Source organism: Flexivirga lutea (assembly GCF_054778955.1).
Window position 1 is genome coordinate 1 of record NZ_BAAGZB010000006.1, and the last position, 201161, is coordinate 201161.

At 69.5% G+C, this 201161-nt stretch carries 191 protein-coding genes, 1 rRNA gene, 2 pseudogenes and 2 riboswitches; of the genes and pseudogenes, 113 read left to right on the forward strand and 81 right to left on the reverse strand.

Annotated elements, in window-relative coordinates:
- Window positions 1–8: 8 nt before the first annotated feature.
- A 5S ribosomal RNA gene (gene rrf, locus ACYVBN_RS17020) occupies window positions 9–126 on the forward strand.
- A gap of 158 nt (window positions 127–284) precedes the next feature.
- A complete protein-coding gene (lysX, locus tag ACYVBN_RS17025) occupies window positions 285–3707 on the forward strand; it encodes a class-II aminoacyl-tRNA synthetase family protein (protein WP_460601548.1) in 3423 nt (1140 codons plus the stop codon).
- A 3-nt stretch (window positions 3708–3710) separates the two neighbouring features.
- Here lysX and ACYVBN_RS17030 read toward each other — a convergent pair whose 3' ends face one another.
- A complete protein-coding gene (locus ACYVBN_RS17030) occupies window positions 3711–4196 on the reverse strand; it encodes a phosphoribosyltransferase (protein ID WP_460601549.1) in 486 nt (161 codons plus the stop codon).
- A gap of 50 nt (window positions 4197–4246) precedes the next feature.
- Between ACYVBN_RS17030 and ACYVBN_RS17035 the strand changes: the two genes are divergently transcribed.
- The gene (locus ACYVBN_RS17035; protein ID WP_460601550.1) at window positions 4247–5227 is read left to right on the forward strand and encodes an amidohydrolase family protein; all 981 of its coding nucleotides are present in this window, start codon (window positions 4247–4249) and stop codon (window positions 5225–5227) included.
- On the opposite strand, the gene ACYVBN_RS17040 is transcribed toward ACYVBN_RS17035, so the two are convergent.
- Together ACYVBN_RS17040 and ACYVBN_RS17045 are read right to left on the reverse strand one after the other, a co-directional pair.
- Complete coding sequence (locus tag ACYVBN_RS17040; protein ID WP_460601551.1) at window positions 5143–7137, reverse strand: thioredoxin domain-containing protein; 1995 nt, start codon at window positions 7135–7137, stop codon at window positions 5143–5145. The genes ACYVBN_RS17035 and ACYVBN_RS17040 overlap by 85 nt on opposite strands.
- A gap of 12 nt (window positions 7138–7149) precedes the next feature.
- On the reverse strand, window positions 7150–7878 hold the full coding sequence (locus tag ACYVBN_RS17045; protein WP_460601552.1) for a type 2 periplasmic-binding domain-containing protein: 729 nt from the start codon (window positions 7876–7878) through the stop codon (window positions 7150–7152).
- Between the two features lie 111 nt (window positions 7879–7989).
- On the opposite strand from ACYVBN_RS17045, the gene ACYVBN_RS17050 reads away from it, so the two are divergent.
- Both ACYVBN_RS17050 and ACYVBN_RS17055 read left to right on the forward strand, forming a co-directional pair.
- Window positions 7990–8613 carry a ClpP family protease gene (locus ACYVBN_RS17050; RefSeq protein ID WP_440282433.1) on the forward strand — a complete coding sequence of 208 codons (624 nt, stop codon included), beginning with the start codon at window positions 7990–7992 and terminating at the stop codon, window positions 8611–8613.
- On the forward strand, window positions 8610–9203 hold the full coding sequence (locus tag ACYVBN_RS17055) for a ClpP family protease (RefSeq protein ID WP_460601553.1): 594 nt from the start codon (window positions 8610–8612) through the stop codon (window positions 9201–9203). The genes ACYVBN_RS17050 and ACYVBN_RS17055 overlap by 4 nt, the downstream gene beginning before the upstream one ends.
- Window positions 9204–9206: 3 nt before the next feature.
- Here the strand turns inward: ACYVBN_RS17055 and ACYVBN_RS17060 are convergent, their stop codons facing one another.
- The gene (locus tag ACYVBN_RS17060) at window positions 9207–9578 is read right to left on the reverse strand and encodes a helix-turn-helix domain-containing protein (RefSeq protein ID WP_460601554.1); all 372 of its coding nucleotides are present in this window, start codon (window positions 9576–9578) and stop codon (window positions 9207–9209) included.
- 93 nt (window positions 9579–9671) lie between these two features.
- Window positions 9672–10994, reverse strand: coding sequence for an MFS transporter (locus ACYVBN_RS17065; RefSeq protein WP_460601555.1), 1323 nt, complete (start codon window positions 10992–10994; stop codon window positions 9672–9674).
- A gap of 93 nt (window positions 10995–11087) precedes the next feature.
- On the opposite strand from ACYVBN_RS17065, the gene ACYVBN_RS17070 reads away from it, so the two are divergent.
- Window positions 11088–12173, forward strand: a complete 1086-nt coding sequence (locus ACYVBN_RS17070; RefSeq protein WP_460601556.1) for a LacI family DNA-binding transcriptional regulator — start codon at window positions 11088–11090, stop codon at window positions 12171–12173.
- 309 nt (window positions 12174–12482) lie between these two features.
- Here ACYVBN_RS17070 and ACYVBN_RS17075 read toward each other — a convergent pair whose 3' ends face one another.
- The 3 genes from ACYVBN_RS17075 to ACYVBN_RS17085 form a co-directional block, all read right to left on the reverse strand.
- On the reverse strand, window positions 12483–15896 hold the full coding sequence (locus tag ACYVBN_RS17075; RefSeq protein ID WP_460601557.1) for an error-prone DNA polymerase: 3414 nt from the start codon (window positions 15894–15896) through the stop codon (window positions 12483–12485).
- 117 nt (window positions 15897–16013) lie between these two features.
- On the reverse strand, window positions 16014–17597 hold the full coding sequence (locus ACYVBN_RS17080; protein ID WP_460601558.1) for a DNA polymerase Y family protein: 1584 nt from the start codon (window positions 17595–17597) through the stop codon (window positions 16014–16016).
- Window positions 17598–17664: 67 nt separating this feature from the next.
- A complete protein-coding gene (locus tag ACYVBN_RS17085; protein ID WP_460601559.1) occupies window positions 17665–18273 on the reverse strand; it encodes a hypothetical protein in 609 nt (202 codons plus the stop codon).
- Between the two features lie 96 nt (window positions 18274–18369).
- On the opposite strand from ACYVBN_RS17085, the gene ACYVBN_RS17090 reads away from it, so the two are divergent.
- Window positions 18370–19194: an alpha/beta fold hydrolase gene (locus ACYVBN_RS17090; protein WP_460601560.1), complete on the forward strand. Its 825-nt coding sequence runs from the start codon at window positions 18370–18372 to the stop codon at window positions 19192–19194.
- A 37-nt stretch (window positions 19195–19231) separates the two neighbouring features.
- Here ACYVBN_RS17090 and ACYVBN_RS17095 read toward each other — a convergent pair whose 3' ends face one another.
- Both ACYVBN_RS17095 and ACYVBN_RS17100 read right to left on the reverse strand, forming a co-directional pair.
- Window positions 19232–19750: a ferritin gene (locus tag ACYVBN_RS17095; RefSeq protein WP_440282444.1), complete on the reverse strand. Its 519-nt coding sequence runs from the start codon at window positions 19748–19750 to the stop codon at window positions 19232–19234.
- Window positions 19751–19845: 95 nt separating this feature from the next.
- Window positions 19846–20139 carry a GNAT family N-acetyltransferase gene (locus tag ACYVBN_RS17100; RefSeq protein WP_440282445.1) on the reverse strand — a complete coding sequence of 98 codons (294 nt, stop codon included), beginning with the start codon at window positions 20137–20139 and terminating at the stop codon, window positions 19846–19848.
- A 115-nt stretch (window positions 20140–20254) separates the two neighbouring features.
- Between ACYVBN_RS17100 and ACYVBN_RS17105 the strand changes: the two genes are divergently transcribed.
- The gene (locus ACYVBN_RS17105) at window positions 20255–21214 is read left to right on the forward strand and encodes a hypothetical protein (protein ID WP_460601561.1); all 960 of its coding nucleotides are present in this window, start codon (window positions 20255–20257) and stop codon (window positions 21212–21214) included.
- 17 nt (window positions 21215–21231) lie between these two features.
- Here ACYVBN_RS17105 and msrA read toward each other — a convergent pair whose 3' ends face one another.
- The 3 genes from msrA to ACYVBN_RS17120 form a co-directional block, all read right to left on the reverse strand.
- On the reverse strand, window positions 21232–21936 hold the full coding sequence (msrA, locus tag ACYVBN_RS17110; RefSeq protein ID WP_460601562.1) for a peptide-methionine (S)-S-oxide reductase: 705 nt from the start codon (window positions 21934–21936) through the stop codon (window positions 21232–21234).
- Window positions 21937–21978: 42 nt separating this feature from the next.
- On the reverse strand, window positions 21979–22452 hold the full coding sequence (locus tag ACYVBN_RS17115; protein WP_460601563.1) for a lamin tail domain-containing protein: 474 nt from the start codon (window positions 22450–22452) through the stop codon (window positions 21979–21981).
- A gap of 67 nt (window positions 22453–22519) precedes the next feature.
- A complete protein-coding gene (locus tag ACYVBN_RS17120; RefSeq protein ID WP_460601709.1) occupies window positions 22520–22825 on the reverse strand; it encodes a hypothetical protein in 306 nt (101 codons plus the stop codon).
- On the opposite strand from ACYVBN_RS17120, the pseudogene ACYVBN_RS17125 reads away from it, so the two are divergent.
- The 6 genes and pseudogenes from ACYVBN_RS17125 to ACYVBN_RS17150 form a co-directional block, all read left to right on the forward strand.
- A pseudogene (locus tag ACYVBN_RS17125) lies at window positions 22755–22904 on the forward strand (hypothetical protein); the annotation flags it as partial. The gene ACYVBN_RS17120 and the pseudogene ACYVBN_RS17125 sit on opposite strands and share 71 nt — an antisense overlap.
- 104 nt (window positions 22905–23008) lie before the next feature.
- Entirely contained in the window at window positions 23009–23365 is a 357-nt protein-coding gene (locus ACYVBN_RS17130; RefSeq protein ID WP_460601564.1) for a GNAT family N-acetyltransferase, read from the forward strand.
- 33 nt (window positions 23366–23398) lie between these two features.
- Complete coding sequence (locus ACYVBN_RS17135) at window positions 23399–26422, forward strand: HD domain-containing protein (protein WP_460601565.1); 3024 nt, start codon at window positions 23399–23401, stop codon at window positions 26420–26422.
- A 31-nt stretch (window positions 26423–26453) separates the two neighbouring features.
- Window positions 26454–27617 carry a PLP-dependent aminotransferase family protein gene (locus ACYVBN_RS17140; RefSeq protein ID WP_460601566.1) on the forward strand — a complete coding sequence of 388 codons (1164 nt, stop codon included), beginning with the start codon at window positions 26454–26456 and terminating at the stop codon, window positions 27615–27617.
- Window positions 27618–28183: 566 nt separating this feature from the next.
- Window positions 28184–29167, forward strand: a complete 984-nt coding sequence (locus ACYVBN_RS17145) for a DrrA family ABC transporter ATP-binding protein (RefSeq protein ID WP_460601567.1) — start codon at window positions 28184–28186, stop codon at window positions 29165–29167.
- 61 nt (window positions 29168–29228) lie between these two features.
- The gene (locus tag ACYVBN_RS17150) at window positions 29229–30134 is read left to right on the forward strand and encodes an ABC transporter permease (protein ID WP_460601568.1); all 906 of its coding nucleotides are present in this window, start codon (window positions 29229–29231) and stop codon (window positions 30132–30134) included.
- A 119-nt stretch (window positions 30135–30253) separates the two neighbouring features.
- Here ACYVBN_RS17150 and greA read toward each other — a convergent pair whose 3' ends face one another.
- Both greA and ACYVBN_RS17160 read right to left on the reverse strand, forming a co-directional pair.
- Window positions 30254–30748 (reverse strand): transcription elongation factor GreA, encoded by a 495-nt coding sequence (gene greA, locus ACYVBN_RS17155; protein ID WP_460601706.1) that lies wholly within the window; start codon window positions 30746–30748, stop codon window positions 30254–30256.
- A 190-nt stretch (window positions 30749–30938) separates the two neighbouring features.
- The gene (locus ACYVBN_RS17160) at window positions 30939–31301 is read right to left on the reverse strand and encodes a DUF4307 domain-containing protein (RefSeq protein WP_440282454.1); all 363 of its coding nucleotides are present in this window, start codon (window positions 31299–31301) and stop codon (window positions 30939–30941) included.
- 112 nt (window positions 31302–31413) lie between these two features.
- On the opposite strand from ACYVBN_RS17160, the gene mca reads away from it, so the two are divergent.
- Together mca and ACYVBN_RS17170 are read left to right on the forward strand one after the other, a co-directional pair.
- Entirely contained in the window at window positions 31414–32373 is a 960-nt protein-coding gene (gene mca / locus ACYVBN_RS17165) for a mycothiol conjugate amidase Mca (RefSeq protein ID WP_460601569.1), read from the forward strand.
- A complete protein-coding gene (locus ACYVBN_RS17170) occupies window positions 32366–32644 on the forward strand; it encodes a hypothetical protein (protein WP_460601570.1) in 279 nt (92 codons plus the stop codon). The genes mca and ACYVBN_RS17170 overlap by 8 nt, the downstream gene beginning before the upstream one ends.
- A gap of 57 nt (window positions 32645–32701) precedes the next feature.
- On the opposite strand, the gene trhA is transcribed toward ACYVBN_RS17170, so the two are convergent.
- The gene (gene trhA, locus ACYVBN_RS17175) at window positions 32702–33403 is read right to left on the reverse strand and encodes a PAQR family membrane homeostasis protein (RefSeq protein WP_460601571.1); all 702 of its coding nucleotides are present in this window, start codon (window positions 33401–33403) and stop codon (window positions 32702–32704) included.
- 118 nt (window positions 33404–33521) lie between these two features.
- Here trhA and ACYVBN_RS17180 point away from each other — a divergent pair, with 118 nt between their 5' ends.
- Entirely contained in the window at window positions 33522–34283 is a 762-nt protein-coding gene (locus ACYVBN_RS17180; protein WP_440282457.1) for an isoprenyl transferase, read from the forward strand.
- Window positions 34284–34328: 45 nt separating this feature from the next.
- Here ACYVBN_RS17180 and ACYVBN_RS17185 read toward each other — a convergent pair whose 3' ends face one another.
- Entirely contained in the window at window positions 34329–35363 is a 1035-nt protein-coding gene (locus ACYVBN_RS17185; protein WP_460601572.1) for a S66 peptidase family protein, read from the reverse strand.
- 527 nt (window positions 35364–35890) lie between these two features.
- Between ACYVBN_RS17185 and ACYVBN_RS17190 the strand changes: the two genes are divergently transcribed.
- The 3 genes from ACYVBN_RS17190 (at window position 35891) to ACYVBN_RS17200 (ending at window position 38852) form a co-directional block, all read left to right on the forward strand.
- Window positions 35891–37126 (forward strand): PhoH family protein, encoded by a 1236-nt coding sequence (locus tag ACYVBN_RS17190; protein ID WP_460601707.1) that lies wholly within the window; start codon window positions 35891–35893, stop codon window positions 37124–37126.
- A 259-nt stretch (window positions 37127–37385) separates the two neighbouring features.
- Complete coding sequence (locus ACYVBN_RS17195) at window positions 37386–38186, forward strand: aggregation-promoting factor C-terminal-like domain-containing protein (RefSeq protein ID WP_460601573.1); 801 nt, start codon at window positions 37386–37388, stop codon at window positions 38184–38186.
- 228 nt (window positions 38187–38414) lie between these two features.
- The gene (locus ACYVBN_RS17200) at window positions 38415–38852 is read left to right on the forward strand and encodes a hypothetical protein (RefSeq protein WP_460601574.1); all 438 of its coding nucleotides are present in this window, start codon (window positions 38415–38417) and stop codon (window positions 38850–38852) included.
- A gap of 16 nt (window positions 38853–38868) precedes the next feature.
- On the opposite strand, the gene coaA is transcribed toward ACYVBN_RS17200, so the two are convergent.
- On the reverse strand, window positions 38869–39831 hold the full coding sequence (coaA, locus tag ACYVBN_RS17205) for a type I pantothenate kinase (protein WP_460601708.1): 963 nt from the start codon (window positions 39829–39831) through the stop codon (window positions 38869–38871).
- A gap of 88 nt (window positions 39832–39919) precedes the next feature.
- Between coaA and glmS the strand changes: the two genes are divergently transcribed.
- From glmS to tsaD, 9 genes are all read left to right on the forward strand, one after another.
- Window positions 39920–41773 (forward strand): glutamine--fructose-6-phosphate transaminase (isomerizing), encoded by a 1854-nt coding sequence (glmS, locus tag ACYVBN_RS17210; protein ID WP_460601575.1) that lies wholly within the window; start codon window positions 39920–39922, stop codon window positions 41771–41773.
- Between the two features lie 34 nt (window positions 41774–41807).
- Window positions 41808–42158, forward strand: a complete 351-nt coding sequence (locus ACYVBN_RS17215) for a holo-ACP synthase (protein ID WP_460601576.1) — start codon at window positions 41808–41810, stop codon at window positions 42156–42158.
- A gap of 8 nt (window positions 42159–42166) precedes the next feature.
- Window positions 42167–43696 (forward strand): bifunctional ADP-dependent NAD(P)H-hydrate dehydratase/NAD(P)H-hydrate epimerase, encoded by a 1530-nt coding sequence (locus tag ACYVBN_RS17220; protein WP_460601577.1) that lies wholly within the window; start codon window positions 42167–42169, stop codon window positions 43694–43696.
- 79 nt (window positions 43697–43775) lie between these two features.
- The gene (gene alr, locus ACYVBN_RS17225) at window positions 43776–44933 is read left to right on the forward strand and encodes an alanine racemase (RefSeq protein WP_460601578.1); all 1158 of its coding nucleotides are present in this window, start codon (window positions 43776–43778) and stop codon (window positions 44931–44933) included.
- 34 nt (window positions 44934–44967) lie between these two features.
- Complete coding sequence (locus tag ACYVBN_RS17230; RefSeq protein ID WP_460601579.1) at window positions 44968–46083, forward strand: alpha/beta fold hydrolase; 1116 nt, start codon at window positions 44968–44970, stop codon at window positions 46081–46083.
- A complete protein-coding gene (gene tsaE / locus ACYVBN_RS17235) occupies window positions 46080–46544 on the forward strand; it encodes a tRNA (adenosine(37)-N6)-threonylcarbamoyltransferase complex ATPase subunit type 1 TsaE (protein WP_460601580.1) in 465 nt (154 codons plus the stop codon). The genes ACYVBN_RS17230 and tsaE overlap by 4 nt, the downstream gene beginning before the upstream one ends.
- Before the next feature lie 27 nt (window positions 46545–46571).
- A complete protein-coding gene (gene tsaB, locus ACYVBN_RS17240) occupies window positions 46572–47249 on the forward strand; it encodes a tRNA threonylcarbamoyladenosine biosynthesis protein TsaB (protein WP_460601581.1) in 678 nt (225 codons plus the stop codon).
- A 30-nt stretch (window positions 47250–47279) separates the two neighbouring features.
- Window positions 47280–47741: a GNAT family protein gene (gene rimI / locus ACYVBN_RS17245; RefSeq protein WP_460601582.1), complete on the forward strand. Its 462-nt coding sequence runs from the start codon at window positions 47280–47282 to the stop codon at window positions 47739–47741.
- The gene (tsaD, locus tag ACYVBN_RS17250; protein ID WP_440282153.1) at window positions 47738–48784 is read left to right on the forward strand and encodes a tRNA (adenosine(37)-N6)-threonylcarbamoyltransferase complex transferase subunit TsaD; all 1047 of its coding nucleotides are present in this window, start codon (window positions 47738–47740) and stop codon (window positions 48782–48784) included. The genes rimI and tsaD overlap by 4 nt, the downstream gene beginning before the upstream one ends.
- 53 nt (window positions 48785–48837) lie before the next feature.
- On the opposite strand, the gene ACYVBN_RS17255 is transcribed toward tsaD, so the two are convergent.
- Window positions 48838–49914 carry a glycoside hydrolase family 3 protein gene (locus ACYVBN_RS17255; RefSeq protein WP_460601583.1) on the reverse strand — a complete coding sequence of 359 codons (1077 nt, stop codon included), beginning with the start codon at window positions 49912–49914 and terminating at the stop codon, window positions 48838–48840.
- Between the two features lie 10 nt (window positions 49915–49924).
- Between ACYVBN_RS17255 and ACYVBN_RS17260 the strand changes: the two genes are divergently transcribed.
- On the forward strand, window positions 49925–50152 hold the full coding sequence (locus ACYVBN_RS17260; RefSeq protein ID WP_460601584.1) for a hypothetical protein: 228 nt from the start codon (window positions 49925–49927) through the stop codon (window positions 50150–50152).
- Window position 50153: 1 nt separating this feature from the next.
- On the opposite strand, the gene ACYVBN_RS17265 is transcribed toward ACYVBN_RS17260, so the two are convergent.
- Both ACYVBN_RS17265 and ACYVBN_RS17270 read right to left on the reverse strand, forming a co-directional pair.
- Complete coding sequence (locus tag ACYVBN_RS17265) at window positions 50154–51380, reverse strand: class I SAM-dependent methyltransferase (protein ID WP_460601585.1); 1227 nt, start codon at window positions 51378–51380, stop codon at window positions 50154–50156.
- 105 nt (window positions 51381–51485) lie between these two features.
- The gene (locus ACYVBN_RS17270; RefSeq protein ID WP_460601586.1) at window positions 51486–51632 is read right to left on the reverse strand and encodes a hypothetical protein; all 147 of its coding nucleotides are present in this window, start codon (window positions 51630–51632) and stop codon (window positions 51486–51488) included.
- Between the two features lie 23 nt (window positions 51633–51655).
- On the opposite strand from ACYVBN_RS17270, the gene ACYVBN_RS17275 reads away from it, so the two are divergent.
- From ACYVBN_RS17275 to shbA, 6 genes are all read left to right on the forward strand, one after another.
- Complete coding sequence (locus tag ACYVBN_RS17275; RefSeq protein WP_460601587.1) at window positions 51656–52771, forward strand: TrkH family potassium uptake protein; 1116 nt, start codon at window positions 51656–51658, stop codon at window positions 52769–52771.
- Window positions 52761–53450 (forward strand): potassium channel family protein, encoded by a 690-nt coding sequence (locus ACYVBN_RS17280; RefSeq protein WP_460601588.1) that lies wholly within the window; start codon window positions 52761–52763, stop codon window positions 53448–53450. Before ACYVBN_RS17275 ends, ACYVBN_RS17280 begins: the two co-directional genes overlap by 11 nt.
- 41 nt (window positions 53451–53491) lie before the next feature.
- A complete protein-coding gene (locus ACYVBN_RS17285; RefSeq protein WP_460601589.1) occupies window positions 53492–54475 on the forward strand; it encodes a ribose-phosphate diphosphokinase in 984 nt (327 codons plus the stop codon).
- Between the two features lie 259 nt (window positions 54476–54734).
- Entirely contained in the window at window positions 54735–55031 is a 297-nt protein-coding gene (gene groES, locus ACYVBN_RS17290) for a co-chaperone GroES (protein WP_440282148.1), read from the forward strand.
- Window positions 55032–55124: 93 nt separating this feature from the next.
- Window positions 55125–56732, forward strand: coding sequence for a chaperonin GroEL (gene groL, locus ACYVBN_RS17295; RefSeq protein ID WP_440282147.1), 1608 nt, complete (start codon window positions 55125–55127; stop codon window positions 56730–56732).
- Window positions 56733–57038: 306 nt separating this feature from the next.
- Entirely contained in the window at window positions 57039–57617 is a 579-nt protein-coding gene (shbA, locus tag ACYVBN_RS17300) for an RNA polymerase sigma factor ShbA (protein ID WP_440282159.1), read from the forward strand.
- A gap of 151 nt (window positions 57618–57768) precedes the next feature.
- On the opposite strand, the gene ACYVBN_RS17305 is transcribed toward shbA, so the two are convergent.
- Together ACYVBN_RS17305 and ACYVBN_RS17310 are read right to left on the reverse strand one after the other, a co-directional pair.
- On the reverse strand, window positions 57769–58284 hold the full coding sequence (locus ACYVBN_RS17305) for a hypothetical protein (protein ID WP_460601590.1): 516 nt from the start codon (window positions 58282–58284) through the stop codon (window positions 57769–57771).
- Window positions 58285–58293: 9 nt separating this feature from the next.
- Complete coding sequence (locus ACYVBN_RS17310; RefSeq protein ID WP_460601591.1) at window positions 58294–58440, reverse strand: hypothetical protein; 147 nt, start codon at window positions 58438–58440, stop codon at window positions 58294–58296.
- Window positions 58441–58543: 103 nt separating this feature from the next.
- Between ACYVBN_RS17310 and guaB the strand changes: the two genes are divergently transcribed.
- Window positions 58544–60103: an IMP dehydrogenase gene (gene guaB / locus ACYVBN_RS17315; protein WP_460601592.1), complete on the forward strand. Its 1560-nt coding sequence runs from the start codon at window positions 58544–58546 to the stop codon at window positions 60101–60103.
- Between the two features lie 59 nt (window positions 60104–60162).
- On the opposite strand, the gene ACYVBN_RS17320 is transcribed toward guaB, so the two are convergent.
- Window positions 60163–61692, reverse strand: a complete 1530-nt coding sequence (locus tag ACYVBN_RS17320) for a fatty acyl-CoA synthetase (protein WP_460601593.1) — start codon at window positions 61690–61692, stop codon at window positions 60163–60165.
- Between the two features lie 105 nt (window positions 61693–61797).
- Here ACYVBN_RS17320 and ACYVBN_RS17325 point away from each other — a divergent pair, with 105 nt between their 5' ends.
- The 8 genes from ACYVBN_RS17325 to ACYVBN_RS17360 all read left to right on the forward strand — a co-directional run bounded on the left by ACYVBN_RS17325 (window position 61798) and on the right by ACYVBN_RS17360 (window position 71784).
- On the forward strand, window positions 61798–63219 hold the full coding sequence (locus tag ACYVBN_RS17325; RefSeq protein WP_460601594.1) for an MFS transporter: 1422 nt from the start codon (window positions 61798–61800) through the stop codon (window positions 63217–63219).
- A gap of 9 nt (window positions 63220–63228) precedes the next feature.
- Window positions 63229–64350 carry a GuaB3 family IMP dehydrogenase-related protein gene (locus ACYVBN_RS17330; protein WP_440282141.1) on the forward strand — a complete coding sequence of 374 codons (1122 nt, stop codon included), beginning with the start codon at window positions 63229–63231 and terminating at the stop codon, window positions 64348–64350.
- A gap of 104 nt (window positions 64351–64454) precedes the next feature.
- Window positions 64455–66074 (forward strand): succinate-semialdehyde dehydrogenase (NADP(+)), encoded by a 1620-nt coding sequence (locus ACYVBN_RS17335; protein ID WP_460601595.1) that lies wholly within the window; start codon window positions 64455–64457, stop codon window positions 66072–66074.
- A 74-nt stretch (window positions 66075–66148) separates the two neighbouring features.
- Window positions 66149–67891, forward strand: coding sequence for a GMC family oxidoreductase (locus ACYVBN_RS17340; RefSeq protein ID WP_460601596.1), 1743 nt, complete (start codon window positions 66149–66151; stop codon window positions 67889–67891).
- A gap of 163 nt (window positions 67892–68054) precedes the next feature.
- A complete protein-coding gene (locus ACYVBN_RS17345) occupies window positions 68055–68852 on the forward strand; it encodes an SURF1 family protein (RefSeq protein ID WP_460601597.1) in 798 nt (265 codons plus the stop codon).
- A complete protein-coding gene (locus tag ACYVBN_RS17350; RefSeq protein WP_460601598.1) occupies window positions 68845–69219 on the forward strand; it encodes a DUF3817 domain-containing protein in 375 nt (124 codons plus the stop codon). Before ACYVBN_RS17345 ends, ACYVBN_RS17350 begins: the two co-directional genes overlap by 8 nt.
- Window positions 69220–69253: 34 nt before the next feature.
- Entirely contained in the window at window positions 69254–70831 is a 1578-nt protein-coding gene (guaA, locus tag ACYVBN_RS17355; protein ID WP_460601599.1) for a glutamine-hydrolyzing GMP synthase, read from the forward strand.
- A 71-nt stretch (window positions 70832–70902) separates the two neighbouring features.
- On the forward strand, window positions 70903–71784 hold the full coding sequence (locus tag ACYVBN_RS17360) for a phosphatase PAP2 family protein (protein ID WP_460601600.1): 882 nt from the start codon (window positions 70903–70905) through the stop codon (window positions 71782–71784).
- Here the strand turns inward: ACYVBN_RS17360 and ACYVBN_RS17365 are convergent.
- Entirely contained in the window at window positions 71781–72932 is a 1152-nt protein-coding gene (locus ACYVBN_RS17365) for a lysylphosphatidylglycerol synthase transmembrane domain-containing protein (protein ID WP_460601601.1), read from the reverse strand. The two genes, ACYVBN_RS17360 and ACYVBN_RS17365, sit on opposite strands and share 4 nt — an antisense overlap.
- Window positions 72929–73732 (reverse strand): PIG-L deacetylase family protein, encoded by an 804-nt coding sequence (locus ACYVBN_RS17370; protein WP_460601602.1) that lies wholly within the window; start codon window positions 73730–73732, stop codon window positions 72929–72931. The genes ACYVBN_RS17365 and ACYVBN_RS17370 overlap by 4 nt, the downstream gene beginning before the upstream one ends.
- A gap of 69 nt (window positions 73733–73801) precedes the next feature.
- Here ACYVBN_RS17370 and ACYVBN_RS17375 point away from each other — a divergent pair, with 69 nt between their 5' ends.
- A complete protein-coding gene (locus tag ACYVBN_RS17375; RefSeq protein ID WP_460601603.1) occupies window positions 73802–74944 on the forward strand; it encodes a glycosyltransferase family 4 protein in 1143 nt (380 codons plus the stop codon).
- Window positions 74945–74963: 19 nt separating this feature from the next.
- On the opposite strand, the gene ACYVBN_RS17380 is transcribed toward ACYVBN_RS17375, so the two are convergent.
- Together ACYVBN_RS17380 and ACYVBN_RS17385 are read right to left on the reverse strand one after the other, a co-directional pair.
- Window positions 74964–75221, reverse strand: a complete 258-nt coding sequence (locus tag ACYVBN_RS17380; RefSeq protein ID WP_460601604.1) for a hypothetical protein — start codon at window positions 75219–75221, stop codon at window positions 74964–74966.
- A gap of 3 nt (window positions 75222–75224) precedes the next feature.
- Entirely contained in the window at window positions 75225–76586 is a 1362-nt protein-coding gene (locus ACYVBN_RS17385; protein ID WP_460601605.1) for a PspC domain-containing protein, read from the reverse strand.
- Window positions 76587–76711: 125 nt separating this feature from the next.
- Here ACYVBN_RS17385 and ACYVBN_RS17390 point away from each other — a divergent pair, with 125 nt between their 5' ends.
- Complete coding sequence (locus ACYVBN_RS17390; RefSeq protein WP_460601606.1) at window positions 76712–77989, forward strand: ATP-binding protein; 1278 nt, start codon at window positions 76712–76714, stop codon at window positions 77987–77989.
- Entirely contained in the window at window positions 77989–78651 is a 663-nt protein-coding gene (locus tag ACYVBN_RS17395) for a transcriptional regulator (protein WP_460601607.1), read from the forward strand. The genes ACYVBN_RS17390 and ACYVBN_RS17395 overlap by 1 nt, the downstream gene beginning before the upstream one ends.
- A gap of 36 nt (window positions 78652–78687) precedes the next feature.
- Here the strand turns inward: ACYVBN_RS17395 and ACYVBN_RS17400 are convergent, their stop codons facing one another.
- Both ACYVBN_RS17400 and ACYVBN_RS17405 read right to left on the reverse strand, forming a co-directional pair.
- A complete protein-coding gene (locus tag ACYVBN_RS17400) occupies window positions 78688–79344 on the reverse strand; it encodes a DedA family protein (RefSeq protein WP_460601608.1) in 657 nt (218 codons plus the stop codon).
- Between the two features lie 18 nt (window positions 79345–79362).
- Window positions 79363–80718, reverse strand: coding sequence for a serine hydrolase domain-containing protein (locus ACYVBN_RS17405; RefSeq protein ID WP_460601609.1), 1356 nt, complete (start codon window positions 80716–80718; stop codon window positions 79363–79365).
- Window positions 80719–80769: 51 nt separating this feature from the next.
- Here ACYVBN_RS17405 and ACYVBN_RS17410 point away from each other — a divergent pair, with 51 nt between their 5' ends.
- Both ACYVBN_RS17410 and ACYVBN_RS17415 read left to right on the forward strand, forming a co-directional pair.
- Window positions 80770–81552, forward strand: coding sequence for an exodeoxyribonuclease III (locus ACYVBN_RS17410; protein ID WP_460601610.1), 783 nt, complete (start codon window positions 80770–80772; stop codon window positions 81550–81552).
- A 52-nt stretch (window positions 81553–81604) separates the two neighbouring features.
- Complete coding sequence (locus tag ACYVBN_RS17415; protein ID WP_460601611.1) at window positions 81605–82246, forward strand: dihydrofolate reductase family protein; 642 nt, start codon at window positions 81605–81607, stop codon at window positions 82244–82246.
- Here the strand turns inward: ACYVBN_RS17415 and ACYVBN_RS17420 are convergent.
- The 3 genes and pseudogenes from ACYVBN_RS17420 to ACYVBN_RS17430 form a co-directional block, all read right to left on the reverse strand.
- Window positions 82192–82614 (reverse strand): annotated as a pseudogene (locus ACYVBN_RS17420) (GNAT family N-acetyltransferase); the annotation flags it as partial. The gene ACYVBN_RS17415 and the pseudogene ACYVBN_RS17420 overlap by 55 nt on opposite strands.
- A 58-nt stretch (window positions 82615–82672) precedes the next feature.
- Window positions 82673–83032, reverse strand: a complete 360-nt coding sequence (locus tag ACYVBN_RS17425; protein WP_460601612.1) for an MmcQ/YjbR family DNA-binding protein — start codon at window positions 83030–83032, stop codon at window positions 82673–82675.
- 12 nt (window positions 83033–83044) lie between these two features.
- Complete coding sequence (locus tag ACYVBN_RS17430; protein ID WP_460601613.1) at window positions 83045–83641, reverse strand: TetR/AcrR family transcriptional regulator; 597 nt, start codon at window positions 83639–83641, stop codon at window positions 83045–83047.
- A gap of 93 nt (window positions 83642–83734) precedes the next feature.
- Here ACYVBN_RS17430 and ACYVBN_RS17435 point away from each other — a divergent pair, with 93 nt between their 5' ends.
- The gene (locus tag ACYVBN_RS17435; protein WP_460601614.1) at window positions 83735–84973 is read left to right on the forward strand and encodes an MFS transporter; all 1239 of its coding nucleotides are present in this window, start codon (window positions 83735–83737) and stop codon (window positions 84971–84973) included.
- 89 nt (window positions 84974–85062) lie between these two features.
- Entirely contained in the window at window positions 85063–87504 is a 2442-nt protein-coding gene (gene pcrA, locus ACYVBN_RS17440) for an ATP-dependent DNA helicase (RefSeq protein WP_460601615.1), read from the forward strand.
- A 94-nt stretch (window positions 87505–87598) separates the two neighbouring features.
- Here pcrA and ACYVBN_RS17445 read toward each other — a convergent pair whose 3' ends face one another.
- Window positions 87599–88306, reverse strand: a complete 708-nt coding sequence (locus tag ACYVBN_RS17445; protein ID WP_460601616.1) for a M23 family metallopeptidase — start codon at window positions 88304–88306, stop codon at window positions 87599–87601.
- Between the two features lie 127 nt (window positions 88307–88433).
- Here ACYVBN_RS17445 and ACYVBN_RS17450 point away from each other — a divergent pair, with 127 nt between their 5' ends.
- From ACYVBN_RS17450 to ACYVBN_RS17475, 6 genes are all read left to right on the forward strand, one after another.
- A complete protein-coding gene (locus ACYVBN_RS17450; protein WP_460601617.1) occupies window positions 88434–88883 on the forward strand; it encodes a hypothetical protein in 450 nt (149 codons plus the stop codon).
- 271 nt (window positions 88884–89154) lie between these two features.
- Window positions 89155–90327 (forward strand): succinate--CoA ligase subunit beta, encoded by a 1173-nt coding sequence (gene sucC / locus ACYVBN_RS17455; RefSeq protein ID WP_460601618.1) that lies wholly within the window; start codon window positions 89155–89157, stop codon window positions 90325–90327.
- A gap of 36 nt (window positions 90328–90363) precedes the next feature.
- A complete protein-coding gene (gene sucD, locus ACYVBN_RS17460; RefSeq protein WP_440283997.1) occupies window positions 90364–91248 on the forward strand; it encodes a succinate--CoA ligase subunit alpha in 885 nt (294 codons plus the stop codon).
- 187 nt (window positions 91249–91435) lie between these two features.
- Window positions 91436–91627, forward strand: coding sequence for a hypothetical protein (locus ACYVBN_RS17465; protein ID WP_440283996.1), 192 nt, complete (start codon window positions 91436–91438; stop codon window positions 91625–91627).
- A gap of 56 nt (window positions 91628–91683) precedes the next feature.
- Window positions 91684–92376 carry a pilus assembly protein TadG-related protein gene (locus tag ACYVBN_RS17470; protein ID WP_460601619.1) on the forward strand — a complete coding sequence of 231 codons (693 nt, stop codon included), beginning with the start codon at window positions 91684–91686 and terminating at the stop codon, window positions 92374–92376.
- Between the two features lie 75 nt (window positions 92377–92451).
- Window positions 92452–93507 (forward strand): OmpA family protein, encoded by a 1056-nt coding sequence (locus ACYVBN_RS17475; protein ID WP_460601620.1) that lies wholly within the window; start codon window positions 92452–92454, stop codon window positions 93505–93507.
- Here the strand turns inward: ACYVBN_RS17475 and ACYVBN_RS17480 are convergent.
- Window positions 93485–93763 carry a hypothetical protein gene (locus ACYVBN_RS17480; RefSeq protein WP_460601621.1) on the reverse strand — a complete coding sequence of 93 codons (279 nt, stop codon included), beginning with the start codon at window positions 93761–93763 and terminating at the stop codon, window positions 93485–93487. The genes ACYVBN_RS17475 and ACYVBN_RS17480 overlap by 23 nt on opposite strands.
- Between ACYVBN_RS17480 and ACYVBN_RS17485 the strand changes: the two genes are divergently transcribed.
- Both ACYVBN_RS17485 and ACYVBN_RS17490 read left to right on the forward strand, forming a co-directional pair.
- A complete protein-coding gene (locus ACYVBN_RS17485; RefSeq protein WP_460601622.1) occupies window positions 93747–94169 on the forward strand; it encodes a hypothetical protein in 423 nt (140 codons plus the stop codon). The genes ACYVBN_RS17480 and ACYVBN_RS17485 overlap by 17 nt on opposite strands.
- Window positions 94166–94795, forward strand: a complete 630-nt coding sequence (locus ACYVBN_RS17490) for a hypothetical protein (RefSeq protein WP_460601623.1) — start codon at window positions 94166–94168, stop codon at window positions 94793–94795. Before ACYVBN_RS17485 ends, ACYVBN_RS17490 begins: the two co-directional genes overlap by 4 nt.
- Before the next feature lie 93 nt (window positions 94796–94888).
- On the opposite strand, the gene ACYVBN_RS17495 is transcribed toward ACYVBN_RS17490, so the two are convergent.
- The 9 genes from ACYVBN_RS17495 to cpaB form a co-directional block, all read right to left on the reverse strand.
- Window positions 94889–95098: a hypothetical protein gene (locus ACYVBN_RS17495; RefSeq protein ID WP_460601624.1), complete on the reverse strand. Its 210-nt coding sequence runs from the start codon at window positions 95096–95098 to the stop codon at window positions 94889–94891.
- Between the two features lie 175 nt (window positions 95099–95273).
- Window positions 95274–95948, reverse strand: coding sequence for a transcriptional regulator (locus tag ACYVBN_RS17500; RefSeq protein ID WP_460601625.1), 675 nt, complete (start codon window positions 95946–95948; stop codon window positions 95274–95276).
- Between the two features lie 16 nt (window positions 95949–95964).
- Window positions 95965–97131, reverse strand: a complete 1167-nt coding sequence (locus ACYVBN_RS17505; RefSeq protein ID WP_460601626.1) for a sensor histidine kinase — start codon at window positions 97129–97131, stop codon at window positions 95965–95967.
- Window positions 97124–98041, reverse strand: a complete 918-nt coding sequence (locus ACYVBN_RS17510; protein ID WP_460601627.1) for a type II secretion system F family protein — start codon at window positions 98039–98041, stop codon at window positions 97124–97126. Before ACYVBN_RS17510 ends, ACYVBN_RS17505 begins: the two co-directional genes overlap by 8 nt.
- Window positions 98038–98961, reverse strand: a complete 924-nt coding sequence (locus ACYVBN_RS17515) for a type II secretion system F family protein (RefSeq protein ID WP_460601628.1) — start codon at window positions 98959–98961, stop codon at window positions 98038–98040. The genes ACYVBN_RS17510 and ACYVBN_RS17515 overlap by 4 nt, the downstream gene beginning before the upstream one ends.
- The gene (locus tag ACYVBN_RS17520; RefSeq protein WP_460601629.1) at window positions 98958–100319 is read right to left on the reverse strand and encodes a CpaF family protein; all 1362 of its coding nucleotides are present in this window, start codon (window positions 100317–100319) and stop codon (window positions 98958–98960) included. Before ACYVBN_RS17520 ends, ACYVBN_RS17515 begins: the two co-directional genes overlap by 4 nt.
- Window positions 100316–100666: a TadE/TadG family type IV pilus assembly protein gene (locus ACYVBN_RS17525; protein WP_460601630.1), complete on the reverse strand. Its 351-nt coding sequence runs from the start codon at window positions 100664–100666 to the stop codon at window positions 100316–100318. Before ACYVBN_RS17525 ends, ACYVBN_RS17520 begins: the two co-directional genes overlap by 4 nt.
- Window positions 100663–102273: an AAA family ATPase gene (locus ACYVBN_RS17530; protein WP_460601631.1), complete on the reverse strand. Its 1611-nt coding sequence runs from the start codon at window positions 102271–102273 to the stop codon at window positions 100663–100665. The genes ACYVBN_RS17525 and ACYVBN_RS17530 overlap by 4 nt, the downstream gene beginning before the upstream one ends.
- Complete coding sequence (gene cpaB / locus ACYVBN_RS17535; RefSeq protein ID WP_460601632.1) at window positions 102270–103004, reverse strand: CpaB family protein; 735 nt, start codon at window positions 103002–103004, stop codon at window positions 102270–102272. Before cpaB ends, ACYVBN_RS17530 begins: the two co-directional genes overlap by 4 nt.
- 324 nt (window positions 103005–103328) lie before the next feature.
- Here cpaB and ACYVBN_RS17540 point away from each other — a divergent pair, with 324 nt between their 5' ends.
- Window positions 103329–103787: a hypothetical protein gene (locus tag ACYVBN_RS17540; RefSeq protein WP_440283981.1), complete on the forward strand. Its 459-nt coding sequence runs from the start codon at window positions 103329–103331 to the stop codon at window positions 103785–103787.
- Window positions 103784–105163: a hypothetical protein gene (locus ACYVBN_RS17545; RefSeq protein WP_460601633.1), complete on the forward strand. Its 1380-nt coding sequence runs from the start codon at window positions 103784–103786 to the stop codon at window positions 105161–105163. The genes ACYVBN_RS17540 and ACYVBN_RS17545 overlap by 4 nt, the downstream gene beginning before the upstream one ends.
- Window positions 105164–105171: 8 nt before the next feature.
- Here ACYVBN_RS17545 and ACYVBN_RS17550 read toward each other — a convergent pair whose 3' ends face one another.
- From ACYVBN_RS17550 to ACYVBN_RS17560, 3 genes are read right to left on the reverse strand one after another with little or no spacing between them, the layout of a single operon-like run.
- Window positions 105172–106107, reverse strand: a complete 936-nt coding sequence (locus ACYVBN_RS17550; RefSeq protein WP_460601634.1) for a hypothetical protein — start codon at window positions 106105–106107, stop codon at window positions 105172–105174.
- A gap of 60 nt (window positions 106108–106167) precedes the next feature.
- The gene (locus ACYVBN_RS17555; protein ID WP_440283978.1) at window positions 106168–106827 is read right to left on the reverse strand and encodes a prepilin peptidase; all 660 of its coding nucleotides are present in this window, start codon (window positions 106825–106827) and stop codon (window positions 106168–106170) included.
- Window positions 106824–107198: a DUF192 domain-containing protein gene (locus ACYVBN_RS17560; RefSeq protein ID WP_460601635.1), complete on the reverse strand. Its 375-nt coding sequence runs from the start codon at window positions 107196–107198 to the stop codon at window positions 106824–106826. The genes ACYVBN_RS17555 and ACYVBN_RS17560 overlap by 4 nt, the downstream gene beginning before the upstream one ends.
- Before the next feature lie 157 nt (window positions 107199–107355).
- Here ACYVBN_RS17560 and ACYVBN_RS17565 point away from each other — a divergent pair, with 157 nt between their 5' ends.
- The 4 genes from ACYVBN_RS17565 (at window position 107356) to purH (ending at window position 111360) form a co-directional block, all read left to right on the forward strand.
- A complete protein-coding gene (locus ACYVBN_RS17565; RefSeq protein WP_460601636.1) occupies window positions 107356–108576 on the forward strand; it encodes a cell division protein PerM in 1221 nt (406 codons plus the stop codon).
- A gap of 25 nt (window positions 108577–108601) precedes the next feature.
- Window positions 108602–108958, forward strand: a complete 357-nt coding sequence (locus ACYVBN_RS17570; RefSeq protein WP_460601637.1) for a TraR/DksA family transcriptional regulator — start codon at window positions 108602–108604, stop codon at window positions 108956–108958.
- A gap of 14 nt (window positions 108959–108972) precedes the next feature.
- Window positions 108973–109614 carry a phosphoribosylglycinamide formyltransferase gene (gene purN / locus ACYVBN_RS17575; protein WP_460601638.1) on the forward strand — a complete coding sequence of 214 codons (642 nt, stop codon included), beginning with the start codon at window positions 108973–108975 and terminating at the stop codon, window positions 109612–109614.
- 31 nt (window positions 109615–109645) lie between these two features.
- A riboswitch (ZMP/ZTP riboswitch) is annotated at window positions 109646–109722 on the forward strand.
- Between the two features lie 30 nt (window positions 109723–109752).
- Window positions 109753–111360 carry a bifunctional phosphoribosylaminoimidazolecarboxamide formyltransferase/IMP cyclohydrolase gene (purH, locus tag ACYVBN_RS17580; protein WP_440283973.1) on the forward strand — a complete coding sequence of 536 codons (1608 nt, stop codon included), beginning with the start codon at window positions 109753–109755 and terminating at the stop codon, window positions 111358–111360.
- A gap of 100 nt (window positions 111361–111460) precedes the next feature.
- On the opposite strand, the gene ACYVBN_RS17585 is transcribed toward purH, so the two are convergent.
- A complete protein-coding gene (locus ACYVBN_RS17585) occupies window positions 111461–111889 on the reverse strand; it encodes a cyclic nucleotide-binding domain-containing protein (protein WP_460601639.1) in 429 nt (142 codons plus the stop codon).
- A gap of 141 nt (window positions 111890–112030) precedes the next feature.
- On the opposite strand from ACYVBN_RS17585, the gene ACYVBN_RS17590 reads away from it, so the two are divergent.
- From ACYVBN_RS17590 to ACYVBN_RS17615, 6 genes are read left to right on the forward strand one after another with little or no spacing between them, the layout of a single operon-like run.
- Window positions 112031–115108 (forward strand): adenylate/guanylate cyclase domain-containing protein, encoded by a 3078-nt coding sequence (locus ACYVBN_RS17590; protein WP_460601640.1) that lies wholly within the window; start codon window positions 112031–112033, stop codon window positions 115106–115108.
- Between the two features lie 34 nt (window positions 115109–115142).
- Complete coding sequence (locus ACYVBN_RS17595) at window positions 115143–118247, forward strand: adenylate/guanylate cyclase domain-containing protein (RefSeq protein WP_460601641.1); 3105 nt, start codon at window positions 115143–115145, stop codon at window positions 118245–118247.
- 6 nt (window positions 118248–118253) lie between these two features.
- Window positions 118254–121370, forward strand: coding sequence for an adenylate/guanylate cyclase domain-containing protein (locus ACYVBN_RS17600; protein WP_460601642.1), 3117 nt, complete (start codon window positions 118254–118256; stop codon window positions 121368–121370).
- Window positions 121371–121396: 26 nt separating this feature from the next.
- Complete coding sequence (locus tag ACYVBN_RS17605; protein WP_460601643.1) at window positions 121397–121801, forward strand: YjbQ family protein; 405 nt, start codon at window positions 121397–121399, stop codon at window positions 121799–121801.
- Window positions 121802–121849: 48 nt separating this feature from the next.
- Window positions 121850–122710 (forward strand): bifunctional methylenetetrahydrofolate dehydrogenase/methenyltetrahydrofolate cyclohydrolase, encoded by an 861-nt coding sequence (locus ACYVBN_RS17610; RefSeq protein WP_460601644.1) that lies wholly within the window; start codon window positions 121850–121852, stop codon window positions 122708–122710.
- On the forward strand, window positions 122707–122985 hold the full coding sequence (locus tag ACYVBN_RS17615) for a DUF3017 domain-containing protein (RefSeq protein ID WP_440283966.1): 279 nt from the start codon (window positions 122707–122709) through the stop codon (window positions 122983–122985). Before ACYVBN_RS17610 ends, ACYVBN_RS17615 begins: the two co-directional genes overlap by 4 nt.
- A 162-nt stretch (window positions 122986–123147) precedes the next feature.
- On the opposite strand, the gene ACYVBN_RS17620 is transcribed toward ACYVBN_RS17615, so the two are convergent.
- Window positions 123148–124134, reverse strand: coding sequence for a malate dehydrogenase (locus ACYVBN_RS17620; RefSeq protein WP_460601645.1), 987 nt, complete (start codon window positions 124132–124134; stop codon window positions 123148–123150).
- A gap of 174 nt (window positions 124135–124308) precedes the next feature.
- Here ACYVBN_RS17620 and ACYVBN_RS17625 point away from each other — a divergent pair, with 174 nt between their 5' ends.
- The 6 genes from ACYVBN_RS17625 (at window position 124309) to ACYVBN_RS17650 (ending at window position 128971) form a co-directional block, all read left to right on the forward strand.
- Window positions 124309–125535 carry an NADP-dependent isocitrate dehydrogenase gene (locus tag ACYVBN_RS17625; RefSeq protein ID WP_460601646.1) on the forward strand — a complete coding sequence of 409 codons (1227 nt, stop codon included), beginning with the start codon at window positions 124309–124311 and terminating at the stop codon, window positions 125533–125535.
- 230 nt (window positions 125536–125765) lie between these two features.
- Window positions 125766–126398 carry a hypothetical protein gene (locus ACYVBN_RS17630; protein WP_460601647.1) on the forward strand — a complete coding sequence of 211 codons (633 nt, stop codon included), beginning with the start codon at window positions 125766–125768 and terminating at the stop codon, window positions 126396–126398.
- The gene (locus ACYVBN_RS17635; RefSeq protein WP_460601648.1) at window positions 126380–127216 is read left to right on the forward strand and encodes a S24/S26 family peptidase; all 837 of its coding nucleotides are present in this window, start codon (window positions 126380–126382) and stop codon (window positions 127214–127216) included. Before ACYVBN_RS17630 ends, ACYVBN_RS17635 begins: the two co-directional genes overlap by 19 nt.
- Complete coding sequence (locus tag ACYVBN_RS17640; RefSeq protein ID WP_460601649.1) at window positions 127213–127398, forward strand: hypothetical protein; 186 nt, start codon at window positions 127213–127215, stop codon at window positions 127396–127398. Before ACYVBN_RS17635 ends, ACYVBN_RS17640 begins: the two co-directional genes overlap by 4 nt.
- A gap of 39 nt (window positions 127399–127437) precedes the next feature.
- Complete coding sequence (locus tag ACYVBN_RS17645; RefSeq protein WP_460601650.1) at window positions 127438–128124, forward strand: LamG-like jellyroll fold domain-containing protein; 687 nt, start codon at window positions 127438–127440, stop codon at window positions 128122–128124.
- A gap of 46 nt (window positions 128125–128170) precedes the next feature.
- Complete coding sequence (locus ACYVBN_RS17650) at window positions 128171–128971, forward strand: HAD-IIA family hydrolase (RefSeq protein WP_460601651.1); 801 nt, start codon at window positions 128171–128173, stop codon at window positions 128969–128971.
- Between the two features lie 27 nt (window positions 128972–128998).
- Here ACYVBN_RS17650 and ACYVBN_RS17655 read toward each other — a convergent pair whose 3' ends face one another.
- Complete coding sequence (locus ACYVBN_RS17655) at window positions 128999–129943, reverse strand: UDP-glucuronic acid decarboxylase family protein (protein ID WP_460601652.1); 945 nt, start codon at window positions 129941–129943, stop codon at window positions 128999–129001.
- An 89-nt stretch (window positions 129944–130032) separates the two neighbouring features.
- Window positions 130033–131520, reverse strand: coding sequence for a S10 family peptidase (locus tag ACYVBN_RS17660; protein WP_460601653.1), 1488 nt, complete (start codon window positions 131518–131520; stop codon window positions 130033–130035).
- 145 nt (window positions 131521–131665) lie between these two features.
- Here ACYVBN_RS17660 and ACYVBN_RS17665 point away from each other — a divergent pair, with 145 nt between their 5' ends.
- Window positions 131666–133105 carry a peptidoglycan DD-metalloendopeptidase family protein gene (locus ACYVBN_RS17665; protein ID WP_460601654.1) on the forward strand — a complete coding sequence of 480 codons (1440 nt, stop codon included), beginning with the start codon at window positions 131666–131668 and terminating at the stop codon, window positions 133103–133105.
- Between the two features lie 14 nt (window positions 133106–133119).
- On the opposite strand, the gene ACYVBN_RS17670 is transcribed toward ACYVBN_RS17665, so the two are convergent.
- Window positions 133120–133914: a DeoR/GlpR family DNA-binding transcription regulator gene (locus ACYVBN_RS17670; RefSeq protein ID WP_460601655.1), complete on the reverse strand. Its 795-nt coding sequence runs from the start codon at window positions 133912–133914 to the stop codon at window positions 133120–133122.
- 161 nt (window positions 133915–134075) lie between these two features.
- Here ACYVBN_RS17670 and trpS point away from each other — a divergent pair, with 161 nt between their 5' ends.
- The 5 genes from trpS to ACYVBN_RS17695 are packed head-to-tail and all read left to right on the forward strand — an operon-like array spanning window position 134076 to window position 139156.
- A complete protein-coding gene (trpS, locus tag ACYVBN_RS17675; protein WP_460601656.1) occupies window positions 134076–135125 on the forward strand; it encodes a tryptophan--tRNA ligase in 1050 nt (349 codons plus the stop codon).
- Window positions 135125–135640: a 2'-5' RNA ligase family protein gene (locus ACYVBN_RS17680; RefSeq protein ID WP_440282719.1), complete on the forward strand. Its 516-nt coding sequence runs from the start codon at window positions 135125–135127 to the stop codon at window positions 135638–135640. Before trpS ends, ACYVBN_RS17680 begins: the two co-directional genes overlap by 1 nt.
- 49 nt (window positions 135641–135689) lie before the next feature.
- Window positions 135690–136418 carry a succinate dehydrogenase cytochrome b subunit gene (locus tag ACYVBN_RS17685; RefSeq protein WP_460601657.1) on the forward strand — a complete coding sequence of 243 codons (729 nt, stop codon included), beginning with the start codon at window positions 135690–135692 and terminating at the stop codon, window positions 136416–136418.
- A 10-nt stretch (window positions 136419–136428) separates the two neighbouring features.
- The gene (locus ACYVBN_RS17690) at window positions 136429–138420 is read left to right on the forward strand and encodes a fumarate reductase/succinate dehydrogenase flavoprotein subunit (RefSeq protein ID WP_440282717.1); all 1992 of its coding nucleotides are present in this window, start codon (window positions 136429–136431) and stop codon (window positions 138418–138420) included.
- A gap of 1 nt (window position 138421) precedes the next feature.
- Entirely contained in the window at window positions 138422–139156 is a 735-nt protein-coding gene (locus ACYVBN_RS17695) for a succinate dehydrogenase/fumarate reductase iron-sulfur subunit (RefSeq protein ID WP_460601658.1), read from the forward strand.
- Between the two features lie 412 nt (window positions 139157–139568).
- On the opposite strand, the gene ACYVBN_RS17700 is transcribed toward ACYVBN_RS17695, so the two are convergent.
- On the reverse strand, window positions 139569–140513 hold the full coding sequence (locus ACYVBN_RS17700) for a hypothetical protein (protein ID WP_460601659.1): 945 nt from the start codon (window positions 140511–140513) through the stop codon (window positions 139569–139571).
- A 305-nt stretch (window positions 140514–140818) separates the two neighbouring features.
- Window positions 140819–143593, reverse strand: a complete 2775-nt coding sequence (locus ACYVBN_RS17705; protein ID WP_460601660.1) for a beta-N-acetylglucosaminidase domain-containing protein — start codon at window positions 143591–143593, stop codon at window positions 140819–140821.
- A gap of 94 nt (window positions 143594–143687) precedes the next feature.
- On the opposite strand from ACYVBN_RS17705, the gene ACYVBN_RS17710 reads away from it, so the two are divergent.
- Genes ACYVBN_RS17710 through ACYVBN_RS17720 form a run of 3 tightly spaced genes read left to right on the forward strand, consistent with a single transcriptional unit; the run spans window position 143688 to window position 146044 of the window.
- Entirely contained in the window at window positions 143688–143837 is a 150-nt protein-coding gene (locus ACYVBN_RS17710) for a hypothetical protein (protein ID WP_460601661.1), read from the forward strand.
- Between the two features lie 57 nt (window positions 143838–143894).
- A complete protein-coding gene (locus ACYVBN_RS17715) occupies window positions 143895–144995 on the forward strand; it encodes a mannose-1-phosphate guanylyltransferase (RefSeq protein WP_460601662.1) in 1101 nt (366 codons plus the stop codon).
- On the forward strand, window positions 144995–146044 hold the full coding sequence (locus ACYVBN_RS17720) for a dihydroorotate dehydrogenase (protein ID WP_460601663.1): 1050 nt from the start codon (window positions 144995–144997) through the stop codon (window positions 146042–146044). The genes ACYVBN_RS17715 and ACYVBN_RS17720 overlap by 1 nt, the downstream gene beginning before the upstream one ends.
- Window positions 146045–146107: 63 nt before the next feature.
- Here ACYVBN_RS17720 and ACYVBN_RS17725 read toward each other — a convergent pair whose 3' ends face one another.
- Window positions 146108–147223, reverse strand: a complete 1116-nt coding sequence (locus ACYVBN_RS17725; RefSeq protein ID WP_460601664.1) for a hypothetical protein — start codon at window positions 147221–147223, stop codon at window positions 146108–146110.
- Window positions 147224–147399: 176 nt separating this feature from the next.
- Here ACYVBN_RS17725 and ACYVBN_RS17730 point away from each other — a divergent pair, with 176 nt between their 5' ends.
- The 8 genes from ACYVBN_RS17730 (at window position 147400) to ACYVBN_RS17765 (ending at window position 155493) form a co-directional block, all read left to right on the forward strand.
- A complete protein-coding gene (locus tag ACYVBN_RS17730) occupies window positions 147400–147867 on the forward strand; it encodes a guanyl-specific ribonuclease (RefSeq protein WP_460601665.1) in 468 nt (155 codons plus the stop codon).
- Window positions 147864–148274 carry a barstar family protein gene (locus tag ACYVBN_RS17735; protein WP_460601666.1) on the forward strand — a complete coding sequence of 137 codons (411 nt, stop codon included), beginning with the start codon at window positions 147864–147866 and terminating at the stop codon, window positions 148272–148274. The genes ACYVBN_RS17730 and ACYVBN_RS17735 overlap by 4 nt, the downstream gene beginning before the upstream one ends.
- Window positions 148271–149479 (forward strand): zinc-binding metallopeptidase family protein, encoded by a 1209-nt coding sequence (locus tag ACYVBN_RS17740; RefSeq protein WP_460601667.1) that lies wholly within the window; start codon window positions 148271–148273, stop codon window positions 149477–149479. Before ACYVBN_RS17735 ends, ACYVBN_RS17740 begins: the two co-directional genes overlap by 4 nt.
- A 201-nt stretch (window positions 149480–149680) precedes the next feature.
- The gene (locus tag ACYVBN_RS17745) at window positions 149681–150790 is read left to right on the forward strand and encodes a BMP family lipoprotein (protein WP_460601668.1); all 1110 of its coding nucleotides are present in this window, start codon (window positions 149681–149683) and stop codon (window positions 150788–150790) included.
- 99 nt (window positions 150791–150889) lie between these two features.
- Window positions 150890–152410 (forward strand): ABC transporter ATP-binding protein, encoded by a 1521-nt coding sequence (locus ACYVBN_RS17750; protein WP_460601669.1) that lies wholly within the window; start codon window positions 150890–150892, stop codon window positions 152408–152410.
- A complete protein-coding gene (locus tag ACYVBN_RS17755; protein ID WP_440281569.1) occupies window positions 152407–153714 on the forward strand; it encodes an ABC transporter permease in 1308 nt (435 codons plus the stop codon). Before ACYVBN_RS17750 ends, ACYVBN_RS17755 begins: the two co-directional genes overlap by 4 nt.
- A complete protein-coding gene (locus tag ACYVBN_RS17760; protein ID WP_460601670.1) occupies window positions 153711–155063 on the forward strand; it encodes an ABC transporter permease in 1353 nt (450 codons plus the stop codon). The genes ACYVBN_RS17755 and ACYVBN_RS17760 overlap by 4 nt, the downstream gene beginning before the upstream one ends.
- Window position 155064: 1 nt before the next feature.
- Entirely contained in the window at window positions 155065–155493 is a 429-nt protein-coding gene (locus ACYVBN_RS17765; protein WP_460601671.1) for a cytidine deaminase, read from the forward strand.
- On the opposite strand, the gene ACYVBN_RS17770 is transcribed toward ACYVBN_RS17765, so the two are convergent.
- Window positions 155470–155916 carry a hypothetical protein gene (locus tag ACYVBN_RS17770; RefSeq protein ID WP_460601672.1) on the reverse strand — a complete coding sequence of 149 codons (447 nt, stop codon included), beginning with the start codon at window positions 155914–155916 and terminating at the stop codon, window positions 155470–155472. The genes ACYVBN_RS17765 and ACYVBN_RS17770 overlap by 24 nt on opposite strands.
- 95 nt (window positions 155917–156011) lie before the next feature.
- A complete protein-coding gene (locus ACYVBN_RS17775; RefSeq protein ID WP_440281565.1) occupies window positions 156012–156377 on the reverse strand; it encodes a hypothetical protein in 366 nt (121 codons plus the stop codon).
- 185 nt (window positions 156378–156562) lie between these two features.
- Between ACYVBN_RS17775 and ACYVBN_RS17780 the strand changes: the two genes are divergently transcribed.
- From ACYVBN_RS17780 to ACYVBN_RS17790, 3 genes are all read left to right on the forward strand, one after another.
- The gene (locus ACYVBN_RS17780; protein ID WP_460601673.1) at window positions 156563–157855 is read left to right on the forward strand and encodes a thymidine phosphorylase; all 1293 of its coding nucleotides are present in this window, start codon (window positions 156563–156565) and stop codon (window positions 157853–157855) included.
- 70 nt (window positions 157856–157925) lie between these two features.
- Window positions 157926–158282, forward strand: a complete 357-nt coding sequence (locus tag ACYVBN_RS17785; RefSeq protein WP_460601674.1) for a cupin domain-containing protein — start codon at window positions 157926–157928, stop codon at window positions 158280–158282.
- Window positions 158275–159357, forward strand: coding sequence for an adenosine deaminase family protein (locus ACYVBN_RS17790; protein ID WP_460601675.1), 1083 nt, complete (start codon window positions 158275–158277; stop codon window positions 159355–159357). Before ACYVBN_RS17785 ends, ACYVBN_RS17790 begins: the two co-directional genes overlap by 8 nt.
- A 30-nt stretch (window positions 159358–159387) precedes the next feature.
- Here ACYVBN_RS17790 and ACYVBN_RS17795 read toward each other — a convergent pair whose 3' ends face one another.
- A complete protein-coding gene (locus tag ACYVBN_RS17795) occupies window positions 159388–160236 on the reverse strand; it encodes an RDD family protein (protein WP_440283529.1) in 849 nt (282 codons plus the stop codon).
- A gap of 23 nt (window positions 160237–160259) precedes the next feature.
- On the opposite strand from ACYVBN_RS17795, the gene ACYVBN_RS17800 reads away from it, so the two are divergent.
- Complete coding sequence (locus ACYVBN_RS17800) at window positions 160260–161255, forward strand: stage II sporulation protein M (protein WP_460601676.1); 996 nt, start codon at window positions 160260–160262, stop codon at window positions 161253–161255.
- Between the two features lie 3 nt (window positions 161256–161258).
- On the opposite strand, the gene ACYVBN_RS17805 is transcribed toward ACYVBN_RS17800, so the two are convergent.
- The 5 genes from ACYVBN_RS17805 to ACYVBN_RS17825 are packed head-to-tail and all read right to left on the reverse strand — an operon-like array spanning window position 161259 to window position 166445.
- Window positions 161259–162554: a DUF58 domain-containing protein gene (locus ACYVBN_RS17805; protein ID WP_460601677.1), complete on the reverse strand. Its 1296-nt coding sequence runs from the start codon at window positions 162552–162554 to the stop codon at window positions 161259–161261.
- Window positions 162555–162564: 10 nt separating this feature from the next.
- Window positions 162565–163557 (reverse strand): AAA family ATPase, encoded by a 993-nt coding sequence (locus tag ACYVBN_RS17810; RefSeq protein WP_440283532.1) that lies wholly within the window; start codon window positions 163555–163557, stop codon window positions 162565–162567.
- Entirely contained in the window at window positions 163554–164654 is a 1101-nt protein-coding gene (locus ACYVBN_RS17815; RefSeq protein WP_460601678.1) for a DUF4350 domain-containing protein, read from the reverse strand. The genes ACYVBN_RS17810 and ACYVBN_RS17815 overlap by 4 nt, the downstream gene beginning before the upstream one ends.
- An 11-nt stretch (window positions 164655–164665) precedes the next feature.
- Window positions 164666–165310 carry a DUF4129 domain-containing protein gene (locus ACYVBN_RS17820; RefSeq protein ID WP_460601679.1) on the reverse strand — a complete coding sequence of 215 codons (645 nt, stop codon included), beginning with the start codon at window positions 165308–165310 and terminating at the stop codon, window positions 164666–164668.
- Window positions 165300–166445, reverse strand: coding sequence for a hypothetical protein (locus tag ACYVBN_RS17825; RefSeq protein ID WP_460601680.1), 1146 nt, complete (start codon window positions 166443–166445; stop codon window positions 165300–165302). The genes ACYVBN_RS17820 and ACYVBN_RS17825 overlap by 11 nt, the downstream gene beginning before the upstream one ends.
- A gap of 134 nt (window positions 166446–166579) precedes the next feature.
- Between ACYVBN_RS17825 and ACYVBN_RS17830 the strand changes: the two genes are divergently transcribed.
- Entirely contained in the window at window positions 166580–167350 is a 771-nt protein-coding gene (locus ACYVBN_RS17830; RefSeq protein WP_460601681.1) for a histidine phosphatase family protein, read from the forward strand.
- Window positions 167340–168239 carry an NAD(P)H-hydrate dehydratase gene (locus ACYVBN_RS17835; protein WP_460601682.1) on the forward strand — a complete coding sequence of 300 codons (900 nt, stop codon included), beginning with the start codon at window positions 167340–167342 and terminating at the stop codon, window positions 168237–168239. Before ACYVBN_RS17830 ends, ACYVBN_RS17835 begins: the two co-directional genes overlap by 11 nt.
- A gap of 18 nt (window positions 168240–168257) precedes the next feature.
- Here the strand turns inward: ACYVBN_RS17835 and ACYVBN_RS17840 are convergent, their stop codons facing one another.
- The 4 genes from ACYVBN_RS17840 to deoC form a co-directional block, all read right to left on the reverse strand.
- Window positions 168258–168869 carry an AAA family ATPase gene (locus ACYVBN_RS17840; RefSeq protein WP_460601683.1) on the reverse strand — a complete coding sequence of 204 codons (612 nt, stop codon included), beginning with the start codon at window positions 168867–168869 and terminating at the stop codon, window positions 168258–168260.
- A gap of 75 nt (window positions 168870–168944) precedes the next feature.
- The gene (locus ACYVBN_RS17845) at window positions 168945–169829 is read right to left on the reverse strand and encodes an aldehyde dehydrogenase family protein (RefSeq protein ID WP_460601684.1); all 885 of its coding nucleotides are present in this window, start codon (window positions 169827–169829) and stop codon (window positions 168945–168947) included.
- Window positions 169829–171280: an aldehyde dehydrogenase family protein gene (locus tag ACYVBN_RS17850; RefSeq protein ID WP_460601685.1), complete on the reverse strand. Its 1452-nt coding sequence runs from the start codon at window positions 171278–171280 to the stop codon at window positions 169829–169831. Before ACYVBN_RS17850 ends, ACYVBN_RS17845 begins: the two co-directional genes overlap by 1 nt.
- A gap of 10 nt (window positions 171281–171290) precedes the next feature.
- A complete protein-coding gene (gene deoC / locus ACYVBN_RS17855) occupies window positions 171291–172238 on the reverse strand; it encodes a deoxyribose-phosphate aldolase (RefSeq protein WP_440283559.1) in 948 nt (315 codons plus the stop codon).
- 54 nt (window positions 172239–172292) lie between these two features.
- On the opposite strand from deoC, the gene ACYVBN_RS17860 reads away from it, so the two are divergent.
- Window positions 172293–172940, forward strand: a complete 648-nt coding sequence (locus ACYVBN_RS17860) for a hypothetical protein (RefSeq protein WP_440283541.1) — start codon at window positions 172293–172295, stop codon at window positions 172938–172940.
- A 25-nt stretch (window positions 172941–172965) separates the two neighbouring features.
- Here ACYVBN_RS17860 and ACYVBN_RS17865 read toward each other — a convergent pair whose 3' ends face one another.
- Together ACYVBN_RS17865 and ACYVBN_RS17870 are read right to left on the reverse strand one after the other, a co-directional pair.
- Window positions 172966–174603, reverse strand: a complete 1638-nt coding sequence (locus tag ACYVBN_RS17865) for a phospho-sugar mutase (protein ID WP_460601686.1) — start codon at window positions 174601–174603, stop codon at window positions 172966–172968.
- Window positions 174600–175451 carry a purine-nucleoside phosphorylase gene (locus ACYVBN_RS17870; RefSeq protein ID WP_460601687.1) on the reverse strand — a complete coding sequence of 284 codons (852 nt, stop codon included), beginning with the start codon at window positions 175449–175451 and terminating at the stop codon, window positions 174600–174602. Before ACYVBN_RS17870 ends, ACYVBN_RS17865 begins: the two co-directional genes overlap by 4 nt.
- A gap of 68 nt (window positions 175452–175519) precedes the next feature.
- On the opposite strand from ACYVBN_RS17870, the gene ACYVBN_RS17875 reads away from it, so the two are divergent.
- Complete coding sequence (locus ACYVBN_RS17875) at window positions 175520–176941, forward strand: NAD(P)H-quinone dehydrogenase (RefSeq protein WP_460601688.1); 1422 nt, start codon at window positions 175520–175522, stop codon at window positions 176939–176941.
- Between the two features lie 18 nt (window positions 176942–176959).
- On the opposite strand, the gene ACYVBN_RS17880 is transcribed toward ACYVBN_RS17875, so the two are convergent.
- Window positions 176960–177148, reverse strand: coding sequence for a hypothetical protein (locus tag ACYVBN_RS17880; RefSeq protein ID WP_440283547.1), 189 nt, complete (start codon window positions 177146–177148; stop codon window positions 176960–176962).
- A 164-nt stretch (window positions 177149–177312) separates the two neighbouring features.
- Window positions 177313–177492 (reverse strand): hypothetical protein, encoded by a 180-nt coding sequence (locus tag ACYVBN_RS17885; protein WP_440283548.1) that lies wholly within the window; start codon window positions 177490–177492, stop codon window positions 177313–177315.
- 126 nt (window positions 177493–177618) lie between these two features.
- Between ACYVBN_RS17885 and ACYVBN_RS17890 the strand changes: the two genes are divergently transcribed.
- Entirely contained in the window at window positions 177619–178266 is a 648-nt protein-coding gene (locus ACYVBN_RS17890; protein ID WP_460601689.1) for a TetR/AcrR family transcriptional regulator, read from the forward strand.
- A gap of 6 nt (window positions 178267–178272) precedes the next feature.
- On the opposite strand, the gene ACYVBN_RS17895 is transcribed toward ACYVBN_RS17890, so the two are convergent.
- Window positions 178273–180045 (reverse strand): acetyl/propionyl/methylcrotonyl-CoA carboxylase subunit alpha, encoded by a 1773-nt coding sequence (locus ACYVBN_RS17895; protein WP_460601690.1) that lies wholly within the window; start codon window positions 180043–180045, stop codon window positions 178273–178275.
- 101 nt (window positions 180046–180146) lie between these two features.
- Here ACYVBN_RS17895 and ACYVBN_RS17900 point away from each other — a divergent pair, with 101 nt between their 5' ends.
- From ACYVBN_RS17900 to ACYVBN_RS17915, 4 genes are all read left to right on the forward strand, one after another.
- Complete coding sequence (locus tag ACYVBN_RS17900; RefSeq protein WP_460601691.1) at window positions 180147–180995, forward strand: aldo/keto reductase; 849 nt, start codon at window positions 180147–180149, stop codon at window positions 180993–180995.
- Between the two features lie 73 nt (window positions 180996–181068).
- Window positions 181069–182262 (forward strand): serine/threonine-protein kinase, encoded by a 1194-nt coding sequence (locus ACYVBN_RS17905; protein WP_460601692.1) that lies wholly within the window; start codon window positions 181069–181071, stop codon window positions 182260–182262.
- Window positions 182263–183157: 895 nt separating this feature from the next.
- Complete coding sequence (locus tag ACYVBN_RS17910) at window positions 183158–183355, forward strand: hypothetical protein (RefSeq protein ID WP_440283553.1); 198 nt, start codon at window positions 183158–183160, stop codon at window positions 183353–183355.
- Entirely contained in the window at window positions 183339–183677 is a 339-nt protein-coding gene (locus tag ACYVBN_RS17915) for a type II toxin-antitoxin system PemK/MazF family toxin (RefSeq protein ID WP_460601693.1), read from the forward strand. Before ACYVBN_RS17910 ends, ACYVBN_RS17915 begins: the two co-directional genes overlap by 17 nt.
- A 438-nt stretch (window positions 183678–184115) precedes the next feature.
- Here ACYVBN_RS17915 and ACYVBN_RS17920 read toward each other — a convergent pair whose 3' ends face one another.
- Both ACYVBN_RS17920 and ACYVBN_RS17925 read right to left on the reverse strand, forming a co-directional pair.
- Window positions 184116–185366: a hypothetical protein gene (locus ACYVBN_RS17920; protein WP_460601694.1), complete on the reverse strand. Its 1251-nt coding sequence runs from the start codon at window positions 185364–185366 to the stop codon at window positions 184116–184118.
- 42 nt (window positions 185367–185408) lie between these two features.
- Window positions 185409–185819: a MerR family transcriptional regulator gene (locus ACYVBN_RS17925; protein ID WP_460601695.1), complete on the reverse strand. Its 411-nt coding sequence runs from the start codon at window positions 185817–185819 to the stop codon at window positions 185409–185411.
- Between the two features lie 81 nt (window positions 185820–185900).
- Between ACYVBN_RS17925 and ACYVBN_RS17930 the strand changes: the two genes are divergently transcribed.
- Genes ACYVBN_RS17930 through ACYVBN_RS17940 form a run of 3 tightly spaced genes read left to right on the forward strand, consistent with a single transcriptional unit; the run spans window position 185901 to window position 189891 of the window.
- Window positions 185901–187082: an acyl-CoA dehydrogenase family protein gene (locus ACYVBN_RS17930; RefSeq protein WP_460601696.1), complete on the forward strand. Its 1182-nt coding sequence runs from the start codon at window positions 185901–185903 to the stop codon at window positions 187080–187082.
- Window positions 187079–188629, forward strand: coding sequence for an acyl-CoA carboxylase subunit beta (locus ACYVBN_RS17935; RefSeq protein ID WP_460601697.1), 1551 nt, complete (start codon window positions 187079–187081; stop codon window positions 188627–188629). The genes ACYVBN_RS17930 and ACYVBN_RS17935 overlap by 4 nt, the downstream gene beginning before the upstream one ends.
- Window positions 188630–188652: 23 nt before the next feature.
- A complete protein-coding gene (locus ACYVBN_RS17940; RefSeq protein WP_460601698.1) occupies window positions 188653–189891 on the forward strand; it encodes a YihY/virulence factor BrkB family protein in 1239 nt (412 codons plus the stop codon).
- Between the two features lie 18 nt (window positions 189892–189909).
- Here the strand turns inward: ACYVBN_RS17940 and metE are convergent, their stop codons facing one another.
- The 4 genes from metE to ACYVBN_RS17960 all read right to left on the reverse strand — a co-directional run bounded on the left by metE (window position 189910) and on the right by ACYVBN_RS17960 (window position 195029).
- Window positions 189910–192204, reverse strand: a complete 2295-nt coding sequence (gene metE, locus ACYVBN_RS17945) for a 5-methyltetrahydropteroyltriglutamate--homocysteine S-methyltransferase (RefSeq protein ID WP_460601699.1) — start codon at window positions 192202–192204, stop codon at window positions 189910–189912.
- Window positions 192205–192258: 54 nt separating this feature from the next.
- Window positions 192259–192461: riboswitch (cobalamin riboswitch) on the reverse strand.
- Between the two features lie 19 nt (window positions 192462–192480).
- A complete protein-coding gene (locus ACYVBN_RS17950) occupies window positions 192481–192807 on the reverse strand; it encodes a hypothetical protein (RefSeq protein WP_460601700.1) in 327 nt (108 codons plus the stop codon).
- A 91-nt stretch (window positions 192808–192898) separates the two neighbouring features.
- A complete protein-coding gene (locus tag ACYVBN_RS17955) occupies window positions 192899–193708 on the reverse strand; it encodes an MBL fold metallo-hydrolase (RefSeq protein ID WP_460601701.1) in 810 nt (269 codons plus the stop codon).
- A gap of 46 nt (window positions 193709–193754) precedes the next feature.
- Window positions 193755–195029 (reverse strand): MFS transporter, encoded by a 1275-nt coding sequence (locus tag ACYVBN_RS17960; protein ID WP_460601702.1) that lies wholly within the window; start codon window positions 195027–195029, stop codon window positions 193755–193757.
- Window positions 195030–195210: 181 nt separating this feature from the next.
- Between ACYVBN_RS17960 and ACYVBN_RS17965 the strand changes: the two genes are divergently transcribed.
- On the forward strand, window positions 195211–196515 hold the full coding sequence (locus tag ACYVBN_RS17965; protein WP_460601703.1) for an MFS transporter: 1305 nt from the start codon (window positions 195211–195213) through the stop codon (window positions 196513–196515).
- A gap of 18 nt (window positions 196516–196533) precedes the next feature.
- Here ACYVBN_RS17965 and ACYVBN_RS17970 read toward each other — a convergent pair whose 3' ends face one another.
- Genes ACYVBN_RS17970 through ACYVBN_RS17980 form a run of 3 tightly spaced genes read right to left on the reverse strand, consistent with a single transcriptional unit; the run spans window position 196534 to window position 200755 of the window.
- Window positions 196534–197163, reverse strand: coding sequence for a Maf family protein (locus tag ACYVBN_RS17970; RefSeq protein ID WP_440282761.1), 630 nt, complete (start codon window positions 197161–197163; stop codon window positions 196534–196536).
- A 25-nt stretch (window positions 197164–197188) separates the two neighbouring features.
- Complete coding sequence (locus ACYVBN_RS17975) at window positions 197189–199075, reverse strand: Na+/H+ antiporter (protein WP_440282762.1); 1887 nt, start codon at window positions 199073–199075, stop codon at window positions 197189–197191.
- Between the two features lie 27 nt (window positions 199076–199102).
- Complete coding sequence (locus ACYVBN_RS17980) at window positions 199103–200755, reverse strand: DUF885 domain-containing protein (RefSeq protein ID WP_460601704.1); 1653 nt, start codon at window positions 200753–200755, stop codon at window positions 199103–199105.
- Between the two features lie 167 nt (window positions 200756–200922).
- Between ACYVBN_RS17980 and ACYVBN_RS17985 the strand changes: the two genes are divergently transcribed.
- Window positions 200923–201161: hypothetical protein (locus tag ACYVBN_RS17985; protein WP_460601705.1), on the forward strand; the 239-nt coding region annotated here is incomplete at its 3' end.

Genomic DNA, 201161 nt, shown 5'->3' on the forward strand with positions numbered 1-201161 from the left:
CACAGGGTTACGGCGGTTATAGCGAAGTGGGAAACGCCCGGTCACATCCCGAACCCGGAAGCTAAGCCCTTCAGCGCCGATGGTACTGCACTCGGTAGGGTGTGGGAGAGTAGGACACCGCCGAACAATCATTCAATGTGGCCCCGCCTGAGTCAGGCGGGGCCACATTTCTTTGTGCCGGTCGGCCCTCTGATGCGCCGACGGCTTCGGCGATTTCTTATCTTCGCAACTGTAGGATCGGCCCGACGTTCGAGAGTCGTGCGTGAGGGCGAAGGAGCGCAGGTGTGATCGGCGACGTGGGGTGGGTCCCGAAACTGTTGCGTGGCTCGTTCAACCCGTACGGCGGCCCGACCGTCCGGCAACGCACTCCGGTGCCGTGGCGCGAACTCGTCGCTCGCTGGACCGGACGTGCCTTCATGTTCGGCGCGGTCCTCTCCCTGCTCAGTGTGCCGTTGCACGACAACATCGTCGTCTCGATCATCGACGACGTCCTCGGCCTGGTGAACGTGCCGGCCGAACCGAGCCTGTTCATCGTCTGCTTGCTGTTCGTGCTCGCGGGCGCGGTGCGGCGACGGCTTCGGTTCGGTCACACGGTCGTCGTGGTGCTCATGTTCCTCAGCGTGCTCAGCAGCCTCTTGTTGCTGCTCGGTGCCATCTTCCGCCAGGACTGGTTGCAGGACTCACGGCTGACCGGGTTCGATCGGGACTATCACTCGTTCGTCACGAGTGTGCCGACCACCGCCGTGGCTTTCGTGATCGGCCTCGCGGTCCTTCTCGCCGTCGCGGCGAGCCGGCGCTGCTTTCCCGCACGTCTGGCGGAAGGAAGCCGGACCGCTGCTGCCGCCGTCCTGGTCAGTGGCCTGCTGGCCTCCTTCCTCATCACCTTCGCCATCTCGGCGACGGCCGACAACACGCTGCGCGGCACGCATGAGATCGCTCGCTTCGCGCTCCGGTCCACCTTCGGCTTCACTTCCGAACCCGGCACTCCGGGACTGCACGGTCATTCCGGTCACCCGTGGGTCTACGGGCTGGCCGGCATCATGTCGACCATCGCCCTGTTGCTCGCGAGCCTGGTCTTCCTGCGCTCCGGACGCGGCCGGCAGTTCCAGACGGCGGACGAGGAGCTCGCCATCCGCCGGCTGCTGCTGCTGCACGGGGAGGGGGACTCCCTCGGCTACTTCGCCACCCGCCGCGACAAGAGCGTGGTGTTCTCACCCGACGGTCAGGCGGCGGTCACCTACCGCAACGAAGGCAGCGTCAGCGTCGCGAGCGCGGACCCGATCGGCCGGCCCGCATCCTGGCAGTCCGCCATACAGGCATGGCTCGAGCAGTGCCGTTCCCATGGTCTCTATCCTGCGGTGCTGTCCAGTTCCGAGCACGGTTCGCACGAGTATGTCGAAGCCGGGCTGAAGGCCTTCGCGCTGGGTGACGAGGCGATCATCGACGTGGAGACCTTCTCCCTGCGCGGCCGGTCCATGCGGCCGGTGCGCCAGGCGGTGACCCGTCTACGCCGTGCCGGCTACACCACCCGGGTCCGGCGGCACGCCGAGTTGTCCACTGCCGAGCTCGACACCATCGGCGAGCTGGCCGAGCAGTGGCGCGGCGAGGAGACCGAACGCGGCTTCTCGATGGCGCTCAACCGGTTGGGCGATCCAGCCGACGGCCGCTGTGTGATCATCACGGCGCACGATGCGAGCGGACGGATCCGCGGCTTCCTGTCGTTCGTGCCCTGGGGGGTGCGCGGGGCGTCGCTCGACCTGATGCGGCGTGACAGGGACGCCGAGAACGGCCTCAACGAATATCTCGTCTCCGAGCTGATCGAGGCCGCGCCAGAGCACGGCATACGGCGGATCTCGTTGAACTTCGCCGTTTTCCGTGAGGTGTTCAGCAGCGCCGATCAGGTCGGCGCCGGCCCGATCACCCGGCTCAACGACGCTGCGTTGTCGTTCGCCTCGCGCTTCTTCCAGTTGGAGACCCTCTACCGGTCCAACGACAAGTACAAGCCCACCTGGGTGCCCCGGCTGCTGTGCTACGACCCGGCACTGACGGTGCCGCGTGCCGGGCTGGCGATGGGCATCGCCGAGGGTTTCGTGCCGATGATGGGCCCACGTGTGCTGACCGGTCCGCGACCGTCGGATGTGCAGCCACCTCGGGCGGAGCCGTGGTTCGTGGATCGCGTGCGGGAGCAGGAGAACGCCCTGCTGCTCCCGCCGCCGCCGCCGGTCCGGCTCTCCGAGCAGCAGCGGGTGCGACGGGACAAACTCGAGGTGCTCGACGAGGCCGGCGTCAACGGATATCCGGTGGCCGTCCAGCGGACCGATCGCGCCTACGACATCCGCCAGCGGTATGCCGCACTGCCTCCGGACCGGGTCACTGATCAGGTGGTCTCCGTCGCCGGCCGGGTGCGCGCGTTGCGCGACCTGGGTGGCGTGAGCTTCGCGGTGCTGGAGGACGGGTACGAGACGTTGCAGGTGATCGTCACGGCGGCGGATTCGCCGGACGACGCCCGGTGTCTGTGGCGCCGCACCGTGGACCTGGGCGACCTGGTCAGCGTGACCGGCCCCGTGGCGACCTCCCGCACCGGGGAGTTGTCGGTGCTGCTGCACTCCTGGCAGATGGCCGCGAAGTGCTTGCGCCCGGTACCCGGTCTCGGTGTCCTGCCCAGCGAGGACACCCGTGCGCGCAATCGCTCGCTCGAGCTCATCCTCGACCGGGACGCTCGGCGGCTGCTGGTACAGCGTTCGGCCGCTGTCCGCGCGATGCGTGAGACCTTCCAGGACCGCGGATATCTCGAGGTGGAGACACCGATGCTGCAGCCGGTGCACGGCGGGGCGGCGGCGCGGCCCTTCGCCACCCACATCAACGCCTACAACATGGAGCTCTATCTGCGGATCGCGCCGGAGCTCTACCTGAAGCGGCTCGCGGTCGGTGGCATGCAACGCATCTTCGAGATCGGCCGCAACTTCCGCAACGAGGGCGTCGATGCGACGCACAACCCGGAATTCACCTCGCTGGAAGCCTATGCGGCCTACAGCGATTACACGACCATGCGGGAACTCACCCGTGACGTGCTGCTCAACGTGGCGACCGCCGTCCACGGCCGGCCGGTGGCGCTGCGGCCCGACGGCTCCGGCGGGTATGACGAGGTCGACCTTTCCACCCCGTGGCCCATCATGACCGTGCACGATGCAGTCTCCCACGCGACCGGCGTGCCGATCAGCACTGCCACGGAGCGCGAGGCGGTCGCGCAGATCTGCCGCGACCACGGCATCCCGGTGCACTCCGATCAGTCCGTCGGAAAACTCGTCATGGAGCTGTACGAAGCACTCGTGGAGAAGCAGACGATCTTCCCCACGTTCTACTGCGACTTCCCCGTCGAAGTGTCCCCACTGGCCCGGCGGCACCGGGACAACCCGCTGCTGACCGAACAGTGGGACCTGGTGGCGTTCGGCACGGAGCTGGGCACGGCATACAGCGAACTGACCGACCCCGTGGACCAACGGCAACGCTTCACCCAGCAGTCGCTTGCCGCCGCGGGCGGTGACGTGGAGGCGATGCAGCTGGACGAGGCGTTCCTCGCCGGGCTGGAGCTCGCCATGCCGCCGACCGGTGGCTTGGGCATCGGGGTCGACCGGGTGGTGATGATGCTCACCGGACAGAACATCAAGGCGACGCTGGCGTTCCCGTTCCTGCGCCCGCAGGGCTGAGGGTCACCCGATCTCGGGCTGACTCGACCAGGGGAAGTCGATCCACTGATCCGTGCGTTTCCAGACGTATTCGCACTTGACGATCGAGCGCGACTTCTCGTAGATCACCGCCGAGCGGGTCTCCTTGACGTGGCCCTCGCAGAACCTGCGCACCAGATCCAGGGTGCCGCCGGTGTCTGCCACATCGTCGATGATCAGCACCGTCGCACCGGACAGGTCGACCGGCTGGGGCACCGGCGGGAGCATCACCGGCATCGGCAGGCGCTCGTCCACGCCGGTGTAGAACTCGACGTTGAGCACGTGCACGTTCTTCATCCCGAGCGCGTAGCTGATCGCGCCGGCGGGGATGAGTCCGCCACGGGCGATGGAGATGATCAGGTCCGGCCGGTATCCGTCGTCGTGGATCGCTCGGGCGAGCTCTCGGCTCGCGCTGCCGAACAGGTCCCAGCTGAGGATTTCCCGCTGGGCCGGTGAAGACGCGTCAGTCATGGCTCCATTCAACTCCAGGTCGGTGCGGGCCGTGTCGCTAAGCTGGCGCCATGGCGGCTCCGACGCAGGCCCAGCAGACCACGCCGCGTGGACCGGCCACCGACGCCGACATCCCCGATCACCTTCGGACGCTGGGCATTCCCGGCCTTGCGGACGTCCATGTGCACTTCCTGCCCGAGCCGATGCTGCGCAAGGTGTGGGCCTACTTCGACGCAGCCGCAGGCCACTACGGTGCGCCGTGGCCCATCACCTACCGCTTCGACGAGGCGACCCGGCTCGCCGTGCTGCGCGGCTTCGGCGTGCGGGCCATCCCGGCGCTGACCTATCCGCACAAGCCCGGTATGGCGCGCTGGCTGAACGACTGGAACGCGGACTTCGCGCGACGGGTGCCCGACGGCGTCCACTGCGCCACGCTCTACCCCGAGCCCGACGTCGCCGACTATGTGGGGCAGGCACTCGACGCCGGCGCACGACTGTTCAAGATGCACGTCCAGGTGGGCGCCTACGCGCCGGACGACGAACAGCTGGACGGCGCCTGGGCACAGCTGGCCGATGCCGGGACACCAGTCGTCATACACGCGGGATCGGCACCGTTGGCAGGGGAGTTCACCGGATCCGAGCGGATCAGCCGGGTGCTGGCGAAACACCCGCAGCTCACCCTGGTCGTCGCGCACGCCGGCATGCCGGAATACCACCAGTTCGCCGACCTGGTGGAGCGCTTCCCGAACGTGTGGCTGGACACCACCATGGTCGCCACCGATTTCACCGAGCGCTTTGCCCCGCTGCCGGACGGGTATGTCCCGCGCTTGGCACAGCTCGGCGATCGGGTCGTCCTGGGGTCCGACTACCCGAACATCCCGTACCCCTACGCACATCAGTTGTCGGCGCTCGCACGACTCGACCTGGGTGCCGAATGGCTTCGAAAAGTGTTGTGGGAAAACGGCGCTCAGCTGTTGCGGCTCGACGGGCCGGTCAGCTCACCGAGCAGCGCGTCGCGATCGCTGACCGGCGTCCGGCAGACGAAACCATGACAGACATAGGCCGCCGATCGGCCGGCCACCAGGGGACGGTCGGCGAGCAGTGGGCTCTGCTCGGAGTCGGGACGGCCGTGCACGATGACCGTCCCCGCCGCGGGCATGCTCCACGCGGTGCGCGCCAGCCCGCGGGCTGCTCGATCGTCGCCCACCACGGCGACCTGCACCGGACCGGCCAACGCTGCTTCCCCGACGGCCAGGGCCCATCCGGCGAATCGCGGCGCCTGCGTGGCGATCTCGCCCATCGCCGCAAGCGCCGACTCGGCCCGCGCGCGGCTGGCGGTGTCTCCGGTCAGCGCGCTGAGGGTGAGCAGTGCGCCGGCCAGGCTGGAGGTGCCGCACGGCTCGGCGTTGTCTCCGGCACCGCGCGGGGTGAAGAACAATTGCTCCCCGTCTGCGGCCGCATCCCGGAAGCCGCCGGAATCGTCGGAGAACAATCGCTGCGCGGTGGTCAGCAGTTCTGCGGCGGCCGTCAGGTAGCGCCGCTCGCCGGTTGCCTGGTGCAAGACGAGAAGCGCATCACCGAAGTTGCCGTAGTCGTCCGCGACGGCGTCGGCCGCCCCGATCCGGCCGGCCAACGAGGTGCGGCGCAGGCGTCCGCCCACGATGTGTCGCGCGAGCAGGAAATCGGCTGCAGTCGTTGCCGCATCGAGCCATTCGTGCTCTCCGAGGATCATCGCTGCTTCGGCCAGCGCCGCGATGGCCAGGCCGTTCCATGAGGTGACGACCTTGTCATCGCGCGCGGGCTGCGGGCGACGCGAACGCCGGTCGAGCAGCGTCCTGCGGGTCGCCTCCCACCAATCGAGGTATTCCGGGTCCTGCGCGAGCTGAAGAGTCGAGGTGCCGTGCTCGAAGGTGCCTGGTGCGGTCACGCCGAGCAGTTCGGCTGCACGATCGGCATCGTCATCGGTCAGGACCTCCCGCAGCTCGGCCGGCGACCAGACGTAGGTCGCTCCCTCCACGGCGTCGGTGTCGGCGTCGAGGGCGCTGGCGAAAACGCCCTCGGCCGTGCCGAGGTCGCGAATGATGAACTGCGCCGTCTCAGTGGCGATGCGCGCCGCCAGTGGCGCTCGGCGCGCGCGCCACAGGTGCGCATAGACGCGCAGCAGCTGGGCATTGTCGTAGAGCATCTTCTCGAAGTGCGGCACCGTCCACGTCGCGTCGACGCTGTAGCGGGCGAACCCGCCGGCGAGCTGGTCGTAGATGCCACCGCGGGCCATGGCCTCGCAGGTGTGCTCGGCCATCGCCAGGGCTGTCTCGTTGCCGGTGCGGACGTGGTGGCGGAGAAGGAACTCCAGCACCATGGACGGCGGGAACTTGGGCGCGTCACCGAAACCGCCGTACGTCTGGTCGTACGACGCCCGCAGTGCGGCGACGGCCTCAGCGGCGACCTCGTCGGTGAGGGCTGCGGTGCTGCCACGCGTCGCGGCGGCGGCCAGTTGCCCGGCGACACTCTCGCCCGAGGCCCTGACCTCCTCGCGCTGGTGGTCCCAGGCGTGTTTCGCCGCCGAGAGCAGCTGCAGGAACTGCGGTTTCGGAAGGTAGGTGCCGGCGAAGAACGGCTTGCCGTCCGGCGTCAGCAAACAGGTCATCGGCCAGCCGCCACTGCCGGTCATCGCGGTCGTGGCCGTCATGTAGGCGGCATCGATGTCGGGCCGTTCCTCGCGGTCGACCTTGATCGCGACGAAGGACGCGTTGATCGCCGCCGCGACCTGCGCATCCTCGAACGACTCGTGTGCCATGACGTGGCACCAGTGGCAGGCGGCGTAGCCGACCGACAACAGGATCGGCAGGTCCCGGTCCGCCGCGTCCTGTAGCGCTTCCGCGCCCCACTCCTGCCAGTCGACCGGGTTGTCCGCGTGCTGACGCAGGTAGGGGCTGAGGGATTCCGCGAGACGGTTGGGCATGTCTCCAGCCTGTCATCCGCGGCCGCGTGGCGCGGCGAGCCCCTCGGACTGACCGGAGCTGCGCAGCGCCTCCGCGACGAAACCGTCGGCGGCCAAGCGGTCCAGCAGGTTGTCCAGCCACTGCGTGGTGCTCGGCGCGGCGAACGGCCCGGTGGCCATCGCCTGGCGGATCTGCATGAACGGTTCGTCGAGCAGCCGTATGCCGCCCTGCGCATGGGCGAACTCGGTCACCGGCTCGCGGATGCCCGCGGCGACGTCCAGTTGCTGTTCGAGGAACACTGCGGTCCCGTCGACGCCGCGGACGATCGTCGCGTGCTGCAGCGTCCGGGTCAGGAACAGGTCGTATGCCGAGCCCTCCTTCACGCCGACCCGCACACCGGTGGCGTCGACATCCGACGGTGTGGTGCAGGACGACGCGTCCGGCACGGCATACACGCCGTCGATGAGCACGTAGGGCGCCGTGAAGGTGACCTCCCGCGCGCGAGCCGGCTCCACGGCCAGGAAGCCGAGCGTCGCGCTTCCTTCGACGACTTCGTGGAAGGACTTGCGCGCAGCGTCGAAGCAGTGGAACTCGACCTCGACGCCCAACCGCTCAGCGACCTGGCGGGCCAGGTCCACCGTGATCCCGCCGGGCCGGTCGGCGTCGCCATGTGCCAGCACCGGGTTGCCGAGGTTGATCGCCGCACGCAGCACCCCTTCGGGAGCCAGGTCGGCGCGTGCTCGATCGGAGTCCGCAGTCATGACCTGATCCTACGGACGAGGGTGGGGGGCCCGGGCGCCGCGACCGCGGAGTTCGCTGCTCACAGCAGTGAAACCTGTTTTTCCACAACGGCATTGTCAGATCCTGAGGGCATGTCCGAGGAACAACCCAGACCACCACATCCACTCAGTCGGCAACTCGCCGAGCATCTGCTCGATCAGCGGATCATCGTCCTCGACACCGCGCTCGACGACGAGATCGGCACTCGGCTCATCTCGCAGCTCTACCTGTTGTCTGCCGCCGACCCACGCGCGGACATCAGCTTCTGGATCAATTCACCCGGCGGTTCCGTGCCGGCGATGCTCGCGATCATGGACGTCATGCAGGCGATCCCGAACGACGTCTCGACGTTGGCGCTCGGATTGGCCTGCAGTGCAGGGCAGTTCATCCTCACCGCCGGGCAGCGGGGCAAGCGTTACGCGCTGCCGCACTCCAAGATCCTGATGCACCAGGGCAGTGCCGGTTTCGGCGGCACCGCCGTCGACATCGAGCTGCAGGCGGACGATCTGCGGCACACCCGGGACACCGTCCTCGGCATCACCGCCGAGCTGACCGGACAGCCGGCGGAGCGCATCTTCGAGGACTCACTGCGCGATCGCTGGTACACCGCCCAGGACGCTGTCGACTACGGGTTCATCGACCTGGTCATCGATGACCTCGACCGCATCAAACCACGGAAAACACCTGTCGGACTAGGAGTTTCGCAAGCGACATGAGTGCGTACACCATCCCGAACGTGATCGCTTCGTCGCCGCGCGGTGACCGGGTGATGGACGTCTACAGCCACCTGTTGTCGGAGCGGATCGTCTATCTCGGCACGGAGATCGACGATGGTGTCTCCAATGCGCTGATCGCGCAGATCCTGCACCTGGAGTCGGTGAACCCGGACCAGGAGATCAATCTCTACATCAATTCGCCGGGTGGCTCGCTGACCGCGACATTCGCGGTGTATGACGCCATGCAGTTCGTGCGATCACCGGTCGCGACGACCTGTGTCGGCCAGGCCTGCTCGACGGCCGCGATCCTGCTGGCGGCCGGCGCACGGGGCAGACGCAGCGTGTTGCCGCACTCCCGGGTGTTGCTGCACCAGCCGTCCGGCAGCGGCCGCGGCGCCATACCGGACATCATTCTGGCGGCGGACGAGGTGATCCGGCTGCGTTCGGAGGCCGAAGAGGTGCTGGCGCACCACACGGGCCAGCCGATCGATGCCCTGCGCAAGGACACCGACCGCGACCGGATCTTCACGCCGCAGGCGGCCGTCGACTATGGCCTGGCCGATGAGGTGATGGCCTATCGCAGCAGCTGAAGGTCAGGCTGCCAGTGCGACGGGGCCGCGCAGTGGCGCCGGTGCCGACCGAACGGCGCCGCCGGGCAGCTCCAGGAGCTGCTCGGCCCGAGCGCGCGCGGACTCCCGGCGCAGCTCCCGGACGGTCAGGTCGGTGACCTCCGCCAGAGTGCAGTCCAGGGCACCGGCGATGGCTGCGACGACCTCCGATGAGGGGTCCTTGCGGCCGCGTTCGACCTCTGAGAGGTATTGGGCGGAGATGCCCGCGCGTTGCGCGGTGGTGGTGATGGTGCGTCGCCGGTGCAGGCGGAGCAGTCGCAACTGCGCGCCGAGCACCTCCCGCCAGAGCGGCTCGACGATCGAACGTTGCTGCCGGAGCTGTCGCACTTCACCCATGGATCGACGGTAGCCTCGCCGGCCCGCCGTACCCCACGCTTTCTGCTGTGGGCAGAACTCTCACCATGCCGAATGGCGGCTCCGAGAGAGCCGTCATTCTCGGAAGCAACCGGGTGGGAGGACCGCCGGGTCGGACGTGGTGCACGCGGGGAAGTGCGGCTCGGCCGGCGCCGCGGTAGTGACCGCCAGGTCGTCCGGCTCGCGCACCGCGGGCACCAGGCCCAGGGCGATGGTCGCGGCGGCGCCCACGGCCAGCAGTGCGTGGAGCACTCCGACGTGCTCACCCAGCAGTCCCAGCAGCGGCGGCCCGGCGAGGAACGCGGTGTAGGCGATGGTGCTGATGACCGAGATGCGCGCATTCGCACGCACCGGGTCGTCCGCCGCAGCGCTCATCCCCACCGGGAAACCGAGCGAGACGCCGAAGCCCCAGACCACGATGCCGGCGTAGGCCAGCGCGGTCGGTGCGAAGACGACGACGAGGCAACCGACGACCGCGAGAGCGAAGCAGACCCGCAACACCGGGACGCGACCGAACCGGTCGAGCAGTTTGGTGCCGATGAGGCGCCCTGCCGTCATACAGGACAGGAAGGTGGCGAACGCCAGCACGCCCGCCCACGTCGGGACGTGGTGCCCCTCGACGAACGCCAGCGACAACCAGTCGTTGGCGGTGCCCTCGGTGAACGCCGCGACGAGCGTCACCACGCCGATCAACAGGACGCGCGGGTCGAGCCACACGCTGAGATGCGAAACCCGTTCGCCCGCAGCCGGATCGGGCGTCGTCCCGGGTGCCTTCTCGGGCAACCGCGGCAGGGTGCCGAAACCATGGGTGGCCCACAACCCGACGCCGGCGAGGAGACACATCATGGCGCCCACGTGCAACCAGACCGGGACGTGCGCGGCGGTCGCTCCGGCCCCGATGAGGGCCGCCAGCACGGTGCCGCCGCTGAACAGGGCGTGGAAGCGAGGCATGATCGAGCGGCCGAGATGCCGCTCGGCGATGGCGCCCTCCAGGTTCATCACGACGTCCCAGAGGCCGATGCCCCACCCGGCGACGACGAGGAACGCCACGGCGGTCCAGTGGTGGCGAGTGGCCACCGATGTCGCGGTGCCGATGTATGCCGCGGTGGTGAGCAGCGCGGCCAGCCGCACCGCGACCCGGGAACCGAGACGGCCGGCGATCCAACCGGACATCGGCAAACCGAGAACGCTGCCGATCGAGCCGGAGATCAGGAAGAGCCCGAGGCCGGCGGGCGACAGGCCGAGCAGCGACTTCACGTCGGGCAGGCGGGACGCGAATGTGGCGAACGCCGCACCGTTGAGGGCGAACATGACGGTGACGGCGAGGATCGCCCGGCGGATCCGGGCGTCGTCGGGCCGGGCGGCCAGTGGTGGTGCCGCCCGCTCGGTCATCGTCATGCCGTTCCTCTCCTGGTGCGACTCCAGTCGGTCGGGGAGATCCGGGGAGCCGTCGAATCGATTCGATCGAATCGATTCGATAGTGTGCTCCACATGCCAGTCGCAGGTCAAGCGGGTCACGGGACGACCCCGCGGGTCACCCTGCGTGACGTGGCGGACCTGGCCGGGGTCGCGACCTCGACGGCGTCGCTGGTCTTCAGCGGCAACAAACCGGTCGCCACGGAGACCGCGGAACGCGTCCGGGCGGCCGCCGCACAGCTCGGCTACGGGGGGCCGGACCCGATGGCGTCGTCCTTGCGTCAGGGACGCAGCGGGGTGATCGCGGCGGTCGTGGAGCGGCGCATCCTGCACGCCTTCCGCGACCCGTATGTCGTCTCGGTGCTCGACGGCCTGTCCCAGGTGCTCGGTGAGATGGGGCACGGACTGCTGCTGTTGCCCGACACCGCCGAGGGGTATGGCGACAGCGGGCCCCACGTGTCACGCGTCGCGGCGGATGCTGCGGTCTTCATGCTCTGCGGCGACGAGAACAACCTGCTGGCACAGCAATTCGCCCTTCGGGGAGTGCCGATCGTCGGAACGGGCGCACCGCGCGGGGCCGATGTGCAGGTGACCGCGGACGAGCGTGCGGCCTCTCGCACCATCGCGCAGCTGTTGCACGATCTCGGCCACCGCCGGGTCGGACACGTGATGATGCCGTTGGCGTGGGGAGGGACGACCGGCCCACGCACGATCGCGCAGGTGCGGCGCAGCCGTTTCCCGGACACGCGGGACCGGGCGATCGGGGTGCGCGACGTGTTCGCGACCGCGCCGCTGATCGAGGCGGAGGAGCCGGACTTCGATTCCGGCTACGCCGCTGCACGGCTGCTGCTGGACGCTGAGCGGCCGCCGACCGCGATCATCGCGCAGAGCGACCTACTCGCGGCGGGTGCGGTGCAGGCCGCACTCGACCGCGGGCTGCGCGTGCCCGAGGACCTCTCGGTGACCGGATACGACGGTGTGTCGCTGCCGTGGTTCCCGCGGACGCTCACCACGATCGACCAGCATCCGATCGACAAGGGCCGCGCCGTCGGGGAGGTCGTGCGCGACCTGCTGGCGGGTGAGCAGGTCGCCGACGTGACCGTGCCGGTGACGCTGCGGGAGGGTGACACCACCGGCCCCGCGCCGCGCGGTGCGACCTGATCGTCGACTGACGCAGTTGGCATCGACTGACGCACGTGCAACGGCGTCACTCGGCACCAAGTGCGTCAGTCGGTGGATTCATCGTCGTCACGCTGCGTCGGATCTCATCGTGCGGCGCGAGCCAAGCCGTATGCCGACCGAGTGACCTGGCTCGAGGGTGGCGCGACGGCTCCGTCTCGACACTGCGTTTTCGCGAGTATGACGAGATCACGCGCGACCTTGCCCGACACGGCTTCGAGGTCGTCGAGGTACGCGACGCGCCGGACCGGCCGGGCAAGGAGTGGGTCTTCCTCGCGCGCCGGGTGACCGTCACCGGAAGTCGCGGGACCTGGTCCGCACATGGATCGTGAGGTGCTCCAGGCGATCGGCGAGCAAGTTGGTGACACCGTCCTCGGAACGCTCCAGGATGCCGCGCACCACCATGGCCGGTGACGCACGTGCGATGCGCCGATAGCGGTGCCACACTCCGCGCGACACAATGACATTCAGGATGCCGGTCTCGTCCTCCACATTGACGAAGGTGATGCCACCCGCCGTCGCCGGGCGCTGCCGATGGGTGACCACTCCACCGACGTGCACCCGGCGACCGGTCTGGAAACCTTGCAGTTGCTCGATCGGCAGCACACCACGCGCATCCAGATCGGCGCGGACATGCCGGATCGGGTGATCGCCCGGACTGATCCCGGTCGCCTGCAGGTCGTGCATCAGCAGTTCGCCGATGGACAGCTCCGGCAACAGCGGTGGCTGGTAGGGCACTCGCACCGGCAACTGGTCACCACGGATCGAGGCGGCCTCCGCCGAACGCCATAGAGCGTCCCGGCGGGATCCGGTCAAGGCGTCCAACGCACCGGACAGTGACAGCGCCTCCATCTGCTCGGTGTCCAGGTCCGCACGCCGTGCCAGGTCGGCCAGGTCGGTGAACGGCCCGTCGAGATCTCGGGTGCGCACGATGCGCTCAGCCGCGCTCTCCCCGAGGGAGGAGATGTCGGCCAGGCCGAGTCGCACCGCGAAATGCCAGTCGCGTCGGTGCAACTGCCAGTCGGGTGGTGCCGATGCGTCGAAATCACCGATCTCCTCTTGCGTGTGGTCGCGCAGGCAGTCGTCGCGACCACCGCGCTGCTGCACGGCATCGGCGGAGTCCGGCTCGAGGTCGGCGTGCACACCCGAGCGCAGCAGATCGGGTGAGCGCACCTCCACCCCGTGCCGGCGGGCATCACCGGTGAGGGTCTGCGGCGAATAGAACCCCATCGGCTGCGACCGCAACAGACCGGCCAAAAAGGCTGCGGGGTAATGCAATTTGAGCCACGAACTGGCGTAGACCAGCACGGCGAAACTGAGCGCGTGCGACTCGGCGAAACCGAAATTGGCGAACGCCTCGATCTTGGCGTAAATCTCCTGCGCAGTCTCCGGCGGTATGCCGTTGCGGGCCATGCCGTCATACAACTTGGTGCGCAACGAGTCGATGCGCTCCACCCCGCGCTTGGACCCCATCGCTCGCCGCAGCAGATCCGCGTCCGCCGGGCTGCAGTCGCCGACCGCGATCGCCATCTGCATCAACTGCTCCTGGAAGAGCGGCACCCCGAGCGTGCGCTCGAGCACCGGCTCCAGCAGCGGATGCGAATAGCTGACCGGCTCCTTGCCGGTGCGCCGGCGGATGTAGGGATGGACCGCACCGCCCTGGATCGGTCCGGGACGGATCAGCCCGATCTCCACCGCCAGGTCGTAGAACGAGCGCGGCTTCAGCCGCGGAAGGGTGCCCATCTGTGCGCGGCTCTCGACCTGGAAGACACCGATCGAGTCGGCCCGGCACAGCATGTCGTAGACGCCGGGCTCGTTGCGCGGCAACGTCTCGATGCGCCACCGCTCGTCGGTGTGCCGCTCGACCAGGTCGAAGGTGTGCTGCAGGGCGGCCAGCATGCCGAGCCCGAGCAGGTCGAACTTCACCAGCCCCATCCAGGCGCAATCGTCCTTGTCCCATTGCAGGACAGTCCGATCCGTCATCCGTGCGTGCTCGATCGGGCACACCTCGCTCACCGGCCGGTCGGTGAGGACCATGCCCCCGGAGTGGATGCCGAGGTGCCGCGGGTAACTGAGCACCTGTGTCGCCAGCTCGATCACCGGCGCCGGGATGTCATGGTCGGCGCTGGAGATCTCCGCGCCGAACCGCTCCACCTGCCGGGACCACGCGTCCTGCTGCCCCTGACTCGCACCGAGCGCTTTGGCCATGTCGCGCACGGCGTTCTTGGGCCGGTAGGTGACGACGTTGGCGACCTGCGCCGCATTGCGCCGGCCGTAGCGCTGATAGACGTGCTGGATGACCTCCTCCCGTCGCCCGGAGTCGAAGTCGACGTCGATGTCGGGGGCCTCCTCGCGCAACTCGGACAGGAAGCGTTCGAAGGGCAGTTCGTAGAAGAGAGGGTCGATCACCGTGATGCCCAGGACGTAGCAGACCGCGGAGGCTGCAGCCGAACCGCGCCCCTGGCACAGGATGCCGCGGCCCCTGGCGAACTGCACGATCTCGTGCACGATCAGGAAATATCCCGGAAAGTCTTTCTTCTCAATGACATTCAATTCACGTTCGATGCGTGCGTATGCCGCCCGGTCGCTCTTCGGGTAGCGCTCCGCCGCCCCGCGCATCGTCAACTCGCGCAGCCAGCTCATCGGAGTGTGCCCGGGAGGAACCTCCTGACGGGGCAGCCGCGGCGATGCCGCGCGCAGGCTGAAGCCCAGGTCGTCGGCGATCTCGACGGTGCGTTCGACCGCACCCGGGAAGCGGCGCATGCGCTGTGCCATCTCCGCCCCGCTACGCACGTATGCCGACCCGTGCGCCGGCAGCCAGCTGTCCAGCTCCTCCAGGCTGCGGCGTGACCGGACCGCGGACAGCGCGGTGGCCAGCGGGAACTGCTCCGGGCCGGCGTAGTGCACTGCATTGGTCGCGACGGTGAGTGCGCTCGCCGCTCGGGCAACACCGGCGAGCCGGTCGCAGGTCGTGCTGTCGCGCGGATCGCCATGGTCGGTCAGTTCGACGAAGACATTGTCCTTGCCGAAAAGATCCTGCAGCGAACGCAATGCGGTCACAGCGGCGTCATGACCGCGTTGCGCGAGCGCGCTCGGCACGCTGCCCTTGCGGCATCCGGTCAACACCACCCAGTGGCCGTCGGCCTCCTCGGCCAGGGCCGGCAGATCGTAGAGCGGCTTGCCCTTCTCCGCGGCCTGCGCCAGCTGGCCTTCGGTGATCGCCCGGGCCAGCCGGCGGTAGCCTTCGGCGCCGCGCGCGAGAACCGACAGGTGCGTGCCCTCGGGGTCGGGCATGCCGTTCTGCGGAGCGGTCAGCCCCAAGGACAGCTCGGCGCCGAAAACGGTTGTCAGACCGTAACTCTCGGCCGCCTCCGCGAAACGCACGATGCCGTAGAGGCCGTCATGATCGGTGACGGCCAATCCGTGCAAGCGCTGTCGTGCGGCCTCGGTGACCAGCTCCTCGGGGGCCGCCGCACCGTCGAGGAAGCTGTAGTGGGAGTGCGCATGCAGCTCGGCATACGGCACCACGGGCCCTGTCGGTTCGCCCAGGTCGGACGGCCGGAACGGCTTGCGCTTGCGGGAGAACACCGGTCCGTCCCCGCCGTCGGCCGCACCCCACGAAGTCTTCCGCTCCTCGGGTCGTATGCCGTGGGACAACGCCTGCTCCAGCTGCGACCACGGTATGGCGGGATTGCTCCACCCCATCAGCCATCACCTCGCCGGATCTCTTGGCCTCGATACGGCTCCGCTAGCGCTCGGCCTACCCTTCGATACGGTCGTCGCAAGCTCCGACCTACTCTGGACGACGCTCGACCAGTGAGATCAGTCATACCTCGCCTCGGTGAACCAGGTATCGCCGTCGGCGAGCAACAGCCACGCTGTCGACCGGTTGTCAATCAGCTGGAAACGGTTGAGGCGCTTGCCTTTGCGCCACCAACGCTGCTGGATCGGCCACGGCCCCGCCCACTGCGCGATGCGCAGGTGCCCTTCAGCGGTGCGCAACCATGCCGGCTGCCCGCTGACCGCCCCACGGCCGTCGACGGTGACAGGTGTGCCGGTGTCGGTGAACACCTGCACCTGGCTCGCACTGCTGAAGACGGTGGCGGGGGCGGGGCCGGGCACGGTGCCCGGCCAAGGCTGCTCGAGGCGGCGCTCGCGGACCGTCGGCAGTGCATCGCCCCAGGGGCGCAGGACCCGGCGTTCGTGCAGGAGGCGTCCGCCGGCCACCGTCGAGGTGAGCACGGCATCATGGCCGAGCCGGTGCTGCAGGGTGGTCAGGGCGTGCTCGACCTTCTCGTCCGGCCGGTCACCCCACAGACCCTGGGCGTGGTGCTCGGCATTGTCGACCGACTCCGGGAGCACCTGCACCGAGAGCACCGACGCCCCCAGCGAGTCGTCGTCGACGGTAACCGCCTCCGCCGCGAGATCCTCCAGCTGCCAACGGATCCGGTCCAGCACCTCGACGCTCCCGAACTGCCAGGGATGCCGCCAGAGCCGCTGGAAGAGGGCATCGGGCTCGAGGTGGACGGTGACCCTGATCTCGGTGCAGATCAGCGAGGACCGGGTGAGCAGCCGGGCGAAGTGATCGGCTGCGGCCTCGCAGTGCGCGATGACCTGCTCGATCCGGTCCGTGGCCGGGTCGAAGCTGACCTGCATGCCTAGTTCGGGCGGCACCGTGCGCGGGACCAGGATGGGTGTGTCCTCGCCACCGGCGAGCTGATGTGCCCGCAGGCCGGCTGCGCCGAAGCGGGCATGCACCTGGTCGCGCGGCAACTGCGCCAGATCGCCGAGCTTGCGAATGCCCATGCGCTGCAACAGGTTGTCCAGCTTCTTGTCACACGCCACGCCGACCGGCAGGTCGGCGAGGAAGGCGGGCGACCCACCTGCGGGGACGAGATGCACCGGTGCGACGGTCGAACTGGCGTAGGCGGCCTGTTCGGCGGCGAAGAGGCCGTCCGCGACCGCGACGCGCAGGTCGACCGGCAGTCGCAGCTCGTGCCGGGTGAAGTCGTGCAGGTGGGCGAAGAGAGCGCTCGCGGCGGCGTGCTCGCTGCCGTAGAACCGACCCGCGCCCTGGGCACGAACCGCGGCGATGCCCGGCCGGACGACATGGACGTCGGGGATCTTCTCCTCGACAGCGTGCAGCACCGGCTCGAAAGCACGCGCCTCGGCCACCAGGTCGTGCGGTAGCACGATCAGCTCCGGGCACCGGTGCTGTGCCTGACGGATGCGCAGGCCGACGGTGACGCCTTCGAGCTTGGCGGCTGCGGAGCAGGCGACCACGAAGCCGCGATCGGTGAGTGCCAGTGGCGCGTCCGCTGCGATGCCCTGGGTGAGCCGCGCCGCCAGCACCGACCAGCCAGGGCACCAGAGGAGCATGACGCGCACCGGCGAGGAACCGATCATGGTCGGATCACACCCTCGGCCTCGATACACGGCTCGTTCCTCACCGCACTCGACCAGCGGGTGCCGGTCATGATCGGACCGGCAGGGTGAGGTCGACGTGCCGGGTGCGGTGACGCTCGGTCGTCGCGAGCCGCAGGACACCGCCGGAGAGGTGGCCGTGGCCGTCGTACAGGCCGTCCCAGCGGGTGATGCGCCCGGTGAGGGCGGCAGCGGCACGGGGCCAGTCGCCGAGGACGACCAGTGTGCTGCCGCTGGTCCGCAGCCGGGCGAGCAGGCGGGAGACCTCACCGCCGGAGAGGTGCTCCGGTGCTGTCGCGACGACCAGTGCGGTGACCTCGACCAAGGAGGCGACCACGGAGGTCCAATCGTCGGGGGAGACCTGGGGGACCAAGGCCAGCCGGTCGAGCCGGACACCCCATTCGGCTGCCGCCTCGATGCCCAGATCGGGGAGTCCGACGACACCGCACCACGAGCCGGCCAGGGACGGGCCGGCGAGCAGGGCGAGTGCGGCGCTCATGGAGCCCTGCAGGGTGTAGACCGCGCCGGCGCGCAGCCCACGGGGGAACAACTCGGTGAGGGCGGGATGCACCGGAACGCTGCCGGCGGCAGGTGTCTGCTCATGGCGCTGCAGCAGCTCGTGCAACTCGGCGACCCGCGTTGCGGTGGTGGCGGTCATGCATTCCATGATCGAACACGTGTTCGACAAAGTCAATCGGGTGCACGCCTCGGACGCGGTGCCCGGCAACACCGGATGGACAGCCATAATCGCCTGGTGATCGCTTCTGCCGCCTGGCGCACCCTGGCACGTGGTCCGGTCGAGCTGGCGTATGCCGAGGCGGGCTCCGGCGATCATCCGGTCGTCCTGTTGCACGGCCTGGCCGGCACGGCGCAGGAGTGGTCGGCCACCCTACGCGGACTTGCCGACACCCATCGGGTGGTCGCTCTCGAGCAGCGTGGGCACGGTCATTCGACGCGCCGACCGCAGGATGTCACCCGGGCGGCATACGTGGCGGACGTGGTGGCGTTGATCGAGCGCCTCGGCAGCGGTCCGGTCACGCTCGTCGGGCGGTCGATGGGTGGCCACACCGCGATGCTCGTCGCGGCCGAGAACCCTTCGCTGGTCAGCAGATTGGTGATGGTCGAAGCTGGGGTGGGCGGCGGGGGAGATGCCGCGACCGCGCCAGTCGAGCAGTGGCTGCGCAGTTGGCCGGCGCACTTCCCGGACCGTGACGCGTTCATCGACTTCTTCGGCGGTACGCCGGACGCGGGCGAGGCGTGGGCGGACGGCCTGCAGTTCGATGCCGGCGGCCTGGTCGCCTCCTGGGACGTCGACGTGCTGGTCGAGGCGCTGCGCGCGGTCCACGTGCTGCCGCGGTGGCGGGCCTGGGAGTCCGTGGAGGTGCCGACGCATCTGGTGGTCGGCGAGCGTAGCGCCATACCCGCCGAGGAGGTGGAGCGGATGCGCGCCAGCCGGGACGTGGGATGCACGACCATCGCCGGGGCCGGGCACGACGTGCACCTGGACCGGCCGCACGCGTGGCTCCAGGCGGTGCACGGCATCCTGGACGCGCACGAGCCGGTCACCGAAGATCGATGACCGGCTCGCGGCGGGGCGCCCATGGGCACCGGCGGGTTCAGCCGGCAGTGTTCTCGGTACTGGCAGCGGGACGCTGGGCCAGGTCCTCGTCGAGACGCAGCAGGCCCGGTCCGTCGTTGTTGATCAGCTTGATGCGGCCCACGATCTCGTCGACCGTCGCCTCCTCCTCGATCTGCTCACCGAGGAACCACATCAGCAGCGGTCGTGAGTCGAGGTCGCCGTCCTTCTCTGTCGCGGCGTAGAGGTTGCGGATTGAGGCGGAGACCTTCTGCTCGTGGAACAGCGCTGCCTCGAAGACATCGAGCACGGACTTCGCCTTGACCTTCGGCGCTTCGATCGCGCCGATGACCGGGTGGTTGGAGCGGTCGCTCAGGTGGTCGATGAACTTGTTCGCGTGGACGATCTCCTCGTCCGCCTGGTGTCGCAACCAGGCGGCGATGCCCGGGAGGTTCTGATCCTCCATCTCGATCGCCAGCTGGCGGTAGACCATCGAGGACTCGAACTCCAGCGTGATCTGGGCGTTGAACTTCTTCTCAAGGGAGGCGCTCATCTTCATGTGCCACAGCGTAGGTGGCAATGTGGCGCGCGACCAGCCGAGTGTGGCGACCATACTCGGGTTTGCCTCACCCGACGAAGGATTCGCGGATCCTTTCAGTCCTCGTGAACCAGGGCCCGGTAGTCCGGATGGCGGTCGATCCACGCCTTAATGAAGGGACACTCCGGGACCACCGAGCGTTCGCCCCGGGCCTTCACCTCGTCCAGTGCATGACGCGCGATCGCCGAACCCACACCCTTGCCCTCGAACTTCGGGTCGACCTCGGTGTGCACGAAGGTGATCCGTCCTTCGGAGAGCCGATAGACCGCGAAGCCGGCGACCACACCGCCGATGCGTGCTTCGTAGCGGCTCTGGTCGGGGTTGTCGCACACCGTGATGTCGTCGCTCATGACTCCATCTTGGACCCGGTGGCCGTCTCTCGTCATACGACTGCGCTCGCGGTGTCGGTGGTGGCGCCTAGCGTGCCGAGCACCGGGGAAGACCCGCAGACGCAGAGGTGATGCGATGAGCGATGTGGCGACGTGGCTGCTCGAGGGAGATCCTTCGATCCGCTGGCAGGTGCTGCGCGACCTGACCGACGCGCCGCCGGGGGAGGTGTCGGCCGCGCGAGCGCTGGTCGCGCGGACGGGACACGGCAGCAGGCTGCTCGACCTGTATGCCGACGGCGCGTGGGCCGGTGGCGCCTGCTTCCCGGGTGCGGACTGGCGGCCACCGGACGGCCCGGTCGGAGACCCGCAGGGGCAGCCGTGGACCGCCACCCTGCCGACCTTGCGGCTGTTGCGCACCTTCGGTGTCGATCCGGCCGATCCGGCGGTGGTCCATGCCGTCGACAATGTGCGCGAGGGGTGCCGCTGGGAGTACGACGGCTCGGCGTTCTTCGACGGTGAGGTCGAGCCGTGCATCAACGGAGGCACCGTCTCGGTCGGCGCCTACTTCGGCCAGGACGTCGACGGGATCGTGCAGCGGTTGCTGGGTGAACAGCTCGAGGACGGTGGCTGGAACTGCGAGGCGGAGAACGGCTCGATGCGCTCGTCGTTCCACACCACGATCTGCGTGCTGGAGGGTCTGCTCGACCACGAGCACGCCGGTGGCGGGCCCGAGGTGGCGCAGGCCCGGCGGCGCGGGGAGGAGTACCTGTTGCAGCGCAACCTGTTCCGCCGGGCCAGCACCGGCCAGATCGCCGACGCGGACTGGCTGCGGTTCTCCTTCCCGCCGCAGTGGCACTACGACGTGCTGCGTGGTCTGGACTACTTCCGTGCCGCGGGCGGTGCGCCGGACCCGCGGCTGGCCGAGGCCGTCGCGCACCTTCGCTCCAAGCAGCAGGCGGACGGTCGTTGGCTGCAGGAGAACACCCATCCCGGCCTCGTCCACTTCGAGGTCGAGGAGGGCGACGGCCGGCCGAGCCGGTGGAACACGTTGCGGGCCCTGCGGGTGCTGCGGTGGTATGACGGCGCGACTGCCTGAGCATCGCGCCCTATGCCTCACTCCGGCGGCAGCACCGACTGCTGGCTCGGCAACTGGTCCTGCCGGACCAGTCCGACGGGGCAGGTCATCCCGTTGGGTCCGTGATTGCAGTAGCCGGCGGGGTTCTTGTGCAGGTACTGCTGGTGGTAGTCCTCGGCATAGTAGAAGGGGCCGGCCTCGGTAGCGGAGCGGATCTCGGTGCTGATCTCCCCGAAACCGTTGTCGTGCAACACCTGCTGGAAGGCGTCGCGCGTGGCGATCGCGGCCTGCTCCTGCTCCGGAGTGGTCCAGTAGATCGCCGACCGGTACTGCGTGCCGATGTCGTTGCCCTGCCGGTTCGCGGTGGTGGAGTCGTGGTTCTCCCAGAACGCCTTGAGCAGCAGCTCCGGGGTGGTGCTGGCCGGGTCGTAGGCCACCAGCACCGCTTCGGTGTGCCCGGTGCGGCCGGTACACGTCTCCTCGTAGGTCGGATTCGGGGTGAAGCCGCCCATGTAGCCGGCCGCGGTCGTGACCACTCCGGGCTGCTGCCAGAAGATGCGCTCGGTGCCCCAGAAGCAGCCCATGGCGACATACAGCACCTGCGTGCCCTCCGGCCACGGACCGCCGAGGGCGGTGCCGAGCACTTCGTGCTGCTCCGGTATGCCGGGCAGTTGCGCCTGGCGACCGGGCAGTGCGTCGCCGGGGGACACCATCGTGGTCTTGCGGCCGAAGAGGAAGCTCATGCACTGCACAACGAACGGGGCGGCCGAAGCCTTCCCCGGCGGTCAGCAGTTTTTGTAGCCCGTCTTGGCGCGCTTCTGCGCCGCGGTCTGCTGGTAGGTGCAGGTGGCGATCTTGGTGCGGCCCTTCATCAGGTATGCCGTGTCGGTCGTGTTGTTCCACACCATCGACCGCATGCCCCAATAGAGGTTGCTCGAGGTGTTGCGCCCCTTGCCGGTGTGCACGGTCACCGTCTTGCCGGCGCCGAGCCGGAACGTCGTGGGGAACCGGTAGACGTGGTAGTTCTTCCGGTCGTGGATCAGGTAGCCGTTCAGGCTGATGGTCTTGCGGGTGACGTTCTTGACCTGAATGTATTCGCGGTTCAGCCGGGTCGTCGTGGAGGGCGTGTCCGATCCGGGCTGGTCGGCGTAGAAGCGGGCGAACTTCAGGGTGGGCGCGGCGTTCGCCGGCGCGGCGAGGGACAACGTCATACCGGCGGCGACGCAGGTGGCGGCCAGCACGTGGGGCAGACGGCGCATGCGGAGATCTTTCGGCGAGAAGGGCGCTACGGCGTACTCGCCGGGTAAGGGGATGGTAAGGAAGGACTCAGCGGACGTCCAGCTGATCCGGGAAGACCGCGCCGGAGTCGGCGAAATGCGGTGGCGTCCGGGCTGCTGCCCCGCGCAGGATCGCCACCATGCGCATCACGACCGTCGACGCCCGATCCGACGAACCGCACGAGGCCGGCCGCTTCGCCGAACTCGTGGCCGTCCAGGCCGCGTCGATGGCGGCACTGCACGCCGGGCCCAGCACCGCGTGGACGACCGAGGAACTGCGCGCGATGCGGCGCACGCGCACCGACTTCGCGTACGCCGACCGGCTGGCGCAGGTCGGTGACACGGCGGTAGGCATGCTGGCGGTCGCCCTGCCGCAGCAGGACAACACCGAGGCCGCACTGATCATGCTGCATGTGCTGCCGCAGCACCGCCGTCGCGGGGTCGGCAGCGCCCTCCTCGCCGAAGCCGAGGACATCGCGCGGCGCACGGACGGAGCATCCTGCAGGCGTCCACCGAGTATGACGCGGGCGCCGCGGATGTGGGCGAGGCCTTCGCCCGGCAGCACGGGTTCGCGCTCGCACGGACCGTCGTCGCCAGCGATGTCGTCACCGGGAGGCTGGTCGGCTTCACCCGCATCACCGTGTCGACCACGGACCCCGATGTCGGTTATCAGTCCGACACGCTCGTCCTGCGCGAAGCACGCGGCCACCGACTCGGGCTGCGGATGAAGGCGACGGCTGCACTGGCGTTCATGCAGGAGTCGCCTGCGACGCGACGCCTTCTCACCTGGAATGCCGACGACAACCTGCCGATGCTGGCGGTCAACCGGCGCCTCGGATTCGTCGGGGACGGCATACAACGCGAATGGGAACGCCGGCTGCCGGACGCGCGGTGAGCCGGAAGCACGGCGCTCGGTAGCCTTTCCTGCGTGCTGACCGTGCAAGACGCCCTCATCCGCCTCCAGAAATTCTGGACCGACCGCGGCTGCATGATCGTGCAGCCCAACAACACCGAGGTCGGAGCGGGCACCATGAACCCCGCCACCTTGATGCGGGTGCTCGGTCCGGAGCCGTGGCGCGTCGCGTACGTCGAGCCGTCCGTGCGCCCCGACGACAGCCGGTATGGCGAAAACCCCAACCGCCTGCAGACGCACACGCAGTTCCAGGTCATCCTCAAGCCGGAGCCGGGCAACCCGCAGGAGCTCTACCTGGAGTCGCTCGAGGCGCTGGACATCGACATCCACGCCCACGACATCCGGTTCGTCGAGGACAACTGGGCGCAGCCGGCGATCGGCGCCTGGGGCCTCGGCTGGGAGGTCTGGCTGGACGGCATGGAGATCACCCAGTTCACCTACTTCCAGCAGGTGGGTGGCCAGAACCTCGACCCGATTCCCGTCGAGCTGACCTACGGCATCGAGCGCATCATGATGGCGCAGCAAGGGGTTTCGCACTTCAAGGACATGCAGTACGCCCCTGGCATCACGTATGGCGAGGCCTTCGGTCAGCAGGAGTACGAGATGTCCCGCTACTACCTGGACGACGCGGACGTCGCGGTCAACCAGGACTTCTTCGACCACTACGTCGCCGAGGCGCAGCGGATGATCGAGCAGCGGCTGCCCGTGCCGGCATACACCTATGTGCTGAAGTCGTCGCACGCGTTCAACGTGCTCGACGCCCGCGGTGCGATCTCCACGACCGAACGCGCCAAGGCATTCTCGACGATGCGCGGCCTGGCGCGGGACGTCTCCGCATTGTGGATCGAACGACGTCAGGAGCTGGACTTCCCGCTGCTCAAGGCCGACGCTCCGAAGGTGCTGGCCGGCGCCGCGGTGCAGCACCCCGCGGATGACCCGGAGGACGTCGACCTTGCTGCCCTGCCGGCCGAGGACCAGACGCTCGCGGTCGAGATCGGCGTCGAGGAGTTGCCGCCGCACGTCGTCGACCAGGCGATCGACTTCGTGCGCAGCTCGCTGACCGAGCGGCTGGATGGCAGCCGACTGACCCACGGCGCGATCGAGGTCGTCGGCACTCCGCGGCGCATCGTGGCGACCGTGGCGTCGTTGGCGGCCCAGGAGCCCGATGCGGAGTCCTTGCGCAAGGGCCCGAAGGTTGCCGCCGCGTATGACGAGAACGGCGAACCCACCAGGGCCGCACAGGGATTCGCGCGCGGTCAGCACGTCGACGTGGCCGCCCTCGTCCGCGCGGAGTTCGATGGTGCCGAGCATGTCGCGGTGCAGATGACCGAAACCGGACGTGACGTGCTGACGGTGGCCGGCGAGATCATCGGTGACATCGTCGAGGCGCTGCGCGCCGACAAGAACATGCGCTGGTGCGACCCGCAGCTGTCCTACAGCCGCCCGATCCGGTGGGTCGTGGCACTCTGGGGCGACACGGTCGTGCCGGTGCAGGCGTCGCAGCTCACCTCGGGCCGCACCACCTACGTGCACCGCACCGACGCCACTCCGCTGGTCCGGGTGCCCGCTGCGGACCGGTTGCGCGACGTGCTCGAGACGCACGGACTGGTCGTCGACCCGGCGGCACGCCGCCAGCAGGTCATCGACCAGTCGCGCGCGCTCGCCGAATCCGTCGATGGGGCGGTCGATTTCGAGGGTGAGTCGGCGCTCGTCGACGAAATCACCAACCTCGTCGAGGAGCCGCACGCGATCCTCGGCACGTACGGCGAGAAGTATCTCGCGCTGCCCGAACAGATCCTCACCACCGTGATGCGCAAGCACCAGCGTTATCTGCCGGTGCGTGGTGCCGACGGGACGCTGTTGCCGTACTTCGTCACCGTCGCCAACGGTGACTGCGACGACGACCTGGTGCGCATCGGCAACGAGACCGTCTTGCGTGCCCGCTACGAGGATGCCGCGTTCTTCTACGACGCCGACCGGAAGGTGTCGCTCGCCGATCTGCGTGACGGCATCGGCAAGCTGACCTTCGAGAACCGGCTCGGGTCGATGGCCGACCGCGCAGACCGGATCAACGACGTGGCGCGCGAGATCGCTTCCACTGTGCAGCTTTCCGGGGACGAGCTGCAGACCCTCGAACGTGCCGGTGAGCTCGCGAAGTTCGACCTGTCCTCGCAGATGGTGATCGAGCTGTCGTCGCTGGCCGGCTTCATGGCGCGCGAATACGCCGTCAAGGCGGGCGAGACCCCGCAGGTCGCACAGGCGCTCTGGGAGATGGAGCTGCCGCGTGCGGCCGGCGACGACCTGCCCGAGTCGGTGCCCGGCGCGGTGTTGGCGCTCGCCGACCGGTTCGACCTGTTGGCGGCGATGTTCGCCATCGGCGCCAAGCCGTCCGGTTCTTCCGACCCCTTCGCACTGCGTCGCGCTGCCCTCGGACTGGTGTCGATCCTGCGGGAGCATCGCGAGCTCGGCGGGGTGACGATCGAGGCCGGCCTGGCCGCTGCGGCCGCACGGCTCCGACAGCAAGGCATCGAGGTTTCGGATGAATCTCTGGCAGCTGCAAAGGATTTCATCGTCGGTCGATTCGCGCAGCAGTTGCGCGACGAAGGTGTGCCGGTCGGTCTGGTAGCGACCGTCACGCCGTTGGCATCGGCACCCGGCGTCGCGGCACAGGCGCTCGCGGACATCGAGACCGCCCGCGCCGACGACCGTTTCCCGGCGCTGGTCGAGGCCGTGCAGCGCATCACTCGCATCGTGCCGGCCGGCACCGCGGCGTCATACGATCGGGCGCTGTTGGCGTCCGACGCCGAGAAGGCGCTCGTCGGGTATGTCGACGAGCTGCCCGATCACGGGAATGACGCTCTGCCGCAGTGGATACCGGATGCGCTACCGCTCGTCGCACCGTTGACCAAGTACTTCGATGACGTGATGCTCATGGCGGACGACGAGCAGCTGCGCGCCGCGCGACTGGGGTTGGTGCAGACCGTCGTCGAGCGTGCCCCGCGCGGCATCGACTGGCGGGAACTCAACTCGGTGCTGTAGCCGTCGAAACGGTCGCCGTAGACTCGGCAACATGACTGGATTCTCCACTCGCGCCATCCACGCCGGGCAGGAGCCCGACCCCCGCACCGGGGCGGTCGTGCCCGCGATCTACCAGACCTCGACGTACAAGCAGGACGGCGTCGGCGGTCTGCGAGAGGGCTTCGAATACTCGCGCTCGGGCAACCCGACCCGCTCCGCGCTGGAGGAGTGCATCGCCGCATTGGAGGGCGGGTCAAAGGGATTCGCCTTCTCCTCCGGTCTCGCCGCGGAGGACTGTGTCATGCGCGCGATCCTGCGGCCGGGCGACCACATGATCATCCCCACTGATGCCTACGGCGGCACCTTCCGGCTCGTCGACAAGGTGCAGAAGGTCTGGGGTGTCGACTACAGCCTGGCGAAGGTGTCGCAGGCGGACGCCATACGCGGTGAGATCCGGCCCGGCGTCACCAAGCTGATCTGGCTCGAGACGCCGACCAATCCGCTGCTCGGGGTCGCTGATATTGCGGCCATCGCGCAGATCGCGCACGAGGCGGGTGCGCTGCTCGTCGTGGACAATACTTTCGCATCGGCCTACCTGCAGCAGCCGATCAGCCTCGGCGCAGACATCGTGGTCCACTCCACGACGAAGTACTCCGGAGGGCACAGCGACGTCGTGGGCGGAGCGGTCGTCGTCGCGGAAAATGTTGGCGTTGCTGCGTTCTCGGACGCTGCCGAGCGGGTTGGCTTCCACCAGAACTCCATGGGCGCGATCGCCGGACCCTTCGACTCGTGGCTGGTGCTGCGCGGTCTCAAGACGCTGGCCGTCCGGATGGAGCGGCACTGCGACAACGCCGAGAGGGTCGTGGAGTTCCTGCGCGGCCGCAACGATGTCACGCACATCTACTACCCGGGTCTGGACAGCCACCCCGGCCACGACATCGCCGCGAAGCAGATGCGTCGCTTCGGCGGCATGGTCAGCTTCCAGCTGGCGGGCGGTGAACAGCATGCGGTCGACGCGATCGGCCGCACGAAGATCTGGACGCTCGGCGAATCGCTCGGGGGCGTCGAGTCGCTCATCGAGCACCCCGGACGTATGACGCACGCCAGTGTCGCCGGCACCGAGCTCGAGGTCCCGGCAGACCTCATCCGGCTCTCCGTCGGTCTGGAGGACCCCGACGACCTGATCGCCGACCTGCACCAGGCGCTCGACGGCTGAGGCTTTTGCTCGACTCCTCGCGAGACTGAAGGGGCTGCGCAGCGAACGAGTTCGCTGCGCAGCCCCTTCAGTCTCGGTCGTCGTCTCGCTGGCGCCGGCTCGTCGTAGGCGTGGATGGTCCGCTCCTCCGGACCGGTGCCGATGTCCGCCCTGGGGAGGGTTTGGTACGGGTGTCGGGGCCGGGGTGTGCCGATGTCTGCCCTGGGGAGGGTTTGGTACGGGTGTCGGGGCCGGGGTGTGCCGATGTCTGCCCTGGGGAGGGTTTGGTACGGGTATGCCGGCCGGGGCGTGCCGATGTCTGCCCTGGGGAGGGTTTGGTACGGGTATGCCGGCCGGGGCGTGCCGATGTCTGCCCTGGGGAGGGTTTGGTACGGGTGTCGGGGCCGGGGCGTGCCGATGTCTGCCCTGGGGAGGGTTTGGTACGGCGCGACATACAAACAGCATTGACGCGACCCCACACGCGATATATCGTCAATCCGGAACTCACGATATGTCGCGAAAAATGACAGGCCCGATGTCAGTGGCCCGTGAGACGGTAGAACGGCAGCTGGACAAGGGAGACGGAGATGACCGACGCGGTCACAGCCGAGGGGCTGATCAAGCACTACAAGGATGTGAAAGCCGTCGATGGCGTCAGCCTGCGAGTGCCGGAAGGCAGTGTGCTCGGAGTGCTCGGGCCCAACGGCGCAGGCAAGACCACGACAGTGCGGATGCTCACCACGCTGATCCGTCCCGACGCAGGGTCGGCGACGGTGGCGGGCGCCGACGTGTTGCGCGATCCGCAGGCGGTCCGACGCCAGATCGGAGTGTCGGGACAATACGCGGCCGTCGACGAGTACCTCACCGGCCGGGAGAACCTCGAGATGATCGGCCGGCTCTACCACCTCACGCCCAAGGAGGCGAAGACCCGGGCCATCGAGCTGCTGCAGCAGTTCCGGCTCGATGACGCAGCGGGCCGGCCGGCGAAGACCTACTCCGGCGGCATGCGCCGGCGACTCGACCTGGCCGGTGCACTCGTCGCCCGGCCGCCGGTGATCTTCCTCGACGAGCCGACCACCGGCCTGGACCCGCGCAGCCGCGGCGACATGTGGGAGGTGATCAACGACCTGGTCGGTCACGGCACCTCGGTGCTGCTGACGACCCAATACCTCGAGGAGGCCGACCGCCTGGCCGACAACATCGTCGTCATCGACCACGGGCGGATCATCGCCGAGGGCACTGCCGACGAGCTGAAGGCACAAGTGGGCGGCGAACGCCTCGAGGTCACGGTCGCCGACCCGGCTCGGCTGGCCGAGGCGGCAGACATCATGGGCGTGGTCGGCTCGGCAGCTGTCGAGCGCGACGAGCACAGCCGCCGACTGATCGTGCCGGTGACCGGCGGCACCCAATCGCTGTTGCAGGCGGTCCGCGCCTTCGATGAGGAGTCGATCACGGTGCAGGACATCGGTATCCGTCGGCCGACGCTCGACGATGCGTTCCTCAGCCTGACCGGACACAAGGCCGAGGCTGACGCCGATGCGGAGCTCGAGCTGGTGGGGGAGTCGGCATGAGAAGCACGCCACGACGTTCCTTGCCTGCCTCGCTCCTGCTGATACGTGGCGGTGATTTCGCATGAACGCGCCCCTCAGCAGCGCCGAGACGACGGTGCCAGCAGCGGTCACGGCCCCGCAGCAACCCAGGACCGGGAGCCTGATCGGTGACGGGTTGACCGTCGCCAAGCGCAATCTCATCAAGATCCGGCGGGTGCCCGACCTGCTGATCTTCACCACGCTCCAGCCGATCATGTTCGTGCTGCTCTTCGGCTACGTGTTCGGGTCGCTCGCGGGGTCGGGTGCGGCGGTGCAGGCCGGTTATCGAGAGTTCATGATGGCCGGCATCTTCACCCAGACCATCATCTTCGGGGCGACCATCACCGGCTACATGATGGCTGAGGACATGCAGAAGGGCGTCATCGACCGATTCCGCACCCTGCCCATGCATCCGAGTGCCGTGTTGCTCGGTCGCACACTCACCGACGTCGTCAACAACGTGGTCGTGCTGGTGGTCATGTCGGCGACCGGTCTGGTCATCGGTTGGCGGGTCCACAACGGACCCGTGCACGCCCTGTGGGCCTACCTGTTGATGCTGTTCTTCGCCTACGCGTTGTCCTGGGTGTTCGCCTACGTCGGTCTGCGGGTTCGTTCACCCGAAGTGGTCAACAACGCCTCGTTCATGATCATCTTCCCGGTCACGTTCATCGCCAACACCTTCGTGCCGTCGCAGAACATGCCGTCGGTGCTGAAGACGATCGCCGGCTGGAACCCCGTCTCGACGATCACCCAGTCGGCTCGGGAAAACTTCGGCAACCTCTACGCGATGCAGGCGCCGGGGCAGTCCCATGCGCAGATCGACCAGCAGACGGCATACACATGGGCACTGCAGCACCCGGATCTCTACACGCTGATCTGGGCGGTCGTGCTGCTGGCGATCTTCCTGCCGTTCGCGACGTCCGCCTACAAGAAGGCCGTCGCCAAGTAGGTCCCGCGGTCGGGGGACCGGGGCTGGACGCCGGAGGGTCACCCAGCCGACCCTCCGGCATACAGGAGAAGGGGCGCGCGCGGCGGGTTGCCGCGTGCGCCCCTTCGCCCGTGTCGATGTCAGCCGGTGTATGCCGTCGCTTCGAGCACCTTCACCTCGATGGTCTTGCCGTTGGGCGCCTCGTACGACACGTTGTCGCCGACCTTGGCGCCATTGATGGCGCTGCCCAGCGGCGACTTCTCGCTGTAAACGTCCATGTCGGAGTCGCCGGCGATCTCGCGGCTGCCCAGCAGGAACTTCTCCTTGTCGCCGAACATCTCGACGGTGACGACCATGCCCGGGCTGACGACACCCTCGGTGGCGGAGGACTGGCCGACGACCGCGTTGCGCAACAGTTCCTCGAGCTGGCGGATGCGGGCCTCCATCTTGCCCTGCTCCTCCTTGGCGGCGTGATAGCCGCCGTTCTCCTTCAGGTCGCCCTCCTCGCGAGCTTCCTCGATCTTGGCCGCGATGTCGGTGCGCCCTTCGCCGGAGAGATGGTCCAGCTCGGCCTTCAGACGGTCGTAGGCCTCCTGGGTCAGGAAGCTGGCCGATGCGTCAGCGGTGCTCACGATTACTCTCCTTAGGTCGTCGGACCTGGTCAAACAATTGGTCGAACACGTTGGTCGAACAGTGGGTCAAACAATGAGGTCCGGGGCCGCTCCGGTGCTTCGCCGGATGCTGGTCCCAGACCTTGGGTATAGCTGTCAACCATAGCACCGGGCAGGTGCGGACCCGAATCGATCCGGAAACCCGCGGCGCGGCTCAGCGGTATGCGCAGTGGTCGACGAATCCGGTGACGGCCTTGGCGACCGTCGGAATCTGCCGGGTGTACTCCGTGGTGGTGTAGTCGCTGGCTGGGAGGTCGACGGTGATCACCCCGACGCGACCATGGCTGATGTCCTGGGCCTCCAGCGTGCAGCTGACCGGTTTGCCGTCCTGATTGGTGACGTAGAACGTCACCTGCACCTTGCGGTCGTTGACCACCTGGAACGGCCCGTTGTCCCAGCTGACCCCGCGCGTCGCCGAGATGCCCCACCAGATCGCGCCGGCCGTCATGATCAGCACGCCGATGGTGCCGATGATCCACCACTTGCGTTGCTCGGGTGGAATTCGGGGGACGGCCATGAAGTGAGACAATAGGTCGCGAAGATCGGCGGTTCGTCGTCGCCCCCGCACCGGACAGGCAACGGACCGTTTCCCGAGCATGGGACACCATGGACAACGAGGAGTGCAGCACGTGACTGAGGCCCTGCGCCTGATGGCAGTTCACGCCCACCCTGACGACGAATCCAGCAAGGGGTCGGCCACGATGGCCCGCTACGTCGACGAAGGTCACCCCGTGCTCGTGGTGACCTGCACCGGCGGCGAGCGGGGCGACATCCTCAACCCGCGGCTGCAGGGCAACGCGGACATCGCCCGCGATCTGCCCGAGGTGCGGCGCGCCGAGATGGCCAAGGCCCAGGAGATCCTCGGGATCCGGCAGACCTGGCTGGGGTTCGTGGATTCCGGGCTGCCCGAAGGCGATCCGCTGCCGCCGCTACCGGAGGGGTGCTTCGCGCTGGAGCCGCTGGAGGTCACGACCGAGGCACTGGTGCGGGAGATCCGCGCGTTCCGCCCGCACGTCGTCACCACGTATGACGAGAACGGCGGCTACCCCCACCCCGACCACATCATGACCCACGACGTGACGCTGGCCGCCTTCGAAGCGGCCGCCGACCTCGACGCGTTCCCGCACGCGGGCGCGCCGTGGCAGCCGTTGAAGCTCTACTACGACCGTGGCTTCTCCAAGGCCAAGATGATCGCGTTCCACGAGGCGCTGCTCGACGAGGGACGCGAGTCGCCATACGCCGAATGGCTCAAGCACCGCGAGGACCGGCCCGAGGGTCGCGTCACCACGCGGGTGGAGTGCTCGAAATACTTCCCGGTGCGTGAGCAGGCCTTGCTGGCCCATGCCACTCAGGTCGACCCGGACGGCACGTTCTTCGCGCTGTCACCGGCCGATCAGGCACGAGTCTGGCCGACCGAGGAGTTCGACCTGGTGCGGTCGTGGGTGCCGCTGGCCGCGGGTGAGGATGATCTGTTCGCCGGGCTGCCGGCCGATGTCGCGGCCGCCGATGCGATGGCGACCGGAGACCTCGGCGCACCGGTGATCGACGACGTGCAGCAACGAGTGACACAGGAGGCCAGCCATGGGTGACGGCGGCAACGAGAGCGTGGCGGTGACCGCGGGCATCTGGGGTTTCATCGTGCTGTTCGGGCTGGCGATCGCGTGCTGGCTGCTGTTTCGCAGCATGAACAACCACCTGCGCAAGACCCAATGGCAGGAGGAGCAGGAGCATCCGGTCCGGCAACGAATCCCCCTCGCCCCGCGCTCGGCCACCCGCGCCGCGCAGCACCGGGCCGAGCAGTCGCGCCCGCCCGCCGACGGCGAGTCAGCGTCGCCGGACCAGCCGCACCAGGAGAACTGAACGGCGCCGCCTCACCGCACGACCGGCCGCAGCAGGACGCACCGGTGTCGACAGGCGTCAGTGTGCGTGACCGTAGATCGCCAGGGACGCGGCGACGTAGTGGGAGATGAACGCGACCACGGTGAACGAGTGGAAGATCTCGTGGAAGCCGAACCACTTCGGTGACGGGTCCGGCTTCTTGGTGCCGTAGACGACGGCGCCCAGCGTGTAGAGCGCGCCACCGACCGCGATCAACGTGATGACGGCGGGGCCGCCGGAACGCATCAGGGGGCCGAAATAGAAGATGGCGACCCAGCCCAGCGCGACGTAGATCGGCGTGTAGAGCCAGCGCGGGGCGCCGACCCAGAAGACGCGGAACAACACGCCGAGTCCGGCACCGCCCCACACCAGCAACAGCAGACTGACGGCGTCGCGGCCGTGCAGCAGGGTCAACGCGAACGGCGTGTAGGTACCCGCGATGATCAGGAAGATGTTGGAGTGGTCCATCCGCTTCAGCGTCTGCTCGACGCGCGGACTCCACTTGCCCCGGTGATAGAAGGCCGACGTGCCGAACAACAGTGCTGCGGTGACCGCGAAGACCGCCGCTCCGATCCGCCCACGTGCCGTCGGTGCCAGGCACACCAGCACGATGCCCGCCGCGACGGCCAAAGGCGTCATCCCGGCGTGCAGCCAGCCGCGCAGCTTCGGCTTGACGGCGCGGATGAGCTCCGCTGCGTCGTGCTGCAGGTGGCGCGCAGCCGAGGGGGTTGACGGGTTCATGCACCCAGCGTAGTGGCCGGATCCGGTGCCGATCGACCGTGCTGAGTCGATGTGACCGACGCCTCGGCATACTCTGGTGGTCTGCACGCCCGACGACGAGGAAGGTGGGGGCCGGCCGATGCGCATGAGCGATCTGCTCTATCTCGCATATGAGCGACACGTGCGCAAGTCCCTCCCCGAGCAGAACCTCCCGCGGCACGTCGGTGTGATGCTGGACGGCAACCGGCGCTGGGCGAAGGCCCGCGGTGCGGCCACCAAGGACGGTCATCAGGCGGGCGCGGACAACATCAAGCCCCTGTTGGACTGGTGTGAGGAGGCCGGCGTCGAGGTCGTGACGCTCTGGCTGCTGTCCACCGACAACCTCAACCGCTCGCAGGCCGAACTCACGCCGCTGCTCGGCATCATCGAGGGCGCCGTGGAGGGACTGGCCGCCGAGCAGCGCTGGCGACTGCACCCGGTAGGTGCGTTGGATCTGTTGCCGGACTCCACGGCCCAGGTGCTCAAGCACGCCGCTGACTCCACCGCCGGGGTCGACGGGATGATCGTCAACGTCGCGGTCGGGTATGGCGGCCGCCGCGAGATCGCCGACGCGGTGCGGGCGATGCTCCAGGAGCACGCGGCCCGCGGCACCTCCCTGGAGGAGCTGGCCGAGACCCTCGACGTGGAGCACATCGCCGAACACCTCTACACCAAGGGTCAGCCCGACCCCGATCTGGTGATCCGCACCTCGGGCGAGCAGCGGCTGGGTGGTTTCCTGCTGTGGCAGAGCGCGCACTCGGAGTTCTACTTCTGCGAGGCCTACTGGCCCGATTTCCGCAAGGTCGACTTCCTCCGCGCGCTGCGTGCGTATGCCGTGCGCGACCGTCGTCTCGGCAAGTAGCAGCCGCCGCAGGGCGGCCCTGCGGCCCGCTGAGCCGGGGTGGCGTCAGCCGAAATGGGCCGTGATCTGTTGCGAGGCGCCGTCGACGGTGACGTTCCCGCCATACGGCAGGAGCAGCTGGGGGCTGGTGTGCCCGAAGTCGACGTCAAGTGCCACGACGAGGTCGGGGTTGTACTCCGCGACAGCACGCAGCACGCAGTCGCGGTGCTCGGACCGCAACTGCGACGCGGCCTGCTCGGTGACCGGGTGCTCGTGATCGCTGACCGGCGGCCGCCCCCACAACAGCGCCGCTGCAGCATCCAGCAGACCGCGCTCGCCGATGGTGCGCAGCAGCCGGTAGTTCTGTTCGGGGGTGGGCAGTTCCTCGTGTGGTTCGAGCAGCAGCACCGCGCCCGCGTAGTCGGCGACCGGGCGCATCCACCGGTTCGTCGCCAGGGTCCACTCGACGATCTCCAAACACCCGCCCCAGGTCGGTCCGGTGACGCTGCGCTGCGGGCCGCTCCAGGTCCACGGTTCGGCCGGGATGTCGGATGCCGCATCGGTGAGCGCGCGCGGATCGTCCCAGCGGATGCCGACGTCGCGGGTGCGGTCCGGTGGGGTCAGCACGATGTCGCCGCCGAAGAGGGCGACGCGTAGCGAGTCCAGGTGCAGTCGGTCCGGGACCGGCCCGAGGTGCACCTGCGTCGACCCGCCGTGGATGCCGGCGATGCCGTGGAACCACAGGAAGTTCAATACGTTGGTGTTGTCGCTGTAGCCGAGGAACCGCTTCGGATGCGACCGGATGAGGTCGGCGTCGAGGTGCTTGAGCACGGTCAGCTGGTCTTCGCCGCCGATGGTGGCCAGCACCGCCTTGATCGGTGGGTCGCCGAACGCCGCGTTGATGTCCGCAGCACGATCGGCCGCGCCGGCATCGCGCCGGGTGGTCGGAAACTCGACGGGTTCCAGGTCGAAGTCGTCGCGCAGCCGCTGCAACGCCCGCTCGTGGACGGCGGGGAAATGCGCGGGCGCAGCCCAGCTCGGCGACAGCACCGCCACTCGGTCGCCGGGGTCGAGGGGAGCGGGCAGCACGGGGCGGGTCATGCCCGCAGTCCAGCAGTGCGGGACGGGCGACGGCAATCGAGTTTCCGTCGACCATGCCGATCGCGGTGTATGGCGCGCGATCGGCATACTCCCGGCGCCGCGCCCCCACAGCTGTGACAGTTGTGGCCCAGGTGATCTGTGGGACAGCGCCGTGGACACATCTGCGGAATTTGCCCCGGGATCGGCGGCGTGTCGACGGGATGGCGGACGGATTTTCGGGAAGTGTCGGCGGTGACGCAGCTGCGATCCCCGCACTGCGTTCGGGAGGCCCAGATGGAGCGAGCTTCGCTCCGGACGAAGGGCCGGCACCGGCCCCTCGGGGCGCGGTCCCGGCACTTGGTCCGAGAGTAGGTCACACGGCGACACATGCCGCGTGACAGGAGGAGATCGTCATGGCTACCAGCTCCCAGCCCTCCCCTTCGGCGTCCACCGACAGGTCCAGCGGCACGTCCACCTCCACGTCCACCTCCAGCGGCGTCCGCACCTACGTGCTCGACACGTCGGTGTTGCTGTCCGACCCGCGGGCGATGACCCGCTTCGCCGAGCACAAGGTCGTGCTGCCGGTGGTCGTCGTGACGGAGTTGGAGGCCAAACGCCACCATCCCGAGCTCGGCTACTTCGCACGTTCGGCGTTGCGGCTGCTCGACGACCTGCGCGCCACGCACGGCCGGCTCGATGCGCCGGTGCCGATCGGTGACGGTGGCACCCTGCGGGTCGAGTTGAACCACAGCGATCCCCAGTCGCTGCCGAGCGGATTCCGGCTGGGGGACAACGACACCCGGATCCTGGCGGTGGCCCGCAACCTGGCCAACGAGGGTCACGACGTGACCGTCGTCAGCAAGGACATGCCGATGCGGGTGAAGGCCTCCGCGGTCGGGTTGTCCGCGGAGGAATACCGCGCCGAGCTCGCCGTGGACTCGGGCTGGACCGGCACCACCGAACTCGATGTCGCGCCGGAGATCCTCGACCGGCTGTATGACGAGGGCCGGGCCGAGATCCCGGCGGCCGCCGACCTGCCGACCAACACCGGCGTGGTGATGCTCGGTGCCGGCAGCAGCAGCGCACTCGGCCGGGTGATGGCGGACAAGTCGGTGCGGCTGGTCCGCGGCGACCGCGACGCCTTCGGGCTGCACGGCCGGTCCGCCGAACAACGCATCGCACTGGACCTGTTGCTCGACCCGGACGTCGGCATCGTCAGCCTCGGCGGCCGGGCCGGCACCGGCAAGTCGGCGCTCGCACTGTGCGCGGGCCTGGAAGCGGTGATGGAGCGCCGCCAGCACAGCAAAGTGATCGTCTTCCGTCCTCTGTATGCCGTCGGCGGCCAGGAACTGGGCTATCTGCCCGGCACCGAGAACGAGAAGATGGGCCCGTGGGCCCAGGCGGTCTTCGACACCCTGGGTGCCGTGGTCTCGCGTGAGGTGACCGAGGAAGTAATGGACCGCGGTCTGCTCGAGGTGCTGCCGTTGACCCACATCCGTGGCCGGTCGCTGCACGACGCCTTCGTCGTCGTGGACGAGGCGCAGTCGCTGGAGCGCGGCGTGCTGCTGACCGTGCTGTCCCGCATCGGCCAGAACTCCCGGATCGTGCTGACCCACGACGTGGCTCAGCGCGACAACCTGCGTGTCGGCCGGCACGACGGAGTCGCTGCCGTCATCGAGAAACTGAAGGGCCACCCGCTGTTCGGCCACGTCACCCTGCACCGCAGCGAACGCAGTCCGATCGCCGCTCTGGTGACCGATCTGCTGGAAGGACCGGAGAGCTGACGGCCCACGGCCGCAAGATCTTTTGACCCCGAATATCTCGTTTCGGTAACGCTCGGGCATACTTCGGGATAACGTACCTGCAGACGCGCTCGACATACGGCGCCCGCAAGGGCTTCGTGGGCCGGGTCCTCCACGTGAGGATCAGGCACCCTCGAGTGCGGCAGAGCGATGCGACAGGACCTCATGGTGCTGTCGCATCGCTGTGCCGGGACTCCTGCGGGCGCGTTCGTCATGTCTCCCCCCGAAAGGCTGCTGCTTCATGTCTCGTCCCGTGGGACGTCACCGCGCCCGTCGCGACACAGGAATCGGCGCACTCCGCCGGCCGGCCGTTGCAGCAACAGCAGCGATCTCGACCGTCTCCCTCGCGGCAGCGGCCTACTCCACGGCGGCGACCGCCAGCGCCACGGCGACCGGCTCCGCGCAAGCTCACCTGGTGCTCGGCGTCCCCGCGGCCTCCACCGCACTGAATGCCGCGGATTCCGGTGTGGCCACGGATGCGCAGGCCCAACTCGCAGCCGCCCAGCAGGCCGTGAGCGCCCGCAAGAGCGCCGACGCGAAGTCGCGGTCCGCCGCCGCAGCACGCGCCGCCGCCGCCGACAAGTTGCAGAGCGCCGCGCGGGCCAGCGCACGCGCCGCCCAGCAGGCCGCCAGCGACAAGAAGGCGGCCGCGAAGAAGGCCGCGAAGCAGAAGGCCGCAGCCAGCCGGGAGAAGGCGCAGACCTCGCGCGACACCACCCGGCCCCCGGCCGCGAGCTTCGGCGGCAGCCCCCAGGCGTATGCCGCCGCCATGTTGTCGTCCTACGGCTGGGACCAGGGACAGATGAGCTGCCTGGTCAGCCTGTGGAACCGCGAGTCGGGCTGGCGCGCGAACGCCACCAATCCCTCCTCGGGTGCTTACGGCATCCCGCAGTCCCTGCCCGGCTCGAAGATGGCCAGCGCCGGTGCCGACTGGCAGACCAACCCGGCGACGCAGATCCGCTGGGGGCTCGGGTACATCAAGGCGACCTACGGTTCGCCCTGCGGCGCCTGGGGTCACTCGCAGGCCACCGGCTGGTACTAGTCACCCCACGAAGTTCTCCTCCGCTTCGGCACCCCAGGAAGTTTCTCCTCCGCTTCGCTCCTGCGAATACTTCCTGGGGGACCCTGCCTTCGCTCCTCCGCATACTTCCTGGGGACCCCGCCGTAGCTGCCCCGAGTATGTCGCGGGGAGCCCGACATGACACACCCACGAATCGCCGACGGAAGCGTTCCTTCGGACAGATCCGATCGACGGGCTATTTTGGACACCATGCTCCTGCACAAGCGATGGTTCGTGGCGGTCTACTGGGCCGTCGCGGTGGTGCTCATCGCGGTCGCGGGCGGGCTCGGCGCCACGTGGGGCGACCGTCAGGCACCGACCTTCGACAACAAGGACAAGGGCTCGGTCCCGGCGAACGGCGTCTCGCACCTGCTCTACCAGGTCTTCGGCGGCGTGCTGCTCGCGCTCGTGGTCGCCGCCGTCTTCGCGGGCGGCTGGCTCCTGCTGTGGGTGCGCACCCGGCGCGCCGAGGCACTCGACGACGCTGCGTATGACGAGGACGACGCCGACACCATGTCGGTCGACGACGTGGAGCACATGTTCGACGACGACGCGGACGAGGGCGCGGACGACAACGCGGACGACAACGTCGAGGACGGGTACGTCGAGGATCGGGCGGAGTTCTCGAAGCCGTCCGAGAAGCGCTGACGACGCGCGCGACCGGTCAGATCTTGCGCAGCCGGACCCGCGTCACGTTGTGACCGGAATCCTTGCGCAGCACCAAGGTCGCCCGGCTACGGGTCGGCGCGACGTTCTGCCGCAGGTTCGGCCCGTTGGTCGTCTCCCAGATCTGCCCGGCGCGTTCGACGGCCTGCTCGTCGGTCAGTGCGGCATACCGGTGGAAGTAAGCACCGGGATCGGCGAATGCGGTCTGCCGCCAGCGCAGGAAGCGCTCGACATACCACTGCTTGATGTGCTCCTCGCGCGCATCGACGTAGACCGAGAAGTCGAAGAAGTCCGACACGGCCAGCGTGCCGCGCTGGTCGGTGGTCAGGGCTGAGGGCTGCAGCACGTTGAGCCCTTCGACGATCAGCACGTCCGGTTGCTCGAGCACGATCTGCTCGCCCGGCACGATGTCGTAGGTCAGGTGTGAGTAGACCGGCGCGCTGACACGCGGCGCTCCGGACTTGACCTCGGTCAGGAAGCGGATGAGTTTGCGCCGGTCGTAGGACTCCGGGAAGCCCTTGCGCTGCAGCAGGTCTCGTCGCTCGAGCTCGGCATTCGGGAAGAGGAATCCATCGGTCGTCACCAGGTCGACCCGTGGCGTGCCCGGCCAGCGCGCCAGCAGTTCGCGCAGGATCCGGGCCGTGGTCGACTTGCCGACCGCCACCGACCCGGCGATGCCGATCACGAACGGTGTGCGTGCCGGCCGCTCGTCCAGGAAGTCGGTGGTGACCCGGTGCAGCCGGCCGGTGGCCGCCACATAGATGTTGAGCAGCCGGGACAGCGGCAGGTAGATGTCCTCCACCTCCGGCAGGTCCAAGCGGTCGCCGGTGCTGCGCAATCGGCGGACGTCCTCGGCCGTCAGGCTCATCGGATGGGAGTCACGCAACCCCGCCCAGGCGGCCCGGTCGAACTCGACGAAAGGGGAGGTGACAGGAGTGCGGCTGCGAGACACGCCCGCCATTGTCCACGAATCGGGTGTCGTCCGTTCGCAGCCCGGGCAGACGGGGCGGTTCCACCCGGCGCCGTACGGATCGGGTTCAATGGGGCGCATGTGTGGAATCGTCGGGTATGTCGGCTCACGGGTCAGCGATCGGGCGCAGGCCGTGGTCATGGAAGGTCTGGCGCGGTTGGAATACCGCGGCTACGACTCAGCCGGCATCGCCCTGCTGGCCGGCGGCGAGGTGGAGAGCCGCAAGCGGGCGGGCAAGCTCGCCAACCTCGTCGGCGAGATCGGTCAGCACCCGTTGCAGTCCTCGCGCACCGCGATCGGCCACACCCGCTGGGCCACCCACGGCGGGCCGACCGACGCCAACGCGCACCCGCACCTGGGCGGCCCGGACGGCAAGCTGGCGCTGATCCACAACGGCATCATCGAGAACTTCCACGCACTGCGCACCGAATTGATCGAGGCCGGCGTCGAGTTCGCCTCGGAGACCGACACCGAGGTGGTCGCGCACCTGCTGGCACGCGCCTACGACGGTGATCTGACCGCCGCGATGCTCGCGGTGGTGGCACGGCTGGAGGGTGCGTTCACGCTGCTCGCCATACACGCTGATCAGCCCGGTGTCGTCGTCGGCGCCCGCCGCAACAGCCCGCTGGTGGTGGGCCTCGGCGACGGCGAGAACTTCCTGGGCTCCGACGTCGCCGCGTTCATCGGCTACACGCGCGAGGCGATGGAGCTGGAGCAGGACCAGATCGTCACCATCACGCCGGACGAGGTCCGCGTCATCGGTTTCGACGGTGAGTCGGCACGGGGCAAGACTTTCCACGTCGACTGGGACGCCGCGGCCGCCGAGAAGGGCGGTCACCAGTGGTTCATGGAGAAGGAGATCCACGAGCAGCCGCAGGCCGTCGCCGACACGCTGCTGGGTCGCACCGACGAGACGGGTGCGCTGGTGCTCGACGAACTACGCATCTCCGAGCAGCAGCTGCGCGACGTCGACCGGATCACCTTCGTCGCGTGCGGCACCGCGGCCTACGCCGGGATGGTCGCCAAGTACGCGATCGAGCACTGGACGCGCATCCCCGTCGAGGTGGCCCTGGCGCACGAGTTCCGCTACTGCGACCCGATCGTCGACGGACGCACGCTGGTGGTGTCGATCAGCCAGTCGGGCGAGACGATGGACACCCTGATGGCGGTCAAGCACGCGCGTGATCTGGGTGCGCTGACGGTGTCCATCTGCAACACCCACGGCGCGACCATCCCGCGGGAGTCCGACGCCGTGCTCTATACGCACGCTGGACCGGAGATCGCCGTCGCCTCGACGAAGGGTTTCCTGGCCCAGATCACCGCCTGCTACCTGCTGGGCCTCTACCTGGCCCAACTGCGCGGGCATTCGTATGCCGACGACGCGCGCGCGGTGCTCGCGGAGCTGCAGGAGGCACCGGACCGCATCGCCGAGGTGCTGGAGAACCTGGATCGGGTCCGGGAGATCGCCCGCTTCATGGCGGACACCCGCTCGGTGCTCTTCCTCGGCCGGCACGTCGGCTTCCCGATCGCCCTCGAAGGTGCGCTCAAGCTCAAGGAGCTGGCCTACATCCATGCCGAGGGTTTCGCGGCCGGGGAGCTGAAGCACGGGCCGATCGCATTGATCGAGCCGGGGCAGCCGGTGTTCATCGTGGTGCCCGGTCCGGACACGCCGCACGGCCTGCACGGCAAGGTCGTGTCCAACATCCAGGAGATCCGGGCCCGGGGTGCGCGCACCATCGTCATCGCCCAGGACGGCGACACCGCGGTCGAGCCGTTCGCCGACGAGGTGATCCGGGTCCCGCGCACCTCGCCGATGCTGCAGCCGCTGCTGACCGCGGTGCCGTTGCAGGTCTTCGCGATGGAGCTGGCCAACGCCAAGGGGCTGGACGTCGACCAGCCGCGCAACCTGGCCAAGTCGGTGACGGTCGAATGAGGACGCGCGTTCGCCGTATCCAGATCGAGGGCTCGTGATCGTCGGCGTCGGCATCGACGTGGTGGACGTGGCGCGGTTCAGCGCCAAGCTCGAGGCCACGCCACGGCTGGCGGAGCGACTGTTCGCCGAGTCCGAACGTGACCTGCCGCCGCACTCGCTCGCCGGCCGTTTCGCGGCCAAGGAGGCCCTCGCCAAGGCGCTGGGCGCTCCGGTCGGGCTGCACTGGACCGATGCGATCGTCGTCAAGGACGCCCTCGGCAAGCCGTCGTGGCAGCTCCAGGGGTCGGTCCGGGCACGAGCGGACGAGCTCGGCATACGCTCGTGGCACCTGTCCATCTCGCACGACGCGGGCATCGCGTCCGCGGTGGTGGTGGCGGAGAGCTGAGGAGTCCCATGATGCTTCGGGCGTATGACGTGCCCGCCGTCCGTGCTGCCGAGGACGCCGTGCGGGCGACACTGCCCGACGGTGAGCTGATGCAGCGTGCCGCGACCGGACTGGCCCGGGTGGCCGCTGCGCGGCTGGCCGAGGAGCACGCCGGTCGGGTCGTGCTGCTCGCCGGCAGCGGGGACAACGGCGGCGACGCACTCTATGCCGGGGCACAGCTGGCCGGCGACGGCGCCGAGGTCACGGCGATCCTGGTCGGCGCGCGCACGCACGAGCAGGCGCTGGCCGCGGCACGGGACGCCGGGACGGGCGTCCTCGAATGGCGCAGCGGCCAGGCGGCACCCGACATACGTGCGGCGCTGGCCGCGGCGGACCTGGTCATCGACGGCATCCTGGGCATCGGCGGCCGCCCCGGCCTACCGGAGCACCTGTGCGACCTGCCCGACCTCATCGCCGAGGACGCGCTCGTGCTGGCCGTCGACCTCCCGTCCGGAGCCGACCCCGCCGGCGAGGTCGGCAGCGACGCGATCTACGCCGACGAGACGGTCACCTTCAGCCTGGCCAAGCCGGTCCACCTCATGCCGGCGACCGAGCAGGCGGTTGGGTTGCTCACGGTGCTCGACATCGGCGTTCCGGAGCCGGAAAACCCTGCGGTGCAAAGGCTTTCGCACACCGACGTCGCCGGGCTGTGGCCGGTGCCGGCCCCGGGCGACGACAAGTACTCGCGCGGCGTGCTCGGGGTGATCACCGGGGGAGAGCACTACACCGGCGCCGCCCTGATGTCAGTGACCGCAGCAGTGACGGCGGGTGTTGGGATGGTGCGGTATGTCGGTCCCGACGTGCCCGCCGGCCTGCTGCGGCAGGCGGTGCCGGAGGCAGTGTTCGGCGTCGGCCGGGTGCAGGCGTGGCTGATCGGCTCCGGCATGGACCTCGACGACGCGTCCGAGGAGCAGCTGTCCGCCGCGCGCGACGCCCTGGCGTCCGACCTGCCGGTGGTGCTCGACGCGGGCGGACTCGACCTGCTGGACGGTCCGCGTACGGCGCCGACCCTGCTCACCCCGCACGCCGGGGAACTGCTGCGGCTCGCCCGGCGGATCGGGGTCGGACGCTCCGACCTGCCGGCTACCGCTCATCCCGGGGTCGGTCAGCGGGACGCCGACGGCGGCGACCTGTCGGCCGACGACGTGCACCGGGCACCGACCGTGGTGGCTCGAGCCGTCGCGGACCGCATGCGGTGCACGGTGCTGATCAAGGGGGCGGTGACCGCCGTGGTGCCGCCGACCGACAGCGGGCTGCCCATTCACACCCAGGCCGACGGACCGGCCTGGCTGGCCACGGCCGGCAGCGGCGACGTGCTCGGCGGCGTGTGCGGCGCGCTGCTCGCCGCCGGCCTCGACCCGCTGCGCGCCGGGGCTCTCGCGGCGCTCGCCCACGGCGTGGCAGGGGACCGCGCCAACCCGGGTGGGCCGGTGCGCGCCATGGACATCGCGCACGAGATCGGCCGGTCGGTTGCCCACCTGTTGCGCCTCCCCGGCTGAGCCACCCCACGCCCTCTCTGCGGCCGGTCGGATCGAGCACCTCCGGTGCCGACGAACACCAAGTGCCACACTTGCCCCTGTGAACGCCCACATTCCACATCTGCTCGGTGCCGTTCCCGCTCGCGTGACGGTGGACCTCGATGCGATCGCACACAACGTCGGGGTGCTGCAACGCCACGCCGGTGACGCGATGGTGATGGCCGTCGTCAAGGGCGACGCGTACGGCCACGGTCTCATCCCCAGCGCGCGGGCGGCACTGCGCGGCGGAGCGCACTGGCTCGGCGTCGCACAGCTGCACGAGGCGCTCGCCCTGCGCAACGCGGGTGTGACCGCCCCCCTGCTCAGCTGGTTGCACGCACCCGGCATCGATTTCGCCCCGGCGGTCACCGCCGACATCGACATCGGCGTGCCGGCGGTCTGGGAGGTCGACGCGGTCGCCGCGGCCGCCCGACAGGTCGGCAAGACCGCCCGCGTACAACTCAAGGTGGACACCGGGCTCGCCCGCAACGGCGCCTTCGGACCCGACTGGCCGCGGCTGGTGGAGGCCGCCCAGCGGCACGTCGCGGACGGAACCATCACGGTGACCGGGGTGTTCACGCACTTCGCGTGCGCCGACGTGCCGCACCACCCGACCGTGCCAGCGCAGCAGGTCCGGTTCGCCGACGCCGTCGCCGACTGCGAGCGGGCCGGTTTCGCCCTCGAGGTCCGGCACATGTCCAACTCGGCGGCGACACTGACCACCCCCGGCGCCGCGTGGGACATGGTGCGCCCCGGTCTGGCGGTCTACGGACTCTCACCGGTGCCCGACATCGGCGGCCCGTCCCGTTTCGACCTGATCCCGGCCATGACGATGACCGCGAATGTCACTGTCGCCAAACGAGTTCCGGCGGGTCAGGGAGTCAGCTACGGTCACACCTACGTCACACCGCGAGAGACCACGCTGATCGACGTACCGTGCGGGTACGCCGACGGTGTGCCCCGCGCCGCCTCGTCCAAGGGGCCGGTGCAGGTGCGCGGTGAGCGGTTCACCGTCGCCGGACGGGTGTGCATGGACCAGTTCGTCGTGGACGTCGGCGACCTACCGGTCCAAGCGGGTGACGAGGTGGTGCTCTTCGGCAACGGGGCGGACGGCGGACCCACGGCCCAGGACTGGGCCGAGGCCACCGACACGATCAGCTACGAGATCGTCGCCCGGATGAGTTCCCGGCTGCCGCGCATCTACCTCGGCGAACAATGAGGGCCACTGCCCGCGAGATCACCGGGGCGTGCCGATGAGCGGCCGTCGTGGACTGATCGGTCTGGGCATCGGGGTCGCCGCCGCCGGAGTGGCCACTGCTGCGGGCCTGGCGACCGATCGGGTGGTCCGGGCCCGACGTACCCGGCCCGACCCGGCCGACGTGCTGGACGACCCCGAACTCGAGCAGCGCGGCACCGTCGTCGTCGCGGACGACGGTGTGCCACTGTATGTCGAGATCGATGAACCGGCGGGACCCGCAACGGAATTCGGGAAGGATCGCGCCACCACGGTGCTGCTCGTCCACGGCTACGCGCACAGTCACGCCATCTGGGCACAACAGCGCCGCGTCGTCCACGAGGCGGGCTATCGGGTCGTCTGCCCGGATCTGCGTGGCCACGGCAGATCCGGCGAGGGTGACGACACGACATACACGATCGCCCAGCTCGGTCGCGACCTGGCGACCGTGATCGAGCAGACCACGCCCGAGGGCCACCTCGTCCTGGTCGGCCACTCGATGGGCGGTATGGCGCTGATGGCGCTGGCCGAGCAGCATCCGCAGCTGATCCGCGACCGGGTCGCCGGGGTCGCCCTGATCGGCACCAGCGCCGGCGGCCTGTCGGAGGTGAACTTCGGGCTGGGAAAGCAGCTGGGCGGTGTCGTGCACCGGCTGGGACCCGCCGCGGTCGCTCGGGTCGACAAACGACAGGGCATGTTCAACACGGCGCGGCTGCTCGGCCGGAACGTCGAATCCGCTCTGGTGCATCGGTATTCGTTCGGCGGCCCGGTGCCCAAGGACGTCGTGCGCGAGGTGGCCGAGATGATCTTCGGCACGCGCCTGCACGTCATCGGCGCGTTCCTGCCGACGCTGATGGAGCACGATCGCATCGAGGCGCTCGCGGCCTTCGAAGGCGTCGAGACCCTGATCGTGCACGGCACCCGCGACCGGATGACCCCCATCGCGCACGGTGAACGACTCGCGACGACGCTGCCGGGTGCCGAACTCGTGGCCGTCCAGGGAGCCGGTCACGTGCTGCCCCTGGAGGCGCCCGACCTGCTCGACGCCGAACTGCTGGCGTTCCTCGAACGCGCCGAGCGTTCGGTGTCCGCCACTCGGGGCGATCGTCCGCTCGGAGCGAAGGAGAGTCGATGACCGTCCGGATCCGGCTGCAGGACGCCGACGCCACGCAGCGATGGGGCGCTCGGCTCGGCGCACTGCTGCGCGCGGGAGACCTGCTGGTGCTGACCGGCGGGCTGGGCGCCGGCAAGACCACGCTGACACAGGGCATCGCCGCCGGTCTCGGCGTGCGTGGCCCGATCACCTCGCCGACCTTCGTGATCTCACGGATACACCCATCCCTCGTCGGCGGTCCCTCGCTGGTGCACGTGGACGCCTACCGGCTGGGCGGCTCGGACGAGCTGGACGACCTCGACCTGGACGCCGACGTCGCCGACTCCGTCACGGTCGTCGAATGGGGTGCCGGACTGGCCGAGGAACTGGCCGAGGAGCACCTGGAGCTGCTGCTGGAGCCGGACGGCGCGGCCCGGGTGGTCACGGTGCTGCCCACCGGCGCCCGATTCCAGGCGCTGGCCGAGCACCTCTCTGCGGACTGAGCGGGCGACCCGCCGTACCCTTGTGCGGTGCTCTTGCTCGCTCTCGACACTGCCTCCTCGGCCGTGACCGTCGCCCTGCACGACGGGAAACACGTCCTCGCCGAGGACTCCGTGGCCGACTCCCGGCGTCACGCCGAGACCCTCACCCCGATGATCTCCGCGGTCGTGGCCGCGGCCGGGCGCGTCCCGGCGGATCTCACCGCGGTCGCGGTCGGTGTCGGGCCCGGGCCGTTCACCGGGTTGCGTGTCGGGCTGGCGACGGCCGTGACGCTCGGGCTGGCGCTCGACCTGCCGGTGCACGGCGTATGCAGCCTCGACGCGCTCGCCCACGCCGTCATGTCCGGCCGCAACGCTCCGGCCGACTTCGTCGTCGCCACCGATGCGCGCCGCAAGGAGATCTACTGGGCGCGTTACCGGGCCGCCGATGGCCTCGTGGAGCGGGTCTCGGGTATGCCGCAGGTGGGCCGCCCCGCCGAGCTGCCCGCACAGATCCGGTCGCTGCCGGCCGCCGGACGCGGACCCATGCTCTACCCCGACGCGTTCGCGGCGGCGCTGCCGCCGTCGGACGTGCCGGCGGGCAGCGTGGCGTCATACGCCGTGCAGCAGCTGGCGGCCGGCCGCGACCTGCTCCCCGTGCAGCCGCTCTACCTGCGGCAGCCGGATGCCACGCCGGCGACCGCGCAGAAGTCGGTGCTGCCGCGATGACGGTGCAGTCGCGATGACGGTGCAGTCGCGATGACGGTGCGGCTGCGGGACATGCAGTGGCCGGACATCGAGCAGCTCACCGCGCTGGAGGAGCAGCTCTTCGAGCACGACGCGTGGTCGGCGCCGTCCTGGTGGTCCGAGCTCGCCGGGCGGCCACGACGCCGCTACACCGTGGCGACCGACGGCGACACGATCGTCGGCTACGGCGGCATCGACTGCGCCGGACCGACGGCCGACGTCATGACGATCGCCGTCGCCCCCGGCCGGCAAGGTCATGGCCTCGGCCGCACTCTGCTGGACCGGCTGCGCACCCAGGCGCGCGAGAGCGGTGCCGAGGCACTGCTGCTCGAGGTGCGAGCGGACAACGAAGCCGCCCGGAACCTCTATCTGCGCAGCGGTTTCGAACACATCCGGACCCGGCGCGGCTACTACCGCCCGGACAACGTCGACGCGCACATCATGCGCGCACATCTCGTGGGGGACCGCTCATGAACGAACCACTGATCCTCGGTGTCGAGAGTTCCTGCGACGAGACGGGCGTGGCGTTCGTGCGCGGCAACACGCTGCTCGCGGACGCCGTGGCCAGCAGCGTCGACCAGCACGCGCGATTCGGCGGCGTGGTGCCCGAGGTTGCCAGCCGGGCGCATCTGGAAGCCCTGCTGCCCACCATCCGGCGGGCCTGCGAGGAGTCCGGTCAGCAGCTGCGCGACGTGGACGCGATCGCGGTGACCTCCGGGCCCGGCCTCGCCGGGGCACTGATGGTCGGTGTCGCGTCCGCGAAGGCGCTCGCGTGGGCGCTCGACAAGCCGCTGTACGGCGTCAACCACCTGGCCGCGCACGTGTGCGCGGACGTCCTCGACCACGGCCCGCTGCCCGAACCTACCATGGCGCTGCTGGTCTCGGGCGGCCACACGAATCTGTTGCTGGTGCGCGACATCGCCTCGGACGTGGTGGAGCTCGGCGGCACGATCGACGACGCGGCCGGTGAGGCGTTCGACAAGGTCGCCCGCGTGCTGGGGCTGCCCTACCCCGGGGGTCCGCACATCGAGCGCGCAGCCGCCGACGGAGACCCGAGCGCGATCCGCTTCCCGCGCGGGCTGACCTCCCGCAAGGACATGGAGCGCCACCGCTTCGACTACTCCTTCTCCGGCCTGAAGACCGCGGTGGTCCGTTGGGTGCAGGAACGCGAGGCGTCGGGCGAGCCGGTCCCCGTCGCGGACGTCGCCGCGAGCTTCAACGAGGCCGTCGCCGACGTCCTGACGCGCAAGGCGATCGACGCCTGCCGGGAGTACGGCGTACACGACCTGCAGATCGGCGGCGGTGTCACCGCCAACAGCCGACTGCGGGCGATGGCGCAGGAGCGTTGCGACGCGGCAGGGATCAGCCTGCGAGTGCCTCGCGTGCGGCTGTGCACGGACAACGGCGCGATGGTCGCGGCCCTCGGATCACAGATGGTGCAGCGTGGGCTGGTGCCGAGTTCGCTGGATCTGCCGGCTGATTCGTCGATGCCGGTGAGCCGGACCAAGGCGTCGTAACGCTCGGTCCCGATACCCGGCCTCGTTCCTCGGCCGCATTCGACCAGCGCGCGTCAACAGGACAACAGGCCGAGGCGCTGCTTGAGGGCGAGCACCCGTTTGACCGACTGCTCGACCTGACCGGCGAACGTGGTGTCCGACGACGCACGGGCAGTGAGCGCCTGCAGCATCGGTCCGGTGTCCGCGGCGTTGCCGGTCAGGACGATGTCGCCGCCCGCGGCGACGAATCGCACGGCGCGCTGCCCGACCGGGATCGCCCGCACGGCAACGGCGTTCATGTCGTCGGTGATGACGACTCCGTGCCAGCCGAGTTGCTGCCGGAGCAGCTCGGTGACGATCTTGCGGGAGAAGGTGGCGCGGTGGGCCGGGTCGATCCTGGCGTAGCGGGCCGAGGACATCATCACCGCGCCCGCACCTGCCTCGATGCCGGCAGCGAACGGTCTGAGGTAACTGTCGGTCGACGTGGTGCGGGTGTCGGTCGTGCCGTCGGTCGTGACGTCGGTGTTGCCGGTGATGCGACCGAGTCCCGGGAAGTGCTTGACGGTTGCGCCGACACCGCTGCGCTGCAAGCCGTGGACGACGTTGCCGACCGATGCGGCGACGGTCGCCGGGTCGTGTCCGTATTCGCGGTCGAACTTCCCGATGGGTGCGTTGGAGGCGCCCTTCGCGGCCGGCACGGTGTCGGCCACCGGGGCAAGGTTGAGGTTGACGCCGGCCGCCTTGAGCTGCCGGCCGATCAGTGCGCCGTATGCCGTGCGCTGCTGCGGACTCATGCGGCCCTGTTGCAATGCCGAGACCAGCGGAGTGAACCCGGTGCCGCGCAACTGCTGCACTGCGCCGCCTTCCTGGTCGGCGGCGATCAACAACGGCACCCCGCCCGTGGCCGCCGGACCGGCTTGGGACTGCAGATGCTCCGATGTGGCGCGCACCCGCGACACACCGCCGGACCAGCCGCCGAGATAAATGATGTTGCCGACATGGTGTGCCGCGATCAGCCCGTCGTCCGCAGCGGCCGGGGAGCCGCCGTCCAGCCCGACCATCAGCAACTGCCCCACCCGCTGCGCAGGCGACAGTGCGGTGTAGGTGCGCTGGACGCAGCTGCGGGACGGCGACGGTGCGAGCGAGGTCACGCTCGGGGCGGTGGCGGACTTCGTCGCGGGCCTCGTCGGTGTGGCCGATGGTGCGGTGCTGGACGTCGCTGCGCTGCCACGCGCCGACGTGGAAGCTACGGCGGGCGTGGACCGGGTCGCGCTGCCGGACGCCTGCCCGCCCGACCCGGACGAGCATCCCGTGATGACCAGTGCTGCGACGGCACCGGCGCTGACGGCGCGGGCGACGTGTCGGGGAGCTGGCACCGGACGACCGTAACTCACCGAACGGGCGCCAGCATCAGCACGGCCTGGGCCCCGCCGACCCGGGTGACCAGGATGGTCGCCTCGTTGTCACCCTTCAACCGCAGCTGCCGCCGCAGCTGCACCGGATCCACCGAGGCGCCCTTCTTCTTGATGGTGAGCCGGCCGATCCGGTGGTCGCGGATCCAGGAGCGAAGTGCCTTGAGGTTGAACGGAATGGCGTCGCTCACGGCATACTTCTTCGCCCACGGCACGACCACGTCGCGCGGTGAAGTGACGATGCCGATGCCGGTGTCGAGTTCGGCGCCGTCGACCCGGCGGACCAGGGCCCCGCCCAGACCGGCGCGGATGACCGCCCGGTCGGCCTCGTAGAGGAAACCGTGCAACCGGTCCAGCCGCGCCGGCTCGGGGTTGGCGCCGGTCGCGTCGCGCTCGAGCACCTCGTGCGCGAACTGGTCACTGACCACGACCGCCGACCGACCCGTGTCCCACGCGGCGTCGTTCCACCACAGCACACACTCCAGGACTTCGCCGTCGTAGGACGTCCACTGCGCCTGGGTACCCAGCGGGATAGCCGCGTGCGGGAAGGAGGGGGAGAGTTTGACGCCCGCCGCGGCGGTGGCCGCGCCCAGCTCGCGCACCAGGTCCCAGGAGGGGGCCAGCTGATCGAGCCGGAAGGTCCGTCGCGTCCGCCCCTGCAGGTCGCTCACCCCCGGCGTGCGGCGCGCCGGGTCCAGCCAGACACCGATGGTCCGGGCGGCCTGCGCCGTGGGGACGGAGACGTGCTCGGCCAGGCCGTGGCGCACCTTCGCGTGCGCCCACGAACGCAGGTTGAATTCCGCGACCCCCGCAGTGACCTCGTCCGCGTCGACCGCGGTGACCCGCAGGCCGGCGACGGCGAAGGCGCGTGCGTCCGCGCCGACTCCGCAACCCAGGTCGAAGACCTGGCGGGTGCCCGACGCGCTGAACCGTCGCGCGTGCAGCTGGGCGATCTGACGGCGGGTCGCCTGCTCCAGCCCGTCGACGGTGAAGAGCATGCCGTGCGCCGCACTGCCGAACTTGCGCTCGCCGCGCGCCCGCAGCCGGGACTGGGTCAGCGCGGCAGCGACCAGGTCGGCATCGAAACCCTCGGCACGCAGCCGGTCGGCCAGCGTGAACGCGGCCGCCTCGTCATACGGCGGCAGGGACGCCAGCAGAGCCGCGCCCTCGCCACTGACCAACCGGGCCAGCAGGGCGGGCGTCACCGGGCATCACTCCGCGCGGTCGGGGCACCGTGCACACCTCTCATGCGGTTAAGTGTCCCGCATGAAGCGGCTTCGATTCGGTCCGGCGCGGACGGTTGTCGTCTTCTACGCGATCACGGTGACGATCGGCACCCTGCTGCTGACGTTGCCGTTCACCACGTCGGGGGAGGGGAAGGCCGCGTTCGGCACGGCGCTGTTCACCGCGGCCAGCGCGACCTGCATCACCGGTATGTCGCCGGTCGACGTGGCCACCTATTGGAATCCCGTGGGGTCACGTGGTGATCCTGCTGCTGGTCCAGGCCGGCGGCCTCGGGATCGTCACCCTGTCCGCACGGTTGCTGCAGTTGCTCCACGGCCGGATGGGCATCGAGGGCACGCTCGCCGCCCAGGCGGACTCGCACACCGACTCGCCGGCCCATGCACGGTCGATGATCCGGGTCATCGTGCGGTTCTATCTGTTGCTCGAGGCGCTGTTGGCGGTGCTGCTGACGCTGCGGCTGCGGTTCTCGTATGGCGAGAGCACCGGCCGGGCAGCGTGGGAGGGCGTCTTCCACGCCGTGTCTGCGGTGAACAACGCCGGTTTCACGCTGTACACGCAGGGTGCGGCGAAGTTCGCGGGCGACCCGTGGGTGCTGGCGATGCTGTGCGGCGGCGTCTTCATCGGCGGACTCGGCTACCCGGTGTGGTTCGAGCTGATGCGCCGGCGTCGGCCCAAGCAGTGGTCGATGCACACGCGGTTGACGGTCTACGGCTCGGTGATCCTCTTCCTCGTCGGCCTGGCGGCGTTCCTGGCCTTCGAGTCGCACAATCCGGCGACCCTGGGTCCGCTGGGCTTCACCGATACTTTGTGGAACTCCATCGGCGGTGCCGTCTTCCCCCGCACGGCCGGCTTCAACACGGTCGATTACACCCAGGTGCGCCCGGAGACGATGGCGATCAACTACGTGCTGATGTTCATCGGCGGCGGCAGTGCCGGCACCTCCGGCGGCATCAAGGTGTCGACCTTCTTCCTGCTCGGCGCCGTGATCATCTCCGAGGTCCGCGGCGAGCCGCAGGCCCGGGTGGGCCGCCGCGCCATACCGACGGCGGTGCAGCGGCAGGCGCTCACGGTGGCGCTGCTCGGTGTCGGCACCGTCATGGTCGGAATGATCGTCATCCTGACGCTCAGCAAGCAACCGATGCAGCTGGTGCTGTTCGAGACGATCTCGGCGTTCTCCACCACCGGGCTGTCCGCCGGCCTCACCGGCCGGCTGCCGGAGGCGGCGCACTTCGTGCTGATCGCGTTGATGTTCATCGGCCGAGTCGGCACGATGACTGTCGGCACGGCACTGGCCATGCGCCGCAGCAAGCGGCGCTACCAACTACCGGAGGAGTTCCCCATTGTCGGCTAAACGGCGTCACGCCGCGCTGGACGAGCACAGCGTGCTGGTCATCGGCCTCGGCAGGTTCGGCACCGCGGTCGCGGCGACCCTCACCGAACAGGACTGGGACGTCGAGGCGGTCGACCACTCCCTGGAGCTGGTGCAGCGCTGGTCCGACGAGTTCACCCACGTCGTCCAGGCCGACACCACCGACATCGAGGCACTGCGGCAGATCGGCGCCGGGGACTTCGAGCGAGCCGTCGTGGCCATCGGGTCCAACCTGGAGGCCAGCATCCTGACCACCGCCAACCTTGCCGACCTCGGCGTGCCGAGCATCTGGGCCAAGGCGATGACCAAGCAGCACGCGCGCATCCTGCAACGGATCGGCGCCCACCATGTCGTGCTGCCCGAACGCGAGATGGGCGCCCGCATCGGGCGGCTGCTGGTCGGCTCGCTGACCGACTACTTCGAGCTGGAGAGCGGCTTCGGCATCGGTCGGATGGCGTGCTCGGCCAAGTTCGCGGATAAGACGCTCGCCGAGCTCAACCTGCGCGGCAAGTACGGCGTCACGGTCGTGGCCGTGAAGCATCCCGGCGGGGCGTTCGCGGACGCCCGGCCGGAGACGGTCATCGGCAAGGGCGATCAGCTGGTGATCACCGGTTCGACCGAGCGGCTCCAGCAGTTCTCCGGGCGGGCATCTGGTCAGTAGAGTCGAACTGCGAACCGCATCCGTCCCATGGAAGGCCGCCCGTGCGCGAGATCGTCGTCTTCTCCGGATCAGCCCACCCCGCCCTCGCCGACAGCATCTGCACCCACCTGGGGGTGCCGCGGTCGTATGTCGAGCTGAAGCGCTTCAGCAACGACTGCCTGCAGGCCCAGTTGCTCGCCAACTGCCGCCAGCGCGACGTCTACCTGGTGCAACCGCTGGTGCCGCCGACGCAGGATCACCTGATGGAGCTGCTGCTGATGATCGACGCCGCGCGCGGCGCGTCGGCCGAGCGCATCACCGCCGTCATTCCCTATTTCGCCTACGCCCGCTCGGACAAGAAGGACGCCTCGCGGATCTCGCTGGGCGGCCGGCTGGTGGCCGACCTGCTTGCCGCGGCCGGGGTGCACCGGGTGATCACCATGGCGTTGCACGCACCGCAGGTGCACGGTTTCTTTTCGACGCCGGTCGACCACCTGACCGCGATCGGGGAGCTGGCGCAACACTTCCGCGCCGGTGACGACCTGAGCGACGCGGTGATCGTGTCGCCGGACTTCGGCAACGCCAAGACGGCGCAGCAGTTCGCCCGGCTGCTCGGCCTGCCGGTGGCGGCCGGGTCCAAGAAGCGCATCTCGGACGACAAGGTCGTCATCGACACCATCGTCGGCGACGTCGACGGCAAGCGGGCGATCGTGCTCGACGACGAGATCTCGACGGGCGGGTCCGTCGTGGAGCTGCTGGACCGGCTGGGGGAGCGCGGCTGTACCTCCGCGGACATCGCCTGCACCCACGGGCTCTTCGTCGGCCCGGCGGTGGAGCGGCTGTCCGGGCATCCGCTGATCCGTCAGGTCGTCACCACCGACACGGTGCCGACGCCGGCGAACTGGCCGCAATTGCAAGTGCGTTCGGTCGCGGAGTTGTTCGCCGAGGCGATCGCCCGGATCCATGCCGGTGAGTCGGTCAGCAGCCTGTTCGACGGTGTCGATCCATCGCACGCGCCGCCCGCCGCGACGCTGCCGTTCGGCTGAGCCGACGTCGCGCGGGCTCATCATGAAGCCGTCGTGAAGCCGTCGTGAAGGCGTGGTGAAGCCGTCGTGACGACATTTGGCACTCGAGTTGCATGAGTGCTAACGAACGCATAGATTCAGTGCTGGCACTCTACCTGGGACAGTGCCAACCGCATTTCGTGGTCGACCCCCGCGACGGCGCCCACGACGTGACGAGCACTGGATCCAGGGCACGCAACCACGGCCCGTTTGTCGGGCCCCTGAACAGGAAGGTCACACCGTGTCGGTGAACATCAAGCCGCTCGAGGACCGCATCGTCGTCAAGTCCGTCGAGGCCGAGCAGACCACCGCCTCCGGCCTGGTCATCCCGGACACCGCCAAGGAGAAGCCCCAGGAGGGCGAGGTCCTGGCCATCGGTCCCGGCCGCATCGACGACAACGGTCAGCGCGTTCCGCTGGACGTCGCTGTCGGCGACCGCGTCATCTACTCCAAGTACGGCGGCACCGAGGTGAAGTACTCCGGTGAGGAGCTGCTCATCCTCTCGGCCCGCGACGTCCTCGCAGTCGTCCAGAAGTAAGACCCCACGCATTGTGCGTATGACGCGCCCTAGCCCGCCATCAGGTAGGGCTAGGGCATCGTCATACGCTCCCCGATAGACGAAAGGCCAACCATGGCAAAGGAACTGGAGTTCAACGACTCCGCGCGCAAGGCGCTCGAGCGGGGCGTCGACGCCCTCGCCAACGCCGTCAAGGTGACGCTCGGTCCCAAGGGCCGCAACGTCGTCATCGACAAGAAGTGGGGCGCCCCGACCATCACCAACGATGGCGTGACCATCGCCCGTGAGGTCGAGCTGGAGGACTCCTACGAGAACCTCGGCGCGCAGCTGGCGAAGGAAGTCGCCACCAAGACCAACGACATCGCCGGTGACGGCACCACCACCGCGACCGTGCTGGCCCAGGCCATGGTCCGCGAGGGCCTGCGCAACGTCGCCGCGGGCGCCGGCCCGGCCGCGCTCAAGCGCGGCATCGACAAGGCCGTCGACGCGATCAGCGAGCAGCTGCTCGCCGACGCTCGCGAGCTGGAGGGCAAGGAAGAGATCTCCCAGGTCGCCGCTCTGTCCGCGCAGGACCAGACGATCGGCGGCCTGATCGCCGAGGCCTTCGACAAGGTCGGCAAGGACGGTGTCATCACCGTCGAGGAGTCCTCCACCGCCGAGACCGCGCTGGAGTTCACCGAGGGCATGCAGTTCGACAAGGGCTACATCTCTCCCTACTTCGTCACCGACACCGAGCGCATGGAGGCCGTCCTCGAGGACGCCTACGTGCTGATCAACCAGGGCAAGATCTCGGCGATCGCCGACGTCCTGCCGCTGCTGGAGAAGGTCGTCCAGGCCGGCAAGCCGCTGCTGATCATCGCCGAGGACATCGACGGCGAGGCACTGTCCACCCTGGTGGTCAACAAGATCCGCGGCACCTTCAACGTCGTCGCGGTGAAGGCGCCGGGCTTCGGCGACCGCCGCAAGGCCATGCTGCAGGACATCGCCATCCTCACCGGTGGTCAGGTCATTGCCGAGGAGGTCGGCCTCAAGCTCGACCAGGTCGACCTGGACATGCTGGGTCAGGCCCGTCGGGTCGTCGTCACCAAGGACACCGCCACGATCGTCGACGGTCAGGGCGACGCCGAGGCCGTCGGTGGCCGCGTCAAGGAGCTCAAGGCGGAGATCGAGCGCACCGACTCCGACTGGGACCGCGAGAAGCTGCAGGAGCGCCTGGCCAAGCTGGCCGGCGGTGTCTGCGTCATCCAGGTCGGCGCCCACACCGAGGTGGAGCTCAAGGAGAAGAAGCACCGCATCGAGGACGCCATCTCGGCGACCCGCGCGGCCATCGAGGAGGGCATCGTCGCCGGCGGTGGCTCGGCCCTGGTGCACGCCTCGAGCGTCGTGCAGAAGCTGGACCTGGAAGGTGACGAGGCCACCGGTGCCGCGCTCATCGCCAAGGCCACCGTCGAGCCGCTGCGCTGGATCGCCGAGAACGCCGGCCTGGAGGGCTACGTCGCCGTGGCCCGCGTGCAGGAGCAGCCGGTGGGCAGCGGCCTCAACGCCGCCACCGGCGAGTACGGCGACCTGATCAAGCAGGGCGTCATCGACCCGGTGAAGGTCACCCGCTCCGCACTGCGCAACGCCGCGTCGATCGCGTCGATGGTCCTGACCACCGACACCCTCGTCGTGGACAAGAAGGAGGACGAGGAGCCCGAGGCCGGCCACGGCCACGGTCACTGACCTCGATCCACGTCCCGGTCGCCGACCGGGGAGTGCGACACGACGGTGCCCGGACGAAGCAAGCGCTTCGCCCGGGCACCGCTCGCGTTGTGCTGCGACTTCATCGCAGAAGCTGCCGAATTCCCGGTGGGGTGGGCGGGAGCGGTCGGGACGACCTACCCTGAGAGGAGCCCCGCGGTCGCGGGGCGTTCGGCAACCGGACGTTGGGACGACGTGAGCTCGGGGACTCCACGATCCACTGCCGGCCAGGAGATTCCGGCCGGAGCCTTCCACGCTGCCCCCGTAACATTTTCCCGGCCCGTGCCGATGTCACCGTCGGACGCGCACACTCCGTTGCGCGACCTGGCAGCGGCTGCGCGAGAGGGAGATGCGGCCGCCACCAATGAGCTGATGGCAGCCGTGCACCAGCTGGCCGTGCGTTACGCGCGGGGCAAGCTGGGGCGCTTCTCGGCTGCCGCCGATGCCGCGGCCGATGCGGCGCAGGAGGTGTGCGTGGCCGTGCTCACCGCCCTGCCCCGCTACGCCGACCGCGGTGCTCCGTTCGAGGCCTTCGTCTACCGCATCGCGGCCAACAAGGTCGCCGACGTGCAACGGGGCACCATCCGACGTCCCACGCCGACCGACGAGATCCCGGAGACGGTGGACCAGGCGCCGGGCCCGGAGGAGTGTGCCCTCACCGGCGAGCAGTCCACGCGTGTGTGGGCGCTGCTGGACCGGCTGTCGCCGCAGCACCGCGAGATCCTCACCCTGCGGGTCGCGGTGGGCCTGTCCGCCGAGGAGACCGCCGACGCGCTGGGCATGTCCGCCGGCGCCATACGCGTGGCGCAGCACCGCGCCCTCGGCCGGCTACGGCGATTCCTCGAGGACGAGCAGGACCAGCTGTGACTCCGAGCATCGACGACATACGCCGCGACGACGAATTGCTGGACGCGCTCGGCGGACGCAAACCGCCGCGCCGGCGGGACGCCGCCGGCGACGCGCTCAGCCAGTGGGTGTCCGACATCGACGCACCCGACCGCCCGGCGGCCGCCGGGCGTTATGCCCGCTCCCGGCGAGGCCCGGCACGGGTCGGCGTCGTCGCGGCCGTCACCGTCGCGGCCCTGTCCATCTCCGGTGTGGCGGCCGCCGTGGGCGGAGTGCCGGCGATCTCGCGGGTCGTGGCGCAGATGGGTTTCGTGCACCGCAGCGCCGACTTCGGTTCGGGCGCCGCCGGGCCCACCAGCACCGACGAGGCCCTGCCCACCGCCGTGTCCACGGCTGCACCACCCCCCGGCAGCGCCTCCGCCACCAGCAGCGCCGTCCCCTCGGTCACCGTCAGCGAGCGGGTGCTGCCCGGCGCGATCATGCCGCCGGCGCACCCCCCGGGCCGCAGCGCGACCCCGAAGTGGCCGATCAGCACCTCCGCCGGCTCGCCGTCGTCGACCACGTCCGGCTCGTCCTCGAGCGTGTCGAGCCCTTCCGGCTCCTCGAGTTCGTCGACGTCGTCGGGTTCGTCCAGCGCTTCGTCGAGCGCCACCCCGACTCGGCCCTCGTCCACTTCCAGCACGAGCACGCAGCCGACCTACCCGCCACCCGCGCCGCCGCGTCCGCCGTCGGGCACCTCGTCCACCTCCTCGAGCACTCCGTCGACGAGCACTCGGCCGCCGAGCGCCTCGAGCACCCCGCCGACGTTGTCCTCCACCACCTCGCCCGGCACGACGTCGGGCACGCCGCGCGCGACGTCTCCGAGCAGCGGGTCGTCCAGTGCCGCCGGCGGCGGTGGTCGCTGACCTTCTGTGTCGGCTGCGCGGGCGGCCTTCTACACTTTGAAAATGGCATTCGAGGAGTCGCCCGCACCCGTTCCATCATCCGATCCTTCGACTCATGCTTCCTCTGAGGTCCCGGCCAAGTTCGGTCAGCTCGGGCTGACCTACGACGACGTGCTGCTGCTGCCCGGCGAGACCGACGTCATCCCCAGCGAAGTCGACACGACCAGCAGGCTCACCCGCGAGATCAGCCTGCGCGTGCCCCTGGTGTCAGCCGCGATGGACACCGTCACCGAGGCCCGGATGGCGATCGCGATGGCCCGGCAGGGCGGCATCGGTGTGCTGCACCGCAACCTGTCCATCGCCGATCAGGCCGAGCAGGTCGACCTGGTCAAGCGCACCCAGACCGGCATCATTTCCAACCCGGTCACCATCGGCCCCGACGCAACGCTGGAGGAGCTGGACGAGACCTGCGGTCGCTACCGCGTGTCCGGTCTGCCCGTGGTCGACCTCGACAACCGACTGATCGGCATCATCACCAACCGCGACCTGCGGTTCACCCCGGTGGCGGAGTGGGCGACCACCAAGGTCTCGGAGGTGATGACCTCCGCGCCGCTGGTCACCGGCCCGGTCGGCATCAGTCGGGAGGACGCCACGGCGCTGCTGCGACAGCACAAGCGCGAGCGGCTGCCGCTGGTCGACGACAACGGCAAGCTGGCCGGCCTCATCACCGTCAAGGACTTCGTGAAGTCCGAGCAGTTCCCCTACGCCTCCTACGACGCCGACGGGCGACTGCTGGTCGCGGCGGCGATCGGTTACTTCGGCGATGCGTGGGAGCGCGCGACCACTCTGGTGGAGGCGGGCGTGGACGTGCTGGTGCCCGATGTGGCCAACGGTCACGCGCGCCTGATGCTGGACATGATCCGCAAGCTGAAGTCGGACCCGGCGACCAGGCACGTGCAGATCCTCGGCGGCAACGTCGCCACGCGCGAGGGTGCTGCGGCGCTCGTCGAGGCGGGCGTCGACGGCGTCAAGGTCGGCGTCGGCCCTGGCTCGATCTGCACCACGCGCGTCGTCGCCGGCGTGGGCGTCCCACAGGTGACCGCCATCCACGAGGCCTCCCTGGCCTGCAAGCCGGCCGGCGTCCCACTCGTCGGAGACGGTGGTCTGCAGTTCTCCGGTGACATCGCCAAAGCCCTTGTGGCCGGCGCTGATTCGGTGATGCTGGGCTCGCTGCTCGCCGGCTGCGAGGAATCCCCGGGCGACCTGATGCTGGTCGCGGGCAAGCAGTTCAAGACCTACCGGGGGATGGGCTCGCTGGGCGCGATGGCCTCCCGCGGCAAGAAGTCGTTCTCCAAGGACCGCTACTTCCAGGCCGACGTGGCCAGCGACGACGAGATCGTGCCCGAGGGCATCGAGGGCCGCGTGCCCTACCGCGGACCGCTCGGCAACGTGATCCACCAGCTGGTCGGCGGGCTGCACCAGTCGATGTTCTACGTCGGCGCCAACACCGTGCCGGAGCTCCAGGAGCGCGGCCGGTTCGTGCGCATCACGACGGCCGGCCTCAAGGAGTCCCACCCGCACGACGTCCAGGGCATCGTCGAGGCCCCCAACTACTCCCGCTGACCCGTCGCCCGCTCCTGCTGCGCCGCTACGGGGAGCCTCTCGGCGGACAGGCCGGGCGGTCAGCCGGCGGCAGTGTCGCGCAGCTCCCGCTTGAGGATCTTGCCCGAGGCGTTGCGCGGCAGGTCGTCGACGAACTCGATCCGCTTGGGCACCTTGAACGGCGCGAGCCCGCTGCGCGCGTGCGCCAGCAGTTCCTCGGCGGTGACGTCTCCCTTGGCGACGACGTATGCCGTCACCATCTCGATCCACTTCTCGTCCGGCACGCCGACCACCGCGACCTCGGCCACTGCCGAATGGGTGTAGAGGATGTCCTCGATCTCCCGGGACGCCACCATGACGCCGCCGGTGTTGATGACGTCCTTGATGCGGTCGACGACGAAGACGTATCCGTCTGCGTCCCGGCGGACCAGGTCGCCGGAGTGGAACCAGCCGCCGTCGAATGCAGCCGTCGACGCCTCCGGCTTGTCCCAGTAGCCGTTGCACAGCTGCGGTGACCGGTAGACGATCTCGCCGAGTTCCCCCGTCGGCACGTCGTTGCCGTCGCCGTCCACGACCCGCGCCTGCACGAAGAGCACCGGCCGGCCGGCGCTGTCCGGCCGCTCGGCGTGCTCGTCGGGGCCGAGAACCGTTGCCAATGGACCGATCTCGGACTGCCCGAAGCAGTTGTAGAAGCCGAGGCCGGGTGAACGCTCCTGCAGCCGGCGCAGGATCGGCCCCGGCATGATCGACGCGCCGTAGTAGGCGCGGCGCAACTCACCGAGGCCGAGTCGCGCAAAGTCCGGATGGTTGGCCAGCGCCACCCACAGGGTCGGCGCGGCGAAGAATGCGCGGTGGCCGTCGGCAGACAGTCGCCGGAGGATGTCGTCCGGCGCCGGGACCTCGAGGATGGTGCTGCTGCTGCCGACCATGAGACCGGGCAGCACGAAGACGTGCATCTGCGCCGAGTGGTAGAGCGGCATGACGTGGAGCGTCTCGTCGTCCGCGGCGAAGTCGAGAGCGTGCACGCAACTGACGTATTCGCTGACCAGTGCCCGGTGCGTCATCACCGCGCCCTTCGGGGCGGACGTCGTGCCCGAGGTGTAGAGCAGTTGCACGACGGTGTCGTCGCTGGACCCTGAAAACACCTGCGGCGTCTTCGGATCCGAGGCTCCGGACATGGAGATCTGCAGCAACGAGTCGTCCCCGCGCAGTGGCAGCACGATGGCCGGTGCGTGCTCGATGTCCGCGAGCCGCTCGCGCAGGCTCGGATCGACCATGACGGCCGAACTGCCGGACTGCTCGAGCAGATAGTCGAGTTCGCGTGCGACCAGGTTGTAGTTGATCGGCACGTGGACCAGTCCGGCGCGGGAGCAGGCGAGGAAGCCCACGACATACACGTCGGAGTTCTTGCCGTATGCCGCGACGCGCGCACCGGGCTCGAGCCCGAGCGACCGCAAGTGAGCCGCGACGGCGTCGACGGCGCGGTCGAGTTCGGCATACGACCAGGTGCGGTCCTCGAAACGCAGCGCGGTCCGATCGCCGAAACGGCTCGCGGACCTGCGGACGATGTCGTCGACGGTGTTGCTCTGCGCGCTCGCGAAGTCGTTCATCGGCCCACTTCAGCACAGAAGACACCATGGCGGCGGCGTTTCGGGAAGTCGAAGGCGGCCGGGCGAAGTTGCCCTCAAGGCCGGTTGAGGTTCTAGCGTTCCCCTGTGACCGACGATCCGTGGACGCCCATCCGCCGGATGACGCTGGCCGGTGTCGTGCTGTTGGAGTTGCTGGTCGCGTTCGAGCAGATCGCGGTGGCGACCGCTATGCCGACCGCCGCGCGGCAGCTGGACGGTCTGGCGATCTACCCGGTGGCGTTCGCGGTGCCGCTCGCGGCGGCGGTGCTGGCCATGGTCGTCGCCGGCCCGTGGGCGGACTCGAGCGGACCACGGCTGGTGATCCTGACCGGGGTCGCCCTCTTCGTCGCAGGTCTGCTGGTGGCCGGGTCCGCGCAGTCGATGACGATGCTCGTCCTCGGCCGAACGGTGCAGAGCGTCGGCGGCGGGTTCGACGCGGTCGCGCTCTACGTGCTGATCGCCATGGCGTTCCCGGACGAGTTGCGACCGCGCGTCTTCATGGCCACCTCCGCCGCCTGGGTCGCGCCGTCGCTCTTCGGCCCGCCACTGGCCGGATTCCTGGCGACCAGTGTGTCGTGGCGGTGGGTCTTCTTCGTCGGCGCTGCGTTCGCCATACCCGGCATGACGCTGTTGCTTCCGGCAATGAACCGGCAGCCGGCGATCCGACGTGCCCGGGAGGCGTCCGCGTCGGTGCGCCGGCGCTTCGTCGTCGCCACCGGTGCGGCCATGGGGGCGGTCGCCCTGTCGCTTGCGGCGGATCGGCCGGCCGCCGTCACCGCTGCCCTGGTCGTCGTCGGTCTCGTCCTCCTGGCGGTCGCCGTGCCCCGGCTCGTGCCGCACGGCACCTTGCGCGGCCGCCCCGGCATACCGTCGGTGGTCGCGACGCGTGCCATGCTCGGCTCCGCGTTCGTCGGTGCCGAGGTCTTCCTGCCGCTGATGCTCACCCGCCAGCACGGCATGGATGCGACCGCGGCAGGCCTGGTGCTGACGGTGGGGGCGGTGTCGTGGAGCTGCGCTGCCTGGTTCGCCGGCCGCCGTACCGCACACGAGCAGCAGCGGCGACTGGCGCGAATCGGCCTGCTACTGCTCACGATCGGCATCGCCGGTGCGGTGTCCGCCGCGTGGCCGGGCACACCTTCCTGGATCCTGTATGCCGCTTGGCTCGTCGGCGGCGGAGGCATCGGGCTGGCGTATTCGCCGCTGACGGTCCTGCTGATGAGCATGTCGCCGTCGGCCGAGCAGGGCCGTAACGCGTCGTCGCTGCAGACCGCGGAGATGCTGACGACGTCCGTGGTGCTGGCAGTCTCGGCGGTCGTCTTCGGCGGGCTGACCCCGCACTCGCACATCGCGGCCTTCGCCGGCGGCCTGGCGCTCGCGGCCGTGGCCGCCGCTCTCGGCATCGTGATGTCGCGTCGGTTGGCACCACCGTCGGCCGACCGTGCGAGCAACAGTCGGCGTGCGCACGATGGCCGTGCGGCCGGACGTCCCGCAGGGAACGCCGGCCGGTAGCCTGCTGCCGTGACTGAGATCGAGATCGGCCGAGGCAAGCGGGGCCGCCGCGCATACTCCTTCGACGACATCGCGATCGTGCCGTCGCGGCGCACGCGCGACCCGCAGGACGTGTCCGTCGGGTGGCAGATTGACGCCTATCACTTCGAGTTGCCGGTCGTCGCGGCACCGATGGACTCGGTGATGAGCCCGGCATCGGCGATCGAGCTCGGCAAGCTCGGCGGCCTGCCGGTCCTCGACCTCGAAGGGCTGTGGACGCGTTACGAGAGCCCGGAGCCGCTGCTGCGCGAGATCGCCCAGCTCGACCCGGCGCAGGCCATCTCCCGGATGCAGGAGATCTATCGCGCGCCGATCCGCCCCGATCTGATCACGTTGCGCCTGAACGAGATTCGCGAAGCGGGTGTCACCACGGCCGGCGCCCTGTCGCCGCAACGGACCCAGGAACACTGGAAGACCGTGGTCGACGCCGGAGTCGACCTGTTCGTCATCCGCGGCACCACAGTGTCGGCCGAGCACGTCAGCGGACGTGCCGAGCCGCTGAACCTCAAACGCTTCATCTACGAGCTCGACGTCCCGGTCATCGTCGGCGGCGTCGCCACCTACACCGCGGCACTGCATCTGATGCGGACCGGAGCGGCCGGTGTGCTCGTCGGCTTCGGCGGGGGAGCGGCACACACGACACGTCGGGCGCTCGGCATCCACGTGCCGATGGCCACCGCGGTCGCCGACGTCGCCGCCGCCCGGCGCGACTACATGGACGAGACCGGCGGCCGCTACGTGCACGTCATCGCCGACGGCGGCATGGGCCTGTCCGGTGACATCATCAAGGCCTTCGCGTGCGGCGCGGACGCCGTGATGCTCGGTGCGTCGCTCGCCCGATCCAGCGACGCACCCGGCGGCGGATTCCACTGGGGGAGCGAGGCGCACCACGAGGCGCTGCCCCGCGGCGAACGCGTGGAGGTCGGCACGGCGGGCACTCTCGAGCAGATCCTGCTCGGGCCCGCGCAGAGTGCCGACGGCACCACCAACCTGGTCGGCGCGCTGCGCCGGGCGATGGCCACCACCGGTTACTCCGAGCTCAAGGAGTTCCAGCGCGTCGAGACCCTCGTGGCCCCGTACCAGCGCTCGTAGGCTCCGACTCCTCGCAAGCCGGTCGGGCACCGACGCTCGCCGGCCCGACACCTTCTTGCTCACGATCCGGGCTGACACGCTGCTGCTCAGGTTACCGTTGGGTAATGACGGATCAGCTCGCCCAGGAATCAGCCGCGATCGTAAGGCCGGCAGCAGCGAACCCGCCCAGTCCCGCTCCGCACACTGTCGACCCGACGCTGCCGGCACGCCTGGCCCGCCGGGTCCGTGCCGGCGCGAACGCGGCGCCCTTCGACTGCCTCACCCCGTTCACGGGCGGCGTCATCGCGACCCTGCCGGTGTCCACCGTCGCCGACGTCGAGCGGGCGTATGCCGCAGCGCGTGAGGCCCAACCGCGGTGGGCCGCACGCTCCGTCGCCGACCGCGCCCGAGTGCTGTTGCGCTACCACGACCTGGTCCTGCGCCACCGGGACGAGTTGCTGGACCTGATCCAGCTGGAGTCGGGCAAGGCGCGCCGGCACGCCTTCGAGGAAATCCTCGACGTAGCGGGCATCTGCCGGCACTACGCCCGCAAGGCACCGGACTACCTGCGGCCGCGCAAGCACCTGGGCGCCATACCGCTGCTGACGCAGTCGACCGAGCTGCACCATCCGCGTGGCGTGATCGGCGTCGTCGGTCCCTGGAACTACCCGCTGTCGATGTCCATCACCGACGCGTTGCCCGCGCTCGTCGCCGGCAACGCGGTGGTGCTGCGCCCGGACGAGAAGGCCTCGCTGACCGCACTGCGTGCCGTCGAACTGCTGGACCAGGCCGGTCTGCCCAAGGACCTGCTGCACGTCGTGCTCGGACCGGGCCAGACCGTCGGCGAAGCCGTCCTCGACCGGGCCGACTACGTCATGTACACCGGCTCCACCAGCACCGGGCGCACGGTCGCCCAACGTGCCGCGGCCAGGCTGGTCGGCGCCTCGCTCGAACTCGGCGGCAAGAACGCCATGTATGTCGCGGACGACGCCGATCTGCGCCGCGCCGCCGAGAGCGCGGTGCGTTCCTGCTTCTCCTCCGCCGGGCAGTTGTGCATTTCAATCGAGCGACTCATCCTGCACGAGCGGATCGCCGACGACTTCCTGAAGCACTTCGTCGCCCGAGTGCGGAAGATGACCCTCGGCGCCGGACTCGAGTGGGGCGTCGACATGGGGTCGTTGATCTCCGCGCAGCAGCTGGAGCGGGTCAGCCAGCACGTCGAGGACGCCCGCGCCAAGGGGGCGACGGTGCTTGCCGGCGGTCACGCGCGCCCGGAGCTCGGCCCCTGGTTCTACGAGCCGACCGTGCTGGAAGGTGTGACCGAGGCGATGGACTGCCGCCGCGCCGAGACGTTCGGTCCGGTGGTGTCGGTCTACCGCGTCGGCAGCGACGAGGAGGCGATCGCGATGGCCAACGACACCGACTACGGCCTCAACGGGTCCGTCTGGTCCAAGGACACCCGCCGCGGCCGGCGGATCGCCGAGCGGATCCGCTGCGGCACGGTCAATGTCAACGAGGGCTACATTGCGGCCTGGGGCAGCAACGGTTCACCCATGGGCGGCATGCGGGAGTCGGGCCTCGGCCGCCGGCACGGCGCCGAAGGCATCCTGAAATACACCGAGTCGCAGAACGTCTCCGTTCAGCGCGGCACACCGTTCAAGGTCCCGCCGGGCGTCCCGGAGAAGGCGTGGGCACGCTCGATGGCGACCGGCATGCGCCTGATGAAGGGGATCCGACTGTCATGAGCGCCGACCGAGCCGAGCACACGAGCGAGGAACGAGGGAGGCGCGCAGGCGAGGGAAGAGGCGCGACAGAGAGCATGACCGAAAATGCCTCGCAGCACCACGGATTCGACCACGACGTGCTGGTCATCGGCTCCGGCTTCGGTGGCTCGGTGTCCGCACTGCGGCTGGCCGAGAAGGGGTATGACGTCCATGTCGTGGAGTCCGGACGCCGCTTCGAGGACCACGAGTTCGCCAAGACCTCGTGGAACCTCCGCAAATATCTCTGGGCGCCTCGGCTGAAGTGTTTCGGGGTGCAGCGTTATCACCAGTTGCCGGGCGTGATGATCCTGGCCGGCGCGGGTGTGGGCGGCGGGTCGCTCAACTACGCCAACACCCTCTACAAGCCGCCGGCGCATTTCTTCGCCGACCAGCAGTGGAGTGACATCACCGACTGGGACGACGAGCTGTCACCGCACTACGAGGTCGCCCGGCGGATGCTCGGCGTCGTCGACGAGAACCCCTGCCACGGCCCGGTCGAGCAGCTGATGAAGAACACGGCCGACGCCCTGGGCGTCGGGGCGACATACCGCAAGACACCGGTCGGTGTCTTCTTCGGCGAGCCCGCCAGAAAGGTGCCCGACCCGTTCTTCGGTGGAGAGGGTCCGGCGCGGACCGGGTGCACCGAATGCGGCAACTGCATGGTCGGGTGCCGGGTGGGTGCCAAGAACACCCTGATGAAGAATTACCTGGCCCTCGCCGAACGGCGCGGCGTCACCATCGAGCCGTTGCGCACCGTCGTCGACGTCGAGCCGATCGCCGGTGGCTTCCGGGTGACCACCGAGCGCACCGGCGCCTGGGTGGCCAAGGACCGACGCACCGTCACCGCCGAGCAGGTCGTGGTTGCGGCCGGGACCTGGGGCACCCAGAAGCTGCTGCACCGGATGAAGGTGAGCGGGCGGTTGCCGCGGCTGTCCGACAGCCTCGGGGAGCTCACCCGCAGCAATTCCGAGGAGCTCGGTGGCGCGGCCGCGGTCGGCGTGCCCGAGGACGTGGACCTGACGCGTGGAGTGGCGATCACCACGTCGTTCCACATCGACGAGCGCACCCACATCGAGAACGTCCGCTACGGCAAGGGCTCCAACCTGATGGGTCTCATGTCCACCTTCCTGGTCAACGGCGACAAGGGTGTCGTGGGCCGCACGGCCGAACTGTTCGGCCAGTTCGCCCGCAACCCGCTGCGCGCGGCCCGGGTGCTCGGGCCCAGATGGAGCGAGCGCACCGTCATCGCGTTGGTGATGCAGAGCATCGACAACTCGATCACCGTCAAGCCGCGTCGCCGCTTCGGGCGGATCGGTCTCACCGCGGAGCAGGGCTATGGCGAGCCGAACCCGCGCTGGATCCCTGCCGGCCACCTGGCAATTCGTGCGATGTCCGATCAGCTGAAGAAGCTGGGCAAGGTCGACGTGGTGGCGGGAGCGTGCTGGCCGGAGTTCTTCGGTATGCCGATGACCGCCCACTTCCTCGGCGGTGTGGGGATCTCCGCCGACGAGGACCACGGCGTGATCGACCCCTACCACCGGGTCTGGAACTACCCCGGTCTGCACGTGGTGGACGGCTCCGCGGTCAGCGCCAACCTCGGCGTGAACCCCTCGCTCACCATCACCGCGCAGGCCGAGCGGGCCATCGCGATGTGGCCGGCCAAGGGCGGGACGGACACCCGGCCGGAGCAGGGCTCGCCCTATCGGCGGGTCGCCGCCCCTCCCGCCCACGTGCCCGGAGTCGGACTGGGTATGCCGCAGATGCCTGTCGTCGGCGCCCATGGGCCGGCGACGAAGTAACGACAGTAGCGAGTTTGTCGCCGGAAGCTGGTCCGTCGGGCGAGGAAGTAACGACAGTAGTGAGTTGGTCGCCGGAAACTGGTCGGTCGGGCGAGGAAGTGACGACAGTAGCGAGTTGGTCGCCGGGGGTAGGGCTCCAAGGTCCGGGACGTATCCTGCAGGCGTGTTTCGTGCAGCGTTCCGGCCCCGCATGCTGGGGCTGCTGGCGCTGGCGATCCTGTTCGCCGGCGGGTGCGTCGTGGCCGGACTGTGGCAGTGGGGTGTCGCCCAGGACCGCGGGTCCAGGACGATGGGCAACGAGAGCGCCCGTCCGGTGGTCGCGCTCAACACCGAACTCCGCCCGCACGAACAGTTCCCGGCGGACGGGTCCCTGCAGCCGGTGCGCTTCTCGGGGCACTACGACGCCGGTGGCCAGGTGCTGGTCAGCGGCCGCGTGCTGCACGGCACCCACGGCTTCTGGGTCGTCACCCCGGTCGTGGTCGACGGCACGGGTGCCCGCATCGCAGTCGTGCGCGGGTTCGTCGCCGAGCCGGGCCAGGCGGGCGCTCCGGGTGCGCAGCACGTCACCGTGACCGGCGACCTGGCACCCGGCGAGGCGCCGTCCTCCGGCGATTCGCCGGCCGGTCAGCTGACCACGGTGGACCTCCCGGCGTTGCTGACCCGGTGGGGCGGCAGCATCTACAACGGCTTCGTCTTCCTGACCGGCGAGCAACCGGCGATCCATACCCCGGGCGTGCAGGCCTTCCCGCCGCCGCAGCCCGGAAGCGGCGGTCTGAGCCTGGTCAACGCCGGTTACGCGCTGCAGTGGTGGAGCTTCGCCGCGTTCGCGGTCTTCATCTACTTCCGGGAGTTGCGGCGCGAGGCGCACCCCGAGCACCGGGCCGGCCCGGCCGAGCCGGACAATCGTGCCGGGCGACACCCCGCCATACCCACTGACGAGACCGAAGGAAGCCATGTCTGAGACGCAGGTCCTCACCACCGCGGCGGGCGAGCTGCGCCCGACCGACGACCTCGCCAAGGTCGCCGGAGCGCTGAAGTTCTTCCGGGTGATGGCGGTCATCGCCGGTGTCGCCCTGCTGATCCTGTGTGTCGAGCTGATCCTGCACTACGGCTTCCACAACGAGGCGCTGGCGTGGTGGTCGCCGATCCACGGGCTGCTCTTCATGGCGTTCATGGCGTCCGTCGTCAATCTCGGCACCAAACTGCGCTGGACGTGGCTGCGCATGGGCGGTTACATCTGCACCGCGTTCGTGCCGGTGCTGTCCTTCTGGCTGGAGCGCAAGGTCAACACTGGCGTCAGCGAACTGCTGGCCGACGCCGGCGCGTGAGGCGCAGGCGCCGGCGGCCGATAGAATCGGGCACGTGACAGCGCCGCTCACCGAAAAGCCCGTTCTCGTCGTCGATTTCGGCGCCCAATACGCCCAGCTCATCGCGCGCCGGGTCCGCGAGGCCCACCTCTACAGCGAGGTCGTGCCGCACACGATGCCCACGCAGGAGATGCTGGCCAAGAACCCGGCCGCCATCGTGCTCTCCGGCGGTCCTTCCTCGGTGTATGCCGACGGCGCCCCGTCGCTGGACGCCACACTGCTCGAGGCGGGGGTGCCGGTCTTCGGCATCTGCTACGGCTTCCAGGCGATGGTGAACGCCCTGGGCGGCACGGTCGAGCACACTGGGCTGCGCGAGTACGGCGCGACCCAGGCGCAGATCGAGGACACCGCGTCGACGCTCTTCAACGGCCAGCCGCCGGAGCAGTCGGTGTGGATGAGCCACGGCGATTCCGCGTCACAGGCGCCCGAAGGCCTGCGCGTCACCGCCACCACGCCGGGTGCGGCCGTCGCCGCGATCGAGGACGACGAGCGCAAGCTGTACGGCGTGCAGTGGCACCCGGAGGTGCTGCACTCCACCTTCGGCCAGCGCGTGCTGGAGAACTTCCTGCTGCGCGGCGCCGGCCTGGCCGCGGACTGGACGCCGAAGGCGATGGTGGAGGAGCTCGTCGACGACGTCCGCTCGACGGTGGGGGACGCACGTGCCATCTGCGCGCTGTCCGGTGGTGTCGACTCCTCGGTTGCGGGCGCTCTCGTGCAACGTGCCATCGGCGACCAGCTGACCTGCGTCTTCGTCGACCACGGCCTGTTGCGCGCCGGCGAGGCCGAGCAGGTCAAGCAGGACTTCGTCGAGGCGACCGGCGTCGACCTGGTGGTCATCGACGCCGCCGACCAGTTCCTGAACGCCCTTGCCGGAGTGAGCGATCCGGAGCAGAAGCGCAAGATCATCGGCCGGGAGTTCATCCGCGTCTTCGAGCAGGCGGCGCGCGACGTCGTCACCGACCGGGGCGACGAGGAGCACCCGGTGAAGTTCCTCGTGCAGGGCACGCTCTATCCGGACGTCGTCGAGTCCGGCGGCGGCACCGGCGCCGCGAACATCAAGAGCCACCACAACGTCGGCGGGCTGCCCGACGACCTGCAGTTCACTTTGGTGGAGCCGTTGCGACTGCTCTTCAAGGACGAGGTCCGCCAGGTCGGCACCGAGCTCGGTGTCCCCGACGGCATCGTGCAGCGGCAGCCCTTCCCGGGCCCGGGGCTCGGGATCCGCATCGTCGGTGAAGTCACCCGTGAGCGTCTGAACATCCTGCGTGCCGCCGACCTCATCGCTCGCGAGGAACTGACCGCGGCGGGACTCGACGGCGAGATCTGGCAGTGCCCGGTGGTTTTGCTGGCCGACGTGCGCTCGGTCGGTGTGCAGGGCGACGGACGCACCTACGGCCACCCGATCGTGCTGCGCCCGGTCTCCTCCGAGGACGCCATGACCGCCGACTGGACCCGCCTGCCGTATGACGTGCTGGCGCGCATCTCGGGTCGGATCACCAACGAGGTCCCGGACGTCAACCGGGTCGTGCTCGACGTGACCAGCAAGCCGCCGGGCACCATCGAGTGGGAATGATCGGGCCCGCACACAGGGGCCGCACACGAGGATCGGGGGGACCGCACACGGGCGGCCGCGACGATGACGCGATGACCACCACCTGGCCGAAAGGCTCGATGAGCACCGTGCCTGACGAGCGGGCGCACACGGTGCGGCCCACGCGCCGCGGGCGCGGGCGGCTGCGCGGGCTCGCGTGGGTCCACGCCCTGGTGATGGCCGGGTGCGCCGTCCTCGGCCTGTTCGTCGTGGTGCGCTATGCGATCCATTCGGTGCGCGGCTTCCACTTCGACGACCGGATGATGCTCTCGCTCGGCACGACCCCGGCGGCGTGGTGGCGGATCCTGGACGTCCTGGGCCTGGTCACCGATGTCAGTGTCGCCCTCTGCCTGGCGGTGTGCGTCGTGGTGGCGATGCTGCAACGACGCTGGGCGGTCGCGATCTCGGCCGGCGTCCTGATCGGCGGCGCCAACATCACCACGCAGGTACTGAAATATCAGGTGCTGCATTCGGTTTCGCCGCCCAACACGCTGCCGAGCGGACACACCACCGTGGGCTTGTCCCTCGCGCTGGCGGCGGTGATCGTGGCGTCGTACCGATGGCGCCCACTGGTGACGGCCGGTGCCGCATTGGTCGCGACCTTCGTGGGGGCGGGCACCGTGTCGGCGCACTGGCACCGTCCCGGCGACGTGCTGGCCGCAGGCATGGTCTGCCTGGGCTGGGCGGCCGTCGCGCTGGCGATCGTCGGCGGTCTGCAGCGCCGTGTGCCTGTCGGGCGTCGGCCGGTGCGGTTGGCCACGGCCTCGGTGCTCGGGGTGCTGCTGGCCGGGCTCGCGGTCGTGCTCATCGGGGTGCGACCCCGGTTCGGCATCTACGACCTGCCGCTCGCGCTCTGCACGCTCGGGTTGCTCGGGGCGATGTTCGCGATCGTCGTCGGCTGGGTGTCGCAGGCCGTCGACCGCATCGTCGCCTAGGCCTTGGCCGCCGCGCCGGCCTTCGGCATCGCCCACCACGCCAGCCAGCCGAGCGCGCCGATCGGGATCTCGGCGATGTGCGTGAAGATGGCGAACACCACGACGCCCGCGCCCGCGGCGGCCGGGTTGGCGCCCCAGAAGACCAGGATCACCACCGTGCTGGCCTCGGTGAAGCCGAGACCGCCGGGCGTGAACGGGATGGCGGTCATCAACCGCCCGATCGCGTAGGCCGCGAAGAGATCGGCGACCGGCAGGTCGACGTGGACGGCCTCCATGACCCGCCAGAAGAGCAGGAACCACAGCGCGAGCTGGCCGATGACACCGAAGGACATCGGGAACCAGCCGTGTTTGGTGATGGTGCTGATCCGCGCCCGCTGGTCCAGCAGCAGGTGCTTGATGTTGAGCGGCTTGCCCTTGTTGGCCCCGCGCCGCATCCGCGCGATCAGCGGACCGATGCGCTCGTCGAGCTGGTCACCCAGCCACGCGGTCCAGGCCGGGCGGATCAGCGCGACGACGAACCCGACGAGCAGCAACAGGCCGATGACGCCTCCCCACCAGGCGCCGCGGCGCACGATCGAGGGCAACGTGTCGGTCGACTTGGACACCGCGGCGATGCCGATCAGCGGCAGGCCGACCCGGAAGAGGACGTTCCAGATGCCGCTGACGATGAGACCGGTGGAGATGTTGCGCCGGGCGAAACCCCAGGAGCGCAGCATCATGTAGGTCGAGGCCATGCCGACCGCGCCGCCGCCGGGCAGCACGTTGCTCACAGCGGACCCCGAGACGTTGATGATCGACGCCTTGAGATGGGACAGGCCGGGCAGCGCCGCCGACAGGGTGAAGGTGTAGACGGCCAGTCCGAGCAGCATGATGCCCATGCACTCCGCGCTGGCCTTGGGTCCGACCAGGCCCAGGTGATGGCCGATCTCGCCCCAGGTCGTCTTGGTGAACCAGGGGAGCGCGGCGATCATCACGGCGGCGAGCGCCATACCGAGCACGGCGTGGACGACCAGCCGCCAGCTGAACTTCGGCATGGCGGGCGGGTCGCCGTCGTCGTCGGAGGGCTGGTTGCCGGCGACGATGTCGTCGAGGGCGACGGCGTGCTCGTCGGCGCTTGCGGCCGTGGCCGTTCGCCTCGAGCTCCTCATGCCAACCCCGCAAAGATGTCGTCGCTGACCGGACCGGAATGCGCTGGATCGCGAAACCATTCCCGTCCGAAGACAACATCATAAATTGGCCGGGGGACACGGAGGAACTGCCCGAGGGTCCGGTCAGCGCCGTCGTCCGCCGCGGCCTGTGACGCGTGCGCCCGCATCGCCGCTCGCTTGGCCGGGATGTGACCCCGCACGTCGATGCGGTGGGTGATCCGGTCGCGTGCTGTGAACGCGCGCTCGTAGACCTGCGGGTCGAAGTCACCGGGCAGTGTGCGCAGCCGGGAGAGGAGCCGGACGGCGCGGGCCAGCACCTCCCGCGGTGCGGTCGCCTCGACGACCCGCGGGGTGCCGACCAGGCGGGCGGCCTCGGCGCCGACCTCGTGCACCTTGCGGTGGTCGCGATGGCCGTAGCCGCCCGCGGCGTCATACGACATCAGCACATCGGCCCCCTCCTCCCGCAGGACGCCGGCCAGCAGGCCGGCCGCGCCGGTGGCACGCACGAACCGGCGGCCGCCGGGTGGATCGGGTGGCACCTCGCCGACCATCCCGGAGTCGGCATACCCCAGATGTACGACGCGCGCCACGCCCATGGCGGCCGCGCTGCGCTGCAGCTCGTGCAGCCGGCGGGCGCCCAGCTCGGCGCGGAAGTCCTCCGACGTCAGGCCCAGTGCACCGTCCGTGGCGACCACCAGGACGACACGGTGCCCGGCAGCGGCCGACTTGGCCAGGGTGCCGGCCGTCAGCAGCGCTTCGTCATCGGGGTGTGCGTGGAACGCCACCAGAGTGCGGGACATCGGGCTCCATCCTTCCGTATGACGCCGGGCGCCGCCCAGCGGATATCCCCGCGTGGCACGCTGGATCCGATGAAGGTCGCACTGCTGTCGGACTGCTACCCGCCGAGGCTCGGCGGCATCGAGACGCAGGTGCACGGGCTCGCCCGGGCGCTGGCCGGCGCGGGTCACGCCGTGGAGGTCTTCACCATCACCCCCGAGCCGGCCGGCCGGGGCCCGGCCGACGGGTTCCCGGTGCACCGGCTCGGCCTGCGGCGGGAGCTGCCCGGCGGCCTGTTGATCAATCCGGTCGCTCGGCGGGCGCTCCGTGCAGCCTTGCGCAGCGGTGGATTCGACGTCGCACACGCGCACCTGGGGGTGCTCAGTCCGTTCGCGACCGACGGTGTGCAGGTCGCGCTGGCCGACGGCCTCCCGGTCGCGGCCACCTGGCACAGCGTCACCGGCCGGTCCGAGCCGATGATGCGCGCCCTCGGACACACCGCTCGCTGGGCCCGCCGGGGCGTCGCCCTGTCGGCGGTCTCGGCCGTGGCGGCAGCACCGGTGCAGCGAACCGCGAAGGCACCGGTCGCAGTGGTTCCCAACGGGATCGACACGTCGTTCTGGAGCGTGGGTGATCCGATCGGACGTGATCGCGGCGAGCATCGTGCCGGTGGGCTGCACGTCGTCAGTGCGATGCGGCTGACGGCGCGCAAACGGCCGCAACAACTGGTCGATCTCGTCGAGCAGGCTCGCGCCGACTCCGGGCAGGACATCGGTCTGACCGTCGCCGGCGATGGACCGCTGCGACGCCGCCTCGAGGCACGGCGGCCGCAGTGGTGCAGGCTGCCCGGCCGTCTCGAGCCGACCGCGTTGCGTGGGCTCTACCGCTGCGCGGACGTGTATGCCGCGCCGACCGTGCTGGAGGCGTTCGGGATCGCGGCGGCGGAGGCCCGGTGCTGCGGCCTGCCGGTGGTGACCCGGGCCGAGAGTGCGGTGTCGTCGCTGGTCGAACACGAATGGACCGGTCTGGTCGCGGGTGACGACCGGAAGTTCGCGGCCGCGTTGGCCCGACTGGCATCGAGTCCGCCTCTGCTGCAACATCTCTCGTCATACAGCCGCAGTGAGCGGCCGGCCCTGGGATGGGGCGACGTGTTGGCGACGGTGCTCGCGGAATACGAGCGGGCGATCCTGCTGGCCGCCGAAGGCGGGGCGAGTTCCCGGTGGCCGGACCACTGAACGCATGAGCACGGGACCCTCAGCGGTCCGGGAGCACGCGATCGAACTCGTGCTCCCGGTGCGAACGATGCACCAGCAGCGTCGCGACGGCGGCGAACAGGAAGAACACGCCCGCGGTGAAGCCCACACTGATGCCGACGACGGCCCAATCCGGATGATCGGCCAGACGCCATACGACGACGATGGTGGCCAGCACCAGCACGACGATGCCGCGCAGCACCGTCGGCAGGTGCGGGCCTCGCGGCCGCAGCACGCGCGGAGACTGTGCTTGGCTCATGGGTCACTTCTCCTTGATGGTCAGGTCGCCGACGCCGACCTCCGCCGACAGGTCGATCACCTTCGGGCCGCTGCCGACGGACACAGTGCGGCGGGTGTCGAAGCCGCCATGACCGCTGATCCGGGTGTCGCCGTCGAGCACCTCGATCTCGCCCAGATGCGCGTGGCCGTGCACGTGCACCGTCACGTCCCGCGGGACGGTGATCGTCAGCCGGCCGACGTTCACCCGGGCGTGCAGCGCGGTCCGTTGCGGCAGGTCCGTCGTGCTCAACCCGCTCAGGTCCAGCTCGCCGTCACCGACCCGCATGGTGAAGTTGTGCTGGTCGCCCGCGGTCACGGCGGTGGGGCGCCACGACTCGTCCCCGATCGCACCGGTCCACGGCATACCCTTCGGTGCCGCGACCGACAGCAGCAGTGCGCCGAGCACCGCGAGGGTCGCCAACGGGCCGAGCACACCGCCGCGACGTCCCGCCAGTCCCCCGATGACCAGCGCGAGCGCCGCGACGGCGGCTCCGGCGGCCAGGCCCACCTGCAGGGCACTGTCGCCGCGGGAGGTGCCGGCCAGCACCAACGCCGTGAAAGCGCCGGCCAGCACCGAGATTCCGAGGATTGCGAAGGTGAGGGCAGCGCCGAGCCGGCGGCGCTTGACCCGAAGCGGCGCAACCGCAGCCGCCGGCCCGAACAGGCCGTAGGGGTAGCCACCGGGTGTGCGGTAGGGCGCGCCCTTGGCCAGGTCGATGACACCCTCCCGGGCCGCTGCTCCGGCTGCCGCGGCGCGGTTGCCGACGCTCTGCGGCCGGCCCGGCTCCGCCGCGGCCGGCCGGTCGGTCGTGGGGGCGGTGCCGCGCATCCGGTCGCCCAGTCGGTCGCCCCACTGCTGGGTCGTCTCCTCCGGGCGGCGCGCCCCCGGTCCGTGGCCGTTCCAGGCCAGGAAGGCCCAGGCGAGGAAGGCCAGGCCGGCAGCCTGGCCGAACACCCCCCACCCCGAGCCGATCGACCAGAACACCCCGAAGCCGCCGAACGAAGCGACCGCCGCCACGACGCACAGGACGATCGAGGACACGTGCCCCTGCCGGACCGCCTTCTCCACGACGATCTCGCCCGTCTCGTCGGGCAGCAGCGTCCAGGCCACGAAGTATGCCGGCACGCCGATGCCGAAGAGCACCGTCGCGAGCAGGAACAACGCCCGCACGATCAGCGGGTCGACATTCCAGCGGCGGGCCAGCCCGGCGCACACGCCGCCGAACCACTTGTCCTCGGTGCCGCGCACGACGCCGATGCCACGAGCGGCGGCGAAGAGCCGGTCGAGGGCGTCGCCGTGCTGTGGGGCACGGGGCGGGTGGCCCGGGGAGGTCTGGTACGTCATACCGACCACGATGGCTGTCCTGGCGGGCGCTCGCCATGCGGGTCGACCCTGACGGTCCCCTGAGCCGTCCCCGAAAGCTGCTCGGATGGCTCGGAGCATCGCCCGTGGTGGGCCAGACTTGGGGTGTGAGCCAGACAGCCCGGAGCGACGCGGTGCCCCGCCCGCCGCTGACCCGACCCCACGAGGGCCGGTGGGTGGCCGGTGTGTGCGCCGGCGTCAGCACCCACCTCGGGATCCCGCTGGTGACGTTGCGGGCGATGACCGGTGTGTCCCTGGTCTTCCTCTTCGGCATCCCGGTCTACGTGTTCCTCTGGCTGACGATGCCGGAGTCGGACCGGCCCGCGCTGGTGACGCCCTTCGAGCGGTCCGCCGATGCGCAGGCCGGGCGGACCGGGCAGGGGCGCATCTCGATGCGGCGGCTGCTCGTGATCGGACTGCCGGTGCTGGCGGTCGGCTGCATCGCGGCGATCAGCGCGATCACCTCGGCGGCGCGGCTGTCGCTGACCATCCCGCTGCTGGTGATCGGCGTCGGTCTGGTGCTGGCCTGGTCACGGCTGGGCAGCGCCGAGCGTCGTCAGTGGATCAGCACCGCGGACCGCCGGGAGACCCGCATCCGCACGGTGATCGGCATCGTGCTGGCGTTGACCGGCCTCATCCTGTTGCTGTCCCAGGGCGGCGGGCTGACCCGGCTGCGCGACGTCGCGGTCGGGGTGGTCGTGGTGCTGCTCGGAGCGGGCATCCTCGGCGCGCCGTTCATCGCACGCTTCTTCGACACGTTGCGCAAGGAGCAGACCGAGCGCATCCGGGCGACCGAGAAGGCCGACATCGCCGCGCACCTGCACGACTCGGTGTTGCAGACCCTCGCGCTGATCCAGCGGCGCGCCGACGACCCGAAGGCGGTGCAGTTGCTCGCCCGTGCCCAGGAACGCGAACTGCGCAGCTGGCTGTATGCCGAGCAGGACCAGCCGGGCAGCACACTGGCCACCTCGGTGACCGACGCCGCCGGCGAGATCGAGACACTGCACGGCATACCGGTGGACGTGGTGGTGACCGGGGACCGGCCGATGGACGAAGCCGGCGCCGCGCTGGTGCGTGCGCTGCGGGAGGCGCTGGCCAACGCGGTGCGACACGGTGAACCTCCGGTGTCGGTCTACCTGGAGGTCGGCCCGGCGCACGCGGAGGCCTTCGTCCGCGACCACGGGCCCGGCTTCGACCCCGCGGACGTGCCCGAGGACCGGCTGGGCGTGCGCGAGTCGATCATCGGGCGGATGGACCGGCACGGCGGCGAGGCGCAGGTGCGCCGGCTGGAGGACGGCACCGAGGTGCGGCTGCGGATGCCGCTGGCGGACGCCGCCACGGCCGATGAACACAGACGGGACGACGATCAGGTGGAGGGGCAGTGATGACGACACGTGTGGTGTTGGTGGACGACCACCGGATGTTCCGGTCCGGGGTGAAGGCCGAGCTGGACGACTCGGTGACCGTCGTCGGTGAGGCACCGGACGTCGATGCCGCGATCACCGTCATCCGGCAGACCAGACCCGACGTCGTGCTGCTGGACGTGCACCTGCCCGGAGGCAACGGCAACGGGGGCTCCGACGTGGTCGCCGGCTGTCCCGGGCTGCAGACCGAGAGCGGCGAACCGGTGCGGTTCCTCGCGCTGTCGGTGTCCGACGCCGCCGACGACGTCATCTCGGTCATCCGGGCCGGTGCGCGTGGTTACGTCACCAAGACGATCAGCCCGACCGACCTGATCTCGGCGATCCACCGGGTCAAGGACGGCGATGCCGTCTTCAGCCCGCGGCTGGCCGGCTTCGTGCTGGACGCGTTCGGCGCGACCGCCGGCGAGATCGCCGAGGTCGATGAGGAACTGGACCGGCTGTCCGCCCGCGAACGCGAGGTGATGCGGTTGATCGCACGCGGCTACCAGTACAAGGAGGTCGCCAAGGAGCTGTTCATCTCGGTGAAGACCGTGGAGACACACGTCTCGTCGGTGCTGCGCAAGCTGCAGCTGTCGTCGCGGCACGAGCTGACGTCGTGGGCGATGGCGCGTCGCCTGCTGTGACGGACCGGGGATGCTCCCGCACCCCGCGCGACAGGCTCAGTCGGTCGGCTGTTGCTGTGTCTGGGCCTGTGCGCGCTGCTCGGCGAAGATCTTCACGTTGCGCTCCAGTTTGCGGCGCAGCACCGTGGAGGCGAGCAGGCCGATGACGACGGCGACACCGAGGCCGACATACGAGAAGTTCTTCAGGTATTGCTCGGCCGCCTTGCCGACGTAGTAGACCAAGTATGTCGTGCCGCCCGCCCAGCAGATGGCGCCGCTGGCGTTGGCCAGCAGGAAGCGGGGGTAGTGCATCTTGAGCGAACCGGACAACGGGCCGGCGAAGATGCGCAGCAGGGCGATGAACCGGCCGACGAAGACCGCGAGCATGCCCCACCGCTGGAAGACGTGCTCGGCGTAGTCGACCAGGTCGCGGCTGAAGTGGTGCGGGAACCGGCGCTCGAGGTAGCCGAAGAGCCGCTGGCCGTAGCGGCGGCCGATGGCGTAACCGATGCTGTCGCCGATGACGGCACCGAGCACTGCGGCGATGGCGATGCCGTGCGGGCTGACCGAGACCTCGTGGCGCGAGGACAGGATCGCCGCGGCGACCAGGATGGTCTCACCGGGAATCGGCACACCGAGGCTCTCGATACCGACCGCGAGGCCGGCGATCAGGTAGACCGCAAGAGGCGGGATCGTCGTCAGCCAGTGATCCATCGAGTTACCTAACGTCGGTCAACGCCAGCCTGTTCCGACGCCGCCGGGGATGTCCCCGCCAGGATCGTACGGCGTGCGGGTGAAGCGGAAGCTGCCGAGGTCGAGGTGCGCGGCTGCGCCGCGCGGGTCCCGCCGGACGGTGAGGCGCTCGCCGGCGAAGTACTCGTCCAGGCCGGTCCAGGTGTCGGGTCCGGCCGGCGTGAAGCGCGAGCCGCGTCCGCCGTGGACCGGACGCAGCCGCAGCCGGCCGCCGTCCTCGCGGGTGAGCAGGTGCGGTCGCGGACCCCAGAACCACGTGCCGACGATGTCGAGCACGTCCGACGGTGCGACGTCCGCGGTCCACTCCGGTGACGTGCGCGGGACGTGCGTGCGCAGCTGGCGGAGCAGTGCGATGCCGTCGAGGTCGAGTCCGGCGGTGCTGTTGACCAGCTGCACGACGCCGTCCCCGGTCTCCGGGTCGATCTTCAGGGAGGACTGGTGACCGGGCATCGATCCGCCGTGGCCGATGAAGCGTTGTCCGTCGGCGTTGATGATGTCGAGGCCGAAGCCGTAGGCCCGGGTGTATGCCGAGCCGGGGTCGTCGTTGATCAGCGCCGGGATCTGCATCTCCCGTCGCAGGTCGTCGGACAGGACACGCTCGTCGCCATACGCCAGGAATTTCGCGAAGGCGGCGAGATCGTGCACGGTCGACCACAGCTGCCCGGCGGGTGCCATGGCGAGGGTGTCGGTGGCGGGTTCGTCGTGGAGGAGGTCGGCATACGGGTGGACGGCGAGGCCGGGTGCGGCGGCGTGCGTCGGGGCGTAGGTGGTCTCCCGCAGGCCGAGCGGCTGCAGCACCTCCTGCTCGAGGCGGTCCCACCACGTGCTGCTCCGGAGGCGGGCGACGAGTTCGCCGGCGACGGCGAATCCGACGTTGCTGTAGTGGAATCGGCGTCCGGGCCGATGGATCGGCCGGATGCTCGACTGCAACTCTCCCCAGCTGCGTCCGTGGCTGCGCTCCCACCAGGCGCCTTCGGTCTCGGCGGGCAGACCGGCGCCGTGCGTGAGGAGTTCGCTGACACGCACTCCGGGCAGTCGGTCGGCCAACTCGGGCAGATGCTGTGCGACGAGGTCGGTCAGCCCGGCCAGACCGTCGTCGACCAGGCGCAGGACGAGCACCGCGGTGAAGGTCTTCGTGATCGATCCGATGCGGTATTGCGTTGCTGTTGTTGCGGATTCGCCGTCCGAGCGACCACTCGTGCGACCCGCGGCACCGGACCAGACGACCTCGCCGTCCCCGATGAGGGCGGCGGTTGCCGAGGGCGCGCGACTGGAGCGCTGCGCATCGGCCAGGCGGGTGTCGAGCAGGTGCGTGAGGGCCGGGTCGAGCGTCATACGCCGATCCTGGCAGATCGTTTCTGACGCCGAGGTGAGAGAGTCGGGGCCGTGCGTGTTGTCTCAGCGAACGTCAACGGGATCCGAGCCACAGTCCGCCGCGGCGGTCTCGCCTGGCTGGCTGCGCAGGATCCGGATGTGCTGGCGTTGCAGGAGGTTCGTGCGTCAGATGCGCACTTGGCCGCAGCGCTGGCCGGGTCTGCCTTCGAGTCGTGGAACGTCGTGCACGCCCCCGCGGCTGCCGCCGGTCGAGCCGGGGTGGCCGTGTTGAGCAAGCACGCCATCGACGGGCACGAGGTCGGCCTGCCGGGATTCGCGGAGGACGGCCGGTGGCTGGAGGCGACGCTCGACATCGACGGGCAGGCGCTGACGGTCGTGTCGGCCTACGTCCATACCGGCGAGGCGGGCACCGCGAAGCAGGACGACAAGTTCGCGTTCCTCGAGGCGATGGGCGCTCGTATGACGCAGCTGCTCGACCAGGACACGGTCATCACCGGGGACTTCAACATCTGTCACACAGCCCGAGATCTGAAGAACTGGAAGGGAAATCGCGGCAAGTCGGGATTCCTGCCGGAGGAACAGAAACACCTGACCGCGTGGTTCGAGTCGGGCTGGGTCGATGTCGTGCGGCAGCGCTCCGGCGACATCGACGGCCCCTACACGTGGTGGTCGTGGCGCGGGAAGGCGTTCGACAACGACAGTGGCTGGCGCATCGACTACGTCCTGGACTCGCCGTCCTTGGCCGCACGGGTCGATCGGCACCTGATCGGCCGTGCGGCGTCATACGCCGACAGATGGAGCGACCACGCGGCCGTGGTCGTCGATCACCGCTGATCGCCCACGAATGTCGGGACTGAGTGTCGGTGTCCGCGACTACCGTGCTCCGGTGACCGAGTTCTCATACTTCACGGCCTGCACCATCAACGGCTTCATCGCCGACTCGGACAACTCGCTGCAGTGGCTGTTCGACGTGCCGACCGTCGAGAACGACTCGGCGATCCCGGACTACGTCGACAGCGTCGGTGCGCTCGTGATGGGCGCGACGACCTATTCCTGGGTGCTCGATCACGAGCAGGTGGTGGACCAGCCCGACAAGTGGCGCTACTGGTACGGCGACCGGCCGACCTGGGTTTTCACACACCGCGCCCTCCCCACCGTCCCGGGCGCGGACATCCGCTTCGTCTCCGGAGACGTCGCCGACCATCGTGACGCGGTGAGCGCGTCCGCCGGCGAGCGGAAGGTGTGGCTGCTCGGTGGCGGTGAGCTGGTCGGGGCGTTCGACGATGCCGGTGCCCTGGATGAGATCTGTCTCGGGATGGTCCCCGTCGCGCTCGACACCGGAGCGTCGATGCTGCCGCGCCGCATCACGTCGGAGCGGCTGTCCCTCGTCGACGTGCGGCAGGTGGGGCAACGAATGGTCCGCGCCGAGGCGGTGTTGTCCTGCTGGCAGGTCACCAGGACCCGCTGCAGGCCAAGGCGTCTCGCCTGCTCGAGGGATAGCTTCAGCGCAGCCGTTGCGACACCCTGACGGCGAGCGGACGGGCGGACGCCATACCCGATGTGACCGCCGACGGCGAGCAGGAAGTCGTTGAGCCGGTGCCGTAGCGAGATCGACCCGAGGATGCGCGTCGGCTCCCGTTCGTCGACGATCCAGGACAACGTGTCGTGGACGCGATCCGGCGGGAGCTCGGTGCCCTCGTCGGCGTAGGAGACGCGTGTGGCGACCCAGGCGCTGAACTGCTCGCGGTCCTGGAGCGCGGCGTCGCTGAGGGAGTCGGTCGCGAAGCCGTCACGGTGGCCTTCGCCGAACTCGAACGCGCACTCCAGGAACTCCTCGTGCAGCTGAACAGTGTGCTGTATCAGGCGAATTCGCGAAACGACGGAGTCCTGGTCCACTGCTGCATGATCACACGGAGGACCGGGAGTGGGCCACCGGGTTTCCGGCAGTGAGAGCTCAGCCCGGGCCGCCGGGGTGGGTGAGGTCGTAGGCGCGCGAGAGCTTCTGGGGCACCACCATCCGCCAGGCGTCGACGACCAGCTCCCGGGCCTCGACCGGGTCCAGCGACGCGAGCCGGGCGTGGACCCAGTTGAATCGCAGATCGGACGTCGACGGCAGTTCGAACTTCTCGGGCTCACTCGCGACCAGGTCGGCCCGCTCCTCCTTGGGGAAGCCGAAGCCCATCACGGTCTCGTCCGGGGAGAAGGCGACATACACGATCTGACCGACCCGGAACTTCAACCTGCCGCGCACGTGGACCGGGTAGGAGCGCTCCAGGTCGTTGCCCAGCGCCAGGACGTCCTCGACGACAGCCACGAGCAAGGCGCCTCAGGCGTTCCTCGAACGCATCGACATGACGTCGCTGACCAGACCCTCGGCATACGCGGCGTCGGCGGGGAGCGCGAACACGACGTGGTGGTAGATCGGCGCGATGACGTGGTTGAGCACCTGCTCGACCGAGGGCGTGCTCTCGCCGCGGGCCGTCGCGCGGCTGATCATCTCGGCGAGTTGCTCCCGGCGCGCCGTCCAGCACGGGCACGCGTCCAGGAGCACCCCGTCGCGCGCGTTGACCATGGCGCGCAAGTAGCGGGTGCGGCGTGGCCGGACGATGTCGTCGGTGATGACCCGCGCCCACTCGCGCAGGTCGCCCTCCAGCGACCCGGTGTCGGGCAGGACCTCGTCCTCGCGGGTGAACGCCGCGACGGCGACCTCCTCGAGCAGGGCATCAATGTCGCCCCAGCGGCGATAGACGCTCGTCGGATTGACGCCGGCGAGTTCGGCGACCATCGGAATGGTGATCTGATCGGGGCGCTGTGTTGCCATCAGCTTGCCGACGGCGCTGTAAACGGCGTCCTGCACGCGGGCGCTTCGGCCGCCGGGGCGGCGCTTCACGGGCGTGGACTGGTGTTTGGACGCCGTCGACATACCTGCCATTATTGCAGTGCGCTTGGCATTAGTGTCACCGGAGGCGTACTGTCTGCGACTAAAGCAATGACCATTGCAATTAGCGAGGTTCGTATGTCGTACCGCTTGTCGCGCCCTGTCGGCTTCGTCGTCGCCGGCCTGGCGCTGCTCGGACTGATGGCCGGCGCCGCAGCACCGTCGCCGCTCTACCCGGTCTACCAACAGCTCTGGGGTTTCTCGTCTTTCACGCTCACCGTGATCTTCGCCGTGTATGTCGTGGCCCTGCTCGGCACCTTGCTCACCATCGGCTCGATGGCGGATCACGTCGGCCGGCGGCCGATGCTCGTCGGCGGGCTGCTGTTGCTCGCGGTCGCCATGGTGATCTTCGCGAACGCCGGTGGCGTGGGCGCGCTGCTGCTCGCGCGAATCATCCAGGGCGTCGCCACCGGGGCCATCACCGGCGCGGTCAGCGCACTGATCCTGGACCTGCAGCCCAGCTCGCACACCGGCTCCATCGTGACCGGCGGCGCACCGGGCTTCGGGCTCGCGCTCGGTGCGGCATTGGCCGGTGCCCTGGTGCAGCACGCGCCCTGGCCCCGGGAGCTGGTCTTCTGGGTCATGTTCGGCTGCTACGTGCTCCTGGCCCTCGTCGCGCTGCTTGCGCCGGAGGATGCGCGGCCACGGGCCGGCCGTCGCACGCTCGCACGAGCATTGCGGCCGAGCGTCGGAGTCGCGGTCGAGGCACGCTCGACGTTCGTCGCCTGGGCGCCCGCGCTCGCGGCCACCTGGGCACTGGGTGGCCTCTACCTCTCGCTCGGCTCGTCCGCGGTCTCGCGACTGTTCGGCGTCGGTGACCACTTCGTCGTCGGCCTGGTGCTGGCAACCTTCTTCGCGCCGGCAGGGCTGGTGCTGCTGGTGATCCACCTCGTGCCGCAAACCGCGCGCCGCCCGCTCGGACTGTGCTCGCTGGGCGGGGGAGTGGTGCTCACCATCGCGGGCGTGCTGCTGACTTCCAGCGCGGTATACGTCATCGGGTCGGCCGTGGCCGGTGTCGGGTTCGGCGTCACCTTCCAGGCCGCGGTCGCCGCCATCGCCGCAGTGACCCCCGCGGACAAGCGCGCCCAGACCTTCGCGGCGACCTACGTGCTGGGCTACACGGCGTTCAGCGTGCCGGCCGTGGTCGCCGGCCTCGCGGCCCAGGACTGGGGCCTGCGGCCCGCGCTGATCGGGTACGGCGTCCTGGATGTCGCCCTCGTCGCGGCCGCGGCGCTGCTGGCGGTGCGAGGTGCCCGGCGCGCCGCGACGGCGTGCCCGCAGGCGCAACCGGTTCCCGCATGTCCCGAGGCTCGATGAGCGCTCGGTGTCAGAGCCGGGCGAGGTGGGTGGAGCACGGCCGAGCGCAGACAGCACCCGTCGGTGCCGTTGTCTAGGCTGACCCCGAGATGAGCAGCCTTTTCGACGACCTCCCCCTGCCCGGCCTCCCTTCCGACGCTGCCTCCGCGACAGTGCCCACCAAGCAGCCCACCAAGCAGCGCACCAAGCAGCCCACCGATGTCGACGAGCGAGGAGTGCCGACGTGGGCGAGCCTCGGCAAGGAGGCTCCGCGCGCCGCCGACAAACCGGCCGGCCCGTCGATGGCGGATCCGGAGAGTCTCGTCGCCGGCCTCAATCCGCAGCAGCGCGAGGCGGTGCTGCACGAGGGCCCGCCCTTGCTCATCGTCGCCGGCGCAGGCTCCGGCAAGACCCGGGTGCTGACGCACCGCATCGCCCACCTGATGGCCGCACGTCACGTGCAGCCCGGACAGATCCTGGCGATCACCTTCACCAACAAGGCTGCGGCCGAGATGCGCGAGCGCGTCGAGGCCCTGGTCGGTCCGGTGGCCCGCTCGATGTGGGTCTCCACCTTCCACTCCGCCTGCGTGCGGATCCTGCGTCGGGAAGCCACCAAGGTCGGGCTCAAGTCGACGTTCTCCATCTACGACGCCGCGGACAGCCAGCGGATGATGGCGCTGGTGATGCGGGACCTGGACCTCGATTCCAAGCGCTTCCCGCCGCGGTCGTTCAGTCATCAGGTCAGCAACCTCAAGAACGAACTGATCGACGAGGAGACCTACGCCTCGCAGGTCGTCGAGGGCACACATCAGGAGCGGACGCTGGCCGAGGCCTACTCGTCATACCAACGTCGGCTGCGGCAGGCGAACGCGCTCGACTTCGACGACCTGATCATGACCACGGTCAACATCATGCGGGCCTTCCCGGACGTCGCCGAGCACTACCGGCGGCGCTTCCGGCACGTGCTGGTCGACGAATACCAGGACACCAACCACGCTCAGTACGCGTTGGTGAAGGAGCTTGTCGGGCACGAGGTCTCGGACGCCGCTCTGGGTCAGGTCCCGCCGGCCGAGCTGTGCGTGGTGGGCGACGCGGACCAGTCCATCTACGCCTTCCGGGGCGCCACCATCCGCAACATCGTGGAGTTCGAGCAGGACTACCCCGACGCGCACACCATCCTGCTGGAGCAGAACTACCGATCCACCCAGAACATCCTGCAGGCGGCCAACGCCGTCATCGCCAAGAACGAAGGGCGCCGCCCCAAGAACCTCTGGTCGGAGTCGGGTGCGGGCGCGCAGATCATCGGGTATGTCGGGGACTCCGAGCATGACGAGGCCGCCTTCGTCGCCCGCAGCATCGACCAGCTCGGCGACGAGCACGGAGTCAAGCCCAAGGACGTGGCCGTCTTCTACCGCACCAACGCCCAATCGCGTGCGCTGGAAGAAGTCTTCGTCCGGGTCGGGCTTCCGTACAAGGTCGTCGGTGGCACGCGGTTCTACGAGCGGCGTGAGGTCAAGGACGCGCTCGCCTACCTGCGAGTGGTGTCCAACCCGGCTGACACGGTCAACCTGCGCCGCATCCTCAACGTGCCCAAGCGCGGCATCGGCGACCGGGCCGAGGCGTGTGTCTCGGCATTGGCCGAACGCGAACGCATCCCGTTCATCGCAGCTCTCGGCCGCGCGGGAGACGCACCGGGCATCGCCACCAGGTCCGTCACCTGCATCAACGCCTTCACCGCCTTGTTGGAGTCGCTGCGCACGGTGCACGAATCCGAGGACACCGGCGTGGGGGAGCTGTTGGAGGCAATTCTGGATCAGACCGGCTATCTGTCGGAGTTGCGTCGCAGCCCCGACCCGCAGGACGAGACCCGCGTGGAGAATCTCGCCGAACTGATCGCAGTGGCAAAGGAATTCGACGACAACTACCCGGGCGGATCGCTGGAGGACTTCCTCGAGCAGGTGTCGCTCGTCGCGGACACCGACGAGATCCCGGACGAGGACGGCGAGGACGCCGGAGTCGTCACGCTGATGACGTTGCACACGGCCAAGGGACTGGAGTTCCCGGTCGTGTTCCTGACCGGCATGGAAGACGGCACGTTCCCGCACCTGCGGGCACTCGGCGACCCCAAGGAGCTGGAAGAGGAGCGCCGGCTGGCGTATGTCGGCATCACCCGCGCGCGGGAGCGCCTGCACCTGTCACGTGCCGAGGTGCGCTCCGCCTGGGGTGCGCCGCAGTACAACCCGCCGTCACGATTCCTCGACGAGATCCCGTCCGGACTGGTCGACTGGCAGCGGGTCACCACCACAGCGACGCGTCCCTCCTCGACGCCGGCCGTCGCGCGGCTCGCCGCGAAGCCGGGCGTCCGCAGCCCCGGCAACCGGCCGATCATCTCCCTCGACGCGGGCGACAAGGTCACCCATGACACGTTCGGGCTCGGTTCGGTCATCCGCGTCGAGGGCCAAGGCGACCGGGCGATGGCGCACATCGACTTCGGTGGCGACACCGGGGTGAAGCGGCTGCTCTTGCGCTACGCGCCGGTCGAGAAGCTTTGACCCGCAGACTCATTCCTCGTCTTCGGCTCGTTCCTCGTCTGCGTGTCAGAGCTGATGCTGTTTGTCCGTCCTTCGGCCGGCACGGTGGAGGCGCTCAGTAGATCCCGTGCGCTCTGAGCCAGGGAGTCGGGTTCACCGCCACGCCGTCCAGATGGATCTCCAGGTGCAAGTGGGGACCGGTCGAGATCCCGGTGCTGCCCGAGCGCCCGACCAGTTGTCCGCGCGAGACCCGCTGACCGGGCACGACCTCGACGCGGGACATGTGCCCGTAGACGCTCTGGATGCCGCCGCCGTAATCGATCGTCACATGGATGCCGAGGCCCGAGACCCAGCCGGTCGACACGACGGTGCCGGTGTGCATCGAGCGCAGCGCAGTGCCCCAGGCGACCGCGAAGTCGTCGCCCCGGTGGTAGGTCGAACCTATCCCGCCGGGGGATACGCGCGCGCCGAAGCCGGACACCATCGGTCCGGCGCAGCCGGCGACCGCGCAGGTCCAGACATCAGCCGACGTCTCGAACACGGTCTTGCTGTTCGCCGCGGTCGCGGTGGTCGCCGCTGCCGACGCACCCTTCGTGTCCGGTCGGGCGGGCGCACGGTCCCGTGACGCCGCCCCGGGCAGTGACCGCTGAGGGGTCACGACGGGTGACGGCTGTACGGCTCTCGTGGTGATCGTTGCCGCGCTCGCGTCGTACAGCCCGCGGTCCATGGCCAGGCTCCGGCCGCCGAACGGCATCGGCGCGATGCCCGAGACCACGACGCCGCCGACGGTCGCTGCGAGGGCGACCCCGGTGGGCAGGCCCACCCGGCGCAGTCTCCGGCCGCGAACGGACGCCGCGCGGTGACGACCACGTGCCCGGCCCTGCTTCAGGCGGTGCCGGCCCTCGTACCTGCTCATCGGTCAGTGTTCATCGGTCAGTGGACATCGGTCGGTGGTCATCGATCTGCGTTCGGGAGGTGTCGGGGCGGAGGGCGCGCACCCGCACCATCCTAGAAGTTGCGTACTGCCGCGGTGGGTCGAGGGTCGACCGGGATCCGTCGGACCGGCCGCACTGATCCCGGGCCGCGTCGCCGCCGCGCAACAGGCCATCGACGAACGGCTCGGTGACGGTGCCTTCCTGTATGTCGAGCGGGGGTACGACACCGCCGGATTCTGGGTGTTCGTGCTCATCGGCGGCGTCTTCGGGCTACTCGTGCTGGTGGCGACGTTGACCTCCACCGCGATGTCGAATGCCGAATCCCACGCGGACAGTGCGACATTCGCGTCTCTGGGCGCGCCGCCGTCGCTGCGGCAGCGGCTCTGGCTGCCATCGCCACGCGAGGCCGCGTCCCGATCACCCGCCGCCTCACCTGACGCCCGGATCTCCGAGACGAGGTGGTGAGCGCTGGGCCAGAGGGGACCGTATCGCGTGAGATCAGTCACGTACCGGCCGGTATCCCTGGGCCCCACCTGTGCGGGTGGCCGCCGGGCTACTAGCATCCGACCTGGACAACGAGGTCCCGGACACGCCGTCCAGCGGCCGTCACGGCGACCTTCATCCCTTCAGAAGTTCATCACGAATCAATGAGGGGGCCTGCCTCGTACCGCGCTCGCCGCCATACGGCGACCGGCCGGTCCGCGGGGTCGACTCCCGGGACGAGGACGGATTCCGCGTGGATCTTTTCGAATATCAGGCGCGCGACATGTTCGAGGCGCACGGCGTGCCGGTGCTCGCCGGCAAGACCGCCACGACGCCGGAGCAGGCCGAGCAGGCTGCTGCCGAGATCGGGGCTACCTCCGGTGGCGTGACCGTGGTCAAGGCGCAGGTCAAGACCGGTGGCCGAGGCAAGGCCGGCGGCGTGAAGGTCGCCAAGTCGCCGGAGGAAGCGCGGGATCGCGCCAGCGAGATCCTCGGCATGGACATCAAGGGCCACACCGTAGGCACGGTGATGATCGCCCAGGGTGCGGACATCAAGGAGGAGTACTACTTCTCCGTCCTGCTCGACCGGGCCAACCGCAGCTACCTTGCGATGTGCAGCAAGGAGGGCGGCATGGAGATCGAGCAGCTGGCCGTCGAGCGCCCCGAGGCCCTCGCCCGCGTCGCCGTCGACCCCAATGTGGGCATCGACGCGGCCAAGGCGCAGGAGATCGTCGAGACCGCCGGATTCGATGCCGAGCTCGGTGCCAAGATCGCCCCGGTGCTGGAGAAGCTGTGGGACGTCTACCGCGAGGAGGACGCCACCCTGGTCGAGGTCAACCCGCTGGTGCAGACCGGCGCGGGAGACATCGTGGCACTGGACGGCAAGGTCACCCTCGACGCCAACGCCGACTTCCGTCACCCGGACCACGAGGCGCTGGAGGACAAAGGCGCCGCGGACCCGCTCGAGGCCAAGGCCAAGGAGAAGGGCCTCAACTACGTCAAGCTCGACGGTCAGGTCGGCATCATCGGCAACGGCGCGGGCCTGGTCATGTCCACCCTCGACGTGGTCGCCTACGCCGGTGAGCAGTATGACGTCAAGCCCGCCAACTTCCTGGACATCGGCGGTGGCGCCAACGCCCAGGTGATGGCCGACGGCCTGGACGTCATCCTCGGCGACGAGCAGGTGAAGTCGGTCTTCGTCAACGTCTTCGGTGGCATCACCGCGTGTGACGAGGTCGCCAACGGCATCAAGGGCGCCCTGGAGATCCTCGGCGACAACGCCACGAAGCCGCTGGTCGTGCGCCTCGACGGCAACAACGTCGACAAGGGCCGGGCGATCCTCGACGAGCTGGACCACCCGCTGGTGACCCAGGTCGACACCATGGACGGCGCCGCGGCCCGAGCCGCCGAGCTCGCCTCCAAGTGACCGCTGACGGCATACGAACTTAAGGAAAAGCAAGCAATGGCAATCTTTTTGGATGCTGACAGCAAGATCATCGTCCAGGGCATGACCGGAGGCATGGGCTCCAAGCACACGGCGCTCATGCTCGAGGCCGGCTCCAACATCGTCGGTGGCGTCAACGCCCGCAAGGCCGGCACCACCGCCGAGATCGGCGGCCAGCAGCTGCCCGTCTACGGCACCGTGAAGGAGGCCATGGAGGCCACCGGCGCCAACGTGTCGGTCGCGTTCGTGCCGCCGAAGTTCGCCAAAGACGCCGCGATCGAGGCCATCGACGCCGAGATCCCGCTGCTGGTCGTCATCACCGAGGGCATCCCGGTCAAAGACAGTGCCGAGTTCTACAACTACTCCATCGGCAAGAAGACCCGCATCATCGGCCCGAACTGCCCCGGCATCATCACCCCGGAGGAGTCGCTGGCCGGCATCACCCCGCACACCATCGCGGGCAAGGGCCCGATCGGCCTGGTGTCCAAGTCGGGCACGCTGACCTACCAGATGATGTACGAGCTGCGTGACTTCGGCTTCACCACGGCGATCGGCATCGGCGGCGATCCGGTCATCGGCACCACGCACATCGACGCACTCGAGGCGTTCGAGGCCGACCCGGACACCAAGGCGATCGTGATGATCGGTGAGATCGGCGGCGACGCCGAGGAGCGCGCTGCGGCATACATCAAGGAGCACGTGACCAAGCCCGTCGTCGGGTATGTCGCGGGCTTCACCGCCCCTGAGGGCAAGACCATGGGCCACGCGGGCGCCATCGTCTCCGGGTCGTCCGGCACCGCCGCGGCGAAGAAGGAGGCCCTGGAGGCCGCCGGGGTGAAGGTCGGCAAGACGCCGTCCGAGACCGCCGAGCTGATGCGCGAGATCCTGAAGGAACTCGCCTGATCGAGCGGAGCACCGACTGACCGAGAGGAGTAGCGAATCCACTGGATTCGCTGCTCCTCTCGGTCGTTTGCTACTCCTCTCGGTCGCGTGGCACCACTGGGCCCGTGGACCCTGGGACAGATCTACGCCGGTCGGTAGCGTCGAACCTCCATACGCCTCCTCCGCCGACCGGGACAGGAGCCTCTCGATGATCAGACGTTGCGTCGCGCCGTGGCGTTCCGTCCGGACCAGGGACGAACGCGGCCAGGGCAGCCTGGAGTATGTCGGCATGATCGCCCTCGCGGCGCTGCTCGTGCTGGCGATCGTCGCCGCGTTCGGCAAGGGCACCAGCCTCGCCGACGTCGTCGGTGGAGCCCTGAGCAAGATCACCGGGATCTGATCGGCCCCCCGCTGCGTCCAAGCGCGGACGTCCATGGTCGAGAGGAGGTGTGCCGGATGAGCCGTGCCATGCGCGTCGTATGTCGTGGAGCGAAGGACGAGAGCGGTCAGGTGGCCACCGGCCTGATCATCTGCTCCGTGCTGGCACTGGTCGCCGTGACGTTCTGGGTGATGCTGCCGATCGGCTCCGCCGTCAACCAGAAGTCCGCCACGCAGAACGCTGCCGACGCCGCAGCTCTGGCGGGAGCAGGCACCGTCATCGACCACGTCGTCGAGGATCTGGCGACGCTGCCGGTCGGACCGTTCGAGCCGCAGACCTTCTCCTGCGGGCTGGGGGAGTCCGAGGCCCGCAGGCTCGCGACGGACAACGGATCCCGGGTGACCAGTTACTGCTACGACTGGCGGTCCGACCGGGCGGCGGTCGACGTGGCATCCATCGCGGCATTGTCCGGCGGGCAGCACTCGAAGGCGCGGGCCGTCGCCCGCACCGGAGTGATCTGGAGTGCCTGCCACTTCGCCGGGCTGCCGACGTCGGACCCGTCGCCGGCAACACGACCCACACCGACGCCCGCACCGACATCCACGGCCGGCCGTCCGGAGCCGCCGACCCCGACCAGCACCGTCCCGCCGGAGCCCGTGCAGCTCGTCTGCGCAGGTATGACGATCGACTACGACCTGCGGCACGACCAGCTCGTGCTGCACGATCCGCAGGCGCTGCGCAATATCTTGAAGGCCCGATTGGTGGCTTGAGCTGTGCCGACCCGACTGCATCGACCGCCGAACATCCCGTCCCGGCAAGACTGCCCACGGAGAAAGGAACCCGTCGTGTCTTTCAGTGTGCGAGCCCGAGGAGGAGCCGTCATCGCGTCCGCCGCCGTACTCCTGGCCGGTGCCGCGGCCGTGCCCGCCTCCGCGGCGGACGACGGATCCGGCGACATACCCGTCGCGGGCACGTTCGTCTACAGCAGCTACAACGATCCGTCCGAGGAAGTCGTGCACGGCGCCATCCACGCCGTCGTCCGCGTGCCCGGCGGCACGGCGGTCTACTACTCGATCGGCGGCAAGGGCGCCAAACCGGGCGCCGTCATGCCCGGCAAGGGCATCGGCACGCCCTACCAGATCGGCGCGGCATGGTCGGTCGCGGTGGTCGACACCAAGGACCTGAAGTACTACCTTCCGTTGGCCACCGACGACCGCAAATGCTTGTGCAGCAACCAATCCGACGTCACCGACTATGCGGGGACGACCGCACCCGAGGTCGGTTGGGCGCTCCTGCCACCGCTGCCGCAGGACCTCACCAGCGTCACCGTGCAGTTCGGCTACGGCAACCTCGTCGTCGACGTGCCGGTTACCGACACGTTGCCCGCGCCCGCGACGGCGGCGTCGCCGGTGATGCTCGGCAAGGGATGGCCTCAGCTGCCCGACGCAGCAACGATCAAGCGAGCCGATGCACAGCAGTCGATCCGGCCGCTGGTCAGCAATGTCGCCGACCGGGACACGGCGACCAAACGGACGGCGGACCGCACCGCGATCTCGGTGGACACCGATGTCCTCTTCGCCTACGGGAAGGCCGACCTGACACCGCAGGCCCAGGGCACGCTGCACAAGGTCGCGGCACAGCTGTCCGAGAAGGGCACCGGCAACGTGTCGGTCGTCGGCTACACCGACAGCACCGGCAGCGAGTCGTTCAACCAGACCCTGTCGGAGCAGCGAGCGCGTGCGGTCCAGCAGGCCTTGCAGAAGCTGGTGCACCAGCCCGAGCTGACCTTCACCTCCTCCGGCAAGGGCGAGAACGAACCGGTGGCCGACAACGCGACAGCGGACGGGCGCAAGCTCAACCGGAGGGTCACCGTCACCTTCACGACGGGAGGCCGGCGATGACCGGCGCATCGATCACCGCCACCCGCTTCGCCTCGTGCGCCGCCGCGGCGCTGTTGACCATCGCTGTCGCCGGCTGCAGCGACGACTCGCCGCCGGTGCACTCCTCATCCTCCGGAACCCCCCGCTCGACCCGCGCATCGGCAGAACCGTCCGGCGGATCCTCCGGCGCTTCGGCCCAGGGATCGTCCGCGGCCGACGCGGCGATCGCGAAGGTGATGGGCTCCAGCGACAAGTTACCGGTGCTCGCCTCGAGCAAGGGCACCTTGCAGACGAGCACCGGGTCCTCTGCGGTGATCGCAGAGGTGCTGCAGGTGAAGGCCTCGGCGGACGCGACCCGGGTCACCTGGCGGCTGAAGAGCGCCACATCCGCAACCGCGGACACCAAGTCGTTCCAGCTGGCGCGGCCGCCGTTGTTCGACACACGGCAGCTCGGGGTCGTCGATCCGAAGACCAAGCACACGCTGCATCCCTACACCTACGTGCCGGTGTCGGGACACGACGGGCAGGACAACGCGTGCGCGTGCAGTGACCTGCCCGACTCGGTCAACGCCGACGGCGCCGTCCTGTATGCCGTCCTTCCCGCGTTGCCCGCCGGCACGACGTCGGTCAACGTCACCCTTCCCGGCTTCCACGACCTGACCGATGTGCGGGTGGGATCATGAGACGGCTGCCGGTGACCACTGCCGTGGTGGGAACGCTGGTGCTGGCCGCGGGGTGCGGCGGCACGTCCGGCGGGTCCGGTTCCCCGGCCACACCCTCCACCGCGCTGCCGCCGTCGGCGACCAGCGCAGGAAACCCGATCTTCCCGGCGTCGGACGGGCCCAGTGGCGCCGGCCGAGTCATCCGGGGGCCGGTCTCGATCGCCATGCCGTCGACATTCGAGCAGCAGGGCGATCAGGTCCGGCAGAGCAGGTCCACGACCGTCACCTACGCCTCCACCCGTCGCGAGGGCGGTCAGCGGGTCGCCATCGGCATCACCTGGTCACACGGCGAGGACACCAAGTCGGCGGAGCAGGAAGCGAAGGCGTTCCGTGGGCAGTTGCTCGATGTCGAGCACGTCAAGGATCTGCGGATGGTCAAGGTGGCGTGGCCCGGGCTGCGGGCCGCCTACCAATTCGCCTACACCGACCACAACGTGTCGCCCGGTGTGCAGACGTTCGTGCTGATGGGCAGCACCGCCGCCGGGCAATTCGTCTCGGTCACGGCGAAGGCGCCACCATCGTTGGTCGGGCCCTTACAGGTCGAGACCATTTGCGGATCCCTGCGAAGCACGTCGGCACAAAAATGAACTGAACGCGACATACGAACGTTCGTGAAATGGCGAGAATAATGGCCGCCTCCTTGATGGAGGCGGCCAATTCTTATGTGCGGTGGCCGGTGTTCAGCCGCCGATGCCGGTGATGTCGCTGATCGCGCCGGTCACCTTGGTGGCGAGCGTCTTGCCGTTGCCGAATGCCCCGACGATCGCCATGACCAAGAGTGCTGCCAGGGCGATCATCCCGACATACTCCAGGGTTCCCTGGCCCTTTTCGGCGCGGTCCTCGAACGCCTTGACGAGCCGGACGCGAGTTGCGATGAGTGCACGAGTCATGGTCTTCTCCTTGAACAATTCATTGAGCGATTCGTCGGGAAGAATTTTCCCGTCCCCCCTCGGGGATGTGTTTTCCTGATGAGGAAAACATTAGGCGGATCCGGGATTCATGGGCAGGGCCTGCAGGCCCATTCCCGGGCCCATCTGCACCCGACGCACACAACGGAACGGATTGTCAGGTCAGCCACAAGGACACTGCGGCGGAGCGAGTGGTGACACCGAGTTTGGCGAAGATGTGGTTGACGTGGTTCTTGACCGTCTTCTCGGCCAGGAAGAGCTCGCCGGCGATCTCACTGTTGGCCAGTCCGGCGGCGATGAGGTCCATGATCTCCAGTTCGCGCCTGCTGAGGCCGTAGATGTCGTGCCGCCTCGCGTCGGGAGTGGGTGCGGACTCGGTGAGTGCGCTGTGCACGGCGTCGATCGCGGCCTGGGACAGGACCGAGCCGCCCTGCGCGACCGATCGGATGGCCGCCGAGAGTTCGGTCGGTGAGAACGCGCCGTGGACCAGGTAGCCGCGGGCGCCGGCGGTCAGTGCGCCGCGCACGACGTCGGGTGCGTCGGAGTAGGTGAGCATCAGCACCTGGGTGACATCGTGGACGTCCTGGGCGACGCTGATCCCGTCCGCTAACGGCATGCGCACGTCGACCAGTGCGACGTCGGGCCGTTCGCGGCGGATGAGGTCGATAGCGGCGCGGCCGTCGCCGGCCTCGCCGACCACCTCCAGGCAGGCGTCGACCTCGAGCATGTTGCGCAGCCCGACCCGGATGATCTCGTTGTCGTCCACCACTGCGACGCGCAGCCGCGCCCGGTCGGGGCGGGAAGTGGTGCCGTGGGTGTCGATGGTGGTCATGACGGCGGATGCTCCTTCATCGGGGGAGGGAGAGCTGGACGGTGGTGCCTCGGGGCGCGCGCGGCGCGACCGACAGCGACCCCTCGGCGGCAGCGGCCCGTTCGTACATCCCGAGCAGCCCGAAGCGTTTGCGCTGCACGGCCGCGGCCGGACTGTCGGCGAATCCCACGCCGTCGTCCTCGATGCTGAGCGCCACGTGGCGTGCGTCGCCGGCGAACACCACGTCGACCGCCTGTGCCTCGGCGTGCCGCTGCACGTTCTCCAGCGCCTCGGCGAGCACGGCCAGCACGACCTCCCGGCGGCGATCGTCCACGTCGGCGACCCCCTCGCTGCGGGTACGGACGGGTATGCCGGTCGCCTCGGACCACTGGTGGCACCGCTCGGTGAGCACTTCGAGCAACGGTCGGTCGGTCTGGTGCGTGCGCAGCCCGACGAGGATGGCCCGCGCCTCCTGGGCGCCGCGTTCGGCGTGTGCGGCGAGGTCGGCGGCCAGCGAGTTCGCGCGCAACGCATCGTGCTCGATCCAGTGCGGCAGCGATGCCGCCGACAACGCGATGCCGTGCATCGTCTTGCCCAGCGAGTCGTGCATGTCGCGCGCCAGCCGGGCGCGTTCGTCGGCCGCGACCCGCTCGCCCTGCACGCGCTGCAGCTCGAGGAGCATCTCGGTCAGCTGCCGGGTGCCGTGGCTGATGGCGCCGCCGATGCCGGCCATTGCCAGATAGACGAACGGCACCCCCACCGTCGCGATGTATGGCGACTGCGCCAGACCCCCGTGCGCCTCGACGGCGCTGAGGTAGCCCAGTTGCAGGATGAACAACAGCAGCGCGGACACGAACCACGGGAAGAGCGCGCCGATGAGCAGCGCCGCCGGGAACGTCGCGAGCAGCAGCACGTTGTCCGGTCCGGCGACCGAGATCATGGTGATGACGACACCGACGTCCAGCACCGCCAGTGACGGGTGGCGTTGCAGCCAGCCGATCCCGTCCACCCGACCGGTGATGCCGACGAAGGTCAGGGCCGCCAGCAGCAGCGCCCACACCCAGAAGTCGGCCCGCCGGCTGCCGGCCAGCGACGCTGCGACCGCCAGCACCAGCGCCGCCAGGCGGATGAACAGGGCACTGCGGACCACTGTCCGGAAGAGCCGGTTCGACAGTGGCGCAGCGGGATTCGGACGGTCAACCAAGGAGGCCCCCGAGGTCGGCGCCGGAGCCGATGATGATGCCGACCAGCACCATGATGAGCACGCCCGGGACGAGGACGAGCGACGTGATCAGCGTGATCTGGGGGGCGGCCCGGGCCGCTGTGCGCCGCATCCGCTGGGCCGACTCGCGCCGCATGTCCGAGGCGATCGTGTTGAGGGTGTCGGCGAGCGGTGCACCCAGCTCCTCGGACTGCAGAAAGGCTGCCACGAACTGCGTCATGGACGCGGCCGCGTTGCGTTCCTTCAGACCGGTGAAGGCCTGCCGGATGCTCGCGCCGTTCTGCAACTGGCCGAGCACGATCGTGATCTCGTCGCCGAGCGGACCGTCGAAGCGCGCACCGACCCGGGCCAGCGCCGGCCGGAACGCGACCCCCGCCTTGACGGTCACCGCGAGGATGTCCAGGAAGTCGGGCAGGTTGTTGTCGATCGCCTCCCGGCGTTTGCGACGCGCGCCGCTCAGCCCGCCGAACGTCATCAGCAGCGGCACACCGAGCGGACCGATGGCCAGGACGAGGTTTCCCTGCCCGAGGAAGATCAGGCTGAGCGGTATGGCGAGGACGTACCACATGACGAGTCGGCGTAGGAACGAGTCGACCGTCATACCGTTCGGCCGGCCCGCCTCGTTGATCCGCCGCTGCAGGTCGGTGGTGCGCTTGGGCCCGAGCGCGCGCCGCACGATCGGCACCCATCGGGACGCCAGCTTCTCCAGCGGTCGCAGCCCCTTGGCCTCCTCCTGCTGGGCGCCGCGCAGCAGGACCAGGTCCTCCACCGCCAGGCCGTCAGCGGCATCCGAACGCATCCGCCGGTAGCCGACCAGGAAGAGCACGAAGCAGATCGTCAGGCCCAGTCCCGCGGCGACCGGCATCCAGGACGCGACCAGGTGGCCGCTCATGGCTCGATCCTGGTGATGCGGCGGATGAGGAACAGGCCGAGCGCGTAGAGACCGCCGGAGACGATCAGGGCGACCTGGCCGAACGTCGAGGTGGTCATCTTCTCGACCGTGCCCGCGTTGATGGTGTTGAGCATCACCAGCATCAACAGACCCATCGCGGCGACCATGTAGCCGGTCAGCGTCGCCTGCGCGAGCGTGGTGCGGATCTCCCGACGCGTCTCCTTGCGCGCCTCCAGGGTGTCGGCGATGTCCCGCAGTGAGGACACCAGGGACCCGCCGCTGCGCGAGGAGACGAGGAGCGTCGACACGAGCACCTGGATCTCCCGGGACGGCAGCCGGTCGTGGATGCCGGTCAGGCCGTTCTCCAACGAGTCGCCGAACTGCATGGCCCGGGCGACCCGGGACAGTTCCTCCGATGCCGGCTCGGCCAGTTCGTCCGAGGCGAGCGAGATGGCGGTCCGGATCGACAGTCCGGCGCCGGTGGCGTTGGCGAGCACCCGGGCCAGCTCGGGCATCTGCAGGATGAACGCCTCGCGCCGGCGCTCGCGGGCCCGGCGCAGGAAGACCCGTAGTCCCTGGACCGTCAGGGCGAGTCCGAGGACGCCGAAGGCGGGTGCCAGCAGCTTGTCGAGGACCAGGGCGACGAGGAAGGCCGACGCAGCGGTCACCAGGACGACGTGCAGCGGCGCCCGCTTGACGCCGGCGAGGGCCAGCTGTGTGGCCACCCATCGGCCGGGGCGGGTACGCCGGAAGCGGGCGTCGAGTGAGCTGAGACCGTGGGACCGCGGGGCGTCGTCGGCCAGGATGAGGTCGTGCAGCCGGGCTCGCTCGCTCAGCACGCCGGCGATGTCCCGCACGCCGGCGACGAAGACCGCGGCCACCGTCAGCGTGGCGAGCAACAACAGGGCGGGGCTGTTCATCGGCGCTCCTCGACCGGTATGCCGTCCGGCAGCCGCTCACCGGCGGCGGCCAATCGGTCGCGTAGCCGGGGCAACGCGGCGCCGACGACGAATCGTCCTGAGCCGGAAGCATTCTCGGCACCGGCCGGTTCCCAGCGCATCAGCGAGCGCAACCGGAACGGCTCGTCATACTCGGAGGCGACGTAGTCGCAGGAGACGACCCGGCGGGTGCCGTCGGAGCCGCGTTGCAACTGGACGACCACGTCCACCGCCTGGTTGACCTGCTCGTGCAGTGCCGGGAAAGGAATCTCGACGTCGCTCATGGAGGCCAGGGTCTGCAGCCGGGTCAGTGCGTCGCCGGCGGTGTTGGCGTGCACGGTCGTCAGCGAACCCTCGTGACCGGTGTTCATCGCCTGCAACATGTCCAGCGCTTCCCCGCCCCGGCACTCCCCGACGACGATCCGGTCAGGCCGCATCCGCAGCGAGTTGCGCACCAGCTCACGGATCGGCACCGCGCCGGTGCCCTCGACGTTGGCGGGCCGGGTCTCCAGTCGGATGACGTGCTCCTGCTCGAGCGACAGCTCCGCCGCGTCCTCGATGGTGATGATGCGTTCGTGCTCGGGGATGAATGCCGACAGGGCGTTCAGCATGGTGGTCTTCCCGGAGGCGGTGCCGCCGGAGACGATCACGTTCAGGCGAGCCCGGACGCAGCGTCGCAGCAGTTCCGCCGTGGTGGCGTCGAGGGTGCCGCGGGCCAGCAGCTCGCCCAGGCCGTAGGCCTTCGGGAAGAGCCGGATGGTGACGACCGGCCCGTTCAGCGCGAGCGGCGGAAGGACGACGTGCACCCGGGCGCCACGCGGCATCCGTGCATCGGGTGGCAGCCGGGCGTCGACCATCGGATTCGATTCGTCCACCCGGCGATTGACGGTCGAGACGATCCGGTCGATGGTCTGCACCAGTTGTTCCTCGCTGGAGAACGCCGAGGGGATCCGCTGCAACGTGCCGAAGCGTTCGACATACAGCTCGTGGTGACCGTTGATCATGATCTCGCTGATGGTGTCGTCGGCCAGCAGCGGTTCGAGCACGCCGAGACCGACTGCTTCGTCGACGACCCGCCGGACCAGTTGATTGCGTTGCCGTGAGCTGAGGATGAGGCCTTCGCGGGAGACCAGGTGGGCCATGACCCGCTCGAGCCGCACCCGGCGTTGCGAGGCGTCCATCCGGCTCAGCTCGCCCAGGTCGATCTCGTCCAGCAGGATCGCCTTGAACCGCCGGATCACCGCCTCGTCGGCGTCACCGACGGCGGATGCGCCCTGGCGCACGGACCGGGCAGGTGCGGCGCGGCGTTCGTCGGACGCGGTCGAGAAGTGCCCTCTCATGGCATCACCACCGTCTTGGTGACGTCGTCCAGCGGCAGCACGCTCAATCGCGGGATGTGCACCGTCACCGACGCCGCATGGTGCGGGCCGTGGACGGTGACCCGGACCGGGTGGATGCCGGACGGCAGCGACCGGCGCGCGGCTGCGGCCGGGTCGTCTCCGAGCGAGTAGGCGCGCGCGGCGGCCCGGGCCGCCGACTCCGTGGCATTCGCCGTGTATGCCGCTGCGACGAACTGCAGGACCAGCGAGGCGACCAGCGCAACCAGCGGCAGCAGGCCGACGACCTCGATGCTGGCAACCCCGTGTTCCCGAGCGGACGAGACTCGCTTCCTGAGCGGGGTGGTCACGGTTCCTGCACCACCTTGCGCGTGGCGTCGATCGACCAGGGGCCGGAGAACAGGCCCGGGACCAGCAGCGGCACCTTGACGTGCACGCTGACGACGCCGTTGCTCGGCGCACTGCCGTTCGGTGCGACGCTCATCCCCTCGCGGAAGTAGCTCGGAACCTGCTGGTAAGCGGTCGGTCCGGGTGCGTGACCGAGCGAGGCCTGCCGGGCCGCGGCGTCGGCGGCGTGCGATGCGTAGATGGACGACATGCCGACCAGAGCGATCTGCCACAGGAAGACGCAGACCAGCAGGATGGTGGGCAGCAGGCCGACCGTCTCGATGCTGATCTGTCCCGACTCCGCGCCGGACCCGTCGGTGTCGCGCCGCCGACGCCTGCCGCGCCCGCGGCGTTGCGTGCGCCGGCTGCTGATCTCGGCCTGGATCGCCTCGGCCGCCACGTCCGTTCGCGGCTGCACCGGCACCAGCTCAATCTCCTTGCCGATGGCGCGCAGTGCCTTCCACCACGAGCTCTCCCGCACGGTCAGCGGGTCGCGGGAGTTGACCGCTGCCTCGAGCTGCTTGTGCAACGACGGCAACGCGACCGAGATCACCGGCGCCTGGGCGAGACGGTGGACCAGGTCTGCCTGGATCGCATTGCGTCTGCTGCTGCTGTTGACCAACACGCGCGTCGTGTCGGCCTTGCGGACGCCGAGTCCGTTCCAGGAGTCGAGGTTGCGGCGCACACCGCGCAGCGACAGGACGTCCGGGGTGGTCACCACGACGACCTCGTCGGCGAGTTCGACGGCGGCCACCTGGGTCGGTGTGACGTGGGAGCCGCCGTCCACGATGACCAGGTCGTAGGCCTGCCGAAGGGTGGCGATGATGACTCGCACCGATTGCGGCGTGATGAATTCGACGTCCTGCACCTGGTGCGGTGTCAGCAGCAGGTGCAGGCCGGAGTCGTGCGGCACGACGGCGTCAGCGACCGTGCGGACGTTCAGATCATCGCTGACTCTGGCCACGTCCGCGATCGAGGTGCGGTAGCGGACGTCGATCAGACTCGAGACGTCACCCTTCTCCAGGTCCAGGTCGAGCAGTGCGACGCGGAAGTCGGGCACCTCGCGCGCGACATCGAGCGCGAGATGGGTGGCCACCGTCGAGGTGCCGACGCCGCCCTTGGAGCCGGTGAAGCAGATGACTCGTGCACCGATCACACCGACTGGATCATGAGGAGCGGCAACCACATCGCTCATGGCGCGTGACCACTCCGCGGCCGCGCGCATCCGTGCCTCGACCTCTTCGAAGGCCAGCGGGTAGGTCAGGATGCCTCGTGCGCCGGCTTCGACGAGCGGCATCAACGACTCGGGCGAGGGATCCCCGCAGACCACGATCGCCGACATGGTCGGTCGACGCAGGGACAGCTCGCGCACCACGTCGATGGCCGGCTGGGGGCCGATCGCGTCGTGCAGGATCACCACCTCGGGCTCCAAACGAATGACCGCAGAGCTGAATTCACTGGTCGTCTCGGCGATGTAGCCGATCTCCAGATCGCCGATCTCGTCCAGCTGGGAACGCAGTTCATAGGCAAGAGCCTGATCGGCGCAGCCGATCACCACGCTGTTGGTCATTTCGATCCCTCCGGCACTGCTTTGCCGCCGAGCTTGTTCGCGTCATACGGGCCGTCCGTGCTGGGGTCCTGCTCGCCGACCGGTGGCAGCTTCACGACGCGCAGGTCGGCGGCGAAGGCGGCGGCGTAGGTCACCGCGAGGGAGTCCTGCGCGGTCAACGCCAAGGTCACCGCGATGAAATTCGCCGGTGCGCTGCTCGTGCCCTTGGCGGATGACGAATTCTGCTCTGTCTGTGGTGAACTCACGGTCACGACCTTCACATCGTGGACCAGCACACGCACCTGTTTGGACAGACCTTCCACGTCCGCGTAGACGGCGTAGGCGTCGACCGCGTCGCCGGCGCGCAGGGTCGTGGCGCCACCGGTCACGGCATCGACCTTGATGGTGATGAACCGCTCCTGCCGGGTCTGATCGGTCGGCGGCACCAACAGGTCCGACGTCAACGTCGAGCCGGCGGAGATGCCGATCGCGAGCCGGTGGCCCACCACCTCGCTGGCGTCGGTGATCGCATGCGGGTCGACCCAGCGCTTGGGCACCTCGACGGTCGTCAGGTCGCTCTGGCGGATCACCGCGAACGCGGCTCGTGACTTGTTGAGAGCCAGCACAGCGACTTTCGAACCGACCTGGGTGTTGATGTTGCTGACGTACGACGAGACGCCGGCGAAGACGCCGATGGCTCCGAGGACCGCAATGATGATCAACACCATGCCCCTGCGTTGGCGCGGGTTCATCGCTGTCTTTCCCTTCCGACGGGTGCGGCCCACCGGCCGTGTGTGGCGCGCATCTGCTGCGTGCCGTTACTCGAATGTCGATGTCCCAGAACACAAATCGGTTCCATCGATCCCACGGGGAGTGAGCACCGGGCGCGCGACGCTCCGCCCGGCACCAGCGTTGGCCACCGTGATCCGGTTGTGACAGGGACCGTGGGCCCACATCCGGTCCCAACCGTGCTGGGTCCGCTTTGGGGATCTCGGACCCACCGGCCGGGCCGGCTCCGCCGGAACGATGGCTGCTCGGGTCGGCGCAGGAGCCGATCGCTGGTCGAGGAGATGACGATGGACATGCAGGTGGGAACGGTCTGGCGAGCGGCGCTGATCACCGCTGTGGGCGGTAGCGTCGCGGCACTGTCCGGCGCGTTGATCGCCGGCGCCGGCAACGATGTCGGTCGGGGCTACGTGATGCGCGTGGCGGTGTTCACCGCCGTGCTGATCGCGACGGTGATCATCCTCGCCGGCCGCAGCGTGCGGCTCCGGCAGCGTCATACCTTCGCCGGCTCGGTGCTGGCGGGATCGGCGATCGGCTTCCTGCTCGACCCGGCCACCTGGGCAGGGCGGGCGTATGTCGCTCAACTGTTTCTCGCCCCGGGGCTGCTCACCGGCGCGCTGGACGTGCTGGTCCTGCTGGTCCTGACCGGCACGTTGACCGTGACGCTCGGTGCCCGGTTGGTGCGGCCCGAACGCCGCGACCGCTCGTTCCAGGGCAACAGCTACCTGGGTGAGGGGTCCCGATCATGAGCGGTCGCAGGCCAATTGCGGCGGCGCAGCGCGAACGAGGCCAGTCCACCCTGGAGACGACCGGGATGCTGGCCCTCGCCGCGCTGCTGGTGCTGGCACTGGTCGCGTCGACGACGACCGGTGCTCCCGCCCTCGCCAGCCAGGCGCGAGCCGCGATCTGCAAGGTCGTCACCCTCGGGCAGGGCAGCTGTCAGGCGAGCAGCCCGGAGGCTGTTGCGCACCAACCACCGACGTCGTGCGTCATCGACTCCCAGTCGGCGGACGCCAAGGTGTCGGTGAGCTTCATCGTGACCGGCAGTGAGGGCCAGAAGTTCCAGGTCGAGCGGATGAGCGACGGGACCTACCGCATCACCCACGCCGACTCCGCCGGGGCGTCGATCGGGGTGGGCGTCGGATTCGACGTCACCGGCACCTGGGACAACGACAAGTACGGCGCGAGCGCCAATGCCAACGCGCACATCGGTCTGCAGTTCACCGAGGGCAAGGTCTACACCGCGCGCTCGCGGGCCGAACTCGAGAACGTCATGGGCGCGCTGTTGCAGAGCAACATCGAGGACCACATGGTCGGGCACGACACTCCCTTCCGGTGGCTGACCGACAAGGCCCTGGACGTCACCGGGTTGAAGAAGGACCTCCCACCGCAGACATCTGAGTTCGTCGAGGGCGGCATCGAGGGCGGCGCCGCGGCCAACGTCACGGTCGTCGCCGATGGTGCGGCCGCGAAGGTCGGCATCGCCGAAGGGCTGGGCTATCAGCAGAACAGTGACGGCTCGACGGTCGCCTATTACCAGGCCGACATGTCCGGCTCCGCCCAGGCGCAGTTGCTGTACGGCGACGAGGCGCCGCAGCAAGCGCAAGCCGCCGCGGGCGGCAAGGTCAAGGTGCTGACCCAGGTGACCCGCGACAAGACCGGGAAGGTCACCGGCGTGACGGTCAAGACACTGCTCGCTGGCACGGCGGACGCAACGATGGACGGCTACGGCGGCGGCGACCCGGATGCGGCGGCCTACCAGGAGACGACCATCACGCTGCCGATCACGAACTCGCAGGACGCCACCGTGGCCAACAACTTCCTGTTGTCGCAAGGCCTGGCACTGGGCGGATCGATGATCTTCCCGCCCGCGGCAGCGGTCGGTTCCGCCGCCACGGTGCCGACGACGGTCGCGTTCACCGACGCGGCCCGTGATCACGGCTACGTGACCAGGCAGAACTTCAGCGAGGACGCACACAGCTACGGCGCCGACTTCGACGCCAAGCTGCTGGCGAAGGTGGGTGGCTCCGTCGAGGTGAACACCAGCAACCTCACCTCGACCGGCGGGAAGTACTGGGACGGGACACAATTCGCCGATTGGCCCGGCTGCGGCGGAGGAGCCTGATCCGACCGCTAGCGCGCGTCGGCCGTCGGCCGGTGGCGTGGCAGCTGGAACGCCTTGCCGACGGTGGGGGGCGGTGCCTCGGGTGCCGTCCCCGGTGCCGGTCCCGGCGTCGCCGCGAGCGGTGCGACCCCCGGCACGGAGACCGGCAACCAGTGGTCGAGTCGAGGCGGCAGGAGATGGCAGAAGGCGCACTGACCCCAGATCGGGTCGCCGCAGGAGGGGCATCGTCCGTCGGGCACCGGCAGCTGCAGAGCGGCCGGGTGCGGCGTGGCGACATACTCGATCGCCCGGTCGGTGCCCCACCGTGCGGCCGGCCGATGCGGCACGGCGAGCACCTCCTGGTGCTGGGCCGCGTAGGCGCGCCGCAGGGCGTCCGCCGTGCGGCGCGCCGGTGCACTGCTCGTCCGCAGCACGCGCGGAGTGGCTGCGGACGTGACGGCCGTCGGCCGCCGTCGCACCGCCGGGGCCGGGTGCAGGGTGACGAAGTAGCCGCCACCGAAGGGCCACCACGAACCCAGGTGTTGTCCGAAGGACGGGCTGGGCGACTCGAGCCTGCCCACGCGGCGCAGCCAGGCTCCGGCGTCCGAAGCGGCGACGTGGGCACGGACGGCGGCGATGAGTTCGGCCCGGTGCCCGAACCGTGGGGCGCAATCGCGGACCGCGGCGAGGATCCCGGTCACATGGGTAGGCAACGTCACGACGGCGACGCGTGGACTGCGCTCGGGCAGCAACTCGTCGAGCTGGGTGCCCTGACCGATCTTTGGTGTCCGCTCGAGTTCGGGCACGAAGACGACCGCGTCGCCGCTCGCGCCGCGGCTGCGGAACAGATCGGTGGCCCACGTCGGAGAGGCCGGGTCGACCACGGCAACCATCGACAGTTCGTCGGTCGCGCCGGCACCGCCGCGGCCGATCACCCCGAGAAAGGGTGCGGAATGCTCGTTCATCTCTGCCTCTCGCACGTGCTGGGGCCGCGCGTGCGAGGGCGCGGCCTGTTTCGGTCCCAGCTACGACGCGAGAAGTGCCAGCACGGTGCCACCGATCATGAACGGCCCGAACGCGATGTAAGTCTGCCGGGTCGCGCGGCGGGTGATCAGCAGACCTGCCGCCCACAGGCCACCGAGGATGAAACCGATGAGCGTGCCGCTGAGCACCGCGGACCAGGAGAACCAGCCGAGCAAGGTGCCGATGCCCAGTGCCAACTTGACGTCACCGAGGCCGAGGCCCGCACCGCCGCGAGAGACCAGGAGCAGCACCAGGTATGCCGCCCCGAGGGCCGCGCCGGCGAGGACCGCGCGCAGCAGGGCGAACCAGTCGCCGGTGGACGCACTGGCGACGGCCGCGATGACCACGGCGACCGGCGCGAGCCGGAGGGTCAGGGCGTCGGGCAAGCGGTGCACGTCGAGGTCGATCGCGGCCAGCGCCGCGAACACCGGCAGGCTGACGCAGTAGGCGAGCGCGAGCAGTGCGTTGTGGCTCTCGGCCAGGGCGCGGCCGACCAGCAGCACGATCACCGGCAGCACCACCACGACCCAGGCGTGGTGTCGGGCGGGGGTGTCGAGCTCGTCGTCGTAGCGATGAGCCGCCGTGCGCAGCCTGCGGCGCAACAGCAGCGCGACCGGGATCGCGACGGCACCCGCGATGCTGCCGACCAGCCAGGAGTTCACGCGCGCACGACGGCGAGGCGGTCCCCGCGGGTCACGCCCCACGCGGCCAGCGCACCTTCGGCCGTCTCCACCGTGGTGGCACCGCGCAGCCGCGGTCGTGTCATACCTGACCAGGGGCGCAGCGTGGTGACGTGCAGCACCGTGCCGTGCTTGTCGAGCACCGCCACGTCGATGGGGTACCGCATGCCGATCATGTGCACGCAGGGACAGCGCGTCAGCCACAGCGCGCCCTCGACCGCCGTGGTGCCCAACAGTCCCTTGCGCCGGCTGCGTGCGGTGTCGGCGACGGCGCAGGCGCTCACCGGTCGCCCGTCGTGCAGCAACCGGTCCCGCCCGGGCCCGAACGTGCGCTGGTGCGTCCGGTGTTCCATGATTTCCCTCCCTGTCGCCTCGCCGATGCGCCCGAGCGTAGCCGCCCGGCGGCGGCGGTGGGTGGGTCCACGGACCCGACCGACAACCTGTCGATCTGCTGGACACCGGCGAGTCGGCGGGACGCCGGCGGGAGGTGCAGGGACCATGGGGCGCAACATGAGTCTCCTTGATCGCGTGCGCACCACCCTGCCGACGTCCCTGTCCTCCGCGGAGGAGCCACGGGACTGGCGACAACTGTCGATCGCGGCCGGGTACGGCGCCGTGGGTGCGGTGATGCTGGGGCTGCTGCTGATCGTGCCGGTGATGGTCGCGTGGGCGGCGGACCCGCAGAGCACCACGTCGTGGACCGACGCGCTGAGCTTCAGCGGCGACGGCTGGGCACTGGCTCACCGCGGCCATGTGTCGGTCTCCTCGGCAGGCAGCCACACGGTGACGTTCGCCCCGTTGGTGTTGACCGCCCTCGCGGTCGTGCTGGCGCGGATGGCGGCCAAGGCCATGCTGACCCACCTATCCGGTCGCGGCGCCTCCTGGTGGGAGGGGCCGGCGGCATACGTCCTCGGGTATGTCGTGACCGGGCTGTTCGTCACCGGGCTGTCGCTGAGCGGTCCGGCCCACCCCAACCTGTTGACCGTCCTGCCCGGGGCCGTCGTGGTCGGCCTGGTGGGCTGCGGGTGGGCGCTGTTGCGCAGCGACGAACCGGTGGCCGACCAGGCAAAGGCGTTCCTGGACGGTCGCATCTCCTTGTCCACCCGTCGGGCCCTACGTCCGGCGACCGAGGGCGTGGTCGGTTACCTGGGGATCGGACTGCTCGTCGTGCTGATCCTGGTGCTGACCCACGCCTCGGCGGTCGGCGACGTGGGCGGCCAGCTGCACCCCGGGCTGCTCGGCGGAGTGGTGCTGTGGCTCGGGCAGCTCGCGGCCTTGCCCAATCTGTTGCTGTGGTCGGCCGGGTGGACCACCGGGGCCGCGGTGCACATCGGCGCGGTCAGTGTCGGCGCGACGTCCGTGCACGGTGGCCTGCTGCCGATGATCCCGGTGCTCGGCGCCGTGCCGGGTGCCGGAGCGCTCCCGCCCGGGACGGCATTCGCACCGGTCCTCCCGGTGCTGCTGGGTGGTTTCGTCGGCCACCGGTCGCTGGGCAACCTGACGACCTACGCGTCCCTGAAGACCAAGGCCGTGACCGCCGCTCAGGCCGCCGGGATGACCGCGGCGATCGTGCTGGTGCTCAGCTGGCTGTCCACGGCCGGTGTCAGCGGCGGCTCGCTGGACTACATCGGACCGTCCTTGATGATCGTCCCGCTGCTGGTGGCGGAGCTGCTGCTCGGCGCGCTGCTGACCACGCTCTTCCTGCACTGGAAACGCGCGCTGCGCCGCTGAGCGGCACGCGACATACGGTAGAAGCATGGACGCCGGCCGTGCCGAGACGATCCTGGCCGAACTGCGCCGCGAGGTGATCGCGCGCGCCGGGCTGCTCGACGACACCTTCGACGACGTGGTGACGGCGCTGCGCGACAGCAACGCCGATGACGAGCACGACCCGGAGGGGCACACCATCGCCGTCGACCGAGCGATGGTCGACGCGCTGCGCCGTGACGCGAAGGCCCAGCTGACCCGCATCGATGCGGCGCTGGCCCGCGTGCGGGCCGGCAGCTACGGCCGGTGCGAACACTGCGGCGGCGCGATCGTGGACGAACGGCTGGCGGCGCTGCCCACGACCACGACCTGCATCACCTGCGCGCGGCGGACGCCCGGGGGCTGAGGTAGCTTTCCGGGGTGGCATCCCCTCGCGCGCAGACCGGGTCCCCGGCGCCCGTCGTCGTCCTCGTGTCCGGATCCGGGACGCTTCTGCAAGCGTTGCTCGACGCATCGCAGGACCCCGACTACGGCGTGCGCATCGCCGCGGTCGGTGCCGACCGACCGGACATCCAGGGTCTCGCGCGGGCCGAACGGGCCGGGATCCCGACCTTCGTCTGCCGCGTCAAGGACTTCGCGGACCGCGCCGCCTGGGACGCGGCGCTGACCGAGCAGGTCTCGGCCCACGAACCGGCCATGGTCGTCTCTGCCGGATTCTTGAAGCTGGTGGGGGAGCGGTTCCTCGCGGAGTTCGGCGGCCGCTACCTCAACAGCCACAACGCGTTGTTGCCGAGCTTCCCCGGCATACACGGCCCGCGCGATGCGCTGGAGTATGGCGTGAAGCTCGCCGGCGCAACGCTTTTCGTCGTCGATGCGGGAGTGGACACCGGGGCAATCGTGGCCCAGTGCGCCGTGCCGGTGCAGGACGACGACACGGTCGACTCCTTGACCGAGCGGATCAAGCAGGCCGAGCGTCCCCAGCTGGTGGAGTGGGTCGGCCGGCTGGCCAGGCAGGGATTCACTGTCGACGGCCGCCGCGTCCGTGTACCGCCGGTCGAGTAGCGAGGTCAGAGCGCATCCGGGCCCAGGTACCCTGGTCCCACACGACTGGCGCAGGTGGGTAACCACCGGGGAGTGGAGTCGCGTGCATCGCCCGCCTGGGTGCGCGCATGCACCGCCCGTACCCTCGCAAGGAGAGTCATGTCCGAACCACAAGGCCGTCGTCCCATCAAGCGCGCACTCATCTCCGTCTATGACAAGACGGGCCTGGAAGACCTGGCCCGTGGCCTGCACGAGGCCGGCGTCGAGCTGGTCTCCACCGGTGGGTCCGCCGCACTCATCGAGGGTCTCGGCGTCCCGGTGACCAAGGTGGAGGACCTCACCGGCTTCCCGGAGTGCCTGGACGGCCGGGTCAAGACGCTGCACCCGAAGGTGCACGCCGGCATCCTGGCCGACACCCGCATCCCCGAACACCTCTCGCAACTGGACCAACTCGGTGTTGCGCCGTTCGAGCTCGTCGTCTCCAACCTCTATCCGTTCCGTGCGACGGTCGCCTCCGGAGCGACCCCCGACGAATGCATCGAGCAGATCGACATCGGCGGTCCGTCGATGGTCCGTGCCGCCGCCAAGAACCACCCGAGCGTGGCCATCGTCACCTCGCCGGAGGCCTATGCGGCCACCCTCGAGGCCGTCGCTGCCGGCGGGTTCACCCTTGAGCAGCGGAAGCTGTTGGCCGCGCAGGCTTTTCAGCACACCGCCGACTACGACAACACCGTGGCCAACTGGATCAGCAACGTGTATGTCGACACCAGCGACGGCAGCGGCTTCCCGAGCTGGTCCGGCGCGACTTTCAGCAAGGCACAGGACCTGCGGTATGGCGAGAACCCGCACCAGGGTGCCGCGCTCTACCGGCACTGGCGGCCCGGCATCGCCTCGGCCGAGCAACTCTTCGGCAAGGCGATGTCGTACAACAACTACGTGGATGCCGATGCGGCGGTGCGGGCGGCATACGACCACGGCGACCAGCCGACCGTCGCGGTCATCAAGCACGCGAATCCCTGTGGTATTGCTGTCGGTTCGGACATAGCCGACGCCCATCGCAAGGCACATGCGTGCGATCCGATGTCGGCTTTCGGCGGCGTGATCGCCACGAACCGCCCGGTGACGGTCGAGATGGCCGAGACCGTCAAGGACATCTTCACCGAGGTCGTCGTCGCGCCGGACTTCGAGCCGGGCGTGGTCGACATCCTCGGCAAGCGCAAGGCGATTCGGTTGCTGAAGCTGTCGTCGCAGGACGCGCAGCAGCGCGACCCGGTGGAGATCCGGCCGATCAGCGGCGGCATGCTCATGCAACGGGTTGACAAGGTCGACGCCGTGGTCCGTGACGAGGACGGCAACGTCACCGGTGGCGACGACGCCGCCAACTGGCGGCTGGTCTCCGGTGCTCCGGCCGACCAGGCGACACTGGCCGACCTGCAGTTCGCCTGGCGGGCGATCCGCGCCGTGAAGTCCAACGCGATCCTGCTCGCCTCCGGGGGTGCCTCGGTCGGCGTCGGCATGGGCCAGGTCAACCGGGTCGACTCCTGCCACCTGGCGGTCGACCGCGCCGGTGCGGAGCGGGCGCGCGGCTCGGTCGCGGCCTCCGACGCGTTCTTCCCCTTCCCGGACGGTCTGCAGGTGCTGATCGACGCGGGTGTGAAAGCCGTTGTCGCGCCGGGTGGTTCGATGCGCGATCAGGCGGTCGTCGACGCTGCGACGGAAGCCGGCATCACCATGTACTTCACCGGCACCCGCCACTTCGCGCATTGAAATGACTCGGCGGGAGCAAGCTCCCGCCGAGTCATTTCAATGTCACTGAGCCCTTGTGCGCCGCTCCTCCTCCGGCCGCTACTCGACCGACGTGATGGGTCTACTTGTCGGCGGCGGCCGCCTCGACCTTGCGCAGCCGGGCGACCAGCGTCTTCAGCAGGGCCGCGGCGATGTCTCCGTCACCGCGCACCAGCGGCATGAAGGCCATGGGGGAGAGCGCGAAGGTCTCCACACCTTCCGGACCGGCCGTGATCGTCGCCGATCGTGCGGCGCCGTCGATCATCGACAGCTCCCCGACGTAGTCGCCGACGCCGATCTGGCCGCGTTCCTCGTCGCCGACGCTGACCGTGGCGGAGCCCTCGAGCACCACGCGCAGGCCGCTGTCCTTGGCACCCTCGGTGATCACCTTGGATCCCGGACCACCGCGGAACGTGGACCCACTCTCCGCGATCTGCGAGATGGCGGCCGGGCTGAGACCAGCGAACAGGTCGATGCCCGCGAGAATCTGCTTCAACTGGGCGCTTGCCATGGATGAACCCCTTGTGAACTGAGTGATGTGGCAGCTGTGCGGTAACCGAGCCAACCTAGCAGCGCGGACAGGCCTTCGCCGGTCAGATCCGCCGACCGACGCCATACCGTATCCGTCCGTGCTGCGAGGTAAGTTCGCCTCGTGACGACGTGTGCTCGGTGCGGGGCGCAGCTGGCCGAGGAGGCGCGATTCTGCTCCTCGTGCGGTGCTGCGGTGGCGCGGGGTGCATTGCAGGCTCCGGTGCGCAAACACGTGGTGATCCTCTTCTGCGACATCGTCGGCTCCACCGGGCTGGGCGAGTTCGCCGATCCCGAAGCCCTCCGCGACCGGCTCGCTCGTTACTTCGCGGCCGTGTCACGGGTGATCTGGGAGCACGGGGGCACGGTCGAGAAGTTCATCGGTGACGCCGTCATGGCGGTCTTCGGGGTGCCCAGCACCCGGGAGGACGACGCCCTGCGGGCGGTGCGCGCCGCGGGCGCCATACACGAGGCGGTGGCCGGATTGTCCCGGCGTTTCCAGGACGAGATCGGCAAGGAGCTGCACGTCCGCATCGGCGTCAACTCCGGCGAGGTGTTCGTGTCACACCAGCCGGACGGGCAGTTCTCGGTCACCGGCGACGCGGTCAACACCGCGCAACGGCTGGAGTCGGCGGCCGGCGTCGACGAGACGTATGTCGGGGACATCGTCGCCGAACTGGTCGGTGACGGGGTGGCACTGGACGAGGTCGGCGAGATCCTGCACAAGGGCCGCACGGTGCCCCAGCGGGTCTTCCGGGTGGCCCGCGACCAGGACCGCGTGCTCACCGTCCGCGAGCCGGCGTTCGTCGGGCGGCAGGTGGAGCTGGCCGATCTCACCGTGCTCGCCGACCGCTCCGCAGCGCGCCGGCAGGGCTGGTTGCTGACGTATGTCGGCGACCCGGGCATCGGCAAGTCACGGCTGGTGCGGCAGTTCGCCGCCGGCCGGCGCGACCGGCTGCGCGTCGTCGCCGGCGGCTGCGAGGCGATGAGCACCGGCGCCTTCGCGCCGCTCGCCGGATGGCTGGCAAGCCTCGCCGACGACTGGCAGGCGTATGTCGAGCAACTCCTCGGCGACGAGGCGGCGCCGGTGGTGCAGCGGCTGCGTTCGGCGGTCGGCCTCTCCGACGCGCAGACCTCCACCGAGGACGTGGTGTGGGCGGCGCATGCGGTGCTCGCCGCCATCTGTGAGACCTCGCCCGTGGCGTCGGTGTGGGACGACCTGCACTGGGGGACGGCGACCCAGCTGGACTTCATCGGCAAGCTGGCCGCGGCCTGCCGCGCCCTGCCGGTGCTCACCATCTGCCTTGCCCGGCCGGAGTTGTTCGACATCGACGCCGCGTGGGGTGGCGGCCGCAAAGCCCGGGTCGAGGACGTCGAACCGCTGGACTACGACGACATGCTCGCGGTCGCCGCGGAGCGCATCGCCCTGCAGGCAGGTGACATCGACGTCACCGCCGAAGACCTGGTCGAGCGTGCCGACGGTAACCCGCAGGTGGTGCAGTTGCTGGCGCAGTCGGCCGCCGCCGGTGGTGCGCTCCCGGCGTCGGTCACCCAGCTCTACGAAGCCGCGCTGGACCGGCTGGGCGCCGACGAGCGCGCGATGGTCGAAGCGGCCGCGGTCTATGGCCGGCGATTCCCGGCGGCGCCGGTGAGCGCGGTCGCCGGCACCTCCGATCCGGCAACCGTGCTCGACCGGTTGCGTGACCGCAACGTGTTGGAGGTCGCCCCCGACGGCGACTACCGCTTCGCGCAGACGGTCTTCATGCAGACGGCATACCGCACCATGTCCAAACGCACCCGGATCACCCGGCACACGGCGTTGGCTGACTGGGTCGATCAGCACCGTGACGCAGTGCGCGCCGATTCGATCGCGCTGATCGCGTCCCATCGACAGCGCGCGTTCCATCTGCTGGAGGAGATCGAGGGGTCGCCGGCCGAGCGAATGACGTTGCAGCGTATGGCGTCCGACGCAGCACTGGAGTCGCTGCTGGCGATGCAGTTGCGGGGCGACCCCGGCTTGCCGGATGCGATCGACCGGCTGCTCGGCGTGCTGCCGGTCGGAGATGCCCGGCACTTCGAGGCGGTGCGGTCCGCGTGGTTCCTGCGCAGCCGGGTCGCACCCCAGCGCTGGATCGGCTGGCTCGATCGGCTCGATGCCGCGATGGACACCGACCGCACCTGGCAGATCATCCGGCGCGCTCCGCGTCACCTCGCGGCGGTGCGCAGCGGCGACGTCAGCCTGGAGCAGACGCGCACCGAGGCACTGGAGATCCTCGGCCGGCTCGACGAGGTGTCCGACGTCGACCCGCTCGCGGTGGACATGGTCGCCAATCTGCTGGCGCAGGTGGAGGCCGATCTGGGCAATGTCGCGGCGTGTCACCGGCTCTGCGTCGAGGGAGTGGCCCGTGCGCAACGCAGCGGCCATGTGTTCATCGAACGCATGTGGCGCAGCTTCGACATTCAGGCGGCATACCTCGGACTGACGCCGTTGCCGGCGGTGATCGCCGACGCGCGGACGTTGCAGAGCATGGTGTCCGGGCAGCGCCAGCTGTGGCGCACGACGACCGCTGTGCTGGCGGGGGCATTGGCCGGCACCGGGGACTTCGACGGTGCACGCACCCTGTGGCAGGAGTTGACCGCGACCCAGACCGAGGAGTCGGTGGCGGAGCGGGCCTTCGAGCTGCAGCACTATCCGCAGCTGTTGCTGGCCGAGGGGCGGCCGCTGGAGTCGGCGCGCTATTGGGCCGAGCTGGCCGGCGGTGTGGAGTTGGCCAGCTTCGCGGCGAGCCTGTTCGGCTCCGCCGCGCGGGACGCGATCTTCGCCGGTGATCTGCAGTTCGCGATCGACTGCTGCCGCCGGCTCTTGACGGTCGAGCTGCCGGCGACGCTGGCCTTCCTGGAGGACGCCAACACCGCCTTCATGATCGCCGTGCAGTGTGCGCTACGTGGCGATCGGGTGGGAGCACTGCGCCAGATCGCGCACAACGCGCAGATCGGACGGCCGGAGGAGAGCCCGCTCGATGCGGCGTTCCTGCACGCGATGACCGCGATCGTCGAGCGGCTGCTCGGCGACCAGGATGCGTCGCACGCCGCCGCGGAGCAGGCCCGAGCGGCCTTGACCGCCAAGGGGATCACCGCTCTGGTCGCGCAGGTGGACACCTGGGTCGGCAATGCCGAGAAGCTGCGAGCCGTGGCCGCGTGAGTCGTAGGGTGGCACCGGCGAGGGGGTGAACGACATGACCAGGTGTGCCCGGTGCGGCGCGCAGCTGCCGACAGAGGCGCGCTTCTGTTCGACCTGCGGTGCCGCGGTGGCGCAGGGCGGCCAGCACGCGCCGGCGCGCAAGCACGTGGTGATCCTCTTCTGCGACATCGTCGGCTCGACCACACTCGGGGAGTCGGCGGATCCGGAGGCGTTGCGGGACAGGCTCGCCCGCTACTTCGATGCCGTCTGTGCGGCGATCTGGGCGCAGGGCGGCACGGTCGAGAAGTTCATCGGTGACGCGGTCATGGCGGTCTTCGGTGTGCCGAGCACCCGTGAGGACGACGCCGTGCGAGCCGTGCGCGCTGCCGACGGCATACATCGGGCGGTGGCCGAGCTGTCCGAACAGTTCGAGCAGGAGATCGGTGTCGGACTGCATGCACGCATCGGCGTCAACTCCGGTGAGGTCTTCGTCACCCACCAGCCGGACGGGCAGTTCTCGGTCACCGGTGACGCGGTCAACACCGCGCAGCGGCTGGAGGCGGCCGCGGGATCTGACCAGACCTATGTCGGTGACACCGTCGCCGAGCTCGTACGCAGCGAGATCGCCTTGGACGACGTGGGCGAGATCCTGCACAAGGGCAAGAGCGTGCCGCAGCAGGTGTACCGGGTCGCCGCCGACCAGGACCGGGCTCTGCAGGTGCGCGAGCCGGCCTTCGTCGGCCGCGCGGCGGAGCTGGCCGACCTGACTGCCCTCGCGGAACGCTCGGCTGCTCGCCAGGAGGGCTGGCTGCTGACGTATGTCGGGGAGCCGGGGATCGGCAAGTCGCGGCTGATCCGGCAGTTCGCGGCTGGGTACGGCGACGGTTTGCGCGTGGTCTCCGGTGCGGCGGACGCCCTGAGCACCGGCGCGTTCGCACCGCTCGCCGGCTGGTTGAGCAGTCTCGACAGCGACTGGGAGGCGTATGTCGCCGGGTTGCTGGGCGACGACGCGCCACCGGTGCTGCAGCGGTTGCGTTCCGCGGTCGGCCGGTCCGACGCGCAGACGTCGGTCGAGGACGTGGTGTGGGCCGTCCACTCGGTACTTGCAGCGATGTGCGAGTCGTCTCTGGTCGCCTCGGTGTGGGACGACCTGCACTGGGCGACCGAGGCGCAGCTGGACTTCATCGGCAGGACAGCCGCAGCGAGTCGCGGCCTGCCGGTGCTGACGATCTGCCTGTCCCGTCCCGAACTCTTCGACATCGACGCCCGCTGGGGTGGCGGGCGCAAGTCTCGCGTCGAGGACGTCGCACCACTGGACGACGACCAGTTGCTCGCGATCGCGGCGGAACGGCTCGCCATACCGGGCGGCGACACCGGCGTGACCCCCGAGGACCTCGTCCGCCGTGCAGACGGCAACCCGCAGGTGGTGCAGCTGCTGGCCCAGTCGGCCGCGGCAGGGGAGACGCTACCTGCGTCCGTGACCCAGCTCTACGAGGCCGCACTCGACCGGCTGACCCCTGACGAACGGCTGCTCGTCGAGGTGGCCGCGGTCTACGGTCGCCGTTTCCCGCTCGCACCCGTCGCGGCGACGGCCGGTTCGGCGAACGCCTCCGACGTTGTCGGCCGGCTGCGCAGCCGCAATGTGCTGGAGGTCGCAGGCGCAGGCGACTACCGGTTCGCACAAGCGGTGTTCATGCAGACCGCATACCGGACCATGCCGAAACGCACTCGAATCATTCGGCATTCGGCGCTCGCAGACTGGATCGCGGCACATCCCGGTGAGATCGCCGCCGACCCGGTCGCGCTGGTCGCCTCGCACCGCCGCCGGGCTTACGCCTTGCTGCGGGAGATCGACGGCCCCGCCGAGGAGCGACGGTCGTTGCAGCAGTCGGCAGCCGACGCCGCCATGGCCCTGCTGAGAGTCCGCCTGCTGCGCGGCGACCCGGCCATGCCGGACTCCATCGACATGCTGCTCGCATTGCTGCCGCCCGGTGATGCCCGACACTTCGAGGCCGCATACGCGGTCGTCCTCGCCCGCAACAGCGGTGCGCCCGCGGAGCGCTGGCGAAGCTGGCTCGACCTGCTCGACGAAGCCATGGCGCAGGACCCGGCCTGGCGGATCGTCGGGAGCGCGCCGCGACGCCTGGTCGAGATGCGGCAGGGCACGTTGACCATGGACCAGGCACGTGAGGAGGCAGCGTCGATGGTGGACGTCATGGCCACGCGGGCCGAGGCGCCGCCCTACGCGAGCGAGCTCGCGTCGATCTACCTGGCTCAGACGCACGCCGACCTGGGCAACCTGCAGGCCTGCCACGAGTTGTGCGTGGCCGGGGCGCGGGGCGCGGCGGACAGCCGGCGCCGCATGCTGGAGCGGATCTGGCTCAACTTCGACCTGCAGATCTCCTACGCCGGCAATACGCCGCTGGCCGACGTGATCGCCGCTGCGCAGCGACTGCAGGTGGTGGTCTCCGGGCACCGCGGGCTGTGGGGCACCACGACTGCCGTGCTCGCGGCGGCGCTCGCGTGCAGCGGCCGGTTCGAGGAGAGCCGCGAGCAGTGGACGCTGCACGAGCGCGCGTTCGACGGCGTGGACCGGACCGAGACGCTCTACGACCTGCAGCACTACCACCGCACCCTCGCGGCGGAAGGCGATCTCGCGGCCGCCGCGGAGTTCGCCGCACAACTGGGCCGCCGCGCCGCGAAAGCCTCGTTGTTTGCCTATGCGCCGCCACTGCATGCCTCGGCGGCGCGGTGGGCGTTGTTCGCCGGGGACCTGGTGGCGGCCCGTCAGCAGGTGGCCGCCGCGCTCGCGGTCGAACTGCCGACGACGTTCGACTGGCTGCGCGCCGACGTGCGAGCGTTCACCGCCGCTGTCGGTCACGCTCTCGGCGGCGACCGCGCGCGGGCGTTCGAGCAGCTCCGGGTCGGTGCGCAGGTGGACCGGCCGGAGGAGAGTTTGGTCGACGCCGGCTTCCTCCACGCTGTCACTGCGATCGTGGAGCGGTTGCTCGGTGACGAGGCCGCGTCCCGTGCCGCAGCCGCTGCCGCCCGGGAAGCCTTTGATCACAAGGGTGCCGTGGCGTTGCGCGACCAGGTCGACACATGGATCGGCAACGCCGGCAAACTGAAGGGCAGCGACGGTGCAGACCTGGAAGAATGACGCATCGTGATCACCTGTTGGCGTTGCGGTTTCGAGTCACCCGCCGGCACGAAATTCTGTCCCAACTGCGGTGCGGCGCTCGCCCAGGGCGGTCTGCAGGCACCGGTGCGCAAGCACGTGGTCATCCTCTTCGTCGACATCGTGGGCTCCACCGGACTCGGCGAGTCGCTCGATCCCGAAGCGTTGCGGGCCAGCCTGGCCCGCTACTTCGATGCCGTTTCACGCATCGTGTGGAAGTACGGTGGGACCGTCGAGAAGTTCATCGGCGATGCCGTCATGGCGGTGTTCGGCGTGCCGGCGACCCGCGAGGACGACGCGGTGCGGGCCGTGGCGGCCGCGACCGACATACATGAGGCGATGCGCGACCTGTCCAAGCGCATGCAGGGGCGGCTCGGGCAGCGGCTGCGGGTGCGGATCGGCATCAACTCCGGCGAGGTCTTCGTGACCCACCAGCCCGATGGGCAGTTCTCGGTCACCGGCGACGCGGTCAACGTCGCGGCGCGGCTGGAGGCGGCGGCCGGGCCGGACGAGACCTATGTCGGTGACACCGTGGCGGCGCTCGTGGGCGCGGAGGTCGCCCTCGACTTCGTCGGCCCGATCACCCACCGTGGCAAGACCGAGCCGCAGGACGTCTACCAGGTCGTCGACCGCGCCGCACGCTCGGGCGACATCCGCCGCACTCCGTTCGTCGGTCGCGAGGTCGAGCTGCGCGATCTCGGCGGCATCGCCGACCGGTCGCGTCGGCTCGGACAGGGCTGGTTCGTGACGTATGTCGGCGAACCCGGCATCGGCAAGAACCGCATGGTCTCGCACCTGCTGGAGGAGCGCGACGGGCTGCGGGTGCTGCGCGGCACCGCTCAACCGCTGGGCACCGACGGCAACTACGGACCGCTCAACAAACTGTTGTCCAGCATCGGCGAGGACTGGTCGGCGACGGTCACCAAGATGTTCGACGAGCGCACCGCGACCGCGATCATCCGGCGGCTGGAGTCGGCGACCGCACGGTCGCAAGAGACCACGTCGACCGACGACATCGTGTGGGCGGTCCGCAAGGTGTTGTCCCGGCTCGCCCTCGGCGGTCCGATCGCGGTGTGGTGGAAGGACATCCACTGGGCCAGCGAGCCGATGCTGGACCTGATCGAGCAGCTCGTCGAACCGTTGCTGACCTACCCGGTGCTCACCATCTGCACGACCCGGCCCGAGCTCTTCGAGCGGCGCCCGATGTGGGGCGGTGGTCAACAGTCCCGTGTCGAGCCGGTCGATCCGCTCGAAGCCCCGGAGCTGCGGGAGATGGCGGCGGAGCGACTGCCCGAGCTCGAAGCAGCGGCAACCGAATCCGGTCGGTCGGTCGAGGTGACGCTCGATGCGTTGATCCGGCGCAGCGATGGCAACCCGCAGGTGTTCGAGGTCCTGCTGAACTCCATGTGCGACGGCGAGGAGCTGCCGGTCTCGGTGCACACCCTTTTCGAGGCGACGCTGGACCGGTTGACACCGATGGAGCGTGCCTTCTGCGAGGTCGGCTCGATCCTCGGTCGCGAGTTCTACGCGGAGGCGGTCGGGCCGGTCCGCACCGCCAACCCGGACCCGGAGGACGACGGCAACGACGTCGCGCACCGGCTGCGCCAACTCAACATCCTCGAGCTGGGCGACCAGGACAGCTCGGGCTTCACCCGCTATCAGTTCGCGCAGTCGATGCTGATGGAGACGGCATACCGCACCCAGGCGCGCCAGGTGCGTTCCGAACGCCACCTGCGGGCAGCCGACTGGATCGCCGCCCACGCGGAGCAACTCGCCGGCTCGCAGCGCCGCGCCATCGCCGAGCACGTGCGCAAGGCCTATGACGAGATCGCCCTCGTCTCCTCCGACGTCTCCCTCATCGAACGCGTGCGCGATCGGGCCGCGCGGGCCTCCTTCGACGCCGCCGAGGAACTCGACCTGCGCGGCGAACCCGGCGCCAGGGCGGCATACCTGGAGCTCATCCCGTTGTATGCCGACGGCGATCCGCGGCTGCACGACGTCGCCCACCGCGCGTTCATGCGCTCCGACCATCAGGACTTCCACCAGATCGAGGAGGTCGTCCAGGCCTTCGACAAGAAGCTCGACGAGGCGCCGGCCTGGTTGGTGCACCGGGAGGGCGTCCTGCTCGCCGGGCGGCTGCACAGCGCCGCGACAACTCCGCTGGAAGGCATCGCCCTGGCAACCGAACTCGTCGGTGACGCAACAGGATTCGACCTACCGTCGTTGACCCTCGACGTGGGCTGGGCGCGTTTGCTGGCCTACGGCCTCGCCGGTCGTATGACGGAAGGGCTCGGCGAGGTGAGCCGCCTCACGGAGCTCGCCGAGCAGCTGGAGGACCGCCCGGTGCGGCGACGGCTCACCTTCGCACGCGTCGAATACGGCATGTGGAGCGACGAACCAGTCAGCCTGGTGCTGGAGGACGTCGACCAGGCGATCAGTTCCGGCGCAGCGCAACACGAACGCATCCTGACCCTCCTGCCGCTACGGGTGTGGCTGCGGGCCATGCAGGGCGACCGGGCAGGCGCGACCGCCGACTGGGAGCAGGTCGAGCAGCTGTCCAGCGGACCCGATTACCTGGCGCGGGAGACCGACCGGTGGGCGATGGCTCTCTACAGCTTCGGCGACGCCCGGGCCGCGGCCGACGCGTTGCAGGACGCGCTACCCCGGCTGAGCGGCATGGCACAGCTGGAGAACAGCATGTGGATCGTGCGCATGCTGCTGCGGACCGGTGACCTGGACGCGGCGTTGGAGGCGTTCGACGGCGACCCGGAGGCACCGACCCTGGAGGACGACGGCTACGCACCCGGGCTGCGCGAGTCGGTCGCCGCACAGCTGCTGGCCGCGACCGGCAACGCCGAGTTGGCCCTGCAGCGGGTGCGCGAGGCGCGCGACGAGACAGCGGGTATGTCGATGCCGATCACCCTCGCCGAGCAGGCGGTCGACGAAGCGGTCACGTTGATCATCCTGGGTGACCGCGCGGGCGCGCAGGCAGCGGCCGACCGAGCGCGGCAGGCCTACCGGCGCAAGGGGGCCCGGATCATGGCCGACCACGTAGACGATTGGCTCAGCGCTGCGGAGAAGCTGCAGCGCGCAGGGACCGACTGAACGCTGTAGGAGGGAATGGACCGATCATGCGCACCGAGACTCGTGAATTCCACACCGGTGACAAGGAAATCGTCCTCGACATCACCCGTGAGTGCGAGCAGTTCGCGGCCGACGGACCGGACGGCGTGTTGCACCTCTTCGTGCCACACGCGACCGCCGGACTCGCGATCATCGAGACGGGCGCCGGCAGCGACGACGACCTGCTCGCCGCACTGCGCGAGCTGTTGCCGGCCGACGAGCGCTGGCAGCACGCACACGGCAGTCGCGGACACGGCCGGTCGCACGTGATGCCGGCGCTGATCCCGCCGTACGCCTCCGTGCCGGTCGTCGGGGGCCGCCTCGCGCTCGGCACCTGGCAGAGCATCTGCCTGGTCGACCTGAACATCGACAACGCCGACCGCACCGTGCGCTTCTCGCTCATCCCGGGCTGATCGACCGGGTCCGACGCGGCGCGGGCCACGCGTGAAAAGATGCAAGGCGTGACGGCGACGATCCTGGACGGCAAGGCCACCCTGGTGGCGATCAAGGACGAGTTGCGCGCCCGCGTGGCGGCGCTCGCCGAGCGCGGGATCGTGCCCGGGCTGGGCACCGTGCTGGTCGGCGACGACCCTGCGTCGCACTGGTATGTCGGGGCCAAGCACAAGGACTGCGCCAGCATCGGCATCCATTCCATCCGTCGCGATCTGCCCGCGACCGCGACCCAGGGTGAGGTCGAAGCGGTCATCGACGAGCTGAACGACGATCCGGCGTGCACCGGCTTCCTGGTCCAACAGCCCACCGGACTCGACGAATTCGCACTGTTGTCAAGGGTTTCCCCGGACAAGGACGTTGACGGGCTGCACCCGGTCAACTTGGGCAAGCTGGTGCTGGGGGAGTCCGGGCCGCTGCCGTGCACGCCGATCGGTGCGATCGAGTTGCTGCGCCGGTATGACGTGGGCCTGAACGGCGCCGAGGTGGTCGTGGTCGGACGCGGACTGACCGTGGGCCGGCCGCTGGGTCTGCTGCTGACCCGCCGCACCGAGAACGCCACGGTGACGCTGTGCCACACCGGCACGCGCGATCTGGCCGCGCACACGCGGAGCGCCGACGTCGTCATCGCGGCGGCAGGGGTGCCGGGCCTGATCACCGCCGACATGGTCAAGCCGGGCGCGGCGGTGCTCGACGTCGGCGTCTCACGGGTCGACGGCAAGATCGCCGGTGACGTGGCGCCGGGTGTGGCGGACGTCGCCGGACACCTCACTCCGAACCCCGGCGGTGTCGGCCCGATGACCCGCGCGATGCTCCTCACCAACGTGGTGGTCGCCGCCGAACGACAGGCGGAACGCACGGAGCAGGGGTGAACAAGTTTCGTCTCGGGCCGCTGTGGTGGTTTGTGATCCTGGGAAGCGCGGTCGCCCTGATCGTCCTGACGACCGGCTCGGTCCGTCTCGGCGGCTACCTGCTGGCCGGGGTCTTCGCCGTCGCCGGGCTCGGCCGGATGGCGTTGCCGGACAGCGTTGTCGGCGCATTCGTCATACGTTCGCGGGCCCTGGACGGTGCCGCGTTCCTGCTCATTGCCTGCGCGGTCGGCGTCATCTTCAGCATCGTGAAGCTGACGCCTCTCGCGGGCAGCTAGCGGCAGGGCGTCGACCGGCGGGGGCGAGGCGTGCATAACCGGCAACGGTCGCCCGTTGTCGACGGTCGGTCGACCAGCACGGCCGGCCGAGAGCAGTCCGGCGGCACATGCAACGGGCGCCGGTCATGTCGACCGGCGCCCGTTGCACGAAGGGATGGGACCTCAGATGAGGCCGAGCTCCTTGACGGTGTCGCGCTCGCCGAGGAGTTCCTTGACGGAGGCGTCGATCTTGCCGCGGGAGAAATCATCGATCTCCAGACCTTGCACGATCGACCACTTGCCGTCGGCCACGGTCACCGGGAACGAGCTGATGATGCCCTCGGGCACGTCGTAGGAGCCGTCGGACGGGACCGACATCGACACCCAGGCACCGTCGGTGCCGTGCTCCCAGTCGCGGGCGTGGTCGATGGTCGCCGACGCGGCGGAGGCTGCGGACGAGGCACCGCGGGCGTCGATGATAGCGGCGCCGCGCTTGGCGACGGTGGGGATGTAGGTGTTCGCGATCCAGTCCTGGTCGCTGATCGCCTCGGCCGCGGACTTGCCGCCGACCTGCGCGTGGAACAGGTCGGGGTACTGCGTCGCGGAGTGGTTGCCCCAGATCGACATCTGGCTGATGTCCGTGGTCCGCACACCGAGCTTGGCGGCCAACTGGGCCAGCGCACGGTTGTGGTCCAGGCGGGTCAGTGCGGTGAACCGCTCGTTCGGGATGTCGGGAGCGTTGCTCATCGCGATCAGCGCGTTGGTGTTGGCCGGGTTGCCGGTCACGGTCACCTTGATGTCGTCGGCCGCGACCTCGTTGAGGGCCTTGCCCTGCGGGCCGAAGATGCCGCCGTTGTCCTTGAGCAGGTCGCCGCGCTCCATGCCCGGGCCGCGCGGCTTCGCACCGACCAGCAGAGCGTGGTTGACGCCGTCGAAGACCTTCTTGGCGTCGTCGCCGATCTCGACGCCGGCCAGCAGCGGGAAGGCGCTGTCGTCCAGCTCCATCACGACGCCCTCGAGGGCCTTCAGAGCCGGGGTGATCTCCAGCAGGCGGAGCTCGACCGGGGTGTCCGGGCCGAAGAGGTCCCCGGCGGCGATGCGGAAAAGCAGGCTGTAACCGATGTTGCCGGCGGCGCCGGTGACGGCGACCTTGACAGGCGTTGCGCTCACGAGAACTCCCTGATGGACGAGAAAGTGGTCTTTCCCGTATGACGCTAGCAGCGCATGGGCAAGGCCTGGCACCGAGGTCTTGTCGCCACCCGGCTAGCCTGGTATGGCGCGACAGCGCCACGACCACCCGGTCCACATCAGCCGGCAACACCCAGCAAGGAGCCAGAAGCAGGCATGGAGAAGATCAAGGTCACGAACCCGATCGTCGAACTCGACGGTGACGAGATGACGCGCATCATCTGGCAGTTCATCAAGGACCGGCTGATCCACCCCTACCTCGACGTCGACCTGTTGTACTACGACCTCGGCATCGAGAGCCGCGACGCCACCGATGACCAGATCACCGTCGACGCGGCCAACGCGATCAAGGAGTTCGGCGTCGGCGTCAAGTGCGCGACGATCACCCCGGACGAGGCCCGCGTCGAGGAGTTCGGCCTGAAGGAGATGTGGAAGAGCCCCAACGGCACGATCCGCAACATCCTCGGCGGCGTCATCTTCCGTGAGCCGATCATCATCTCCAACGTCCCGCGGCTGGTGCCCGGCTGGACCAAGCCGATCATCATCGGCCGTCACGCGCACGCCGACCAGTACAAGGCGCAGAACTTCAAGGTGCCCGGCGCCGGCACGGTGACCATCACCTACACCCCCGCCGACGGCGGTGAGCCCGAGGTCCACGAGGTCGCCGAGTACGGCGAGGACGGCGGCGTCGCGATGGGGATGTACAACTACAACAAATCCATCGAGGACTTCGCCCGCGCGTCGCTCAACTACGCCCTGCAGCGCAACGTCCCGTGCTACCTGTCGACCAAGAACACCATCCTCAAGGCGTATGACGGCCAGTTCAAGGACATCTTCGCCCGCATCTTCGAGGAGGAGTTCAAGGAGCAGTTCGACGCCGCCGGCATCACCTACGAGCACCGGCTGATCGACGACATGGTCGCTGCGTCGCTGAAGTGGGAGGGCGGCTACCTCTGGGCCTGCAAGAACTACGACGGCGACGTCCAGTCCGACACCGTCGCACAGGGATTCGGCTCGCTCGGCCTGATGACGTCGGTGCTGATGACCCCGGACGGCAAGACCGTCGAGGCGGAGGCCGCGCACGGCACCGTCACCCGCCACTACCGGCAGCACCAGCAGGGCAAGGCGACCTCGACCAACCCGATTGCGTCGATCTTCGCGTGGACCCGCGGCATCGCGCACCGGGGCAAGCTGGACGGCACGCCTGAGGTCACCCGGTTCGCCGAGACGCTGGAGCGCGTTTGCGTCGAGACCGTCGAGGGTGGCCAGATGACCAAGGACCTCGCGCTGCTCATCGGCCCGGAGCAGAGCTACCTGACCACCGAGGAGTTCCTCGCCGCGATCGACGAGAACCTGCAGCAGGCCATGGGCAACGCGGCCTGACCTCTGCACCGCACCGCAACGGGCGTCACGGTTTTCCGTGGCGCCCGTTGGCGTAGGCCCGAAGTGTGACCTATGTCACAACCACGACTTTCTGCAAGGAAGCTGAATCTTTGCAATAAAGGAGGTGGGAGGAGGTGGTGAGTCCGTCGAGGCACAGCTCGTCCGGGCCACCGGGGCGCCGGGCGACCCGTGCAGTCCTGCTCAACCGACATTCCGCCAAAGAAGTCGTGATGTCCCTTCGTTCTCGCCTGTCCAAGCTGCCTGTCGCGCCCAGCGTCGTCGTCGCCGGCGTGCTCGGCACCACCGCCCTCGCGTTGACCACCACCGGCACCCTGTCGGCCTTCGCGGCGTCCATCCAGAACACCGTCAACACCACGACCACCGGCTCGCTGGTGCTGCAGGAGCAGAACTCCGACGGTTCGGTGACCTGCCTGAGCACCGACGGCAACACGACCAACGCCGCGACCTGCTCCACGATCAACAAGTACGGCGGACAGTCGCTGGCTCCGGGCGGCTCGACCACGACGACGGTCAAACTCACCAACCAGGGTTCCGTCACGCCCAAGACCTTCACGATGACTCCCGGCAACTGCACCCAGAGCGGTGCGCCGCAGGGGGTGCCCGCGGCGACCGACTTCTGCTCCAAGGTCAACCTCAACGTGTATGCCGCGGCGACCGCCACCGGCACACCCATCTACACCGGGTCGCTGGACACGTTCACCACCACGCCGCAGACGCTGACCGCGCTGGCGCCGAAGGCGTCGCAGGCCTACACGTTCGTGGTGTCGATGCCGGCCAACCTCGGCAACGGCCATCAAGGACTGACCGCCTCCCAGCCCATGACGTGGGCAATGTCGTCCTGAGACACCTCGCGTGGCGGCGTGCGGCCTGGATCGCCGTCGCGGTCCTGCTCGCCGCCCTGCTGGTCGCCGCCGGTGTATGGCGCGGCACCGGCGGTCGTTGGCTGACCATCGAGACCGCGTCCATGGGCGAGGCGGCACCGGTGGGGACGCTGGTGCTCACTCGGCCGACCACGCCGGACCGGTTGCATCCCGGCGACATCGTGTCGTTCCACAGCCCGACGGGTGCGACATACACCCATCGAGTCGTGCAGGTGCAGGACGGCGTCGTCCGGACCCAGGGCGACGACAACGGCACCGTCGATCCCTACCGCACGACCGGTGACCAACTGGTCGGCAAGGTGGTCGCACGCTGGTGGGCGATGGGCTTCGTGGTGCGCGCGATGCCCTGGCTGCTCGGTCTCGGGGCGCTCGGCTGGCTGGTCACGCGCCGGATCCGGATGCCCATCCGCACCGCGGTCCGGGTGTTCGGCGCGTCGCTGCTGGTCGCCGGTGTGATCCTGGTGCAGCGGCCGCTGGTCGGCGTGCAGGTGGCGTCGGCTCGCCATACCCACGGCGCCACCGAGGCCGATGTCGTCTCCACCGGACTGTTGCCGATCTCGGTCCAGGCGGCCGGTGGCGACCAGGTGCACCTGGTCGCCGGCGAGCTGGGCACTGTGACCGGCGGTGAGCTGGATGCCTACGCGCGGCTGCCGCTGCAGGCGTCGCCGCATCTGACCGGGTGGTGGCTCGTCGCGGTCGTATCTTGTTGTGCCGCACCGTTTTTGGCCGCCTTGTGGCTGGGACGCAGACACCGGACGATCGAAGGCGTGGTCGTATGACGCCACGACTCGGCCCTGTTCGGTGTGCCCGCCGTCCGGTGGTGCTGCGCGCCGTGGCGCTGCTGTTCGCAGCCGCTCTGACCACGCTGCTGACACTCGGTGGGGGACAATCCATGTCGGCGTTCACCGGCTCGATCACCAACGGTGCCAACAGTATTCGCAGCGCGCTGTGGACGTGTTAGGCAACAGAGCTGGCCGACTCGCCGATCCGGATGTACTCATTGGCCAGCACCGGCGGTGGCACCAACCAGGGCAGCGCGGGCAGCGGCACCGACGCCACCTTCGTCGGCAGCGCGCTCGGCAGCGGGTTCGCCTCGGGCGGGGGATGCCGACGTGACGCGCAGACCTACTACACGACCACGCCGGCCCTGTCCGGGATCCTCGCGCGCTGGGTCAGCACCGCCGGGACGACGAGCATCGCCGCCGGGTCGGTGCTCACCCAGGAGATCTGGGTGCGGACATCCGTGGCCAAGGGTCAGTTGATGGGCTTCGGCGACAACGGCACGACGGCGAACGGCTCGTCCCAGAAGGGCCTGCAGGTCTTCTTCACCGCCACCGGCCGCCTCGATTTCGCGACCTATCAGAACAGCACCAACCAGGAGCTCTTGTCGCCGGCCGGCACCAGCTACGCCGATGGGGCGTGGCATCACGTGGTGGCCGTCTACAACGCCGGAGCGAAGCAGTTGTATGTCGACGGCGTCCTCGTCGCCTCGGGCACCGGCCCGAGCGAAACCATCGCGCGGGCCTACTGGCGGCTCGGCAATGACAGCTTCAGCGGCTGGACGAACGCGCCGACCGGCACCAACGCCACCTACCTGGACGGCGGATTGCAGTACGCCGCGCTCTACACCAAGGCACTGACCGCTGCCCAGGTGCAGGCGCATTACCGGGCCGGCCTGCCGTTCTGAGCCGCCGCGTCCCCGACGCGGGCCGCGGACCGGCAATACTGACGGCATGACCGAGAAGCGAGAGGTCCGCAGCTGGCTCACCGACATGGACGGCGTTCTCGTGCACGAGGAGCGCGCCATACCGGGTGCGGCCGAGTTCCTCGGCCGGTTGCAGGGCCTGGGCCTGCGGTTCCTCGTCCTCACCAACAACTCGATCTACACGCCCCGGGACCTGCGCGCCCGGCTGCACGCGAGCGGCATCGACATACCGGAGAGCGCGATCTGGACGTCGGCGCTGGCGACCGCGCAGTTCCTGGACGACCAGCGGCCGAACGGCTCGGCATACGTCGTGGGCGAGGCCGGGCTGACCACTGCACTGCACGACATCGGCTACATCATGACCTCGCGCGAACCGGACTATGTCGTGCTGGGGGAGACCCGCACCTATTCGTTCGAGGCGATCACCCGGGCCATCCGGCTGGTCGCGGGCGGCGCCCGGTTCATCGCGACCAATCCCGACCCCAGTGGTCCCTCGACGGACGGACTGCTGCCGGCGACCGGCGCGATCGCCGCGCTCATCACGCGCGCCACCGGTGTCGAACCCTATTACGTCGGCAAGCCCAACCCGTTGATGATGCGCAGCGCGCTCAACCGGATCGAGGCGCACTCGGAGACGACGGTCATGATCGGCGACCGGATGGACACCGACGTGGTGAGCGGCCTGGAGGCGGGGCTGCGCACCATCCTGGTGCTCACCGGGTCGACGACGCGCGAACAGGTCGCCCGGCATCCCTTCGTCCCGACGCGGGTCGTGGAGTCGATCGCCGATGTCGTGCCGCTGGTCGAGGAGTTCGCGCCGGCCGAGTGAACCCGGACTGCCTGCGTATGCCGTCGCTCAGCGGTCGACGGCGGCCCGGAAGTGCTCGACGGTGCAGGCCAAGCCCTCCGCCAGGGGGGTGACCGGCTCCCAGCCGAGGGCATCCTTGGCCAGGGAGATGTCGGGGCGGCGCCGCGTCGGGTCGTCCTCGGGCAGCGGCTCGTGCACGATCGGTGAACTGCTTCCGGTCAACTCGATGACCAGCTCGGCGAGCTGCAGCATGGTGAACTCGCCGGTGTTGCCGAGGTTGACCGGCCCGGTGAACGAGGGGTCGGAGTCCATCAGCGTGAGCAACCCGCCCACCAGGTCGTCGACGTAGCAGAACGACCGGGTCTGCAGCCCGTCGCCGTAAATCGTGATCGGGTCGCCGCGCAGGGCCAGCATGATGAAGTTGGACACCACCCGCCCGTCGTCCGGACGCATCCGGGGCCCGTAGGTGTTGAAGAGACGGGCCACCTTGATCGGTAGCTCGTGCTGACGGCGGTAGTCGAAGAAGAGTGTCTCGGCGCAGCGTTTGCCCTCGTCGTAACAGGACCGGACACCGATCGGGTTGACGTTGCCCCAGTAGTCCTCCCGTTGCGGGTGGACGTCCGGGTCGCCATACACCTCGGAGGTGGAGGTCAACAGGATCTTGGCTCCGGTGCGTTTGGCCAGGCCGAGCATGTTGATCGAGCCGTGCACGCTCGTCTTGGTCGTCTGCACCGGATCTCGCTGGTAGTACACGGGACTCGCCGGACAAGCGAGGTGGAAGATCTCGTCCACCTCGACATACAGGGGGAAGGTGACGTCGTGCCGGATCAGCTCGAACGCCGGGTTGGCGAGCAGGTGGTGCACGTTGGAGCGCATGCCGGAGTAGAAGTTGTCGGCCACCAGCACCTCGTCGCCGCGGTCGAGCAAGCGCTCCACCAGGTGCGACCCGATGAAACCGGCACCGCCGGTGACCAGAACCCGTCGATCGGCCACGACACGTTCACCTTCCTCTGCTGTGGCTGCCGGAGCAGCCGACTCGTCGAACCATGGACTTGATCCTGGGCAAGCGCACGTGCCGCGGCTCAGCGCGACGCGCTGCGTCCGCTGTGCCGTGTCACGAAGTCGGCCAGGTCAGCACTCTGCTGCACCCTGGTCGGCTGGTGCACATAGGTCATGTGCCCGGATTCGTAGAAATGATGCTCCAGGCGGGGCAGGAGTTCGGGCGCGAGCCGGGCCACGTCGTCCATCGCGCAGGAGTACGGTGTCGCACCGTCGTAGTAGCCGTAGGCGAAATGCACTGCGAGATGCGGGTTCTGGCGCATCGCCCGAGCCAACCGGTCGACGACGTAGACGGCGGAGTTCTCGAACTCCTTGAAACTCCAGTCACGGCCGACGTCCTCGCTGATCACCCGGAAGACCTGGTCGCTGCGCACACCGAGCTCGACACCGAGGTAGTGCTGGAAGGCGGCCGCGTAGGGGCCGGTGATGGCGTCCATCGACGGGTCGGCGTCCATCGACTCGGCGATCCGGCTGGCCGCGGGGCCGGTGAAGCGGGCATCGATGCGGCCGACCGTCAGACCACGGTGACGCAGTAGTTCGCCGAAGAAGCGCCAGTGCTCGATCCGCAGGTCCGCCCGGTCGACGTAGTCCTCGGTCAGTCCGGTGAGCCCGGCGATGCGGGAGACGGCCGCCGCCCGCTCGGCGTCGGTGAGCCGGTTGCCTCGGGAGAGCACCCACGGGTAGTCACGCGCGGCGTAGTCCTCGGCCTCGTCGAGCACCTCGCGCAGCGGCCGGTCGCCGTGCTTGCCGTGGAAGTGCGCGGTCGCGGCGTAGAACGGCAGATAGAGCGCGTGCGCGCGGTCGTTGCCGTGCTCGAAATTGGCGGTGCCGAAGTCGAGCACACTGCTGATCAGGATTAGCCCGTTGAGGTACATCCCGAGCTTTTCCTGCAGGTGCTGCGCCAGCCCGGCCGCGCGGGTGGTGCCGTACGACTCGCCGGCGATGAACTTCGGCGACAGCCATCGGTGGTTGCGGGTGACCCAGGAGCGGATGATCTCCGCCACCGACTCGATGTCGGCCGTGAATCCGTGGAAGTCCTTCGGCTGCTCGCCGGACACGACCCGGGACAGCCCCGTCGACACCGGATCGATGAAGACCAGATCCGTTGTGGCCAGGGGGGTTTCGGGATTGTCCACCAATCCGTAGGGCGGGGGCAGCAGCTCGCCGGCGTCGCCCATCTCCACCCGGCGCGGGCCGAGCAGGCCGAGATGCAGCCACAGGCTGGAACTGCCCGGGCCACCGTTGAACGCGAAGGTCACGGGACGTCCGGTCGCCGCCGCGTCGTCGAGTGTGTATGCCGTGATCGCGACCTCCGCCACGGGCTTGCGCCCACGCCATACACCGTCGGCGAGGTCGTCGCGGTGCAACACGACGGTGCCGGATTCGCTGGTGTAGGACAGCTCGCCGGAGGCGGTCTGCAACGTGTGCGATCGGCGGACGAGCACATCGGCCGGCGGAGCGGCGGCGTCGACGCCCTCGGCAGAGGGTGCGGGGGTGGGCTGGTCGTTCACCGGGCCGATGCTAGCCCGCCACCACAACAACTGGCCGCTGGCTCCGGATCGCCCCTATCATCGGGGAGCGGGGAGAGACGAGGCAGGGATGCGCGCTGGTTCGGTCGGTCGACGGTCATGGCTGCGGAGCTTCGCGGCGCTTCCGGTGGCAGCTCTAGTGGTCGCACTGCCGATGGCACCGGCCACCGCCACCGGCGGCTCCGGGGGATCGGCACCCAGTTGCGTGGTGGGTTCGGCCGGGTGGCGGCCGCCGGTCGCCCAGCGCTACGTGATCACCTCGACCTTCGGCAGCCGCGTCAACCCGATCTCGCACGACCGCCGGCTGCACGCCGGCGTGGACCTGGCGATGCTGCCCGGCCCGGGCCCGGTCGTCGCTGCGGACGACGGCACCGTGGTGCGCGCCGCACCCTTCGGCGGACTCGGCAACGAGGTGACGGTGCAGCATGCCGACGGCGTGCAGACCCGCTACGGTCACCTGGCCCGCATCGCCGCGGGCATCACGCCCGGGAGCAAGGTCGCGGCCGGGCAGGTGCTCGGCGAGGAGGGGTCCACCGGCGCCAGCACCGGGCCGCACTTGCATTTCGAGGTCCACCGCAACGGTGCGCCGATTGATCCGGTCCGCTTCATGGCCGAGCACGGCGCGCCGCTCAGTGGCACCTCGCCGGCTCCGGTGTTGAAGACGAATGCCGCTCTGCCGGTTGCGGGTTCACCGCGACGACACAGCATGAAACAGGGCGCGCTGTCAGTGCCGGCCGACCTGATGAGCCTCTATCTGAGGGCGAGTCGGCAGTATGCCGTTCCGTGGCAGCTGCTGGCCGGCGTCGGGATGGAGGAGACGGCGCAAGGGCGCAACAACCACACCTCGTCGGCCGGTGCGCGAGGCGTCATGCAGTTCCTGCGGAGCACGTTCGCGCGCTACGGCGTCGACGGGGACGGCGACGGCAGGATCGACATTCGCAGCGACGCGGACAGCGTCTTCTCCGCGGCGCACGCCCTGCACGCCTGGGGCGCCACCGCGGGCGACCCCGGCGTTCGCCGGGCGTTGTTCAGCTACAACCACGCCGAGTGGTATGTCAACGACGTGCTCTTCTACGCCGCTGCGTATGCCGCCGGCTCGGGCGGCATCGCCTGCAGCGGGGTCCCGCAGCCGGCCGGTACGGCGCAAGCGGCCGGTGCGGTGCGCTGGGCGCAGAGCAAGGTCGGACACCGGTTCCGTTTCGGCGCGGACGGTCCGGACGCCTGGGACAGTTCGTCGTTCGTTCAGGCGGCATACGCGCAGGCAGGTGTGCGGATCCCGCGCACCGCGCAGCAGCAGCGCAGCTGGCTGGCGTCCGGGCACGGCACCCGTGTCACGCCCGGGCAGGAGCGGCCCGGCGACCTGATCTTCGAGGACAGCTACCTCGGCCCGGACCGGATCGGCTTCGTGATGCTGGTGACCGACCCCGGACAGCAGCGAGGGATCGCCGCACGCAACCCGCGGCTGCAGGTGGCCCGGTTGAGCTATGCCGGAGCCGAGCGCAGCAAGCACATCTTCCAGATATGGCGGGTCGAGGCACCGACAGCGGGTGCAGCCGGCACCGACTGACGCCGGCCGTCGGCTCAGCGGCCGGGCGCCGAGATGTCGTCCCGTGCGGCGACCACCAGGTTGACCTGGTGCCGGCCGATCGCGCGGCGGGCGTCCTCGTCGAGCTGGGCGTCGGTGACCAGGGTGTCGACAGCGTCCAGTGTCGCGATGGTGGACAGTCCGATGATGCCCCACTTGCTGTGGTCGGCGACGACGACGACGCGCTTGGCGGCATGGATCAGCGCGCGATTGGTCTGCGCCTCTTGCAGATTGGGTGTGGTCAACCCCGCGTCGAGGTCGATGCCGTGCACGCCCAGGATCAGGGTGTCGACGTGCACGGTCCGTAGCATCTCGTTGGCCACCGGTCCGACCAGTGCGTCCGAGGGAGTGCGGACACCGCCGGTGAGCACGACCAGACGGTCCTTCTCCTGCGGGTCGAAGAGCAGATCGGCCACGCGTGGCGAGTTGGTCACCACGGTCAGCCGGGTCACTTCCTGGAGCGCTTGCGCGACGGCATACGCGGTGGTGCCGGCCGAGACCGCGACCGACGAGCCCGGTGAGATGAGTCCGGCGGTAGTGCGCGCGATCTCGGTCTTGGCGCCCTGATGCATCTCGGACTTGGCGGTGAAGCCTGGTTCGTCGGCGCTGCGGTCGGCGCGGGTGGCGCCGCCGTGCACCTTGCGCACCACGCCCCGCCGGGCGAGTGTCTCGATGTCACGGCGGATGGTCATGTCACTGACGTTGAGCTCGGTGACGAGCTCGGACACCCGGATCCCGCCGTGTTCCTCGACGGCGCGCGCGATGAGTTCCTGCCGTTGCCGGGCGAGCATCGCGACCTCCCTTCGGTTCCGCCGATCGATCATATCCGCACACGATCGAACACCGGAGGTTGACGAGGTCGACGGTGGCCGACCGTCATCGGGTCGGGTCGTGGGTGAGAGACTGGCCGGCGATCCGGTTCGAGTGCCACGAAAGAGAGCGCGTACCTTCCATGAGCGAGACCTCGCCCACCAGCCGGCCCAGCGTCCCCACCCCGCGCATCCTGTCCGGCATGCAGCCGACGCACGACTCGCTGCACCTGGGCAACTACCTGGGCGCGCAGGTCAACTGGGTGCGCATGCAGAGCGAGTTCGACGCGTTCTTCTGTGTCGTCGATCAGCACGCACTCACGGTCAACCCGGACCCGGCGGATCTGCGCAAGCGCACCAGAGTGACCGCGGCGCAGTATCTAGCGGGCGGCATCGACCCCGAGGTCTCGACGGTCTTCGTGCAGTCGCACGTGCCCGAGCACTCGCAGCTGGCCTGGATCCTCAACTGCATCACCGGGTATGGCGAGGCGGCACGGATGACGCAGTTCAAGGACAAGTCGGCCAAGCGCGGCACCGAGGGCACCAACGTGGGCCTGTTCACCTATCCGATGCTGATGGCGGCGGATATCCTGCTGTATGACGCCACCTCCGTCCCCGTGGGCGAGGACCAGCGGCAGCACCTCGAGCTCACTCGTGACCTGGCCCAGCGTTTCAACGCCCGTTACGGCGACACGTTCGTGGTGCCCGGCGGCCACATCCCCGAGGGCACGGCGAAGATCATGTCGCTGCAGGAGCCGACCGCGAAGATGAGCAAGTCGGCCGCCAACCAGAACGGCAACCTGATGATGCTCGATGAGGTCAAGGCCAACACCAAGAAGATCAAGTCGGCCGTCACCGACACCGACAACGAGGTGCGCTACGACGTCGAGGCCAAGCCGGGCATCGCCAACCTGTTGCGCATCCACTCCGCGCTGTCCGACGACTCGATCGAGGCGCTGGTCGAGCGCTACGCCGGTGCCAACAAGTACGGTGCGCTCAAGACCGACGTCGCGGCGCTCGTGGCCGACGTGCAGGCGCCCTTCAAGGCCCGCGTCGAGGAACTGCTGGCCGACCCGGCCGAGCTGGACCGGATCCTCGCGCGGGGTGCCGAACGTGCGCGGTCGGTCGCGTCGGTCGTCCTCGATCGTGCTTATGCCGCAGTCGGCTTCATCCCGTCGGCGGCCTCCCGCTGATGAAGACGATCGGTGTCTCGATCCCGATCCCGCAACCCTTCGCGGACGAATTGCAGAAGGCCAGGGTGCAGGCCGGTGACCCGCTGGCCGAGGCGGTGCCGCCGCATGTGACGTTGATGCCGCCGACCCCGGTGGAGCCGGACGCGGAGGGGGCGCTGCGTGACCACCTCGCAGCGGTCGCCGACACCGTGACGCCGTTCCGGATGACGCTGCGCGGGACCGGCACCTTCCGGCCCATCTCGCCGGTGGTGTTCGTCGCGGTCGCCGAGGGCATCGCCAGTTGCGAGCAGTTGGAGCGCGCTGTCCGGTCGGGTCCGGTCGAGCGCGACCTCGCGTTTCCCTACCACCCGCACGTCACCATCGCCCACGGCGTCCCGGAGGCCGCCCTCGACGACGCGTTCGCCGAGTTGTCGTCATACGAGCGCAGTTTCGAGGTGGCCGGCTTCGATCTCTACGAGCACGGAGCCGATCAGGTATGGCGCTCGGTGGCCACCTGGCCACTGGTGAGCGCTTAGGTGAACCTTATTTCGATGTCAAGGTACTTTGCGGCGTAACCTGAAGCCCGTGGCAACCTCAACCGTCTCCAAGCCGCCTCGAGTCCGCACCGGCAAACAGGGAAGCTCGATCTTCCTGAAAACGCTGATGGCTGTGACCGGCATCATTTTCGTGCTCTTCGTGATTGCCCACATGTACGGCAATCTCTACAAGCTCTTCGACGGCCACACGGCCTTCAACACCTACTCCGAGCACCTGCGCACCATCGGCGAGCCGATGCTGCCGCGACACGGCTTCCTCACCGTCATGGAAGTCATCCTCGGGATCAGCGTCGTGCTGCACGCCTACGCGGCCTACGTGCTGTGGGGTCGTGCCCGGGCCGCCCGTCCGCAGCGCTACGCCGTGAAGAAGTCGATCGCGCGGTCGTTCTCGAGCAGGTGGATGCGCTGGGGCGGCACCTTCCTGCTGCTCTTCGTGATCTGGCACCTGCTGCAGTTCACGATCGTCAAGTTCAACGTCGGTAGCGGCGGCAACACGACGGCCATCACCCACGATCCCTACGAGCTGACCGTGCACGCGTTCAACGTGTGGTGGGTCACCCTCATCTACGTGCTGGCGATGATCGCCCTCGGCATGCACCTGCGGCACGGCATCTGGAGCGCCGCGCAGACCCTCGGGTTCACCTCGACGGTCCGCGCCCGCACGATCGCCAACGTCGTCGCCGTCGTGGTGGCTCTGATCGTCGCCGTCGGCTTCGTCATCCCGCCGCTCGCCATCGCCTTCGGCGGAATCAAGTAAGGACTGCCAGATGCCTGAACCCATCTCCGAACTGGTCGACAACCTCTACTCGCTCGGCGAGAACATCGAGGACACTCGCGCGCCGAAGGTGCCCATCGACCAGATGTGGACCCAAGCGAAGTTCGACAACAAGCTGGTCAACCCGACCAACCGGCGCAAGCTGTCGGTGATCATCGTCGGCACCGGCCTGGCCGGGGGTGCGGCCGCCGCCACGCTCGGCGAGGCCGGCTACCACGTGAAGTCGTTCTGCTACCAGGACAGCCCGCGCCGGGCGCACTCGGTGGCCGCCCAGGGCGGCATCAACGCCGCCAAGAACTACAACGACGACGGCGACTCGGTCTACCGGCTGTTCTACGACACGGTGAAGGGCGGGGACTACCGCTCGCGCGAGTCCAACTCCTACCGGTTGGCCGAGGTCAGCGCCAACATCATCGACCAGTGTGTCGCCCAGGGTGTGCCCTTCGCGCGCGACTACGGCGGCCTGCTGGACAACCGGTCCTTCGGTGGTGTGCAGGTGGCCCGCACCTTCTATGCCCGCGGGCAGACGGGTCAGCAGTTGCTGATCGGCGCCTACCAGGCGATGGAGCGGCAGGTCGCGGCCGGCACGGTGGAGCAGTTCACCCGCCACGAGATGCTCGAGGTCATCATCGTCGACGGCAAGGCACGCGGCATCATCGCGCGTGACATGGTCACCGGCGAGATCGAGACGCACTTGGCCGACGTCGTGGTGCTGGCCAGCGGCGGCTACGGCAACGTCTTCTTCCTGTCCACCAACGCCATGGGCTGCAACGTCACCGCGAGCTGGCGGGCGCACCGCAAGGGCGCCTACTTCGCCAACCCCTGTTACACGCAGATCCACCCGACCTGCATCCCGGTGTCCGGCGACTACCAGTCCAAGCTGACGCTGATGAGCGAGTCGCTGCGCAACGACGGCCGCATATGGGTGCCCAAGCGTCGCGAGGACTGCGAGAAGGACCCGCGCGACATACCCGAAGAGGACCGCGACTACTACCTGGAGCGCAAGTACCCCGCGTTCGGCAACCTGGTCCCGCGCGACATCGGTAGCCGCCAGGCCAAGGTCGTGTGCGACGAGGGCCGCGGTGTCGGCCCGAAGGTCGGCGACTTCCGCCGCGGTGTCTACCTCGACTTCGCCTCGGCGATCGAGCGGATGGGTGTCGATGCGGTCAAGGCCAAGTACGGCAACCTCTTCGACATGTACCAGCGGATCACCGGCGAGGACCCCTACAAGGTGCCGATGCGCATCTACCCGGCGGTGCACTACACGATGGGTGGCCTCTGGGTCGACTACAACCTGGAGACCACGATCCCGGGCCTGTTCGCGGCGGGGGAGGCCAACTTCTCCGATCACGGCGCGAACCGGCTGGGTGCGTCCTCGCTGATGCAGTGCCTGTCCGACGGTTACTTCGTGCTGCCCAACACCATCCGTGACTACCTGGCGCAGGGTCCGTTCGAGCCGGTCGCCGAGGACGCCCCCGAGGTGCTGGAGGCGCGCAAGTCCGTCGAGGACCGGATCGAGAAGCTGCTGTCCATCGACGGTGAGCGCACGGTCGACTCCTTCCACAAGGAGCTCGGACAGATCGTCTGGGAATACTGCGGCATGGAACGCAACGACGCCGGCCTGCGCAAGGCGATCGAGCAGATCCGCTCGCTGCGCGAAGAGTTCTGGCGCAACGTCAAGGTGCCCGGTTCGGCGGCGACGCTCAACCAGTCCCTGGAGAAGGCCGGCCGGGTGGCCGACTTCTTCGAGCTGGCCGAGCTGATGTGCATCGACGCCCTGCACCGGACCGAGTCGTGCGGCTGCCACTTCCGTTCCGAGTCGCAGACCGAGGACGGCGAGGCGCTGCGTGACGACGAGAAGTTCGCGTATGTCGCGGCCTGGGAGTTCACCGGCGGCAGCGAGGGCAGCCTGGAGCCGCCCGTGCTGCACAAGGAAGACCTCACCTACAACTTCATCCAGCTGAAGCAGCGGAGCTACAAGTAACATGAACCTGACATTGAAGATCTGGCGCCAGGCCGGCCCCGACGCGCAGGGCGAGCTGGTGACCTACCCGGTCAGCGACATCTCCGAGGACATGTCGTTCCTGGAGATGCTCGACGTACTCAACGAGCAACTCACCGGCCAGGGCGAGGAGCCGGTGGCATTCGACTCCGACTGCCGTGAGGGCATCTGCGGCATGTGTTCGCTGATGATCAACGGCGAGGCGCACGGGCCGGAGGTCACCACGACCTGCCAGCTGCACATGCGCTCCTTCACCGACGGCGACACGATCACCATCGAGCCGTGGCGCGCCCAGGCGTTCCCGCTGGTGCGTGACCTGATCGTGGACCGGTCGGCGTTCGACCGGGTGATCCAGGCCGGCGGCTACATCTCGGTCAACACCGGCGCCGCGGTCGAGGCCAACAACCTGCAGGTGCAGAAGCACAAGGCGGACCGTGCCTTCGACGCCGCCACCTGCATCAGCTGTGGCGCCTGCGTCGCGGCGTGCCCGAACGCCTCCGGCATGCTCTTCCTGGGCGCCAAGATCACCCACCTGGGTGAGCTGCCGCAGGGCCAGGCCGAACGCGACGCCCGCGTCGTCAAGATGGTCAACCAGCACGATGCGGAGGACTTCGGCGGTTGCCAGAACCTCGGTGAGTGCTCGGCCGCGTGCCCCAAGGAGATCCCGCTGGACGTCATCAGCCAGCTCAACCGCGACTTCCTGAAGGCCAAGAGCTGACCGCAGCCGCTGGTGACTTCGTCCGCTGCCGCTGGCGGCGGCGTCGTCATACAACGGAGAAGGGCCGGTGCCGGGTTTGCCCGGTGCCGGCCTTTCGCGTGTGCGGGGCCGGGCGTACCGAAGTCTCCCCAGGGGAGGGAAGGGTACGGGTGTGCGGGGCCGGGGTGTACCGAAGTCTCCCCAGGGGAGGGAAGGGTACGGGTCTGCGGGCTGGGGCGTACCGAAGTCTCCCCAGGGGAGGGAAAGGTACGGGTACGGGTCTGCGGGCCGGGGTGTACCGAAGTCTCCCCAGGGCAGGGAAGGGTACGGGTGTGCGGGGCCGGGCGTACCGAAGTCTCCCCAGGGGAGGGAAGGGTACGGGTGTGCGGGCTGGGGCGTACCGAAGTCTCCCCAGGGCAGGGTTCCGGCCGGCTCAGGCGGGCAGCGCTCCGGAGTAGCCGCTGCCTCCACCAGGAAAGTGCAACCGCCAGTCATCTCGCAGCGACGGCACTGCGACACCGCGGTCGAGGAGAGCGCCGTGGACTCGTTCGACGGTCTGCCCGGGTGTGGTCCAGATATCGGGCGAGATCAAAATGATGAAACGCCACCCGAGGCCCTCGAAGTACTCGCGTCGTCCGATGTCGTTGCCCCAGTGTGCTTGCCGGTCGATGTGCTGTCGGCCGTCATACTCGACGGCCAGTTTGACGTCCTCGTATCCCATGTCGATGCGTCGGAGCAGGTTGCCGTCGTCCGAATGGAAGCGCAGGTCGACGGCCGGCTCCGGCATACCGGACAACACGATCAGCAGGCGCGAGCGCGTCTCCTGCGCGGAGTCGACGTGCGCACGGACCAGTGAGCCGGCCCGCCGTGCTCGTCCGATGCCACTCGCCCGTGATTCCCGAGCGAACGCCCTGAGCTCGGACGGTGTCACCGAAGTTCTCCGCACGAGGGAGTCGCCGAGCACGACCAGGTCGACCAGGTCCGACGTGGCGGCCATGTCGACGAAGGTCTGGACCGGGGCGGTGACCTTGATCCCGCGACGGGTCCACAGCAGTGGTGGCGTGCGATAGCGGTGGATGCGGATACCTGGAAGGTCGCACCGCAATCGATGTGGAACCGCGAGATGTATGTCGGGTGTGTCGGGCGCCGTTGCGCCGTACCAGGTCGTGGCGCTGTGGTGGCTCAGGCCGTAAGCGCCGGGCACCATCTCGAGGGCAGCAGTCGCCCGCATCACGAAGTTCGGGATGACGTTCGCGGAGACGTAGCATCCTCGATACAACTGGCGGAATCCGTTGCTCTGCAACGCTCGTCGGCCGATGCCGTGGCGCAGGCCGGCCGCGCGGCGGAACGGAAGGCGTGGATCGAACTGTTCGGGCATCGTTCCAGGATGGCCGTTGCGCGCCGACGATGCTGAGCGTTGTCCACAGGGTCGGCGAGAGTGCAATGTGCCGATCGCTGCCCTGGGGAGACTTTGGTACGGCGGGGCGGCCGGGGGTGTGCTGAACGCTGCCCTGGGGAGACTTTGGTACGGCGGGGCGGCCGGGGGTGTGCTGAACGTTGCCCTGGGGAGACTTTGGTACGGCGGGGCGGCTGGGGGTGTGCTGAACGCTGCCCTGGGGAGACTTTGGTACGCCAGTCCTCGCCGGCCCCCCGGAACCCCCGGCACGCCCCGCCGAGTGCCGTCTACCGCGCCACCAGCTCCTGGATCACCGGCGCGTCGGAGCCCGGGCTGAACAGCATCCGCACACCCGTCACCTGCCAGGACGGGTCCACGTCACCGTGCGCGTATGACGCGCCCACCGCCAGCGAGCCGACGGTCGACCAGGTGCCGTCGTGCTGCACCTGCAGCTCACCGGCGCCGGCTGACGCAACGACCGAAACCGACTGCAATGACACCGGATCGGCATACGCGCGGCCGATGTAGGACCCGTCCACTGGTTGCGTCGCCGCCCGGTAGGCCGTGGTCAGGTCGGCGTCGAACGCCTCCGTCGCGCTGCTGCCGTCGGTGGCCGGCAGGTTGGCGGAGACGGAGGTCGTCGCGGACACCGCGAAGTCGCGGATCTTGACCCACTTGCCGCCCGGGTTCAGTGCGGTCGCCCGCAGTCGCACGTACCGTGCCTGCACGGGGGTGTCGAAGCTGTAGCGAACCACCGGTTTGGTGTCGAACTCGCCGGCGGTCGTCCAGTGCTCGCCGTCGGTCGAGTAGTCGAGCGCGGCGTGGTAGATCATGTCTCCCGTCTGGGTGTCACTGTCGGACTGGCGCACCACGACGTTGCCGACCTGCTGCACCGAGCCGAGGTCGACCCGGACATTGCTGCCGACCGAGGGCGCGGCGTTGGACCAGTAGTAGGTCGACGGGTCATCGTCGGTCATCCGGCCGCTGGCGTAGCTGGAGTACGTGCCCATCGACGTGCTCGGCGTGCTCGCATACCGCTTCATGTCGAGCGGTTCGGCGCCCAGCCAGTCGACGAACGCCTGGTTCGCCTTCGCGGTGAACGCCTCGAACGCGCCGTCGCCGACGGAGGGGACGATCTGGTCGGGCTGTGTCGTGCCGTTCGCGCCCTGGTCCGGCACGGTCGGCTTCTTGGCGTCGGCGATCGCCCGCTGGGCGGCGAAGTATTCCCGCGTCGCCTTCGCGCCGTCACCGGCATCGACGGCATCCAGCATCGCGATCTCGTGCTGCAACGCCGTGGCCCACAGCGCCGCGGCATCGATCCACGGCTGCGCGTCACTGGCGAAGCCGGGTTGCGCCATACCGCTGAGCGTGCGGGGCAGGGCGGTGATCGCCGCCAGCCGTCGCTGCAGCGCAGTGCTGGTGCTGCCGTCCGCCCGGGCCGCCCAGAACGCGTCGATGTCCTTCGTCAACGCCGGCGCGTGCTCGGTGCCGGCCCGGTAGGGCCATTCCTGGTTGAGGTCGGCGAAGGTGCGCAGCGCCTCGCGGGTGCCGGAATCGGGTCCGGCGAGTTCGTCGAGCACCGCCGACATCGAGGCGTCGGCGTCGTACTTCGGCCCGTTCCAGGTGTAGTCCCCGTAGTTGGCCAACGCCGGCATCGAGGCGTACGGCTCGATCATCGGGTTGGAGGTGAATCCGTCGATGTACTTGTAGAGGTCGGGCGCCCGCCCGGTCAGCGGGTTCAGGAAGAGCCGGCCGCGCTTGCCGTCGTTCACCGGGAAGTTGTCCCAGATGTAGAGGTGGTCGGTGTTGTACGACGTACTCGCCCGCTGCACCGATGCGGCGGTGATCGTGTCCGAGAAGACGCCCTCACCGGTCCATTGCACCCGGACGTCGTCGTTGAGCCGGGCGCCGAACTCGCCCTTGTACGGGTCCGGGCCGGAGCCGTTGTAGTTGGTCGGCACGGTCTGCAGCGGCTCGAGATGGTTCGGCTCGATGTACTCCTTCTCGATCCGGTTCAGGTAGTCGGCCTGTGCGTCGGCCAGCCAGTGCCAGTCGCCGTTGTCGGGGTACTTCTGCTTGTCCGCGTCGCAGTGGAACTTCAGTGGTATGTCGTCCAGTGCGATGTAGAAGGAGCGCACGCCCAGGGCGCGCAACTGGTCGAACTTCTTGATCGTGGCGTCGAAGTCGGACTGGCCGGAGTAGCAGATGTCGTTGCCCGGCGAGAGGGCGAAGGTGAAGTCGACGTGGTTGGTGTTCGCGGCCTTGACCAGTTCCTTCATCCGGTCCAGGGCGGCGCCGCTGTACGGCGTGCGCCACTCGGCGCGCAGCAACTGGTCGTCCTTGGGCGTGTAGATGTAGGTGTTCATCTTGTGCTTGCCGTAGAACGCCATCTGGTCCAGCCGGGCCTGGTGCGACCACGGGATGCCGTAGAACCCCTCGATGGCGCCGCGGATCGACATCAGCGGCCAGTCGCGGATCGTCACACCGGGGACCTGCTTGTGGGTCACCAACTGCCGGAGGGTCTGCGCGGCGTAGAACGTGCCGCGCTGGTCGACGCCGTTGAGCACGACGGTCGGCTTGCCGTCATACCGGCCGCTGGCCAGGACGTAGCCGTCGGCCGCGAGGTCGGCGGCGTCCCGGACGCCCATGGCAGCCATGGCGTCGTCGATCGCGGGATTGGTGGCGCTGGTGCCCAGATAGACCCGCTTGCCACCGCCGGAGGCCGTCTTGGCCACGATCGGATGGCCGCCGGCCGCGGTCACGATCTGTTCGACGAGGGCGACGGTGGGCGCGTCGGCGTTGTCACCGGTGACGATCAGCACCTTGCCGCTGAGTGGGACCGGTGCGCCGGACGCCTCCATCTGCTGGGGCTGCGGGAAGACCTTCGGAAGCGTGGCAGCCGTGGTGGATGTCGGGTGTCCGCCGGCGGCTCGGGCCGGCGAGACGGCGGTGCCGGCCATGCCGAGGGCGACCGCGGCGACCGTGCCGAGGACGGCGGTCTTGCGGTAGGCGGTATGACGTCGGGGGTGGTGCGGGGTCGGGCGGGGCGGGAGTGTGATCACCGTGAAGTTCCTTCCTCAGGGCGTGGTCCAGGGGAGAGGTCTAGACCAAGTGCGACCCGATCGACGCTAGCGAACTTCCGGCGACGGTGGTGGTGTGCGGACCGACCGGATCGGGAAGCCGCATCGCCCGGTCAGCAACTGGCAGACGCTGGTGGTGACGCCGCTCCAGGTCGGGATGAGGGAGTCGGTGACGATCGCAAATGCGCACGACACGCACGTTGCCGTCGCAGTCGTCGATCAGTGAGTGACGGCCTGCCGAACCCGTGAGCGGGAGGTGAAGATCGTGCATTAGCTTGTTGCCATGTCGACCGAGGAGAACGGACCCATCGAGGGGTTCTGGACCGTCATCCCCGCCGGCGGTTCGGGCACCCGGCTGTGGCCGCTGTCGCGCTCGGGTTCGCCGAAATTCCTGCACGACCTCACCGGCTCCGGCTGGTCGCTGCTGCAGGGCACGGTCGACCGGCTCGCTCCCTTGTCCGAGGATCGGCTGCTGATCGCGACAGGCCTGCGGCACGCGCCCGAAGTGCGCCAGCAACTGCCCGAACTCGGCATCGACGCCCTCCTCGTCGAGCCGTCGCCGAGGGAGTCGATGCCGGCCATCGGACTGGCCGCAGCGATCCTCGAGCAGCGCGACCACGACGCGATCATCGGCTCCTTCGCGGCCGACCACGTCATCCGCGACGACGAGTCGTTCCGGGCCAGCGTGCGGGAGGCGGTGGCCGTCGCGCGCACCGGCCGGCTGGTGACCATCGGCATCGAACCCAAGAGCCCCGCAACGGGATTCGGTTACATCAAGCTCGGCAAACCGCTCGATGTGGAGGGTGCGCCGAACGCACACGGCGTCGACTCCTTCGTGGAGAAGCCGGACGTCGAGACTGCTCGCTCCTACCTCGCAAGCGGCGAATATCGTTGGAACGCCGGTATGTTCGTCTTCCGGGCAAGCGAACTGCTGGACATGCTCGATCACTACCAGCCCGGCCTCGCCGGCGATCTGCGCGCCATAGCCGACAACCCGCTGCGGCTGACCGAGTTGTGGCCGCGGCTCACCGAGATCGCCATCGACAAGGCGCTCGCCGAACCTGCCGCCGCGGACGGGCGGGTCGCCGTCATCCCCGGTCACTTCGACTGGGACGACGTCGGCGACTTCGATTCGCTGGGCTCGCTGCTCACCGGATCCGCAGACGGCGTCAAGGTGCTCGGCAGCGCCGAGGACGTCGTCGCCGAGGACACGACCGGGGTCATCGCGCCCCGGTCCGGCCGTGTCGTGGTGACACTCGGCGTCAAGGACATCATCGTGGTCGACACCCCGGACGCGCTCCTGGTCACCAACCGGGAACGGGCACAGGACGTCAAGAGTGTGGTGCAGCGCCTGAAGGCCGCCGGCCGCGGCGAGCTCACCTGATGGCGCTGCCGCGCTGGGCGCTCGACGCCGGATACCGCGCCGCGATGCGGCCATTGCTCTTCCGCGTCGGCGGGGGAGACGCCGAGACCGCGCACCACCGCACCCTTCGCCGGATGGCGCAACTGGGCGACCACCCCGCCGCCCTACGGTCTCTCGCAGCAGCCCTACCGCGACCGGCCGGACCGGTCGAGGTCGCCGGTGTCCGGTTCCCGGGCCGGGTCGGCCTGGCCGCGGGCGTCGACAAGGACGGGCTGGGCGTCAAGGTCTGGGAACACCTGGGATTCGGCCACATCGAACTCGGCACGGTCACCGCGCAGGCGCAGCCGGGCAACCCGCAGCCGCGGCTGTTCCGGCTGCGCGGCAGCGACGCGATCATCAACCGGATGGGCTTCAACAACGACGGTGCCCGGGTCCTGGCCGATCGCCTCGCGGCGGCGGGCCCCATCGGCATACCGATCGGGGTGAGCATCGGCAAGACCAAGGCGACGCCGGTGGAGGACGCCATCGGCGACTACCTCACCAGCCTCGCGCTGCTGGACGCGCACGCGGACTACTTCGCGGTCAACGTCTCCAGCCCCAACACTCCGGGGCTGCGTTCCCTGCAGGACAAGGAACCGCTCGCGGAGCTGCTGGCCGAACTCGTCACCGCGACCGCTGCCCGCTCCCGGACCCCGATCTTCGTCAAGATCGCCCCGGACCTCACCGACAGCGCGATCGACGACGTGCTCGAGGTGGCACAACGCGCCGACGCCAGCGGCATCATCGCCACCAACACCACCCTGTCGCGGGACGGCATCGCCGAGGCGGACCTGCCACTGGCGGACGAGGCCGGCGGCCTGAGCGGCGCCCCGCTGACCCGCCGGTCGCGATATGTCGTGCAGCGCATCGCCGAGCGATCGAAGCTGCCGGTCATCGGCGTCGGCGGCGTCATGACCGCCGACGACGGGCTCGCCCTGATCGACGCCGGCGCCTCGCTGGTGCAGATCTACAGCGGACTCATCTACCGCGGGCCGGCGCTCGTTGCCGAACTCAACCGAGCCCTCGCCTGACCGAGCGGACCCCTTCCGCAGCGAGCGGCCCCTATGCAGGGTCGCCCGTCGGGGGCCGCTCGCTCAGCTTCGGGTCCACTCGGTCCAGGAGGTATGGCGAGCCTTGCGCGGTAACGGGCCGTCGGGCACCGGCCAGCCGCCGTCCGGGACCGGATGGATCCCTTGCTCTGCCAACAACCGCGCGAAGCCGGCGGCGTTGAGCGCTTCGGGCCAGTCCCAGTGGAACACGTCACGAACGTCCGGGTGCCGTCTGAGCCGGTCGTCGCGCCGTTTCGCCTGCCAGACCCGGTCCTCCGCCTCGCTACCGGTCGACCCGCCGGCGACACGGAACTTCACCTTTCCGTCGGCCTCGCCGACGATGCCGAGGTGCCGCCAGAAGAAGTCGACCCGGCCGATGAATCCGTAGGCGTCGTAGAAGTTCACCTGCAGCTCGGGCATGGGCATCCCGAGTTGGAACATGCGGGCACGGCTGAGCGACTCCAGCGGGGACTCGGTGCGGTGGTCGGCCAGTGCCATCGCGAGCTCCGCCATCTTGCATCCGCGTGAGCCTGCCGGTAGGTGCTGCGCCTGGGAGAGAAGCGTGCGTTGCGCGACGAGCCCGAGGTGCAGGGCGGCGTCGGCGGCTGCGAGCGCTGATTCCAGACTCGCGTAACGAGCGCGGTCGATGATCGTGCGATCGACGTCGGTCGCCCGAAGGTTGTCGAGTTCGACGAAGTTCGGTGCGATGGCGGTACGCCGTCGGCGCGCCTGAGATTTGCGACCCCGGGTGCCCGGCGGCGTTGCGAATTCGACCAGTTCCGTCGTCGTGCCTATCGACGGCAACTCCAGCAAGGCCGACGCGGTGCCCTGGCTGAAGATGAGCGGCCGAGCGGCGGCGTGCTGGACGGCTATCGCCATCAGGACGACGCGGTCCTCGGGCGTCAGCTGGACAGGATCGCAGGCGGCGAACGCCGCACGGCGCAGCCGCGTCCAGGTTTCGGTGCCAGGACCGGAGAGGTTTCTGTCCGAAGCCTGCATCGTGGGAACCAGCGCCAGCCGGTCGGCCGGCCCGGGGATGAACAGCCCGCGCAGGCGCTGCACCCTCGCCGCGCATGTCGCGAGGTGTCGGCGCCTGGCCAGCTCGAGAGTGTCGTCGGGGTGGGGCTGCGTCACGGGTGGCGGTGCCGGATTCGCTGTCATGCTCGAGCACTCTGGCCCATGCGGCGCGGTTGCCGCAGAATCGATCCACAGCCCTGACCGACAGGACCCCTTCCGGTCTGACTGGCCCCCATACCGGCGGTGTGTATGGGGTCCGCTCGGCGCGCAGTGGGTCCTGTCGATCAAGAGAGAAGACGGCCAGCCGCTAATCTGGCCCGATGCTGCACCGGGCCAGGCGGATTCGCGATCTGTTCATCCCGGGTGTCTTCGCACTGTTGATCCTCATCACGCTGATCTGCGTGCTGGCCGGCTGCGGCACCAGCTCCGGCGGGACCAGCCACGCACCGGCCGGCACGCCGGCAGCCACGAGCAGCGTGGGCGCCGGCGGGAGGGACCACCCGGACGACGGACTGGCCACGGTGCGTGCGTCCGACCTGCCCGCCGAAGCGCGCGCCACGATGGGTCTGATCGAGACGGGCGGCCCGTTCCCCTATCACCAGGACGGGTCCGTCTTCCAGAACCGTGAGCGGCTGCTGCCGCGCGAATCCGCCGGCTACTACCACGAATACACCGTTCGGACGCCGGGCTCCGCCGACCGCGGCGCTCGGCGGATCATCACGGCGCGCGACGGCACGCTCTACTACACCGCCGACCACTACGACAGCTTCCGGAGGATCGTGCCATGAGCGAACCGGCTGATCTGATCGCTGCCGGCGCCTCCGGCCTGCATCCCAGCGACGACCTCGCCGGCGCCCGCCGTGCGGCTGAGCGGGCGGGGTGGCGCATCGTCGACCTCGACACGTCGTCCGGTCAGGACAAGGCCCACTTCCTGCAGGTATGCCGCCAGGCCTTCCAGCTGCCGGACTGGTTCGGCGGCAACTGGGACGCCCTTGCCGACAGCCTCAGCGACGTCCGCGACCGGCCCGGCACTCTCGTGCTGTGGCGCGGCGCCGGCGGACTGGATGCCTCGGTGCGGGAGATCGCCGCCGAGATCTTCGCCGAACGCGCCGCCCGGTCCCACGACGAGGCAGGCGCGTTCCTGGTGCTGGTCGGCGGGCGCGAGAACACCCGACGTACCATGAACGACTTGTGAGTGATCTTGCCTCTTCGAGCACGGCCGTCGATGCCGCCGCGGCGGTCCTCGCCGAGATCGAGCGGCTGCTCCCGCAACTGACCACCTGGCGCCGCGACCTGCACGCCCACCCGGAGATCGCCCACCGCGAGATCCGCACCACGGCCTTCCTGCGTGACACCCTCACCGCCGCGGACATCGCGATCACCCCGTTGCCCGGCACCGGCCTGATCGCCGATATCGGCGCGACGGACCCCGCACGCCGGATCGCGCTGCGCGCCGACCTGGACGCGCTGCCGGTGCCCGAGCGCAGCGGCCTGCCCTTCCGGTCGACCGTCGACGGCGTGTGCCACGCCTGCGGCCACGACGTGCACACCACCGTCGTGCTCGGCGCCGCGCTGGCGCTGAAGACGATCGAGTCGACGCTGGCCGGACGTGGGCTGGCGGTGCGGTGCATCTTCCAGCCCGCCGAGGAGGTCATGCCCGGTGGGGCGCACGACGTGCTGGACTTCGGAGCGATGAACGGTGTCGATCGGGCCCTGGCCGTGCACTGCGACCCCAGCATCGACGCCGGCACGGTCGGCCTCACCGTCGGACCGATCACCGCCGCCTGCGACGCTGTCGACATCACCCTGACCGGCCCGGGTGGCCACACCTCCCGCCCGCACCTTTCGGCCGACCTGACCTTCGCGCTCGGCAAGGTGCTCACCGAGGTGCCTGCCGTCCTGAGCCGACGATTGGACCCCAGGTCCGGCGTCGCGCTGGTCTGGGGCCGGATCGAGGCCGGCAACGCGGCGAACGTCATCCCGGCGAGCGGCCACCTGCTGGGCACCCTGCGGATGCTCGACGCCGACGAGTGGAAGCGGGTGGACGGACTGGTCGAGCAGATCGTCCAGGACATCGTGGCGCCCTACCAGGTCGCGGCCCAGGTGCGTCACATCCGCGGAGTCCCACCGGTGGTCAACGACGCCGGCGCGGTCGCGGCGCTCGCGGCCGCGGTCCGGCGCGCGGAAGGGGAGCGCAGCGTCGTACCGACCCGGCAATCACTGGGTGGCGAGGACTTCTCCTGGCTGCTCCAGGCGGCGCCCGGCGCGCTGGCCCGGCTGGGCACCCGCACCCCCGGCGGGGCGACCTACGAACTGCACCAGGGCGATCTGGTCATCGACGAGTCGGCCATCGGCATCGGCGCCCGGACACTGGCCCTAGCAGCTCTGAGCGACACATGAGGGATTGCCGCAGATAACAGTTCGGTCGCAGAACGCGGATACGTGGTGTCGGTCACCACCGGCCCGCTAGGCTGCCGACCTGCCCGACTCGCCGAGTGAGTCGACCCCGGGGGGTCCGTCATACGCCTCAGGCACCCGCAGCCGCGGAGCAGGCATCCAGACTTTCGCCCGTCGAAAGTTGCATCACGAAAAGGAGACACCGTGCGTTCGGTGATGAAGATCGCGGCCGTTACGGCCGTTGCAGCGATGGCGTTGGCCGGCTGCGGTAGCAAACCGGCAAGCAACAGCTCGACCAGCGCGGCCGGCGGTGCGACGGGGGGCACGACCGGCAAGGCGACCGGCAAGAAGCTCAGCGCGTGCATGGTGCTCGACACCGGCGGTGTGGACGACAAGTCGTTCAACGAGAACTCCTGGGCCGGTATGCAGGCAGCGGCCAAGGCCAACCCGAACATCTCGGTCAAGTACGTCCCGTCCAACTCGGGCAGCGACTACACCCCGAACCTCACCAAGTACGCCCAAGGCGGCTGTGACACGGTCATCGCCGTCGGTGGCCTCATGGGTGACGCGCTGAAGAAGGCCGCCCAGCAGTTCCCGAAGGTGCACTTCGCGGAGATCGACAACGGCAACCAGAACGCCTCGAACATCTACGGCATCGAGTACAACACCGCCCAGGCGGGCTTCCTGGCCGGTTACCTCGCCGCCGGTATGACGAAGTCGGGCACGGTCGGCACCTGGGGTGGCCTGTCCATCCCGCCGGTGACCATCTACATGGACGGCTTCTGGGAGGGCGTCCAGTACTACAACAAGGCCAAGGGCAAGAGCGTCAAGGTGCTCGGCTGGAACGAGAAGAACCAGAAGGGCGGCACCTTCTCCGGTTCGTTCACCGACCAGAACAAGGGCAAGTCGATCACCCAGGCGATGGTCAGCCAGGGCGCCGACATCGTCTTCCCGGTCGCGGGCGCGTCGGGCCTGGGCGCCGGCGCTGCCGCGCAGGCCTCCGGCGGCAAACTCAACCTGATCTGGGTCGACACCGACGGCTGCGAGAGCGCCGCCAACTACTGCAAGTACTTCATCTCCAGCGCCACCAAGAACCTCGCCGGTGGTGTGGAGGCCTACCTGAAGAAGGCGGCCGACGGCACCTTCCCGACCGGCAACTACGTCGGCACCCTGAAGAACGACGGTGTCGGTATCTCGCCGTACCACGACTTCGACTCCAAGGTGCCCAGCGAGTTGAAGAAGGAGATCGACCAGGTCAAGGCCGACATCGTCTCCGGCAAGATCACGATCACCTCGCCCAGCCAGCCGAAGTGATGGGCTGGTTGTAGCAACCTGAGTTAGCAACGGAACGGGGTGGGTGGCTCGGCCGAGCCGCCCACCCCGCACCCGTGTATCAGACAGAGGAGTCCCTGCGTGAAGCTCGAACTGCGTGGCATCACCAAGAAGTTCGGCTCGTTCACGGCGAACGACCACATCGACCTGGTGGTCGAGCCCGGGCAGATTCACGCCCTGCTCGGCGAGAACGGCGCCGGCAAGTCGACGTTGATGAACGTCCTCTACGGCCTGTACGAACCCACCGACGGCGAGATCGTGGTCGACGACGTGCCGCAGAAGTTCCACGGCCCGGGGGACGCCATGCGCGCCGGGATCGGGATGGTGCACCAGCACTTCATGCTGGTGCCCGTGCTCAGCGTGGCCGAGAACGTCATGCTGGGCGACGAATACACCCGCTCCGCGGGTCTGTTGGACCAGAAGAAGGCGCGTGACGTCGTCGCCCGGCTCTCCAAGGACTACCACCTGGAGGTCAACCCGGACGTACTGGTCGAGGACCTGCCGGTCGGCATCCAGCAGCGCGTCGAGATCCTCAAGGCCCTGGCCCGCGAGGCGAAGGTGCTCATCCTGGACGAGCCGACCGCCGTGCTGACCCCGCAGGAGACCGACCACCTGATGGACGTCATGCGGTCGCTGAAGGCGGGCGGCACCTCGATCGTCTTCATCAGCCACAAACTGCGCGAGGTCCGCGCGATCGCCGACACGATCACCGTCATCCGCCGAGGCAAGGTCGTCGGTCAGGCCGAGCCCAGTGCCAGCCCGGCCGAGCTGGCCGCGATGATGGTCGGCCGCCCGGTGCAGCTGAAGGTCGACAAGCAGCCGGCCGACACCGGCGATGTCGTCCTGGGCATCGAGGGGCTGAGCGTGACTGCCGCCACCGGGCAGGTGCTGGTGGACGACGTGTCCCTGGACGTGCGCGGCGGGGAGATCTACGCGATCGCCGGCGTCCAGGGCAACGGCCAGTCCGAGCTCACCGAGGCGATCGTGGGGCTGATCGAGCCGAGCGCCGGCCGGGTCACCCTGGAGGGCGCCGACATCACCGACGAGAGCACCGACAAGATCCTCGGCCGGGGTGTCGGTTACGTCCCGGAGGACCGCATGCACGACGGGCTGGTCGGCAGCTTCAGCATCGCCGAGAACCTCGTGCTCGACACGTATGACGAGGCGCCCTACGGCAACGCGCTCTCGCTGAACCTGTCCGCGATCGCGCGTAACGCCGCCGAACGCGTCGACGAGTTCGACGTGCGGACGCAGAGCGCCGAGGCGGCTGCGTCGACCCTGTCCGGCGGCAACCAGCAGAAAGTGGTGCTGGCCCGGGAGATGAGCCGGCCGCTGCGGCTGCTGGTGGTCTCGCAGCCGACCCGCGGTGTCGACGTCGGGTCCCAGGAGTTCGTGCACAAGCGCATCGTCGCCGAGCGTGACCGCGGCACCGCCGTGCTGCTGGTCAGCACCGAGCTGGACGAGGTCATCGGCCTCGCCGACCGCGTCGGCGTCATGTATGCCGGGAAGATCATCGGCGAACTGCCGCCGACCGCGACAGCGGAGGAGTTCGGCCTGCTGATGGCCGGCCAGACCTCCGACACGAAGGAGGAGGCGTCATGACCCCCGAGGACAAGGGGCCGGACAAGAGTCAGCCGGACAAGAGCGAGCCGCAGACATCGGCCGACCCGGCCACCCAGGGCGACACGCTCGTCGCCGAGCAGGAGTCCGGCGACGACCGGGCGCGCGAGACGATCGGCCAGATCCTGCGCAGTGACCACCCCGCCGTGGTCACGGTGCTCGCCGTCATCTGCGCGATGATCGTCGGCGCCATCCTGATCGTCGTCTCGGACGAGGCGACGCGCAATGCCGCGAAGTACTTCACCGCGGCGCCGATGGACACCCTGACCACCGGGTGGGACGCGATCAAGAACGCCTACGTCGCGATCTTCGAGGGCGCGATCTACAACCCGAACGCCGGACAGGCGCTGTCGCCGATCTCGGAGACGCTGGTCTACGCGACACCACTGATCCTGGCCGGTCTCTCGGTGACGCTGGCGTTCCGGGCCGGTCTTTTCAACATCGGCGCACAGGGCCAGATCCTGATGTCGGCCGCGCTCGCCGGCTACATCGGTTTCGCCTGGAACCTGCCGGCCGGCCTCCACATCGTCGTGGCCATCATCGGGGGCATCGTCGGCGGCGCGATCTGGGCGGCGCTGGCCGGCCTGTTGAAGGCCAAGACCGGTGCGCACGAGGTGATCACCACGATCATGCTCAACTACATCGCGGTCTTCTTCATCAACTGGCTGCTGACCGAGACCTGGTTTCAGGCGCCGCCGTACCAGCAGGCGGTCTCCCGTTCGGTGGACGGCAACGCCCAGTTCTGGCACCTGTTCGGCTCCAACCTGCGGGTCAACTTCTCGTTCGTCCTGGCCATCGTCGCCACGGCGTTCGTGTGGTGGCTGCTGAAGTACGGCACGTTCGGCTTCCGGGTCCGGGCCGTCGGTGCCAACCAGGACGCCGCACGCACCGCCGGGATGAGTGTCGCCTCGACATACATCTGGGTGATGGTGGTCGTCGGGGCCCTCTGCGGTCTGGCCGGCGCCTCGCAGATCCTGGGTGCCGCGAACAACTACCAGATCACCGCCAGCGTCGACGGCGGTGTCGGCTTCACCGCGATCACGGTGGCACTGCTCGGGCGCGGCACCGCGTGGGGCACGTTCGCCGCGGGTCTGCTCTTCGGCGCGCTGACGGCCGGCAGCGGTCAGCTGCAGGCGTCCACGCCGACCCCTCCGGACCTGGTGCAGGTCCTGCAGGCCCTGGTCGTCATCTTCATCGCGGCGCCCGGCCTGATCCGGTTGATCTTCCGTCTGAGGCGTAGCAAGTCCTCCGGCTCGGCGGTGCTCGCGAAGGGATGGAACGGATGAGCCCCGAGTTGAACGACGACCGCACCGAGGTCGCCGACTCGTCGGTCGCCACGGTCGAGGTCGCCCCGGGCGAGGGCGTCGCGCAACACGTCGTCGAGCTGAAGCAGAGCACCGCCCGCCGCATCGGCACCGGTTGCGCCATCATCGGCCTCGGGCTCGTGGCCGCCGTCGTGCTGGGTATGTCGGCCGGCTCGTCCTCGACGACGTTCGACCTGAACAGCAACTCCTCCGGCGTGACGGTGCCGAGGTTCTCGGTGCCCGGCGTGGGCGTGATCGTCGCGTGCGGCGTGGTCATCATGCTGCTCGGCGCCGCGCAGCTGGTGCGCGGCTTCAGCAAGCGCACCCTGCGCTGGGTCGGCATCGGCGCGGGCATCCTCTTCCTGATCGCCTTCCTGACCTGGGCCGGCACCGAGGGCAAGCAGTCGGTGCAGGTCGGGTCGTTGCTCTACCAGACGCTGTTCCTGGCCACACCGCTGATCCTCGGCTCGATGGCCGGTGTCATGTGCGAGAAGACCGGTGTCATCAACGTGGCGATCGAGGGGCAGATGCTCTTCGGCGCCTTCGCGGGCGCACTGTTCGGCACCATCGCCAGCAGCTGGATCGGGCTCGTCGCGGCGGTCGTCGTCGGTGGCCTGGTCGGCGCCCTGCTCGCGGTGTTCGCGATCAAATTCACCGTCAACCAGGTGATCCTCGGCGTCGTCATCAACGCCTTCGCACTCGGTCTGACCGGCTACCTGTATGACGCCGTGATGGCCAACGACGGCAACGGCACCAACCAGCCGACGGTGTTCTCGCCGATCAAGATCCCGCTGCTCGGTGACATCCCGGTCGTGGGTTCGCTGCTGTTCAACCAGACGATCATCACCTACCTGATGTACGCCATCGTGATCGTCATCGACGTCATGCTGCTGCGGTCTCGCTGGGGTCTGCGCACCCGCGCCGTCGGCGAGCACCCGAAGGCGGCCGACACGGTCGGCATCAACGTGCTGCGGCTGCGCTACCAGAACGTCATCGTCGGCGGCGGCATCGCCGGCCTGGCGGGTGCGGCGCTGACGATCGGCTCGGTCGGGCAGTTCAACAAGAACATGACCTCCGGCCAGGGCTTCATCGCGCTGGCCGCGCTGATCTTCGGCCGGTGGACGCCGCGCGGCGCGCTGGGCGCGTCGCTGTTCTTCGGCTTCGCCAGCGCCCTGCAGGTGGCGTTGTCGTTGCTGGCGACCCCGGTCAAGATCGACTCCAACCTGTTGGCGATGCTGCCCTACCTGGCGACCATCTTCGCGGTCGCCGGCCTGGTCGGCCGGGTCCGCGCACCGGCCGCCGACGGCGAGCCCTACGTCAAGGGTGACTGACGTGGAGGTCGATTGGGGCGCGTTGACCACCGAAGCCGTCGAGGCGTCCCGCCATGCCTACGTGCCCTACAGCAGGTTCCCGGTCGGGGTCGCCGGCCTGGTCGACGACGGGCGGGTCGTCTCCGGCTGCAACGTGGAGAACGCCGCGTACGGCGTCACGCTGTGCGCCGAGTGCGGGATGGTGAGCGATCTGGTGCGCACCGGGGGCGGACGGCTGGTCGCGGTGTCTTGTGTCAACGCACTCGGCGAGGCACTGATGCCGTGCGGCCGCTGCCGGCAGCTGCTGTGGGAGCACGGCGGACCGGAGTGCCGGGTGCTGACACCGCAGGGCGTGTGCTCGATGGAGCAGGTGCTGCCGCAGGCGTTCGGGCTGGCGGACCTGCAGCACGTCGCGGAGGCGGAGGGATCAGCCGACGCTGCTGGGCAGTGACGCGCCGGCCTTGCCGTGGGCGAGGCAGTCGGTCGTGACCTTGGTCAGCGTGCCGGCGTCCAGCGGGTTGAGCTTGTTGACCCGGCCATCGCGCAGGGCGCGCAGTGTGGCGTCGGAGAACTGCGGGTAGCCCTCGTCGGCGACGCACGCCGCGACGTCCTCGACCAGGGACCGGGGGACGCCCTTGCCGACGAAGTAGTCCGTCATACCGTCCGCGACCTGCTGCTTGCTGGGTTTGCCGCTCTCGGCGGAGGACCCACCGCCAGTGCGCGCCCCGCCCCCGGTGGGTGAGCTGCTGGAGGCGGTCGGCGTCGAGGAGCTCACGGCCTTGTCGGGACTGCCCGAACTGCATGCGGCAAGGGTCAACGGCAGGGCGAGCAGCACGGCCGCGACGGCGGCGCGCCGGCTGGGAAGCGAACGCATGGTGTCCTCTCCGAGGTGGCGATGTCCGGACTGTGACGCAGCAACGCCCCGGCCGGTTGCACACCGGCCGGGGCGTTTTCGCTGCGTCTGCGACGTCAGCCGAGCTTGCTGAGCTCGTCCTTGTACTTGGTCTGGCAGTCCTTCGAAGCGGACTCGAACGTCGACTTGTCGTCGGACTTGACCTTGATCTCGCCCTTGTCGTTGGTCTTGCCGTCCTTGATGCTCTTGAGGCTGTCGGCGCTGACCTTGTCGTAGGACTTGTCGATGATGCAGCCGGCCATCTTGTCGAGGAGCGAGTCCGGGATCTTGACCCCCGACTTGTCGGCCTGCTGCTTCACACTCTTGACGTAGCCTGCCGTGACGTCGGCCTTGCTCGGCTTGCTGTCGCCGCAGGCGCTCAGGCCCATCGGCAGGGTGATGATCAGCGCGGCTGCTGCGGTGCGGGACAGGATCGTGCGCATGGCGGGGTACCTCCGTGTGACGGGTTTTCGGGGTGTGGATGTCATGTGTGGCATGGTCACCGGAGCATGGACGCACCGACGTGGCCGAATGGTTCCCGGACTCCTCCGCTCCGGACGCCGGGTCAACTGTGCCGTACCTGCGGTCGGGTGGTCGCATCGGCCCGGCCACTGGCAAGATCCTTGCAATGAGCGAGAGTTTCGATGCGGTCGACGTCATTGCCACCAAGCGCGACAAGCTGCCGTTGGCCAAGGCGCAGATCGACTGGGTGATCGACGCCTACACCCGGGGTGTGGTGGCCGATGAGCAGATGTCTGCGCTGGCCATGGCGATCTTCCTCAACGGCATGAGCCGCGAGGAGATCGCGCACTGGACGGCGGCGATGATCGCGTCCGGAGAACGGATGGACTTCGGATCGCTGTCCCGGCCGACCGCCGACAAGCACTCGACCGGTGGGGTCGGCGACAAGATCACCCTGCCGCTCGCTCCGCTCGTCGCCGTGTATGGCGTGGCGGTGCCGCAACTGTCCGGTCGTGGCCTCGGGCACACCGGTGGCACCCTGGACAAGCTCGAGTCGGTCCCGGGCTGGCAGGCGTCCTTGTCGAACGACGCGATGCTGCGGCAGTTGGAGGAGATCGGCGCCGTCATCTGTGCCGCCGGCGCCGGACTCGCGCCGGCGGACAAGAAGCTCTACGCACTACGTGATGTGACCAGCACTGTCGAAGCGATCCCCTTGATCGCCAGCTCCATCATGAGCAAGAAGATCGCCGAGGGCACCGGCTCGCTGGTCCTCGACGTCAAGGTCGGCAGCGGCGCCTTCATGAAATCCGCCGAGCAGGCGCGCGAACTCGCGCGCACCATGGTCGACCTCGGCACGGATGCCGGGGTGCGGACGGTCGCGCTGTTGACCGACATGTCGACGCCGCTCGGGCTGACCGCCGGCAACGCGCTGGAGGTGCAGGAGTCCGTGGACGTGCTGGCGGGTGGTGGACCGTCCGATGTGGTGGAGCTGACCGTCGCGCTGGCCCGCGAGATGCTCGCTGCCGCAGGCAAACCCGACGTCGACCCGGCCGAGGCGCTGCGCAACGGCCGGGCGATGGACGTATGGCGCAGGATGATCTCCGCCCAAGGAGGCGACCCCGACGCGGCACTGCCGGTCGCCACCGACACGCAGGTCATCACCGCCGGCAGCAGCGGAGTGCTGCAGCGGCTCGACGCGCTCGCGGTCGGTGTCGCGGCGTGGCGGCTCGGAGCCGGCCGGGCCCGCAAGGAGGACCCGGTGCAGGCGGGCGCCGGTGTCGTCATACACGCCAAGCCGGGGGAGCGGGTCACCGCCGGGCAGCCGCTGCTGACGCTGCACACCGACACGCCCGAGCGGTTCACCCGCGCCGAGGAGGCGCTCGACGACGCGTGGACCATCGGCGAATCCGCCGCTGACACAGTGCCGTTGGTCATCGACCGGATATCGCCGGTCGAGTAGCGGGGGAGCGAAGCGGAGGAGCGTATCGAGACCAGGATGCGCCGCGGGATCGTTTCACTAGAGTGTCGGGATGGTTGATCGTTATGCAGAGCCGGTGCGGATCCCGGTGCCGGGCGGGAAGATCATCGACGAGCACATCGGCGCCGCGAGCACCGATGAGCGGCGGGTGAGTGTTGCGCACATGCAGGCCCCGGCCGAGTGGTCCGAACCCTTCCAGACGCCGGAGTTCGACGAGTTCACGATCGTGCTGCGCGGTGCGGTCATCGTCGAGCACGGTGACGGCGAGAGCACGACGGTGAGTGCCGGGCAGTCGGTGAAAACCACTGCGGGAGAGCGGATCCGCTATTCCACAGGTCCGGACGGCGCCGACTACATCGCCGTCTGCCTGCCCGCTTTCACGCCGGACACGGTGCACCGGGATGAGTGAGGCCGAGATCCGCCCCGAGATCAGGGCGCTGCCCAAGGTGCTGCTGCACGACCACCTCGACGGTGGCCTGCGTCCCGCGACGATCGTCGAGCTGGCGCACAAGCACGGGTATGACGCCCTGCCCGCGACCGACGCCGACGATCTGGGCCGCTGGTTCCGCGACGCAGCCGACTCCGGATCACTGGAGCGGTACCTCGAGACGTTCGGCCACACCGTGGGTGTCATGCAGACCGCGGACGCGCTGCGCCGGGTCGCGTCCGAATGTGCGCAGGACCTGGCTGCCGACGGCGTCGTCTACGCAGAGGTCCGCTACGCACCGGAGCAGCACCTGGAGGGCGGACTGACCCTGGAGGAGGTCGTCGAAGCCGTCAATGCGGGGTTCCGCGACGGCGAAGAAGCGGCCGGCGGCCGGATCGTGGTGCGCGCGTTGCTCACCGCGATGCGGCATGCCGCCAAGTCGACCGAGATCGCCCAGCTGGCGGTCCGCTACCGCGATCAAGGCGTCGCCGGGTTCGACATCGCCGGTGCCGAAGCCGGCTTCCCGCCCACCCGGCACCTGGACGCCTTCGAATACCTGCAGCGGGAGAACGCCCACTTCACCATCCACGCCGGTGAGGCCTTCGGGCTGCCGAGCATCTGGGAGGCGATCCAGTGGTGTGGTGCCGAGCGGCTCGGGCACGGCGTGCGGATCGTCGACGACATCACCGACAACGGTGCGCCGGGGGAGCAGCTGGGTCTGCTGGCGGCATACGTCCGCGACCGCCGCATCCCGCTGGAGATGTGTCCGTCGTCCAATCTGCAGACCGGAGCGGCGGATTCGATCGCCGACCACCCGATCACGCACCTGAAGGACCTGCGTTTCCGCGTCACCGTCAACACCGACAACCGGTTGATGAGCGGCACGTCGATGTCCCGCGAGATGCAGCTGCTGGTCGACGAGGCCGGCTGGACGGTGGACGACCTGCGGTGGGTGACGATCAATGCGATGAAGTCGGCGTTCCTGCCCTTCGACGAGCGGCTGGAGATCATCGAGCGCATCATCAAGCCGGGGTACGACGCCGCCATCGGTGGCTGATCGCGGTGCTCGGCCGGCGACGGTCGCCGGTCAGGAGAAGGGCCGGCGCAGCGGGTCGTGAGGGAGCAGCCGCGAGCGGGTCAGCTGCTCGCGCTGCAGCCGTGCGGCCTCACGGTCGCTGCGTGCGGTGAGCACCGCGGACAGCACGTCCTCGGGGTGCGTTCCGGCCGGCGGCGGCGGCGCCACCAGCGGCATCACCTGTCGCATCAGGGTGTCGGTGAGTGCGCTGCGCGCCGCCGGGGTCAGCCCCGCCCGACGGATGAGGAACTGCCGGATCGCCAGCGCCAAGCCGTCCGGCAGCGGAGCCAGGTCGGCACGGACCGCCCAGTCGCGCAGGTATGGCGGGGCCGGTGGCGGCGGGAGCAGCTTGAGCCCCGTCTGCTCCCGCACGACATAGGTGCCGGCGGCGAAGTCGCCCAGCCGCTTGCCGCGCGCATTGCTGATCGAAGCGATGACCGCGGGGACACCGCTGGCCACCGGTATTTCGACGATCCCGACCAGGCCGCGCACGAACGCGTGCCGGAAGACGATCGGGCCGCCGTCGTCGCGCACCACCCGCAGTTTGAGGATGAGTTTGCCGAGGGACCGGCCGCGGCTGGAGGTCTCGACGGCGACGGGCAGCACCAGGAAACAGAGGATGGTGCTGAGCAGCAACAGCGTGCTGAAGGTCGCGTCGCTGCTGCCGCCGGAGGTCAGGCCCACAAGCAGGAACAGCCCGACGAGCAGCAGCGCGTAACAGACCCAGTCGATCAGCGCGGCCAGCATCCGGGTGGGCAATGGCGCCGACGGCACGTCGAGCAGAACGGCCTCGCCGGTGACCATGAGGTCGCTGTCCGCGCCGCGGAGTCGGCGCGGCTGTGCGCTCGCGACCTCGGACATGCAACCAGCTTATAGTCGCTGACGTGGACCTCGACGCGTTCGTCACGGCGCACCACCCGGAGTGGGAGCAGTTGCGCGCGCTCAGCGGGCGCCGCACGCTCACCGGGGCAGAGGCCGACGAGTTGCTGGACCTCTACCAGCGGGCGGCGACGCACCTGTCGCTGATCCGTTCCGCAGCACCGGATCCGACGGTGGTGCAATACCTGTCCACACTGCTGGCCAGGGCGCGCACCGCGTCCCTGCGGCGTCGCACGATGACCTGGTCGCGGGTGGCCGACTTCGTGATCCGCGATGTGCCGGCGGTGCTCTACCGGACCCGGTGGTGGTGGATCGGCACCGCCGCGGCCAGCGTCGCGGCGGCCGTGGTGCTGGGTGTGTGGGTCGCCCGCAATCCCGGCGTGCAGGCCTCGTTCATCTCCCCGCAGGCCGCGCAGCAGCTGGTCGACCATGACTTCCGGCACTACTACTCCGAGTACGGCGGCGCCGACTTCGCCACCCGGGTGTGGACCAACAACGCCTGGGTGGCGGCGCTGTGCATCGCTCTCGGAGTGTTGGGTTTCCCGATCGTCTGGATGCTGTGGACCAACGTCCTGAACGTCGGCGTGCAGGGCGGCATCATGGCGTCCTACGGCCACGCCGGTGACTTCTTCGGCCTGATCCTGCCGCACGGGATCCTCGAGCTGACAGCGGTTTTCGTCGCAGCCGGCTGCGGACTACGCCTCTTCTGGTCCTGGGTGGAGCCAGGTGCCCGCAGCCGTGCCGATGCCATGGCGCACGAGGGGCGGTCGATTGTCGTGGTGGCGATCGGGCTGGTCGGCGTGCTGCTGGTCAGTGGTGCCATCGAGGCATTCGTGACGCCCTCGTCGTTGCCGACCTGGGCGCGCATCGGCATCGGTGTGGTGGCCGAGATCGCCTTCCTGGCCTACGTTTTCGTGCTCGGCCGGCGTGCGGTCGCCGAGGGGTTCACCGGCGACGTCGACGACCGGGACCGGAGCGCGGTGCGTCCGGTCCGTGGGTGAGGGTCACAGCAGACCCCGGCTCTTGAGCAGCAGGTAGTGGTCCACCAGGGCCACCGGCAGACTCTCCGGCTCCTCGTCCAAGACGGTGACACCGAGTCGTTCCAGCGCGGTGCGGGTGTCCTGCCGCAGGAGTTCGGTGCGTTCGGCGGCGGCGGCGTCATACACCTGCTCGGGGGTGTCGCGCCGGGTCGCCATCGCCCGGACACCCGGGTCCGCGACGGATGCCACGACGACGCGGTGCCGGGCCGCGATGCTCGCGAGCACGGGCAGCAGGCCTTCCTGTATGGCGGCCGGCTCCAGGGGGGTCACCAGCACGATCAGCGAGCGTTGTTTCGGAAGTCCGCCCGGCGCACCGAGGAGCGTGCGCCAGTTTGCTTCCACCAGAGCGGGTTCCAGCGGTGCCATGGTGTTGATGACGGTGTGCAGCAGCTCGGCCCGGTCGCTGATCCCGGCGACCCGTGCGCGCACGGTGCGGTCGCCGGCCAGGAAACCGACCCGGTCGCCCGCGCGCGAGGCGAGCGCGGTCAGCAGGAGGGCGGCGTCCATGCCCGCATCGAGCCGGGTGCTGTCGCCGATCCGCCCGGCGGAGGTGCGGGAGGTGTCCAGCACGATGACGACACGCCGGTCGCGTTCGGGCTGCCAGGTCCGCACCACCGGGTGCTGGCGTCGCGCGGTCGCCCGCCAGTCGATGCTGCGCACGTCGTCCCCGTCGACATAGTCGCGCAGCGAGTCGAACTCGGTGCCCTGCCCACGGACCCGGACCGCCGAACGCCCGTCGATCTGCCGCAGCTGCGCCAGCCGGCTGGGCAGGTGTCGCCGGGACGGGAAGGCCGGTAGCGCGCGGATCGTCGCAGGCACTTGGACCGACCGCTGCCGCAGTGCGAGCCCGAGCGGACCGCCGGTGCGGACGGTCAGCCGGTCCGCGCGCCGGTCACCCCGGCGTGTCGGTGTCAGCGCGACATCCAGCCGGGTCTGCTCGCCGGCCGCCAGGCGCAGCCGCATCCGTTCCCCGCGCGCGCCGGCCGACGGCTGCCACGCGTCGCGCACCGCGCCGCGCAGCGTGCGTGATCCGGCGTTGCGCAGCACCAGTGTGCTGGTCGAGGTCTCACCCAGGCGGACCGGTCGCACCGGAAGCCGTTGCGGCACCAGCGAACCGGTCGGGGGCGCCAGCCACAGGTCGATACCCACCAGGACGGCGACGACGAACAGCCACCAGAAGACGGTTGCCAGGGCCGGGTGGATCAGCAGCACGACGGCGCCCAGCGCGGCCAGCACAGCGGTCCGGCCGGTCAGCGACATACCGCGGTCCTCACCGGGGGACCGGGACGGCGCCGATCACCGAGTCGAGCACGGCGGCGGCGCCGACGCCCTCCAGCTCGGCCTCGGGACGCAACTGCAGGCGGTGGGCGAGCGTGGGGCGGGTCATCGCCTTGACGTCGTCCGGTGTCACGAAGTCGCGTCCGCTCAGCCACGCCCAGGCGCGACTGGTGGCCAGCAGCGCGGTCGCGGCGCGGGGACTGGCGCCCAGCGACAAGGACGGCGCGGAGCGGGTGGCCCGCGCCAGGTCGACGATGTATGACGCGACGTCCGCCCCGACCTGGACCCGTCGCACGGCCGCGGCACCGGCAGCCAGATCATCCGGCCCCGCCACCGCACGAATGCCGGCACCGGCGAGGTCGCGCGGGTCGAAGTCGGCGGCGTGCCGGCGCAGCACCTCCAGCTCCGCAGCCCGGTCGGGCAACGGCATGGTGACCTTCATCAGGAACCGGTCCAGCTGCGCCTCCGGAAGCGGATAGGTGCCCTCGTACTCCACCGGGTTCTGGGTGGCCGCCACCAGGAACGGCGCCGGCAGCCGGCGCGCCTCGCCGTCCACCGAGACCTGGCGTTCCTCCATCGCCTCCAGCAGCGCGGACTGGGTCTTCGGCGGGGTGCGGTTGATCTCGTCGGCGAGCAGCAGGTTGGTGAAGACCGGGCCCGGCCGGAAGGTGAATTGCGAGGTGCCGGAGTCGAACACCAGTGATCCGGTGATGTCTCCGGGCATCAGGTCGGGCGTGAACTGCACGCGTTTGGTGTCGATCGCGAGGGCGGCCGCCAACGACCGCACCAGCAGGGTCTTGGCGACGCCGGGAACGCCCTCCAGCAGCACGTGGCCACGGGCCAGCAGCGCGATCACCAGCGCGGTCACCGCCGCGTCCTGGCCAACGACGGCCTTGGCCACCTCGCCACGCACGGCGGTGAGGGCCTCCCGCGCGTGCTGTGCTGCCTGCGCGTTGTCGGGGGAGGGCGATGTCTGCGAGGTCATCGTCGTACCTGCCTTTCCAGCTGTTGCAAGTCTTGTGCGAGTGCGGTCATGGCTGCGTCGTCGGGCGGCTCGGGCCCGTAGAGCAGTTCCGCCACACGCGCCGGGTCGTGCGCAGTGGCGCGAGCCGTGTGGCCGGCGAGCGTCTCGGGTGGACCGTTCGGTGCCAGCCCGAGGTAGCGGGCCAGTCGGACGCGGGTGGCCTGGCGCAACACTGCTGCGGCGCGGCCCCGGTCGTGTGCCTTGCGGTAGAGCTGGCCGCGGCTGCGGGTGGTCTCGTCGGCGGCCACCAGCACCGGCAGCGGTTCGGTGGCCAGCGCGCCGAATCGCCTTCCGCGCCATACCATCACCAGCAGGACGACCGCACCGGCGAGCCAGATCGCGGGGTGGAACCAGCGCGGCCAGCGGGGGCCCTGCGCGGCGGCACTGTCGCCGGTGGCGAGGTTGGGCGCGAACCACACGAGTCGGTCGCTCGCGCCGAGCGTGCGCAGCGCGATGGCAGCGTTGTCCGCGTCGGTCACCGTCTTGTTGGTCAGTGCGGCGCGGCTGCCGAGCAGCACCGTCTCCGGGGCCCGGCCCCGTGGCGGAAGCACGACGACGGCGCCCTTGCCACCCTCGCCGAAGCAGGTGCGGTCGAAGTCCGCGGGCGTGTATTCGACGTCCGCCCAACTGAGCTGCAGCCCGTGGAGCCACTCGACCGAGCAGCGCGAAACCGGTTGATCCTCCAGCCGGTCCACGGTGACCGGCAGGTCGAGGGCCTGCAGCGTCGCCGGGTCCGCATCGACGATCACCAGCCGACGGGCCGTCGCGGCGAGCGCCATCGTCCGTTGCAGAGTGTGCGGCGCCAGCAACTGCGGACGGGTCAGCACGACCGTGGCACCGCGCACACCGTCCGCAGGCAACTCGGTGACCCGCCGCGCGATGGTCACCTGCACGCCGTGCTGCCCGAGCACCTGGGCAACCGCGCGGGTGCCGTCGGGTGTGGCGGAGGCGGGATCCAGCGGTTCGTCGGTGGTGCGCGGCGTGAGCACCACGGCGGCGACGAGGACCGCCAGCAGGCAGCCGACGATCGCGGCGACGGCCAGTCGCCCGCGCGTCATACGGCCCGAGATCATCGGGCGACCTGCTGCACAGCCGCGTGCTGCGGGCGGGTCTGGTCCAGCTCGCGGTCGAGGGTGCGGATCCGCTCCACATCGTCCGCGGTCGCACCCGCTCCGCCATACCGCACGCGGTCGAAGAACGCTGCGGCCGCGCGGATCCCGTCGGACCGGGCGGGGAAGTACGGCGTGAGCTCGGCGCCCACCTCGTGCGCCGTACGACCGGGTTGGGCCAGCAGCAGGGCACGCTCCTCGCCCCGCCGGGTGAGCGCGCGGAAGTAGTCGACGAAGGCGGCCGCGTGTGCGCCGTCGGCGGCCGATCGGCGGGCCCGGTCCCGCAGCTCGGCGGCGCTGAGATCGACGCCGGTCAGCACGCCGCCGTCGGCACCGGGGGCCGGGACGTGCGACCGGCGGCCGAGCCGGGACATCCCGAAGACCACGATCGCCACGAGGACGAGCAGGAGCGGGATCAGGACATAGAGCGGCAGGGCGCTGCCCAGTCCGTTCAACAGGTCGTGGAGCCGGTCCATCGCCCAGTCCCACAGCCGCTGCACCCAGCTGCGCTGGTCTGCGTATGCCGGCTTGGCCAACTCGCGCTGCAGCCAACCGCGCGCCGTGCCGCCGTCCGGGGACAGTGGCGACGAGCCGTCACCCGGCACCGGCACCGTCCTGTGCGCCGGCGCCGCCGGCGGCCTTCATCAGGGTGACGTCCAGCGCCTCCTTGCGAATGCGCTGGTCCAGGTAGAGCAACGCGGTCACGCCGGCGGTGAACGGCGTCGTCAGCGCGCTGACCACGACGGAGACCAGCTGGATGCCCAGCGCGCCGGTGGTGCCGAGGGCGCCGTCACCGGAGCTGGCGAGCGCGATCAACGCGGCCGGGAACGACACCACCTGGCTGACCACGTAGACCACCAGCTGGGCCAGCAGGGTGATGCCGAAGATGCGCCACCACTGCCCCTGGGTCAGCTGCCACGATCGGCCGAACGCTCGCGTCGGCGCGATCCGCTCCAGCACCAGCGAGGGCGGCGCCAACGAGACCTTGACGGCCAGCCAGATCACCGCCACGAAGCAGGCCAGACCGAGCACGATGGCGGCCACGACCGCCCCGACCGTGCCGGTCGTCACGCCCAGGAGGACGACGACCCCCACCACGACGGCCGCCGCCACGCAGACGGCGAGCACCTCCAGCGCCAGCAGGCCGATGAGGGGCAGTAGCCGGCCGCGCACCTTCTGCCAGGTCTGGCCGATGGAGATGCGGCGGCCCAGCACGGCCTCGGCCACGACGACCGTCAGCATGCCGGCGAGCAGCACCCCGGCGATCGCCGAGAACACCGCACCGACCATCACGCCGAGCTGGTTGCCGAAGTTGACCGTCGTGCCGGAGTCGTCGGTCACCGTGAGGTCCGCGCCGGACAGCGCGATGGTGACCAGCACCGACGGGACGGCCACGATCAGCGCCATCAGCGCCGACAGCCCGAGCGTGGCGCCGGGGTTGCCGCGGATGGTGGCGAACGTGCCGCTGAAGATGTCGCCGAGGTTCAGCGGTCGCAGCGGTATGACGCCCGGCTTGGGCGCCAGCCGGAACACCGGCTGGTACGGCGCGGGCTGCCCGTACTGCCCATATTGCGGTTGCTGCGGAGGCGGCCCGTACTGCCCGTACTGCGGTTGCTGCGGAGGCGGCCCGTACTGCCCGTACTGCGGTGGCGGCTGCTGCGCGCCATACCCCTGTGGCGGCCGGGTCCCGTCGTCGCCGCCGGGCGAGTCACCCCCGGGGCTCGTCCATCCATTGGTCATAAGGGCGACCCTAAATGACCAGGGCGCACCCGCGCCGTCACACACGCCACCGTGCGGTGCTGCGGCGGGTGTTCCAGTGCCCGGCCGGGTGGGTACGAGGGCCGGAAGATCCGTTTCGAGGGAAGGATGAGGACATGCCGCGAGGAGCGTTGCTGCTGGGCGACCGGGGGCCGAGCGAGCTGGTGCTCGTGCGGCACGGGGAGAGCATCGGCAACATCGCCGATCGCAAGGCACGCGAGTCCGGTGCCGAGCGACTCGACCTGGAGCTGCGCGACGCCGACGTGCCACTGTCGGACACCGGCCGCGAGCAGGCCGACGCCGTCGGCGGCCTGCTGGACCGGCTCGACGACGAGCGCAGCCCTGAGCTGGTGATCACCTCGCCATACCGGCGTGCCCGCGAAACGGCCGATCATGCGCTGCGCGCCTGGGCCGGCGACCTCGACCTGGTCGTGGACGAACGGGTCCGCGAACGTGACCTCGGCCGGTTCGACGGTATGACGTCGGCCGGGATCAAGGCGCAGTTCCCGCAGGAGGCGGAGCGACGGTCGCGGGTCGGCAAGTTCTACTACGTGCCGCCGTCCGGCGAGAGCTGGTGCGACGTCGCGCTGCGGATCCGCTCGCTGCTCGCCGACCTGCGGGAGGGGTATGACGGCCGCCGCGTCTGGGTGTTCACGCACGAGGCGGTGATCATGAGCTTCCGTTACGTGCTGGAGTCACTGACCGAGGAGGAGCTGCTGGAGATCGGCCGGACGACGGCATTGCCGAACTGTTCGGTGACCACCTACCGCTCCGAGCGCCACGGGCTGCAGCTGGTGTCGTTCGCCGCGACGGCGCACGTCGAGGAGTCCGAGGCGGCCACGACGACCGAGCCGTCCAAGACCGAGCGAGCCGCCGGTGCCCGCTGAGCAGGCCGGTCGGCCGGTGCACGTGACGGAGGAGCTGCTGTGTGAGTGGCCACTGCCGGCGCCGGGGGAGGACAAGGAGGCGCGCGGGCGGGCCCTGGTCATCGGCGGGACGGCGTTCACGCCGGGCGCGGTGCTGCTGGCCGGTGAGGCGGCGCTGCGTGCCGGCGCGGGCAAACTGCAGATCGCCACGGCCGAACCCGTCGCGGCGGCGCTCGCGGTCGCGGTGCCCGAGGCACTGGTCGTGCCGATGCGCACCGACGGCGACGGCAACATCGCTTCCGACGCGGCCGAAGAGGTCGACGAACTCGCCGCCGCGGCGGATGCCGTCCTGCTGGGACCGGGCTTCTCCGACGCCGAAGCGTCCGCGGACCTGTTGCAGCGGCTGCTGCCCCGGCTGCGCTGCCCGGTGGTGCTGGACGCAGTGGCCTCGGCATACCTCACTCGCCACCGCGACGGTGTCGCGCACCTGGGCGGCCGGGCGGTGCTCACCGTGAACCCGCAGGAGCTGGCACGCACGCTGGAGGACTCCGGCGCACCGGCCGGCGACGAGGCCGCCGAGGCGACGAGCCGGCTCGCGGACGAGACACAGGCGGTGGTGCTGCTCGGCGGTCAGGGCAAGGTCGTGGCGGCGCCGTCCGGGAAGCGGTGGCTGATCGAGCGCGGCGGGCCGGGGCTGGGGATCTCCGGCTCTGGTGACGTCCAGGCCGGTCTGGTGGGCGGGTTGCTCAGCCGGGGCGCCGACGCGGACCAGGCTGCGGCCTGGGGCGGCTGGTTGCACGGCACGGCGGGGGAGCAGCTGGCCGCACAGGTCGGGACGGTGGGTTTCCTGGCGCGGGAGATCAGTCCGCAGGTTCCGCGGTTGCTGGACGAGCTGGCCGGCTCCGGCTGATCTCGTGGCTCGGTCCGCTCAGGGCCGTTGCGCAAGTCGGCGCGCGAGTTCCTTCGGCCGGATCGGCTCCGCGCCCAGACGCAGCTGCTGCCGGACGATGCCCGGCTCGGCGCGTGCCAGCCGCAGACCGCGGCGGACCAGCACGAGCGGCGGCTTGCGGTGTTCGGACAGGTCCCGGATCAGCCTGCGCACGAAGGTGATCCAGCGGTTGTGATGGACGCAGTAGGCGCCGGCGAGCAGGCCGCGCTCCCGCAGCGGCTCGATGACGTATGGCGCGAAGATGCCCTCCGCGATCACCGTATCGGCATCGTCGAGTCGCACGTGCTGGGTGCCGGTGGCCGCCGAGGCGGAGATGTCGTAGACCGGCGCCACCAGTTCGCCCGTCCGGCACAACCGCTCCAGCGCGTCGACCGCGTCCTCGCAGCGCCACGACCGCACATCGTCCCAGTCGGCGATCCCCAAGGACGACATCGGCAACGTCGGGTCGCCGGCGTCCTTGTAGAAATCGTCCAATCGGACGATCGGCCACCGGTGTTCGCGGGACAGGTGCGCGGCCCAACGGGACTTGCCGGAGCCGCTGGGGCCGCCGAGGACGAGGACGCGGGCACGTGATTCAGCCAACGGAATCACCGGTATTCGAGAATCGGGGTCCCCGCAAAGTATCGGCGGGGGAGCGAAGCGGCGGAGCCGAACTTTGTGGGGTGATCACAAGCCCTTGGGGTGCCAGACGGTCTTGGTCTCTAGGAACGCGGTCATCCGGGACAGGTCGGGAGCCGCCAGCCAGTCCGGCTCCACGGCGGCGCTGACGTCGCCGGCGGGCCGCACGACCCGCTTGACGGTGTCCGCGGCGGCCGCCTCCAACTCGCCCCAGCCGATCTCGGTCGCACCGGCCAGATCGATCGCGTTGACGTCGGCGTGCGACGCCAGCCACGGAGCCAGCTCGGCGGTCCGGCCGGTGACGATGTTGACGACACCGCCGGGCACGTCCGAGGTGGCCAGCACCTCACCCAGCGAGATGGCCGGCAACGGACGTTCCTCGCTCGTGACGACCACCACCGTGTTGCCCGACACGATCGCGGGCGCGACCACCGACACCAGGCCGAGCAGCGAACTCTGCTGCGGCGCAACGATGCCCACCACACCGGTTGGCTCCGGTGCGGAGATGTCGAAGTACGGGCCGGCCACCGGGTTGAGGTTGCCCAGCACCTGCGGCAGCTTGTCGGGCCACCCGGCATACCAGACCCACCGGTCGATGGCGGCGTCCACGATCCGGGTCGCCTGCGGCTTGGTCAGCCCCTCGCTCGCGGACACCTCGGCGATGAACTGCTCGCGCCGTCCCTCCAGGATCTCGCCCACGCGGTAGAGCACCTGCCCGCGGTTGTATGCCGTGGCTCCCGACCAGCCCTTGACGGCGGCGCGGGCCGCGACCACCGCGTCCCGGATGTCCTTGCGCGACCCTTGCGCCGCGTTGGCCAGGAACTTGGGGGCACGGCCGGAGGAGACGACCTCGTAGGACCGGCCCGACTCGGACCGCGGGAACTTGCCGCCGATGTAGAGCTTGTAGGTCTTGCGCACCTCGAGGCGGGCCATCAGTGCGTTCCTTCCGTGTCCAGGTAGGCGGCGAGGCCTTGCCGGCCGCCTTCGCGGCCGTAGCCGCTCTCCTTGTAGCCGCCGAACGGCGACGTCGGGTCGAAGCGGTTGAAGGTGTTGGCCCATACGACGCCGGCACGGAGCCGGTCGGCGACGGCTAGGATCCGCGACCCCTTCTCGGTCCAGATGCCGGCGGACAGGCCGTAGGGAGTGTTGTTGGCCTTCGCGATCGCTTCGTCCGGCGTGCGGAAGGTCAGCACGGACAGGACCGGCCCGAAGATCTCCTCCTGCGCAATCCGGTGCGCTTGCGAGACACCGGTGAAAACCGTGGGCGGGAACCAGTATCCGCGCTCGGGCAGCGAGCATTGCGGACTCCAGCGCTGCGCGCCCTCGGCCTCGCCGACCGCCACGAGTTCGTTGATCCGGGCGAGTTGCGCGGCCGAGTTGATCGCCCCGACGTCGGTGTTCTTGTCCATCGGGTCACCAACTCGCAGCGTCGCCAGGCGCCGCTGCAGGCGATGTATGACGTCGTCCGCGACCGACTCCTGCACCAGCAGCCGGCTGCCGGCGCAGCACACGTGGCCCTGGTTGAAGAAGATGCCGTTGACGATGCCCTCGACGGCTTGGTCGATCGGCGCGTCGTCGAAGACGATGTTGGCCGCCTTGCCACCCAGCTCGAGGGTGAGTCGCTTGCGGGTGCCGGCGATGGTCCGGGCGATCGACTTGCCCACGTCGGTCGACCCGGTGAACGCGATCTTGTCGATGCCAGGATGCTCCACGAGCGCTTGGCCGGTCGCGCCGGCGCCGGTGACGATGTTGACGACACCCGCTGGCAGGTCCGCCTGCTGGCACACGTCGGCGAACAGCAACGCCGTCAGCGGTGTGGTCTCGGCGGGCTTGAGCACCACGGTGTTGCCGGTCGCCAGCGCCGGTGCGATCTTCCAGGCCAGCATCAGCAGCGGGAAGTTCCATGGGATGACCTGTCCGACGACCCCGAGCGGGCGCGGGTTGCTCCCCAGCCCGGCGTACTCCAGCTTGTCGGCCCAGCCGGCGTGGTAGAAGAAGTGCGCCGCCGCGGTGGGGACGTCGACGTCGCGCGACTCCTTGATCGGCTTGCCGTTGTCGAGGGTCTCCAGCACGGCGAACTCACGGGCGCGCTCGGCCAGGATGCGCGCGATCCGGAAGAGGTATTTGCCGCGCTCGGCACCCGACAGGCGGCTCCAGCTCCGGTCGTAGGCTCGGCGGGCGGCCCGCACCGCCCTGTCGACGTCGGCGGCGCTCGCCTCCGAGACGTCGGCGAGCTTCTCCTCGGTGGCCGGGTTGACCGTCTTGAACGACGTGCCCTCGGCCGCGTCGACGAACTCGCCGCCGATGAACAGCCCGTAGGACGAGGCGATGTCGACGACGGAACGCGACTCCGGTGCCGGCGCGTATTCGAATTTAGGTGTCATTACTGATCTTTCAGTCAATCGTGACGTAGTCGGCGCCGGAGTAGGCCCCGGTGCGCAGCTTCTGGCGTTGCAGCAGCAGGTCGGTCAACAAGCTGGAGGCGCCGAAGCGGAACCACTGCGGGGTCAGCCAGTCCTCGCCGGCGATCTCGCTGACCATGACCAGGTAGCGCAGCGCGTCCTTGCTGGTGCGTATGCCGCCCGCCGGCTTCACGCCGACCAGCTCACCGGTGAGTTCCCGCCAGTCGCGGACGGCTTCGAGCATCAGCAGGGTGACCGGCATGGTGGCGGCCGGCTGCACCTTGCCCGTGGAGGTCTTGATGAAGTCGGCGCCGGCCAGCATCGCCAGCCACGAGGCGCGACGCACGTTGTCGTACGTCGCCAGCTCGCCGGTCTCCAGGATCACCTTCAGGTGTGCGTCGGGCTGGTCGCCCGGCCGCGCGCAAGCCTCCTTGACCGCGACGATCTGGTCGAACACCAGCCGGTAGTCGCCGGCGAGGAACGCGCCGCGGTCGATGACCATGTCGATCTCGTCGGCACCCGCCTTCACCGCGTCCTTGGTGTCGGCCAGCTTGACCGCCAGGCTCGCCCGCCCGGAGGGGAATGCGGTGGCGACGGCCGCCACGTGGATGCCGCTGTCGCCCAGTGCCTCCTTGGCGACGGCGACCATGTCGCCATACACGCAGACGGCGGCGACCTGGGGCGTGTCCAGGTCGGTGGGGTCGGGCAGCTGGGCCTTGGCGCACAGGCTGCGCACCTTGCCGGGGGTGTCCGCCCCCTCGAGGGTGGTCAGGTCGATCATGCCGATCGCCGTGTCGATCGCCCAGGCCTTGCTCGTCGTCTTGATCGATCGGGTGGCCAGCGCGGCGGCTCGTGCCTCGATGCCGACCTGGTCCACGCCGGGCAATCCGTGCAGCCAGGTGCGCAGTGCTCTGGTGGTCAGGGAGGCGACGCCGAGCATGTCCCGGGCCCGCGACGTTGCAGATGATGGGCTCACTGGTGCAGCGTACCTGTCATGCCCTTCACTCTTCCCCGGCGCAGCACCGCTGCGTCCGGGCCGCGCCGGACCTACCGGCAGCCCGCCATGCTCGCCCCCGGCATCGTGCTCGCCGTGGCGTGCGCCGCCTTCGTCGTGCTGATCCTCCTCGACTCCGGACTGAGCAAGCCGGCCCAGCTGCTGTGGCCGCTCGCCGGACTGCTGCTGATCTGGGTGGTGTTCCTGCGTCCGTGCCTGCAGCTGACCCAGGCCGGCGTGGTGATGCGCAATCTGGTGCGCGACGTGCGTGGTGGATGGCCGGCCATCGATCTGATCGAACAGCGTTGGAACCTCAAGGTGTACGACGCGCACGGCAAGGGCTACGGGTCCTGGGCCATCACCGCCCAGCGTCCACGGCGGGTCAACACTCGTCGCGGCCTGCACTCCGGCCCGGGGATGGGCAAGATCGACCTGGAGAACCCCACCGCGTCCGTCATGGAGGCACGTCCCGGGTCGGCGGCGGGTGTCGCCGCCGCCATACGGACCGGGCAGGAGGACTACACGCGGGCCGTCCAGCACGATCCGTCGCTGCAGGCACAGGACGAACTGGTCGCGTCGCCGGCGTGGCCGGCGATCGCGGCTCTCGCGCTCGCGGTGATCTTCGTGCTCGTGGCGGTCTCGGTCTGACGGCGGGTGCCCACCGGCGAGGTGACTATCCGGCGGCGGTGAGTCGCTCGAACTCGGTGCGTACGGCGGTCAGCTTGCGGACCGCGATCGCCGGGTCCCCGTCGATCGTCTCCAGGTAGATCTTCAGCTTCGGTTCGGTCCCGCTGGGCCGGACGATGATCCGCGTGTCGTCGGCGAGGAAGTAACGCAGCCCCTCGGTGGGCGGCAGTCCGCCCGCGCCGAGCGCGAGATCGTCAACCTGCGAAACGGCTTGTCCGGCAACATTCTCCGGCGGGTTCGCGCGCAGTCGCGCCATGATGTCGGTGATGAGCGACAGGTCCTCGACGCGGACCGAGAAGCTGTCGGTCGCATGCGTGCCGTGCGTGGCTGCGAGGTCGATCAGCACGTCGTCGAGCGTCGTGCCGGCGGCCTTGCACTGCGCGGCGAACTCGGCGATGAGCAGGGCCGCGCTGATGCCGTCCTTGTCACGCACCGCACCCGGGTCGACGCAGTAGCCGAGTGCCTCCTCGTAGCCGTAGGCGAGACCGGGCACCCGGCTGATCCACTTGAAACCGGTGAGGGTCTCGGCGTGCGGCACGCCTGCGTGCTGGGCCATCGCGGCCAGCAGACGGGAGGACACGATCGAGTTGGCGAAGACGGCGCCGGGTGCGACACCGCGCTGCAACAGGTAGGCGCCCAGCAGCGCACCCACCTCGTCACCGCGCAGCATCGCCCAGCCGGTCTCGCGGGGGACGGCGACCGCACAGCGGTCGGCATCCGGGTCGTTCGCGATCACCAGGTCGGCGCCGGTCTCGGCGGCCAGGGCCAGCGCCTTGTCGATCGCGCCGGGCTCCTCGGGGTTGGGGAACGCCACGGTCGGGAATGCCGGGTCGGGCTCGGCCTGCTCGGCCACCGACGAAGGTGCCGGGAACCCCGCCCGCTCGAAAGCTGCTGCGAACACTGCAGATCCGACGCCGTGCAAAGCGGTGTGCACGATCGAGATGTCACGTGGTCCGTCGGGCCGCACCACCTGCGTGACCGCTTCGAGGTAGTCGTCCACCACATCGTCGCCGAGCGTCTCCCAACCGTCGTCAGCGCGTCGGACACCGGCTGCCCGGGGGAAGCGGCTGATCGCCGCACTGATCTCGGCATCCGCGGGGGCGACGATCTGGCTGCCGTCGCCGAGGTAGACCTTGTAGCCGTTGTCCTGGGGCGGGTTGTGACTGGCGGTCACCATGACGCCCGCGTCGGCGCCGAGGTGGCGGATCATGAACGCCAGCACCGGTGTGGGCAACGTGTGCGGCAGGATCATCGCCCGCCCGCCGGCACCCACGACCACCGCCGCGGTGTCCCGCGCGAAGACGTCGGAATTGTGCCGGGCGTCATACCCGATGACGACCGTGACGTCGCGCTTGCCCAGCTTCTCCTGCAGGTATGCCGTCAGGCCCGCCGCCGTCCGGATCACCACGACACGGTTCATCCGCGCCGGGCCCGCGCCGAGGGCGCCGCGCAACCCGGCGGTGCCGAACTCCAGCAGGCCCGCGAAGCGGTCCGCCAAGCCGGTCAGCGCTGCCGCGTCGCCGGATTCCGCGGCGGCGACGAGGGATTCGAGTTCTGCGCGGGTCTGCGGGTCCGGGTCGTCGGCCATCCAGTCGCGTGCCTCGGCCTGCACGTCGAGGGTCATGCCGGGCGCTCCTCACTCGCGATGCGACCGACGACCTCGGCCAGCAAGGTGCCGCACCGTGCGGCAGCGGCTCGGCCGGCCTCGATCACCTCCTGGTGCGACAGCGGCTGGTCGCTGATGCCGGCCGCGAGGTTGGTCACCAGGCTGACTCCGAGGATGTCCAGGCCTGCTTGTCGCGCCGCGATCGCCTCGAGCGCGGTCGACATGCCGACCAGGTCGGCACCGAGGATGCCGGCCATCTTCACCTCGGCGGGCGTTTCGTACTGCGGCCCGCGGAACTGGGCATACACGCCTTCGTCGAGCGATGGGTCGACCGACCGGGCGATCTCGCGCAGCCGCGGCGTGTAGAGATCGGTGACGTCGACGAAGTTCGGGCCCTCGATGGGCGAGTGAGCGGTCAGGTTGATCTGGTCGCGGATCAGCACCGGCGTGCCGGGGCCCCATGAGCGGTCGAGGCCGCCGCAGCCGTTGGTCAGCACGATCGTGTGGCAGCCGGCGGCAGCCGCGGTGCGCACGCCGTGCACCACCGATCGCACGCCCTTGCCCTCGTAGAAGTGAGTGCGGGTGCCGAAGACCAGGGCGCGGGCCCCGGTGTCGCCGATGGCGATGGAACGCATCGCGCTGGAGTGGCCGGCGACGGCCGCTGCGGCGAAACCGGGCACGTCGGCGTTGTCCACGGTGGCCAGCGTCTCGCCGATGCGGTCGGCGGCCTGCCCCCACCCGGAGCCCAGCACCAGGGCGATGTCGTGCCGTGCGGAGCCGGTGCGCTCGGCGATGACGGCTGCCGCCGCCTGCGCGATCTCGAAGGGGTCGGTCGCCGGGTCGGCCAGTGGTGTCGATGCAGTCACGGGCGCCAGCGTATGCCGTGCGGCGCACATCCACAGCGCACACGCGTGTGCGGCACCGGGACGCCGACATGGAAAGATGCCCCATTGTGAGTGGGCGGCAGCAGCATGTGGTGATCATCGGCGGCGGGCCGGGCGGCTACGAGTCCGCCCTGGTCGCCGCGCAACTCGGTGCTCAGGTGACCGTCATCGAGCAGACCGGTCTGGGCGGCGCTGCGGTGCTGACCGACTGCGTGCCGAGTAAGACACTGATCGCCACCTCGGACTTCATGTCCCGGTTCGCGTCCGCGGGCCGGCTCGGTGTCGGCTTCGAGGGCACCGAGGACGATCAGCACGCGGAGGCGCACGCTCAACAGGTCAACCAGCGGATCGTCGATCTGGCCAAGGCGCAGAGCCGGGACATCCGGGCCCAGCTGGAGGGTGTCGGCGTCCGGATCGTCAACGGTTTCGGCCGCATCGCCGGTCCCGGCCGCGTGGACGCCGAGCTCGCCGACGGCGCGACCGAGCAACTGCACGCCGACGTCATACTGCTGGCCGTCGGCTGCACCCCGCGTGTGATGGACACCGCAGTGCCGGACGGTGAGCGGATCCTGACCTGGCAGCAGATCTACGACCTGACCGAACTGCCCGAGAAGCTGATCGTGGTGGGCTCGGGCGTCACCGGAGCCGAGCTGGCTCACGCCTACCTCGGCCTGGGTTGTGACGTCACCCTGGTGTCGTCGCGTGACCGAGTGCTGCCCGGCGAGGACGCCGACGCCGCGACGGTCATCGAGAACGTCTTCCGGCGGCGCGGCATGAAGGTGCTCAATCGCTCGCGGATGGCGGCTGCGCGCCGGGAGGGTGACGCGGTCGTGGTCACCCTCGAGGACGGCCGCGAGGTCCGCGGCTCCCACGTCCTGCTCGCCGTGGGCTCCGTGCCGCTGACCCAGGACATCGGCCTGGACAGCCTCGGGATCGAGACGCGGTCCTCCGGACACATCCTCGTCGACCGGGTGTCGCGCACCTCCGCACAGGGCGTGTATGCCGCCGGCGACTGCACCGGCGTCCTACCGTTGGCGTCCGTGGCGGCCATGCAGGGCCGGATCGCGATGGCCCACTCGTTGGGCGACGCGGTGGCTCCGCTCAACCTGCGCGGGGTGTGCGCCAACATCTTCACCGACCCGGAGATCGCGACGGTCGGCTACTCGCAGGCAGATGTCGAGGAGGGCCGCATCGAGGCCAGGGTGGTGACGCTTCCGCTGTCGACCAACCCGCGCGCCAAGATGCGCAACATCACCGACGGCTTCGTCAAGCTCTTCGTCCGGCCGGGCAGCACCACGATCATCGGCGGCGTCGTCGTCGCGCCGCAGGCCTCCGAACTCATCTACCCGATCGGCCTGGCGGTCCAGAACCGCCTGACCGTCGACCAGATGGCCAGCACGTTCTCGGTCTATCCGTCGATGACCGGGTCGATTGCCGAGGCGGCCCGTCGGTTGCACGAAGCCGACATCTGAGGCACGGCTGCGCAGCCGTCAGTCGCGAGGTTCGTCCTCGGGGGTGTCCTTGCGCGGCGCGTGGGGATCGACCTGGTGGGGGAGCAGGCCGGCTTCCTCCCAGCGGCGGTGCCGCTGCTCGCGCAACTTCGGCTTGACCGTGCGCAGCACGAAGACCACGGCGACGACGATGACGATCAGGATGACGTATCTCACGAGCACGGTCACGGCGTGTTCCGTTCTGCCGGCGGGCGGGTCGACACACCAATCTACGTTCCCCGGCCCGCGCAGCGAAAAGCGGCGCCGCCTCGTGGAAGGAACGAGGCGGCGCCGCCGCGGCGGGCAGGATGCGCGACCGGCGCGCAGGTGGTCAGTGGTCCATCAATGGCCCGTCAGTGGCCGAGCGCCAACTGCGAGTAGTAGCGACCGAAGGTCTCGTGGCGCGCGATGCGCTGCTTGCGGTTGGCCGCGAAGAAGCGGGTCGCCCAGGTGGCGGCGAAGCCCACGAGGAGCGCGAGCGCTATCGCGTTGATGACCACGAAGCCGATGAAGAAGGCGTTGATGTTGATCATGCGAACTCCTGATGTCGTGTTACTACGGTTGTAGTGACACCAACACTACGCCTGTAGTGGTGGATGGCAAATCGACGGCCAGTGGTCTCCGTCACGTCGCGGTGGAGCACATGAGAAGGTGCAAGGGTGTCCGCCCGCAGAACAGCCGCACCGCGATCCGGCCAGGCCCCCGAGGGCACGGCCGCCCGGCAGGAGGTTCTGCTGCGCAGCGCCATCGTCGTCGTCGGTCGTGCGGGGATGCGAGGGCTGACCCATCGCGCGGTCGACCGTGAGGCGGGTATGCCGGAGGGCACCTGCTCGGTGTACTACCGGACCCGGCTCGCACTGCTCACCGCGCTCAGCGAATTCGTCGCGCAAGCCCTGCACGCCGACGTGCGAGCGCTCGGCGCGTCACTGCCTAGCCCGGCGGCGGACGAAGGCATCGAGCCGGCCATCGAGGCGACGATCGCAATGCTGCTGCGCTGGTCGGAACATCCGGACCTGATCGTCACCATGTCGGAGCTCGCGTTGGAGGCGGGGCGCACGCCGTCGTTGAGTGAGCCGATCGTGGCCTGGCGGACCAACCTCACCGACATCGTCGAGTCGATCGTCTGCCGCGTCGAGAAGACCAGCCCCCGGCTGCGTGCGGAGGCGATCGTCGCGAGCCTGGACGGCGTCGTGCTCAGTGGGCTGCTGGCAACCTCTGCCGCCGAACGACCCGGCTATCTGCGCGCGATGGTGACCCTCGTCCTGCGCGCCATCGCCGACGCGGACGTCGCGGCCGACGGCGCGTGAACCGAACTAGTCGGTGATCGTGGCGAGCACCGCGCCGGCGGGCACCATGTCGCCCACCGCCGCACCGATCGAGCCGACCGTGCCCGCGCGGTGCGCGGTGATGGGTTGCTCCATCTTCATCGCCTCCAGGACGACGACCGTGTCGCCTGCCTCGACCTGATCGCCCTCGGCCACCACGATCTTGACGATCGTGCCCTGCATGGGCGCGGTGAGGGCGTCACCGGACACGGTTGCCGTGCCGGAGCCGCCACGCGACCGCTTCGGGGCGCGCCGCTGAGCGGGACCTTCGGACGCGCCGCCGCCGCCCAGTTGCAGGCCGGCCGGCAGCGTCACCTCCAACCGCCTGCCGTCGACCTCGACGACGAACGACTGGCGGGCGGTCGACTCGGCGGTCGCAGGGGTGCCGTCATACGGCTCGATCCGGTTGTCGAACTCCGTCTCGATCCACCGCGTGTGTATGGCGAAAGGCGTCTCGTCATCGGTGGCGAAGGCCGGGTCCGACACGACGGCCCGGTGGAAGGGCAGCACCGTCGGCATCCCTTCGACGACCATCTCGGCCAGCGCCCGCCGGGACCGCTGCAGCGCTTCGGCGCGGGTCCGTCCGGTGACGATCAGCTTGGCGAGCATCGAGTCGAAGGCTCCACCGACGACGTCACCGGACACCACGCCGGAGTCGACCCGCACACCGGGGCCGCTCGGTGCACGGAAGACCTCCACGGTGCCGGGGGCGGGCAGGAAACCGCGGCCGGCGTCCTCGCCGTTGATGCGGAACTCGATGGAGTGCGCGTGCGGCTCCGGGTCGGCATACCCCAGCTTCTCGCCGGCCGCGATGCGGAACTGCTCACGCACCAGGTCGATGCCGGTGACCTCCTCCGAGACCGGGTGCTCGACCTGCAGGCGGGTGTTGACCTCCAGGAAGCTGATCGCGCCGTCCTGCCCGATCAGGAACTCGCAGGTGCCGGCACCGACGTAACCGGCCGCCGACAGGATCGCCTTGGAGGCGCGCAGCAACTCCGCGTGCTGTTCCTGCGAGAGGTATGGCGCAGGTGCCTCCTCGACCAGCTTCTGATTGCGTCGCTGCAACGAGCAGTCGCGGGTGGAGACGACCACGACATTGCCGAACGTGTCTGCCAGACACTGCGTTTCGACGTGGCGCGGCTTGTCGAGGAAGCGCTCGACGAAGCACTCGCCGCGTCCGAACGCGGTCACCGCCTCGCGGACCGCGGAGTCGAAGAGTTCGGGGATCTCCTCGATGCTGCGGGCGACCTTCAGGCCGCGGCCGCCACCGCCGTACGCCGCCTTGATGGCGACCGGCAGGCCGTGCTCCTGCGCGAAGGCGACCACTTCGTCGGCCCCGCCGACCGGATCCTTGGTGCCGGGGACCAGCGGCGCATCGGCGGCGGTCGCGATGTGGCGCGCCTTGACCTTGTCGCCGAGCGAGTCGATCGCGGCCGGGGGAGGGCCGATCCAGGTGAGTCCGGCGTCCAGCACTGCCTGCGCGAATCCGGCGTTCTCGGAAAGGAATCCATAGCCCGGGTGGACCGCGTCGGCGCCGGAGCGCTGTGCGACGTCGAGCAGTTTGGCTTGGTCGAGGTAGGAGTCGGCGGGGGTGGAACCGCCCAGGGAGTAGGCCTCGTCGGCCACCCGCACGTGCAGCGCGTCCCGGTCCGGGTCGGCGTAGACGGCCACCGAGGTGAGCCCCGCGTCGGTGCAGGCGCGGGCGACTCGCACCGCGATCTCACCACGGTTGGCGATCAAAACCTTCTGCAGTTGCGGCATGGCGCCGACTGTAGCGAGGAGTGATGCGGGTCACGTGTTCGGGTGGTGAGACGGCCCGCGGGCGGCGGCATACACCGGCGGCCCGGACTGTTGGCACGGACATGAGTGGAACCGATGGACAGAACGTGCCCACCGTCGCGCTGCGCGGGAAGGGCACTGAGGTGCCGATCCCGCAACTGGGCTTCGGCGTCTGGCAGGTGCCGGACGACGAGGTCGGCCCCGCGATCACGACCGCGCTGCAGACCGGGTACCGGCACATCGACACCGCGCGTATCTACGGCAATGAGGCGGGCACCGGTGCGGCACTTGCAGATTCGGACCTGTCGGCCGACGAGGTGTTCCTGACCACCAAGGTCTGGAACGACGACCAGGGGTATGACGCCACGCTGCGCGCGTTCGACGCCTCGGAGAAGCGTCTGGGTCGTCCGGTCGACCTCTATCTGGTGCACTGGCCGGCGCCGAAGCAGGACACCTTCGTCGACACCTTCCGCGCACTGATGCAGTTGCGCGACGACGGCCGCATCCGTGCCGCCGGCGTCTGCAACTTCGAGATCGAGCACCTGCAGCGCGTCCACGACGAGCTGGGTGAGTTCCCGGCGATCAACCAGATCGAGCTGCACCCCTACCTGCAGCAGGCGCAGCTGCGGGACTTCCATGCCCGGCACGGCATCGTCACCGAGGCGTGGAGCCCGTTGGCCTCCGGCGGCGACGTGCTGACCGACGAGACGATCGGGCGGATCGCCGAACGGCACGGCAGGACGCCGGCGCAGGTCATCCTGCGGTGGCACCTGCAGCTGGGCAACGTGGTGATCCCCAAGTCGGTCACCCCTTCGCGCATCGCCGAGAACTTCGACATCTTCGGCTTCGAGCTGTCCGCCGAGGACCTGACCGCGATCGCCGGACTGGACCGCGGGCTGCGCACCGGCCCGGACCCGAGGGAGTTCGGTTGAAGGCAGCCGTTCGCCCGGCGGGTGGTGAACGCAGTTCGCCGCCGGCTGGGCTGAACTGGCATGCTGCTGACCCGTGGGAGAGGTGTTCGCGGGCCGCTACGAGCTGATCGACGTCATCGGCGAGGGCGGGATGGGTTCGGTCTGGCAGGTCCATGACCGCAAACAGGACCGGATCCTCGCCGCCAAGGTGTTGCGGCAGTCCGACGCCGGAGCCCTGTTGCGTTTCATGCGCGAGCAGGGCGTGCGCATCCACCATCCCAACGTCGTGACGCCGATCGGCTGGGCCGGCGAGGACGATCGGGTGTTGTTCACCATGCCGATGGTGGACGGCGGCGCGGTCAGCGACCTGCTGCGCGACCATCGCACCCTGCCGCCGCGGTATGTCGCCGAGCTGCTGCGGCAGTTGTTGCGGGCCCTGGATGCGGTGCATGGCGCCGGCGTCATACACCGGGATGTGAAGCCGGCGAACCTGCTGCTGGCCGCCACCGGTGTGCACCGCCCGCACCTGATGCTGACCGACTTCGGCATCGCGGTGCCGGTCGACTCCCCGCGGATGACGACCACTTCCGTGGTGCTCGGTACCCGCGGGTATCTCGCGCCGGAGCAGATGGCCGGCGCGGACCCGGCGCCCGGCTTCGATCTGTATGCCGCCGGCATCGTCGCGTTCCAGTTGCTCACCGGCCACCGGCCGGACGAGATCCGGCGCAGCCGCGAGCAGGTGCCGCCCCGTCCCGACGGGATCCCCGACCTGTTGTGGCGGGTGGTCGCCGATCTCGCCGACCCGGATCCGCGGGGACGGCCGCCGTCGGCGGGCGCCGCGGCCGACGCGTTGGAGACCGCCGACCTGACGTGGGTCGACCAGCAGGAGATCGGCATACCGGCGCGCATCACCACCGTGCAGGCTGCCGCGCCGGTCGCCCCGGATCGGGCGATGACGGCGCCGGCGGCCGCCCTGCACCAGCATGCGCACGAGGTGACCCGCGCCCAGGGCGCTGCGCGTCGTCCGATGACTACGGCCGGCGACACGCCGCCGCGCACGTCCACCGGACGCCGGGTCGGACTCGCCCTGGTCCCTGTCGTCGCGGTCGCCGCGCTGCTGGGCATCTGGCTGCCGCACTCGCCGAGCACGGGCGACCTCACCCCGGGGCAGGCCACCCTCGGCGGCACCTGCCAGTGGCAGGACGCCGGAACCTTCGAGAACGACACCGCCGGCAAGCGCACGCTGCAGTGCGTCGCCGACGGCACTGGCTACACCTGGCAGAAGTAGCGGGGTTCAGATCGGGCGGACCTGCGCGAGGCGATTCAGGGCGAAATCGTGGGCGAGACGTCGTTGGCCCATGGCGGGAGCGCCTGCCATGCCACCTGCGACATCCTCGCCGACAACCACGTTCCGAGTCAGTCAAGGATCTCGTCGAGCGTGATGCTGCTCGTGAAGCATCTTGCGGAGCTGGCGTCGTCTGAGCGGACCGGCGCGACGAATGAAACGCACCGCGGACTCACCAACAAGGAGCGAGGGATCGGGAAGCGAGACGGTGTGAAACACCCCGTGCTCGTCAACCCACATAGTGGCTCCCGACGAGCAGGTGGGCGTGGACTCGCTCAGCGGGCGTGGAACACGGGGACGTAGCCAGAGGACGGATCGGGACCTTCACCACCCAAGTATCTTGACCGCCGACACCGCGATTGCGGTCACCTCGCCTGCGATCGCCGAGATGCGCACCACGTCGTCGCGGAACTCTCCCTCACGATTGCGACCGCCTGATTCGATCACGGTCGGTAGCTCGTGGCCGCATCGGTCGACGAGCACGTCGACGCCGGCCGCGTAACAGTTCACGACTCGACCGAGAACTTCCTGGAACATCTCGACGGACTTGACTCCGAGTGAAGTTCGCAACCACACCAGCATTCGATAGCGACTACCGACAACTGAAACGCGAGCACGCGGACGCTTCCAGGACCGTCGTGCGCGAGAAATTCGCGTCCGCATCTGACGCCTACGCCAAGAGCCCGACCACCCCGTGGCCCGCTGCATTGCGGGTGAAGTCGATTCGATCAGCTGCGGGGGTTCCGCGACAGGCGATCCGCCTGGGCCCGCATCCATGATGTCGCGTGGTGAGCGGCGATTTGTAGACGTATAAATCTACAGAGAATATGATGGAGCCATGTCCGATACGACAACGATCCGGATCAGCCGACAAACTCGTGACGAGTTACGACAGCTCGCCACCGAACGGCATCAAACCGTCGCCGACACCGTGTCCCGGGCCGTGCGACTGCTCCACCAAGATGACATCGGCCGCGACCTCGCCGCGCCGCTGACCGACGAGGAAACCTCCTGGCTCGATGCTGACGCCGGGTGACGTCGTCGACCTTGATCTCGGTGCACCAACCGGTTCGGAGGCAGGACTGGTTCGGCCAGCGCTCATTGTGACCGCCGCGAGAATCCTGCGTGGTGGCCCCAACGTGGTGCAGGTCGTTCCGCTGACGCGGACACTGCGCAACAGCGGCGCCGAAGTCGTGATCGAACCGGACGACCGCAACGGACTCAACGCAGCATCGGCTGCTCAGTGCCAGCATGTACGAGCAGTTGCCACCAGCAGGATCACAACGCACCGGGGAAATGTCGGCCCGGTCGTCCTTCAGCAGATCCGCAACACCCTCGCAGTCATCTTCGATCTGTAGCGGATTGTCGCCGCGCCAGGTCCAGGTAGCCGATCGGCGACCGCGCACGCCAAGTGATTGCCGATCGGCACAACGACGGTGCCGACAAGTAGCTGCGTTTTCACACGCGATCCGATGATGGTCACGCGGCGCGTGGCGATCGGCCGCTGCAACGTGCAGCGTCGCACAGTCGACGGTGAGAGGTCAACGGATGTCGCGAAAGAGGAGGATCGCGACATCCGTTGACCTCTCGACGTAGCCCTTCCAGCTCCTCAGGCATGTGCTGATAGACCGCCGACGCATGAGACCGACACCCCGCAAGAGGTTCCACCCACGATGAACCGGCACGTCAGAACGGGATCGGGCCCAAGCAGTGCAGTCGTCGTCCCGTAAGAGGCGCCCGGTTGGGCGTCCCGGGACCCGCGCGGCGCGCGGGACGTCGAGAGCTGCCCGCACCGTTCAGGCCCGCCGGCGCAGGAACGCGACGACGGCCGCGGCGGCTGTCACCACGAAGACGGAGCCGCCGATGCGCAGCGCGGTCGCCGCGCCGGAGGCGGAGTCGCTGGTCCCGCCCTGACTCAGCTGGGTGGCCGCGGGGGCCGCGGCTGCCGTTCCGTCCGCACCCACGTAGGTCGGCCCGGCGGTCGGCGTGCCGACCACTGCCAGATTGAGCCGCGCCGGCAAGCTACGAGTGGTCGGCTGCTGGTCCTGCTGGGTGGCGCTGACGCGGACCACCACGTAGTACCAGCCGGCGACGGTCGTCCATTGCGCACGGGAGGTGCCGACGTCGCCCGCGGTGTCGTAGTCGACCTTGCTGTTGCCGCGGTTGACCGGAGCCGTGTAGACGCTCGCGGTCCGCTCGGTCGACTCCTCCTTGAAGAGCAATGCCGAGCCGTCACCGCCGCCGACCGGCGCCCACTGCGGACTGAACGCCGCCAACGCCACATCGAGCGACTCCGACGGTGCGAAATTGCTGCCGTTGCGTGGCGCGTCGACCGACGCGGCGAGCCGTTGGCCCCAGCCGACGCGCACCCGGGCGACAGCGAGCCGGCCCGGCGTGAGCGACACCCGGTAACTGCCGGGTTCCAGGCTGGTCGGCGCGGCCAGCCGGTCGCTCACGGCGCGCTCGGCCGCGGAGGTGCTCGTGCTGGGCGCGGCGATCTTGTTCTGCTGGTCCTTGGGGGACGGGCTCCCGGCCGCGGCCAGCTTGGGCTCGACGGTGACGGCGACCTGCAGCGGTCCGGTTGCTGCTGCACTGGACGAGGAGGACGACGACGAGTCGTCGGACCTGATCCGCAGGATCAGGTCGGTCGCCGACGCGCATTCGTCCGGCTGATAGGTCTGCCGCTCGGAGTGGGCGGGGTCGACATACACGAAGGTGTAGCCGGTCACGTCGTTGCTCAGGCTGGCACCGCTGCTGGAGCAGGTGTTCTTGCCGTCGGCGGTGGTGATCGCGGCGTCGATCGACCCGAAGATGGCGACCGTGACCGCACCACCTTGCGGACGGGTGATCGCCGCATAGCGCTCGGTGCGGCCCGTCGGCGGGGCCGTGCGATGCATCCCGGGACGCAACACCGGGGCGTCCCCGCGGGCGGTGCTGAACTGTACGACGGGCGGCGCACCGCCCGGGTCGGTGGCGGCATATGCCGGCGCGCTCGCGCCCAGGAGTATGGCGGCGCCCAGCGCGGCAGCGGTCACTCGAGAAGGCATGGTGGCAGTCAGTATGCCGAAACCAGAGCCTGCCGCGGTCGATCAGGTGTGCCGCAGGGCCCGCAGGTCGCTGCGGCAGCGGGCCTCCACCTCGTGCAGGTCGCGCAACGTCTGCTCGATGTCCGCGCGGCGCTGCTCCAGATCACGGCGCCGGGCTGCGATCTGCGCCAGGAGGTACTCCAGCTGTCCCTGTTCCCCGGGCGTCTGGTCGTACATGTCGATGATCGTGCGTATCTCGTCCAGCGGAAACCCGATGCGCTTGCCGCGCAGGATCAGCGCGAGGCGGGTGCGGTCGCGGCGGTGGAAGACGCGTGCCGTGCCGCGCCGCTCGGGGGTGATCAGGCCGAGCTCCTCGTAGTGCCGGATGGTCCGGTGGGTGACCTCGAACTCGTCGGCGAGCTCGGCGATCGTCCAGGTCTGTCCGCTGTCCGGGGTCGTCTCCGGGGTTGTCATGACCGGCAAGCATGCTTTACGTTGACGTTAACGTCAAGCAGTTGGTCTTGGCGGCCCCGATCCGAAGGACTTGGCAGCAGCATGTTCGAGTTGACCCAGGAGCACGAGGAATTCCGGCGGGTCGTGCGCGACTTCGCGGAGAAGGAGGTCGCCCCGCACGTGGCGCAGTGGGATCTGGACCACCATTTCCCGGTCGACCTCGTGCCGAAGATGGGCGAGCTGGGGCTCTTCGGGCTGGTCGTGCCGGAGGAGTATGGCGGCGCCGGCCTGGAGGAGGGCGGCTTCACCTACCTGTGCCTGGCGATCGAGGAACTGGGCCGGGTCGACCAGTCGATCGGGATCACCCTGTCGGCGGGCATGGGCCTGGGCATCAACCCGATCCTCACCTACGGCTCGGAGGAGCAGAAGCAGCGCTTCCTGCCGGACCTGGTCGCCGGTCGTGCGCTCGCCGGTTTCGGGCTGACCGAGCCGGACGCCGGCTCCGACGCAGGTGCCACCCGCACCAAGGCGACGCTGACCGACGGGCAGTGGACCATCAACGGCGCCAAGGCCTTCATCACCAACTCCGGCACCGACATCACCTCCGTGGTCACCGTGACCGCCCGCACCGGCACGGACGATCAGGGCCGCCCGGAGATCAGCGCCATCATGGTCCCCGCCGGCACACCCGGCTTCACGGCCGAGCCGGCATACCACAAGCTCGGCTGGCACATCTCCGACACCCATGGCCTGACGTTCTCCAACTGCGTGGTGCCCGAAGCGAACCTGCTGGGGGAGCGCGGACAGGGCTTCAAACAGTTCCTCAAGACACTGGACGACGGACGCATCGCCATCTCGGCGCTCGCCGTCGGCCTGTCGCAGGCCTGCCTGGAGGCGGCGACCGAATACGCCCGGACCCGTACGGCTTTCGGCAAGCCGATCGCCGTCAACCAGGGCGTGTCGTTCCAGCTGGCCGACCTCGCCGTCATGGTCGAGGCGTCCCGCCTGCTGACCTACAAGGCCGCGTGGCTCAAGGACGAACTCGAGGCCGGCCGGCGCTCGGTGGGCGAGGTGAAGCAGGCCGCGTCGATCGCCAAGCTCTACTCCACCGAGTCGGCCGTGACCGCGACCCGCATCGCCACCCAGATCTTCGGTGGCAACGGCTTCATGGAGGAGTACCCCGTGGCGCGCTTCTACCGCGACGCCAAGATCCTGGAGATCGGCGAAGGCACCTCGGAGGTCCAACGGATGCTGATCGCGCGCGGCCTAGGCTTGCCGGCATGAGCGAGACGACTGACCCGAGGGTCGCGGACGTCCGCGAACGGCTCGCGGCGGCGCACGAGGCATCGCAGACGCTCTCGGACAAGGCGCGCGCCAAGCTCGACTCGCAGCACAAGCTCTACGTGCGCGACCGGATCGCGTTGCTCTTCGACGAGGGCTCCTTCATCGAGGACGGCCGCTACGCCAATGCCACCGCCGGCAATCTGCCGGCCGACGGCGTGGTCACCGGTCGCGGCACCGTCGACGGCCGGCCGGCGATCGTGGTCGCCAACGACCCGACGGTGAAGGCCGGCTCCTGGGGCGCCCGCACGGTCGAGAAGATCGTGCGCGCCACGGAATCGGCGCTGCGCGAGGAACTGCCGATCTTCTGGTTCGTCGACTCGGCCGGCGCGCGGATCACCGACCAGGTGCAACTCTTCCCGGGCCGGCGCGGCGCCGGACGGATCTTCCACAACCAGGTCGCGCTGTCGGGCAAGGTGCCGCAGATCTGCTGCCTCTTCGGCCCGTCGGCCGCCGGCGGCGCCTACATCCCCAGCTTCACCGACGTCCTCATCATGGTCGAGGGCAACGCCTCCATGTATCTCGGCAGCCCGCGTATGGCGGAGATGGTCGTCGGTGAGAAGGTGACGCTCGAGGAGATGGGCGGCGCCCGGATGCACTGCACCGTCTCCGGGGTGGGCGACCTGCTCGCCGAGGACGACACCGAGGCCATCGAGCTGGCCAAGCTGTTCTTCTCCTACGTGCCCTCCACCTGGCGGGAGGCGCCTCCGGCATACCTCGCGGAGGAGCCGGAGGTGCCGCTGACCGACACCACGGTGCCGGAGATCGAGAGCCAGCCCTTCGACATCCATCACGTCATCGAGGGACTGGTCGACGACGACTCGTTCTTCGAGATCAAGCCGCTCTTCGCACCCGAACTGGTCGTCGGCTTCGGCCGGATGGACGGGCGCACAGTGGGTTTCGTGGCCAACAACTCCGCGGCCAAGGGCGGTGTGCTCTTCACCGACAGCGCCGACAAGGCGACCCGCTTCATCTGGATGTGCGACGCCTACTCGATCCCGTTGATCTACCTGGCTGACGTGCCCGGGTTCATGATCGGCTCCGAGGTCGAGCGCGGCGGGATCATCCGGCACGGCGCCAAGATGGTGTCGGCGGTGTCGGAGGCCACCGTACCGCAGTTCTGCGTGGTGGTGCGCAAGGCGTACGGCGCGGGCCTCTACGCCATGTGCGGTCCCGGCTTCGGGCCGGACGCGACCATCGCCCTGCCCACCGCGCGCATCGCGGTCATGGGTCCGGAGGCGGCCGTGAACGCCGTGTATGCCGGCAAGATCGCCGCCATCGAGGACGAGGCGGAGCGCGCTGCGTTCGTGCAGGCGCGCCGTGACGAATACCTGCAGGACGTCGACCTGGAACGACTGGCGTCCGACCTGGTCATCGACACGGTGGTCGAGGCGCCCGACCTGCGCGCGGACCTCTTGCGCCGACTGCGGTATGCCGCCCGTCGGGACCGCGCCTTCAGCGAGCGGCGCCGCGCCATACCCCCAGTCTAGGTCACACCGGATACCGTGGAGGGGTGGTGGCACACTCGGCGGTGGATCGGGCGCAGCGGCGATTCGCGCCGCTGGGTTACCCCATCGCCGTCGTCTACAAGTTCTTCGACGACATGGGCAACTACCTGGCGGCGCTGCTGGCCTTCTACGCCTTCGTGTCGCTCTTCCCGCTGCTCATCCTGGCCACCACCATCCTGGGTGTGGTCCTCAACGGTGACCCGGGACTCCAGCAGGACCTGATCAAGTCGGCGCTCAACGAGTTCCCGATCATCAGCGACCAGATCAGCAAGCCGAACGCCCTCTCCGGCAGTTGGGTCTCGATCACCGTCAGCACACTCGTGGCGCTCTACGGTGCGCTGGGTAGTGCGCAGGCATTCCAGTACATCGCCAACAGCGTGTGGCAGGTGCCGCGCAACTCGCGACCCAATCCCTTTGCGGCGCGTGGCAAGTCGGTCGGACTGATCGGCCTGCTCGGGACGTCGCTGCTGGCCACCATCGGTCTGACGCAGGTCGTGCCGCGGCTGGTGCATCTGGAGGGGCTCGCCTCGCTCGGGGTGAAGCTGGGCACCCTGGCGATCGACGTGCTCGCCCTGATGGTCGCCTACCACGTGGCGACCGGTCGCTCGCTGCGCTGGCGGGAGATGTGGCCTGGCGCGGTCTTCGCCGCCATCATGTGGCAAGTGCTGCAGCGCTTCGGCAACCTGTATGTCGAGCACGTCGTGCAGCGCAACGCCTCGATGAACGGCACTCTGGCCGTCGTCCTCGGTCTGATGCTCTTCCTCTTCGTCGCCGGCATCATCGTGGTCCTGAGCATGGAGATCAACGCTGTCTGGGTGCTGCGCCTGTGGCCGCGGGCGCTGCTGACGCCGTTCACGGATAACGTGCAGCTCACCGACGCCGATGTGCGCGCCTATAGCGGTCTCGCGCACACGACGCGGCTCAAGGGATTCCAGCGGATCGACGTCGGCTTCGACACGCCAGCCGAGCCCGATCGTGCGGACGCGGAACCTGCCCACCAGGAAGTGCCCCTGCCGTTGGACTTCGGCGACGGCACCGCGCAGCTGCCGACGACACCGGCACCGCCTCCTGAGGCGCACCGGTTGCCGACCCCGCAGCCGGCCGCGCCCGACCGCGACGAGCGGACGATCCCCCTCGTCACCCGGCACCTGGACACCGAGCGGGGCGACGAGGGGGACGCTGCCGAGGAGCCCGACAACGAGACGGCGCCGATCATCCACGGCCCGTGGTCGGCCGAGCGCTGACGGCTCCGACGGGCGCGGTCAGGATGCGGCCGCGCCGACCTTCTCGCGCACCGTCCGCGCGGCGGCGACCAGGTGCGCGAGCGCAGCCCGCACCTCTGCGGGACGACGCGTCTTCAGTCCGCAATCCGGGTTCGCCCAGACCAGTTCGGCCGGCAGGGACCGCACCGCGCGTTCCAGCAGCTGCCGCACCTCGTCCTCGGCGGGCACCCGCGGCGAGTGGATGTCGTAGACGCCGGGACCGACCCCCTTGCGATAGCCCGCATCCCGCAGCTCCTCGGCGAGCGACATACCCGACCGGGCCGCCTCCAGACTGATCACGTCGGCGTCCAGTTCGTCGATCGCGGCGAAGATGTCACCGAAGTCGGCATAGCACATGTGCGTATGCACCTGGGTGGCGTCTGCGACCGAACTCGTTGCCAACCGGAAGGATTCGGTCGCCCAGCGCAGGTATGCCGCGCGGTCCGCGGCGCGCAGCGGGAGCGTCTCGCGCAGTGCCGGTTCGTCGACCTGGATGATCCGGCAGCCCGCCCGTTCCAGGTCGGACACTTCGTCGCGCAACGCGAGCGCGACCTGCCGGGCGGTGTCGCCGACCGGCTGGTCGTCGCGGACGAACGACCAGGCGAGCATCGTGACCGGTCCGGTCAGCATGCCCTTGACCGGTCGGTCGGTCAGCGACTGCGCGTACCGCCACCAGTCGACGGTCATCGGCTCAGGACGCGACACGTCGCCGAAGATGATCGGCGGCCGCACGCACCGGGTGCCGTAGGACTGCACCCAGCCGTGGGCGGTCGTCAGGAAGCCCTCGAGCTGCTCGGCGAAGTACTGCACCATGTCGTTGCGCTCCGGTTCGCCGTGGACGAGCACGTCGAGGCCTAGTTCCTCCTGGACCTCGATGACCGAAGCGATCTCACTTCTCATGGCGAGTTCGTATGCCGCGCGGTCGCTCTCGCCCCTGCGCAGTGCCGCGCGCGCCTTGCGCACGGCGGCGGTCTGCGGGAACGAGCCGATGGTGGTGGTCGGCAGTGGCGGCAGCCCGAGTGCCTGCTGTTGCTGCTCGCGGCGCTGCTCGAATGCGGTCGCGCGATGGGTGTCGGCGCTGGTGATCGTGGCCGTCCGGGTTCGCACGGTTTCGTCGTGAGTCCGTGCCGAACCGCGTCGCGAGGCGATCGCGTCACGTGCGTTCTCCAGCGCGGGAGCTGCGCCATCCTGGCCGTCCAATGCCGTTGCCAGGGTGCGGATCTCGAGCACCTTCTCGCGTGCGAAGGCCAGCCAGCTGCGGACTTCGTCATCGATCGCGGATTCGCGCGAGGCGTCGAGCGGCACGTGCAGCAGCGAGCAGGAACTGCCGACGACCAGATCGTCGACGCGCGGGGCCAGCCGATGGAGCGTGGCCAGCCGGTCGTCCAGGTCTGCGGCCCAGACGTTGCGGCCGTCGATGACACCTGCGACGAGTCGCTTGCCGGCCAGCCCGTGCTGGAGGATCGCCGTGACGTTGTCGGCGATGGTGCAGTCGATCGCCAGGCCGTCGACGGGTGCGTCCGCGAGCACCTCGAACGCGTCCTGCAGAGCGGCGAAATAGCTGGCAATCAACAGTTTCGGTCGATTGCTTGTTGAGCCGAGGCGGTCGAGGGCATGCCGTGCGGCGTCCAGCACGGGCGCCGGCTGATCCAGCACCAGGGCGGGCTCGTCCAACTGCACCCAGGCGGCACCGGCGTCGTGCAGGGCGCCGAGGATCTCGGCGTACACGTCGAGCAGCGGGTCGAGCAACGACAGCGGATCGAAGCCGGTCGGTGCCTCGTCGGCCGCCTTGGACAGCAGGAGGAAGGTGACTGGTCCGATGAGCACGGGACGCGCCCGATGGCCGGCCCGGGTCGCCTCGGTGAAGTGTGCGACCTGCCGGGCGGGGTCTGCGGCGAAGACCGTCTTGGGGGACAGCTCCGGGACCAGGTAGTGGTAGTTGGTGTCGAACCACTTCGTCATCTCCAGTGGAGCCACCCGGTCGTTGCCCCGCGCCATCGCGAAATAGGCGTCCAGCCGGCTGTCGGCGGCGTCACGGTAGCGCTGCGGCACGGCACCGACCATGATCGCCGTGTCGAGTACGTGATCGTAGTACGAGAAGTCGCCCGTGGGGATTTCGTGGATGCCGTTGTCCGACAGCTGTTTCCATGCCTCGGCGCGTAGTTCGGCGGCGGTGTCGTGCAGTTGCTCGGCGGTGTTGCGGCCGGCCCAGTAGTCCTCGACGGCCCGTTTCAGTTCCCGCTTGGGGCCCTGTCGCGGCCAGCCCAGAACGGTTGCGATCGTGTGATCGGTCATCAGCAATCTCCTTCGTGACCCACCCGAGAGGTCACAGAGTCGGCCGGACCCGGGTCCGGGTCCGGGCGACGGGCAGGTATTCGGACTCGTGAGCGTGCCGGTGCCGGCGTCTACTGTCCGTCGCTTCCCAGCCGGTGGCCAGTGCGTATGACGGAGGTCGTTCTCACATACCGCTGCGGGGCAGTCCCGGAGTCGCACCGGGTTCCCTGTTGTCTCGCCGCACCATGACGCGGCGAACCTGTCGCGCCGTGCAGCCTACGCGCCGGTGCGGCCGGGTCAGCCCGCGGCGTCGATCGCGCGGAGCTGGTCGAAGTAGCGGCGGTTGACCTTCATCGTCTCGTCGCCGATCGTGACGGTGTGCCACAGCCCCTCCGGCTCGCCGAGCTGGATGCCGCGCGGAGCCTCGGCGATCTGGCGCTTCAGCGTCGTCTGCGAGAAGGAACCGGACTGGAAGACCAGGAATCTGCGGTCGGTCGCGATGACGCACCGGTAGCCGCCCTCGCCCAGCCGGTTGCGCACGGTGCGCTGGCCGGCGAAGGCGCCGTGGGTCTGTTCGCCCGGTTGCAGGTGCGGCTGTGCGTTGGACTTGATCTTGTCGGCCATCGACACGGTCGTACTCCCTCTGACGTTTCCTTCACTGGTCGCTCGTCGAGTATGCCGCTCGGCGTCATGATCGGCGGTCAGGCTGGACCGGTCACGTCAGGTGGTCGAAGTCGCCGCGGACCCACGCGGCGTGGCGCTGCGCCGAACGTTGCACGGCGGCAGCGGCGTCCTGGGGCACGGCGGCACCGAAGTTGTTCCAGATCTCCTCGAACGCCAGGGGTGCGACATGTGCGGCGATCCGGAGGACGACGTCGGCGGACAGCGGGATCCGGTTGGGGTAGGAGCGCATGAAACTCACCGTCCGACGGTCCGGGTTCGGCATGATCGTGTCGCCGCTGAGCAGCGCGCCGCGACCGTCCGCACCCTGGGTCCAATGGGCGACCGCGCTGCCCGGGAAGTGGCCGCCGATCCGGTGCAGGGTCAGCCCGTCGGTCAGCGGCAGCCGGTCACCCCACTCGGTGATCGCCGGACCGCGACGGCCCAGCCACCGGCTGTCCGCCGCGTTCACGTACACCGGTGCGTCGTCGAACGCGGCCGACCACTCGAGCTGGACGCCGAACATGTGCGGATGGCTCGCCGCGATCCACCGGATGCCACCCCGGCCGGATACCGCCGCGACGGTCTCGTCGTCGAGGTAACCCGGCGGGTCCCACAGCAGGTTGCCCTCGGGCGTCTGCACCAGCAGGCCGGTCTGCCCGATGCCCACGTCGGTGCGCAGGCCGGTGAGCCCGGGCCGCAGGTCCAGCACTTCGACGCGGCGCCCGGCCGCGGCCAACTGGTTGAGGCTGGACCAGATCTGTCCCTGCTCGGGCAGGTACTGTCGCTCGTCGGCGCAGATCGGGCAGTCGCGGCCCGCGGCGCTGTCGTCGTACTCCACGGCGCAGGTGGCACAAGTGATCATGGGCACCATCCTCGTCCTTCGAGCGCACGTGAGGTCAATCGAGACCTCACCCGGTCGTCTCGGCGACCACGCTGGTGTCGCGTGTGCCGAAGCGGATCCCCTTCTGTTCCTTGCCGACGAGGGTCAACACAATGACCGCGATGAACACCGGGACGATGGTGACGGACAGTGCGAACGGGTAGCCGTGCGACGACGCCAGCGCTTCCTGGATCGGCAGGTTGAATGCCGCCAGGCAGTTGCCGAGCTGGTAGGTGACACCGGGGTAGAAACCGCGGATCTCGTCGGGCGACAACTCCGTCAGGTGCGCGGGTATGACGCCCCAGGCGCCCTGCACCATCACCTGCATCAGGAACGAACCGAGAATGATCATCCCGATCGACGTGGAATACGCGAAGAGCGGCACGATCGGCAGCCCGAGCACCGCGCACAGCACGATCAGCGTCTTGCGGCCGTAGCGCTCCGACAGGGAGCCCGCGATCGCGCCACCGATGATCGCGCCGATGTTGTAGATCACCGCGATCCAGGTGGCGGTCGACTTGGCGAAGCCCAGCCCGGAGTCGACGGTCTCCTTCAGGAAGGTCGGATAGACGTCCTGGGTCCCGTGGCTCATCCAGTTGAACGCGGTCATCAGCAGCACCAGGAAGATGAAGCGCTTCCAGATCGTCGGGTTCTTCACGATGTCGCCGACGCTCGTGGTGGTCGACCTGAAGCGCTCGCGGCTCTCGCGCCATACCTCCGACTCCTCGACGCGGGCGCGGATGATCAACGAGATCAGCGCCGGCACGATCGACAGGGCGAACATCCACCGCCAGTTGAGGCCCCACCAGGTGTTGACCACCAGGAACGCCAGTGACGCCATCAGGTAACCCATCGAGTAGCCGCCCTGCAGGATGCCGGAGAAGAAGCCACGGCGGTGGACCGGGATCTTCTCCATCGCCAACGCTGCACCCAGACCCCACTCGCCGCCCATGCCGATGCCGTAGAGCATGCGCAGCACCATCAACACCCAGAAGTTGGGTGCGAACGCGCACAGGAACCCGACCACCGAGTAGAACGACACGTCGACCATCAGCGGGATGCGGCGGCCGGCACGGTCGGCCCACAAGCCGAAGATGAATGCCCCGACCGGGCGCATGACCAGGGTCATCGTGGTGATCAGCGACATCTCGGTCAGCGACTTGCCGAAGTCCTTGGCGATCTGGGCGTAGATCAGCACGACGAGGAAGTAGTCGAAGGCGTCCATCGCCCAGCCGAGGTAGGCGGCGGCGAACGAATTGCGTTGGTCCGCAGTGAGTTTGGCCGATGGGAAGGTGGTCGACATACGGCTCCTTGGGACGAGAGGGAGACGAGCAGCGGCTGGTCGATGGATAGGTGTCCGAAGAACGACGCTAGACCCGCGTCCTGGGCCACCGGTGATTGCGCAACGACGAGTTCGCCGCGTGACCAAACTCTTACCTTTCCGAGCCCCAACAGCGGCCCACGGAATGGCAGGGTGGTGGATCGTGACAGTGGACGAAAGGGGGAGCGCGACGGTGGGGACCGACGACGGGGGGCATCCACCGGTGGACCCCGACGATCTCGTGCATCCGCCGCTGCGCCACAACCGCGATTACGCCTACCTGATCGCCGGCGGCGCGGTGTCCAGCCTCGGCAGCCGCATGAGCAGCCTCGCGTTCCCGCTCATCACCCTGGCCGCCACCGGCAGCCCGTTCGCGGTGGGCCTCGTCGCCGGTGCGACGACCATGGCGCTGGTGCTGATCGGCCTGCCCGCCGGTGCACTGGTGGACAGGTGGGACCGTCGCCGCACGATGATCGCCGCGGCGGCACTCGGCGCGGCGGCCTACCTGTCGGTGGCCGTCGCTGCGTTCGCCGACCACGTCACCGTGCCGCACCTGATGCTGGCAGCGGCGTGCGGTGGGGTGGCCAACAGTTTCTACGGTCCCGCCGAACAGGTGGCCGTGCGGCACGTGGTGCGCAAGGGCGACATACCGCGGGCCGCGGTCAACAACCAGGTGCGCTCGGCGACCGCGGGGCTGGCCGGGCCGCCGATCGGCGGGGCCCTCTTCGGGGTGGCTCGCGGACTGCCGATGGTCGCCGACGTCCTGACCTACCTGGTCGCGATCTTCTGCGCCTCACGGGTGCGCACGCCACTGCCGGGCACGGCGGCACACGAGCGGGAGGCGTTGCTGCCGGCGATCCGCACCGGCCTGCGCTTCCTCTTCGGTCACGAGCTGCTGCGCACCATCACCCTGCTGTCGACGGTGCTGAACTTCGCCGGCACGGGCCTGGTCGTGTCGGTGACGATCACCATGCAGCAGCGCGGCACCGACCCTGCCTGGATCGGTGCGGTGACCAGCGCGATGGCGGTCTCGATGCTGGTCGCGTCGCTGCTGTCCGGCCGGATCCTGCAGCATCTGAGTGTGGGCCTGTTGATGCTGCTCACGCCCGTCGTCGGTGCGGCCGCGTTCACCGGTATGGCGTTCGTGCATGCCCCGTTGGTGCTGATGGTGCTGATGGCGTGCGCGACCTTCCTGCTCGCGCCGTGCAACGCGGCGGTCGTCGCGGTGTTGACCGACCGCACACCACCGGACCGCCTCGGGCGGGTGATGAGCGCCGACAACGTCATGTCGCTGGTGCTGACCGCGCTCGCCCCGGCGACGATGGGATTCCTCATCGGGGCAGCAGGTGGGGAGGAGGCGATGGTGGCCTTCGCCGTGCTGCTGCTGCTGTCCGGTCTGGTCGTGCTCGGGTTCCCGCGGCTGATGCACATGCCCGCCGTCGTCGACCCCGCCGGCGAGGCGGCCTGACCTGCGCGGTGTGCTGTCTCAGTCGCGCAACTGGTCGAACCGCACGCCGACCTCGGCGAGCATGTCCCGCAGCACCGGCAGGCTGAGGCCCACCACGTTGTGGTGATCTCCCTCGATGCGGCGGACGAACGGGCCACCCAATCCGTCGATGGTGAAGGCACCTGCGACGTGCAGCGGCTCACCCGTGGCGACATACGCCTCGATCTCGGCGTCGCTGAGCGCGGCGAAATGCACCACGGTGGAGGCCACGACACCCAGCGTCGCCCCGGTGGAGTCGTCGCGGCCGTCGATGAGCCAGTGTCCGGTGTGCAGGGTGCCGGTCTGCCCGCGCATCCGCTGCCAGCGCGCGGTCGCGTCGGCCGCGTCGGCGGGTTTGCCGAACGTCTGCCCGTCGAACTCCAGCACCGAGTCACAGCCGAGCACGAGGGCGTCGGCGTCGGCGGTGGCGGCCACGGCCTCGCACTTGGCGCGGGCCAGCAGCAACGCGACCTCGTCGGTGGCCAGTGGCTGCCCGAGTGCTGTCTCGGCGGCCGTGATCGCGGCCGGTTCGTCGACGTCGGAGACGATGACCCGGGGTTCGACCCCGGCCGAGCGCAGCGTCGCGAGGCGGGCGGGGGAGGCGGAGGCGAGGATCAGGTCGACGGTCACGACGGGCCAGCCTAGGGGATGCCGGTCAACCCAGGATGTTGTCCACGAAGCACCAGCGCCAGGCCTCGCCCGGTTCGAAGGAACGCATGACCGGGTGGCCGGTCTCCTCGAAGTGCTTGCTGGCGTGTTTGCCGACCGAGGAGTCGCAGCAGCCGACGTGGCCGCACGCCAGGCACAGGCGCAGGTGGACCCAGACGGTGCCGTCGCGCAGACACTCCTCGCACCCCTCGGGTGTGTCGGGGTCGACCGCGAAGGGTGCGTCCGCGAGGTGCTGGCAGCCGAACTGGCGCTCCTCGGGCGTGAGCAGCAGGCGCTCGGTCAGGTTGCGGTCGTAGTCCTGCACGCGCGCGATCATCGACTCCTCCAGGTCCAGCGACCCCATGACGGCCTGCAACACCTCGTGGTCCATCACGCCCTTGTCGCGCAGTTTGAGGACCTTGGTGCGTTCGGCATCCAGCATGGCCGATCGCAGTCGTCGGTAGGCGTCCGACGGTGTCTCGCTGCGCTCGTCGCTGTGGCCGAGTCGCTCCCAGGCCAGGTTGGCGCGGCGGGCGGACTGGTGACGCAGCACGGTCACGACCTGTTCCGGGACGTCGAACTCGCTGTCGTCCAGCTCCTCGTCGAGTCGGTGGTTGCCGGCATTGACCGCCGCCTGGGTCAGCTGCGCGGTCTGGAGGGCGTCCTCGCGCGGGTCGGGCCCGTGCAGGTCGAGTCGGCGGGACAGGAACCCCAGCGTGAAGCCCTGCAGCACCAGGGTGCCCACCGTGACGACCAGCGCGATGAAGACCATCGCCTCGCGTCCGGGTGTCTCCGGCGGCAGCAGGAACGCCGCCGCCAGCGTCACCACGCCGCGCATACCGGCCCAGGACGCGATGGCGGTCTCGCGGCCGGTCATCGTGGTGCTGGACCAGCCCATCCGGCGGCTGATGATCTCCGAGCCGAGCAGCCACAGCGGCCGCAGCACCATGACGGTCAGCAGGATGAGGAGCGCGATGCCGAGGATCCGCGCCATGCTGTTGCCGGAGTTGCGGACGCCGTCGACGATGGTGTGGGTCTGCAGGCCGATCAGCAGGAAGACCATGTTCTCCAGCAGGAACGTCATCGACGCCCAGTTCAGCTGCTCGGAGACTCGCGACTGCGCCGTCTGGATCCTCGGCGCCGCGTGGCTGGTGGCCACGCCGCAGACGACGGCCGCGATGACGCCGGAGGCGTGCACCTTCTCGGCGGGCAGGTAGGCGATCCACGGGCTGAGGAAGCTCAACGCGACGATGGTGACGGTGTCGGTGACATGGCGCCATACCCACTTGACCAGCAGGTAGGCGACGAAGCCGATGACCGCGCCGCCGAGCGAAGCCCACAGGAAGTCCCGTCCCGCGGTGAAAATCGTTGCCGCACCGGCACCTCCCCCGATCAGCCCCTTGGCCGTGTTGACCGTCACCAGTGCGGTGGCGTCGTTGAAGAGCGACTCGCCCTCCAGCACCGACACCACGCGGCGGGGCAGGCCGATGCGGCGGGCGACGGCGGTGGCCGCGACGGCGTCGGGTGGAGCGACGACGGCGCCGAGGGCCACCGCGGCCGCGAACGGTATGTCGAGCAGCTTCCACGCCACCAGCGCGACACCGAAGGCGGTGAACAGCACCAGCAGCACGGACATCTGCAGGATCTGCCGTCGTTCCCGGCGCAGGTCGATGAGTGAGGTGTTGGACGCGGCCGCGAACAGCAGCGGCGGCAGGAAGCCGAGCAGGATGACCTCGGGGTTCACCTCGAACGGGTAGGGCATGAACGGCAGGAACGAGACCGCCGCACCCACGGCGACCAGGAGCAGCGGGGCCGACAGCCGGATCCACCGCGCCACGGTCGCGAGCACGACCACGGCAGCGGTCAGCAGGAAGATCGGGAGGGCGATGTGCACCCGGTCATCCTTGCAGTAGCCGGGCGATCAGAGCGTGCCGAGGACCGCGCCTCGCAGGGTGTCGAGGCCGACGGAGCCGATGTCGAGAGCGCGCCGGTGGAACGCCTTCAGGTCGAAGTCGGAGCCCTCCGCGGCTCGCGCTTCCTCGCGCAGCTGCAGCCAGATGCGCTCACCGATCTTGTATGACGGTGCCTGGCCGGGCCAGCCGAGGTAGCGGTCCAGCTCGAACCGCAGGAAGCCCTCGCCCATGTCGCAGTGGGCGTTCAGGAACGCCCAGGCCTTGTCGTAGGTCCACGCGCCGCCACCGACCTCCGCCGGTGCGTCGAAACCGCAGTGCACCCCGATGTCGACCACGACGCGCGCCGCGCGCAACGACTGGCCGTCCAGCATCCCCAGCTTGTTGCCGGGGTCCTGCAGGTAGCCGAGGTCGTCCATCAGTCGTTCGGCATACAGGGCCCAGCCCTCGCCGTGACCGGAGCACCACACGTCGAGCCGACGCCAGGCGTTCAGCAGCGCGGAGCGGAAGATCGTCTGGCCGTTCTGCAGGTGATGTCCGGGGACGCCTTCGTGGTAGACGGTCGTGAGCTCGCGCCAGGTGCTGAAGTGCTCCTCGCCCTTGGGCACCGACCACCACATCCGGCCGGGTCGGGAGAAGTCCTCGCTCGGTGCCGTGTAATAGATGCCACCGGATTGCGTGGGGGCGATGCAACATTCGATGGTGCGCGCCGGTTCGGGTATGTCGAAGTGGCTGCCGCCGAGGTCGGTGATCGCCTCGTCGGCCTTGCCCTGCATCCAGCGCTGCAGCTCGTCGGTGCCGTGCAACGTGTAGTCCGGGTCGGCGTCGAGGGCGGCCATCGCCTCCTTGACGGAGGCGCCGGGCTTGATCTGCTGGGCGACCTGCTGCATCTGGTCGGTGATGCGGGCCAGCTCCTCCTGGCCCCAGGCGTAGGTCTCCTCGAGGTCGACGGTGGAGCCGAGGAAGTATCGCGACCGCAGCCGGTAGACCTCGCGGCCGCAGGCATCGGACTCCGGTGCCTGCGGCAGGAGCTCGGTGCCCAGTCGCTCGCCGGCTCGCGCGTATGCCGCTGCCGCCGCGTCGACGGCGTCGGCGATCTGCGGGTGCTGCTTCTTCAGCCCCGCGAAGTAGCCGTCGTCCGCGGTGTGGTCCTTGGTCTGCTGGATGCACTGGACGACCTGTCGGCGGGGGCTGACCATGCCCCGGTCCGCCGCGACGTGCAACGACTCGAACCACTGGTCGAGTGCGCGGGGAACGGCTCGCATGCGGCGGCCGATCGTGTCGATCTGCTCGGGGGTGTCGGTCGGCATCAGGTCGAAGATGTCGCGAATGTCCTGCAGTGGTGAGGCGATCACGTTCAGGGAGGCGTGCTCGAGGCCGGCGTCATACGTCTCGATGTCCAGGCCGAGCCGCTCGCGCATCGCATCGATGGTGACCTTGTCGACGTCGTCGGCGGCCCGCACGCCGTCCAGCGCCTGCAGCGTCTCGCGGTGCAGCCGGTTGCGGGCGGCGAGGCCATCGGGGGAGAAGTCGTCGAGCTCGTCCTGGCGCTCGCCGGCGCCGATGTAGGTGCCCCACATCGGTGAGAGGGCGAGGGACTGCTCGTGCAGGGCATCCGCGATGGCGTCGACGGGTGTGGGGGTGCGTGCGAGGTCGTCTGTCACATGCTGCACGGTAGCCGCCGTCGCGGCCGTCCAGCTGGAATTCGGCCGTGGCGAGACGGCCTCCGCAGAAGCGCAGGGTGTCAGTGGTCGGACCTAGACTCGAACACAGATAGCAAACAGGCGAGACGGTGGGGTGGCCGGTCATAACGGAGGACGCCGCGGGCAGCGTGGATCTTGCCGGCCTGCCCGGTCCGGTGGCTGACGCGTTGCGGCTTCTTGTCGCGGAGGCGAAGGCGCTGGGGAGCCGTGAGCGAGGAACGCCAGGCCGCGTCCGGCCGGAGCGGCTGGGAGACGTGATCCAAGCGGCGGAGGCGGTGAAGGGTTTCGCTGATGCGGTGTTGCTGGATGCGACGTCGGCGTTGGTGGAGGACCTGGCCGCTGATCATGGTGTGCCGGTGGATGATTC

Coding starts and splice junctions, on each gene's coding strand:
- rimI (WP_460601582.1), top strand. CDS start 47,280: ATGACGGTGCGGCTGCGGGACATGCAGTGGCCGGACATCGAGCAGCTC.
- ACYVBN_RS17805 (WP_460601677.1), bottom strand. CDS start 162,554: ATGTCGCTGACCGGCCGGACCGCTGTGCTGGCCGCGCTGGGCGCCGTC.
- ACYVBN_RS17690 (WP_440282717.1), top strand. CDS start 136,429: ATGCCTGAACCCATCTCCGAACTGGTCGACAACCTCTACTCGCTCGGC.
- ACYVBN_RS17080 (WP_460601558.1), bottom strand. CDS start 17,597: ATGATCGGTTCCTCGCCGGTGCGCGTCATGCTCCTCTGGTGCCCTGGC.
- ACYVBN_RS17075 (WP_460601557.1), bottom strand. CDS start 15,896: ATGGGGTGGAGCAATCCCGCCATACCGTGGTCGCAGCTGGAGCAGGCG.
- ACYVBN_RS17860 (WP_440283541.1), top strand. CDS start 172,293: ATGCCCTTCACTCTTCCCCGGCGCAGCACCGCTGCGTCCGGGCCGCGC.
- ACYVBN_RS17670 (WP_460601655.1), bottom strand. CDS start 133,914: ATGCTCGCCCGGCAACGGCAGGAACTCATCGCGCGCGCCGTCGAGGAA.
- guaB (WP_460601592.1), top strand. CDS start 58,544: ATGGCATTCGAGGAGTCGCCCGCACCCGTTCCATCATCCGATCCTTCG.
- ACYVBN_RS17510 (WP_460601627.1), bottom strand. CDS start 98,041: ATGAGCGGCCACCTGGTCGCGTCCTGGATGCCGGTCGCCGCGGGACTG.
- ACYVBN_RS17045 (WP_460601552.1), bottom strand. CDS start 7,878: ATGACTGCGGACTCCGATCGAGCACGCGCCGACCTGGCTCCCGAAGGG.
- ACYVBN_RS17795 (WP_440283529.1), bottom strand. CDS start 160,236: ATGTCCGAGGTCGCGAGCGCACAGCCGCGCCGACTCCGCGGCGCGGAC.
- coaA (WP_460601708.1), bottom strand. CDS start 39,831: ATGGCGGGCGTGTCTCGCAGCCGCACTCCTGTCACCTCCCCTTTCGTC.
- ACYVBN_RS17380 (WP_460601604.1), bottom strand. CDS start 75,221: ATGAGCCAAGCACAGTCTCCGCGCGTGCTGCGGCCGCGAGGCCCGCAC.
- ACYVBN_RS17540 (WP_440283981.1), top strand. CDS start 103,329: ATGGACATGCAGGTGGGAACGGTCTGGCGAGCGGCGCTGATCACCGCT.
- ACYVBN_RS17070 (WP_460601556.1), top strand. CDS start 11,088: ATGCCAGTCGCAGGTCAAGCGGGTCACGGGACGACCCCGCGGGTCACC.
- ACYVBN_RS17735 (WP_460601666.1), top strand. CDS start 147,864: ATGAGCGAACCGGCTGATCTGATCGCTGCCGGCGCCTCCGGCCTGCAT.
- ACYVBN_RS17040 (WP_460601551.1), bottom strand. CDS start 7,137: ATGCCCAACCGTCTCGCGGAATCCCTCAGCCCCTACCTGCGTCAGCAC.
- ACYVBN_RS17790 (WP_460601675.1), top strand. CDS start 158,275: ATGAGTGAGGCCGAGATCCGCCCCGAGATCAGGGCGCTGCCCAAGGTG.
- ACYVBN_RS17770 (WP_460601672.1), bottom strand. CDS start 155,916: ATGCGTTCGCTTCCCAGCCGGCGCGCCGCCGTCGCGGCCGTGCTGCTC.
- ACYVBN_RS17895 (WP_460601690.1), bottom strand. CDS start 180,045: ATGCCGCAACTGCAGAAGGTTTTGATCGCCAACCGTGGTGAGATCGCG.
- tsaD (WP_440282153.1), top strand. CDS start 47,738: ATGAACGAACCACTGATCCTCGGTGTCGAGAGTTCCTGCGACGAGACG.
- ACYVBN_RS17605 (WP_460601643.1), top strand. CDS start 121,397: ATGCGCACCGAGACTCGTGAATTCCACACCGGTGACAAGGAAATCGTC.
- ACYVBN_RS17470 (WP_460601619.1), top strand. CDS start 91,684: ATGAGCCGTGCCATGCGCGTCGTATGTCGTGGAGCGAAGGACGAGAGC.
- ACYVBN_RS17925 (WP_460601695.1), bottom strand. CDS start 185,819: ATGACAACCCCGGAGACGACCCCGGACAGCGGACAGACCTGGACGATC.
- ACYVBN_RS17065 (WP_460601555.1), bottom strand. CDS start 10,994: ATGACGATGACCGAGCGGGCGGCACCACCACTGGCCGCCCGGCCCGAC.
- ACYVBN_RS17230 (WP_460601579.1), top strand. CDS start 44,968: ATGAGCGGCCGTCGTGGACTGATCGGTCTGGGCATCGGGGTCGCCGCC.
- ACYVBN_RS17585 (WP_460601639.1), bottom strand. CDS start 111,889: ATGGCAAGCGCCCAGTTGAAGCAGATTCTCGCGGGCATCGACCTGTTC.
- ACYVBN_RS17360 (WP_460601600.1), top strand. CDS start 70,903: ATGACCACCACCTGGCCGAAAGGCTCGATGAGCACCGTGCCTGACGAG.
- ACYVBN_RS17115 (WP_460601563.1), bottom strand. CDS start 22,452: ATGCGCCGTCTGCCCCACGTGCTGGCCGCCACCTGCGTCGCCGCCGGT.
- ACYVBN_RS17405 (WP_460601609.1), bottom strand. CDS start 80,718: ATGACGCTCGACCCGGCCCTCACGCACCTGCTCGACACCCGCCTGGCC.
- ACYVBN_RS17490 (WP_460601623.1), top strand. CDS start 94,166: ATGAGACGGCTGCCGGTGACCACTGCCGTGGTGGGAACGCTGGTGCTG.
- ACYVBN_RS17915 (WP_460601693.1), top strand. CDS start 183,339: ATGCTGACGCCGGGTGACGTCGTCGACCTTGATCTCGGTGCACCAACC.
- ACYVBN_RS17335 (WP_460601595.1), top strand. CDS start 64,455: ATGACGGATCAGCTCGCCCAGGAATCAGCCGCGATCGTAAGGCCGGCA.
- ACYVBN_RS17170 (WP_460601570.1), top strand. CDS start 32,366: ATGGGTGACGGCGGCAACGAGAGCGTGGCGGTGACCGCGGGCATCTGG.
- ACYVBN_RS17910 (WP_440283553.1), top strand. CDS start 183,158: ATGTCCGATACGACAACGATCCGGATCAGCCGACAAACTCGTGACGAG.
- ACYVBN_RS17035 (WP_460601550.1), top strand. CDS start 4,247: ATGGCGGCTCCGACGCAGGCCCAGCAGACCACGCCGCGTGGACCGGCC.
- ACYVBN_RS17680 (WP_440282719.1), top strand. CDS start 135,125: ATGAAGACGATCGGTGTCTCGATCCCGATCCCGCAACCCTTCGCGGAC.
- ACYVBN_RS17720 (WP_460601663.1), top strand. CDS start 144,995: ATGGCGCTGCCGCGCTGGGCGCTCGACGCCGGATACCGCGCCGCGATG.
- ACYVBN_RS17830 (WP_460601681.1), top strand. CDS start 166,580: ATGCCGCGAGGAGCGTTGCTGCTGGGCGACCGGGGGCCGAGCGAGCTG.
- ACYVBN_RS17885 (WP_440283548.1), bottom strand. CDS start 177,492: ATGATCAACATCAACGCCTTCTTCATCGGCTTCGTGGTCATCAACGCG.
- ACYVBN_RS17845 (WP_460601684.1), bottom strand. CDS start 169,829: ATGGCCCGCCTCGAGGTGCGCAAGACCTACAAGCTCTACATCGGCGGC.
- ACYVBN_RS17340 (WP_460601596.1), top strand. CDS start 66,149: ATGACCGAAAATGCCTCGCAGCACCACGGATTCGACCACGACGTGCTG.
- ACYVBN_RS17955 (WP_460601701.1), bottom strand. CDS start 193,708: ATGATCACTTGTGCCACCTGCGCCGTGGAGTACGACGACAGCGCCGCG.
- ACYVBN_RS17630 (WP_460601647.1), top strand. CDS start 125,766: ATGTCCCTTCGTTCTCGCCTGTCCAAGCTGCCTGTCGCGCCCAGCGTC.
- ACYVBN_RS17055 (WP_460601553.1), top strand. CDS start 8,610: ATGAGTGCGTACACCATCCCGAACGTGATCGCTTCGTCGCCGCGCGGT.
- ACYVBN_RS17595 (WP_460601641.1), top strand. CDS start 115,143: ATGACCAGGTGTGCCCGGTGCGGCGCGCAGCTGCCGACAGAGGCGCGC.
- ACYVBN_RS17060 (WP_460601554.1), bottom strand. CDS start 9,578: ATGGGTGAAGTGCGACAGCTCCGGCAGCAACGTTCGATCGTCGAGCCG.
- ACYVBN_RS17375 (WP_460601603.1), top strand. CDS start 73,802: ATGAAGGTCGCACTGCTGTCGGACTGCTACCCGCCGAGGCTCGGCGGC.
- ACYVBN_RS17100 (WP_440282445.1), bottom strand. CDS start 20,139: ATGAGCGACGACATCACGGTGTGCGACAACCCCGACCAGAGCCGCTAC.
- ACYVBN_RS17700 (WP_460601659.1), bottom strand. CDS start 140,513: ATGCCCGAACAGTTCGATCCACGCCTTCCGTTCCGCCGCGCGGCCGGC.
- ACYVBN_RS17725 (WP_460601664.1), bottom strand. CDS start 147,223: ATGACAGCGAATCCGGCACCGCCACCCGTGACGCAGCCCCACCCCGAC.
- ACYVBN_RS17180 (WP_440282457.1), top strand. CDS start 33,522: ATGCGCATGAGCGATCTGCTCTATCTCGCATATGAGCGACACGTGCGC.
- msrA (WP_460601562.1), bottom strand. CDS start 21,936: ATGAGCTTCCTCTTCGGCCGCAAGACCACGATGGTGTCCCCCGGCGAC.
- ACYVBN_RS17920 (WP_460601694.1), bottom strand. CDS start 185,366: ATGCCTTCTCGAGTGACCGCTGCCGCGCTGGGCGCCGCCATACTCCTG.
- trhA (WP_460601571.1), bottom strand. CDS start 33,403: ATGAACCCGTCAACCCCCTCGGCTGCGCGCCACCTGCAGCACGACGCA.
- ACYVBN_RS17785 (WP_460601674.1), top strand. CDS start 157,926: ATGGTTGATCGTTATGCAGAGCCGGTGCGGATCCCGGTGCCGGGCGGG.
- ACYVBN_RS17625 (WP_460601646.1), top strand. CDS start 124,309: ATGGAGAAGATCAAGGTCACGAACCCGATCGTCGAACTCGACGGTGAC.
- ACYVBN_RS17850 (WP_460601685.1), bottom strand. CDS start 171,280: ATGACACCTAAATTCGAATACGCGCCGGCACCGGAGTCGCGTTCCGTC.
- trpS (WP_460601656.1), top strand. CDS start 134,076: ATGAGCGAGACCTCGCCCACCAGCCGGCCCAGCGTCCCCACCCCGCGC.
- ACYVBN_RS17120 (WP_460601709.1), bottom strand. CDS start 22,825: ATGCCTACCGCCGTGTCACCGACCTGCGCCAGCCGGTCGGCGTACGCG.
- ACYVBN_RS17515 (WP_460601628.1), bottom strand. CDS start 98,961: ATGAACAGCCCCGCCCTGTTGTTGCTCGCCACGCTGACGGTGGCCGCG.
- ACYVBN_RS17085 (WP_460601559.1), bottom strand. CDS start 18,273: ATGACCGCCACCACCGCAACGCGGGTCGCCGAGTTGCACGAGCTGCTG.
- ACYVBN_RS17495 (WP_460601624.1), bottom strand. CDS start 95,098: ATGACTCGTGCACTCATCGCAACTCGCGTCCGGCTCGTCAAGGCGTTC.
- ACYVBN_RS17780 (WP_460601673.1), top strand. CDS start 156,563: ATGAGCGAGAGTTTCGATGCGGTCGACGTCATTGCCACCAAGCGCGAC.
- cpaB (WP_460601632.1), bottom strand. CDS start 103,004: ATGAACCCGCGCCAACGCAGGGGCATGGTGTTGATCATCATTGCGGTC.
- ACYVBN_RS17715 (WP_460601662.1), top strand. CDS start 143,895: ATGTCGACCGAGGAGAACGGACCCATCGAGGGGTTCTGGACCGTCATC.
- ACYVBN_RS17220 (WP_460601577.1), top strand. CDS start 42,167: ATGATGCTTCGGGCGTATGACGTGCCCGCCGTCCGTGCTGCCGAGGAC.
- ACYVBN_RS17695 (WP_460601658.1), top strand. CDS start 138,422: ATGAACCTGACATTGAAGATCTGGCGCCAGGCCGGCCCCGACGCGCAG.
- ACYVBN_RS17145 (WP_460601567.1), top strand. CDS start 28,184: ATGACCGACGCGGTCACAGCCGAGGGGCTGATCAAGCACTACAAGGAT.
- glmS (WP_460601575.1), top strand. CDS start 39,920: ATGTGTGGAATCGTCGGGTATGTCGGCTCACGGGTCAGCGATCGGGCG.
- ACYVBN_RS17320 (WP_460601593.1), bottom strand. CDS start 61,692: ATGAACGACTTCGCGAGCGCGCAGAGCAACACCGTCGACGACATCGTC.
- ACYVBN_RS17185 (WP_460601572.1), bottom strand. CDS start 35,363: ATGACCCGCCCCGTGCTGCCCGCTCCCCTCGACCCCGGCGACCGAGTG.
- groL (WP_440282147.1), top strand. CDS start 55,125: ATGGCAAAGGAACTGGAGTTCAACGACTCCGCGCGCAAGGCGCTCGAG.
- tsaE (WP_460601580.1), top strand. CDS start 46,080: ATGACCGTCCGGATCCGGCTGCAGGACGCCGACGCCACGCAGCGATGG.
- ACYVBN_RS17430 (WP_460601613.1), bottom strand. CDS start 83,641: ATGTCGACGGCGTCCAAACACCAGTCCACGCCCGTGAAGCGCCGCCCC.
- sucD (WP_440283997.1), top strand. CDS start 90,364: ATGGCAATCTTTTTGGATGCTGACAGCAAGATCATCGTCCAGGGCATG.
- ACYVBN_RS17370 (WP_460601602.1), bottom strand. CDS start 73,732: ATGTCCCGCACTCTGGTGGCGTTCCACGCACACCCCGATGACGAAGCG.
- ACYVBN_RS17500 (WP_460601625.1), bottom strand. CDS start 95,948: ATGACCACCATCGACACCCACGGCACCACTTCCCGCCCCGACCGGGCG.
- ACYVBN_RS17930 (WP_460601696.1), top strand. CDS start 185,901: ATGTTCGAGTTGACCCAGGAGCACGAGGAATTCCGGCGGGTCGTGCGC.
- ACYVBN_RS17200 (WP_460601574.1), top strand. CDS start 38,415: ATGCTCCTGCACAAGCGATGGTTCGTGGCGGTCTACTGGGCCGTCGCG.
- ACYVBN_RS17960 (WP_460601702.1), bottom strand. CDS start 195,029: ATGTCGACCACCTTCCCATCGGCCAAACTCACTGCGGACCAACGCAAT.
- ACYVBN_RS17730 (WP_460601665.1), top strand. CDS start 147,400: ATGCTGCACCGGGCCAGGCGGATTCGCGATCTGTTCATCCCGGGTGTC.
- ACYVBN_RS17875 (WP_460601688.1), top strand. CDS start 175,520: ATGGAAAGATGCCCCATTGTGAGTGGGCGGCAGCAGCATGTGGTGATC.
- ACYVBN_RS17565 (WP_460601636.1), top strand. CDS start 107,356: ATGAGTCTCCTTGATCGCGTGCGCACCACCCTGCCGACGTCCCTGTCC.
- ACYVBN_RS17950 (WP_460601700.1), bottom strand. CDS start 192,807: ATGGCCGACAAGATCAAGTCCAACGCACAGCCGCACCTGCAACCGGGC.
- ACYVBN_RS17650 (WP_460601651.1), top strand. CDS start 128,171: ATGACCGAGAAGCGAGAGGTCCGCAGCTGGCTCACCGACATGGACGGC.
- ACYVBN_RS17400 (WP_460601608.1), bottom strand. CDS start 79,344: ATGGATCACTGGCTGACGACGATCCCGCCTCTTGCGGTCTACCTGATC.
- ACYVBN_RS17095 (WP_440282444.1), bottom strand. CDS start 19,750: ATGAAGATGAGCGCCTCCCTTGAGAAGAAGTTCAACGCCCAGATCACG.
- ACYVBN_RS17105 (WP_460601561.1), top strand. CDS start 20,255: ATGAGCGATGTGGCGACGTGGCTGCTCGAGGGAGATCCTTCGATCCGC.
- ACYVBN_RS17465 (WP_440283996.1), top strand. CDS start 91,436: ATGATCAGACGTTGCGTCGCGCCGTGGCGTTCCGTCCGGACCAGGGAC.
- pcrA (WP_460601615.1), top strand. CDS start 85,063: ATGAGCAGCCTTTTCGACGACCTCCCCCTGCCCGGCCTCCCTTCCGAC.
- ACYVBN_RS17435 (WP_460601614.1), top strand. CDS start 83,735: ATGTCGTACCGCTTGTCGCGCCCTGTCGGCTTCGTCGTCGCCGGCCTG.
- deoC (WP_440283559.1), bottom strand. CDS start 172,238: ATGCTCGGCGTCGCCTCCCTGACCACCAGAGCACTGCGCACCTGGCTG.
- ACYVBN_RS17150 (WP_460601568.1), top strand. CDS start 29,229: ATGAACGCGCCCCTCAGCAGCGCCGAGACGACGGTGCCAGCAGCGGTC.
- ACYVBN_RS17865 (WP_460601686.1), bottom strand. CDS start 174,603: ATGACCCTCGACGTGCAGGCCGAGGCACGCGACTGGATGGCCGACGAC.
- ACYVBN_RS17395 (WP_460601607.1), top strand. CDS start 77,989: ATGACGACACGTGTGGTGTTGGTGGACGACCACCGGATGTTCCGGTCC.
- ACYVBN_RS17195 (WP_460601573.1), top strand. CDS start 37,386: ATGTCTCGTCCCGTGGGACGTCACCGCGCCCGTCGCGACACAGGAATC.
- ACYVBN_RS17775 (WP_440281565.1), bottom strand. CDS start 156,377: ATGCGCACGATCCTGTCCCGCACCGCAGCAGCCGCGCTGATCATCACC.
- ACYVBN_RS17160 (WP_440282454.1), bottom strand. CDS start 31,301: ATGGCCGTCCCCCGAATTCCACCCGAGCAACGCAAGTGGTGGATCATC.
- ACYVBN_RS17810 (WP_440283532.1), bottom strand. CDS start 163,557: ATGACCTCGCAGACATCGCCCTCCCCCGACAACGCGCAGGCAGCACAG.
- ACYVBN_RS17050 (WP_440282433.1), top strand. CDS start 7,990: ATGTCCGAGGAACAACCCAGACCACCACATCCACTCAGTCGGCAACTC.
- ACYVBN_RS17550 (WP_460601634.1), bottom strand. CDS start 106,107: ATGAACGAGCATTCCGCACCCTTTCTCGGGGTGATCGGCCGCGGCGGT.
- ACYVBN_RS17640 (WP_460601649.1), top strand. CDS start 127,213: ATGACGCCACGACTCGGCCCTGTTCGGTGTGCCCGCCGTCCGGTGGTG.
- shbA (WP_440282159.1), top strand. CDS start 57,039: ATGTCACCGTCGGACGCGCACACTCCGTTGCGCGACCTGGCAGCGGCT.
- ACYVBN_RS17365 (WP_460601601.1), bottom strand. CDS start 72,932: ATGAGGAGCTCGAGGCGAACGGCCACGGCCGCAAGCGCCGACGAGCAC.
- ACYVBN_RS17190 (WP_460601707.1), top strand. CDS start 35,891: ATGACCCGCTTCGCCGAGCACAAGGTCGTGCTGCCGGTGGTCGTCGTG.
- ACYVBN_RS17815 (WP_460601678.1), bottom strand. CDS start 164,654: ATGACGCGCGGGCGACTGGCCGTCGCCGCGATCGTCGGCTGCCTGCTG.
- ACYVBN_RS17350 (WP_460601598.1), top strand. CDS start 68,845: ATGTCTGAGACGCAGGTCCTCACCACCGCGGCGGGCGAGCTGCGCCCG.
- ACYVBN_RS17140 (WP_460601566.1), top strand. CDS start 26,454: ATGACTGGATTCTCCACTCGCGCCATCCACGCCGGGCAGGAGCCCGAC.
- ACYVBN_RS17900 (WP_460601691.1), top strand. CDS start 180,147: ATGAGTGGAACCGATGGACAGAACGTGCCCACCGTCGCGCTGCGCGGG.
- ACYVBN_RS17030 (WP_460601549.1), bottom strand. CDS start 4,196: ATGACTGACGCGTCTTCACCGGCCCAGCGGGAAATCCTCAGCTGGGAC.
- ACYVBN_RS17935 (WP_460601697.1), top strand. CDS start 187,079: ATGAGCGAGACGACTGACCCGAGGGTCGCGGACGTCCGCGAACGGCTC.
- ACYVBN_RS17530 (WP_460601631.1), bottom strand. CDS start 102,273: ATGACCAACAGCGTGGTGATCGGCTGCGCCGATCAGGCTCTTGCCTAT.
- ACYVBN_RS17520 (WP_460601629.1), bottom strand. CDS start 100,319: ATGAGAGGGCACTTCTCGACCGCGTCCGACGAACGCCGCGCCGCACCT.
- ACYVBN_RS17755 (WP_440281569.1), top strand. CDS start 152,407: ATGACCCCCGAGGACAAGGGGCCGGACAAGAGTCAGCCGGACAAGAGC.
- ACYVBN_RS17825 (WP_460601680.1), bottom strand. CDS start 166,445: ATGACCAATGGATGGACGAGCCCCGGGGGTGACTCGCCCGGCGGCGAC.
- purH (WP_440283973.1), top strand. CDS start 109,753: ATGTCCGAACCACAAGGCCGTCGTCCCATCAAGCGCGCACTCATCTCC.
- ACYVBN_RS17760 (WP_460601670.1), top strand. CDS start 153,711: ATGAGCCCCGAGTTGAACGACGACCGCACCGAGGTCGCCGACTCGTCG.
- ACYVBN_RS17560 (WP_460601635.1), bottom strand. CDS start 107,198: ATGGAACACCGGACGCACCAGCGCACGTTCGGGCCCGGGCGGGACCGG.
- metE (WP_460601699.1), bottom strand. CDS start 192,204: ATGACCGATCACACGATCGCAACCGTTCTGGGCTGGCCGCGACAGGGC.
- ACYVBN_RS17545 (WP_460601633.1), top strand. CDS start 103,784: ATGAGCGGTCGCAGGCCAATTGCGGCGGCGCAGCGCGAACGAGGCCAG.
- ACYVBN_RS17385 (WP_460601605.1), bottom strand. CDS start 76,586: ATGACGTACCAGACCTCCCCGGGCCACCCGCCCCGTGCCCCACAGCAC.
- ACYVBN_RS17570 (WP_460601637.1), top strand. CDS start 108,602: ATGGACGCCGGCCGTGCCGAGACGATCCTGGCCGAACTGCGCCGCGAG.